Raw genomic sequence first — 228,121 nt, 5'->3', positions numbered from 1 at the left:
CGCGAGGAATATGTCCGCTTCGCTCCTTGGAAGGGCGAAAAGGAAGGCGAACCGGCGCTTTCACCCGATCGCTTTGCCGAACTGCAGGCGAGCGAGCAGTTCATCCTGACGGTCTGCGCCAATGGCTATGGCAAGCTCTCCTCGGCCTATGAGTATCGCCGCACCGGTCGCGGCGGCCAAGGCATCACCAATATCGACAATATCGCGCGCAACGGCCCGGTGGTGGCGAGCTTCCCGGCTTCGCAGGCCGACCAGCTCATGCTGGTGACCGATCAGGCCAAGCTCATCCGCTTGCCGCTCGATACGTTGCGCGTGATCGGACGCGGGTCGGCAGGTGTGCGGCTGTTCAACGTCTCGGGCGACGAGCACGTGGTGAGTGCGGTGCGTCTGGCCGAGGAAGAGGGCGAGGCTGAGGCAGAAGCCGGGTCAGAAGCCGGCGCTGGTGATGGTGCTGGGAGCGACGCGGAAGCATGAGCGTTGCCTACAAGGTTCTGACGGCAGAGCAGATGGACGTGCTGCTGCGGAAGGGTGTGTTCACCGGGGCCCCCATCGATCTGGCAGATGGCTACATCCACCTTTCTGCCGCCGAGCAGGTGACCGAGACGGTGGACAAGCACTTTGCCGGCCAGACGCGGCTGTTTGTTGCGGCGGTGGATCTTTCGGCGCTGGGCGATGCGGTGAAGTGGGAGCCCTCGCGCGGCGGGCAGTTGTTTCCGCATATCTACGCTCCGTTGCCGCTGAGCGCGGTGACCGCCCACGGACCGCTTGCGCGCGCCACGGACGGGGCGGTTCTACTGCCCTGATGGCTTGAGCCAGCGCTAGGGTGCGCTGAACTCGCCCTTGCGGCGCAGCGTGCCGATCACCCCAACGGTGATGAGGAACTGCCCGAAATAATACAGCGGCCAGACCAGCAAGTGCGGTATCCGGCTTTCCGCCAGCGGTCCCATTCTGGCAAAGATCAGAAGATCGGAAACGGCAAACAGCGCCGCACCGAGCGCGACACGCACGCGCGGAAAATCGCTGGCGTAGGCAGCTGCCGTCATCCCCCCGAGACCGAGGGCATAGAGCGCGACTTCAGTCCTGCCGGTCAGGCCGTAGCTCGCGGCGGGAATGGCCAGCAGGAGGGCCGCCGTGGTGATCCGCTCCGCCGCTGACATCACCTGCCGATGATGGCGCAGATAGAGCGCGATGGCGACGAGGTGGCCGAGGAGGAAGGCCGTCGCCCCGCCCGTGAAATTCACTTCGAGCGCCATATCGCCGATTGCCCCGAGCGCCATGACAAGGGCGATGCGGTGGGCATCGCGAACGGGATGATGCGCCCAAGCGTAGACCGCCAGCAGGCCGACACCAGCACCCTTCCACAGGATGAGGTAGAGCCCAGGAATCCAGCTGCCGGCGACGAACCAGTAGCTGATACCTGCGATCAGACTGGCGAGCAGCCAGGGACGTTGTTCGATCAAGGCGCGCTGCGGCATGCTCTCCCCTTCCCTCTTTGTCCCTAGGGCTTGCGGGGCCCGGGACGCAATGCCAATGCGGCGCGTATGACGCATCAGGTTCACATCATCGGCGGCGGCATGGCCGGGAGCGAGGCGGCGTGGCAGCTCGCCCGCCGGGGCATCCGCGTGCGGCTTTCGGAAATGCGGGGTGCCAGGTTGCCGGGAGGCGGTGACAGCACGGCGGCGCACAACAGCGACGGCCTTGCCGAACTCGTGTGCTCCAACTCGTTCCGCTCGGACGATGACGAGAAAAACGCGGTCGGCCTGTTGCACTACGAGATGCGCCAGTGCGACAGCCTGCTGATGACGGCAGCGGCCAAGGCGCGGGTGCCGGCAGGATCGGCGCTGGCGGTGGACCGGGATGTGTTCTCGGCCGAAGTCGAGGCCATGCTGGCCGCGCAGCCCACGCTGGAAGTGGTGCGCGAGCGGGTGGATGTGCTGCCGACGGAAGGCCTCGCCATCGTGGCGACGGGGCCGCTGACGGCCCCTGCCCTCGCCTCCAGCATCGGTGCCGCCACCGGGGCGGAGAGCCTCGCGTTCTTCGATGCCATCGCCCCCATCGTCTATCGCGACACGATCGACATGGATGTGGCCTGGATGGCGTCGCGCTGGGACAAGGGGGCGGAAGCCAGCATCGCCATGGGCGGCGACGGGCGCGACTACATCAATTGCCCGATGACGAAGGACCAGTACTTCGCCTTCCGCGAGGAACTGCTGGCGGGCGAGAAGACCGAGTTCAAGGAATGGGAGGCCTCGACCCCCTATTTTGACGGCTGCATGCCCATTGAAGTCATGGCCGCGCGCGGGGTGGAGACCTTGCGCTTCGGGCCGATGAAGCCGGTTGGGCTCGACAATCCGCACTGGGCGACGGCGGAGCACCCGAACGGGCGCTGGCCCTATGCCGTGGTGCAGCTGCGGCAGGACAACAAGCTGGGCACGCTGTGGAACATGGTGGGCTTTCAGACCAAGCTCAAGCACGCCGAACAGGTGCGGGTGTTCCGCACGATTCCCGGGCTGGAGCAGGCGGAGTTCGCGCGCCTTGGCGGCCTGCACCGCAACACATTCCTCAATTCGCCGACTTTGCTGGACCGCCAGCTACGGCTGAAATCGGCACCGCACATCCGCTTTGCCGGGCAGATCACCGGCTGCGAGGGCTATGTCGAAAGCGGTGCGGTGGGGCTGCTGGCAGGGCTGATGACGGCGGCCGAGATCGCCGGCCGAGAGTGGACCGCGCCGCCGCACACTTCGGCGCTGGGGGCGCTGCTTTCCCATATCACCGGCGATGCCGAGGCCGAGACCTATCAGCCGATGAACGTGAACTTCGGGCTCTTTCCGCCGCCCGATCCCGCGACGAAGAAGAAGCAGCGCAAGGAGGCTTATACGGCGCGGGCCAAAGCGGATCTTGCAGGGTGGTTGCCGGCGCTCGGCTGACCTACTTGCACTTGCAGGCAGGCCTCTTCGCCGCCTTCTGCTTCGTCGTGGCAAACTCCTCGCGGCTGAGCGCGCCATCACCGTTCTTGTCGGCACCCTTGAAGCGGTTGTCGGTGGCGACGGACCATTCGTCGAATGTCAGCAGGTTGTTGCCGTCGACGTCGAGCTTGCGGAAGTCCTTGACGCGTGGGCTGAGCATTTCGGTGCGTGTGATCTTGCCGTCGCGGTTCTTGTCGAGCCGGTCGAAGCGCTTCGCCTCGCGGCTCTGCTCGCTGGCTTCGGGCAGGCCGGGGCCTACTGCATCACCCGCATCGGAATCCGGCAGCGCCTCGTCTGCCGGTGCAGCGGAGGCGAGCGCAAGGTGGCTGGGAGCGGCGGGCGGCGTGACGGCCGCTCGGCCCTGCCACCAGAACAGCCCCGAAGCCACGAGCAACAGTGCGCCGAGCGCGCCCACAAGCATTCGGTTCATGCCAGGCCTCCCTAAGTACTGTCCCTAGGATAAGCAGCAAAGCGCATGGGCGGCAGGGGCAAGTCCTGCCATTTTGGCGAGAGTTTCAGCGCCCCAGCAAGCCTAGGCGCAGAATGGCAAGGAATTCGCGGACCGGGCCGCCGGGGCGCCCTGCCGCTTCGCGCAGCGCCATCCCGCGCAGGATCACCAGGGGACGCAGGCCGCCGGGAAGGATCGGGGGCGATGCGCCGGGGGGATCGAGGCCTAGCCATTCAGCGGCGGCGCGGCGGACGGCATCGTCGGGGCGGACGCCGCTCAGCCTCCCGAGCGCACAGACCGCCTCGACCCGCGCCTTGCCAAGTTCGGTGCCGCCATCCTCGCCGACGATCCGGGCTTCCCAGCCATCAACCATCGCCCGCAGCGCCGCGCGCTCGTCGTCCCACGCGCGCAGCACCGTGAGAAGCGGCTCGCCCAGCGGCCACTGGGCGGCAGGTTGCTCGAACCGGTCCCGCCACCACGCAAGGCGCAGCTGGATCATGAGCGGATCACGCCCCTCGCGCGCGGCATCGGCAAGCCGCCGGTCAAGCAGGAGGAAGCCTTCCCACAGCGCCTGAAGGCGGCGCGGTGCATAGAGCACCGCGAGCCGTTCAGGTGGGCTGAGTTCGAGATCGCTGGAGGTCTGCTCCATCAGATCGGTGCCACAATCTCAGCGATAACAGACCTTCTTGACCGCCGCGATCACCCGCGCCGTATCGACCAGCGCGAGCTTTTCGAGATTGGCGGCATAGGGCAGCGGCACGTCCTCGTTGCACACGCGCAGAACAGGGGCGTCGAGGTGGTCGAAGCCTTCCTCCATCACGAGGCTGATGATCTCCGAGGCGATCGAGCAGACCGGAAAGCCTTCCTCGACCACGACCATCCGGTTGGTGCGCGCAAGGCTCTCGAGTACCGCGTCCTTGTCGAGCGGGCGCAGCGTGCGCAGGTCGATGACTTCGGCTTCGATGCCTTCCGCTGCCAGCTTTTCTGCGGCTTCCAGGGCAAGCGCGATGCCAATGGAGTAGCTGACGATAGTGACATCACGGCCGGCCCGCATCGTGCGGGCCTTGCCGATGGGCACCGTGTAATCATCGAGCGCCGGCACATCGAAGGTGCGGCCATAGACCAGTTCATTCTCGAGGAAGACCACCGGGTCCTCGCTGCGGATCGCGGACTTCAGGAGGCCCTTGGCATCGGCGGCGTCATAGGGGGCAATCACCACGAGGCCCGGCACCGAGGCATACCACGGTGCATAGTTCTGGCTGTGCTGCGCGCCCACGCGCGAGGCGGCGCCATTGGGGCCGCGGAACACGATCGGGCAGCGCATCTGGCCGCCGGACATGTAGTTCGTCTTGGCCGCTGAATTGATGATGTGGTCGATCGCCTGCATGGCGAAGTTGAACGTCATGAACTCGACGATCGGACGAAGGCCGCCCATGGCCGCGCCGGTGCCGATGCCGGCAAAGCCGTATTCAGTGATCGGAGTGTCGATCACGCGGCGCGGCCCGAATTCCTCGAGCAGGCCCTGCGTGACCTTGTAGGCGCCCTGATATTCGGCGACTTCCTCACCCATCACGAAGACGCGATCGTCGGCGCGCATTTCCTCGGCCATTGCATCGCGCAGCGCTTCGCGGACCGTGGTGGCGACCATGACCGTGCCAGCGGGGACAGCAGCGACGGGCGCCGGAGCGGGCGCTGCAACGGGAGCTGGCGGTGGCGGCGGAGCGGCCACGACCGGCGCTGGGGCCGGCGCCGGGGCAGCGACGGGTGCGGACGAAGGCGCTGCCAGTTCATCGTCACCGCTGATCGTCGCGATCACGGTTCCGACTTTCACGCCTTCGGTGCCCTCAGCCACCATGAGTTCGCCGATCACACCTTCGTCCACTGCCTCGAATTCCATCGTGGCCTTGTCGGTCTCGATCTCGGCAATGATATCGCCGGACTTCACGGTATCGCCGGGTTTGACCAGCCATTTGGCGAGTGTGCCTTCCTCCATGGTGGGGGAAAGCGCGGGCATTTTCAGATCGATCGCCATGTCAGTAGGTCCCCACCAGCACGTCGGTGTAGAGTTCAGCCGGTGCCGGCTCGGGCGAGCTTTCGGCAAAATCGGCGGCTTCGGCTACGATGGCTCGGATCTTCTTGTCGATCGCCTTGATCGCATCCTCGCTCACGCCCCGGCGCAGCAGGTCCTGCTTCGCGCCTTCGATGGGATCGTGATGGTCGCGCATTTCCTGCACTTCCTCGCGGCTGCGATACTTCGCCGGATCAGACATTGAGTGGCCGCGATAGCGATAGGTGTTGAGTTCCATCAGCACCGGCCCATTGCCCGCGCGGACATAATCGAGCGCGACTTCGGCGGCCGCGCGCACTTCCAACACGTCCATGCCGTTGACGTCCATACCGGGGATGCGGAAGCCCGTGCCGCGGCGGTGGAAGTGTGTCTCCGCCGAGCCGCGCTTGACCGCGGTGCCCATGGCATAGCCGTTGTTCTCAACGACAAAGACGATAGGAAGTTGCCACAGGGCGGCCATGTTGAAGGTTTCGTAGACCTGGCCCTGGTTGGCCGCGCCATCACCGAAATAGGCCATGCACACGCCGCCATCGCCGCGATACTTGTGCGCAAAGGCAAGGCCTGCGCCCAGCGGCACCTGCGCGCCGACGATGCCGTGGCCGCCGTAGAACTTGTGGTCGGTCGAGAACATGTGCATCGAACCGCCCTTGCCGCGGCTGATGCCGGCGCCGCGCCCGGTGAGCTCTGCCATGATCACCTTGGGATCGATCCCGTAGGCCAGCATGTGGCCATGATCACGGTAGCCGGTGATGACGCTGTCGTGCCCTTCGTTCAGCGCCGACTGCAGGCCGACAGCAACCGCTTCCTGGCCAATGTATAGGTGGCAGAAGCCGCCGATCAGGCCAAGGCCGTAAAGCTGGCCCGCCTTTTCTTCGAAGCGGCGAATCAGCACCATCTGCTCGTAGAAGCGCAGCAGTTCCTCGTCGCTCGCGTCATAGCGCTTGTTGTTCGCGTGAGCCTGCTGGAGGCTGCGCAAGGCGAAGGAGGCTTCATCTTCCGGGGCGGCGACCGGAGCGGCCGGGGTGGGCGCGGTTTTGGGCTTGGTCGCCCTGGGTGCGCGCGGCTTGGCGGATTGGGCCAATGCGGTGATTCCTTGTCTGGCAGCCTGGGGAGGGCACGGGTCCTGGCAGCCCCCGCCAAAAACGGGTTCGCCGTGGGTCGCTATAGGACCAAGTGCCTGAAATCCGCAACGGTCAAGGCTGTTCGTATAGCTATGCAGACCGAGTTAGAAACGCGTAACGGAACGCTTCCACGGACCATACCGCAGCGCTTGTTTTCAAAGATTTGGGAAAATGGTGCACCCGGAGCGATTCGAACGCCCGACCCTCAGATTCGTAGTCTGATGCTCTATCCAGCTGAGCTACGGGTGCGTGGAAGCGCGCCTCTATAGCCGCCTACCGGGCTTGGCAAGTCCTATCACGGGTTTTTTACAAAGAGATGCAACGCAGCCGCCAGCGGGACGTCCAATGGCGGCATCGCCAATGCGCCGAGCGCCTCTGTCTCGTACCACCCAATCGCCGCTCCCGGTTCCGGCACTGGCTCACCCTGCCAGTTGCGGCAGGTGTAAAGCAGCAGAACAATAGGTCTTGTCGTACCATCAGCCTGACTGGCGGCGAATGTCAGAGGCGTCACATCGCTCTCGTGAATGGAAATGCCAAGTTCTTCGGCAATTTCACGGACGAGAGCCGCGGCAGGCCCTTCACATGGTTCGACCTTGCCGCCGGGAAATTCCCACAAGCCGCCTTGGGCGCGGTTTTCGGGCCGGCGCTGCATCAGAACGCGGTCGGATGAATCGAGCAGGGCCAGCGCGACGACGAGCAGCGTTGCCGGGTCTGCTGCAAGGAACGTTGCATCCATTTATTATATGTTAGTCTTATGGATCATAAAATGTACCTAGACGCGGACAGGGGCTTCCGACCGATGTGGGACTTTGTCCGAAAGCCATTGATTGACAAGACGGGGGCCACCGCCATCGAGTATGGCCTGTTGATCGGTGTGATCGCAATGACCATGTTCTTCGGCATGAGCGCGTTCGTGAACTCTCTCTTCCTGATGTACGAGACGATCGACGGCAACCTCAAGAACGCGAAGAAATAGAGGTTTCGCCTGATCCCACCGCCTCGGTGTACATCGTGACAGACGCTGCGCCGCCGGCAACACATCGGCACGTTGCGATCATCCAAGCGCAGCATCGCTTTACCCTTTGTCAGGAATTGCCGGATAATTTGACACCTGCAATTTCGTGCGGCCGGGGGGTCGTAACCAGCGAAAGCGCACATGGGCCGCGCAGGCGGTCAGGTGGAGGACCATTCGCATGACACTTTTCAGGACGCTTCTTCGCGATGAGGAAGGCGCCACGGCCATCGAATATGGCCTCATCGCCGCACTCATCGCAGTCGCCGCCATCACGGCCATGGGGGCATTGGGCAATTCGCTTTCAAACACGTTCACCCAGGTTTCGACCAAGATGAACAATGCTTCGGACGGCAAGGGTCCGTTCTAAGCACAAGCGCTTCCAGCATACGAACGCAGAGCGGGGGTGTGGTGTTCCACGCCCCCGTTTTGTTTTCGCATTATAAGCGCACTGAAGATTGCCGGATAATCTTACAGCAATGGCGCGTTCTTAAGTATTTCTCAGGAAGTGCCGGGTAATCTCGCAGTCACTGGCTGGATGACCAGGGTGTCGATGTAGCGCGCTTCATCGACGTGTCGTTTGTCGCTGCCCTTGAGGATTTTTCGCAATGACCCTTTTCCGCAAACTCCTGGCCGACGAGAGCGGTGCAACTGCGATCGAATACGGCCTGATTGCCGCGCTGGTCGCCACGGGCGCGGTCGTCGCGATGGGCGCGCTCGGCAACTCGCTGTCGAACACCTTCACGCAGATCTCGACCAAGATGGCCAACGCGCAGGACGGCAAGGGTCCGTTCTAAACAGGCGTTTTGCCAGCATGGCTTGGCAATAAGAGGGTGCCGGCACCGGTGCCCTCTTCCGTGTGCGGGTGATCAATAGACGATCAGCTTGACGCGCGTGCCCGGCACAAGCTGGCTTGACGCATCGAGCGCGTTGAGGACGAGGAACCGGTCGAGCGGCCGGTCATCATAGGCCATGCGGCGGGCCATTGCCTGCAGCGTATCGCCCTTCTTCACCGTCACCACGAGCAGCCGGCGCGCGCGTAAAGCCCCAGCCTCGCCAATCGTGATGCGGCGCATCGAGGAAAACATGGGATCGAACGCCCCGGCTTCTCCCGCCGCGCTGATCGTGGTGAAATGGAAGGCCTGCTCCGGCCCCCAGGCATAGGCGAAGACTACGATATCGCGCGTCCCGTCACCGGTGTCCGCGCGTACCACGCCATAGGCCGCCGGGATGCCATTGACCGTGGTCGTGCGCACCGTGTCGGGCACGAGTCGCTGCTGATCCGAAAGCCCGGCGAAAACCGCGCGGACATAAGCATCGAGATTGCCCGAGAACGGCGCCGTGGCGAGCTCACCCTTGCCGGATTGGCCGGAGATAGAGACTGAGCGCGTACCGTTGACGAGGTAGAAGCCCTGCGGTGCCTGGAAGCTCATGCGGAAGCCGGGGTGCAGGAACTTGCGTCCGTCAACCACACCCTGCTTCGGATCATCGCCGTAGGTCAGGCCATCGATGCGGGTAAGGAAAGTGTCGCGGTTGGTCATGCCCCGAGCGTTCGGCCCGGCCAGCGCCAGCGCGGTGGTCACGCGCGAGGCGGGATCGGGGTGCGTGCTCGCCCATTCCGGCACCCTGTCTGTGCTCCCGGTCAGCTGCGCATCCAGTGCAGTCTGCTGCGCCAGGCTGCGCAGCACGGTGCCCATGGCTCTCGGATCATACCCCGCGCGCTTCAGATAGGTGACACCCAGCGCATCGGCCTCGCTTTCCTGCCCGCGCGAGTACTTCAGCGTGAGGAGCTGGCTGCCGGTAGAGAAGATCTTCTGCCCGAGCTGGCCAAGCGCTGAATTGCCGAGCACGGCACCCGCCAACACCGATCCAAGCACGCCGAGAATCGTGTTGCGCGTGGCAGCACTCTCGCGCTTCTGCGAATGGCGGGCAGCAACATGGCCAACTTCATGGCCAAGCACGCCGGCCAGTTCCGCCTCGTTGTTCATCAATACGGCGAGCTGGCGCGTGACATAGACATAGCCGCCAGGAATCGCGAAAGCGTTGTTCACCGGTGAATTCAGCAGCGTGACCGTGAAATCGCTGCGTGCGTTGCCGAGACCGGACTGAAGGGCGATCGTCTTGCCGACACCTTCAACATAGGTCGCCTGCGGGCCCGTCAGCGCCCCGCCGAATTCGGAAAGAAGCTGCGGATGGGCCTTGGCACCCTGCGCCTTGTCGGCCGCGCTGATAGTTGCAACCGCGCCTTGCGCTTCGGCCTGCGATGTCGGCACCGCAGGGCCTGCCAGCACGAAACTGCCGGCTCCTGCCGCCAGCAACAGGGCGTGAAGCGGACGATTGCTCATGGTCTCTCCCCTCTATCCGCCGCTGCAGCGCGAAGGGCACCTGCGGCAGTGACGCTCCACCAGTCTAACCTTGCCCGCCGCGACAAGACCAGAAGCATTTGGTCCGGGAAGGACCAGGCAGAAAGTGGCGCTCGTCAGGCGCCGATACGGAGGAACCGTTCGGCGCGCAGCGCGCGCAGCGTATCGGCGGGCTTGCCCGCAAGTGCCGCGAGTTCGCCGGCAATCGCCTTGCCGAGCGCCAGCGCGGTGCCGGCCGGATCACGGTGCGCGCCGCCAACGGGTTCGGGCACGATCCGGTCAATCACACCAAGCCCGAGCAGGTCCTGCGCTGTCATGCGCATGGCCTCGGCCGCTTCGGGTGCCTTTTCGGCGGTGCGCCACAGGATCGAGGCGCAACCTTCGGGCGAAATCACTGAATAGACTGCATGTTCGAGCATGAGCACGCGCTCGGCACTTGCCAGAGCAACCGCACCGCCCGAGCCGCCCTCACCAACGATCGCCGCGACCATTGGCACGCCCAGCGCCAGACAGGCCTCGGTGCTGCGGGCAATGGCCTCTGCCTGACCGCGCTCCTCCGCCTCGACACCGGGAAACGCGCCCGATGTATCGACAAGCGTGACAACCGGGAGCCCGTAGCGGCTCGCCATCTCCATCAGGCGCACCGCCTTGCGGTAGCCCTCGGGTTTGCCCATGCCGAAGTTGTGGTGGATGCGGCTTTGCGTATCGTGGCCCTTTTCGTGGCCGATCAGCATGACCGCGCGGCCCTCCAGCGTGGCGAATCCGCCAACGATCGCGTTGTCCTCACCGAACTTGCGATCGCCGCCCAGGGGCATGAAATCGGTGAAGGCCAGCCGCACGTAATCCCGGAAGTGCGGGCGCGAGGGATGGCGGGCAACCTGCGTCTTTTGCCAGGGCGTCAGCGATCGGTAGGTGCTGGCGAGAAGCTCGGCGGACTTCGCCTCGAGCCGGCGGATCTCTGCCGTGATGTCGAGCGCGCCATCCTGCGCCGTCACACGCAACTCGGCGATGCGCGCCTCGAGCGCGGCGATCGGCTTTTCGAATTCGAGATAGGAAATCATCCGCGTCGCGCTAGGGCTGGCTGGCCGCTTGGTCAACCTCCGGCGCGGCGTTTTGCGCTGCACGGCCCGCTTCCGAGCCTAGCGGATGGCGGGAATTGACGAGCGCGACAAGCCGCGCGGCATCGACATGGGTGTAGATCTGCGTCGTCGCGATATCGGCGTGGCCGAGCAGGGTCTGCAGCACGCGCAGATCCGCACCGCCCTCCAGCAGGTGCGTCGCGAAGGCATGTCGAAGCACGTGGGGGCTGACCTTTTCAGGATCGAGCCCGGCCCGCAGTGCCAGATCACGCAGCAGCTGGAACAGTCGCACACGGGTGAGATGGCCGCCGCGCGGACTGGGGAACACCCAGCGCCCCCCGCCGGGACGCAAGGCCAGCCAGCGCGCGAGCGCCGCACCGGCACGGGCACTGATCGGGACCATGCGCTGCTGGCCGCCCTTGCCGGTGATCATCAGGAACGGCGCATCGCGCGGCACTGCGGCCATCGGCAACGAAACCAGCTCGGTAGCGCGCAGGCCCGAACCATAGAGCAGTTCGATCAGGGCGAGCATGCGCGCGCCCTCCCCCTCCCCGGCGCGCGCGTCTTCCTCGGCGCGGGCAAACAGTGCAGCGATCTCGCCATGCCCCAGAAGCCGGGGCAGCGGCCTGCGGGTGCGCGGACGCGGCAGGGCGGCGCTGGGGTCATCGCTGCGCAGCCCCTCGTCGGCGAGAAAACCGTAGAATTGGCGGAGCGCGGAAGCCTTGCGGGCAAGGCTGGAAGGGGCAAGATCACTCCACGCCTCGGCAAGCCGGGCGAGCGCTACACTGTCCGCCGTCAGCAGATCACCGATTTCCGCGCGTGCAGACCTGAGATCGCGGCCATATGCGGCGATGGTGTTGGACGCGGCACCGCGCTCGGCGGCGAGCATGGCAAGGAAGGCAGCGATAGGATCGCTCACCCCGTCAGACCCGCGCCACGGCCTCCGCCGCGATCATCCGCGCCTCGCCCTCCAAACCGGCACGGCGCAGCGCGGCGACGATGTGGTAGAGGTGCAGCGGGGTCATCTTGTCCCACCCGCTGCCCTGCATCCCGAACCCGGCCAGCAGCGCGACAAGCACCGCATTGCCGGATCCAGCAGCAGAATCGATGGCCCTGGTCCAGCGGGTCTCCCGCGCGAGATCGAGCTTGAGGTCATCGGCAACCTTGCGTGCGGTACCCGGATCGACGCGCCCGAGGCCCATCAGCCCCGCCAGCAGGAAGCGCGAGCGCAGCCCGCCGCTGCTCGTATCATCCGACTGGAAGGTGCCGAGCGTGTCGGCACCGATCGCGGCCAGCTTGGTGGGCGCTGCCAGCGCAATCAGGCCCCAGGCCTCGCTGCCCGCGGGCACAACACCAGCCCAGCGCGCGGCATTGCGATCGAGTCCGGCGGTGAGCATCGAGGCGATCAGCCCCTTGGCATCGCTGGAAAGGCCGGCGTCCGGAGTGATCCGCGCGGCGGCATAGGCGGTAAGGACAAGGCGCGAGTACGCCCGGTCCGGATTGCTCGCATCACCCCAAAGGCTGCGGATTGCGGCCAAGCGGTCGGCGGCTTCGGCAGCAAGATAGGCACTGCGCAGCGTATCGGAGAGAGGTCCCCAGGTCGCATCGGGCTCTTCAAGTGCGTGGATCTCGCTGTAGAGATCGACCATGGCCGCTGCTGAGAGGATGCCGCACTCGGCGGCGATATCCGCTGCTTCGGCGCGGGCGGCGAGCGAGAGCATCGGCGCGCGTACGGCGAGCACCGCATAAGCCGCACCCGCCTGCTTGCGCAGCGCTTCGGGCGGCTCCAGCCCGGTCGCGAGTGCGAGGCCGGTGCGCCATGGGGTCAGGCTGTCAACTCCGCCCCATTCGATCTTCACCGCGCGGTGGCCCTGGCTGGCGGCACCGGCAAACTTCTGCGCGAGGAGAATGTCGATCTTGGCAGCGGTGCCCTTGCGCATCGCATTGTCGAGCACAGCAAGCGCCGGCGCACCCTCACCGCCGGTAAAGGCCGTGCAGATCGCGCGCGTCAGGGCCCAGTCCGCGCCCTCCCGGCCCGCAGCCGTGAGCGCGGTGATCGGGCACAGCCCGACGGGATCGGCGGTGGCGAGGAAGCTGCCCATCGCCGCGTCTTCCAGAGTGCGGGTGTAGAAGCCGTTGTCCACTTCCTGCACCATTGCGCGGGCGGCATCAGCCTCGCCCATACGGAGCAGCGCCTGCGCGCGCAGCGCAGCCCAATCCGCCCCGTTCATGCCGACCGGTGTATCGAGCCGGCTCGCCAGCGCGCGGCGAAGCAGGATGTGCCCCCAGCGCGAGACCAGTTCGCCGCGCAGCCCGGTCAGCAGCCCAGCCACGAACGGACCATTGAGGTAATGGCTTGAGACTGCGGGAAAGCCCCCGTCCGCCTGATCGTAGAAACCGACACGCGCGAGGCTGCGCTGCGCCTGCGGCGGAATATCGGCCTTGGGCTTGGCGCTGGCGACGAGCTGGTCGATCAAGGCCGGGTCGATACCCGCGAGCGCATTGCCCGGCGCGGCCGGTACGGCGGGCGCTGCCGCATCAGGAACCGGCTGCACTTGGGGCACGGATACGGCTTGCGCAGTTGGCGAGGACGCCGGCCGCTGGATAGTAACGACGGCAGGTGCAGAGGTCCGGGCCGGCGCCGGTGCGGCGGCGGACCCTGCCGGACGTGGCGGCGAGGGGGGCTTGCGCGGCGCCTGGGCCGGCTTTTCATCGAAACCTGGCGGAAGCAGCGATTCCTGCGCAGCGACGGCCAACCCCGAAAGTCCGGCGACAGCACTGCAGGCCAGCAAGGCCAGGCGCAGACGGCGCTGCATCACGAGGCAGCCTTTGCATCTGGCAGCGCAACAGGCGTCTCGATCCAGCGGGTCTGCTGCGTATCCCCCATGATCCATGCCAATGCCACTATCGCCACCACCACCAAGAGGCTGCCCATGACCACGATGCGAAGAATGGGCAGAAATCGACCTTGCACCTGAAACGCTCCCGAGGCCGCTCGCTCGCCCCGGAAGAAGGCGCGGCCACGGCTCTTGTACAACCCTTGCGCTTGGCCCTAGCGCAACTATAGGCGGCGCGGCAATGGAGCATGACGACCCCGCCTTCCCGGCCGGCGCGATCCAGCGTCTGGCCGCCCGCATCGACCGGCCGATCGTGCTGGTCGGCATGATGGGCGTGGGCAAAACGACGGTTGGGCGCAAGCTGGCTTCCATTCTGGCGATGCCCTTCTGCGATGCCGACGAGGAAATCGAGAAGGCGGCGCAGATGTCGATCCCCGAGATCTTCGCCCAGTTCGGCGAGCCCTATTTCCGCAGCGGTGAGCGGCGGGTGATCGCACGGCTGCTGGGCGAGGACGGTGCGTCCGAACGGCGAGTGCTGGCGACCGGCGGAGGGGCCTTCGCGGATCCCGAGACGCGCGCGCTGATCCTGAAGCGCGCCATCGCGATCTGGCTCGACAGCGATGTCGATACACTGGTGGCGCGCGTGGGCCGCAAGGGCAACCGGCCGCTGCTCAAGACCGGCAACCCGCGCGAGATCCTCGCCCGGCTCAAGGCCGAACGCGGCCCCGCCTATGCCGAGGCGCCGATCCACGTGACCAGTGGCAACCAGCCCCACCAGGCGACTGTGGTCACCATCCTGAAGGCAATCGACGCATGGCTGTGATACCCGTAAACATCGCCGGCGCGCCCTACGAGGTGCGGATCGAGGCCGGGCTGCTGGCGGCTGCCGGCCAGCACTGCCGCCCGTTCATCCGTGGCGGCAAGGTGGCGGTGGTGACCGACGAACGGGTCGCCGCAGCCTGGCGCGGGCCAGTCGAGGCCTCGCTTGCAGCGCACGGCATTACCAGCACATGGCTGGTCCTGCCCGCCGGCGAATCGACCAAGAGCTGGCAATATCTCGCGCAGACGGCGGAATGGCTGCTCGAACAGGGTGTGGAGCGCAAAGACAGCGTGATCGCACTCGGTGGCGGTGTGATCGGCGACCTGACCGGCTTTGCCGCCTCGATGGTGAAGCGCGGATGCGGTTTCATCCAGATGCCGACGACCTTGCTCGCGCAGGTCGATTCCAGCGTGGGCGGCAAGACTGCGATCAATACTACGGCGGGCAAGAACCTGGTCGGCGCGTTCCATCAGCCGGTGCTGGTACTGGCTGATCCGCTGGCGCTCGATACCTTGCCACCGCGCGAGACGCGGGCAGGCTACGCCGAGGTCGTGAAGTACGGTCTGATCGACGATGCCGACTTCTTTCACTGGTGCGAGGCACATGGCCCGGCGCTTCTGGCGGGCGACGCAGCGGCGCGCGAACATGCGATTGCAAAGAGTGTCGCGGCCAAGGCGCGGATCGTCGCGGCGGACGAGAAGGAAACGCTGGGTGTGCGCGCGTTGCTCAACCTCGGTCATACCTTCGGCCATGCGCTGGAAGCCGAGACGGGCTTTTCGGACCGGCTGCTCCACGGCGAGGGCGTGGCGCTCGGCATGGTGCTGGCCGCGCGCTACTCGGCGCGGATCGGGCTGATGAACGGCCAAGATGCGGAGCGTGTGGCGGGCCATATCGGCGCGGCGGGCCTGCCCTCCTCGCTCGCGGCGCTCGGTCTCATGTGCGACGGCGCGCGGCTCAAGGCGCATATGCTGCACGACAAGAAGATGGATGCAGGCACCCTGCCCTTCCTGCTGATGCGCGGGATCGGGCAGACGTTCCTCGCCAAGGACGTGGACCTCGCGGACGTGGCCGCGTTTCTCGATGCGGAACTGGCGCGGGGCTAGAACAGCCGCGCGCCGTTGGGAACCTTTCGGTCCGGTGCAAAAAGCACGACGCGGCCTTCCTCGTCCGGGAAGCCCACCGTCAGCACTTCGGACATGAACTTCCCGATCTGGCGCGGGGGGAAATTGACCACCGCCGCCACCTGCCGGCCGACCAGTTCCTCGGGCGTATAGAGCACGGCGATCTGCGCGCTCGAACGTTTCACGCCGATGCCCTCCCCGAAGTCGATCGCCAGCTTGATGCTGGGCTTGCGCGCTTCGGGATAGGGTTCGGCGCTCACGACTGTGCCCATGCGGATATCGACCTTGAGGAAATCCTCAAAGCCGATGATGTCTGCCGCCGGGGCTGCGGGATCGTGTTCGAGATGCACTTACTTGCCCTTGAAGTCTGCCTTGCGCTTTTCGAGGAAGGCGCTGATGCCTTCCTTGGCGTCGCTGCTGTCACCAGCCTTCCATTGGCCTTCGGCTTCGATAAGCAGCGCGGCGGGCAGATCGGTTTCGAGCGCACGCGCCACGTTCTGCCGCATCACACCGAGCGCCACGGTCGGCCCGTTGGCGAGCCGCTCGGCGAGAGCCATGGCCTCGTCAGCCAGCGCGGCATCGTCGACCGCCTTGTAGATCATGCCCCATTCCTCGGCCTTTTCGGCGCCGACCCGTTCGCCCAGCATCATCATCTGAAGCGCACGTGACTTGCCGATCAGCCGCGGCAGGACCCAGCTGGCACCGCCATCGGGCACGAGACCGATGTTGACGAAAGCCTGGAGAAAATAGGCACTCTTCGCCGCGAGCACAAAATCGCCCATCAGTGCGATAGAGCAGCCGACGCCGGCGGCAGGGCCGTTGACCGCTGTAACGATCGGGACCGAAAGCCGCGAGAGCTTTGCGATCATCGGGTTGTAGCTCTCTGTCAGTGCCTTGTAGCTGCCTGCCCCGCCCGCGACGCTGCGCTTGCCGCTGACAGCCAGATCGGCGCCCGAACAGAACGCCCGACCCTCGCCCGTGATCACGACAGCGCGCGCGCCTTCGAGGTCATAGAGCGCATCGCCGATTTCGACCGCCATATTGGGCGGGCAGGCGTTGAGCCGCTCTGGCCGGTTGAGCACGATGCTGCGGACAAGGCCGACGGTTTCGACGCGGATCGTTTCGTAAGACATCGCTCTTTCCCTTAATCGCTCGGTTAAGGCATGGCTAAGCCAGCCTAGCACCCTTGGCAAGCGGGTTCAGGGCTTCCTCGCAAAAGCGTGAGCTATCCGGCGTGAGCCTGTGCGAAAGCGGCAGCGGCGCCAAACAGGCCGGGCTGCGGATGGGTAATGAGCTTGACCGGCATGGCGGCCATGAGCGCTTCGAACCGGCCTTTGTCGCAAAAGCGCTGCGCGAAGCCGGAACGGACCAGCGAATCCTTTATCCGTAGCCCGAGGCCGCCCGCCATGACCAGTGCGCTTGCCCCATGTGCCAGCGCAAGATCGCCCGCCACGCTGCCGAGCGAGAGGCAGAAGCGGTCAACCGCTGCCGAAGCAAGGCTGTCTTCCCCGCTGGTCCCGAGTGCCCAGAGCTCCTTGTCGGTGAGCGAGGTGATCGCCCTCCCCTCGATGCTGGCCAGCGTTTCATAGATATCGACAATGCCGGGGCCAGCGACGACCCGTTCGGCCGAGACGCGGCGGTGCCGCCCGCGCAAGCGCGCCAGAATCGCATCCTCGATCCTGTCGAGCGGCGCAAAATCGATGTGGCCGCCTTCGGTGGGCTGGACATGATAGGTCCCGCGCTGCCGCCAGAGCTGGGCGACACCCAGCCCGGTGCCGGGGCCGACCACGCTGATGGTGCCCTCCTCGGGAAGCGGTACATCGGGGCCGCAGAGGTGGAGGAGGTGCGCAGCATCGGCCTGCGCGACAGCATGGGCGACGGCGGCGAAATCGTTGACCACCACATAGGCAGGTGCGCCGAGCTTTTCAGGGATCAGCGCCGGACGGATGATCCAGGGATTGTTGGTGAAGCGGATGATCTCACCGCCAACCGGGCCTGCAACCGCGATGGCGACAGCGGCCGGGAGGCTTCCGCCGGAGAGGCGGGCAAACTCCTCCCAAGCAAGCTGGAAGCTGGGATGGTCTGCGGTCTTGAGCGTTACCGCCTCGCCCAGCGTGACGACGCGCCCTGCCTCTACCTCGGCCAGCGCGAAGCGGGCGTGCGTTCCGCCGATATCGACCGCGACCAGATGCATCCCTGCTCTCTCCCTGTTGTGACGTCCGGCGTTTGCCGGTCCGGTTGTCCTGCGCTCAAAGCCCGCCCAAGGCCAGCATGGCCGAACCACCGCGCTCCGCGGGATCGGCAAAGTGGCGCATCATCGCGAAGAGTTCGCGGCCGACGCCCATTTCCTCAGGCGGGGCCTTAGTGGGCGTGCGCGCCGCCCATTCAACGGCATCGACCAGGGCGATCAGTTCGCCGGTTTCTGCACAGACGCGCACGATGTCGCCGTCCTGGAGCAGCGCCAGCGCGCCGCCCTTCTTCGCTTCCGGCGAGACGTGGATTGCGGCGGGCACCTTGCCCGAGGCGCCCGACATGCGGCCATCCGTGACGAGCGCGACGCGGAACCCGCGGTCTTGCAGCACGCCGAGCGAGGGGGTGAGCTTGTGCAATTCAGGCATGCCGTTGGCCGCCGGGCCCTGGAAGCGCACGACAACGACGACATCGCGTTCGAGCTCGCCAGCCTTGAAGGCCTTGATCACATCGTTCTGGTCGGAAAACACGCGGCAGGGTGCCTCGATGGTCCAGCGGGTTCGGTCGACCGCGCTCACCTTGATCGTGCCGCGACCGAGATTGCCATGAACGAGCCGCAGGCCGCCTTCGGGCTGGAAGGGCTCGGCGACGGGACGCAGCATCGCGGGGTTGAGGCTCTCGCGCGGGGCGGGGTCCCAGCGCAGCGCATCTCCGTCCAGAACCGGCTGCTGCGCACCTTCGAGCAGCGATGTGCCGTAGACGGTGCGGATATCGCCGTGGGCTACGCCAGCCTCAACCAGTTCCCGGATGACGTAGGGCATGCCGCCCGCGTCCGCGAAGCCGTTCACGTCGCCCGACCCGTTGGGATAGATGCTGGCGATCAACGGCACCGCGCGGCTGAGCTCGTCCATGTCGTCCCAGTCGATCTGCACACCGGCGGCGCGGGCAATCGCGGGGAGATGGATCACATGGTTCGTAGAGCCGCCCGTTGCCAGCAGGCCGACGATGGCGTTGACGATGGCCTTTTCATCGACGCAATGGCCCAGCGGGCGATAATCGTCGCCATCCCAGGTGATCTGCGCCACGCGATGTACGGCGGCGCGGGTCAGTTCCTGCCGCAGCTTGCTGCCGGGCTGGACGAAGCTCGCCCCCGGCATGTGAAGGCCCATCATCTCCATCATCATCTGATTGGAATTGGCGGTGCCGTAGAACGTGCAGGTGCCGGCGGAATGATAGCTTGCGCTTTCGCTCTCCAGCAGTTCCTCGCGGGTCGCCTTGCCTTCGGCATAGAGCTGCCGGATGCGCTGCTTTTCCTTGTTGGCAAGGCCGGTCGCCATCTGGCCTGCGGGCACGAGGATCGTCGGCAGGTGACCGAAACGCAGGGATCCGATCAGCAGGCCCGGCACGATCTTGTCGCAGATGCCGAGCAGGAGCGCCGCTTCGTACATGCCATGGCTGAGGCCGACAGCGGTGCCCATCGCGATAGTGTCGCGGCTGAACAGCGACAGCTCCATCGAGTCCTGCCCCTGCGTGACCCCGTCGCACATCGCCGGCACCCCGCCCGCGACTTGCGCGGTTGCGCCAACTTCGCGGGCGAAGATCTTGATCTGCTCCGGATAGCGGCCATAGGGCTGATGCGCCGAGAGCATGTCGTTGTAGGCGGTGATGACCCCGATATTGGGGCTCTTGCCGGTGCGCAGCGCGATCTTGTCCTCTCCCGCCGCGGCAAAGCCGTGCGCGAGATTGCCGCAGGAGAGCACATCGCGGTTGACCCCGGCATCACGGGCGCGGGCGATCAGGTCGAGATAGGCGGCGCGCGTCGTGGCAGAGCGCGCGATGATCCGGTCAGTGACCTTCGCAACGATGGAATTGAGGGGCAGGTCTTGGGGCATCAGGCGCTCCAGTAGATCGTGACGGGCGGTCCGTAGCCGCGCAGGAAGTCGGAGACGGGATAGGCGTCGGACCCGGCAAGAACGGTCTCGATCAGCGCCTTCTTGGACGCGCCGGTGACAACGAGGATAATCTCTCTGGTGGCCTTGAGCGCGCGCTTGTTGAGTGTGAGGCGGTCGAACGGCGCTTCGGGCGGCAGCGGGATCGGCGTGGTGGCGATCACGCTGGGACCTGGGCGGACCAGCGCCTGCATGTGCGGAAACAGCGAAGCGACGTGGCCATCCTCACCCATACCGAGCCAGACCAGATCGAAGGGCGCGACCACCGCCCCTTCTTCCAGACGCTCGAAGTCTCCTCCGGTTCCGGCAAGCGCGGCATGGAGCTTGCCGAAGTTGCTGGCGGGGTGATCGTCGGGCACGCGGCGGTCATCGGTCAGCGCGATGGTCGCACCGGTCCAGTCGAGATCCTGCTGCGCAAGCAAGGCGAAGACCTTGAGCGGAGTGGAGCCGCCGGTGAAGGCGAGCCGCTTGGCGCCAGGCTTAGCGAGCACGCGGGCGATATGCGCGGCGACAGCCGCGGCATCGCCCGGTTCGGCCCAGGTGACGTCAGTCATGCCAGCTGCGCCCATCGCGTTCGGTCAGTGCGATGCCGGCGTTGGGGCCCCAGCTACCGGCCGCATAGGGCTTCACTTCCATCGCGGTTTCCGCCCAGACGCGGCGGATGGCGTCAACCCACGTCCACTGCGCCTCCACTTCGTCGCGGCGGACGAAGAGGGTCTGCTCGCCCTCGATCAGATCGAGCAGCAGACGTTCATAGGCGATCCGGCGGCGCGCCTTGGCAAAGGCGGTGGTGAGCGAGAGATCAAGGTTCACCTCGCGCAGGACCACCCCGCCCCGATCAAGCCCAGGCTCCTTGGCCATGACCTGAAGACGCACGTATTCCTCCGGCTGGAGGCGGATGACGAGGCGGTTTGCGGCGAGCTTGCCGCCGCGCGCCCCGAAGATATTGTGCGGCACACCCTTGAACTGGACGACGATCTCGCTGCGCCGCTCGGCAAGCCGCTTGCCGTGACGGAGGTAGAACGGCACGCCCTGCCAGCGCCAGTTGTCGACATGGGCCTTGATCGCGACATATGTCTCGGTGTCCGAAGCCTCGCCGAGATCGTCGAGGTAGCCGGCCACGGCGCTCCCGCCCACGGCGCCCGTCCGGTATTGGCCGCGCACCATTTCCTCCGCGCGAACGGGGCGCAGCGCACGAAGCACCTTGACCTTCTCGTCGCGGATCGAGGTTGCGTCGAAATCGAGCGGCGGCTCCATCGCGGTGAGCGCGACGAGCTGGAGCATGTGGTTCTGCACCATGTCGCGCAGCGCGCCGGTATCATCGTAGAAGCCCTTGCGGCCTTCAAGACCGACGGTCTCGCTCACGGTGATCTGCACGTGGTCGATGCCTGCGCTATTCCACAGGGGCTCGAACATCATGTTGGCAAAGCGCAGCGCCAGCAGGTTCTGGACCGTTTCCTTGCCGAGATAGTGGTCGATGCGGAATATCTGGCGCTCGCTGAACCCCGCCGCGACGGCCTCGTTGATACGGCGGCTGGAAGCGAGATCATTGCCGAGCGGTTTTTCGAGACCGATCCGCACGCCTTCGTGGGCGAGGCCCGCAAGGCGCAGGCCTTCGATGGTCGGCTCGAACAGCGCGGGTGCGGTCGAAAGGAAGATCGAGAGGCCGCACGAGGTATCGCCGAGCTTTTCCGCAAGGCCAGCGAACCCTTCAGGCTTCGAAGCATCGAGCGTCTGGTATTCGAGGCGCTCGAGGAAGCTTGCCAGTTTGCTATCATCGCGGCGATCGGCGGGGAGGAACTCCTCCAGCGCCGCACGGGCCATCTCGCGGAATTCGGCGTCGTCGTGGACCGAGCGCGCGGTACCGACGATGCGCAGGGTGGGATCAATGAGCCCGTCCTCGTGCAGCGCATAGAGCGAAGGCAGCAGCATGCGCCGCGCCAGATCGCCGGTTGCTCCGAACAGGAGCAGGGCAGAACAGCTGGTGGCGGCCATGGACGGCATACTCCTTCTCCGGCCTGCCCTGTGCAGCGCCCAGCAGCTCCCTAGACCCGATTGGCCGGGGCTTCAGCATGCATAAGTATGCGAGTTGCCAGGGAGACGCCAGCGGCCGCGGCCGCGGCCGCGGCGGTCACTTGCCGGGATGCAGCCGGATCGCCGCGCCGCCGCCGGGGGCAAGCCAGAGCGGGATCTTGTCGCCCTTCTTCACCGTCAGCGTCGCATAGGCGATCCTGTGGCGGGCGTCGGTGGCGTAAGTCGCCCCCTCCCCGTCCTTCCACACGCTCGCGGTATAGGTCTTGCCAGCGTCCAGAAAATCCATGCCAAGCGTGAGATCGCGCGCCGTCGCGTTGTTGACGCCGCCGACATACCAGTCTTCGCTGCCCCGGTCCTTGCGCGCGAAGATCGCGAATTCCCCCACATCGCCGGCGATCAGATGGCTTTCCGACCAGTCGGCCGGCACCTGGCGGATGAACGCCAGCTCCTTGGGATGCGCGGCGAGGCTTTCGATGAAGTCCGAGGCCATCTGGATCGGCGAGTAGATCGCGAGGTAAAGCCCGAGCTGCTTGGCGAGCGTTGACGCCAGCGGCACATGGTTTGCGCCCTCAAGGCTCAGCATACCCGGCGTGAAGTCCATCGGGCCCGAAAGCATCCGAGTGTAGACCAGCGTCGGCTCGTGGTCCGGCCCGTTGGCGAACTGGCCCCACGCGTTGTATTCCATGCCGCGCGCGCCCTCGCGGTCGATCCAGTTGGGATAGGTCCGCCTGAGGCCCGTATCCTTGACCGGTTCGTGCGCATCGATGGCGACCTGATACTTGGCCGCGGTTTCGACGACCTTGAGGTGGTGCTGCACGTTGCGCTGGCCTTCGTGCCATTCCATCCGCGTCTCGCCGGGATGGTCGCCGGGGGCGACGATGCCGCCTGCGTCGGCGACATAGCCCGTCTTGACCGAATGCATGCCGAGCGCATGATAGAGCTTCATCGCTGGTTCGAGCTGGGCCTCATAGTTGGCGATGTTTCCGCCCGTCTCGTTGTGGCCGATCAGCTGGACCTTGTTCTTCGCGGCATAGGCGGCGACGGCCTTGAGGTCGAAATCGGGGACGGCTTCGGTGAAGCTGAAGTCCTGCCCGTGGCCGAACCAATCACCGTTCCAGCCCTTGTCCCAGCCTTCGACCAGCAGCCCGCCGAAGCCGTTCTTAGCGGCAAAATCGATATACTGCTTGGCCCGCGCGGTGGTCGCACCGTGGCGCTGGCCCTCGGCCCAGGTCCAGTCGCCGCGGATCATGCCCCACCAGATACCGATGTACTTCATCGGCTTGAACCACGAGACATCGCCGATCTTGTTGGGCTCGTTGAGATTGAGCTCGAGATCGTTCTCGACAAGGCCTGCCGCGCTGTCGGCAATCCGGATCGTGCGCCAGGGCGTGTTGAACGGCAGGTTGCGGATCACCGCAGAGCCACGCGAGGAAGGGGCAAGCGTTGTGCGGAACAGCTGGCGTTCGGCACGCTTGAAGTACATCGCCGAGTAATCGACCAGCGCGGCTTCATGGAACGCGAGGTGGGTGCCATCCTCAAGCCGCATGGTGATCGGCGTCTGCGCGGTGGCGACAGCATCGATCGGCGTGCGCTGGTAGATCTGTTCCTCGCGGTTCCATTCCAGCCCCGCGACCCAGAAGGCGGTACCGGGCTGGGCGACGTCGAATTCAGTCCACTCGTCGCCGATCTTCATCGTCTTGAGGCCGGCCTGCTCGGGCAGCTCGTAGCGGAAACCGAAGCCGTTATCGAACAGACGGAAACGCACGTTCATCTTGCGGCCGGCGTAGTCCGCGTTCTGTTCGAGGTGGATGAGCACCTCGTTGTGCCTGTCATGCACGAACTGGCGCTCCCCCCAGGGCTGTTCCCAGGTCGTATCGGCGTTCGTGGTCTCCGAACCGGTGATGCGGAAGCCGCGCACCATGTTGAGGCCGTCGGTCAGCGTGAAACCGAGCTTGGATGCGCCGATCAGCAGCTTGCCCTTGCGCGAGAGTGAGTAGACCGGGCGGTCGCTGCCATCGGTTGTGACAGTGAGAACGAGGCTGCCATCGGGTGAGGCGGCGGTGACAACGGCCTTCTGCGGCGCGGTCTGCGCCTGCACGGCGGCAGGAGCGATGGCCTGAGTGGTGGCAAGGGCTGCGAAAGCAAGCGCAGCCGCTGTGCGGGCGATCCGGTTCATGGTCATCATTCCTCGATCAGCAAGGCGCCGAAGGGTGGCAGGGTTCCGGGCGCCGCGCCGTTCACCACCTGCAGCACGCCGCCACTGGTAGAGGCCGCAGCGGGCCATGTCGCGTGGCGGGGCCCCATATTGATGACGCCGATAACGCTTGTCCCGGCAGCCACGCGGCGGAAGGCAAGGACATCGCTGCCCGCGTGGAGCACAGCAAAATCCCCGCTGCGCAATGCGGGATGGCTTTTGCGCAGCGCCAGAAGGTCGCGGGTCAGATGGAGCAGCGAGGCAGGATCGGCCTCCTGGCGATCCACCGCACGCGCGTGGTTTTCTTCGCCCAGCGGCAGCCAGGGCTGTCCGGTGGTGAAGCCGCCCTGCTCGCCCTGCACCTGCCAAGGCATGGGCGTACGCGCGCCATCACGCGAGAGCGTCAGCGGCCAGTTGGCGATCGCCTCAGGGTCCTGAATTTGTTCGAAGGGAATGTCGACCTGCGTGAGGCCAAGTTCCTCACCTTGGTAGACAATGATATTGCCGCGCAGCGACGCCAGCAGAATCGCCTTCATCCGCGCGAAAGCCTCGACCTCCTCCGGCGCGCACCAGCGGGAAAGCGCACGCGGGGCGTCGTGGTTCTCAAACGCCCAACTCGGCCAACCGGTGCCAGGCGTATCGAGCCATTTCGCCTGCGTAGCGGCCACCAGCTGCGGCGTCAGGCGATCCGCATAGAGAAAGTCGAAGCCATAGGCACTGTTGAGCCGATCATCACCGGCGGTGAACTCCTTCATCTCGGTCTCAGCCAGATCGCCGCCGACTTCGGCCAGCGTGAACACCGCGCCGTAGCGGTCGCACAGCGCGCGCAGGCGCTCGATGAAGCCGACGATGCCGGGGTGCGACTGGTTGTAGATCTTGAGCTGATAATCGAACGGCCGGGTGCGGCGGCGGCCATCATAGGGCGCGGGCGGATTGTTGCGCAGCGCCGGATCGTGCATCAGGAAATTGAGCGCATCAATGCGGAAACCGTCGACGCCGCGATCCAGCCAGAACTGCATGACGCCGAGCAACGCTTCCTGCACCGCCGGGTTGTGCGCGTTGATCTGGGGCTGACTGCTGAGGAAATTGTGCAGGTAATACTGGCAGCGGCGTGCATCCCACGTCCAGGCGGGACCGCCGAACACCGACTGCCAGTTCGATGGCGGCGAGCCGTCCTCCTGCGGATCTGCCCAGACATACCAGTCCGCGCGCGGGTTGTTGCGGCTCTGCCGGCTTTCCTCGAACCACGGATGAAGGTCGGAGGTATGGGCATAGACCTGGTCGATCGTGACCTTGAGGCCCAACTCATGCGCGCGCGCGACCATCATGTCGAAATCCGCGAGCGTTCCGAAAATCGGATCGACATCGCAGTAGTCCGCCACATCATAGCCGAAATCGCGCATCGGCGAAGTGAAGAACGGCGAGACCCAGATGGCATCGACACCCAGCTCCGCCACATGATCAAGCCGCGCGGTAATCCCCGGCAGATCGCCGATGCCATCGCCGTTCGAATCGCAGAAGCTGCGCGGATAGATCTGGTAGATCGCCGCCCCGCGCCACCACGGGAGTTCTTGGGCGGCGGGAACGGGGTGGGCCTTGGCGGTCGCTTTGGTCATTGGGCAATCTGGGTCCCTGGGGAGGAAGGGATAAGGCGGCACACCGCGCTGCCGAATGCGGGCAGATCGAGCATGATACTGCCGGGCGCGGAAACCTTCGCTGGGCAGGCGCCGAACAGGGTCTCGAGCCGCACGGCCGAGGTGCCGACGACGCTCGCCACATGGATCGGCGCAGCGGACGTGTTGAAGGCAATCAGATATTCCGCGCCCGTCTCGGGATCGAAGCGCGACACGCTGAACAGGCCCGGCGTTTCGGCGTAACCACGCACCACCTGCCGCCCGCGCGCGAGCGCCGGATGCGCAGCGCGCAAGGCGGCGAGATCGCGGATCAGCCTGTAGAAGGGATGCGCCGGATCGAAATGGTCCGCGCCCGCCGGGCGGGTTGCATCCAGTACCGTATTATCGAGGTAGCTCGTCGTCCGCGATGGGAACATGTCTTCGCGCGCGTCGGTGTCGTTACCATCGCCCACAAAGCCTTGCTCGTCACCATAATAGATCACTGGCGAACCGCGCAGGGTCATCAGCATGACATGGGCGAGCCGCACGCGCGCTTCGAGTTCGTCAGCAGAAATGCCGGGCCGATCATGCCGGATCAGCGTGGAGAAACGGCCCATGTCGTGGTTGCCGAGGAATGTCGGGATGGCGAGCGCTGCGGCCTCACCGCCTTCGTAGAGGACATCACCTTCGAAGAGATCGGCCAGCACGCTGGTGCCCCTGCCCTGCCCCAGTGCCGCACGGACCGAAGCCTGGAACGCGAAATCGAGCACGGCGGGATAGCCGTCGCGCCGGGTGAACTGCGCGATGTAGCCATTGCCCGGCTCCTCGCGCGCCACTTCGCCGAAGATCGTGAAGTTGGGAATGCCCCTCGCATGGGCCGTCTCCAGCATGGCAGGGATGAACGCCTGCCAGAAGCCCGGGTCGACATGCCGCGCCGTGTCGATGCGGTAGCCGTCGATGCCGAAGTCTTCGATCCATTGCCGATAGATAGCGATCATCCCCTCGCGCACCCGGGGGTGCTCGGTGAACAGATCATCCAGACCGACGAAATCACCGAAGCGGCTGCTCTCCCCGGCGAAGGTCGAGTTGCCGCGATTGTGATAGAACACCGGATTGTTGAGCCACTCGGGCACTTTGACTTGCTCTTCGCCGGCCGGGACGAAGGGCGTGTAGGCGAAGGCCGGATCGGTGAGCTTCGCGAAGTTTGCCGCCGTTGAATCCTGATCACCAGCGAAGCCGGGATTGATCGCCTGACCGCTCACCCCGCCCCGACGCGAATAGGGATAGTCTGCACGGGACCGATAGGCATAGGGCACCGCGCCGCCCTGCTCGCGGTACTGGATCACGTCCGCCGTGTGATTGGCGATGATATCCATGTAGACCTTGAGCCCGCGCGCGTGCGCTGCATCGACCAGCGCCTTGAAATCGGCATTCGTGCCGAAGTGCGGATCGACGCGGGTGAAATCGGTGATCCAGTAGCCGTGGTATCCGGCGCTTTCCTGACCGGGCGCACCCTGCACCGGCTTGTTCCTGAACACCGGACCGACCCAGACCGCAGTCGCACCAAGGCCCTTGATGTAGTCGAGCCGCTGGATCAGCCCCTTGAGGTCGCCGCCATGGTAGAAGCTCTTCGAGGCGGGATCGAAGCCGGTTTTGAGCCTGTCTCCCTCGAGACCGCCGCGATCGTTGGCAGGATCACCGTTCTCGAAGCGGTCGGGCAGGAGGAAGTAGATTACCTCGCCCGCTGCGGCGCGCGCCCGGACGGCATCCAGCGGCACATCGGCACGGGCTGGCACACTCGTCACCGCAAACACGGCCAACGCGGCGAGGCAGGCCCGGCGATTCATGCAGCAACGCCGAGATTGATGGGCGGCGCGGCGCAGTGCTGCACGATGAATTCGGCGTGGCTGGGATAGCGTTCGACCTCGCGGCGATAGAGCCCGTTCAGCGTCTCGAGGTAGGACTTGAGGTCGGCCTCGTCGATCGTCTCGGCCAGCGCATGGCTCCGCTTCGGCACGATCCCCTGTCCTGCCATGACCTGGAACCAGCCCACCTCGCTGAACAACTCGTCGCCATGGCGGAAGATATGGCCATTGGCGCGAAACAGTTCGATCCGTTCGGCGAGGCTGTCGGGCAGCGCCATTTCGCGCATGGCCTGCCAGAACGGTTCGGGCCGCTGGTTCACATGGTAGTGCAGCACGATGAAATCGCGGATGCGCTCCATCTCGAAGGTGAACTGGTGGTTATAGGCATCGCGCTCGGCCTGGGTCTGCTCCTTGCCGGGCATGAACTTGAGAATGCGCGATATGGCGGACTGGATGAGGTGGATGCTGGTCGATTCGAGCGGTTCGAGGAAGCCGCTGGAGAGGCCGACTGCGATCACGTTGCCGCGCCATGCCTCGACACGGCGACCTGTGGTGAAACGGATCGGGCGCGGGTCGGCCAACGCGGGCGCATCGAGATGCGCCAGCAGGCTCTCGGCCGCTTCCTCGTCCGACGTGAACGCGCTGCAATATACGCGGCCGTTGCCGGTGCGGTGCTGCAGCGGAATCCGCCATTGCCAGCCAGCGGTGTGGGCCGTGGCGCGGGTGTAGGGCGTAAAGTCCTCGACGCGTCCGCTGGGGACAGCCAGCGCGCGATCGCAGGGCAGCCAGTTGGTCCAGTCGACGTAGCCGCTGCCCATCGCCCCGCCGATCAGCAGACCCCGAAAGCCGGTGCAATCGATGAAGAGGTCGCCAGCGATTTCCTCGCCCGAAGCAAGGACGAGTGCGGTGATATCACCGCTCAGCGGTTCCTTGCGCACATCGGCGATCTTGCCTTCGCGCCGGATGACCCCCCGGCCTTCCGCAAACTCGCGCAGGAAGGCGGCATAGAGCCCTGCATCGAAATGAAACGCGTGCGGCATTTCCGGCACGTTGCGCGAGGTGAGCGGCGAGCCGCGATGCATCCGCCCGGCGTGCGCAGCGATATCGTTGATCGCGTAATTGCCAAGCGGCCCCGCAAGGCCAAGGCGGTGGCCGCGCGACCAGATGTGATGGAAGGCGCAGAGCCCGACATCGCGGCCGACATCGCCGAAGGCATGCATGTAGCGTTCGCCCGGGGCGCCCCACCCCACGAACTCGATGGCCAGCTTGAAGGTCGCCTGCGTGGCGCGGATGAAGGCGTCCTCGTCGATCCCGAGCGCCTGGTTGAACATGCGGATCTGGGGGATCGTCGCCTCGCCCACGCCGACGGTTCCGATCTCTTCGGATTCGACAAGCGTGACGGTGAAACCGGCATCAAGAAAATGGCCAAAAGCCGCTGCTGCCATCCAGCCTGCGGTGCCACCGCCTGCGACGACGATGCGCATGGTCCCCGGGCGCACGGGGCCTGAGGCATGGGCATGGCCGCTGGTCTCAGTGCTGCTCATCGCAGGCTCCCTGTGATCCGTGTGAAGGGGCGGTCTGGACGGTGACAAGCTGTGCCGCACTGCCACCCGAAAGGATGGCCGGCTGACAGGGTTCGGCGCGGCTGTCCCAGGCGCGCGCAGCCTGCCGAGACATCTTCGAAAGTTCAGGCATGGGCGGAAGGTACCGGGCGGATGGACTTGCAGCAAGCCATCCGCCCGAACCCCGCATAGCTATTAGAACTTGTAGCTGACAGCGACATAGAAATCGCGGCCATAGCGCTGGTAGTCGATCACCTGGCGCGGATCGTTGTTCTGGTAGGTGATAAACGGACGATCGGTGAGGTTGCGCGCCTGGAACAGGATCGAGAGGCCTTCCAGCGCCGAGCCGGGCTGGAAGTCATATCCGATCTGTGCGTCGAGGATGCCTTCGGCCTTCGCCGTGCGGTAGGTCGGGTTTGCCGACAGACCGGCGACTTCCGCCAGGAACTTCGAACGGTAGCGATACGAAGCGCGCAGCTGGAGGCCGTGCTTTTCGTAGTAGAGCGAGGCGTTGCCCACCCAGTCGGAAAGACCCGGAAGCGTGATCGGATTGGCCGGATCGCTGTTCAGCGTGATCTTGCTGTCGGTGTACGAACCACTGCCATAGAAGCCGAAGCCATCAAGCGAGGGCGAGACCAGCGAGAACGGCAGCGAGAGCGTGAACTCCGCGCCCTTGAGCGAGCCATCGCCATCGTTGAGCGGCTGCGAGACGACGCCGACGGTGGTCTTGAGCTTGCTGCGGATATCCGCCGGCAACGAGGCCGCAACCGACGCGAAGTCGAAAGGCAGGTTGCGCGACGGGTTCACGAAGTCGGTGAGCTTCTTGTAGTAGCCTGCCAGCGAGACATAGCCGCCCTTGGGGAAGTAGTGCTCCACCGAGAGATCGACGTTTGCCGAGCGGTAGGGGCGCAGCAGAGGGTTGCCACCGTTCGACTTGAAGAACGGCCGGGTCGGGTCGTTGGCTTCGATGTTGGTGAAGTCGAAGTTCAGCTCCTGGTTGACGCGCTCCTGATCAAGGCGCGGGCGCACCATGCTGAGCGAGCCGGCCAGCTTCACGTAAGTGGCAGGCGCCACTTCGAGGCCGAAGTTGGCGCTCGGCAGAACCCGCCAGAACTTGTCGCCCGCCTTGGCGGGAACGACCAGCACGTTGCCGGTTGCGGAATCGAAGTTCGAGATCGAACCGTTCGAGCTCTGGTCGGTGTGGACCGCCTGCACGCCGATCGAGCCGGTGAGCTTCTTGCCGCCCACGTCGCCGTCGAGCTTGAGCATCGCATAGGCCGTCCAGACCTTCTCGGTGATGGTGTTGTCACGCACCAGCGAGACCGGGCGGTTGTCGAACACCGAGGCCAGCGCGTTGTTGACGAGGTAGGTCGGATCGAGCGCCAGCATCTGCGGCACGCCGAGGTAGGCAAGCGGAACCTTGCCGATCACCGCAGCGTCGGGGATCGACACGAACTTGGGCGTGCCGCTGTCGACCGAGCAGTTGCTGCCGGCGCCCTTCGGGCACAGGAAGAACGAGGTGAACGCCGAGGTCTTCTTGCGGCGGCTGTAGTTGGTACCAACCTGCCAGCCCGCGATCGGGCCGGCACCTTCGATGGCACCGTCTAGGTCGGCGCGCAGCGAAAGCAGGTCGTCCTTGAACTTCGGACGGTTGAGGAATCCCGCCTGCACGACGGCCTTGGTGCCGTTGTAGCCCCACCCGCGCGGATCGGTCAGGCCGAAGACCTTGCTGTCAGCATAGTTGAGCGTCGGCACGATATCGAAAGTGCCGTTCGGGTTGGCCGAGATCTTGATCGTGTCCGAGGGACCGGTCGCGCCGTAGCCGGTGCCGCTGTAGGTCTCGAGCAGGTCATCGGTGCGCTTGGCGGTGCTGTAGGCCGCGTCGACGTTCAGGTTGATCTTGTCGCTGAGCTTGATCTGGTTGTTCCAGCCCACCGAGAAATTGTCGGCCTCACGGCGATTGCGGTCGTTGCGCTGCACGGCGTGGATGCCAGTGAGCGTCGCCTCGGTCACGAGGCCGCCATCGACCTTGTAGCCCGGCTGGACGGTTGCGCCCGAACCCCAATCCGGCGCGATCGGGAATTCGATACCGCGCAGGATCTGGGTTTCCTTGAAGTGCGAGTAGAGCACGTCGAGGGTCGAGTGGAAATTGTCGCTCGGCTGATACTCCAGCGTGGCGACCGCGCCATAGCGCTGCAGCTTGTTCGACTGGACGTAGGGCTTGGCACCACCAAGGAGAAGCGCGCCGCCGGTCGAACCGCTGTTCGGGAAGCCCCACGCGTTGTAGCGCTCGTTCTGCGAAGGCGCGTCGGTCGCGGAAACGCCGATGGCGATGCCGAAGGTGTCGTCAGCGAACTTGTCTACGTAGGCGGCCGAGGCGCGGTAGCCATAGCGGCTGCCATCCGGGTTGAGCTTGTTCATCCCGTTCATCTGGCCGCGCAGCTGCAGCGAGACGATGCGGTTCTTCTGCGCCAGCGGGCGCAGCATACGCAAATCGACGGTGCCAGAGATACCGGCGGCGACCAGCGACGGGGTCGGGGCCTTGTAGACGACAACGTTCTTGAAGAATTCGGCCGGGTACTGGTCGTACTCGACGCCGCGGTTGTCACCGACGGTGACCTGCTCGCGGCCATTGAGCAGCGTGGTACCGAAATCGGGGCCGAGGCCGCGGATCGACAGGCGCTGGTCGCGGCCTTCGAGACGCTGCGAGGTGACGCCGGGAAGACGTGCAAGCGAGTCCGCGATCGAGACGTCGGGCAGCTTGCCGATGTCTTCGGCCGAAAGCGCTTCGACGATGGTCGGCGCGCCGCGCTTGATCGAAGCCGAGGCATTGAGCGAGGCGCGGTAGCCGGTAACGACGATGGCGCCATCATCGGCGGCGGGCGCTTCCGCAGCGGCCTGCGGGGCAGCTTCCTGCGCGAAGGCCGGTGCGGCAAGTGCGGCAGCGGTCAGCGCGATCGCCGAACTGCCAAAGGCAAAAAGAGTGTGCTTAGCCATGGAAATCAGATCTCCCCCATGCGGCCGGATCGTGGCCTCAACGTTGTCGGAACGCGGTTTTCCCGGTTCCAGTACGGGGCGCTGGGTAGAACCGGTATGGACAGACACGAATATGGCATACGTATACCATCGCGTTTCCGAGGGTTTGGCGGGGAGCGGTGAGACCGAATTGTCACGCTGCCGACCTTGCCGAACCGCTGCAAGCCGCCGAGTCCTCTGGGGCAATTGCTTCCATGCATTTTCATGCGTAAGTTGCGGAACTTGCTGACCAGTCAGGGCAAACCTGCGGCGGCCAATTAAGATGGTAGGGGGAGGAGGTTGCACGCGATGGGCCGCAGGCCGTCCAACAAGCCGACCAGTTTCGACATCGCCTATCTGGCCGGGGTTTCGCAGCCCACGGTGAGCCGGGCGCTGCGCGGCAGCAAGTCGGTCAGCCTCGCCACGCGCCAGAAGATCGAGGCGATTGCCCGCCAGTTGGGGTACACGGTCGACAAGAACGCCTCCTCGCTGCGCTCCCAGCGGTCGAACACTTTGGCCCTGCTGTTTTTCGAGGATCCCACGCCAGACGAATCCGGGATCAATCCGTTCTTCCTCGCCATGCTGGGCTCTATCACGCGGCACTGCGCGGCGCGCGGGCTTGATCTCCTCATCTCGTTCCAGCGGCTCGATGACGACTGGCACAAGCGCTATCAGGACAGCCACCGGGCTGATGGCCTGATCCTTCTCGGCTATGGCGACTACACCCTTTACGAAAGCCGCCTCCGGCAACTGGTGCGCAGCGGCGCGCATTTCGTGCGCTGGGGCGCGGTCGAGCCCGATACGATCGGCGCGACGGTTGGCTCGGACAATTTCGGCGCGGGGCGCCTTGCGGGCGAGCACCTGTTGGCACGCGGACGGCGGCAGATCGCTTTCCTGGGTCAGGCAGACAGCCACTATCCCGAATTCAAGAACCGCTACGAAGGCCTTGTCCGCGCCGTTGAAACCGCCGGTCTTAGCCAGGATCCCGATCTCGTCGTGCCGGCCATCTCCTCCGAAGAGCTGGGCTATCAGGCCGCAAAAAAGCTCATCGCCAGCGGCAAGCCGTTTGATGCGATCTTTGCGGCCAGCGACCTCATCGCGATCGGCGCAATGCGCGCGCTGGCTGAGGTGGGCCTCAGCGTTCCCGGCGATGTCGCCGTGGTCGGCTTTGACGATATCCCGGCCGCCAGCCTCACCTCCCCTCCCTTGACAACCGTGATGCAGGATATGCGCCATGCCGGTGTCGCGCTGGTCGAGACGGTCATGGCGCAGGTCGAGGACAAACCGCCGCCGTCGCCATTCCTGCCAACGCGTCTTGTCGTGCGCGGAACCACCGGCGGCTGATGCTGCGCAGCATGGGCATGAGGCCATGTCGATGGCATTCGTATGCATTGCTGCCCAGACGGGTCCGCTCGACTAGGTGTCATGCATAGAAAACAAGATGCTGCACGCGCATTGCGGATGCAGGGGGAGCCGAACCGCGTGACAACCCGCCAGAAACCGCAGCAATCATTCTGGGGACTGTGGAATGTCAGCTTCGGCTTCTTCGGCATCCAGCTGGCGTTTGGCCTGCAGAATGCAAACGTGAGCCGCATTTTCCAGTCGCTCGGCAGCAGCGTCGACAATCTGGCATTCCTGTGGATTGCCGGGCCGGTGACGGGCCTCATCGTCCAGCCCCTGATCGGCCACTATTCTGATCGAACCTGGGGCCGCTTCGGACGGCGGCGGCCCTATTTCGTGGCCGGCGCGGTCCTTTCCGCACTAGCGCTGCTGGGCCTGCCGCAGGCCGGCGTGCTGCTGCTCGCGGCCGGATTCCTCTGGCTGCTCGACGCCTCGCTCAACATAGCGATGGAGCCGTTCCGCGCGTTTGTCGGCGACATGACGCCCGATGACCAGCGCGCAAAGGGCTTCGCGCTGCAGACCTGGTTCATCGGCGCGGGCGCGGTGATTGGCAGCCTGCTGCCTGCGCTGTTCACGCACCTCGGGATCGCCAACACCGCGCCGGAGGGCCAGGTGCCGGATTCCGTCAGGCTCAGCTTCTATATCGGTGCCGCCGCGATGGTGCTCGCCGTCGCCTGGACCGCATTCAGCGTGCGCGAATATAGCCCCGAGGAAATGGCGGCCTTCAGCGGCACGAGCCATGAGGAGGCCGCCAGCCAGCCTCTAGTCTATTCCGCGCGCGGGCCGCTGTGGTTCGCAGCCGGCGCGGTGCTGCTGGGCGTGGTGGGGGAACTGGGGCTCGACAAGCAGCTCTATGTGCTGGGCGGCGGGCTCGTCCTGTTCGGCTTTGCCCAGATGGTGCTCAGGGCCACGCAGGCGAAGGGCGCGCTGGCGGAAATCATGAGCGACTTTGCCCAGATGCCGACGCAGATGCGGCAGTTGGCCGTAGCGCAGTTCTTCACCTGGACTGCGCTGTTCATCCTGTGGATCTACACGACACCGGTCGTCACCAGGTATGCCTTCGGCGCGGTGGACACGGCGGGCGCGGCCTACAACGCGGGCGCGGACTGGGTCGGCGTGATGTTCGCCTTCTACAACGGCGTTGCCGCGCTCGCGGCGTTCCTGCTTCCCGTGCTGGCAAAGCGGATCGGCAATGCGCGGACCCATGCCGCCTGCCTGCTCGGCGGCGGCGCAGGGTTCCTGCTGCTCCTCGTGCTGCGCGATCCTTGGCTGCTGTTGCTGCCGATGGTGTTCGTCGGGGTGGCCTGGGCCTCGATCCTGGCGATGCCTTACGTGATTCTGACTCGGGTGCTGCCGCCGCACAAATTCGGCATCTATATCGGCGTCTTCAACGTGTTCATCGTTGTGCCGCAACTGATGGTCGCCACGATCATGGGCGGCGTGATCCGCAGCTTCTTCCCCACCGAACCCAAGTGGACCATGCTGGTCGGGGCGGTCGTGATGGCAGGCGCCGCGCTCGCCATGCTGCGCGTGCGCGAAGACAACTCGGCCTAGGGTCTGGCCCTAATACTGGAAGGCAGCCTGCGGCACCGCATCCATCAGCGCCTCGTTGCGCTCGCGCATCTTCTCACGGAATTCGCCGTGGGTGACGATATGGAGCCGGTTCTCGAGAATTCCGTCCGCCACGATTTCGCCCACGGTTTCGGGGTCCATCCAGTCGTTTCCGGGCGGGCGCTCCAGCAGGGTTGCCTCGCTTTGCGCAAAACCGCTGCCTTCGCGCAAGTGCGCCGGGCGATTGAGCGCGGCCTCATGGATATTGGAACGCACGAAGGCCGGGCAGAGCACCGACACGCCGATCCCCTTCGCCGCCAGTTCCTCGCGCATGTTCTCGGAAAGGTTCAGCACCGCCGCCTTGCCCGCAGCATAGATCGCGAAATTGGCCGGCATGCGCACGGTGGCTGCGAGCGAGGAGACGTTGACCACATGCCCGCCGCGCCCATGCGCGATCATGCTTGGCAGGAAGCTCTGGAGGCCATTGACGACGCCGCCGAGATTGACGCCAAGTCCATAGTCCCAGTCGGCATAGCCGGCTTCGAGCACAGGACCTTCCACACCGACCTCGGCATTGTTGACGAGGATATCGATCCCGCCAAGCTCGACATCCATGCGTTCGGCAACGGCGGAAAAGGCGGCGCGGTCGGTCACGTCGAGCGTCAGCGCAGCAACGCTGCTGGCGAACCCACCCTCGCGGACCTCGACCAGCGCGTGGTCGATATGATCGGGCCTGAGGTCTGCAATCACCACGAAGGCACCGCGCTTTGCCAGTGCCTTGACGATGCCCAGCCCGATCCCGCTCGCCCCGCCGGTGACGAAGGCCCGCTTCTCGTGGAAGGACCGCATGGGGGCCGCCACTCAGCCCTGATAGACCCAGTACCGCGGCCCGAAGCGCGCTTCGAGTTCGGCCAGCTTGGCCTTGTGGATCGCCTGGATCGCGGCCGGGGTAGTCGCCGCCTCGGACGGAACTTCCTCCAGCCTCACGCTGGTCGGGTCTTCGTAGAGGTGTTCGCCGGCAAGCCGCGCCTTGTCGTCATAAGGCCAGATGAAGGCCTGCCGGCTTGACACGTGGTAGAGCGCATCGGCCTTGGGTGCATCGTAGCCCATAGCGGCAAGGTCCGCTCCGCGCGCGAGCTGGTGGAAGGTGATCTCGTCGCAGATGCCCCAATCGTTTACCGCAAGCCGGTCGTCGGAGTGCCAGAGAACCGCCTGCCCGACGCTGTTGTAGAAGCCCTTCACACCTTCCTTGCCCTCGATGACGGCAGGGTTTGCGCCCCAGGTGACGCGGTAGACCGGATGATCGACCATCATGTCAGCGGCTGTGATATCGTCGTAGAGCCCCGCACCTTCGAGGTGAACGTGGCGCCAGAAATTGAGCAGGATCGCGCGGTGCAGCGGATTGCTCGTCGCATTGAACAGAGCCTCGGTCGGGTTCATGCATTCGAATACAGCGCGCTCGATCGCGTTGGTCGGGATCGTGGTGGCAAGGTTCATCGGGCTGTCCTCTTTGTTCGTATTCAGGCGCCGGGTTCGATCAGCACCTTGCATTGCTCGGTGCGGCGGCGAAGCGCTTCGAACACGGCGGGCGTGCGGCGGAGCGGAATGGTCTCGGTGACGAGGAGGCGCGGTTCGGCAGCGCCCCGGTCCAGCGCGTCCAGCGCGGCGTGGTATTCGTGTGCGGTGAAGAAAGCCGAGGTGATCAGACGAACTTCCTTCGAGAGCATGGCGAAGCTGTTGAAGGTGTCCGGCACAGTGCACAGGCCAAGGAGGACGATGGCGCCCCGCGCGCGCACTTGCTCGACGGCCTGCGCGATCAGGCCCGGCACGCCAACGCATTCGAAGACCACGTCAGCCTTACCGCCCAGCGCGCGTTCGGCAGCCCCCAAGGAATCGGAGCGGTCGGCCACAAAATCGTGCGCGCCCATCGCCAGTGCGCGGTCTTTCTGCCACTCGGCAACATCCTGCACGACCACGCGCCCTGCCCCCATGCGGCGGGCCCAGAACGCGCAGGCAAGCCCGATCGGGCCCGCGCCAAGGATCAGCACCTTGTCGCCGATCCTGAGGCCCGACATCGCCACGCCATGCAGCGCGACGGCCAGCGGCTCGATGATCGCTCCATCGGCAAGGCTGGCGGACTTCGGCAGCTTCACGCACTGGTTCGGCATGGTGAGCGCATATTCGGCATAGCCGCCGCCCTGCAGGCCGAACGCATCGCACCATGAGACATTGCCGGCAAGGCAGGCTGGGCAAGCGCCACAGCTCTTCAATGGGCTGACCGCGACCAGATCGCCCTTGGCCAGCCCTTCCACGCTCTTGCCCAGTTCAATCACTTCACCTGCAAACTCGTGGCCGAGAATCGAACCCGCGCCCTGCCCGTAGGCGGGGTCTTCGGTCATGTGCAGATCCGAGCCGCAAATGCCGCAGCGGCCGACCCTCACCACGACCTCACCTTCGCCCGGCACCGGATCGGCGACAGTTTGGATGGCAAGGGGCTTGTGCAGGCCCTGCATGACGGCGGCGCGCATGGCGGCGGTTCCTCAGTGCGCGGTCTGGCCACCATCGATGGCGATGGTCGCGCCATTGATGAAGCTCGCGGCGTCCGAGAGCAGGTGCAGCACGGTTCCGGCGATCTCTTCCGGCTGCGCGGCGCGGCCACTGACATTGCCGGCGAAGAAGGCGGCGCGGAAGTTCGGATCATCGGCCCAGTGCTGGGTCATCGGGGTGACGACGAAGCCGGGGGCGATGGCATTCACGCGGATGCTCTTCTGCGCATATTCGACCGCTGCGGCCTTGGTGAGGCCCGAAACCGCATGCTTCATCGCGCAATAGACGCTCATGTTGGGGTCCGCGATCAGCGCGCCGACCGAGGCCGTGTTGACGATCGCGCCGCCGCCGACTTTCAGGAAGTGCCGGATTTCGGCCTGCATCGCGAAGAACACGCCCTTGAAATCGACGTCGATGGCGAGGTTCATTTCCTCCGGCGTCACTTCATGGATCGGCCGCTGCGGCGGAAGCACGCCGGCGTTGTTGAACGCAGCGTCCATCCGGCCGTAGCGCTCTACGCAGGCCGCCACGAGCGCATCCATCGCAGCTGGATCGGTCACGTTCGCATGCTGGAACGAGGCCTCGCCGCCCGCCTGCTTGATGATCGCAATGGTCTCCTCGGCGCGCGGATCGATATCGCCGATGATCACTTTGGCGCCAGCGCCCGCCAGCGCGACGCAAGCGGCGCGGCCAATTCCTGTCGCGCCACCGGTGACGAGGACAGCTTTGTCCGTGAAAGTCATTCGGTCCATGCAGCTTGCTCCCCCTTGGCGACGCGCGAGGAATTGCCGAGCAGGAAATCGCCCAGCACATCGACAGCGTCCGGAAATGTCTTCTTTACCCGCTCGGCGAGGTCGGCGCTGCTCTTCGAGGCCGACACCAGCTTAGGCCATTCGGCGATGTAGCGTCGTGTGAATTCAAGGCCAGAGGCATCGTCGGGCAGCCCCGGCTTGTTGTGCCCGGCGACCACGATTTCAGGCTTCAACGCGATGAAGCTGTCGTTGGCCTTGCCCCAGGCGGCGATTGCGGCGGCATCGTGCTCGCCCATCCACAGGAACATCTGGTTGTAGACAAGATCGCCGGGAAAGAGCGCCTTGATCGAAGGCGCCCAGAGCGCGGTCGCGTGAACATGGTCGCCCTGCACAGGGCCGAGGACCTTGAGTTCCTTGCCCTCCAGCATGATCGTATCGCCCTCCAGCGCGGCGGGTGCTGTGGGGTGGCGCGGCGCATTGACGCCGAGGACCGGATACCAGCGCTTTACCTTGAAAGGCAGCGATCGCCAGATATCGGCGGCGACCACCGGATGCGCGACGATCTTCGCGTCCGGGAAGGCATCCTTGATCACTTCCATCGCGAAGAAGTGATCGGGATGATCGTGGGTGATGAACACCGTGGTGAGGTGCTTGCCGCTATCCAGCACCATCGCAACAACGCGGTAGGCGTCTGCGCGGGTGAACGGCGCGTCGACGAGCACGGCGTCCTTCTCGCCCTTGATCAGCGCGATATTGGCGAAGAGCGAGCCGCTGCTGGTGCGCAAGGTTTCAACTGTGAGGGGCTTTTCCTGTGCCTGCGCGGTGGTGGCGAGAAGTGTGGCGGCCAGCGCCAACAAAGCCTTCCTGATCATTATGCAATCCCTGACTTGCCGGGGGCGAGGATGTGGTTTGGGTCGAGCGCGTCCTTGAGCTTGGCATTGAACGCGCGGTTCACCGTGCCGAACTGCTCGGCGACAAGGTCCATCGCGTGGACGCCGGTGCGGTAGCTGGCCCAGCCCCGCTCGCCGAAGCCCGTCACGAGCTCGCGGTAGCAATCGTCTGCGCGCTTCTCCTCGGCGGGGTCGGACTTGTCGTAGAGAAGGGCGATGATGTGGTGGAGTTCGCGGCTGCCGATGGCGAAAGCGGCGGTATAATCGAAGCCGTGCTTGCCCAGGATCTGCTTGGCGAGCGCGACCTGCCCCTGCGTCTCGCTACCCTTGGCGGGCGCGACGGGAGCAAACCAGGCGAGGCCGCCGCCGTTTCCGCGCCAACGCGCGAGGCCGATCTCATCGAGATTGAGTCCGCCCTGCATGAGCGTCGCGTGGTGGTGGAACCACGGATTGTCTTTCATCTCAGCCTCGGTCAGCACTTCGCCGTCGATCGCGGCGAAGGCGGCGCGGATGATCTTCTCGCTTTCGGCGATCATCCCTTCGGTGCCGTAGAGCGCGATATAGGTGTTCCACATGCCGAGGTTGTTGGCTGTGGCCGCCTTGGAGACGGCTTCATCGGTGATCGGCCCTGCCCCGTCCCACACCTCGCCGCGGCGCTTGAACATGGCGAGCTGGTAGGCGCCGCCCATCATCAGCACCACGTTGGGGACGATATTGGCAATGCGCAGCGGGCGCATCGCCTCGACGATGCGGGCGACATCCTCCATTTTCCTGTGGCGGATGACGAAGGGCTTGTAGACCGGCGGCGCGGGCATCAGCCACATGCCCATCTTGGTCACCACGCCGAAGTTCGACTGGGTGAACAGGCCATCGAGATAGGGTCCGTAGCCCCACTTGAACGCCTGCCACGCGGACGGGTTCTTGGTCGATCCCATGCCGGTGCGCAGGATTTCGCCGTCCGCCAGCACGACTTCCATGCCGCACTGGACCATGAAGTGCTCGCCATAGGGCGTGTAGCCGACGCCGCGATCGAGCGTGTTGCCGACCGGGCTGGCGATGGGGCCCACGGTGGGCACGTCGATCCACAGCGGCAGGTTGTTTTCGACCAGATAGTCCTTGAGTTGACGGTAGGTAACACCCGGCTCGACCAGCGCGGTGCACAGTTCGGGATCGACCGAGATGATGCGGTTCATCCGCTTCAGATCGAGGATCATCTGCCCCGGCATGGCGGTGGTTGTCTGCCCATAGCCCATGTTCTTGCCGGTCGAGACCGGCCAGATCGGCTGACGGAACTGGTTGGCGATCTTCACGATGGCCTGCACCTGCTCCGCGGTTTCGGGGCAGACCGCGCCGACGGGAATGTGCTTGCCGTAAGGATCCGGGGTGTACGATTTCTTCCAGGGCGCGACGGCGTCGGGATCAGCGAAGACCCATTCGTCACCGACGACCTTGCGCATTGCGGCAACGGCGCCCTTGAAATCGGCCTTCCTCACGCCGGGGGCGAGGACGGCCTTGGCCTTGGCGCCGGTGCCGAGGCCCGCGGCAGCCGCGCTGGCGACGCCTGCGCCAAGGAGGCTGCGGCGATCCATGTTCGCAGTCATTGGCCGTGCTCCTTGGGATCGGCAGCGCTGGTCTGGATCCAGGCGGCGAGCGCCTTAAGCTCTGCGGGCGTGATTTCGGTCGGTCGGAAGGCGGGCATGGCATTTTGGCCATGGCGGACCTGATACTCGACCGCCTCGGCGGGAAGCCCGCGCCCGCGTATCACCGGGCCAACGTTCTTGCCGTGGCAATAGCCGCACACGGCCGAATAGACCTGTTCCGGGCTGCGCTGCGCTTGCGCTTCGCCCAGCTTTTGCGCTGCCTGTGCGGAGCCCGCCAGCGCAAGGCCAGCGACAAGGGCAACCGCGCGCCTCATTGGAACTTCCCTAGCATCATGCCTCCATCGATAACGACATGGCTTCCGGTCATGTAATCGGAAGCATCAGACGCCAGCAAAAGCGCCAGCGGTTTGAGTTGATCCGTCTCCGCCACCGCGCCCAGCGGCACGATGGCGTCCCACGCCTTGCGCGCGACGGGGTCCTTCTTGAGCCAGCCTCCGCCGATATTGGTGACGAACGGACCCGGCGCGATGGCGTTGATGCGGATGCGGAATTCGGCGAGCTCGAGGCCCAGCGCGCGCACCATGTGGAGGACGCCAGCCTTGGCAGGCATATAGGGCAGGCCGACGATGGGTTCGGTAACAAGGCCTGCGTTCGACGCGGTGCAGATGATCGACCCGCCGCTGCGGCCATTGGTGCGGCCGGGCTGCTTCATGATCCGCACGGCATTGCTCACCGTGTAGAACACGCCCGAGAGATTGACCGAGATCGACTTGTCCCAGCGCTTCGGGTCGTAGGTATCGACCTGCCCTTCCGGATTGCGGTGGCCAGCGGGGTTCCAGAAGCCGGCACCCGTATCGATCCCGGCATTGGCGAAGGCAATGTCGAGCCCGCCATAGGCCTTGGCGTGGGCATCGAAGGCGGCGGCGACGGCATCGCTGTTCGAGACGTCGAGCTGGTCGGCGCGGGCCTCGAAGCCGGCTTCGCGCAGGCGAGTGGCTTCACGCATCGCGCCTTCGCCATCGATATCTGTGAGCGAGACCGCAGCGCCGGCCTCGGCCATGGCTTCGGCATAGGCAAGGCCGATGCCAGAGGCCGCGCCGGTGACGAGCGCGGTTCGCCCCCTGATGTCGAAACGGTCCAGAATTGCCATTGCTGTTTGTCCTCTCCTTCCCCCTTGCGGCCGTGTTCAGGCCGTGGAGGATTGTTGTCGTTCGCGGTCGATGAGGCGCTGCAGCATGCGGCGTGCGCGCACCCCGCCCCCGTCACCGTTCAGGATAGCGGGCCGCAGGTCCCAGAAATCGGCCCCGCGCATCAGGCGGTGGCTGTCGCGGATGAGCGGCATGTCCTCCTGCTCGAAGGCAAATTCGAGCGCGGCGCGCATTCCGGCGGTGAACTCGGCATCGCCCAGCGCGAAGTCGCGGGCAGTCGCCCAGAAATAGTGCGTCGTGTCCGGCGTTTCGGGCGTGAAGGCGTGCAACGAGGGGAGCAGCGTGCAATCCTCGCGCGGGGTGCCCGGAGGTCCGGCGCGGAAATCGAAATAGAGCACGGCGGGGGCGTGCCAGACGACCCAGCCGCAAAAGTCCTGCTTCACCCCGATCCGGCCCAGCATCCCGCCGATGCCTTCGGAGAGATAGTCATTCAGGCGGATGTATTCGGCATGGACCGTCTCGCCATCCTGCCAGAACTTGCGGTCACCTTCGGTGAAGGCGGCGGCCACCAGCGCCGGGTGGACAAAATTCGCGTGGCTCAGGTCGAGGATGTTGTCGCTGTAGAGCTCGTAGTGGCCCTCCGCCACGGTCGCGCCGCGCACGGCTTCCCACTTCGGATCGGAGAGCCAGCCGAAGTCCGGGATCAGGGCGGGATCGGCCTTGTCCGCCTCGCCCATCCAGATCCACAGCAGCGCGTGACGCTCGACCAGCGGATAGACCTGCAGCCGGTTCTCTGGAAGCTGGCCGCCGGGGTGCGGATTGTGGACGCAGGCTCCGGTGCCGTCGAAGCGCAAGCCATGGTAGGGGCACATGAGCGCGCCCTCCACCACCGTGCCCTGCCCCAACGGCGCCCAGCGATGCGGGCAGCGACCTGAAACGGCATGAGCTTTGCCGTCTGCATCGCGGAACAAAGCAACGGGCTCTTCAAGGAACACACGTTGATGGGGAGCCTCACCCAGATCACTTGCCCAGCCCGCTACGTACCACGTGTTGCGCAGGTACGTGCCAACCGGCTCCGGACCGAGTTTGGGGACCCCAGCAATGCTCATGTCCGCTGCTCCTCAGAGATAGAGCTGCTTGTTGATCGGGATGTTGTGCTCCCGGCAGTAGGTCTCGTAGTGGTTCATGAACCACCACACGTCGAGCGTCTCGACGTGGTTACCATGCTCGTCGAAGAACTCGTTTGCGCCTTGCATGTGGAACAGGGCCTTCATGCCGTTCGGATCATCCGTCACCAGCGTGTGCGCGGTGCCCGGCGTCTCGGTGATGAACTCGCCCGGCTTGCAGACCCAGTCGTATTCCAGATAGCGGAACGAACCTTCAAGCCCAATCGCCCAGACACGGCCGCGGTGCTTGTGCGTACCGATCACGCCCGGGCCCTTGATCCACAGGATGTTGACGTAGACATTGTCGCGCACGTCGAAGGCAAGGTGCCGGATTGCGGCGTTGTCGCCGAAGGGCACCCACGGGCTCTCGGTTTCCGAGGCGCCGACATAGGTTCCCTCGATGCCCTTGGACTTGATCAGCGCACCATAGAGTTCGGGTACATCGACGATCTTGTAGGCCCCCGAAGGCGGGGCGGTCATGGTGGCCATGGCGTGCGGTCCCTTTAGAGGTAGAGCTTGGGATTGATCGGGATGTTGTTTTCTCGGCAATAGGTCTCGTAGTGGTTGATGAACCACCAGACGTCCGAGGTGTCGACGAACTTCCCGTTTTCGTCGAAAAAGTCGATCGGGCCCTGCATCCACCCGAACAGCTTGACGCCTTCGGGGTGCTCGGTGACGAGCGTATGGCTTTCGCCGGGGACTTCAAGGATCAGCCCGCCGGGTGAAGCGACCCAATCATACTCCAGATAGCGCACGCTGCCTTCAAGGCAGACCATGACGATCGTGCCGCGGTGGAGGTGCGTGCCGATCGTGCCGGGGCTCTTCACCCACAGGATATTCGAGAAGATGCCCTGCCGCACGTCGAAGGCAAGATGCTTGATCGCGGCATTGTCGCCGAAGGGCACCCAAGGGCTGTCGACGTCGGTCTGCGCGTCAATATAGCGGCCACCGGGACTGAGCCGGGCGACGAGTTCGCGATGCGCAAAGCCGACGTCGACAATTTCCTTCTTCGACGATGGCGGTGCAGTCATGGCATTCATGAAAAGCGCTCCTCTTAGCGGATCAGCGTATCGACGTAGTCGGCACCGATGCCGACCCGGTCGTAATGTTCGCGCGCGTTCTTGATATAGTCAAATACGTCGAAGTGCCCGGTCGTGTTGCCATCGTCATCCAGCCACATCAGCGGGCCGGAGACGACGAAGAACACCTTCATCGGATCTTCGTGTTCATAGCAGACGAGCGTGTGGCTCTCGCCCGGGGTCTCGTAAACGAAGTCGCCCGCAGTCGCAGTCCACTCGTGTTCAAGGTAGGCCCACTTGCCGCTGATCGTGTAGGCCCAGATCGGATGCGGGTGATAATGGCGGTTCACCAGACCCGCAGATTTCGACATGAGGACGTCGGCCCACATGTTCTTGGTCGGGCTGATCCAGACGGGCTTGGAGCTCACCGTCTCGCTGATCGGCACCCAGTAGCGCTCGTCGCCCTCGGCGATCTTCGAGAGATACACTTCGGGAAGGCCGCCTTCCCGGAACACCTTCTCGACCGGCTTGATGCCTTTCCAGAACTCGGAGTGGGCGGTTTCAGGCATTTGTCTCTCCATTGCAGTTGGGCGGGCACCTTCCGGCACCCGCCCCCTGTCATGCACCAATCAGAACTTCAGACCCAGCTTAGCGTACCACTCGCGCGGACGGCTGTAGGTTCCGTAGATCTGGCCGCCGGCGATCTGAGCCTGACCGGTCACCAGATAACGCGTATCGGTGATGTTGGTCATGCCCACAGTCAGGTCCCAGTGGTCCTCCGGTTCCTTGTAGGTGATCGAACCGTTCAGGATATCCGTACCTGGACGCTGCAGCAGATACGCGCGCTCGGTATCGTTCCACAGCGACGACGAGTGCGTGTAGTCCGCCACGAAGATCAGCTTGCCGCCGTTCGCGAACTTCGCCTCGTAACGCGGCGAGATGTTGAACTTCCACTTCGGCGTCTTGGGCAGATCGGCACCCGGGAACACACCGGCCTGGAACGGGTTGGTTGCAACCTGCGCCGGCGCCAGCACCGACGTGTACTTCGCATCGAGGTGGCCGACCGAACCGGTGATGGTAAGCCCATCGGCCGGCGCTGCGGTCACTTCAACCTCGAAGCCCTTGATCTTCGCATCACCCGCGTTCTGGATGGTTGGCGAGACGCCCTGCTGGAAGTTCAGCTGGATGCCCTTGTAGTCCGTCTGGAACACGGCCGCGTTGACCTGGAGGCGGCGGTCGATCAGGGTCGACTTGACACCAAGTTCATACGTGGTCGCCTTCTCCTCGCCGAAGCCCGGAGCGTAGGGCAGCGGGTTGGAAAGACGGGTCGTCCAGCCACCGGTCTTGTACCCCTTCGACCAGCTGGCATAGACCATCACATCGTCGTTGGGATGGAACTGCACGCCAACCTTGGGGGCGAAGTTGTTGAACTTCTTCTGCTGCACGCCCGCGACGTAGTAGCGCAGCGGCTGCCCAGCGTTGGGGAACCCGGCAGCGATGCGGCAGGCGTCGCTGATCGGATTGATGTTGGCACAGGCCGGCGGGCCGGCGTTGATCCCGGCGAGGAAGTTGAGGATCTTGTAGGTGAGGCCATTGGCATCCGACTGGAAGCCTTCGAACTCCTTGTCCTCGTGCGTGTAGCGGCCACCCACCGTGATGCCGAACATGTCGCTGAACTTGTAGTCCACCTGGCCGAAGAACGCGTAGTTCTTGGTCTTGAGGTTGTTGGGACCATCAACCTGCAGCAACCCTTCCGCGAAGGTCACGTAGTCATGCAGGTTGCCCGCTTCCTTGAAGTAGTAGGCGCCCAGCACGTAGTTAAGCTTCTTGTCCATGGCATTGCCGAGGAGCTGCAGCTCCTGGCTGAACTGCCACTGCTCGGTGGTGAAGCTGGTGTGGAGGAAATTGAGCGGTGACCCGTCGAGGTCGGTGCCCACGTTCCAGTGCAGTTCGCGGTAGCCGGTGATCGACTTCAGCGTGACGCTGTCCGACAGATCATAGGCCATCGTCAGCGAGCCGCCGTAGGATTTCAGCTTCGAGTAGTTGTTGCCGTTGGCATAGCTCGTGTCGATGTTTCCAGTCACGAACCGGTTGTCATAGGGCAGCCGGTTGTTGCGCGGATCAGCATCGACGTTGACGCCATAGACAGACGGGTTGTCGAAGATCGAATTGAGGCCGCCGATGCCACCGATATAGGCGAACGCGGGCGGACCGCCGCCACAATCGGTGCTCGAAGCCGCAATCGCGCAGTTGTAGGTGCCGGCGAAGACGGCAGGCGTCGTCGTGATCAGCGTGTTGGCGATCTGGCTCTGGTCGACATTGGTGTAATCGGCCGACAGGGTCGCGGTGAACGCCCCCGTGTCGTACTTCACCTTGCCGCGCAGGTTCCAGTTGTTGTCGCCGCCTTCGGTGCCGAGACCGATGTTGTTGTAGCCAGCGGCCTTGTAGTTCTGGATGTTGGTGGAAGCATAGTTGCCTGCACCCGGGAACGCGATGCGCTTCAGATAGCCGGTGCGGTTCTTGGTCGAGAAACTGACCGAGGCTCCGAGCCCGTCGGCGATCGGCAGATCGACCGTGCCGCGCGTCTGCACAAGGCTGAAGCGACCGACCGTGACGTCACCCTTGAAACGGAACTCCTTGCCCGGATCGTGCGTGACGATCGAGATCGCGCCGCCGATGGTGTTGCGGCCGAACAGGGTACCCTGCGGACCCTTGAGGACTTCGATGCGCTCGACGTCCGGCAGATCCTGGTTCGCGCCGACCGAACGGGCCAGGTAGACGCCATCGAGGTAGATGCCCACGCCCGGATCGATGTTGAACGCGAAGTCGTTTGCACCGATGCCGCGGATGTAGGCCGAAAGGACGGCAGTCGAACCCGAGAACGGGGTGCCGGCGTCCAGCGTGACGTTGGGCGCAATGTTCGAAAGCGCCGCAACGCTGGTCACCGAGCGTTCCTGCAGCGTGTCCGAAGTGAACGCCGAGATGGCGATCGGAACATCCTGCACGTTTTCCGCACGTTTCTGTGCCGTAACCACGATTTCTGCAATGCCGCCTTCCGGAGCGGCTTCTGCCTGGGCTGGCGGCGTGCTCTGCGCCAAGGCCGGCGTGGCCAGCGCAGCAGCGAGCACGGCAAGCGATACCGTCGTTCGTCTCATGTTGCTCTCCCTATAACAGTGTCACTGCCCACTTCGCCCCTCGGGCGGGCGGACATGCGCATTCGAATTCATAGTCCACTTTGGCCACACCGGCTTGCACTGGAGCGCAAGGCGAACAGGACTGAAGCGCAAACCCGGCTATTTGCGTCGCCATTCACTTGGTGAAACGCCAAACCGCTGCCGAAATGCACGGGCGAAATAAGCGCTATCGTTGAAGCCGCATTCGAACGCGATTTCGGTGATGCTTGCCTCCGGCGCGGCGTGGAGCCGCTCGGCAGCACGGACAAGCCGCCGCTCGAGGATATAGGCGCTCGGCGTAGTGCCCATTCCTGCAAACAGGTTCTGCACCGTGCGCACCGAAGCCCCACAAGCGGCGGAGAGGCTGAGCGTACGCAGCGCCGGATCGGGAAGCTGCGCCTCGATCATGCCAAGCACCCGGCGGCGCAGCGCGCTGTCAGCAGCCGGCATGGCGGCTTCGCCCCGCGCAGCGCCGCGCATGGCGAGAGCAATCAGATCGTAGAACACCTGGCTGACCCCATCCTGCCAGTCCGGATCGGAAAAGCCCTGCTGGCTTTGCCGCCAGAGCGAGAGGAGGAAATCATGGAACACGCGTGCGCCCGGGGTCGCGCCGCTCATGCGCTGGCGAAGCATATCGTCGAGCCCGGCAAACCGCTCGGCCAACGGCGCGCGGGGAAACTCGACTACGAGCAACTCATGTGCGGCCAGGTCGATGGCATAGGCCTCGTGCGGCGAGGCGATCACGAAATCGCCCGCGCCGAGCGCGGTCTCGGTCCCGCTCTGGCGGTGGATGCTTGAACCCCGGCACTGCAGGTGCAGGATCAGACGCTCCTCTGCTGTGTAGCGCGGATCGCGCCCTACGAACGAGGCAGTCGAGCGTGGCCGGATCATCGCCAGATCGCCCACCTGCCACGTCCACATCTCGCCGGTGAAGTCTTCGCTCGCGCTCTTCACGTACGTCCCGCTGTAGACGCGATCGACCAGCGCGTTCCAGAACGCGAGGCGTTCGGGCGGGGCAATCCCTTCGGTGGCGAACTTTTGCACTGCGGTCATGACGAAGGTCCTTGTTGCAGTGAGGATCAGGCAGGGGCAAGCGTACGGCGGGCCACTACCCGCGGGGCGGATTCGACAAGGCCGAGCGCACAGATCCCGGCCAGGATGCACAGCGCGAGCATCAGCCAGAGCGCCGCGGAGAGCCCGTAGACATCGGCGAGCGCGCCCGCGAGGAAGGGGCTGAGCACCCCGCCCAGAACTTCGCCGGTCCCCATGACAACGCCGGTGAGCGTTGCGGTGAGCCGCGGATCGACCGATTCCGAGGGGATCGTGGCCATGAACATCGGGAACAGACCGTTGAGTCCCCACCCGAGGAAGAAGATCGCCGCGAGCATCCAGGGCGATCCGGTATAGTATAGCCCGCCGAGCGGCAGGATCACACCGAGGAAGGCAAAGCCGATCATCACCGGGCGGCGGCCGATGGCATCCGAAATCGCGGGCACGACAAAGCTGCCGATACCTGCCGAGAGGCCGAGCGTAGCCATGAGCCAGCCCATCGTCTCGGGCGCAAACCCGCGCACCTTGGTGAGATAGAGCGGCATGAAGGCCCAGCACACCACGAGGTAGGACACGAGCAGGACCGAAATGATCGCGCAGAGCACGACGTTGCGGTGGCGAAAGGCCTCGCTGAGCGCAACCTTGGGCTGGGCGGCGTCATGCACCTCGGCGGGTGGCTCGCGCAGGGTGAACCAGATCACCACGGCGGTGATGAGGCCGGGCGCAGCGGCCAGGTAGAAACCCTCGCGCCAGCCATACGTGGCGGCAACCGGAACCAGCAGCAGCGGCGCAAGGCCCGAACCGAGGAGATTGGAGCCGAGATTCTGCGCCACGCCCATCGCCATGCCGCGCCGCTCGGGCGCCACTTCGCTGACGATCATCGAGTGGCTGACCGGCATCACGCCGCCCTCCGCCGCGCCCATCAGCAGGCGCGCACCCAGCAGCATGAAGAACGATGAGGCAAGGCCCGAGGCGAACGAGCACAGGCAGAACGCCAGCGTCGCGACGACGACGACCGGCTTGCGTGAGCCGAGCTTGTCGGAAATGCGGCCAACGGCAAGTCCTGATAGCGCCCAGGTCAGCGAAAGTGCCGAGCTGAACATGCCGACCTGCGTGTTGCTGAGGTGCAGATCGGGCTGCACGAAGGGCATGAGGAAATTGAGCGCGTTGCGATCAAAGAAGAGGATGCCGAAGTTGAGGCTGAGCAGACCGACAACCCAGGCCTGATAGCCACCGCTTGCGCGCTGCGAGCTGTCCACGCTGGACGAGTGCATGGCGCCGCTCACAGGAACGGCCTCACGGGAGCGGTCTGGCCGTCCCAGTCCTGCGCAGCCTGCCACTGTGCGGTGAAGAGCGTGTTCATGCCCTCAGTCGCGGGGATCAGCTCGAGGAAGCCGGGTGCGACGGGATCAGCGCTTTCGAGATAGGCAACCGAACCGCCGGTCGGCACCGGGGCGCGGAAGGCCAGGGTGTGCCCCCGCGCGAGATAATCCGGCAGCGCGGCATCGACATCTGTGAAGGCAATGCCGAAGTGGTGAAAACCGTATCCCATCGCCTCGATGGTCTCGCGGTAAACCGACGGATGCTCATCAAGCGGCTGGATCAGCTCGATCTGCATGTGTCCGGCAAAACCCATGGCGATGGCGACATCGGCCTCCGACGGCGCGCCGCGATAGACCTGCCCCTCGCCGAGGAAGTGATCGAGCAGGAAGAACGGCCCTGCCCCGCAATCGCGCTGGAAGTGGGCAATTGCGGCATGGATATCGGCAACGACGAACGCGGTCTGCACCACGCCCCCGATGCGCTGCCCAAAGCCCAGTGTCAGACCCATGCCTCGTTTTCCTCTACCCTTGCGCCCGCCGTTCGTGCAGCTGGGCTGTTATGGTCAGGGCCACGCGGCCCATTCGTCAGAGCGTGATCACGACCTTTCCGAACAACGCACTCGAGGCCTGATAGCGATAGGCCTCCAGCGCATCCTCCATGGCAAAGGTGCGGTCGACCACCGGCTTGATGCCATGCGCGTCGATGAAGGCGTTGAGCCGCGCCGCCATGCCGCGCGAGCCCACGAAGATGCCGCGGATCGAGCCGCCCTTGAACATGAGCGGGTGCGGGTTGGTATCGCCTTCACGCGTAAGCACGCCGATCAGCGCGATCTCGCCGCCGAAGCCGACCGCCGCGATGCTCTGCTTTAGCGTACCCGCGCCGCCCACTTCGACAACATGATCGACGCCGCCGCCTGCCAAGTCGGCCGCGGCGGCACCCCAGGCGGGCACTTCGCGGTAGTTGATGGTTTTGTCGGCGCCGAGCGCGGCCACGCGAACGAGCTTCTCATCCGACGAACTGGTCGCGATCACTTGCGCGCCGGCAGCCTTCGCGATCTGCAGTGCGAGCAGCGATACGCCGCCGGTGCCGAGCACCAGCACGCTTTCCCCGGGGCGGACCGGGTGCGGGCCCTCCATCAGAGCGTTCCACGCGGTGACACCCGCGCAGGGCAAGCAAGCCGCTTCCTCGAACGAGAGGCTTGCCGCGAGCGGCACGACGCCGTGTTCTGGAAGCACGACAAGGTCTTGCAACATGCCAGTCGCCGGAGGCGCGCCCAGCGCGGGACCGGCACCGGGGTTGGGCGGTCCGTCGATCCAGTTCTGGAAGAAAGTGCCCGCCACCCGGTCGCCAGGCTTCACCGAGGTGACCCCTGCGCCCACAGCAACGATTTCACCTGCGCCATCGGACAGCGGCACGGTATCAACCGCCACGGTGCCGCCCATGTAGAGCCCCTGCGGAATGATCTGGTCGCGAAAATTGAGCGAGCAGGCGCGCACACGCAACAGCACCTCGCCAGGGCCGGCCTCCGGCTCGGGCACATCGCGCAAGGTCATGTCATCGAGCGACGACGCACCTGCCCGGATAACCCATTGCCGCATGCCTTGCTCCTCCCCAATCTTGTTGAGGAGATAGTCGCACAGGCTGCCTCCAATTTAATCAGCTAGACAAACAGATTTCACAAGGTGCAATTCTGCTGATTAGCGCCCGGCAAGCACCTGATCAGACGGCATTTCCTGCAATCGGCGCACTGGCGGACTGCGACGCAACCGCGCGGCCGATGGCCTGGGCGGTTTGCTGGAGGGCTTCAAGGTGGCGATGCATCACCATTTCGTCCGTACCGCGCTTGGCTGGCCAGGTGAGATTGATCGTGGCGATCGGCGCGCCAGCCGCCATGATCGCCACCGCCATCGAGCGCCGTCCGTCGCGCAGCACAAGTTGCTTGGAACGGTCCGGCCAAGGATGCAGTGGCTCGCGCAGGGCATAGCCGCGCTCGCGGGTTTCCTTGAGGATCGCGCGCAGGTCGTCCTCGCTGCCTGGCGCGGCATCCTTGGGCCGCAGCCGTGCGATGATCGCCTCGCGCTCCTGCTCGTCGCATGCGGAAAGGTACGCCCGCCCCGTCGCCGTGTGAATGTAGGAGAGCTTGACGCCCACGGGGCCGAGAATGGCGGAATCAAGCCGGAACAGCGGGCTGTTGGTCTCGAGGATCTCCATATGATCGAGCCGCGGCACGCCCAGCACCGAAGGCCAGGCCACCTTTGTCGAAAGCGCCTTCATGTAGGGCGAGGCGATCTCGGCAATATGTTCGACAGCGCTGCCCGTGCCGCGCGCCGCCGCGCCCAGATGCGGCAGATAGGCTCCATCCGCCAGACGCTGCCAGACGAGGCCTTTCCTCCCCAATGTCAGCAACATGCGCAGCAAGGTCGCCTTGGGCAGCTTCAAGGCCTGGTGGAGTTCGTGGAGACTGACCGCGCGGCGCGCCTGGACCTCGATCAACACGTCGAGCCCGCGCTCCAGCGCGCGCACCGTCTTTACCTTGCGTTCGAGCATCGCCTCTTCCCGGTGTTGCATGCGCTCCGCGGTACCGGACGGTCCGTCAGCGTGTTTCACCTTATGGAATGCGCACATTGCATACCGTCGTGCAAAGTCAACCGGGATGTCGCACTCTCAAGGCAAGGGAAAAGAGGATAGCCATGGCCGAGACCACAAGCCCAAGCGTCATGCTGATCGTGACGCAGGACACCAAAGAAGAAGAAGCCCACTTCGTTCGTACCGTGCTGGAGGCAGCGGGTGTACGTGTCGTACACCTTGATCCGAGCGTGCGCCGCACCGTTGGCGGAGCCGAGATTTCGCCAGAGGACGTGGCGGCGGCAGCCGGGATGACCATCGAGGAAGTCCGCGCGCTCGGCCACGAGGGCAAGTGCCAGGACGCGATGATCCGGGGCGCGATCGCCGCCGCGCACGCCTGGAATGCGAAGGACCCGATTTCGGGCATTCTCGCGGTGGGCGGTTCGATGGGCTCGGCTTTGGCCGGCGCGCTCATGCAGAGCTTCCCCTATGGCCTTCCGCGCATGATCGTCTCGACGATGGCCTCGGGCTTCACCAAGCCCTACATGGGCGTTCAGGACATCGCGATGATGAACGCGGTGACCGACATCTCGGGCCTCAATTCCATCAGCCGCGATGTTTTCCGCAACGCCGCCAATGCGGTGGCGGGCATGGCCAGGGGCTATGACCCCAAGGCGGCGGCGGAAAGGCCGCTGGTGCTGGTGACAACGCTCGGCACGACCGAGGCGAGCGTGAAGCGCATTCGCGAGGCGCTCGAGAGCGATGGCTGCGAGGTCATGGTGTTCCATTCCTCCGGCGCTGGTGGTCCCACGCTCGATGGCCTCGCCGCTGGAAAGGATGTCGCGCTGGTGCTCGATCTTTCGCAGACCGAGATCATCGATCACATTTTCGGCGGGCTTGCCGATACCGGGCCCGATCGCGGCCGTGCAGCCCTCCTCAAGGGCATCCCGACGATTCTCGCGCCGGGCAACGCGGACTTCATCATCGGCGGGCCGATCGACGCCTCGCGCGCGCAGTTCCCGGGCCGCCGCTATCACGAGCACAACCCGCAGCTCACCGCCGTTCGCACGACGTTCGAGGATCTCAAGAAGCTCGCCGACCACCTCGCCGCTAACGTGCGCGATGCAAGGGGGCCTGTGCGCGTGTTCACGCCGCTCCACGGCTTCTCGAACCACGACAGTCCGGCCGGCCACCTGATGGACCCGAGCGTGCCGCCGCCGTTCGCGGCATACCTGCGCGAGGTCATGCCGGCTGAAGTGCCGGTCACCGCCATCGACGCGCATTTCAACGACACCGCCTTCTCCGACGCGATCATCGCCGCATCGCGCGAGATGCTGGCAGCGGCCAAGGCTTGAGCGAGACTTTCCCATGAACGAAGACTTGCCGCTGACCGCCGAAGACGTCGCCGAAATCGCAGCGATCATCGAGGCTTCGCCCTATCGCGAGCTGGACCTTTCCACGCGCCGCTTCCGCCTGCGCCTGGCGCGGGCTGATGGCGGGGAGGCAGGCCTTACGCAGGAATGGCAATGGGCAGGCGCCGCACCGGATGCAGCGGTCTCTGCCGAGGCCGAGCACAGTGCCGATCCGGATGCGGTGGCGGCGCCACTTCCCGGGACGTTCTATCATGCACCGCAACCGGGCGCGCTCCCGTTCGTCACGGTGGGCGATGACGTCGGGCCGGAAACCGTGGTCGGCATCGTCGAGACAATGAAGCTGATGAACCCGGTGCACGCGGGACGAGCGGGCACAGTCGCCGAAGTTCTCGTTCCCAATGCGACAATGGTCGCCAAGGGCCAGCCCCTCATCCGGCTCGCCTGAGCGGAAGGGCAAAAACGATGATCCGCCGACTGTTCATAGCCAATCGCGGCGAGATTGCGCTGCGCGTGATCCGCACCGCCCGGGCGATGGGAATCACCACCGTGCTCGGCGTCTCCAGCGCCGACGCTGCCTCGCTTCCTGCGCTCATGGCGGACGAGACCGTGCTGCTGGGCCCCGGACCTTCCTCGCAGAGCTACCTTGCCATTCCCGCGGTCGTGGCCGCCATGGTCGCGGCAAAATGCGATGCGGTGCATCCCGGATACGGCTTCCTTTCCGAAAACGCCGCCTTCGCCAAGGCCGTGAGCGACGCTGGCATCCGCTTTGTCGGCCCCGATATCACGACGCTCGAAGGCATGGGTGACAAGCTCGCTGCTCGCGCCCTCGCGCTCGAGGCCGGCCTGCCGGTCCTCCCCGGCGGCGCGGCGGCGACGCGTGAGGCGGTCCATGCCCGCGCGGCCGAAACCGGCTATCCGCTTCTCCTCAAGGCCGTTGCCGGTGGCGGAGGCAAGGGCATGCGCCGCGTTGACCGCGCCGAAGATCTCGATACCGCGCTGGACATGGCGCAGGCCGAAGCTCAGGCCGCGTTCGGCAACAGCGCCGTCTACGTCGAACGCTTTGTCGCCAAAGGCCGCCATGTCGAAGTGCAACTGCTCGGCGATGGCACCCATTCCATCCACCTCGGCACCCGCGATTGCTCGATCCAGCGCCGCTTCCAGAAACTGGTCGAAGAGGCCCCCGCCCCCGCCATGCCGGAAGAAGCGCGCGCCGGTATCGAAAATGCTGCGGTCCGCCTTGCGCAGCATATCGGCTATCGCGGCGCGGGTACGGCGGAGTTCCTCGTCGATGCGACGGACTTCTCGTTCTATTTCCTCGAACTCAACGCACGCATCCAAGTCGAACATCCGGTAACCGAGGCGATCACCGGAGTTGATCTGGTCGAGCAGCAATTGTTGATCGCTGCTGGCAAGCCGCTCGCGCTGACACAGACTATGGTGCGCCCGGTGGGCCACGCCATCGAGGTCCGTATCAACGCCGAAGACCCGGATGCCGACTTCCGCCCTGCACCCGGACGCATTGCCCGCGCTGCATGGCCGGCCGGCCCCGGTATTCGCGTCGATACCCATATCGCCGCCGGAGGCGAAGTGCCGCCGTTCTACGATTCGCTGCTCGGTAAACTGATCGTCCATGGCGCAAGCCGCGAAGAGGCGGTCATCCGGCTACAGGCCGCTCTTGCGCGCATCCGTATCGAGGGTGTGCCGACCACTGCCGGGCTCCACGCCCGCATCGCTTCCGATCCGCGTTTTGCAGCAGGCGGCGTCGACACCGGATTTCTGACAGGGCTCGCATCATGACAACGCTCAAGCTGGTCGACGTGACCATGCGCGATGGCAACCAGAGCCTGTGGGGCGCGACCGGGCTCAACACCGCGCACATGCTGCAGGCTGCCGCGCTGACCGAGGCCTGCGGCTTCCGCGCCATCGACTTCACCTCGTCGAGCCACATGGCCGTCGCGGTTCGCTACTTTCGGAACAACCCGTGGGAACGCCTGCGCCGCATGGCCGCCGCGATGCCGACAACGCCATTGCAGTTCATCACAACCGGCCTGCGCTTCATTGCTTGGCAACAGGCGGACCCTGAGTTCATGCGCCTCGTTTATCGCGCGTTGCAGGTGAATGGCGTGCGCCGCTTCGTGCTGCTCGATCCGATGCATGAAGTCCCGGCCGTCGTCGAAGCCGCGCGCCTCGTGAAGGAAGAGGGCGACGCCGAGGTGATGTGCGCCCTCACCTTCACTCTGTCCGAATTCCACACCGACCAGTTCTATGCCGATTTCGCCCGCGCGGTGGGTCAGAGCCCGGATGTCGACCTGTTCTACATCAAGGACCCGTCGGGCCTGCTCTCGCTCGATCGGGTGCGGACACTAGTGCCGGCGGTGAAGGCCGCCATCGGGAATCGCCCGCTCGAAATCCACGCCCACACCACCATCGGTCAGGGCATGCTTTCCAGCCTCGAAGCCGCGAAGCTCGGGATTTCGGCGATCCATGTCGGCATCGGCGCGGCGGGCGATGGCTCTTCGCTGCCCGAAGCGAACCGCATGCTCGCCAATCTCGACGAGGCGGGCCACACCGTCGACATCGACCGCGCGGCGCTGGCGAAGCTGACTTCGTACTGGAACCGCACTGCGCTCGCCGAAAACCTCCCGTTCGGGCAGCCGCAGAACTTCGATGCCAGCTTCCTGCGCCACCAGATCGCGGGCGGCGTGATGACGACGACCGCGCGCCAGCTCGCCGAACTCGGTCTGTCCGACCGCCTCCCCGCCGTGATCGCCGAGACCGAGCAGGTCCGCGCCGAACTCGGCTATCCGATCATGGTGACGCCCTTCCCGCAAATGGTCATGAGCCAGGCGCTGTTCAACGTGATCGGCGAGCGCCGCTACGCGCAAGTCTCCGATCAGGTGATCCGCTACTGCCTCGGCAAGTTCGGCAAGCCCACCTCGCCCATCGACCGCGATGTCCTCGCCGCGATCATGGACCGCCCGCGCGCCCGCGAGCTGGAGAACGAGCCGACCTTCCCCGCGCTCGGCGATCTGCGCCGCCAGTTTGGCCATGCCATGCCCGACGAGGAATTTCTTCTGCGTGCGGTCATGCCGCCCGAGCAAGTCGATGCGATGCTCGCCGCCGGCCCTTCGCGCGCCACGTATACACCAGAAGCCGCACCGGTGATCGCCTTGCTGCGGCAGCTTGCGGCAAAGCCGACCGCGCGCGACCTCGTTATCGAGCGCGGATCCTTCCGCCTTGCCCTTCACGCCGGAGCCAGTCTGTGACCATTTCCCACGAGCATGCCGTCCGGCTGAAGGACGCCGCCGGTTTCATCTTCGACATGGACGGCACAATCGCGCTCGGCGATGCGCAGAGCGGCGGGCACAATGCCCTGCCCCACGCCGTCGCGTTGCTCGAAGCGCTGAAAGCGCGCGGCACGCCCTATGTGGTCTTCACCAATGGCACGGCCAAGCCGCCTGCTGCCTATGCCGCATCCCTGCGCAAGGCGGGTTTCCCGGTGGAGGATGCCCAGATGCTCACGCCTTCATCGTCCACCGCCGACTGGCTGAAGCGCTCCGGCATTGGCAAGGTGCGCGTGCTCGGCAATCCCGGTTGCCGTGCTCCGCTCGAGGATGCGGGGCTCGATGTCGTGGGGCCGGACGAAACCGCCGAGGGGGTCGAAGCCGTCTACACCGGGTGGTTCCGCGAGTTCGACTTTCCCGCGCTTGAAGCCGCTTGCGATTCGCTGTGGAAGGGTGCCAGGCTGCTCACCGCCAGCAACGTCCCCTTCTTCGCTACGGCCAACGGCCGCGCGATCGGTGCCAGCTATCCGATCAACGCCATGCTCACCGCGATGACCGGCAAGCGCCCGCGCATCCTGGGCAAACCTTCACGCGTCGCCTTCGATACGGCGCGGCTGCTGATGGGGCTGCCGCGCAGCGCAGCGAAGCAGATGGTCGTGGTGGGCGATGATCCGGCGCTAGAGATGCGCATGGCAAATGCCGTCGGCGCGCTTTCGGTGGGGATGGCGACGGGCATCATGGCCCAAGGCGCCGAGCTTCCGGAACGTGACCGACCTGCAGTGCTGCTCGAAAGCCTGCAGCCGCTGCTCGACCTGTTCTAACGCTTGCGAGCAGTCGGCGCGTGAAAGTCGGGCGGTTTGCTTGCCACCCACGCGACAAACTTTGCGACCACCGGATCAGCCCGCAGCCGTTCCGGATCAAGCCCTATCCGGGCCAGCTCGCCGTTGCTGAACTGCGCGTGCAGTGTGCGGTGGCAAATCGGATGCAGCGCCACCGTTATCCGCCCGCCCCGGCTCTTCGGCACCGGGTGATGCCATTCGGTCTTGTGTCCCAGTGGCCGCTCGCAGAGCCAACAGGCGTCTGCCACGGCTACTCGGTGCCTCGCGGTTCGTCGGTTACCCGGCCGGCCCGCCAGAGGTAGAGGCCTGCGCCGACAATGATCGCCGCCCCCACCAGCGCAGCCGCATCCGGCGTCTCGTGAAACAGCAGCCAGCCATAGAACCCGGCCATGATCAGCTGGAAATAGGTCATCGGCGCGACCGTCGCGGCGCCCGCGCGCGAGGTTGCCATATAGATCAAAGCATGCGCCGAACTCCCGGTGATGCCGATCGTCGCGCTCTTGGCCACGACGCTCCAGGGCGGCATCCCCACGTGCAGCATGGCAATGCCGCTGAAATGCCCGATCAGCGTGAAGGCCAGCAGGAACAGTGTGGCAAAGATCGCGACATTAACCTGCATCGCCAGAGCCGAGCCGCGCCCAAGCACCGCGCGGTTGCCGATGATCAGCAGCGACATGCCCATCGCGGCAAACAGCGGCAGCACGGCCGCTGGACCGATCGCGGCGAAATTGGGCCGCAGCACGACCAGCACCCCGGCAAAGGCGACAAGGCTCGCGATCCAGGTTTGGCGCCGCATCGGCTCACCGATCAGCGCGGCGGCCAGCAGCGCCGTGACCATCGGGCTGGTGAAGGAAATCGCCGTAGCCTCGGCAATCGGCATGATCTGAACCGCCGTGAAGAACGTCGTCGCCGAAAAGGCCACGCCGAACCCCCGCGCCGCGTGCCAGCCCGGCTTGTCCATGCGAAAACCGGCCCATCCCTCGCGCCAGAGCAGGATCGCCCCTAACCCCACGGTACCGAATACATAGCGCAGGGCGGCAATCGCCGGGCCCGGCCAGAGACCGGCCATCGATTTGACCAGCGTGTCGCCGGTGGAGAGCAGCGCGAAACCGCCAAGGGCCAGCAGCAATCCGTCTCTCGTCTGGTTGCGCAACTAGCCTCTCCCCGTCACCCCGCGTCTTTGCGATTGTTTCGCGCTCACGCAACCCCCGATACTGGTCATGTTCCATTATCAATGCCATGGGGTTGCAACGCAGCGCAGGTTAAGGCTTGTTTACGACATGTTTACCAGACTTTGCGTAATGCTCGCCGCATGGCAGGAGGCGGATTGATGGTGAATCAGGAGCCCGGACGGGAAGCGGTAGCCGGGCTGCATGGGCCGGCGCTTTCGGTTGTCATTCCCTGCTACAACGAAGCCGAAGGCCTGCAGGAACTGCATCGCCGGCTTGTCGCCGCCATCGAACCGCACTTTGCGCAGGATTTCGAGATCGTTCTCGTCAACGACGGTTCGCGGGATGCAACCTGGGCCGGGATGGTCGCCCTTTCCGATGCCGATCCGCGCGTCCTGTGCGTCAACCTTGCCCGCAACCACGGCCACCAGCTGGCCCTTACGGCAGGCCTCGCGCAGGCTGCCGGCGAACTCATCTTCATCCTCGACGCCGATCTGCAGGACCCGCCTGAACTGATCGGTCCGATGCTTGAACTCATCCGCGCTGGCAACGATGTCGTGTATGGCCAGCGCCGCAAGCGAGATGGCGAGACCGCTTTCAAGCGCGCAACCGCAGCGGCCTTCTACCGCCTCCTTGACCGCCTCGTCGACGTCGACATTCCGCGCGATACCGGCGATTTCCGCCTGATGACCCGCCGCGTGCTCAATGTCCTCCAGGCCATGCCGGAGCGCTACCGCTTCGTGCGCGGCATGGTCAGCTGGGTCGGCTTCAAGCAGGCCGCGCTGCAGTACGACCGCGACGCCCGCTTTGCCGGCGAGACGAAGTACCCGCTGCACAAGATGATTTCCTTCGCCATCGACGCCATCACGAGCTTCTCGGTCGCTCCCTTGCGCATCGCCTCGTGGATGGGCGTTTGTGCGGGCCTCGGCGCCATGTTGATGCTCGGCTATGTGCTCGGCGCCTGGGTCATGGGCTACGCGATCAGCGGCTGGACCTCGACGCTTGCGATCATCCTCGTGCTCGGTTCGACCCAGCTCATGATCCTTGGGATCATGGGCGAGTACCTCGGCCGCATGTACATGGAAGCCAAGCGCCGTCCGCTCTACATCATTGACGAGGTCCACGGGGTGCGCGGGGCGCGCGGCAACGCCGTCCATCAGCTCCACGAAAACATCCGGGAGCGCGTCAATGGGTGAGGTTCTGACTGTGCCCGGCACGGCCGAATTCGACCAGGTGGCGCAGGACTACCGCGCGCAGCATGCGCATTCGACTGGCGTTTCGGAAGAGGCGCTCGATTATTTCGCCAGCTACAAGATCGAATACGTCCAGCAGCTCTGGCGCGAACGCGGCCGCAGTCCCCGCGTGATCATGGATTTCGGTGCCGGCATCGGCAACGCCCTGCGCCCCATGCACAAGGCGTTTCCCGAAGCCGAGATCATTGCGCTCGACGTCTCGCGCGCCAGCCTCGACCTCGTCGATGCGCAGGCCATACCGCATGTACGCACCCTGGCCTATGACGGCTTCCACGTGCCGCTGCCCGAAGCGAGCCTCGACTGCGTGTTCATCGCCTGCGTGTTCCATCATATTCCGGCCGAGCACCATATCGCGCTGCTCAGGGAACTCCGCCGGGTGCTGCGTCCGGACGGCCTGCTCGTGCTGTTCGAGCACAACCCGCTCAATCCGTTGACCCGCCTCGCCGTCGCTCGCTGCGAGTTCGACCGCGATGCTGTACTGATCGGCGCGGGTGAGATGAACCGCCGCCTCAAGGCCGGCGGCTTCATCCGCACGGACCGCAAGTTCTGTCTGTTCTTCCCGCCGGCGCTCGCGCTGCTGCGTCCGCTGGAACGGTTTCTGGGCTGGCTTCCCTTCGGTGCGCAGTACCATCTGGTCGGCAGCTGAATGGCCGAGGGTCCGCCCGTCGCTTCGTCCGAAGGGCGCTCTGCCCTTAACTTGCCGCCGATCCTCCGCTTCGCCATCACCGGCGTCGCCAATTCGGTGGTGGGCTTTTCGGTGCTGGTCCTCGCGCTGCGCCTTGGCCTCTCGGACATAGCCGCCAATCTCACCGGCTTTGCCGCCGGCCTCACGGTTGGTTTCATCGCCAATCGGAAATGGACCTTCGGGGTGGAGGGCCGGGTCAACGCTGGCGAGATCGCGCGCTATCTTGCCGGTTTCGCGCTGGCCTGGTCCCTCAACTTCGGGGTGGTGATGATCGGCATCCGCGCCGGCCACGCCGGCTCGCCGTTGATCCACCTTGCCGGCATCGTGACCTATTCGGTGGCGTTCTATTTCATTTCGCGCAGCTTCGTGTTCGCGACCTCTCCCGAAACCACCACGCCGCAGAGCCTGCTCGGCGAGATGATCGTCGTGCCCTTCGCGGCGCTGCTCTTCGTGGCGATGCGCCACCTGCCTCTGACGCATGACGTCATCTGGCAATTGTGGATCGCCCGCCAGATGCTGGGCGGCGCCGAACTCTACAGCCAGATCAACGAAATCAATCCGCCGCTGTGGTTCTGGATGGCCATGCCCGTGCACCGGATTGCCGCCGCACTTGCTCTCCCGGCGCCCACGATCCTGGTCTGGTTCATCCTGCTGATCGCGCTCGCCTCGGCCCTGCTGGTCGGCCGCATCGGCTGTTTCGATGGCCCGCGTGAACGCGCCTTCGCCATGGTGATGACCCTGCTGGTCGGCCTGTTCACCTCGATCTACGATTTTGGCCAGCGCGAACAGATCCTGCTGATTGGTGCGATTCCCTACGCTCTGCTGATCGCCGCCCGGATCCGGGGGGAGCGCCCTTCGCTTGTTCTCGCGGGGGCGATCGGCCTCCTCGCCGCGCCCGGCTTTGCGCTGAAGCACTACTTCGTGCTGGCGCCGCTTGGCCTGGAGGTGCTGCTGATCTGGAACCTGCGCCGCGGCTGGCGACCCCTGAGGCCCGAAACGCTGATCCTGACCGCTTTGGGCAGCGCCTATGCCGCCGCCGTTCTAACTCTGACACCCGCCTTCCTTACCGTGATGGTACCGATGGTTCAGGCCGCATACTTCGGCTTCGAGACGCCGGTGTGGATGTGGTTCGACGAACCGATCCAGGCGTTCTGGGCACTCGAACTTGCCCTCATCGCTGCCATCGGCCTGCCCCGCCTGATGCGCGAACGGCCCGAGATGCAGGTCTTTGCGCTTTCGGCCCTCGCGTTCTTCGCGGCCTACCTGCTTCAGCGCAAAGGCTGGCAATACCATGCGGTGCCGGTCTCTGGCATGATGTTGATGCTCCTCTCCAGCCTCGGCTGGGCGCAAGGACAACGTATCGCCGATCTTGCCGCAAAGCCTCTCGTGTGCGTGGTTATCGCGCTCTATCTCTCGTTCAGTTTCCTCGAGCGGCCCTATGACAACGAACGCGAGCCCTATGTCGGCCGCTTCGTTGACATGATCCCGCGCGGTTCGGGTGTGCTCATCATGGCAAGTAACCCGATGTGGGGCTGGCCTGCAGTCGAACACCGACACCGCATCTGGGCAAGTCGCTTTGGCGCGCTATGGATGTTGCCCGCTTTCGGCCGCGCACGCGCCGATCATGCTGAAACGCCGGCTTTGCTCGCGCTCGAGAAGTCGGTGCGCCGGGATAATTATGCAGACATGGTCTGCGCAGCGCCCGGTCTGATCCTGGTCGAGAACCACGAGCCCAATTTCATCACGCGACCGATCGATTTCGATACAATGCAGTTCTTTGGCCAGGACAAGCCTTTCACAGACTACCTTTCGGCCAATTATCGCCTTATTAACAATGACGTATACCTTCGCGCCTATCTTCGCACGACCCCTGCTCCGGCTATCCGCCCTGCAGATTGCCGCCGCGTGGTGCCCCCTTTCGGCACAGAATGACCATTTTGGGACCCGTTTAGGAAATCCTGAAGGTTTCGGCGGTATTCACCACGCATCGGAAGTTCGTGCTGACCATTGCCAGTGCAAGCCTTCCGCGACGAGAACAGGGAAATCTGCATGAGCGCATTTGGCCGCAAGTCCGGAGTCAGCGGGGGCAGCACTGCCATGCGCCCGTCGTTCGGCGTGGCGCGTCCGATGAAGTCGGGCGAAGGTTCGGCAGCACCCATTCCGGTGCCGATGGGAGGGGAGCAGTTCCCGCCACTCCCGGCCATGGATGCCCCTGAAGCCGGTCCCAACAACAAGTCCGACGCGCTGACCCGCCTTGCCGACCGCGCGAACGGCGTTGCCGAGCCCGGCTATCAAGCGGAGGGCTTCGAAGCCTCTGTCCACAAGATCAAGGAACAGGTGCTGCCGCGCCTGCTCGAGCGCGTCGATCCCGAGGCGGCGGCAACGCTGACCAAGGAAGAGCTTTCCGAAGAATTCCGCCCGATCATCATGGAAGTGCTGGCCGAGCTCAAGGTCACGCTCAACCGGCGCGAGCAGTTCGCCCTGGAAAAGGTGCTGATCGACGAACTGCTGGGCTTCGGTCCGCTCGAGGAGCTGCTCAACGACCCTGAAATCTCCGATATCATGGTCAATGGCCCCGAGCAGACCTACATCGAAAAGAAGGGCAAGCTGGTCATCGCGCCGATCCGGTTCCGCGATGAAAGCCACTTGTTCCAGATAGCCCAGCGCATCGTGAACCAGGTCGGCCGCCGCGTCGACCAGACCACGCCGCTCGCCGACGCCCGCCTCAAGGACGGCAGCCGCGTCAACGTGATCGTGCCGCCGCTTTCCCTGCGCGGCACCGCGATCTCGATCCGTAAGTTTTCCGAAAAGCCGATCACGCTCGACATGCTGCGCGATTTCGGTTCGATGTCCGACAAGATGTGCACCGCGCTCAAGATCGCGGGTGCCTGCCGCATGAACATCGTCATCTCGGGCGGTACTGGCTCGGGTAAAACCACCATGCTCAACGCCTTGTCGAAGATGATCGACCCGGGCGAGCGCGTGCTGACCATCGAAGACGCGGCCGAACTTCGCCTGCAGCAGCCGCACTGGCTCCCGCTCGAAACCCGCCCGCCCAACCTTGAAGGCCAGGGCGCAATCACCATCGGCGACCTTGTGAAGAACGCGCTGCGTATGCGTCCTGACCGCATCATCCTGGGCGAAATTCGCGGTGCGGAGTGTTTCGATCTGCTCGCCGCGATGAACACCGGTCACGACGGTTCGATGTGTACGCTCCACGCCAACAGCCCGCGCGAATGCCTTGGCCGTATGGAAAACATGATCCTGATGGGCGACATCAAGATCCCGAAGGAAGCCATCAGCCGCCAGATCGCCGAATCGGTCGATCTCATCGTGCAGGTCAAGCGTCTGCGCGATGGTTCGCGCCGCACCACCAACATCACCGAAGTGATCGGGATGGAAGGCGATGTGATTGTGACGCAGGAACTGTTCAAGTTCGAGTATCTCGACGAGAACGAGGACGGCAAGATCATCGGCGAGTTCCGCCCCTCGGGCCTGCGCCCCTACACGCTCGAAAAAGCGCGCATGTTCGGCTTCGATCAGGCCTACCTTGAAGCCTGTCTCTAAGCTGGAGGCTTGATCCGCGCGGCCCCTGCCCTATGGCTGGGGTCATGCAGCCTGCCCAACGACCGATCTATGCGCTTGGCCTGCGCCTGCTCGCGATGGTCGCCATTTCGGTCATGCTGCTGCTCGTGAAGCTCACGGGTGAGCACGGCATCTGGCTGCCGGAAACGCTGTTCTGGCGGCAACTCCTTCCTGGCCTTGCCCTGTCCGGCTGGCTTGCCGCACGCGGGGAAGTTGGGCGCCTAAAGACGGATCGCCCCCTGATCCATGCACGACGCGCGCTGATCGGCGGGCTTGGCATGTTCCTGACGCTCGGCGTGGTGCAAATCCTGCCGCTGGCGGAGGCAACCGTCCTCGGATTCACTGCGCCCATCTTCGCGGTGCTGCTGGCGGTCGTACTGCTCGGCGAAAAGATCGGCGCGTGGCGGTGGACGGCCGTACTGCTGGGGCTTGCCGGCATCGTGATCATCGCGGGGCCCGACCGCGCGCACCTGCCCTTGATCGGCCTTGCCACCGGCATCGGCGCGGCTTTCATGGTCGCGCTGATCTCGATCCAACTGCGCGATCTCGGCCGCACCGAAAAGCCGGTCAGCATCGTTTTCTGGTTTTCCGCTTTCTGTACACCGCCCATGGCGCTGTTCATGCTGTGGACGGGCCTGCCGCATCATGACCTCGCCGGGTGGGCCATGCTCTGCGGGATTGGCGCGACAGGTCTTGCCGCACAGCTGCTGATGACTGCTGCGCTGCGCTATGGCACCGTCGCCAGCGTGATCGTGATGGACTATTCGCAGTTCGGCTGGGCCACGCTCTGGGGCTGGCTGGTGTTTGCCCATGTCCCCCCGGCGCAGACGTGGATCGGTGCGCCAGCCATCATCGCCGCAGGACTGATCATCGCATGGCGCGAGCACGTGCGCGGAAGCGGGGCAGGACCGCGCGCCCCCTCGGCCTAGTTGACCTGGCGGTCCATCCCTTCCCAGTAGGGCTCGCGCAGGGTCCGCCGCAGGATCTTGCCCGATGGGTTGCGCGGCAGCGCAGGGATCACGTCGACCGACTTGGGCACCTTGAATCCGGCGATGCGCTCACGCGCCCAGGCAATCACGCTCGCTTCGTCGACCTCACATCCTTCGCGCGGGACGACGCAGGCCTTCACCGCCTCGCCCCAGCGGGTATCGGGCACCCCGATCACCGCGACTTCGGCAACCTGCGGGTGGCCATAGATCGCGCTTTCGACTTCAGCCGGATAGACGTTCTCGCCGCCCGAGATGATCATATCCTTGATGCGGTCCTGGATGAAGATGTAGCCATCCTCGTCCATGTAGGCGGCATCGCCGGTACAGACCCAGCCATCGGGGGTGAGGGTCTTGGCGGTCGCCTCGGGCAGTTGCCAGTAATGCAGCATGTTGGCAGGCGAGTGGATCTGGATCTCGCCCACCGTGCGGCGAGGAACCTCGTGGCCGGCGGCATCGGTGATGCGGATCGCCACCCCGGGGCAGGCCTTGCCTGCCGAGCGCATCCGTTCGTTGCCTGCCAGGTCATGGTCCCACGGCGGCAGCACCGCAATGGTCCCTGTTGTCTCGGTCATTCCGTACATCTGGATAAAATCGGCGTTGGGAATGGTGGTGACCGCCTGACGCAGCAGTTCCAACGGGATCGGGGCCGCGCCGTACATCACGTATTTGAGTCGGGTGAAATCGGTTTCGGTGGCTTTGGGATGCTGGATCAGCATCTGCAGCGCAGCGGGCACGATGAAGAACCGGGTGATCCCCTGACCGATCGCGCTCAGCGCACCCTCGGCCGTAAACTCGGCCTGCACGATCGCACGTGCGCCGCCGCAGAACGCCATGGTTCCCAAACCTGTTCCGCCGATATGCGCGCAGGGCATGCACACCAGAATGGCATCGTCCGGTGTCCATTCCGCCCAGGGCAGACTGGCATCGAGCGCCGGTCCCCGCAATCCCATGAAGTTGCGCTGGCAGAGCACGGCGCCCTTTGGTTTGCCGGTGGTCCCGGATGTGTAGAGCTGGAGAAAGGCCGCTTCCGGTTCCGCCGCGACAATCGGATCGGCGGGCGCCCCGGGGATGGCGGCGCGCGCCGCGCCTTCCTCGATCACTTGCGGGCTGAGCGGCGCTGCGGTGGCAAGTTCGTGCACGACAGCTTCGAAACCTTCGCCCGCAAACACCAGCTTTGCACGGGTATCTTCAAGAATGTAGGCCATCTCTGCAGGGGCGAGGCGCCATCCGATCGGCACCATGACCACGCCGATACGCCCGCAGGTCAGCAGCATCTGAAAATAGAGATCGCAGTTCTTGCCGATCCAGGCGATGCGATCACCCTTCATCACCCCGTGCGCGCTCAGGAATGCGGCATAACGACGCGAAAACTCCTCAAGCTGGGCATAGGTCGTCTGGCGGCCATCCTGCTCGTGCGAGACGGCATCGGGGCGCTCCTCTGCCCAGTGCCGGAAGAACGCGTCGAATGTCTCGAAACCTGCCGTCTCGCGCATATGGTCATCCTCTGTCCGGTGCCGCCGGTTTCGAACCCGCTCAGACCGCGTTCACCTTGCCGGTGGCAGAGGCACGCATGATCGCGGCGGGGCCCCGCGACTTAACCACGCGATTAAAGGGACAAGAACCATGGTACGCAAGGTGATTTTTTCCATCGCGGTGGCCAGCCTCGTGCTCGGCACGGCCGCCTGCAAGACCGTCAAGGGCATCGGAGGCGACATCCAGTCCGTCGGGCAGGCCGGCTCAGACGCGATCCACAAGAAGCACTGATAGTCAGACGTTGCTGAGGCCTTCGGGTCGCTCTCCAAACAGCCTCGCATAGCAATCCATCGCGTACTTGTCGGTCATGCCGGCGATGAAATCGGCGATGTGCCGGCTTCGCGCGGGCTCGTCCTCTGGCAGCGAGCAGAGCCAGCTTTCGGGCAGGTTTTCCGGGGCCGTGCGATAAGTGGCGAACAGACGTGCGATGACGGCGCGCGCGCGATTCGCCGTCTCGACCTGATCGGCATGCAAATAGAGCGTGCGGTACATGAACGCCTTGAGCGTGCGTTCCTCCGCCGCCATCGCCGCCGAGAAACCGCACAGCGCCTGCCCGGCCGACCGTACATCGCGCGCACATGACACGCCGGCATCTTTCAGGCGCCGCTGCGTCTCCTCGATCACGTCGTTGACCATGCGGCCGATCTGTCCCCGCACCAGTTCGCGCAGCAGTCTGTCGCGCGGGCAGCCGGGAAAGCGAGACTCGATATCGCGCCACTGCCTTTCGAGCGACGGCAGCGAAAGCAGGGTATCGAGCGTAAGGAAGCCGGCACGCAGGCCATCGTCGATATCGTGGTTGTCATATGCGATATCATCGGAAATCGCCGCGACCTGGGCCTCCAGCGATGCGTGCTGGCTAAGCTCGAGCGGGTATGCCCTGTCCAGTTCGGCCAGCGCCCAGGTCGGTTCGTAAACAGGCCCGTTGTGCTTTGCGAGGCCTTCCAGCACTTCCCACGTGAGGTTCAGGCCTTCGTGCTGCGGATAGGGGCTTTCGCGCCGCATCAGGACGCGCAAGGTGTTGGCGTTGTGATCAAAGCCGCCATGGCCAGCCAGCGCTTCTTCCAGCGCATCTTCGCCCGCGTGGCCAAAGGGCGGATGCCCGATATCGTGCGCCAGGCAGAGCGCCTCGGTGAGGTCCTCGTCCAGCCCCAGCGCACGGGCAATCACGCGGCCGATCTGCGCGACTTCAAGGCTGTGGGTGAGGCGTACCCGGTAATGATCGCCATCGGGTGCGATGAACACCTGCGTCTTGTGCCGCAACCGGCGGAAGGCGATCGAGTGGATGATCCGGTCGCGGTCGCGCTGGAACATGCTGCGGGGGCCGCGCGTGGTTTCGCCGGCAACCGTGAATTCGCGCCCGCGCGAATGATCGGGGTCGCAGGCCCAGGGTGCGCGTGTTGTCACGACGTGACCTGCATGTTCGGCAAAACCTCGAAGAAAAGCGGTCGTCGAGCCCTAGCCGGGCTTGCGCTCGGGCGCCAGACCGCTGGCGCAGAGGAGCGCCGAACTGACCGTGACCTCGACCAGCTTGCTGTCACCGACGCGCCGCACGGTGAGGACGTAGTCGGCAATCGAACGCTTGGGGCTCTGCAACGCCTGGAGCTTGCGCAGTTGGCCGAGCGTGAGTCGGTCGGTCATGCGCTCGGCCATGCAAGCGGCATTGGGCCGGGAGAGGCCCGCATCCATGAGGGCCGAGCGGACGCGGCCTTCGGCCAGCTTGGCGGGTGTACAGGCCGCAGCCAGACCGAGGCAGCCGGCAAGAAGCGCGGCACGGGCCAAGCGGATGGTCATTCCAGATCACTCCCGGTAAGCACAACGGTGGCACGCCCCATGCGCCGCGACAGCTCATGCCAGAAGAATGCTGTCACGAAAACGGTCAGCAGGAGCCCGATCGAGACCCGTCCCGTTTCCGCGTCCGCCCAGCCTGCGGCCACGATCGAGACGCTGAGCAACACCGCCAGCACAGGCACGAGGGGGTGCAGACGGATGCGGAAGTGTTCACTCATCATGCCGGCCCGGCGCCCGGTCAGCACGGCCAGCCCCAGCAACAGGCACTCGGAAAAATTGGCGCTGGTGAGCAGCACGAGCCGACGCTCCCCCAGGAACGGGCAAGCCCCGCCGAGGACCAGCAAGACAATCAGGGCACCCGTCGGTGCGCGGGTGCGCGGGCTGACGCTGCGCAAAATGGCGTTGATCGGGGCGATGAAGACCCCGTCGCGGCCCATCGCATGCAGCTGCCGGGAAAGCGCCATCATCACGGCTATGACGTTGTTGAAGATGGCGGCGATGATGCCGAGCGAGACCACCGAACTGATCCACGGACTTGTCGTCCGATCAAGAAAATGCGCCATGGGCGCTTCGGCGGAAAGGGTGGCCGGCACATCGTCGATGGCAAGGATCATCAGCACCGCGGGCACGGCAATGCAAATTGCGGCGATCAGCCCCGTCCAAGCAACGACCGGACCGATGCGCCGCCTGGCGTCGTGCATGTCCTCCGCAAAGAAAGTGGCCCAGTCCGCGCCAGCTGCCATGAAGGCCCCGGCGATCACTGCGAGAGCAACATTGGCAGGCGGCGCGGATGCAATACTGTCTCTGCTGACCGCATAGATCGGGTTGAACACGAGAGCGAGGTTCGCCGTCTTGAAATGGATCAGCGCCGCTCCCGTCAGAACCAGCAAGGCCAGCAGTTCGAGGATCAGGAACGCCGCGATGACCTGGGCTCCACGCCGGATCTGCGTTGAGGCGATCATGGCTGCCACCGCGAGCGTGCCGAGTACGGCAAGATCTTCGGGCAACATCGGCAAAAAGAGGCGGATATAGGGCCCGACACCCGTTGCGCCGAAGGCGAGCAGCGGGAACATGATCACAGTGCGCAGAAGCACAAAAGGATAGGTCCAACGTGGCCCGAGGATCACGTTGAGCGCTGGATAAACACCGCCAGCCCCGGGGAAACTGGCTGATAATTCGGCAAAAAGCAGCGCCATGGTCGCCGCGATTGTGCCACCGCAGATGAACCCTATGGCCGCCCCGGTCCCGGCCAGATGGAGAATGGCATTGCCACCGATGAAGACCGAGAAAACCGGAGACAGCGCCGAGATCGTCAGAAGGAAGACTTCGCCGGGTGAGAGCACCCGAACGAAGCTCGCCTTTTTGTGCGGCGATGCCTCCTGTTCCCCTGGAGCCACCGATCAGCGCGATCGCATCAGTGCGCGAGCGCCTTGTTGATGTCCTCGACCATCTTCTTGGCGTCGGCGAGAAGCATCATGGTCTGGTCCATGTAGAACACGTCGTTGTCGACACCGGCATAGCCGACACCGCCCATCGAGCGCTTGATGAACATGACGGTCTTGGCCTTGTCGACATCGAACACGGGCATGCCGTAGATTGGCGAGGACTTGTCTGTCTTCGCGGCCGGATTGACCACGTCGTTGGCGCCGATGATGAACGCAACGTCGGCCTGTGCAAACTCGCCATTGATGTCCTCGAGCTCGAAGACTTCATCGTAAGGCACGTTCGCTTCAGCAAGCAGCACGTTCATGTGGCCGGGCATACGGCCCGCGACGGGGTGGATGGCGTACTTGACGTTGACGCCTTCCTTCTTGAGCAGGTCACCCATCTCGCGCAGCACGTGCTGGGCCTGCGCCACCGCCATGCCATAACCCGGGATGATGATGACGTTCTCGGCTTCCTTCATCAGGAACGCCGCGTCTTCTGCCGAGCCGCGCTTCCACGGACGCTGGACCTTGGCCGCGCCGCCAGCTGCCGCTTCGGGCGCTGCCCCGAAGCCGCCGGCGATCACCGAGATGAAGCTGCGGTTCATCGCCTTGCACATGATGTACGAGAGGATCGCGCCCGACGAACCCACCAGCGCGCCGGTGATGATCATCGCTGTGTTGTGCAGGGTGAAGCCCATCGCCGCCGCAGCCCAGCCCGAGTACGAGTTGAGCATCGAGACGACCACGGGCATGTCCGCCCCGCCGATCGGGATGATCAACAGGAAGCCGATGGCAAAGCTGAGCGCGGTGATCACCGCGATCACCCATGGTGCCTGGTCCTGCGTGAAGTAGCCGACAAGGCCGAGGATCGCGAGCAGCGTTCCGAGGTTGATCGCGTGGCGCCCGGGCAGCATGATCGGTGCACCGCTCATGTTGCCATTGAGCTTGAGGAACGCGATGACCGAGCCCGAGAAGGTGATCGCACCGATGGCGATGCCGAGACCCATCTCGATCCGGCTCTGCACCTCGATCACCCCGTCCGGCCCGGCGATACCGAATGCGATCGGGTTGAGATAGGCAGCAAGGCCGACCAGCACCGCCGCGAGACCCACCAGCGAGTGGAAGGCCGCCACGAGCTGCGGCATGTCGGTCATCTTGATTCGCCGCGCGGTCACGAAGCCAAGGCCGCCGCCAACTGCGATGGCGCCTGCAATTTCAGGCAGGCTGGCAATGCCATGCGTGAGCAGGGTGGTGACCATGGCGATGGTCATGCCGACCATGCCGTAGCGGTTGCCGGCGCGCGAGGTGGCCGGGCTCGACAGCCCGCGAAGCGCCATGATGAACAGGACGCCGGCCGCCAGATAGGCAAGCATCGCCCAGGGAGGAGTTGTGACGTGTTCCATCACTTCTTCTCCTTCTTCTTGTACATCGCAAGCATGCGCTCGGTGACGGCGAAGCCGCCGAAGATGTTGACCGAGGCCAACACCACGGCACCAAGCCCCAGCCACTTCGAGATGACCGAGCCTTCGGCCGCCCCAGCGACCAGGGCGCCAACCACGATGACCGAGGAAATCGCGTTGGTGACCGCCATCAGCGGCGTATGCAGCGCCGGGGTCACCGACCACACCACGTAATAGCCTACGAAGCAGGCCATCACGAACACACTCAGAATTGAAATGAAGTCCATGTCAGCCCCCCTCAGCCGAGCAGTCGTTCGTTGACGACCTTGCCGCCCTGCGTCAGGCGGATGGCATTGCCGATTTCCTCGTCGAGCACGGGTTTGCCCTGCTCCTTGTCCCAGAATGCGGACAGGAAATTGAACAGATTGCGGCTGAACAGCGCCGAAGCATCGGCAGCCAGATGCGTCGCGGTGTTGGAATAGCCAACGATCTTGACGCCATGCTTCTCGACGACCTGATCGGCGACCGATCCTTCGACGTTGCCCCCCGATGCAACGGCAAGATCGAAGATTACCGAGCCGGGCTTCATCGTCGCGATCTGCGCGTCCGTGATCAGGCGCGGCGCCGGCCGGCCCGGGATCAGAGCGGTGGTGATCACGATGTCCTGCTTGGCGATATGGCTGGAAACAAGTTCTGCTTGCGCAGCCTGGTATTCCGGGCTCATCTCGGTGGCATAGCCGCCCGCGCCCTCGCCCTCGATCCCCGCCACGTTCTCCACGAAGATCGGCTTGGCGCCGAGCGACTGGATCTGTTCCTTGGTGGCCGAGCGCACGTCAGTCGCGGAAACCTGCCCGCCAAGGCGGCGCGCGGTGGCAATCGCCTGGAGGCCGGCAACGCCGACACCCATGACGAAAACCTTGGCCGCCGAAACGGTGCCCGCCGCGGTCATCATCATCGGAAAGGCGCGGCCATAGAGGTCCGCCGCCACGATCACCGCCTTGTAACCGGCAAGGTTCGACTGCGACGAAAGGATGTCCATCGACTGCGCACGCGTGATGCGCGGCATGAATTCCATCGCCAGCGCCTCGAACCCGCCTGCCGCATAGGCATCGACGCGCCCGCGCTGGCCGAAGGGATCCAGAGAGGCGACGACCCACGCACCGGGCTTGGCACCGGCCAGAAGATCAGGCTCAGGCCCCTGCACGCCAAGCACGATGTCCGCGCCAGCTGCCGCGCCATCGGCCACGATCTCGGCACCGGCGGCCGCAAACGCCTCGTCGCTGATCGAGGCGGTGAGCCCTGCCCCTGCCTCCACACGGACCGCAGCGCCGAGACCGATGAACTTCTTCACCGTCTCAGGCGTCGCCGACACCCGATGCTCCCCGCTCGCCCGCTCACGCAGGACAGCGATCGTTGTTGCCGCCCCCATGCGCGCGATCAAGCGATCAGGTACATAACGAACAGCACGATGACCGAGATCACCGGAACGGCTACCTTGATCATGCCGACGAAGCCTTCGTACGTGGCCGTTGCTGCCTTGATGTTGTTCCCGGCATTGTTGGTGGCGCCCATGACAAACCCTTCCTCATTGCGTTTTAAACGTCCGATTGACTGCAAGCTCTAGCGGCGGCGCAACCTCGGCTCAAGCGGAACCGGCTGTTCCCGCGCTTAATCTGCCCTTTACCCAATTGGGCTAGACCCCGGCACTATGCAAAAGGACCGGGGAAGCCATGGCAGAGCCCACTGATCGGCTACTGATGCTGATTGATGATGAACCAGCGCAGTGCCGTCTCATTTCGGCGCTGGCAGCGCGTGAAGGCTGGCGCACGATCATCGCCCGCGATTCCGAAACGGCCATCGCCACGCTCGGCACACGCCAGGGCATGCAGCTGGATGCAATCATTCTGGATCAATGGGTTCCGGGTGACGAGGCCTGCGCACTCATCGCGGAACTGAAGGCGCGTCGGCCGGCCCTGCCGATCCTCATGATCACCACCAGCGCTTCTCCGCTGCTTGCTGTGGAAGCCATGCGCGCAGGTGCTTCGGACTATCTCATCAAGCCTGTCGCACCGGATCGCCTGCTGCAGGCGCTGCGGACCGCGACCCGCCGCGAAGAATCGCCCGAGGAGCTTCAACCGCTCACCGAAAAGTTCACCGGCACGCTCGATTTCGATTCGATGATCGGTGCCGCTCCCGGATTTCGTGCTGCGCTGGCCGTCGCTGCAAAGGCTGCGCGAACACAGAACACGGTTCTGATCGAGGGCGAAAGCGGCACCGGCAAGGAAATGCTGGTGCGGGCAATGCATGCGGCCAGCCCCCGCGCCAAGGCCCCGCTGCGTATCGTCAATGCTGGCGGGATCCCGGCCAACCAGATCGAATCGGTGCTGTTCGGCCATGAAAAGGGCGCCTTTCCGGGCGCCTTCGAGCGCCATGTCGGCGCGCTGCAGCATGCCGACGGCGGCACGCTGGTGATCGACGAAATCGACCGGCTTTGCCTACCCGCGCAGACCCGCCTCGCGCAATTCCTGCAGCGCGGCGATATCCAGCCTATCGGCGCCCGCCACAGCTTCCGCCTCGATGTCCGCGTGATCGTTTGCAGCAACGCGGCCCTTGGCGATCTCGTCGACGTCCAGCTGTTCGATCCCATCCTGCTCGAGGCCCTCAGCGGCGTGCATGTGCATCTGCCTGCGCTCCGCGAGCGGGCAGGCGACATACCCGCACTCGCGCGCCACTTCCTGACCCGCATCGGCGAGCAGCCGGGCCTGCGCCCGCTGGGCATCACCGATGGTGCGCTGGCGCTGCTGGCGGCCTACGACTGGCCGGGCAATGTGCGCCAACTCCAGGCGACGTTGTTCCGCGCCGCCGTATTCTGTGACGGCGAAGCGCTGACCGCACAGGATTTCCCCAACCTTTCCAGCCTGATCGGCGAGGCGCCGCGCGCGGCTCCCGGGCAGAGCGAAGGCGCCGGCGTGATGCTCTATTCGCCCGACGGCAACCTGCGTCCGCTCGAAGAGATCGAGGCCGACGTGATCCGGCTTGCCATCGGCCACTACCGGGGCCGCATGACCGAAGTGGCTCGCCGGCTGGGGATCGGACGCTCGACGCTCTATCGCAAGCTCACCGAACTCGGGATCGACAACGTCGCTTGACGTATCAGGTCGGTTGACCCTCTCGATTCTGGCAGCGTTGCTCCCTGCCACGGGGCTGGTAAGTCTCTTCACAGGCGGCCGGGAAGCCGCCGGGAGGAGAGCGCGAAAATGACCGGGCAAAAGCTGCTGGAAGGCATCCGCATCGTCGATCTGACCAGCGTTGTTTTCGGTCCCTATGCGACCGAGACGCTGGCCGATCTCGGCGCGGACGTCATAAAGGTCGAGGTGATTGCGGGAGACATCTTCAGGCACGCCGGGAAGCCGGCGGCAACGCCCGGCATGGGCCCCTGCACGCTCAATCTCAACAAGGGCAAACGCAGCCTCGCGCTCGATCTCAAGAGCGACGAAGGCAAGGCCGTGCTGGCGGCGCAACTCGCCGAAGCGGACGTCTTCATCCACAATGTGCGCGGCAAGGCGATCAGCCGGCTCGGCTTCGGCTATGAGGACGTCAAGGCGATCAAGCCCGACATCATCTATGTGCATTGCACCGGGTTCGGCTCGGCCGGGCCCTATGGCGATCTGCAGGCCTATGACGACGTGATCCAGGCGGCGACCGGCACGACCAACCTGCTGAGCCGGGTCGACGGCAATCCGGTGCCGCGGTTCTTCCCCTCGCTGGTGGCTGACAAGGTGGCGGGGCTCCACGGCGCGTGGGCCGTCATGGCGGCGGTGATCCACAAGCTGCGTTTCGGCGAGGGTCAGTTCGTCGAAGTGCCCATGTTCGAGACCTTCACGCATTTCATGATGCAGGAGCACCTCTACGGTCAGACGCTGGTGCCGCCGAAGGAACCTGCAGGCTATCCGCGGCAGCTCGATCCGTTCCGCCAGCCCTTTCCGGCCAAGGACGGTTATGTGGCGATCGTGCCCTACACCCCTGATGCCATCGATACGGTGATCGAGCTTCTCGACGCGCCGGAGCTTGCCGAAGACCCGCGCTTCATTGACTACCCCGCGCGCATGCGCAACATCAGCGCATTCTATGAGGAAATGGCCAAACGCACGCCCAAGCTGACAATGGCGGAATGGGCCGCGAAGATGGCCGAACACCAGATTCCGGCCATGCCTGTTCGCGATCTCGATGATCTGACGGAGGACCCGCACCTCAAGGCGGTCGACTTCTTTCAGCAGCGTACGCACCCGACCGAGGGGGCGTATCTCAAGATGCGCAGTCCGGTGAGCTTCTCTGTCGGCAGCTTCGAAGTGAAGCCGGCACCGCGGATCGGCGAACACAACGAGGCGCTTGGCGCCCCGCCCATACCGGTCAGGCGCCGAGCTGACTGAAGTCCGTCAGCGCCGCATCGCGCAGTCCCCGCCACACGCGCAGGGCCTGCACCGTCTCCGCGACATCGTGAACGCGCACCATCTGCGCTCCGGCCTCGAAGCCCTTCGCAGCCAGCAGCACCGAACCACCGAGCCGCTGGTGCGCCGGCACTTCGCCCGAGAGTGCGCCGATCATCCGCTTGCGGCTCGCCCCCAGCAGAAGCGGCTGGCCAAGCGCATGGAACAGCGGCAGTGCGTTGATCAGCGCGAGGTTCTCGGCCAGCGATTTGCCGAAACCGATACCGGGATCGAGCAGGATCCTGTCGCGCGCAATGCCGCCTGCGATTGCGGCATCGCGGCGGTCGCGCAGGGCATCGAACACATCGAGCACGACATCGGCATAGTCGCCATCGGCATGGAGGTCCTTCTCCCCGCCGGGCGCATGCATCAGGACAACCGGCACGCCGCTCGCCGCCACGACGTCCACGGAGCGCGGATCATGGCGCAGCGCGGAGACATCGTTGACGACATGCGCCCCTGCGGCCAGTGCTTCGGCGATCACGGTCGATCGGCGGCTGTCGATGGAAATCGCGGCACCGCTCGCGGCGAGCTTGTGGATGACCGGCACAACTCGCTTGACCTCGTCACCCTCCCAGACCGCCGGGGCACCGGGACGTGTAGACTCGCCGCCAACATCGATGATCGCCGCGCCTGCTTCCAGCATCCCGGCCGCGTGTTCGAGCGCAGCCTCGGGTTTGTCGAGGAACTTGCCGCCATCCGAAAAACTGTCGGGCGTGACGTTCAGGATGCCCATGACCTGCGGCTGATCGAGCCGCAGAACGCGCGCACCGCAGGCCAGCGGTGCATGCACGGCCTTCAGGTTGGCCCATTGCACCTCGGCTTCGGCGGCCGGAGCATCTGGCAGCGCGCCGAACAGATCTCCTGCCTCATCCACGGAGAAGCGGCGCCGGGAGAGCACCTTGTGGCCATCGCGCAGGATCAGCGCAAAGCGCGAGGCATAGACGAGACCGCCGGCAAGCCGGATTGCGCCGCCTTCCTCGCTCTGCGGACTATCCGCGAAGGCAATCGGACGGATGTAGAGCTTTTGCGCCATGGGAGCGTTCTACCGCACCTTGCGGCATGCGGCGAGACGCACAGCGCGAAGAACCATCGCCTTGGTCCAGCGCGCATGGCAACGCAGCACCAGAGGATCGGGCATCAGGCCCAACAGCGGCAGCATGTCAGTCTTCCACGGCGAGCAGATACAGCTGGCGCAGCGCGTCGAGCGGCTTTACCTCGCCTTCGTGCTCGATATGCCAGAACGTCCAGCCGTTGCAGGACGGTGCGCCCTGCACGGCAGAGCCGACGCCGTGGATCGAGCCCAACTGATCGCCAGCGGCAATCGACCCGTCTGCCCGCACACTGGCATTCCAGCGCCGCTTGCGATCGAACAGCGCCGTACCCGGTGCGATCATGCCGCTTTCGACCAGCTGGCCGAAGGCGACCCGCGGCGCGCTGCGCTTGCTCATCATCGTGGTCAGCGCGCTTTCATCGAGTGGCAGCGCAGCGGCAATGCGTTCCTCGGCAACCGCGATGTAGTCTTCCTCGCGCTCGCAGCCGATCCATTCCCGGCCCAGTCGGCGCGCGACCGCACCGGTGGTGCCTGTGCCGAAGAAGGGGTCAAGCACGACATCGCCGGGATTGGTTGTCGCCAGCATGATCCGGTAAAGCAGCGCTTCGGGCTTCTGCGTCGGGTGCGCCTTGACCCCGTCCTTGCGGATGCGCTCGGGGCCGCCACAGATCGGCAGGACCCAGTCAGAGCGCATCTGGAGCTCGTCGTTGAGCGTCTTCATCGCGCGGTAGTTGAAGGTGTATTTCGCCTTTTCGCTGCGCGAGGCCCAGATCAGCGTTTCGTGCGCATTGGTGAAGCGCGTGCCCTTGAAATTGGGCATCGGGTTTGCCTTGCGCCACACGATATCGTTGAGGATCCAGAAGCCGAGATCCTGCAGCAGCGCACCGACGCGAAAGATGTTGTGGTAGGAGCCGATCACCCAGATCGCGCCATCGGGCTTCAGCAGCCGGCGGGCCTCGGTCAGCCATTCGCGGGTGAACGTGTCATAGCGCTCGAAGCTGTCGAACTTGTCCCAGTGATCGGTGACTGCGTCGACATGGCTGCCATCGGGGCGCGCCAGATCACCGCCGAGCTGGAGGTTGTAGGGCGGATCAGCAAAGATCAGATCGATCGAAGCCGTCGGCAATTCGCGCATCCGTTCGATGCAGTCGCCGCGCAGGATCTGCCCCAGCGGGAGCGCGAGCTTCGTCACCGCCGCCGCTGCACTGCTGCGCAGAGCGCGCACCGCCGTTTTCGCCTGACGTTCCTTTGCCAGAGCCACCATTGCTGTCTCGTCCCCTGTTGATGCGACAAGACTGGTGAATCATCCGCGACTCGCCGTCAAGCCACGACTCGCGGGAATCCGGCGAGTCGCGGCTGATCAAGAGGTGAGAACGGAACGAGTCCGCGTCCATATCCGGAGTCTCGCGCCTCGCTCGCACACCATATCTGGTGGTGTTGCACCAAGGATTCGCCGCCGAAAAAAGTTTGCGCGGCGGCTCAGGCCAACACGGCAGCAACCGGGGCAAAGCTGCGGCGATGATGGGGGCTCGCCCCGTGCGCTCGCAAGGCCGCCATATGCTCGGCCGTGCCGTAGCCCGCGTTGCGTTCCCAGCCATAGTGCGGAAACTCGGCCGCAGCCGCACGCATCAGGCGGTCGCGGTGCTCCTTGGCGAGGATGGAGGCAGCGGAGATGCACGGCTCGCTCGCATCGCCGCGCACGATCGCCCGGGCCTCCCAGCACCATCCTTCGCAGCGGTTCGCCGGTGTGAGATTTCCGTCGACGAGCACCAGACCGATACCCGGCCCCGCCCCATGCCCAGCCAGCTGCTCCGCCAAAGCAGCAACCGCACGGGTCATCGCCAGCATCGTTGCGGCAAAAATGTTAAGCCGGTCGATTTCCTCGACGTCCGCCACGCCGAGCGCCCACTGGCACCGCTCGCGGATGGCAGGCTCTAGCCGGGCGCGGCGCGCAGCGCTGAGCATCTTGGAATCGGCCAACCCTTCGGGTGGCTCCGGCCCGAGCACCACGGCCGCCGCCACCACCGGCCCCGCCAACGGCCCGCGCCCCGCCTCGTCGACGCCGACGGTGAGACCGGCGGGCTGGCTTGCCGGAGAAGCTGAACCGTTCCCCGCAAAAGCCGAACCGCCGCTGACAGCAGCGCCATTCGCTGGCATGGTAGTGCCCATGAGAATGTCTGTCCTTTCCAGTCTGGCAGCGGCCTGCCTCGCTCTGGCAGGTTGCCCGGCTGCGGCTGGTGACAATGTCATCGTCACCAGCCCCACGCCGCAGATCACCGAAGTGACAGTGACCGATGAGGCCACCTTCAACGAACCTTGGGCGATGACCTTCCTGCCCGGCAGCGCCTATGCGCTCATCACCGAAAAAGCGGGCAAGCTCAAGCTCTGGCGCAAGGATCGGCCAGTGCGGGACGTGGCCGGCGCGCCAGCGGTCGCTTACGGCGGCCAGGGCGGCTTCGGCGATGTCGTGCCGGCACCCGATTACCGCACCAGCAGGATGATCTACCTGAGCTGGGTCGAGGCGGGCATCAACGACACGCGCGGAGCCGTTGTCGGACGCGCCAAACTCGATCTCGCGGCGGCCGGTGGCCCGCGCCTCGTCGGCCTCAAGGTGATCTGGCGGCAGGGTCCCAAGCTGCAGGGCGAGGGACATTTCTCTCACCGCATCGCCTTCTCCCCTGATGGACAGTACATGTTCGTCAGTTCCGGCGAACGCCAGCGCTTCACCCCTGCGCAGAACCTGAAGGTCAACCTCGGCAAAATCCTGCGTCTCCTGCCGGACGGGCGCCCTGCCCCCGGCAATCCCTTTGCCGACAAGCCCGGCGCGGGCCGGCAGATCTGGTCCTATGGGCACCGCAACGCGCTTGGCCTTGCCTTCGACACCAAGGGACAACTCTGGGATCTCGAACACGGGCCGAAGGGCGGGGACGAACTCAATTTCGTGAAGCCGGGCAAGAACTACGGGTGGCCGCTCGTTTCCAACGGTGACAACTATGACGGGACGCCGATCCCGCGCCACGCCACGCGTCCGGATCTTGAAGCCCCGGCCATCAGCTGGAACCCGGTCATCGCGCCGGGCGATCTGATCTTCTACAAGGGCAATCTCTTCCCGGGGTGGAAAGGCCATGCCATCTGCACCGGCATGGTCGCGCAGGCCCTCGTGCGGGTGGCCACCTCTGGCGAGCGCGGCGAGGAAATCGAACGCATTCCCCTCGGCAGCCGGATCCGCGAGATCAAGGAAGCGCCGGACGGATCGCTCTACATTCTCGAGGACGGTTCGGGCGGACGGCTGCGCCGCATCGTCCCCGCCAAGGCCGGGAGCTGACCCTTGGCGTTTGACCCCACCCGCGTCGATTGCTGGATCTTCGATCTCGATTACACGCTCTATCCCCCCGCCTGCGGCCTGTTCGGCCAGATCGACCAGCGCATGGGTCTGTTCATAGCCAATCTGCTCGGCTGCGATGCGCAGGAAGCGCGGCGCGTGCAGAAGATGTACTTCCACGATCACGGCACCACGCTCGCAGGCCTGATGCACTACCACGCGATCGACCCGCGCGAGTTCCTCGATTTCGTGCACGATGTCGACATGGGCGTGCTGGCGCAGGCACCGCGCCTTGCCGAGCGGATCATGGCGCTGCCGGGGCGGCGGCTCATCTTCACCAACGGCGACCAGCCCTATGCCGACAAGGTGCTGGCGGCGCTCGGTCTTTCCGATTGCTTCGAGGGCATGTGGGACGTCATCGCGATGGACTACAAGCCAAAGCCCGAACCATCGGCCTACCACGGCCTGATCGAGGCTTTCGGCATCGCCCCTGAGCGCGCCGTTTTCGTCGAGGATTCCGCCCGCAACCTGCCGCCGGCCAAGGCCCTGGGCATGCAGACGGTGTGGCTGGATTGCGCCAGCGAATGGGGCGACCGCGCGAAGGATGATGCCGCGATCGATCTCGTCGTCGACGACCTCCCGCTGTGGCTTGAATTGCTATCCGCGGAGCTTGCGGGGAGCCGCGCGCTCGGTTAGGCCCCGCGCTCTGATTTTCCTGGAGCCATGAGCCATGACCGCAGACCTGCAGGCCGCCATCGAAGCCGCGTGGGAAGACCGCGCCAATGTCACGCCCGCCAGCGCGGCCGTGCGCGACGTCGTGGAGGCAGCCCTCGAACTGCTCGACAGCGGCAAGGTACGCGTGGCCGAAAAGGTGGACGGGGAATGGACCGTCAACCAGTGGCTCAAGAAGGCCGTGCTGCTCTCGTTCCGGCTCAATGACAACGCCGTGATCGAGCAGGGTGCGGGCGGCGCACCGGCTTACGACAAGGTGCCCTCGAAGTTCGCCGGCTGGGGCGAGAACCGGTTCCGTGAGGCGGGCTTCCGCGTGGTCCCCGGCGCTGTGGCCCGGCGCGGTGCGCATATCGCCAAAGGCGTGGTGCTGATGCCGAGCTTCGTGAACATCGGGGCCTATGTCGACGAGGGCACGATGGTCGACACCTGGGCGACGGTCGGTTCCTGCGCACAGATCGGCAAGAACGTGCACATTTCGGGTGGCGCGGGCATCGGCGGCGTGCTCGAGCCGCTGCAGGCCGGCCCGGTCATCATCGAGGACGGCGCGTTCATCGGTGCGCGTTCGGAAGTCGCCGAAGGCGTGATCGTGGGCGAAGGCGCGGTGCTTTCGATGGGCGTCTACCTCGGCGCTTCGACCAAGATTGTCGACCGTGCGACCGGCGAGGTCCATATCGGCCGTGTGCCGCCCTATGCTGTGGTCGTTCCCGGCGCCATGCCGGGCAAGCCCCTTCCCGATGGCTCCCCCGGCCCCTCGCTCTACTGTGCGGTGATCGTGAAGACCGTCGATGCGCAGACCCGGAGCAAGACCGGGATCAACGAACTGCTGCGCGACTGAACGAGGCACGGTCACTGACCCGCTGGGTGCTGGCGCTGCTCTATGCGCTGGCCGGCATTCTGCACCTCGTGCTGCCTCGCCCATTTCTCGGCATCATGCCGGGCTGGGTTCCCGCGCCAGAACTCGTGATTGCGCTGACCGGCGTGGCGGAGCTGGCAGGCGCTGCCGGACTGCTGCAGCCTTGGTCCCCCGCCCTGCGCCGTGCAGCGGGATGGGGCCTCGCCGCCTATGCGGTCTGCGTGTTTCCAGCAAACATCGTCCATTTCATCCGCGACATGGCGCGGCCCGACCATGGGCTGGGGCTTGGTTACCATGTGCCGCGGCTGTTTCTGCAACCCGTGCTGGTATGGCTGGCCTTATGGGTTGGACAGGTCCTGCCCTTTCGGGCAAGGGCCAGACATGAGCGATGAAGACTACGTGTTCGACGAGGACAGCGGCGAATGGATGCCGGCGTCCGAGCTTGCAGCCAAGCGCGCGGCAGAGGGCACTGTTGAAGTGCGCGATGCCGTGGGCAACCTGCTTGCCGATGGGGATCAGGTCACGCTGATCAAGGATCTCGAGGTCAAGGGTGCGGGCCAGACCCTGAAGCGCGGCACGCTGATCAAGTCCATCCGCCTCACGGGTGACGCGCAGGAGATCGACTGCCGCTTCGACGGGATCAAGGGTCTCGTCCTGCGCGCCGAGTTCGTCAGGAAACGCTGAAAGATCAGCGAAGTGGCTCCGCCTCGGTGAGCATGAAGCTGCCATCGAGACGCTGCCAGACTGTCGCCTTCCAGTGCGAGCCATCGGCAAAGCGGAGCACCATCCGGATATTGGTGCCCGCAACGACCTGGGTTTCGGCTGCGGTCACTTCCGCTACGGCTCCATGCCCCTTAGGCACCAGACCGGCGGCGTAGCGGGCGGCCGCCTGAACATCCTCGTCTTTCGGATCGGCCATCTGCCAGCCTCCGGCAACGGTGGGAGACGGCAGCGACGCTGTCGCAGGGGCCTCCGGCGTACAGGCCGACAGCAGGCCCGGAAGGGCGACCGACAGGGCCAGCAAGAGGCTTGGAAACATCCTGTTGCGTGTTTTGCAAGTGGGTCCGCGATCATTACATTTGCGGGGCATTGTGCGCTGCACCATATCCGCCTCAACAAGAAAACAGGGGTGCTCGAAGGCAATTTCTTCCGCTTTAAAAGGAGATATTGCCATGTTTCTCAAGTCCTTTCAGATCGCAGCTGCTGCCGCACTGATCGCCGCTCCCGCTCTCGCCCATGCCGACGAGACTGCCGCAAAGTTCACCCACGAGGGTGTCACCTACACCTACACAACGCAAGTCGCGGCCGGCGAGCGCGTGATCAAGGGCACCGCTTTCAACGGCAAGGCACCGTTCGAACTTCACGTACGCGGCCGGTATGTGACCGGCACCTTCAACAACCAGTCGGTCGAGTTCACCCAGGCCGAAGCCCGCGCGCTCGGCATCCAGGTCGCCTCGAACTGATTGCCGTGGGCAGCTGAACTCTGCCTGACGAGAACGAGCCCCCGACAAGCGTCTGTTCGGCGCTTAGCCGGGGGCTTTTTCGACCCGCTCGCCCTACCCTGCCGGGAATGCTGGCCAAGCCCTGCGCAAAGGCCCATAGCTGATCCCCGGCCATTCCGTCGGGACGGAGAGCGAGCATGGCCAAGAGCCAGAAAAAGTCGAACCGCGAAGTGCGCAAGCCCAAGGCGGAAGGGCCGAAGAAGCAGAACGCTTCCAATCCCAGCCAGAAGCCGGGTGTAGTGGCCGGTCTCGACAATATGAAGCGCAGCACCTGAACGATCGGCCCTGTCGCCGGCAGGTCCGGTGTGGCAGGGGCCGACGATGAACGAAGACACGGCTCCCATCCGCATTCTGGTCGACGGCGATGCCTGTCCGGTCAAGGACGAGATCTACAAAGTCGCCTGGCGCCACGAAGTCGCCGTCGTGGTGGTAAGCAATGCGCCGTTTCGCGTGCCCGTGCATCCCTTGGTGCGGCGCGTCGTGGTCAGTGATGGCTTCGATGCAGCGGACGACTGGATCGCCGGCGAAGCGGGCTCGACCTGCGTGGTGGTAACCGCCGACATCCTCCTGGCCGACCGCTGCCTCAAGGCTGGCGCGCAAGTGCTCGCCCCTAACGGCAAACCCTTCACCGCCAATTCGATCGGCAGCCAGATCGCCACCCGCGCCATCATGGCGGACCTGCGCGCGGGCGGCGACATCATCGGTGGTCCGGCACCGTTTTCAAAGGCAGACCGCTCGCGGTTTCTCTCCGCACTCGATCAAGCGCTGGTGCGGCTGAAGCGGAGTTAGCCTGGCAGCCTCAGCCCTCCGCCTCGCGCTGGATCGCGGCTTCGCCGCCGATGCGAGCGCTGATGCGGCCGAGAATGGTGAGGACGGTGACGGCAAGCACGGTCGCGACGACGGCGTAGCTGTAAAGCCCGGCGAGGTTGTCACCCATGCCAAGCATGGCGAGGGTGGCCTTGATCGCCTCGTTCCAGGCCAGCGCGGCGACAAGGCCGAGCGAGGCGGAGGCGAGCGCGATCATCGTCTGGATCATAGCTTTTGCGTCGGTCATCGTTGGTGTTCCCCTTGGTTGCTGTGCGCCAAGGGTGACGCGGTCTGAGATCGATTGCAACCTTTGGGACTTCCCACTTCACCTCACTGCGGGCGGTCTCCCTCCCCGAGCAAGCTCGAGGAGGGATAGGGCTTATTCCGCCGCTGGGAGGTACAACTCGCTTCCAGCCTCGCGGTACTTTTCGCTCATTTGCGCCATGCCGGCTTCGGCCTCGGCTTCGTTCGCGACGAAGCTGTCGATCCCGGCGTTCTGCTTGGCCGCGAAATCGCGCACTTCCTGCGTGATCTTCATCGAGCAGAACTTGGGGCCGCACATCGAGCAGAAGTGCGCGGTCTTGGCGCCTTCTGCGGGGAGTGTCTGGTCATGGTACTGCTCTGCCGTGTCCGGATCGAGCGACAGGTTGAACTGGTCGCGCCAGCGGAACTCGAAGCGCGCCCGGCTCAGCGCATCGTCACGCAGCTTGGCGGCGGGGTGGCCTTTGGCGAGATCGGCGGCGTGGGCGGCGAGCTTGTAGGTGACGACGCCGACCTTGACGTCATCGCGGTCCGGCAAGCCGAGGTGTTCCTTAGGTGTGACGTAGCAGAGCATGGCGGTACCGAACCACCCGATCATCGCGGCGCCGATGCCGCTGGTGATGTGGTCATAGCCGGGGGCGATATCGGTCACGAGCGGCCCGAGCGTGTAGAACGGGGCTTCGCCGCAGGCGGCGAGCTGCTTGTCCATGTTCTCCTTGATCTTGTGCATCGGCACGTGGCCGGGGCCTTCGATCATCACCTGGACGTCCTGCTCCCATGCGCGCTTGGTAAGCTCGCCTAGCGTGTAAAGCTCGGCGAACTGGGCTTCGTCGTTGGCATCGGCGACCGAGCCCGGTCGCAGGCCATCGCCCAACGAATAGGCGATGTCGTATGCCTTCATGATCTCGGTGATCTCGTCGAAGTGCTCGTAGAGGAACGATTCCTTGTGATGCGCTAGGCACCACTTGGCCATGATCGAGCCGCCGCGGCTGACGATGCCGGTCACGCGCTTGGCGGTGAGCGGGATGTAGGGCAGGCGCACGCCGGCGTGGATCGTGAAGTAGTCGACGCCCTGCTCAGCCTGCTCGATCAGCGTGTCGCGGAAAATCTCCCAGGTGAGATCCTCGGCAATGCCGCCGACCTTTTCCAGCGCCTGATAGATCGGCACGGTGCCGATCGGGACGGGGCTGTTGCGCAGGATCCATTCGCGTGTGTCGTGGATGTTGCGGCCGGTCGAGAGGTCCATGACGGTGTCCGCGCCCCAGCGGACCGACCAGACCATCTTCTCGACTTCCTGCGCGACATCCGAAGCGACGGCGGAGTTGCCGATATTGGCGTTGATCTTCACGAGAAAGTTGCGGCCGATCGCCATCGGCTCGGATTCGGGGTGATTGATATTGCTGGGGATGATCGCGCGGCCGCGGGCGACTTCATCACGCACGAATTCCGCGGTGACGTAATCGGGGATCGCAGCGCCCCAGTCCTGCCCGTCGCGCGCAAGAGCTTCCTTGAGCTGACGGCGGCCGAGGTTTTCGCGGATGGCGACATATTCCATCTCGCGGGTGATGATGCCCGCCCTCGCGTAGTGCATCTGGGTAACGTTGCCGCCAGCCTTGGCGCGGAGCGGCTTCTGGACGACATTGGGGAAGCCGGGGACACCGCCCGAACGATCGGGACCGAGCTGGCCGTTATCCTCGGGCTTCACTTCGCGCGCGGTATATTCCTCGACATCACCGCGGCCCATGATCCAGTCGCGGCGGAGCTGGGGCAAGCCCTTGGCGATGTCGATCACGGCATTGCTGTCGGTGTAAGGGCCGGAGGTGTCGTAGACGCGCAAGGGCGGCTCACCCGAGCTGGGTTCGAGCGAAATCTCGCGCATGGCAACTGTCAAGCCGGGGAAGCGCGGGCTTTCGACATGGATCTTGCGGCTGCCCCGGATCGGACCTGTGGTAACGCCGATGGGCGTTGCCTGCGGGCCATTTTCGAGGCGGGAGTTGATATCGGCCATTGTGCACGCTCCTTTTGAACGGACGGATGGCGGGCTCTGGCATGCAGACTGACCGCTCCCTCCGCCCGTGCTAACGGGTTCAGGTTCGACGGGTCGGGCGATGCTAACCGCCCCTCTCAGCCATTTTTGAAAGCCTTCGCGAAACCTCGCTCCGGCCTAGCGGCTCCCCGGGGAATGACGCCGTTCTAGTGCGATGGGATGACGGCGTCCACCCAACATTCTGCACACCAATGGGGCTGGACTTTAAGCGGGCGCTTAAACATACTTTGCAGCAAGGCAGCGTCGGCAATCGAGCGCGGTCAATCGGAGCAGGACATGGCAAGCCAGACCCTTGAGCGGGCAATCAACCCTTACGACGTTAGCGCCGACGCGCTCTACACCGAGGATACCTGGCGCGAGCCGTTCACTTTCCTGCGGCGCGAGATGCCGGTGAGCTGGCGTCCGGAAAGCCCGTTCGGCGGATACTGGTCGGCCGCGACGCATGAGACGATCCAGGAAATCGAGCTCATGCCGGAGGTGTTCTCCTCATCGTGGCAGCGGGGAAACATCACCATAGCCGAGTCGGTCAACGAGGCGGACTTTCCAAACTTCATCGCGCAGGATCCCCCGATCCACACCGCGCAGCGCAAGGTGATCGCGCCCGCTTTCAGTCCGGGCCAGATGATCAAGCTGGAAGCCCAGGTGCGCGAGCGCGCGAAAATGCTGTTCGACGCGCTGCCGCTCGGCGAGACATTCGACTGGGTGGAACAGCTCGCCATCCCGCAGACGCTAGGAATGCTGTGCAGCCTGTTCGACTTCCCCTTCGAGGAGTGGCGCGATCTCAAGCGCTGGTCGGACTATGGCAGCGGCGTTTCGGCCGACAACCTGACTCCGGAATACCGTGCGGAATGGATGAAGCAGATGGGCGAGATGCTCGCGCGCTTCGACCGTGAGCTCGACGCACGCAAGGGTTTGCCGCCGACGGACGATCTCCTCAGCCGCATGGTTCATTCGGAGGCGATGGGGAACCTGCCCGCGCTGGAGCGCCTCGCCAATATCGCGCTGCTCATCGTGGCCGGGAATGACACCACGCGCAATTCCATCGCCGGGCTGGCCGAGGCGTTGCACCGCTATCCCGAGGAGCTGGACAAGCTGCACGCCGATCCGACCCTTTCGGCGAATGCCGCGCAGGAAATCATCCGCTGGCAGACGCCGGTGACACACATGCGCCGCACCGCAACACGCGATGTGGAGGTAGGCGGCCAGGTCATCCGCGAAGGCGAGAAGATCGTGATGTGGTACATCTCGGGCAACCGCGACGAGAGCGTGTTCGCCAACGCCGAGCGCTTCGACGTGACGCGCGAGAATGCGCGGCGGCATATCGGTTTCGGGCATGGAATCCACCGCTGCGTGGGCGCGCGGCTGGCGGAGGTGCAGATCGCTGCGGTGATCGACGAGATCGTGCAGCGAGGACTACGGCCGGTTATGGCTGGCAAACCGGAACGACTGGCGAGCCCGTTCCTGCACGGGTTCAATACCATGCCGGTGCGGCTGGAGAAGGCCTGAGTGAACCGCGTCTGCATCATCGGGGCGGGCTGCTCGGGGATCACGGTCGCCAAGCGGCTCAAGGACCACGGCATCAGCTACGACCAGTTCGACGCCTCGGACGATATCGGCGGGAATTGGTACTACAACAATCCCAACGGCCTCTCCGCTTGCTACCAGAGCCTGCACATCGACACCTCGAAGTGGCGGCTGGCCTTCGAAGACTATCCGGTACCAGCGGACTGGCCCGATTTTCCCCACCATTCGCAGCTCTTGCAGTATTTCCGTGCCTATGCCGCGCACTTCGGCCTGCGCGAGGCGATCACCTTCAACACCAAGGTGGAGAAGGCGAAGCGCAAGGCCGGGGGCGGCTGGGAGGTGACGCTCTCGACCGGCGAAACGCGCGCATACGAGGCGCTGGTGGTTGCGAACGGGCACCATTGGGCGGCGCGGATCCCCGAGTATCCTGGTCATTTCGATGGCGAACAGCTCCACAGCCATTCCTTCCGCAGCGCATTCGAGCCGGTGAACTGCGTCGGCAAGCGGGTGCTGGTGGTCGGCATGGGCAACTCGGCGATGGACATCGCCTCCGAGCTTTCGCAGCGCGCAATCGCGGAGCGGCTCTACGTTTCGACCCGGCGCGGGGTCTGGGTGCTGCCGAAGTATTACAAGGGGCAGCCGATCGACAAGAATCCGGCCCCGGCATGGATGCCGCGCAAGGTGCGCACCGCGCTCGGCACGCGGATGATCAAGGGGCTGGTCGGCCGGATGAGCGATTATGGCCTGCCCGAGCCCGAGATCGGGCCGTTTGATGCCCATGCCACGGTTTCCGGTGAGTTCCTGCTCCGTGCGGGTTCAGGCGACGTGGTGTTGAAGGGCAGCATCGACCGGCTCGATGGCGACTGCGTGGTGTTCAAGGACGGCAGCGGCGAGGCCATCGACGTCATTGTCTGGGCGACGGGCTATGATATTCGCTTTCCCTTCTTCGATGATCCGGCGCTGTGTGCCGACGCAGACAACCGGCCGCCGCCGCTGTTCAAGCGGATCATGAAGCCGGAAGTGCCGGATCTGTTCTATGCAGGCCTCGGCCAGCCACTGCCGACGCTGGTCAACTTTGCCGAGCAGCAATCGAAGCTGATCGCAGCTTACCTCGCGGGCACCTATACCCCTCCCGCACAGGACGAGATGCACCGCATCATCAAGGCCGACGAGGCTTACCACACGGGGCACTACTACGCAGCGCGCCGGCACACGATCCAGCTCGATTTCGATGCCTACGTGCGCGATCTGAAGAAGGAGATCGCGCGCGGGACGAACCGGGTGAAAGCCGCCTGACGCAGTTGCCTTGCCGACCAAGCTGCGGGCAGTTTCCCTCCCCATTTCCCCCGACAACTAGCTCGGGGGAAATGGGGAGATCTCCGGGACGAAGTTACTCTGCTGCCTCCAGCGTGGCTGCTGCGGCACGCTGGCCGTCGTACACAAACTCGCTGGAGTCGAGATCGATGAAGGGAATCTGGTCCTTTTCGCTCCAGTAATCCTGGTTGTGCTGCCATTCGGGCTTGTCGCCTCGCTTCGGCATGCGGTCGAGATCGCGCATGAGATAGGTGGGGTTGAAGTTGTCTGAATCGATCCACGGCAGGATCTTCATGTCCCTGTCTTCCTCGCGCAGGGCCACATCGACCTTCTTCGCATGCGTTGCATCCATGTGGTTCAGCAGCTTGCAGACGAAATCGCCGACGATATCGACACGCAGCGTCCACGAGGCGCGGAAGTAGCCGAAAACCCAGACCATGTTCGGGACGCCAGTGAACATCATACCGCGGTAGTTCACGGTATCGGCCCAGTTCACCGCCTTGCCATCGACCTTGAAGGGGATTTCGCCCAGCACCGAAAGGCGGAAGCCGGTGCAGGCGACGATCATGTCCGCATCGATTTCCTGCCCGGAGCTGACGCGCAGGCCCTTTTCTGTAAAGGTCTCGATGGTATCGGTGACCACACTGGCCTTGCCCGACACGACAGCCTTGAACATGTCGCCATCTGGAAGCTGGGCGAGGCGCTGCTGCCACGGGCGGTAGCGGGGCGTGAAGTGCGGTTCGAAATTGAAGTCCTCACCAACATAGCCGCGGATCAGTGCACGCAGGTCCTCGGCCATTGCCTCGGGCTCCTCGCGGCTGCGGCGATCCATTTCGTAGAAGTTGTAGATGTAGTCCTGCCGAACGACGCGGTGTACGGTCTCCTCATCGACCCCGATCGTGCGCAGACGGTCGGCGAGTTCGCTGACATTGGGCGCGCAATAGAACCAGGTGGGGGAACGCTGGACCATGGTGACCTTGGCACCGGCCTCGCACAGCGCGGGGACGATCGTGGCCGCCGTCGCGCCCGAACCGATGACGATCACGTGCTTGCCGGCAACATCCGTTTTCGGATCCCACAGCTGGGCGTGGACGAACTTCCCCTTGTAGCTGTCCATGCCCGCCCAATCCGGAATGTAGGGCGTCTTGTGATCATAGTAGCCTTGGCACATCCACAGGAAGCCGGCGGTGAAAACGACTTCGCTACCGTCCTTGCGGCGGGCATTGATGGTCCAGAGGTTGTCCGCGCTCGACCAGCTGCAATCGGTGATGGTGTGGCCGTAATGGATCTGCGGGCCGATGCCGTTCTCTTCGATCACTTCGCCCATGTATGTCAGGATCGCATCGGCCGAGGCGATCGGCGTACCGGTCCACGGCTTGAAGCGATAGCCGAAGGTGTAGAGATCGGAGTCGGAGCGGATGCCGGGATACTTGTGCGTCTCCCAGGTGCCGCCGAACGTGTCCTTGGCTTCGAGGATGGCGTAAGTCTTGCCCGGGCACTGGTCCTGCAGATGCTTTGCGGATCCGATGCCGGAAATGCCGGCTCCGACAATCAGGACATCGACGTGCTGCGCAGCTTCCTTGGCCATCATGCTCTCCTCTGTGTCCGGTCTGCTCGGCCCTTGCCTTCAGGGCAGGCCGGCAGCCGCAATTCCCGTGTGTGGCGGTTCTCGCCATCTGCGTGCAAGGAGGCCTTGATCCGCATCAAAACGCAACAGAAATCTCGTCAAGGTCCGTCCTGCGAAAACCGGAACACGCCAATTAGGACCAAGGCGCGATCACCGCGCATTGCCGATCGTTCATGTTGCAGACCACTCAGGGACATTCGCGATGTGGCAAAAGGACACCCTCGCTTTGGCCCGCCTCTCACCCGCAGGATGGAGGCCGCCCGGCGGGACAATCCCAGGAGAGAGGGCCATTCCCCCAGTGGCCCTGATTAAGTACCCCGGGGATGGCAGACCTTCACCGCCATCCCCGGGGCCCCCGGGCTCCCGCTTGCAGAGGACCTGCACAACGGCTTTCCCCGGCCTTCACAATGGGGAACCCACGCACCGGTTGCGCGGATGCGACCCAGCGCCTATCGCGGCGGACGATGAATGCACGGCGCTGCGATATCGCGATCCTTGGTGGAGGCCTTGCGGGCGGGCTTATTGCGCTTGCGCTGGCCCGGTACAGGCCGGATCTTTCGCTGCTCATTGTTGAACAAGGCAGCGAACTGGGCGGCAATCATGTCTGGTCGTTCTTCGCGACCGACACCGATCACGAAGCGACCGAATTGCTCGCGCCGATGATCGAGGCGTCCTGGGCCGACTACAACGTCCACTTTCCCCGCCACAGCCGACATCTCCAGACGCGCTACAGCGCGATGACCTCGGAAAGGCTGGATGCGGCATTGCGCGCTGCGTTGCCGGCAGAGGCCATCCTGACGCAGCAGGCGGTCAAGGGCTGCAACGAGACCGAAGTCATGTTGGCGGATGGTACGCTGGTGCAGGCTGGCGGCGTGATCGACACGCGGGGCCTGCGCGAAGTCTCGCACTTCACCGGCGGCTGGCAAAAATTCGTCGGCCGCAAGTTCAAGTTGAAGGCTCCGCACGGACTGGAACGGCCGATCGTCATGGATGCGACGGTCGAGCAGATCGACGGCTATCGCTTCATGTATGCCTTGCCCTTCGCGCCCGACATGGTGTTCCTTGAGGACACTTATTATTCGGACAGCAGCGTGCTGGACCGGCCGGCGCTGGAAGCCCGGATCGATGCCTACCTCGCGGCGCGCGGCTGGGAAGTCGAGGCGCTGGTGAGCGAGGAGCATGGCGTGCTGCCGGTCGTGGCGGGCGGCGATTTTTCCGCCTTCTGGCGCGATGGCGGGGAAAATACGGCGCGGGCCGGATCGCGCGCTGGTTTGTTTCATTCCCTCACCAGCTATTCGGTGCCCGATGCGGTGCGCTTTGCGCTGGCATTGGCGCACCATGATGCGCTGGACGGTGCGAGCCTCAAGGCTTTCTCTGCCAAGTGGGCTAAAGGGCACTGGGAAAACCAAACGTATTACCGCATGCTTTCGGCATTGCTGTTTGGTGGTGCCTATCCCGAGGAACGTCTTCGGGTGCTGGAGCGGTTCTACACGATGAAGCCGCAACTCATCGAACGGTTCTATTCCGGGCGTTCGACCTCTTACGACAAGTTCCGCATTCTCGCGGGTGTGCCGCCGATACCGATCAGCCGGGCGCTCGGCACGATTACCGGGCTGGGCCGACAGCCCGCCCCGCTCACGTTTTCAGGAGTCTAGAGTTTCATCATGAAGAAAGTAGCCGTCATCGGGGCCGGTTTCGGCGGACTGGCGCTGGCGATCCGCCTGCAGTCGGCGGGGATCCAGACCACCGTGATCGAGGCACGCGACAAGCCTGGTGGCCGCGCCTACTACTGGGAACGCGATGGCTTCACCTTTGATGCCGGACCGACCGTTATCACCGATCCGCCGTGCCTCCAGGAGCTGTGGGCGCTTTCGGGGCACGACATCAGCGAAGACGTTGATTTGCTGCCCGTCAAGCCGTTCTATCGCCTGAACTGGCCGGACGGAACGAACTTCGACTATTCGAACGACGAAGCCTCGCTCAATTCCGAGATTGCAAAGCTCAATCCGCGCGATGTGGCGGGCTATGCGGATTTTCTCAAGTACTCCGCCGGGGTGTTCGAGGAAGGCTATCGCAAGCTCGGAACCGTGCCGTTCCTTGACTTTGCCTCGATGATCAAGGCTTCGCCGCCGCTGATCCGGTATCAGGCGTGGCGTTCGGTCTATTCGGTGGTTTCCAGCTACATCCAGAACGAGAAGCTGCGCGAGGCGTTCAGCTTCCACTCGCTTCTCGTCGGCGGCAATCCGATGACGACAAGCTCGGTTTATGCGCTGATCCACAAGCTCGAGAAGGATGGCGGCGTTTGGTGGGCCAAGGGCGGCACCAACCGGCTGATCGCGGGCATGGTGAAGCACTTCGAGCGACTGGGCGGCACCGTGCGGATGGCAGATCCTGTGGTGCACATCCAGTCGCTGGGCGACCGCGTGACCGGCGTGCAGACCAAGAGCGGCTGGCAGGAAAACTTCGATGCTGTCGCCTCCAACGGCGACATTGTCCATTCCTACGCCGACCTGATGCCTGATAACGGCCATGCGCAGCGGCGGGCCAAATCACTGAAGCGCAAGAAGTTCTCGCCCAGCCTTTTCGTCGTCCACTTCGGTGTGGAGGGCACCTGGCCGGGTATCGCGCATCACATGATCCTGTTCGGACCGCGCTACAAGGGCCTGCTTGACGACATCTACAAGCACGGTGTCCTTCCCGAGGACTTCTCGATCTATCTGCACCATCCCTCGGTCAGCGACCCCAGCATGGCGCCGCAGGGCATGAGCACCTTTTATGCGCTCGTGCCGGTCGCCAACATGGGCAAGTTGCCGGTAGACTGGGACGAAGTGGGCCCGATGCTTGAAAAGCGGGTGCTCGACGAGGTGGGTCGCCGCCTGATCCCCGATATCCACAGCCGGATCGTGACGAAGTTCTCCTATACCCCGAAGGACTTCTCGATCGATCTTTCGGCGCACCAAGGCAGCGCCTTCAGCCTCGAGCCGCTGCTCACCCAATCCGCATATTTCCGCGCGCACAACCGTGACGATGCGATCAAGAACCTCTATCTGGTAGGGGCCGGCACCCACCCGGGTGCAGGCATCCCCGGTGTGGTCGGCAGCGCAAAGGCGACGGCAGGCATCATGATCGAGGACCTGCTGGAAAGGTAGTTCGGGCTTGAAACGGCTGGCAGTCTATTGCGGTTCGGCATCGCCAGCGGACCCACGCTATGTCGCGCTGGCGCGTCGGGTCGGGCAGGACCTTGCGGGGCGCGGCATCGGTGTGGTCTATGGCGGCGGCCGTCTTGGCCTGATGGGTGCGCTGGCCGCTGGAGCGCTGGAAGCAGGCGGCGAAGTGATCGGGATTATCCCGCGCGCGCTGGCGGAAGCGGAAGTCGCCAATCCCGATTGCACAAGCCTGACGATCGTCGACACGATGCACCAGCGCAAACAGGCGTTCACCGACCTGTCCGACGGCTTCCTTACCCTGCCCGGCGGGGTCGGCACCATGGACGAGTTGTGGGAAGCCGTGAGCTGGGCTCAACTGGGCTATCACGCCAAACCGGTCGGGCTGCTCAATGCTTTCGGGTTCTACGACAAGCTGCTCGCATTCCAGACCCACATGATCGAGGTAGGGTTCATCCGGCCGGTGCATGGCGGGATCATTCTGGCGGAAGCATCGCTCGACGTGCTGCTCGCGCGGATGGGCGCGCATGTTCCGCACAAGCCGATCATCCAGATGTCCGCGAAGGACTTGTGAGGCGGCGTGACTGATCCTGCCGCAGCGCTGCCCAAGCCTGACCGCGCTGCCCTCGTTGCCCATTCCCGCGCGATGATCGCCAAGGGCTCGAAAAGTTTTGCCGCTGCCTCGCGCCTGTTCGACCGGACTACGCGCGAGCGGGTGTGGCTGCTCTATGCCTGGTGCCGCGCCTGTGACGACATTGCCGACGAGCAGGACCTGGGCGGAGAACTGGGCACTACGCCGGGCGCCGCGGCAGATGAACGGCTCGCGCAGATACGGCGGCTGACCGACCTGGCGATGGCAGGGATGCCGACCGGAAATCCCAGCTTCGACGCATTGGGCGTGGTTGCGTCGGAATGCGGGCTGACACGGGCCATGGCCGAGGACGTGATCGACGGCTTTGCGCTCGACGCAGCGGATTGGACGCCGCGCGGCGAGGCGGACCTGCTGCGCTATTGCTTCCATGTCGCGGGCGCGGTGGGCGTAATGATGGCCGTCGTGATGGGCGTGGCTCCGGACGACACCGACACGCTGGACCGCGCATGCGACCTCGGCCTTGCCTTCCAGCTCGGCAATATCGCGCGCGACGTGGCGGAAGATGATCGCGGCGGGCGCTGCTATCTCCCTGCAGAATGGCTTGCCGAGGCGGACATTCCGCCGGGTGAGCAACTTCGCCCCTGCTACCGCGCGGCTTTGGCTGGGGTGGCGCAGCGGCTAGCAGCATTGGCAGCGGATTACGAGGCGTCAGCGCGCGTTGGCGCGGCGCGACTCGGGTATCGCCAGCGCTGGGCGATCCTGTCGGCCGCGGGAATCTATGGCGCCATCGCGCGCAAGGTGGCCTTGGGCGGCCCGCGTGTTTGGGACAACCGGGTCCATACGTCTCGCAACGAGAAGATCGCGCATGTGCTGCGCGCAGGGCTTCGGGCACTGGTGCGGCCTGCCCCTGCCCCCCATCCGCGGTGGTCGCGCACCAGCCTCAAGGCCCTTGTCAGCGCAGAGGCGGCTGATCGGCACCAAGCATGACCGTTCGCCGGTCACCGGCCAGATCCGCCAGCAGACGCGCGGCGGCAATGCGGCCTGACATGGTGGCCATGGGGATTCCGGGCCCCGGGTGGACACTACCGCCCGCGAGGTAGAGCCCCGGTACCTTCCCCCTCGCTCCGGCACGCGCGAAACTGCCCATCATGCCGTGGTTGGCGCGGCCGTAGAGCGCGCCGCCGCTTGCCGGAAACAGCGCGTGGAAACCGGAGGGGTCCGTAACCACCGGCTCGTCCACGCCCTCCAGCTCCAATCCGCAATCGCGCATCAGGGCGACCCCGCGCCGTGCCAGGTCCGCGATCATCGTATCGGGCAGCGGCCCCTTGTCGCCATCGGCGGGGGCATTGATAAGCGCGAGAAGACGTTCCGGCGCACCGGGCGGGTGATTGCTACCCTCCCCCCGGTCCTGCGCGCACAGATAGACGGTGGGCACTTGCGTGATCCGGCGGTCGCGGAAGATCGCGTCGAACTCGTCGGCATAGTCCGGCCCGAAGAAGACGTTGTGGTGCGCCGGCGTGAAGCCCGAGGTGCGCGCGGCAAGGCACCAGGTGACCGCCGAGAGCGAGCGTTTCAGTGGCGCGGTGGCCGGCACCGGGCGGACTTCGTCAGTAAGCGCGGATATATCACCATTGAACACCACGGCATCGGCAGGGAGGTGTTCGCCACCGGCCAGATCGATACCGGCAACACGGCCGTTCTCGATGACGATGCGCTGCATGTCGGCGCCGAAGCGGAAACGGGCGCCGTGACGCTCGGCAAGCCCGGCGATGGCCTGAGCAACGGCGTGGATGCCGCCGCGCACGAGCCATACGCCCTGCTGTTCGACATGGGCGATCAGCATGAGCGTGGCAGGCGCAGACCAGGGCGAGGCGCCGACATAGGTCGAATAGCGCCCGAACAGCTGGCGCAGGCGCGGATCCCTGAAATGATCGCCGAGCGCGCCCCACAGCGTACGCAGCGGGACAGTGCGCATCAGCGCGGGCAAGCCGAAGGGGCCAAGGCGCGCGACAAGGCCGGGAATCGAGGGGCGTTCGGCGGCGATGAACGAGGAGGCCAGCGTCCTGTAGATATCGGCACTGCGCGCGCAGAAATCGCGGTAGGCTTTGGCTTCGGCGGCGCCGGCAAAGTCTCCGATGGCGTCGACAGAGCGGTCTATGTCCGCAAAGAGATCGAGATTGCCGCCCCGTTGCCAGGCATGGCGCGCGAGCGTTTCGGCCGTGATCAGGCCGAGGTGATCCTCGAGCCGTTCGCCCGCATCGCTGAACAATCCGTCGAAGATCCAGCGCATCGTGAACACGGTGGGGCCGGCATCGATGGCAAGGCCGCCGCTGGTGACACGCCGCATCTTGCCGCCGACGCTGGCGGCGCGTTCAATGACGGTGACATCGAGCCCTTCACGCGCAAGATCGGCGGCAGCGGAAAGGCCGCCCATGCCCGCACCGACCACAACGACCTTGCGCACCCCGTCAGTCCGATGCCGCAGCACGGCGGCGAAGCTGCGGAATCACGCTGATCCCGGCCTTCTGGTCGATGCGGATGCGGTGGTAGATGAGGATGATGAGACCGGTAACGAGCGGGACGGACCACATGGCCGGGTTAAGCGCCAGCGCCGGAAACAGGCGCACCGACCCGAACGCGAGGAATGCGGTGTAGACCGAGATACCTGCGCCAACGAGCGCCTTCACATGCTCCTTCAGCCACATGACCGGCGAGGGATTGTGCGAATACAGGAACAGGAGGTTGGTGATCCCCGTCGCCATGCCGACGACCGAAATCAGCATCATGAGGGGCTGATGGATGCGCGCGCCGTCCCATGCGCAGAAGACGGCGGCGATCATCACCAGAACCTGCAGCGCCACGTTGAGCGGGGTGCGATTGGCGGCGACGTTGCGGCGGTTCTGCACGCAAAGCCAGCCATACCAGGCCAGATTCAGCGTGAGGATCGCATTGTGCAGCATCATCACGCCGAACATGCCGCGCACGAAATCAGCATCGAACCGGCCAACGAGATGGGGGTGTACGGTCATCGGATCGTAGAGGGTGAAGAGGCTCATCGTCAGCGCGAGGCAGCCGGTGATGAGAATCGCCTTGGTGAAAATGCGGCCCCACTTGCGGTGGTTGACGTCGCCCTTGCGCCCGACGACCGGAATCCAGAACGCGATGGCGCCGGTCGCCCCGGCGGCGATATGGGCTGCTACCAGGCAGCGGAACAGCAGCAGTTCCATCGCATCCCCTCCGGTTCATGCTGGTGCGACTATTCCACTGGACATGGCGCGTGTAAACATAAGATGACACTGGGGAACTGTTCGGGATGCCCGCTTGACCAAGACTGCCGCCTATCGTCCGCCGCGCCCGAACTCGCTTGGCGCGATCATGGCGCTGCTACGCGTTGCGCTGCAAGGCGATGGAGACCTCCTCAGCCTGCTGCCGGCAAGTGCCTACCGCTGTGATGTCGGGCCGCTCGGCTATTCCCGCCGCTCGATCCTTATTGTCAACCGGCCGGACGAAGTGCGGCGGGTGCTGTCCGATCCCGAGGGCATCTTTCCCAAGAGCGATCTGATGGTCGATGCGCTCGCCCCGCTGATCGGCGATTCGATCTTCGTGTCTTCAGGCGACGTCTGGCAGCGGCAGCGGCGGATGATCGATCCCGCCTTCACCATGATGCGGGTGAACCGCGCTTTCCCGGCGATGCAGGAGGGCGCCGAGGCCTGCGAAGAGACCCTGGCGGCGCGCGCGGCGGATGGCGCGGCGTTTTCCCTGGACCTCACGATGAGCCACCTGACGGCAGACATCATCTGCCGCACGGTGTTCAGTACCGGGCTGGAGACGGGTGCGGCGCACGATGTGTTCGATGCGTTCACCGTGTTCGAGCACAGCGTGGCCCAAGTCGAGATCCGGCGGCTGATCATGGCACCGGCGTGGACAGCCGTGCCCCAGAAGGATTTCGTGCTGGAGGCCTGCCGGCGCATCCGCGGACATCTCGGCGATCTGCTCGATACCCATCTGGGCCCGCACGGCGAACATTTCGACGATATCGCGGCGGCAGTGATCGCAGCGCGCGATGACTTCACGCGGACGGCCTTCACCCGCGAGGAGCTGATCGACCAGCTTGGCGTGCTGTTCCTCGCGGGGCACGAGACCAGCGCGAGCGCGCTGACCTGGGCGTTCTACCTGCTGGCAATGCAGCCACAGCTGGTCGCGCGGGTTCGGAAGGAAATCCGCGAGGTGGCGGGCGAGGACGGGCCGATCGGCTTCGAGGAGACCAAGCACCTCATCACCGTGCGCAACCTGTTTCGCGAAACCCTGCGGCTCTATCCCCCCATCACCTTCCTGCCGCGCGTCGCGACTGAAGCGACCGTCATCGGCGGGCGCAAGGTGAAGCGCGGGGCACTCGTGATGGTGGCTCCGTGGGTACTGCACCGCCACAAGCGCTTCTGGAAGGATCCCGACGTGTTCGATCCTGACCGCTTCCTGCCGGCGCGAGAAAGTGAACTGAAGCCCGGGGCCTACATTCCCTTCGGACAGGGCCCGCGCGTGTGCGCCGGGGCGGCATTTGCGCTGACCGAGGCGGTGCTGCTGATCGCGCGGCTGTTCCGCCGGTTCGACTTCCATGTCGAGGATGCCGGAGCAGTGCGGCCGGCGGCGCGGCTGACGACACGGCCTGCAAAGCAGATCATGGTGCGGGTCAGCAAGGCGTGACGTCATGACGACCGTTCTGCTCACGCTCGGAAGGCTGCCCAAGGCGCTCGATCTGGCGCGGGGATTCAGCAAGGCGGGGTGCCGCGTGCTGGTGGCCGAACCTTATGGCTGGACCCTGGCGGGGGCTTCCCGGCACGTCGCGCGCGAATTCAAGGTGCCGGCGCCCAGCAAGGGCAAGGCGGCCTATCGAGCGGCATTGGCCGAGATCGTTCGCAGCGAGGGTGTCGACTGGGTCGTGCCGGTCTCGGAAGAGACGATGCATGTCGCCCATCTCGCCGGGATGCTGCCGGAAGGCGTCCGACTGTTTACAATGCTGCCGGACGAGGTGCTCGCGCTGCATGACAAGGCGAGCTTTGTGCGCAAGGCCGCCGCCATGGGGCTGAGAGTGCCCGAGAGCGCGGCGCTGGGCTCGGCCGAAGCGGAAGCGCTGGCGCGGGACGGGCCGGTGGTGGTGAAGCCGGTGTACTCCTGCTCGGGCAATGGCCTTCACATCCTGCGCGACGGGGAACCCCTGCCCCCAGCTGATCCGGCGGCGCCCGCCGTGGTCCAGCGGTTCGTCGAAGGACGTGAGCACAGCACGTGCACCATCGCCCAAAAGGGCCGCGTTGTGGGCACGATGGTCTATCGCGGTGCCGTGATGTCGGGTTCGGTCGCGGTTGCCTTCGAGAGGGTCGAAATGCCGGCCATCGCCGCGTGGGTCGAGCAGTTCGTTGCCCAGACAAGATGGAGTGGGTTTATCTCGTTCGACTTCATTGTCGATGAGAATGGCGTGCCCCATGCCATCGAGTGCAACCCGCGCGCGACGAGCGGGGTTCATTTCTGGGAACCGGAGGACATTGCCCGCGCAGTGCTGGGCTCCGGCAAGAGTGGTCCGGTGCGAGTGCGCCCGTACAGGACCTTGCAGCAGTTCTACGCCTGCCTGACCGAGACTCAGGCCGCGATGCTGCGGCGCAATGGGTTCGTGCACGCGCTCAAGAGCCTCGTTGCCACGCGCGATGTGAGCTGGGACTGGCGTGATCCCTGGCCGTTCCTCAGCATGATCGGAACCTCGTGGCCGATCATCTGGCAATCGATCACCAAAGGCGCGCGGTTTGGCGAGGTGGCGACGGCGGACGTGGGATGGTACCAGAACTGAACCGAATTATTTTGCACACGGCGTAACTCTTGCGCGATTAACAGCGAACTGGTCGATGCGGTGCCTGATCTCCCCCTCCGGGAGATCGCAATCACGGCATGCAATCGGCTTGGCGGGAGCGGGTACATGGCGACACATTTTGCTGACAGCGGCGCGGGCGGCCCAGACGCACAGGCGGACGTAGACGCGTCGCCGCTGATCTACCGCACAAAACTGCCGGTGCGGATCTGGCACTGGATCAATGCGCTGAGCATCTTCGTGATGCTGATGAGCGGGATGATGATCTTCAACGCCCATCCCCGGCTCTATTGGGGACAATACGGTGCGAACCTTGATACGCCGTGGCTGGTGATCGACCATCGCGGCACGAGCGGATACCTCCAGGTCCTCGGCATCGAGATCCCGACCACGGGCGTGCTCGGCTATGCACAGGGAACCGCGAATGCCTTCCCGCCGCTCGTCACGATTCCTTCGACATACAGCCTGGCAGACGCGCGGCAGTGGCACTTCGCATTTGCCTGGGTGCTCCTGATCAGTGCGACACTGTTCATGACATACAACATTGTTTCCGGGCATTTGCGGCATGATCTTGTTCTGAAACGTGAAGAACGAAGCCTTTCGCACTTGTGGCACGATATCAAGGAGCACGCTCGGCTTCGCTTCCCCACCGGCGAAGCGGCGCGGGCTTACAATCCGCTCCAGAAGATCGCCTACCTCGGCGTGCTCTTCGTCCTGATCCCGGTGGTGATCCTGACCGGCTGCACAATGTCCCCCACCCTGAACGCCGCTTTCCCATGGCTGGTTGAACTCTTTGGCGGACGCCCCTCGGCGCGCTCGATCCACTTCCTCTGCGCGACCGGGTTTGCGGGCTTCATCACGGTTCATCTTCTCGCGGTGGTGCTGGCAGGGCCCTTCAACGAGCTGCGCTCGATCATAACCGGCTGGTACCGCCTGCCCAAGGAGCGTTCGAAATGAGCAAGGATCCGAACAGCGGACTGATTCTTCCGGCCGAGCGCCCCACCTCTCTGGTGACGCGGCGCAACGCGCTGATTGGCGGCGCTGGGCTGCTGCTGGCCGGCTGCGATCAGATCAATGCCTCGCCAACCGTGAAGTCGGTGCTGAGCCTTGGCGAGCAGGCGACGCATGGCGCGCAGCGTCTCGTAACGGATCGCAACGCACTGGCGAGGGAGTTCTCCCGGGCCGACATGTCGCCAGTGTTCCGAGAGAATGGCAACCGAAACCCGGGTACACCGGAATATGCCGCGCTGGCCGCAAACAAGTTTGCCGACTGGACACTGGTGGTGGACGGAATGGTGGCGCAACCGCTGCGGATCAGCCTTGCTCAGATGATGGCAGCGCCCCGGCGCACGCAAATCACCCGGCATGACTGCGTGGAAGGCTGGAGTGCCATCGGCGAATGGTCCGGCGTGCCGCTGGGGCTGATCCTCAGGCGAGCCGGCATGTCGGGCAATGCGAAGTACGTTGTGTTCCACTGCGCCGACAGCACCAACGGCGCCCCCTATTACGAGAGCATCGACATGATCGATGCCTTCCACCCACAAACGATCCTGGCGACGCACATGAATGGCGAGCTGCTGACGGTTGGCCACGGCGCGCCACTGCGCCTCAGAGTCGAGCGGCAGCTTGGCTACAAGCAGGCGAAGTACGTCATGCGGGTGGAGGCCGTTGCCTCGCTTGAGGGCATCCACGGCGGCGGCGGTGGATACTGGGAAGACCACCGCGGCTACCAGTGGTTCGCAGGGATCTAAACCTTCACAACCCCCTGCGCGATCAGACTTTTTGCGCAGTCGACAATGGACTCGGCAGGCGCGCGGGTCTTCCAACCCAGGCGCTCGAGCGCGTGTGCGGCGCTGGCGTCGCGCACGTTGCCGAGTTCGCCAACGACCTGCTTGATCACCGGATTGAACCGCGCGCCGAGGCGGACGATCCAGTCCGGAAGGCCGCGTGTCGGCACTCGCCGCGCCTCCAGCGGCATTCTCTCCCGAAGGATGGCGGCAACGTCCTTCATCTTGAGGAAAGGGCCGGAAGCGATGAAGCGTTCGCCATCAAGGCCCGGTTCGACAAGCGCTCGAACATGCAGATCAGCCAAATCACGCACATCGACAATGCCGAATCCGAGATCGGGGCAACCGGGCAAGGCGCCGGATAATAGCTGGTTGATGATCTCGATCGAAGCCGAGAAATCGGGGCTCCAGACCGGTCCAAGTACGGCGGCAGGGTTGATCGAGACGAACTCCATGCCCGATCCTTCCACCGCCATCCAATCCCGCGCTGCGCGTTCAGCGATGGTTTTGGACTTGACGTAGGCGTAGGCATCCTTGCTGTCGACATTAGTCCAATCAGCTTCGGTAAAGTGGTGCGTGCCCTTGCCGTGGCCATAAGCGATCGCCGCGACCGACGAGGTCTGGACAAAACGCGTCACGCCAGCAGCCTTGGCGAAACGCAGGGCGCGCAGGACACCCTCGCGAGCGGGGACGATGAGATCGTCTTCGTGGCGCGGCGGAACGTTCGAGAGCGGCGAGGCGACATGGGCGACATGGCTGCAGCCGGCCAATGCTTCAGCCCAGCCTGCATCCTGCATCAGATCAGCGGCGAAGAATTTCAGCGTCTCGGGCGTGCCGCCCAGCAGCGGGCGCAGTTGCACCTCGCGATTCAGGCTCCGAACGGTGGTATGGACTGTCCAGCCCTCGGCCAGGAGCTTCTGGATAATGAACCCGGCGATATAACCACTGCCACCGGAGACGAGGACGGTCTGACCCATGGAACTTTCCTTTAGAAACGCAGCATGATGGACCGGGCCAGCGCCGGCGAGATAGAGTAGACGGCGCGCAGGAACTTCACCATGCCAACATTGGCTTCATCCTTGCCGCTTTCCATGGCGGCAATGATCTGGCGGGCGCACTCCTCCGGTGCCAACTTGGAGCCTGTTCGGTCGGACGTCATCTGCGTTTCCACGACCGGCGGCAGCGCCTCGAGCACATGAATTCCCGTGCCCTTGAGTTGCGCGCGCAAGGCCAGCGTATAGCTGCGCAGCGCAGCCTTAGAAGCGCAATAGACCGGCGATCCGGCGTTGGGCGCGATAGCGAGGCCCGAGGTCACATTGACGATCATCGCCTCGGGGCGGGCACGCAGCGTGGGGATCAGCGCGGCAATCAGGCGAATCGGGGCATGGAGATTGAGCCAGAGCGTGCGCTCATCATCCTCGACCAGGGGAGACGCAATCCGGAAATCATGCGCCGCGCCCATGCCGGCATTGTTGACAAGCACATCTATGGGCCGGCCTCCCAGTCCCGTGACCACGGCCGCTACACCATCTGGCCCAGCCAGATCGGCAGCGATGACTTCGAAGCCATCGGCCTCTGCGGTCGCGATGCGCTGTGGTGTTCGCCCGGTTACAATGACCTGTGCGCCCTTGCCCCGAAACTGGCGCGCCAGGCGCAAACCGATGCCATCGGTCCCGCCGGTCAACAGGATCGTCTTGCCTTGAAGTTTCACGTGGTATCCCCGTCGTTTCCGGGGAGACTAGCGACAAGGTTGCAATATGCAACTTTTACTTCATCAACACCAGTTCTTCGGCCATCGAGGGGTGGAGCGCAACGGTCGCGTCGAAATCGGCCTTGCTGAGGCCTGCCTTGACCGCAATGGCCGCGGCCTGGAGGATTTCAGGCGCTTCCGGACCGATCATGTGGATGGCAAGAACCCGGTCGGTCGCTGCGTCAACGATCATCTTGTAGAGCCCGCGCTCGGGACGGTGGGCGAAGATGTTCTTCATCGGCCGGAAATCGGACGAGAACACCTTGATCGCGCCATACTTGTTGCGCGCCTCGCCCTCTGTCGGTCCCACGCCTGCAAGCGGCGGCTGCGAGAACACGGCGCTCGGGATGCAACTGTAATCGATCTTCACATGCTTGCCGCCGAACACCCGGTCGGCAAACGCCTGGCCTTCGCGGATCGCGACGGGCGTCAGTTGGACGCGGTCCGTCACGTCACCCACCGCGTAGATGCTGGGGCAACTGGTCTGGGCATGATCGTCGACGAGGATTTCGCCGTTATCGCCGAGATCGACACCCGCCGTTTCGAGGCCGAGCCCGTCGGTCTTGGGCCGGCGGCCGGTGGCCACCAGCACCTGATCGGCCAGCAGCGGATCGGGCTGGCCCTTGAGCCAGACCTCAAGCAGACCATCAGCACGCTTCAACACCTTTTCGAACGGGCAGTTGAAGCGATACTGGATGCCGCGCGCCATGGTGATTTGCAGCAGCCGGTCGCGCAGGGCCTGATCATAGCCCCGCAGAATGGTCTCCGAACGGTTGACAACCGTTACGTGACTACCCAGCGCGTTGAAGATACCGGCAAACTCCATCGCGATATAACCAGCGCCGGCGATCACCACCCGGCGCGGCAGCGAATCAAGGTGAAACACCTCGTTCGAGGTGATGCAGTGTTCGGCGCCCTCGAACTCGGGCATGACCGGCCAGGCGCCTGTCGCGACCAGAATATGCTTCGCAGTGATGTCGCGTCCCGAGGCAAGGCGCACCGAATGGGGTCCGGTAATGACCGCGCGTTCAAGGAAGCGTTCGACCTTGTGCGTTTCAAGCGTCGATGTGTAGGCGGCGTTGAGCCGGTCGACATCCTTGAGCACGGCATCGCGCAAGGTCAGCCAGTCGAAAGACGTTCCTTGCACCGTCCAGCCGTAATTGGCCGCATCCTGCAGTTCCTCGGCAAAATGCGAGCCGTAGACGAGCAGCTTCTTGGGCACACAGCCGCGGATCACGCAAGTGCCACCGACGCGGTACTCCTCCGCAACCGCGACGCGCGCTCCGTGGCTGGCCGCAACGCGACTGGCGCGGACGCCGCCGGAGCCAGCGCCAATGACGAAGAGATCGTAGTCGAATTGGATATCGGTCATGCGCAGGCTCCTGATGCGGGACCCTATATGGCGTTTGCCCCCTGCCCCGCCAATGCCCAATCGCTGCGATTTCGCGTGCTGCTGAGCGGAATCAGCCGTCAATCCCGGCGGCGGACAGCAGGGCCTGCGTGGAAGGATCGAACCTGGCATCCCCCGCCTCGATCGACTTGGCGATGGCCTTGCCGAGTTCCACCCCGAACTGGTCGAACGGATTGATGCCAAGCATCATCGCCGAGACAAAAGTACGGTGCTCATGGAACGCGATCAGGCTGCCCAACGTGGCGGCGCCGAGCTCGTCGCACAGGATCGTGGCCGAGGGGCGGTCGCCGGGGTAGTCGCGCGCCATGTCGCCCTCTCCCGCCTTGCCGGCCATGAGCGCAGCGCCCTGCGCGAAGCAGTTGGCAAGCAGGGTGCGGTGGTGCGCCGGGTCGAAATCGTGGCCCGGGATACTGACGGCGAGGAAGTCGACCGGGATCAGGTGCGTGCCCTGATGGAGCAGCTGGAAGACCGCGTGCTGCGCATCGGTGCCGACGCCGCCCCAGGTGACAGGAGCGCTGGGCCGCGCCAGCGCAGTGCCATCGGCGAGCACGCGCTTGCCGTTCGATTCCATCTCGAGCTGCTGCAGATAGCTGGGAAGGAGCCGCAGGCGTTCGTCGTAGGCAAAGACGGCGCGGCTGCCGCAATGCCGCGCCTGCGTGTAGTAGAGATCGGCGAAAGCAGCGCGGATCACCACGTTCCCGGAAGGCGCGGCTTCGAGGAAATGGCGGTCGATCGCAGCGGCGCCGGCGAGGAACGCGGCAAAGCCATCCCAGCCCAGCGCGAGCGCGATGGGAAAGCCGATCGAGGACCACAGCGAATAGCGCCCGCCCACCGTTTCAGCGAAGGGCAGTACGCGCGTTTCATCGACGCCCCAGGCCACCGCCTTGTCCGGCGCGGCGGTAAGCGCCACGACGCGGCCAAAGGGATCTTCCACTCCGCCTTCACGCAGCCAGTCGAGCGCGCTGACGGCGTTCATAAGGGTTTCGGTGGTGGTGAACGTCTTGGAAGCAACGGCGATCAGCGTGGTGGCAGGATCGCACTGCGCCGTCGCAGCGGCGAGCGCGGCAGCATCGACGTTGGAGACGACATGAACGGTAACCTTGGCATCCTCCCGGGCAAGGGCATCGATCGCGAGCGCTGGACCGAGTGCGGAGCCGCCGATACCAATGTGGATGAGGCTTTTCACCTCACCGAGCAGGCCATCGTGGATCGCCTCGACAAGGAACTGCATACGCTCGTGAAAACGCTCGGCCTCGTCGGCTGCAGCAGGATTGCCGACGCCGCGTTCGGCCGTGTGGGTCGCGGCGCGCCCTTCTGTGTTGTTGATGGGCGCACCGGCAAAAAGCGCCTCACGGCCACCCGCCAGATCGACCGTCTCGGCAATCTGGCTGAGCATGGTCTCAACTTCGGCGGAAAGGTGCGTTTTCGACCAATCGAAGCGAATCGGGCCGCCGGGGAGATCCAGCACTGTCGCATAACGATCGAGGCGCGCGGGATCGGCGAAAAGCTCACCGAGCGTCGGACGCGGCAGGTTTTCGAGCGCGGTCCAGAGCGAAGCAGTGTCGTTGGCAGCCATGGTGTCGTCTCCTGGGGATCGGGCGGGCCTACCCCGCCCGTTCGACCAAGCGCAAGGCATGGTCGACCAGTGAGCCTGCTAAATTCGTCTGCATGGCGTTATCCATGCAGTCTGCGCTTGACGGATGCGAGGCCCCTCCACATGACCGCTGCGATGACCGATATCCCCGAAAACGCTCCGCAGAGCGCGGCAACCGAAGCGCCACCGGTGCAGGACGCACCTGCGAAGCCGGTGGCGAAGAAAAAGGAACGCAAGGAAGACAGCTTCCCGGTGTTCGTGATCAAGCTGGTGCTGATCGTCGCGTTCTTCAGGAGCTTCGTGTTCTCGCCGTTCAACATCCCCTCGGAATCGATGCTGCCGCGGCTGGAGAATGGCGATTACCTGCTTGCGGCGAAGTGGCCCTATGGCTTCTCGTCGTACTCGCTGCCCTTCAGCCTGCCGCTGTTGCCGAGCCGGATCATGGCTGGCCAGCCCAATCGCGGCGACGTGGTGATCTTCAAGGCCCCGCCCGGAAATGATGTCGACTACATCAAGCGCGTGATCGGTCTGCCGGGTGATACGGTGCAGATGATCGGCGGGCAGCTCCACCTCAATGGCACGCCGGTGCCCAAGGTGAAGGTGGATGATTTCGTCATCAAGGTATCGGCCAACACCAGTTGCATCGCGCCGGAGTTCGAGGCGGTGGAGAAGGATGGGACGCCGAGCTGCCATTATCCGCAGTTCCGCGAGACGCTGCCGGGCGGAAAATCCTACAACGTGCTCGATCTGGGCTACCGGCCGCAGGATGATACACCACCGGTGATCGTGCCCGCGGGCCACGTGTTCCTCATGGGCGACAACCGCGACAACTCGATGGACAGCCGCTTTCCGGCGGTCGAGGGCGGCGGGATTGGGCTGGTTCCGCAGGACAACCTGATCGGCCGCGCTACCATCGTGATGTGGTCCACCGACGGCAGTGCCAACTGGTTCCTGCCTTGGACCTGGTTCACCGCGCTTCGCGCAAACCGGATCGGGGGCACGTTCTGAACGCGGCATTGACCGAGGAAACCGCCGGCTTCATCGCCGCGCTGACGGGGAAGGCCCCTGCCCTGCCCGAGTTGTGGCACGAAGCGCTTACCCATGGATCGATGGGTGAAGCGCGCGATTACCAGCGACTGGAGTTTCTAGGCGACCGCGTGCTGGGACTTGCCATCGCAGAATGGCTGCATGAGCAAAGCGCGGCGGCTGAAGGCAAGCTCTCGCAGCGCCTGAACGCGCTGGTGAGCCGCGAGACTTGCGCCGATGTGGCGCGCCGGCTGGGCATCGGACCACACATCCGGCTCGGCAAGCAGGCGCGCGGCGATGGCGCGGGACAAAGCGACAATGTGCTGGGCGATGTGATGGAAGCGCTGATCGGCGCTCTGTTCCTCGAGCGCGGGTTCGATGCGGCGCGCGGCTTCGTGCGCAGCGCCTGGGAACCGGCGATGGCGGGCGGCGCAGGGCAGCGCAAGCATCCCAAGGCCGCGCTGCAGGAATGGGCGGCAGGCAATCGCCGCAAGCCCCCGGTCTACACATTGCTGGAGCGCAGCGGACCGGACCATGCGGCAGTGTTTACGGTGCAGGTCGAAGTGGCTGGTATCGGTGCCGAGCAGGCAACAGGATCAAGTAAGCAGGAAGCCGAACGCGGTGCGGCGGCGGCCTTTATGGCGCGCTATGGATGAGATGAAAATGACAGAACATTGTGGGCTGGTTGCTGTGATCGGCGCGCCCAATGCGGGTAAATCAACGCTGGTCAACGCGCTCGTCGGGCAGAAGGTGGCGATCGTCTCAGCCAAGGCGCAGACGACGCGCGCGCGGCTGATGGGCATCGCGCTGCAGGATCTGCCCGCGACGGGATCTGGGGGCGGCGCGCGGGTGCAACTGATCCTCGCCGATACCCCCGGCTTGTTCGAGCCCAAGCGCCGGCTCGACCGGGCGATGGTGCACGCGGCATGGGAAGGCGCCGACAGCGCGGATGCGATCCTGCTGGTCGTCGACGGGCGCAAGAAGAAGCGCGACTACCTCGAGCCGATCCTCGAAAGCCTGAAGGACCGCAGCGAACGCAAGATCCTCGTGCTCAACAAGGTCGATGCGATTGCGAAGGAGCCGCTGCTCGAAATGGCGGCGGAACTCGCGCCGCAGGGCGGGTTCGACGAGGTGTTCTTCGTCTCGGCACTGACCGGCGACGGGGTGGCGGAGCTCAAGCTGAAACTGGCCGAGCGAATGCCCGAAGGCGCATGGCACTATCCCGAGGACCAGGTTTCGGATGCCAGCGAGCGGCTGCTCGCGGCGGAAATCACGCGCGAACAGCTATACCGCCAGCTGCACGACGAGCTGCCCTATGACAGCGCGGTGCGGCCCGAGAGTTATGCGACGCGGCGCGACGGCTCGATCGAGATCCACCAGCAGATCGTGATCGCCCGGGATAGCCAGAAGGCCATCGTGCTCGGCAAGGGCGGATCTAAACTCAAGGCCATCGGCGAGGCCGCGCGCAAGGAACTGGCCGAGTTGCTCGGCGTGAAAGTTCACTTGTTCCTTCATGTGAAGGTGGAGGAAGGCTGGGCCGAGGCCAAGGAGATCTACGAGGAAATCGGACTGGACTGGGTCAAGTGACGGGACACCTGAAGCCATGATCGCACGCGAACTGCTCGGCACAGCGCAAGTGCCGGGCGGCACTGAGCTGAAGCTCTACCGACACGACCGTGATTTCATGATCGTGATGGGCCACAACGAGCTGATGAGCAGCAGGATGAGCGGATCGGAGATCGCGCTCGCCACCGAGACGATCAAGCGGCTGAAAGGCCGCCCTGCCGCATCCCTGCTCATCGGCGGCTATGGTATGGGCTTTACCTTGCGCGCGGCGCTGGAAGTGCTCGGCCCCGAGGCGGAGCTGGTCGTGGCCGAGCTGGTGCCCGAGATCATCGACTGGGCGCGCGGGCCGATGGTGGAAATCGCTGCCGGCTGCCTTGATGATCCCCGGGTACGGCTGATCATGGGCGACGTGGGCAGCGTGATCGACGGGGCGCAGGGCGACTACGACGCGATCCTGCTCGATGTCGACAACGGGCCGGACGGCGTGGTGCGCGAGGGCAATGGCGCACTGTACAGTTCATCAGGCCTGCGTGCCGCACGGCGGGCGCTGACGCCGGGCGGCGTCCTCACGGTGTGGTCCGCCGGGCCCGACCCGGCGTTCACGCGGCGGCTGGAAAAGAACGGTTTCTCGGTCGATGAAATCCGCGTCGCAGCCCGCAGCAACGGCAAGGGGCCGAAGCACACGATCTGGTTCGCGACGCCGAACTGAACGCAACGTAACACGTTCACTCGAACCCGCTCTCCTGCACGAGAGCGGGTTGGACGCCGCGTTACGTTGCCGATTTCTTGGCCGCAGCCTTTTTCGAAGGGGCCTTCTTCGCGGCAGGCTTCTTGGCCGGAGCCTTGGCGGCCGCCTTTTTTGGCGCAGCTCTCTTCTTCTTGCCCTTGGCAGGGGCAGCCGCGGCGCGCGCGTCAATAAGGGCGATCGCCGCCTCGAGGGTCAACTCCTCCGGCTTCACATCCTTGGGCAAGGTGGCGTTAGTGGTACCGTCGGTGACATAGGCACCATAGCGGCCCGCCAGCAGCTTCATCTCGCCACCCGAAGTCGGATGGGGACCAAAAGTATTAAGCGGCTCGACTGGCGTGCGGTTGCCGCGCGCGCCTGCGCCAGCAGCAGCTTCGGCCAGTTTGACCACGGCGGCGTTCATGCCGGTCTCGAACACTTCAGACGTCGACTTAAGCCGACCATACTTCCCATCATGCGCGAGATATGGTCCATAACGCCCTATACTTGCAGTGATAGGCTTGCCCGTTTCCGGATGCGTGCCGATCTCGCGCGGAAGCGAGAGGAGCTTCAAGGCCCATTCGAAATCGAGTTCGGGAATGTCCTTGGGGATCGAGGCGCGCTTGGCCTCCTTGCCCTCGCCCAGCTGGATATAGGGCCCGAAGCGGCCGGTGCGGCGGGTGACGTCCTCGCCAGTGACCGGGTCCTTGCCGAGGCTGGTATCGTCGCCCCCTGCCCCCTCGCCCTCGCCGCCGCCTTGGGCGAACTTGCGGGTGAACTTGCATTCGGGATAGTTCGAGCAGGCGACGAACGCGCCGTAGCGACCGCCGCGCAAGCTGAGGCGGCCCGCCTGGCACTTGGGGCAGAGGCGCGGATCGCTGCCATCCTCGCGCTTGGGGAAGAGGTAGTCTCCGAGGAAGGTATCGAGTTCGGCGGTCACCTCGCTCGGCTTCTTCTCCATCACCTCATCGGACTTGGGCTTGAAGTCGCGCCAGAAGGCTTCGAGCACGGCCTTCCAAGCGGCGCGACCACCCGAGACGTCGTCGAGTTCGTCTTCCATGCCGGCAGTGAACTGATACGCAACGTAACGGTCGAAGAAGCGCTCGAGAAACGCGGTCAGCAGGCGGCCGCTCTCCTCCGCGAAAAAGCGGTTCTTCTCGGTGCGGACGTAGTTGCGATCCTTCAGCACCTGCAGCGTCGCGGCGTAAGTCGATGGTCGGCCTATGCCGAGTTCCTCGAGCCGCTTGACGAGGCTTGCTTCCGAATAGCGCGGTGGTGGCTGGGTGAAATGCTGTGTGGCATCGACGCCGCGCTTGGCCGGTGTATCGCCGGTGTTCATGACCGGAAGCAGACTGGTCTCATCGTCACCATCGTCAGCACCATCGGCCTTGTGATCGCGCCCTTCTTCGTAGACCGCAAGAAAACCGGGGAACTTCACGACCTGGCCGGTGGCGCGCAGTTCGTGCTTGCCGGTGCCTTCGCGCAAGGTGACCGTGGTTCGCTCGATCAGCGCCGAGGCCATCTGGCTGGCCATCGCGCGCTTGTAGATGAGGTCGTAGAGCCGGGCCTCATCGCCGTTACCGTAACGGTCGTGACTGAAATCGGTCGGGCGGATCGCCTCGTGCGCTTCCTGGGCGTTCTTGGCCTTGGTTTCGTAGATACGCGGCTTTTCGGGAAGATAGTGGCCGGAATACCGCGAACTGATGGCGACGCGCGCGGCTTGAATCGCGCTGGAATCCATCTGCACGCCGTCGGTACGCATGTAGGTGATCGCGCCGGCTTCATACAGCGTCTGCGCGACGCGCATGGTGTGGCTTGCGGAAAAGCCGAGCTTACGCGCAGCTTCCTGTTGCAGCGTGGAGGTGGTGAACGGCGGATAGGGATTGCGGCGAGTGGGACGGGTGTCAACCTCCTCCACGCGGAATGTCGCGGCCTCAACTGTGGACTTTGCGCGCTGGGCAATGCCTTCGTTACCTAACGAAAGCCGCTCCAGCTTCTCCCCGTCGAAGCGGACGAGACGAGCCTTGAACGGCGTTCCGCCCTGCTCCAGCGTGGCGACGACCGACCAGTACTCCTGGGCCTTGAACGTTTCGATCTCGCGCTCGCGCTCGACAATGAGGCGCAGCGCCACCGACTGGACGCGGCCCGCCGATTTGGCGCCGGGTAACTTGCGCCAGAGCACGGGGGAAAGCGTAAAGCCAAACAGGTAATCAAGCGCGCGGCGGGCGAGATAGGCGTCGATCAGATCCTGGTCGAGCTCGCGCGGGTGCTTCATGGCCTCGGTGACGGTCGCCTTGGTGATCGCGTTGAAGGTGACGCGTGCGACATCCTTGGGCAGGGCCTTGCGCTTGGCGAGCAGCTCGCGAACGTGCCACGAGATCGCCTCGCCCTCGCGGTCGGGGTCGGTCGCGAGGATCAGGCGATCGGCGGCCTTGGCGGAATCGACGATCGCCTTCACCCGAGCTGCCTTGTCGCCATAGAGTTCCCAGTCCATCGCGAAGTCCTCGTCCGGGCGCACGGAGCCGTCCTTCACCGGCAGATCGCGGACGTGGCCATAGGACGCGAGAACCTTGAAGCCGGGACCGAGATACTTCTCGATGGTCTTGGCCTTGGCCGGGGATTCGACGATCATGAGGGTCTTTGGGACTATCTGCATGGGTTCGGACGGACTTTCCTAGGCCTTACACGTACGCGCGAGGGTGGCGATCGTTTGGCCCTCACGTCAAGGTCCCGCCTTCTGGGCAGGTTTTCAGGAAAGTCCAGCCCGGAGCCGCCACATTCACTTGAGGGCGTTGATCTGCCCGATAAGCACGCCGATGTCGAAACCGGCAACCATGGCCGTGGCTTCCCTGTAATGGCCTGTGGCCATGATCAACGCGGGACAGCGCGAACGCCCGCATGCGTCAGCCGAGCGAGACGCGGCCCCCGGCATGGCGAACGAGCCGGCCTGACAGTTCGAGCTCAATCAGCGCCATCTGTACGGCACCTGCACTGGCACCGCTCTGGCGGATCAATTCGTCGGTCGCGACGGGTGCCGTGCCAAGGAGATGGACGATCTCGGCCGGTGCATCTCCCGCCTCTGCCAAGGGGCTGTATTCCAGCTCGTCCGCTTGAGCCTCAGTCCAGAGCGGCTCTCGCAGATTGTGACGCGTAGGCCCAGCGAAGCGTTCGAGCAATTCAGCAATGTCATCAGCCGACTGAACAAGGATTGCGCCATCGCGGATCAGTTCGTTGCATCCGCGTGAGCGGCTGTCGAGCGGCGAGCCGGGCACGGCCATGACCTCGCGTCCCGCCTCGGCGGCGAGACGCGCGGTGATCAGCGAGCCTGATCGTGGCGCTGCCTCGACCACGACAGTGCCTGCGGCAAGCCCGGCGATGATGCGGTTGCGGAATGGAAAATGGCGCGCGAGCGGTTCGGTCCCGGGCGGCATTTCGGCGATGAGCAGCCCGCGCGCGGCAACCTCTTCCTGCAGTTCGACGTGCTCGGGCGGGTAGGTCACGTCGATCCCGCTGGCGATGACGGCAATGGTGCCGCCGCCCTGCCCCATCGCGGCGAGGGCACCGCGGTGCGCTGCTGCGTCGATCCCGCGGGCAAGGCCCGACACGACGGCGTAGCCGCGTGCGGCCAGCGCAGCGGCGTAGTCCCGGGCAAGGCGGCAGGCTCCGGCCGAGGCATTGCGCGCGCCGACGAGCGCGACGGCCCCCTGCCCTAGAAGCGAAAGATCGCCGCGCCATGTCAACACCGGCGGGGGCGTTTCCAGCGCCGCGAGCAGGCGCGGATAGGTGGGGGAATCATGGAACAGGTATTGTCCGCCAGTTGCCGCGAGGCGCGCCATTTCGGCCTCGATCCGCTCTGCCGGGATTGGCCGGAAAGGCACTCCGCTGCGCCCGGCGATGTCGGGCAGCGCATCCAGCACCGCCACCGCATCGCCGAAGCGGCGCATGAGGTGGAAATAGCTCACCGGCCCGATGCCCGGGGAGCGCAGCACGCGAAGCCTGGCAAAAACCTCGGCGGGCGGGAGAGCGGGCGCGAACAGTTTCAGCCCTTTCCGCCGATGCGAGGTTCGGTGCCGGCGCGCAGACGCGCCATGTTGGCGCGGTGCAGCCAAAGCACCAGGAGCGTCAGGAGCGCCAGCACGGGTGCATAGGCGCCGTGCCCTGTCAGCATAGCGGCCACCGGAGCAGCGATCACAGCGCACATCCCGCCAAGCGAGGAAATGCGGGTTGCCGCCAGCACGCCAAGCCAGACCACGGCATAGGCAAGGCCGATCGGCCACGCGAGCCCCAGTGCGACGCCCATGGTGGTCGCAACGCCCTTGCCGCCATTGAAGCGAAGCCAGATCGGAAAGCAGTGGCCGATAACGGCCGCGAAAGCAGCCAACGCCTCGGTCCCCGGAAAGGCGGAACGTGCCAGCAGGACAGCAGCTGCACCCTTGGCGAGATCGAGCGATAAGGTCGCTGCCGCGAGGCCTTTGCGTCCGGTACGAAGCACATTCGTTGCCCCGATATTGCCCGAGCCGATAGTGCGCAGATCACCGGCACCGGACAGGCGGGTCAGCAGGAGACCGAAAGGCACCGAGCCGAGCAGGTAAGCCAGGGCGGCAATGCCGATTTGGTAAGCGAAAGCCATGATCATGGCGGGACCTTAACCGCCGCCGGGCACAATGGGGAGAGGCATGCTTTCCTTTTTGCCGCCGTTCCCGATACAAGAGGCGCAATGACCGTCGATCCCGCTGCCCCGATCCTGCTGTTCGATTCCGGCGTAGGCGGCCTGTCCGTTCTCGGCAAGGTGCGCAAGGAGCTCCCTGAAGCACCTGTCATGTACGTTTCGGACAACGCGGGCCTGCCTTATGGCAACAAGACCGAAGCGCAGATTGCCGCGCGGGTTTCCGGGCTGCTCGGCCGGCTGACCGAGCGTTATCACCCGCGCCTAGTCTGCATCGCCTGCAACACCGCCTCGACGATCGCGCTTGCGTCGGTGCGGGAGGTGCTCGAAGTGCCGATCGTCGGCACGGTACCCGCGATCAAGCCGGCGGCTGCGATGACGAAGACCGGCGTAATCGGCCTGCTGGGCACCGAAGCGACGATCCGGCAGGGCTATGTCGACCGGCTGCAAACCGAATTTGCGGCCAACAAACGGCTGCTGCGCCATGGCGCGCCGGAACTTGTCGCCGCAGCCGAAGCAAAGCTGCGGGGCGAGCTGGTCGATCCGGCCGTGTTTGACCGCGCGGCTGCCGCGCTTCGCGCCATGCCTGACGGCGAACGAATCGATACCGTAGTCCTCGCCTGCACCCATTTCCCGCTGCTGGAGGCGGAGCTCGGCAAGGCGTTCGGGCCGGACGTGCAGTTCATCGACGGATCGGACGGCATCGCCCGGCGCATTGCATTTCTGACGCAAGGACAGACCTGGTCCCGCGCCGAAGGCAGCGATGTCGCGCTGTTCACCCGGGATGATGCCGCCGATTCACGATTAATGCCCGCATTGGGACGCTATGGACTTACCCGTCGGCTGGTCTTCTGATCGGATCGGCGATAGGGCTGCGGGCCATGTTCAACCGCATCGCCCTGCTGCTGATCCTGATCATCGCGGTTCCATATTACTGGTTGCTGATGGATCCGGGCCCTACATCTGTTCCGCCGCGAAACATCGATATCGCGCGACTGAGATCGCTGTCCGACAGCCAGAGTGGTCCGCGCCCCGTCGCTATCGAGTACGCAGCCGTGGCAACGGACAGCAGGCCCGGAACACTGCTGGTGGCAGGCGGCGGGCTGCGTTACGACGAAACCGCCGTTCTCGTCTGGCGGCTGATCACACCCGGTGGCGACACGGTGATCAATTCGGGCCTCACCTCCGAACAAGCCATGGCCAGCGGGTTTGCGCGGTACCATCCCGAATTGCAGGCAACCGTTGACTCGTGGCTGACCGCCGCACGGAAAATTGCTTTCACGTCCGAGGAAATAGATCATGTAGGGGGCTTGGTCGCGCATTTGTCCGAGAACCTCGACCTGGTCGGCAAGGTGAGCGGCAACCGTGATCAGTTGAAAGCCATTCGCTCCCTGTCGCCGCTCACGACCAAGTCGCTTCCGGCGGAATCTGCCATACTTGTGGATCAGGCAGGTTATTTCCCGATCGCACCGGGCATCGCCGCAGTTTGCACGCCTGGTCATCGCAAGGGATCCGAGATGATCTATGTTCGCCTCCAGGATGGGCGCGAGTATCTCTTCGTCGGGGACACCGCTCCGATGCGCCGCAATGTCGAGTGGCAGCGTCCTCGTTCCCGCTATGAGGCCGAGTGGCTTGGCGCGGAAGATCGGGCCGCGACACTAGCGTGGATCAAAGGCCTGTCCGGACTCGAGGCGCGCGAGCCTGGCCTGAAGATTGTCTACGGACACGATCTCGGATGGCTGACCGACCCGGTGGCAGGCCCCCGTTTTGCGCCCGCAGCCCCCAGCCCGGTGCCGGTGAACGAAGGACAGGCGGCGCGTTGAGGCTCTTTGTGCGACGCGGAATATGACCCAAATGCCGCTGGCAATGGTGCGACAAGCGGCGTAAAGCGCCCGCCACGCCGTGCATGGGCGGGGTCATGGCAAGACAAGGCCACTGCATAAGGAGCCGCGGGTGAACTACGATCAGGTCTTCGATTCCGCGATCGAGCGTCTGCATACCGAAGGTCGTTACCGCGTTTTCATCGACATCTTGCGCAACAAGGGTGCCTACCCCAACGCGCGCTGCTTTGCGGGGCATAACGGCCCGAAGCCGATCACCGTGTGGTGCTCGAACGATTACCTGGCGATGGGGCAGCACCCCAAGGTCATCGGAGCGATGGAAGAGGCGTTGCATGATGTCGGCGCGGGCTCCGGCGGTACTCGCAATATCGGCGGTAACACGCACTACCATGTCGATCTCGAGGCCGAACTTGCCGATCTGCATGGCAAGGAAGGCGCGCTGCTGTTCACCTCCGGCTACGTCTCGAACGATGCGACGCTCTCGACGCTGGCCAAGATTCTGCCCGGCTGCGTGATTTTTTCAGACGAACTCAACCATGCCAGCATGATCGCTGGCATCCGTAACTCAGGCGCTGAAAAGCGAGTGTTCCGTCACAACGACGTGGCTCATCTGGAAGAACTGCTGGCCGATACCGATCCGGCGCTTCCCAAACTGATTGCGTTCGAAAGCGTCTATTCGATGGACGGCGACGTCGCACCGATCCACGAGATCTGCGATCTGGCCGAGAAGTACAACGCCCTCACCTATATCGACGAGGTCCACGCCGTTGGCATGTACGGCGCGCGTGGTGGTGGCATTTCCGAGCGCGACGAAGCGGCGCACCGCATTGACATCATCGAAGGCACGCTGGGCAAAGCGTTCGGCGTGATGGGCGGTTATATCGCGGCGGATTCCCGCATCATCGACGTGATCCGCAGCTATGCGCCGGGCTTCATCTTCACGACCTCGCTTTCGCCGGTGCTGGCAGCGGGCGTGCTGGCCGCCGTGCGCCACCTCAAGGCCTCCAGCGTTGAACGTGAGGGCCAGCAGGCTGCTGCGGCGTTCCTCAAGCAAGCCTTTGCCGACGCCGGGTTGCCAGTGATGCCCTCCACCACCCACATCGTGCCGCTGATGGTGGGCGATCCGGTGCGGGCCAAGAAGGTGAGCGACATCCTGCTTGCCGAATACGGCGTCTACGTGCAGCCAATCAATTATCCCACCGTACCGCGCGGCACCGAGCGCCTGCGTTTCACGCCAGGCCCGGCGCATACCGAGGCGATGATGAACGAGCTGACAGACGCTCTGGTCGAGATCTGGCAGCGGCTGGATCTGGAGATGCGCAAGGCAGCGTGAACACGCGTGCAACGCCTGGTGACAAGGAAATTGCACTTAAGACCGGGTGGCCGATAATTTTCCCGACTGCAACAAAGTGTTACTTAATGGAAATGTGCACTTAGCCTGTTGCTAGGCTGCATCACTTACATAAGTTAGTGCACTTTTAAAGATTCCGTGGCTTGTCAGTGCTCTGCACCGAAGCCAGTTACGGTCTGCCGCATGGGGGAAATTATGTTGCTTCACCGCTCGCAGCGTACAGCGCTGTATCTGGCTACATCCGCGCTCGCATTCATCGCGGTCGTTCCGGGGATCTCTCATGCGCAAAAAGCGCAGCAACCGGACGCTGCCGCCGCAACATCCGCTGAGAACGGCGGCGATATTGTCGTCACCGGCACGCGCATCTCGCGGCCGGAAATCGAACTGCCGAACCCGGTCACAGCGATCTCCGCCAAGCTCATCGAGCGCTCGGGTAAAACGGACGTCACCACTCTTCTGATCAACAGCCCGGCTCTGGTCGGCTCGGTCACCAACAGTTCGAACGCAGGCTCGAATTCCCAGAACTCCAATGATTCTGCTGCCGGGGCCGGCAATGTTGGCATCAGCGTGCTCAACCTGCGCAATCTGGGTTCACAGCGCACCCTGGTGCTCGTCGACGGCCGCCGGCACGTCAACGCCTATTCGGGCCAGAACTCGGTTGACGTCAACACGATCCCTGTCGATCTCATCGAAGGCGTCGACATCCTGACCGGTGGTGTTTCGGCTATTTATGGTGCGGACGGCGTCACGGGTGTGGTCAACTTCCGGCTCAAGCGCAATTTCGAAGGGCTGACAGCACGCATCCAGTCTGGCATCTCCTCGCGGGGCGATAACGCCAACCAGTTCATTTCGGTCACCGCCGGCCACAACTTTGCCGAAGACCGTGGTAACTTCGCACTCGCCTATGAGTACAACAAGTCGGATCGCCTGAACCAGAAGGATCGTGACTACCTTGGCGATCCGCGCAAAAATCTGCAACTGCTGCGCAATCTCGACAATCCCACGCAGCCCGGTGGCGGCAACAATCTCGACCTGCCCTACGACAAGATCTATTCGAACGTCAGTTGGTCCGACAGCGCGCCGAATGGCGCCGTCGACATCGGCGTGTTCAATCCCGATACGGGTGCCACCGAATTCCAGTACGTGCCGAATTTCGATGGCGACGGCCGTCCCTATGATCGGGGCACGCTGCTTCCGGGCACCGGAGGCCGGGCCGTCAACAGCAGGTCCAACACGCCGACTGCGGGCTACTTCGGCGATATCGAGCCGCAGATCGAGCGTCACAACGTCAACGCGCTCTTCAGCTACGAATTCTCGCCGGCCGCGAAGTTCTTTGCCGAGGGCAAGTATGTTCGTATCAATGCCTTTACGCTGGTTCAGCCCTCATTCGATTTCTACACCTTCCTCACGCCGGACAACTACTACCTCAACAAGCGCTTCGGCGCTGCGGCGCCCATCGGGGCGCTGGTCAACCGCGACAACTTCGACATGGGCGTCAACACCCAGCGGGCCAAGCGCGAGACCTATCGCGGCGTGCTGGGCCTGCGCGGGACACTCAGCGAAGGCGAGCACAGCGGCAACCTCAACTACGAGGTTTCCTATGTTTACGGCCGATCTTCATCGGTCGTCACATCAGGTAACACCCGCCTGACCGACCGCTACTATGCAGCCGTGGATGCTGTGCTCGATCCGGCAACCGGGCAGCCGACGTGCCGGATCAATCTCCCCGGCGAGACGGTCATCGACCCCAACAACTACGCCGGTGTGGCCACGATCACCGGTACACCGGTCTCCGGGCAGCCGCTCAGCTTCAAGCCGGGCGAATGCCACCCGCTCAATCTGCTGGGTTATGGTCAGAGCTCGGAAGCAGGTCGAAAGTTCGTCTTCGTCGATGACGTCACCCGCGCCTACAGCGAGCAACACGTCGTCTCGGGTTCGATTTCCGGCGATCTCGGCTTCCTGTTCAGCTTGCCCGGCGGCCCGGTCAAGTTCGCTCTCGGCGCCGAGTATCGCAAGGAAAAGACGCGCTCGACCCCGTCTGCCTATGCCCAGGGCGGATTCTTTGATGGCGGCAACCAGACTGCCCCGAGCGGTGGCCAGTTCGACGTCAAGGAAGTCTATGGCGAGCTCAGCGTCCCCCTGCTGCAGCACGTTCCGTTTGCGGAGGATCTCTCGTTTGGCGGCGCGGTTCGCTATTCGAACTACTCGACCATCGGATCGACGACGACCTGGAAGGTTGACGGTGCCTATTCTCCTGTCCGCGACATCACGTTCCGCGGAACAATTTCCAGTGCCGTCCGTGCACCCAACATTACCGAACTCTTCAGCCCGCTACAGGGCGTGCAAACCTTCCTGAGCGATCCGTGCGACCCGACGAACCTGCCTGAAGGTACACAGTACCGAGCGGCAAACTGCGTTGCAGCCTTGACAGCGGTGGGGCTCACCCCCGCTCAGATCGCAGCCTTCAGCCCGGCGACCGATCCCAAACAAAGCACGAGCCAGCCCGGGCTTTCCGGTGGCAACCCGAATTTGCAGGCTGAAACCGCCCGTAGCTGGACGGCCGGTATCGTGCTTCGGCCCAGCTTCCTGCGCGGCTTCTCGTTCACGGCGGACTGGTACAACATCAAGCTGAAGAACGCGATCAACACCCCGGACGTGAACGAAGTTTTCAAGCTCTGCGTCGATCAGCCGACGCTGCAGAACGTGTTCTGCAACAGCTTCACGCGTTCTTCGAAGACGGGCTTCATCAATTCCTACACCACGCAAACTCTCAACGTGGCCGCGTTCACGACCTCCGGTCTGGAAGTCAGCGCCGCCTACCGGCTCAATATGGCGCCAGCGCTCGGCCGTCTCGATTTCCGGCTCTCGGGCGGATACCTCAACGATCTGACGTTCCTTGCGACTGTCGGTGGAACTCCCGAACAGCAGCGCAACCGCACCTATCGCCCCAAGTACAGCGGCAATGCCCAGGTCACCTGGCTCCACGGCCCACTGACCGTGAACTATGGACTTTCCTGGCAGGGCAAGACCGAGCGGTATACGCAGATCGAGCAAAAGGCTCACCCGAACTACGATCCGCGTTACGTCATGTACAAGGAGCGCTGGGAGCATGATATCCAACTGAGCCTGGACGTCAGCGACCGCTTCACCTTCTACGGCGGTATTAACAACTTCACGGATCAGCAGCCCGACATTGCAGCCGGATTCGGCTATCCGGTGAGTGCGATCGGCCGCTATTTCTACATCGGCGCCAAGATCAAGCTCGCCGATATCTTCTGACGGTTGTCCTTGCACGATCGCCGCGCATGCGGTCGTGCAAGGCTGCCAGCAAGCATTGCCGCGAAGGCCATTTACCGAAACTGGCGACATAAAAAGAAAGGCCCCGCGATTGCTCGCGGGGCCTTTCCTTTGCGACCCGGGTTGGCCCGGTGCTATTATCTCAGCGCAGCGACACAACGTTGTCCGACACACGCGGATCACGGCGGTCACCACGGTACTGGCTGGACATCGGCTCGTCCGAAACCTCGAATACTTCGGTCGCGCCGAAGCCGTTGAAGGCCGTCTTCATGGCCGCGCCATACGCGCCGAGCATGCCGATCTCGATGAAGTCGCCCGCCTTGATGTCCGCCGGAAGCGCGAAGGGCCCTTCCATGTGGTCCATGTCGTCGCAGGTCGGTCCCCAGAAACTGAAATCCTGGGTCTCGGTCTCACCATCCTCGTTCGCCGCGCTATCGCGCAGCAAACGCACAGGAAAGCGCCAGCCCACGTGTGCGGCATCAAACAGCGCACCATAGGCGCCGTCGTTGATGAACAACTCGGTGCCGCGCCGGCGTTCGACCCGCACGATCATCGAATTGTACTCTGCGCACAGCGCGCGGCCCGGCTCGCACCACAGTTCGGCCGAATAGGAGACCGGCAACGATTCGTAGGTGCGGTCGATCACGCCGAAGTAGTCTTCAAGCGGCGGCGGTTCCATGCCGGGATAGATCGACGGGAAGCCGCCGCCGACATCGATGATGTCGACAGTGACCGCCGCATCGACAATCGCCGCGCGGACGCGCTCGAGTGCCTGGACATAGGCGTGCGGGCTCATCGACTGGCTGCCGACATGGAAGCAGACACCGAGCGAATCGGCAACCTGACGCGTGGCCTGAAGAAGTTCCCCTGCGCCAGTGAGATCGCAGCCGAACTTCGAAGCGAGGCTGAGCTCGGAACCCTCGGAAGAGACGCGCAGACGCACGCACAGGGTCAGGTCCTCGGGGAGGATGCCGCCGTTGGCTGCCGTGGTCGCATCGCGGATCTTCTCCAGTTCCTCGATCGAATCGAGGCTGAACACGCGCACGCCATGGTCGCGATAGGCCTCGATGATCGCACTGGGCGTCTTCACAGGATGCATGAAGCAAAGCGTCGCTTCGGGAAGCGCCGCACGCGCCATGCGCACCTCTGCGATCGAAGCCACGTCGTAATGCGTGATCCCGGCATCCCAAAGAACGCGGAGAAGCTCCGGCGATGGATTGGCCTTGACCGCATAGAGCGAGCGCCCCGGAAACTTCTCAACGAAGAAACGGGCCGCGCGCGCCGCAGCGTGCGGACGGTTCAGAATGGCGGGTTGGTCGGGCGCGAAGGCGCCCGCTACAGCCAATGCGTCAGGATGGATGTGCAACTCAAGGGACCCCCAAACGGAAAATTGAGACAAAGCTGCCTTGCGGTTTGGAAGTCCCCATGGGGCAGCGAGGGGGTAAATAGCCCCCCTGCCCTGAACATCAAGTGAAAAAATGGGCACCTCATGTTGATGTCACAAACTTGAAACATTTTTACAGGGAGGCCCGGAAATCCTTAACCCATCAAGGCTTGCGCCAGCGCGCGCCATGCCGGGAGCGAGTGCGGATCATTCGCGCCATTCGCCGCGGTGGGGTGCGAGGCGAATCGCGCGATCACCATTTCAGCCACAGGGTCGATCCACAGCGTCTGCCCGTGGATGCCGCGCGCGCTGAAACAGCCGTGATTGTCGTGCGCATGCCACCACTGGCTGCCATAGCTCCAACCGTTCAGCAGCGGATAGGCCGCCTTGTGGAAACGGTCCGGATCGCCGCCCTGCCGGATGCGGTCGACGTCAGCGGCCGGAATCACGCCAAGCCCGCCAAGGCGAAGCGCCTCGCCGAAGCGGGCAAGATCCTCAAGCCGCAAGTTGAGCCCCCCGCCGGCGAAGGGAGAGCCGATCTCGTCAACGATGATATCCGCATCCCCCAGCATGCCGAGCGGCTGCCACAGACGCTCCGACAGGACCTGCGTGAACGGCCGGCCGGTGACGCGCGTGATGATCCAAGCGAGCACATCGGTGTTGGGCGTGCGGTAGACGAAACCTTCCCCATGCGTGCCCAGACCGGGAACGGTGGTGAGATAGTCCCACAGATTGTGCGGGCCGGTATAGCTGGCAGGGCGCGGGGTGAGGCCGAGCGCGGCGCTGTAGGCCCCGATCCCGGAATTGGGATTGCCGTATTCCTCGGAAAAATCGAGCGCGGTCGTCATGTGGAGCATCTGACCGATCGTCGCGCTGCCGAAGCCACTGGCGGCAAGCTCGGGGATAACGCTGTCCACCGGCGCGGCAAGGTCGATCCGCCCTTCCCCGACCAGCATCTGCACAAGCGTGCCGACGAAGCTCTTGGTGACCGAGAAGGCGATATGGCGGGTTTCGGGGCCGGTGACGCCGAACCAGCGCTCGAAGACCACCTCGCCCTTGTGCAGCACGAGAATGCCGTCGGTAAAAGCAGATAGCAGCGACTCCTCGAACGTCGTCTCGGCATCGTCCCCCAGCGGCGCGAACCGCACTGCGCCGAGGTCGTCACGCAGCGCCCGGGGGAACGGTATGCCCTCCCCGCTCGCCGCGACACGCACCGTCGGGCAGAAACTCCGCATGTTCGAATAGGACCAGCGGATCATCGGAAAGCGCATGTGATCTGCGCGGGCGGCAAGTAGGCGCCGTTCCAGTGGCGGCGGCGCGCCGACCATCCAGCCCATGCGTACCGGATCGCTCGTCACACCATCAAGGACTTCGCCCGCCATCATCACTCTCCGCCTGCTATCATTGCTTGCGGAGAGCTTGCCTCAGGAAACGCGATCCCGGAAGTCCTCCCACGAAAAACGTTTCACGCATTCGAGGCTGTCGGTCTCGCTGTCCCACAGCCAGATCGAGGGGAGCGGCACGCCGTTGAAGGTCGTCGTCTTGACCATCGAATAATGCGCCTGATCAAGGAACGCGAAGCGCGCGCCGGGTTCGGCAAGCCCGTGCATGCGGTAATCGCCGATGACGTCACCGGCGAGGCACGACGGGCCGCCGAGGCGGACGGGGGCATCGCCTTCTCCGTCCTCGTATTCATCGAGCGGCAGTTCGCCGAGCATGGCCGGACGATACGGCGCTTCGATCACATCGGGCATATGGCATGTGGCAGAAATGTCGGTGATGCCAAGCTGCATGCCGTTCCAGTGCGTATCGAGCACGGTGCCGACAAGAATGCCGGCGTCGAGCGCGATGGCTTCGCCGGGTTCAAGGTAGATCTCGCAGCCGGTTTCGGCCTTAACCCCTTGCAGGAACGCGACAAGGTCGTCCCGCTGGTAATCCGCCCGGGTGATGTGGTGGCCGCCGCCGAAGTTGAGCCAGGTAAGCTGGCCGAAGTACGGTGCAATACGGGGCTTCAGCGCTTGCCAGGTGCGCTGGAGCGGCTCGAAATCCTGCTCGCACAAGGTGTGGAAATGGAGGCCGCTGACGCCTTCCAGATGCTCTGCCCGCAGCTGATCAACCGGGAAGCCAAGGCGTGAATGCGGCGCGCAGGGATCATAACGCGGCACTTCACCTTCGGCATGCAAGGGATTGATGCGAAGGCCGATATCGAACGGCTCACCCGCAGCACGCGCGGCCGCGATCTGCGGGGCAAAGCGGGCATGCTGGCCGGGCGAATTGAAGATCACATGGTCTGAGTGCTGGAGGATTTCGGGCAAGTCCTCCGCCTTGTAGGCCGCGCAGTAGGTCGCGATCTCGCCGGCGTAGTGATCGGCAGCAAGGCGCGCTTCCCACAGGCCCGAGGTGCAGACGCCGTCGAGGTATTCGCCAATCAGCGGCGCGACCCGCCACATCGAGAAAGCCTTAAGCGCGGCGAGGACCTTGATCCCTGCGCGATCACGCACATCGGCGAGAGTGCTCAGGTTCTGCCTGAGGCGCGCGGCATCGACCACAAAGGCCGGGCTATCCACGCGGGTCAGGTCAAATTGGGCGAAGGCCCCTGGATCGCCGGCTCTGGTTTCCATCTATGATCTCCTGATCCTTCCCTTGCAGGGGAAGGATGCATTCAGAACGCCAGCGGCCCTTCAAGCTCCTTCACCTGCCAGGGCAGGCCGTGCTTGTTCAGCATGTCCATATAGGGATCGGGATCGAACTGCTCGATGTTGAATACGCCGGCGCCGCCCCAGGTGCCGGTGACGAGCATGGCCGCACCGATCATCGCCGGAACGCCGGTGGTGTAGCTGATCGCCTGGTTGCCGGTTTCGGCATAGGCCTCTTCGTGATCGCAGATGTTGTAGATGTAGAAGGTCTTTTCCACGCTGTCTTTCAGGCCGGTCGCGATATCGCCGATGTTCGTCTTGCCCTTGGTCAGCGCGCCGAGGCTGGCGGGTTCGGGCAGAACGGCCTTGAGGAACTGGAGCGGAACGATCTCCTTGCCCTCGTAGATCACCGGGTCGATGCGGGTCATGCCCACGTTCTGCAGCACGGTGAGGTGCGTGATATAGGCATCGCCGAAGGTCATCCAGAAGCGGATGCGCTCGATCTCGGGCAAGTGATGCGCGAGGCTTTCGAGTTCCTCGTGATACATCAGGTACATGTTCTTCGGCCCGACAGCCTCGAAATCGAAGGTCTGGCGGATGGTGAGCGCCGGGGTTTCGACCCATTCACCCTTTTCCCAGCGCCGCGCCGGCGCGGTCACTTCGCGGATGTTGATTTCCGGGTTGAAGTTGGTCGCGAATGGCTGGCCGTGATCGCCACCGTTGCAATCGAGAATATCGAGCGTGCGGATGGTGTCGAGCTTGTGCTTCTTGAGCCAGGTCGCGAAAACGCTGGTCACGCCCGGGTCGAAACCCGAGCCGAGCAGCGCGGTGAGGCCGGCGGCCTTGAAGCGCTCCTGATAGGCCCACTGCCACTTGTACTCGAACTTGGCCTCGTCGATCGGCTCGTAGTTCGCGGTGTCCATGTAGTTGACCCCGGCAGCGAGGCAGGCCTCCATGATGTTGAGATCCTGATAGGGCAGCGCAAGATTGACGACGAGCGCGGGGCGCAGTTCGTTCAGCAGCGCGGTGGTCGCGTCGACATCGTCGGCGTCAAGGGCATAAGTCGCCACATCACGGCCAGTCCGCTGCTTCACCGAGGCCGCAATCGCCTCGCACTTCGAAAGGGTGCGGCTGGCGAGCACGACTTCGCTGAAGATATCGGGGTTCATCGCCATCTTGTGAACGGCAACCGAGCCGACGCCGCCTGCGCCGATGACAAGGACCTTGGCCATAGGGGAAACTCCAAACCGGAACGGCGCAGCGTGTGCTGGCGCTTCGAAAGCGGTGCCTTTACGGTAAGGGGATGACAAACCCAAGTCCCCAATTGAGCCCTGCCCCATCGGCCCGCGAAGCGACGCGCGCCCCAACCCGGAAGGGCGTTCTGCGCGCCGCCGCCAAAGTAAGCGCGCTGGTGCCGCATACCCCGCTGCTGGCGCTGGAATTGCCCGAAGGCGGTACTGTCTGGTGCAAGGCGGAATGCCTGCAGCCGATGGGTGCGTTCAAGATCCGCGGCGCCTGGCACCGGCTCACGGAACTGACCGAGGAGGAACGCGCGCGCGGCGTTGTCGCGGTATCCAGCGGCAACCATGCGCAGGGTGTCGCCTGGGCGGCGCGCCGGCTGGGGATCTCGGCGACCATCGTGATGCCGGCGGACGCGCCGGAGGTGAAACTTTCGGAAACGCGGCGGCTCGGCGCGCAAGTCGTGCTCTACGAACGCCTGACGCAGTCGCGCGACGCGATCGCGGCGGAGATATGCGCAGCGCAGGGCTCGGTTCTGGTCCACGCCTATGGCGATCCCTGGGTGATAGAAGGTCAGGGCAGCACGGGGGTGGAACTGGCGAGCCAGATGGATTGCTTTGCCGGCGGGCCGCCGACGCGGATCGTGGCGCCATGCGGTGGCGGCGGGCTCGCCTCGGGGTTGGCGCTGGCCTGTCCGGACGCCGAGATCGTGCCGGTGGAGCCTGAAGGCTGGGATGACGTCACCCGCAGCCTGGCAGGCGGCGCCATCGTCGGTGTCGGCGCCTCGCCGCCAGCCACGGCCTGCGATGCGCTGCAGACGATGGCGACCTACCCGATCAACTTTGCCGTCATGACGTCACGCGGCATGCGCGGCGTGGCGGTGAGCGAGGCCGAAGTCCGTGCGGCCCAGATCCACGCCTTCCGCAAGCTGCGCCTGGTGGTCGAGCCCGGCGGTGCGGCGGCGCTGGCGGCTGTGCTGGCAGGCAAGGTGCCGTACGATGGGCGGACGGCCGTCATCCTCTCGGGTGGCAATGTCGACCCGGCGGCGTTCGCAAAGGTGATCGTGCAGAGCTGATAGGTTGCAATTGACAATCGACCATCGGCTGTCCACCCCTTGCCCCCGGACAACAAGAACGACGGGGGACCGCGATGACGGGAATGGAAATTCTGAAGCCGGTGGTAGCGCTGGCGGCGTGGACGATGGTGATGTGGCTATGGATGTATGCAACCCGCATCCCGGCGATCACCGCGCTGCCCAAGTCCGATGATCCGAACGCCGACGTGGGTTGGACCGGCGCGAAGCTCGAAGGCCTGATCGACCCCAAGATTCAATGGAAAGCACATAACTACAATCACTTGCATGAGGCACCTACGGTGTTTTATGCAGTGGCGATTGTTCTGGCGCTTGTTGGCCAGGGCCAAGGTGTGAACCTGATGATCGCGTGGGCCTATGTGGCCTTGCGGGTGGTGCACTCGATCTTCCAGTCGACCGTGAACAAGGTCGCACCGCGCTTTGCGCTGTTTGCCTTGTCGAGCGTCGCGCTGATGGCGCTTGTGCTGCACGCCGCAATGGCGGTTTTCACGGCCTGACGAACAGGCTCGCCAGCTCGACGTGGGTGGACCAGCGGAACTGACCCACCGGAACAAGCCCGGCGAGCCTGTAGCCCGCTTCGATGAGCGTCATGGCATCCTTGGCCCAACTGGCCGGGTTACAGCTGATGTAGACCACGCGCGGGACGACGGATTGCGCGAGGTGCAGGACCTGTTCGCGCGCACCGGCGCGGGGCGGGTCGAGCAAGACCGCGGCAAACCGGTCCAGCTCGGCCTTCTGCAGCGGATTTCGGAACAGGTCACGGTGGACGGCATGAACCGGGCGGCCATGCATGCGGGCCGCAGCCTGACAGGCCAGATGGGCATCGCGCGCGGCCTCTACCGCGAGGACCCTGGTGCCCGGCCCTGCCAGTGCAAAGGCAAATGTTCCGAGGCCTGAGAAAAGGTCGGCCACGGTCGGCGCGCCCGCAAGCCATTCGCGCGCGGCAGAAATCAGCGCTTCCTCGCCATCGCCCGTCGCCTGCAGAAATGCCCCTGGCGGCAGGCCGACCGGGACGCCACCGAGCGTTACGGTAACGGGATCCGGCTCCCACACCGTCTCGGGCCCATCACCCTGATCGAGCGTGAGCCGGGCGACGCCATTGTCGCGCGCGAAATCGAGCAGGGCTTCGGTCTGCGCGAGGCCTTCCATCTTCAGGCCGACCAGATCCGCAGTCGGGCCCTGATCTGCCAGGGTGAGCGCAATATCGACTGAAAGGCTGCGATTGACGCGCGTTTCGAGCAGCCGCCGCAAGGGGCCGATCAACGCCGCGAGGTCATCAGCCAGAACCGGGCATTCCTTGAGGTCCACGATCTTGTGCGAGCCTTGCTCGCGAAAGCCGAGGACAATCCGCTTGCCGATGGCCTGCGCATGGAGCGTTGCGCGGCGGCGGGTATGGGGAGGCGAGAGATGCGGCGGTGAAATGTCACCGGGGTCAAGCCCCTGCCCGCGCGCGGCACCTTCGACACGGCCAGCGACATAGGCCGCGAGCGCGCTGTCCGAAAGGTGCTGGAGCTGGCAGCCGCCGCACGCGGGAAAGTGGCGGCATGACGGCGCCGCGTGGTCTGGTCCGGGCGTCAGCGTACCGTCGGGTTCGAGGACGTCACCAGGTGCCGCGAGCGTTACGTAGCGACCGTCTGCGGTCTGGCCTTCGCCCTTGGCGGCGACGCGGATGATAAGGCCGGGGTTACTCATGGGAGCGCGGCGCTTAGGGCATAACCAGTAGCGGCCGCAAGGTCTCCGGCCGTAAAGGCGGGGCCGCAGCGCCTCGCAGCCTCGCCGTGGAGCCACAGGCCCTCGTGCGCTGCGAGAAATGCATCACCGTGGACGGCAAGGCGGCTGGCAATGATCCCGGCGAGAACATCGCCGCTGCCGGCAACCGAGAGCCAGGCTGAGGCACGGGGGCTGACGATGACGTCACCCCCGGGGGCGGCGATCAGGCTGTCGGGCCCCTTGAGGAGGACGATGGCCTGCGCGGCCTCTGCCAGCGCCGCGGCGCGGGCGCGGCGGGTGCCGGTCGCGATGAGACCAAAAGCGGCTTCGAGCGCAGCCATCTCGCCCTCGTGCGGGGTCAGGATGCGCGGTGCAGTGCCGGGGCTTTCGGGGCGAAGCAGCACGAGCGCATCGGCATCGATCACCACGGGACGGTCGGCGTCGAGCGCCGCAGCGAGACGGGCTTCGGCATCAGCACTGCGCCCCAGTCCCGGGCCGACGAGAATGGCTGCCATGCGCGGATCGGAGAGCGCGGCAAGGTCCGTAACGTCACAGACCAGCGACGGGGGAACGCCCTCGGGCCGTGAGGGCGCCAGCAGCTTGACATAGCCCGCACCGGAGCGTTGCGCGGCTTCTGCCGAAAGCAAGGCCGCACCGGGCATGGCGCCGGCAACGATGCCCAGGAGCCCGCGCTTGTACTTGTGGGCATCAGGAGCAGGCGGGGCGATCCGGGGCTTGCCGAGCACCCTCGCCGCCGCCGGCACCGCCGCCACCCCGATATCGACAAGCCGCAACGCCCCCATAAGCGGCGCGGCGGGCATGGCAAAGTGAGCATGCTTCCAGGCACCCAGCGCAACCGTTACGTCACAGGCCGGGAGGCCGGGATTGAGCACCGCACCACTGTCGGCCTCTATGCCGCTGGGGAGATCCGCAGCGATGCGCAGGGTGTGGCGCTCGGCAAGGCCGGTGAGGAGGAAGAAAACGTCATCCGGCAGGGGCCGCGAGAGGCCGCTGCCGAACAGGCAATCGAGCAATAGGCTGCCATGCGGGAATGCGCCCGGAGCCCCAACTTCACCCGCAAAGAGCGCGCGCGCCGCCGTGGCTTCGGGCGTCATCGGCTGGCGCGCGGCGATGACCGTAACGGCGACGCCGTGCTCCATCAAATGGCGCGCCGCAACGTAACCGTCACCACCATTGTTGCCGGGGCCGCACAGCACAGTGACCGGCCGCCCCGCCCCGAGCCGCCGCGCCCATTCTCCAAGCGCGCGGCCCGCCGTTTCCATCAGCGCTTGCGCAGGTGTGCCGCCATCGATGAGCGCCGCTTCGGCGGCGCGCATCGCGGCTACGTCAAGGACCTGCCCGAGGATGTGATCCCGGTCAGCCTTCATCCTGCGCGCCGTTACGGCGGAAGATGCCCGAGAGATCACGAACCGCGCCGCGCGCGGCGCTGGTGGTCATCAGCGCATAAGCCTGCAGCGCGAGACTGACCTTGCGCGGCCGCGGCTTCACGGGCTGCCATCCGCGCGCTTCCGCCGCCTTGCGGCGCTCGGCGAGCGTCGCGTCATCCACGGCGAGGTGGATCGAACGAGCGGGAATGTCGATCTCGATGCGGTCGCCGGTCTCAACGAGGCCGATCGTGCCGCCTTCCGCCGCTTCGGGCGAACAGTGGCCGATCGAAAGGCCAGAAGTGCCACCCGAGAAACGCCCGTCAGTGACAAGCGCGCAGGCAGCGCCAAGGCCCTTCGACTTGAGGTAGCTGGTGGGATAGAGCATTTCCTGCATGCCCGGGCCGCCGCGCGGGCCTTCGTAGCGGATCAGCACCACATCACCCGCCTCGACCTGGCCAGTGAGGATCGCGGTCACGGCAGCGTCCTGGCTTTCATAGACCTTGGCGGGACCGCTAAACTTGAGGATCTTCTCGTCAACGCCCGCCGTCTTCACGATGCAGCCGTCCTTGGCGAGATTGCCGAAAAGGACGGCAAGGCCGCCATCCTTGCTGAAGGCATGCTCGGCGGAGCGGATCACGCCAGTCTCGCGGTCGAGATCGAGCTCCTTCCAGCGGCGCGACTGGCTGAAGGCGACCTGCGTCGGCACGCCGCCAGGGGCAGCCTTGTAGAATTCGTGCACCGCCGGATCATTGCTGCGGGAAATGTCCCACTTGTTGATCGCATCGGCCATGGTCGGGCTGTGCACGGTGGGCAGATCGGTGTGGAGCAGCCCTGCCCGCTCCAGTTCGCCGAGGATCGCCATGATCCCGCCCGCGCGGTGGACATCTTCCATGTGGACATCGGACTTGGCGGGGGCGACCTTGGACAGGCACGGCACGCGGCGCGAGAGGCGGTCGATATCGGCCATGGTGAAATCGACGCCCGCTTCGTGCGCGGCGGCGAGGAGGTGGAGCACGGTGTTGGTGGACCCGCCCATCGCGATATCGAGGCTCATCGCGTTTTCGAACGCCTTGAAGCTGGCGACTTCGCGGGGGAGGACGCTGGAATCGTCCTGCTCGTAGTAGCGGCGGCAGAGCTCGACCGAGAGGCGGCCCGCTTCGCGGAACAGGCGTTCGCGGTCGGCATGGGTGGCGAGCACCGAGCCATTGCCGGGGAGCGAAAGGCCAAGCGCTTCGGTGAGGCAGTTCATCGAGTTGGCGGTGAACATGCCCGAGCACGAACCGCACGTCGGGCAGGCCGAGCGCTCGATCGCGGTGACTTCCTCGTCGGTATACTTCTCGTCCGCTGCGGCGACCATCGCGTCGACGAGGTCGAGCGCGACTTCCTTGCCCTTCAAGAGCACCTTGCCCGCTTCCATCGGCCCGCCCGAGACGAACACGACGGGGATGTTGATGCGCATCGCGGCCATCAGCATGCCCGGGGTGATCTTGTCGCAGTTCGAGATGCAGACCATGGCATCGGCGCAGTGCGCGTTGACCATGTACTCGACGCTGTCGGCAATGAGGTCGCGGCTGGGCAGCGAATAGAGCATCCCGTCATGGCCCATGGCGATGCCATCATCGACCGCGATGGTGTTGAATTCCTTGGCAACACCGCCCGCCGCCTCGATCTCGCGCGCGACAAGCTGGCCGAGGTCCTTGAGGTGTACATGGCCCGGCACGAACTGGGTGAAGCTGTTGACGACAGCGATGATCGGCTTTCCGAAATCGCTGTCCTTCATGCCCGTGGCGCGCCACAGCCCGCGCGCGCCCGCCATGTTGCGGCCATGGGTGGTTGTTCTGGAACGATAGACCGGCATTGGCATTCTCTCTTGAAAGTCTAGACTCGCCTGCGCGGCGACAATGCATCGCACCTAGCCCAAGCAGGCTTTTCGGTCGAAAGTAATCTCCGCAACCATCCGCTAGCTGCCGAGGGCGATGGCCACCTGGTTGGCGATCCGGGCAAGGCGCTCGGCCCACAGCGCGTGGCTTGCCGGATCGGAAATCTGGTCCTGCCGGACCTCGATGCCGAAATAGGGCCGTCTTTCCGCCTCGGCATGGCGGTTCATTGTCGCGTTGAGCAGGCGGCCGGAATAGGGCTCCTGATCCCCCACGACGAGACCTTCGGCTGCGAGCAGCGGGATGGCAAGGCGCGAGGCGCGGTCGTCCTCGTTGTAGAGCACGCCGACCTGCCAGGGGCGCTGCTGCGCCGGGTCGCTCGCCAACTGTGGCGTGAAGCTGTGCAGCGAGAGGATCAGCGATGGCGGCGCCTCGTCCAGCACTCGGGCCAGCGCCGCGTGATAGGGTCGGTAGAAGCGCGCGAGGCGCTCCTCGTGTCCGGCGTGATCGAGCGCGTTGCCGGGGATCGCGTGGCCGTCGCTGGCGATCGGGCAGACGGTGGGGCCATGCTCGTCGCGGTTGAAATCGCAGACAAGACGGCTGACGCCCCCAAGAAACGCGGCAATGCCGGGGCGCTCCGCCATATGCGCGGCAACGCCGGCGACACCGATATCGATGGCGATGTGCTGTTCGAGCAGCGCGGGATCGATACCGAGATCGATGTCGCCGGGCACGCGGTTCGAGGCGTGATCGGAAACGACAAGAATACCGCCAAAGTGGGGCGTGCCGAGCATCTGGTAGGCTTCGCTCATCTCAGCGCTCCGGCCAGACGCCACCATGCGGGCGGCAAGGCGTCAGCAGCGGCATCACGGCCTTCCACGCTGTCGAAGAGCGCAAAACAGGTGGCGCCCGAGCCCGACATGCGCGCAAGCCACGCCCCGCTTGCGGCAAGCGCGGCAATGACGTCAGCGATCTGGGGAACGAGTGCGATGGCGCTGGGCTCGAGATCGTTGCGTCCGTCGAGCGCGATGGTGCGCAAGTCGCCTGACGGCATGGGGCCGCGGTCGATCCCGTCCCAGCCCTTGAATACGGGCCCCGTGGCGAGCGGAAAGCGCGGGTTCACGAGCAGGACCGGAATGCCGGTGAGATCATTGGCGACGGGCTCAAGTTCGGTCCCGGTTCCGCGCCCGATGCAGGCCCGGCTGAGGACGCAGGCGGGCACGTCTGCCCCCAGCTTCGCGGCACGAGCCAGCCAGTCGTCCGGCAAGCCATGTGCGCGCTCTACCATGCGGAACACCGCGCCCGCATCGGCAGAACCGCCGCCGAGCCCGGCAGCGACCGGCAGTCGCTTTTCCAGAGTGACTGCCCATCCTTTGCCATGAGGCAAGGAATTCAGGCTTTTGGATACGATATTTCCGAATGGATCAGAAAGCCCGACTGCGAACTCTCCGAGGACATTGAGGCTGTCTTGATGGGCCGGCTCCGCAGCCAGTTCGTCCCCTGCATCGACAAAGGCGAACAGCGTTTCCAACTCGTGATAGCCATCCTCGCGCCGCCGCCTAACGTGCAGCGCGAGGTTTATCTTGGCGTAGGCGGTTTCGCGCATCAGGTGTCCCCCCCGCCCTTGGCGGCGAGGGGATTTCCTCACATGTTCGGATAGTTAGGGCCGCCGCCGCCTTCGGGCGTGACCCATTCGATGTTCTGCGTCGTGTCCTTGATATCGCAGGTCTTGCAGTGGACGCAGTTCTGGGCGTTGATCTGGAGGCGCGGATTGCCGTCCTCACCGGTGAGGAACTCATAAACGCCTGCAGGGCAGAAGCGTGCCTCGGGGCCTGCATAGAGCGGGAGGTTGATCCGCGTGGGGACCGTCGGGTCCTTGAGCACGAGGTGACACGGCTGATCCTCCTCGTGGTTGGTATAGGAGAACGAGACCGATGTCAGGCGGTCGAAGCTGATCACGCCGTCGGGCTTCGGATACTCGATCGGCTTGAACAGGTCGGCGCGCATCGTGTGCTCGCTGTCCTTGTGGTGCTTCATGCCCTTCAGCGGGTTGATCCTGAGCACGCGCGCCCACATGTCCGCCCCGGCCAGTGCGGTGCCCAGCGAACCGCCGAACTTCGCGACCAGCGGCTGCGCATTCTGGACCAGCTTGAGCTCGGTGGCGATCCAGCTCTCGCGCACGGCGCTGTCATATTCGCCGAGTTCATCCTGCTCGCGGCCATTTGCCATGGCGGCGGCAATGGCTTCGGCGGCCAGCATGCCGCTCTTCATCGCAGTGTGGCTGCCCTTGATGCGCGGCACGTTGACGAAGCCTGCCGAGCAACCGATCAGCGCGCCGCCCGGGAAGGCCAGGCGCGGCACCGATTGCCAACCACCTTCATTGATCGCGCGCGCTCCGTAAGAGACGCGGCGGCCACCCTCTAAGATTTCGCGGATCGCAGGATGCTGCTTCCAGCGCTGGAACTCCTCGTAAGGATAGACATAGGGGTTTGCGTAATCGAGCGCCGTCACGAAGCCGAGCGCCACCTGGTTGTTGGCCTGGTGGTACAGGAAGCCGCCGCCCCACGAATTGCTTTCCGACAGAGGCCAGCCCTGGGTGTGGATAACCCGGCCCTGCACGTGCTTGTCGGGATCGATATCCCACAGCTCCTTGATGCCGATACCGTAGACCTGCGGCTCGCAATCGCGCTCGAGGTCGTATTTCGTCTTCAGCTGCTTTGTGAGGTGTCCGCGCGCACCCTCTGCAAACAGGGTGTATTTCGCGAGCAATTCCATGCCCGGCTGGTAGTCCGGCTTCTTGCTGCCGTCCTTGGCAATGCCCATGTCGCCGGTGGCGACGCCGCGCACCGCGCCGCTGTCGTCATACAGTATCTCGGCAGCGGGGAAGCCCGGGAAGATCTCGACGCCCAGTTCGCCTGCCTGTTCAGCGAGCCAGCGGCAGAGGTTGCCGAGGCTGCCGGTGTAGTTGCCATGGTTCGACATGAACGGGGGCATCGGCCAATGCGGCAGGGCGACCTTGCCACTGCGCGTCAGCACCCAGTGCCAGTTGTCGGTGACCGGGGTCTCCGCCATCGGGCAGCCCTGTTCGCGCCATTCGGGCAGAAGTTCATCCAGCGCCTTGGGATCGACGACCGCGCCGGACAGAATATGGGCGCCGATTTCGGAGCCTTTTTCGAGGATACAGACCGATATCTCGGAATTGACCTGCTTGAGGCGGATCGCCGCCGCAAGGCCCGCTGGCCCGCCGCCGACAATCACGACATCATACGGCATCGACTCCCGTTCGCTCATTCTCTCTCGCTCCGACCCCAGTTCGGGCACGCTGTGCCCCGAATTCCACCTCCTTGCCTTGAAAGCTGCGGCAAGCAAGGTCAAGACCACTTGGTGATGGGACAGACAGGTACAAATGACAGGTCGCTGGCAGCGGGGCTCGAGGCCGCGCTGGCGTGGTGGCGTGAGGCCGGGGTGGACCTTGCCTTTGTCGATGCGCCGCAGGACTGGCTGGAGGCGCAGACAAAGCCTGCCGCGGGCAAGGCTCCGGCAGTAGCGGCGCTTCCGCCCCTGCCGCCAAAACCGCCCAGCATTTCCGCGCAACCGGCAGAGACCGCACCGATCGCCGCGGATCGGAGCGAGTGGCCAGAAACATTCGAGAATTTTGCGCCATGGTGGCTCACAGAGCCGACACTCGCCCCCCGCGGAGCGAAGCGACTACCGCCGGTCGGACCGAAAAGCGCGCCACTGATGGTGCTCGTGCCCATGCCGGCCGAGGACGATGGCGACACCTTGCTCTCAGGCCGGACCGGGCTGCTGCTCGACGCGATGCTGACCGCGATGGGGCTCGATCCGGCGAGCATCTACCGCGCCGCGGCGCTCCCCGCGCGGATCGCCTTGCCCGATTGGGCAGGCCTTGGCGCAGCCGGGCTTGGTGCGGTGCTGATGCGCCACGTCTTGCTGGCCGCGCCGCAGCGACTGCTGGTGTTCGGACGGAACGACATCTCGGCGCTATTGGCGCACGGCCCAACGCAAAATGCTCACGATTTACGCGTGTTTAACCATGAGAGTGGCACGGTTCCTGCGGGCTTCGAATATGATCTTGAAACCTTGCTAGCGAAACCGGGCTGGAAGGCGGGGGTCTGGCAGCGCTGGTTGGACGAGGCTGCTTGCGCCGGAACGGGGCGCTGACGGATTTGAACGGGACACTATCCGAAATGACGCATGTTTGCGGGGGCCATTGTTCGTGAAGACCTGCCGCATCGCTCTGATGGCCGTCGCCGCCGTGCTTGCAGGGGGCTCCGCCTTGCCGGCCGCCGCCAACAGCGCTGCCGCCGAATATTTCCGCTCGCGCGCTGACCGCACTGCCGTGCCGGCGCTGCTGAGCCAGGAAGACCGGGCCTATTACAAACAGATATTCGGTGCGATTGAGCGCGAGGACTGGGCGACTGTGCAGACCCTGTTTGCGCAGCGCACCGATGGGCCGCTCCATGCCGTTGCCCGGGCACAATACTTCCTCGCCGCCAATTCGCCGCGCGCCGAACTGGCGCCGCTCAGCCAGCTCATTACCTCCGCGCCCGATCTGCCTTGGGCAGAACAGCTAGGACGGCTCGCGGCCAAGCGCGGTGCGACGGAACTTCCTGCCCTCCCCAGCGCGCAACCGATGATGACGCTGCCCGGCCTGCCCAAGCGCATCAAGCCGCGCCCGGTAACTGATGGCACGATGCCCGAAAGCGTGGCGCTGGCGATCCAGGACCGCATCAAGAACGACGATCCGATGGGCGCGCGTGTCCTGCTCGACGGGATCGAGGCGAACCTTTCGGTAGAGGCCCGCGCGGAATGGCACCAACGTGTCGGCTGGGCCTTCTACATCGAAAACGACGATGCCAATGCCCGCACCGTCTCGCTCGGGGCGCTGCAGGGTTCGAGCGGACCTTGGGTGGCCGAGGCGCTGTGGACGGCAGGGCTTGCCTCGTGGCGGCTCGGTGATTGCCAGAACGCGGCTGCGAGTTTCGAGCAGGCGGCGAGTGCCGCGCAGAACGACGAACTCAACACTGCCGCGCATTACTGGGCCGGGCGGGCCTGGATGCGGTGCCGGGCCCCCGAAAAGGTCGCCAATGCGCTCCGCAATTCCGCCCGCCTGCGCGACACGCTCTACGGCATGATCGCCAGCGAAGCGCTCGGACTGAAGGAAACCAGCCTCGCCTCCGCGCCGGACTTCTCGTCCGACGACTGGCAGCAACTGCGCCAGGTCAGCAACGTGCGCCTTGCGGTGCAGCTTGCCGAGGTTGGTGAGGACGGCCTTGCCGACGAATTGCTGCGCCATCAGGCGCGGATCGGCGACCCCTCGCTCTATGCCCCGCTCTCGCGGCTGGCGCGCGATCTGGGCCTGCCCGCCACGCAGCTCTGGATGGCATACAATGCGCCTTCGGGTGCACGACCCGATGCGGCCGCGCGTTTCCCGGCACCACGCTGGGTGCCAGCGACAGGCTGGAAAGTCGATCCCGCGTTGTTGTTTGCGCATTCTCTTCAGGAATCGAATTTCCGCACAGCTGTTGTCAGTCCGGCTGGTGCGCGTGGGCTTATGCAGGTCCTTCCCGGCACAGCACGCGGCCTCCTGCGCGATGTGCCGGCCATGGCAGGCCGCGAAAAGCAGCTCGATCTTCCCGACGTGAACATGGCCTTCGGACAGGGCTACCTCGTGCGTCTGCGCGATTCGGGCGCGACGGGCGGTCTGCTACCCAAGGTGATCGCCGCATACAACGCTGGCCCGATGCCGATTGCGCGCTGGAACACCGAAATCCGCGACAACGGCGATCCGCTGCTCTGGATGGAATCGATCCCCTATTGGGAGACGCGCGGCTACGTCTCCATCGTGATGCGCAATTACTGGATGTACGAGCGGCAGGCGGGTGGCCCTTCGGAGAGCCGCATCGGTCTGGCGCAGGGCATGTGGCCGAAATTCCCGGGCCTGACAGGCGCGGAAAGCGTGAGGATGGCTTCCCGTGGCGATTGACATCACCCGCACCTTCAAGCCCATCAACATCGCACTGCTGACGGTTTCGGACACGCGCGGGCCGGAGGATGACACCTCGGGCGATATCCTTGCCGATCGGATCAAGGCCGCAGGCCATCACCTTGCTGCACGCGCCATCGAGAAGGACGACGCATCGCGGATTGCCAGCCGGCTCAATAACTGGATCGATGATCGCAGCGTCGATGCGGTTGTGATCACCGGCGGAACCGGCCTCACCGGGCGCGACGTAACTCCAGAAGCGCTCGATCGTGTAAAGACGCGCGATATTCCGGGCTTTGGGGAGCTGTTCCGCTGGATCAGCTTCAAGACCATCGGCACCAGCACGATCCAGTCGCGCGCCTGCGCGGTCGTGGCGCGGGGCACATATATCTTCGCCCTCCCCGGCTCGAACGGCGCGGTGAAGGATGGCTGGGACGGGATCCTTGCCGAGCAGCTCGACAGCCGCAACCGGCCCTGCAATTTCGTCGAGCTGATGCCGCGCCTGCTCGAAAAGTAAGACCGCGATGGGGCCTTACTGATCAAGAGCCATTGCGACCGCACCGGATCAAATCTTCCCCCCTCGGGCCGCCATCATACACCCGGCGTTCAGGTCGATAAGCGATGTTGCCTACTTGCGGCGGGGGGAGCCCGGCGCGGGACCATGAGGGGAACACCGGATGCTGCTGCCGAGCCGGCGCGCGATGCGCGCCATTCTTGCGATCACCTGCCTTGGCCTGCCTGCCGCCGCCTTGCCACTCATCGCCGCCGCGCAGATTGCACCGGATCCAACTGGCCGCGGGCCCTATGCGGTTGCCACCAGCGAATACAAGCTCCCCGCCAAGCGCGATGTGCTGGTCGCCCCCTTCACGACGACGGAACTCTGGGCGCGCATTTACCGCCCGACCAACGCGAACGGCCCGCGCCCGGTCATCGTGATGCTGCACGGCAACCATGCCACCTGCGGCCGCATCGATCCCGCCCTGCCCGGCCGGATCGACGACGATTCCACCTACACCGATACCGGACGCTGCCCGGATGGCTATGTCGTGGCGCCAAGCCATGAAGGCTATGCCTATCTGGCGAACCAGCTCGCATCGTGGGGCTTTTTCGTCGTTTCGATCAACGCCAACCGGGGCATCAACGCCAGTTGGGGAGATGACGAGGACTTCGGCCTCAACTTGCGGCGCGGCCGCCTGATCCTGCGCCATCTCGTCCAGCTGGACCGGTGGAACACCTCGAACGCCGGCGAGAAGATCCTTGGCTTCAATCTACGGGGGCAGCTCGATTTCAGCCAGATTGGCCTGTTTGGCCATTCGCGCGGCGGCGAAGGCATACGCGCCGCGCTCAACCAGTACCGCGATGTCGGCAGCATCTGGCCGAGCCAGTTCCGCAACAAGCCCACGATCCGCGCGCTGTTCGAGCTTGCACCAGTCGATGGCCAGACAAACCGGGTGCTCAATGCCGATGGCGTCGCGTGGAACGTTCTCTTGCCGACTTGCGACGGCGACGTGTCCGACCTCGAGGGCCAGCGCGTGTTCGACCGTGTGATCACCGCGCGGGCCGAAAGCGCCCCTGCGCCGAAATCGATCTTCACGGTCGAGGGGACCAACCACAACTTCTACAATACCGAATGGCAGCAATCGGATTCGCGAGGCTGCTACAGCACCGACAAGGCGCAGCCCGTCGTGTTTGATCCCGCTGCTGCCGGATCGGAAGCGCAGCGAGTGACTGCACTCTACCCGGTGACGGCTTTTTTCCGTGCCAACCTCGGCACCGATCCGGTCGCAGTATTCAGCAAGCTGCTCGATCCTGCCTACCGCCTGCCCAACAAGCTGACCACGGTAACGCGCTTCCGCCGGACGTATACCGACAATGTTGCGCGCAAAGGCAGCATTGTGCTCGATGATTTCGTGCGTTCGATCGGTGCTGGCGATACCGGCATCGGCAATTCGATCAGTGCGCTCAAATATTTCAACCAGAGCCCGGTATCCGAACACGACCCTGTAGCGCAGTTTGGCACGCTGGCATGGGATACCACGGTCATCAGGTCGAAGGGCGGCATGCCGTTCTATCAGGCCAACGCCGCAGTCCCCGGCGCGGGGGTTTCAGTCGATACGTTCGACACGCTCGAGTTTCGCGTGGGCCTCGCCTGCAAGGGCTATGACACGGGCGGCGGGTTTGGCTGCGAGGCGGACCCCACGCTCAACCCATCAGGCACGACCGACTTCAGCATCGCGATCGCCTCGCCCGAGGGTTTCCTCTCGCAGCCGGTCGCGCTCTCGCGTTATGCCAAGCCGCTCGATCCCGTCGGGCAGAGCTATGGTCCGATCATCATCGATCAGGAACCCAAGACCGTTACCTCCGCCATTCTGCCCGGCAACGAGCCGCCCGACAGTCCGACGGGCAACGGCCATCCGGTGTTGCAGACCGTGCGCATCCCGCTGGCCGATTTCGGCCTGCCCCGCGGTGTCAAAGTGCGCGGCGCGCGGATCACGTTCGACCGGGCGGCGACTGGTGCGATCTATCTGGGCAACGTGCGCTTCACGCGCGCGCTCGATCCCGGCAAGGTTATCGGGCCGGGGCCGATCCCCGGTCCATTTCTGACTGCCGCGAGCGCACCGCCGGCCGCGCTTGCAGCTCCATCGGCCCCGCCTGTCAGGTTGATCGGCGGCGGGCATGTGACCCGCATCCAGCACGAGCGGCGGGCAGTGCCCAGCGCCTCGCAGGCACTGGGGATCGCGAAGATGGCAGGTCCGCCGCCCGCCTGGCCGGCTCCGCACGATGTGGTCACCGTGTCGATCGCGGTGCCCGAACCGCTCGTGATCGGTGACGCACTGCTCACGCTGCGTATCGGCAGCCAGACCTTCAAGCTGGGTCAGGCCATCTCCGCGCCGGGACAGGGCCACAAGGCTGCCAGCTTCATCCTCACGCCGGAAGCCTTCGCGGCCCTGCCGCAAGGCGCAGCCGTCGTGCTCGAGAACGGGGCGCAACGTTTCGATCTCGGCCCGCTCGACAAAAGCCTGCTGCGCTGAACGATCAACGGCGGCGCAGCACCATCACGGTGTTCGCGTGCATCGGCAGCGGACCGTAGATCAGGCGAATCAACCGGTCGCACGCGCCACGCACAAGATCCTGAATCTTGCGCGCGGCGCGGCCCGCCGCACCACCGGCGAAAGGGCGGAAGGGCCGACCGGCGAACACGACATCGAGCGCCAGCCCGCGCGCCATCTGCTCCACGATCGGCGCGGACAGCACCGATACATGCGTCTGATCGCCATACTGGATGGGGAGTGACAGCGGGCTTTGCCCGTTGGGAAAGCGCAAAAACAGGAGCCCGCCCGGTTCGAGCAGACGAGCAGCTGCGGCAAGCAGTCCGGCGTTCTGATCGCGGGTCAGGTGCTCCATCACATCGATGGCGGCGATGACCCGCAAGCGGCCAGGCAGCGCGCCCTGCCATGTGCCGAAATCGAGCGGGAGCAGGCCGACACCGGCGTGGAGCGCCTTGTCGCGCGCGGCGGCCTGGACTTCCGAGCCGAACACGCGCGCGCCGCGTGCAGCAGCCCAGCCAAGGAAATTGCCGTTCCCGAACCCGACCTCGGCCACGAGAGCGCCCGACTCGACCACCTGCCCGAGATAATGCGTGAAGAACTGCGCGTCCGTGGCGGAGGGCTGCATGAACGGCGCATCGTGCCATCCCTTGAGCTCTTGATAATGCAGATAGCCGTCTTCCATTCCGCGCTCCGTTCCATTGCGGCAGGAAGAGAGCGTCCGGCGACCGGCAGTGCAATCGCAGTCATCCCCGAAATGGAGCTAGAGCAGAGACGCGGGTTGGTCGGATTTCGCTGGAAGTCTCACAATGTTCTTCCTATGTTCTTAAATGTGAGATCGTCCGAATCCCCTGTCCGCGGGCGCGGCGCACAATCGGCGCAAGTGCCTACCCGCTTCGGGCTCGCCACACGCGAGGTGGACGGAGACTGGCTGGACGCCGCGGGGGCTATCGACGGGCCTGGGCCCAAGCTGCGCACGACGGTGACCGAGGAGTTTGCTAAGACGGCCATATCGTACAACACATCGCCGGACATTCCCTTCGACCGCTCACTCAATCCCTATCGGGGGTGCGAGCATGGCTGCGTCTATTGCTATGCGCGGCCCACCCATGCGTGGCACGATCTTTCGCCAGGGCTCGATTTCGAAACGAAGCTGTTTGCCAAGCCCGATGCGCCCGCTCTGTTGCGCAAGGCTTTCGCGGTGCGGGGATACCGCCCTGCCCCCTTGGCGCTCGGCACCAATACCGATCCCTATCAGCCGATCGAAAGCCGCTATCGGATCACGCGGGGTGTGCTTGAAGTGTGCCTCGAGACCGGACATCCCGTGACCATCACCACCAAGTCGGCGCGGGTTCTGGATGATCTCGATCTCCTGCAGGCGCTTGCCATGCGCAACCTGACTGCGGTCTCGATCTCGGTAACGAGCCTTGATCCGAGGTTATCCGGCATACTGGAACCGCGCGCTTCGGCCCCGGCCAAACGGCTGGCTGCACTCGAGGCTCTCGCCAAGGCGGGGGTTCACACCAATGTGTCGGTCTCGCCGATCATCCCCGCGATCACCGACAGCTTCATCGAGGCGATCCTGCTGGAAGCCGGCGCGCGGGGGGTGCAATCAGCCAGTTGGATCATGCTGCGCCTGCCACATGAAGTGGCGCCGCTGTTCCGCGAATGGCTGGATGTCCATTTCCCCGACCGCGCCGCAAAAGTCATGGCGATCGTGCAGGCGGTGCGCGGGGGCAAGGACAACGATGCGCGCTTTTTCAGCCGGATGAAGCCGAGCGGCGTATGGGCGGATCTGGTGCGGAGCCGTTTCAGGCTGGCGATGAAGCGAGCGGGTATTCCCCAGGCCAAGCCTGCGCTCGATTGTGGCCAGTTCCGCCCGCCTCACCGCGACGGACAGCTCGCGTTGTTCTAATCGGGCCGCTCGCCGGTCGGCAGGTAGCGTCGTTCGCCCGTCACCGAATCGAACCAGACTTCCAGGATCTGGCCAGACTGGTGATCGATCTCGCGTTCGGCCGTCAGGTGCCAGGTGCCGGGGGCATGACGCTTGCGCGCGAGATAGCCCGCATCGAACAGGGTGCCGAGCAGGATCAGGGCAGCGAAGACAAAGAGCGGAAATCCGCTCCCATCAGCACCGAAGGACTGGGCCAGAAAGCCGCCGCCTGCCGCAAGCCCGGCAAGGGCAAACGCGGCAATGCGGCCGCAGGGTGTCATAGCGGTTTCAGCTTCACCGCCGTGCCATAGGCGACGACTTCGTTCATCGTCTGGCCGATGGACCCGGAATCGAAGCGCATCATGACCACTGCGTCCGCGCCCATCAGCGTGGCGTTCATCACCAGCCGGTCGATGGCGTGGCGCCGCGTGTCCTCGACCAGTGCCGAATATTCCTTGATCTCACCGCCGATGATCGAGCGCAGACCGGCGACGATATTGCCGCCGAGCCCGCGGCTTCGGACCACCACGCCGAAGACCTGCCCGAGGCATTCGGTCACTTCGCGGCCGGCGACGGCCTCGGTGGTGGCGATGATCATCAGATGAGGCTTTCCCGAGGGGCGAAGCGTACGAGCCGCGAGGTGGCGACCGCTGCCTGCCGATGGACGACGACCGGGGCATAGTCCGGATCCTTGACCATACCCATGAAACTTGCGGCATCGGGATAGGCCATGACGAAGGTCTCATCCCAATCCCATGCGGCAGGCCCGGTAACCATGGCCTCGAACGCACCGGCCCATACGATGTGCCCCCCGGCGCGCTCCAGCACCGGCTGGATCGTGCGCATGTATTCGCGGTAGGCGTCGGCACCGGTCAGGCCCTTGTCCGCAAGCTCGTGGCCTTCGGGATAGGCTGCCTTCTCGCGGAAACGCACCAGATTGAGCATATGGATCGGCGTATCGCGCGGAAGGGCCTTGAACTTGTCGAAGTTCTCGCGGCTCGGATCGATATAGGCTTCGTCCATTTTCAGGCGCTCCACTGCCAGTCGCGGAACTGATCGCGCAGGTCCTTCTTGCTGATCTTGCCGGTACCGGTGTGTGGGATTTCGTCGACGAAGACGACCGCATCAGGCAGCCACCACTTGGCGACATGGGTACCCAGGAAATCGCGCAGCGCATCCGGACACACATCCGCGCCGGGCTTCTTGACCACCACCAGCAGAGGGCGTTCGTCCCAGCGCGGATGATGGACGCCGATGGCGGCGGCTTCGGCGACGCCGGGAAAGCCGATCGCGGCGTTTTCCAGCTCGACCGAGCTGATCCATTCGCCACCGGATTTGATCACGTCCTTGGTGCGGTCGGTCAGCTGCAGCGTGCCATCGGGATGGAGCACGGCGACATCGCCGGTATCGAACCAGTTGTCGGCGTCGGTCGCAGGCTTTTCGGCCTTGAAGTAGCGTCCGACCACCCAGGGCCCGCGCACCTGCAACGCGCCTGAAGTCTTGCCGTCACGTGGCAGCACCCTGGTCGCATCATCGAGATCGACACAGCGCAGCTCCACGCCGAAGGGGACGCGCCCCTGCATCGCCTTGACGGTGACCTGCTCGTCGAACGACAGCTCGTCCCAGTTCGCGGTTTCGGTACCGGTGGTGCCGATGGGCGAGGTCTCGGTCATCCCCCAGGCGTGGGCCACGCGCAGCCCCTTCTTCATGAAGCGCTCGATCATCGCGCGCGGCATGGCCGAGCCGCCGCAGACCACGGTGTTGAGGTGCGCGGGAATGTCCTTCCCGTTCGCGTCGATATACTGGAGCAGGCTGAGCCAGACGGTCGGCACGCCTGCCGAAGTGGTGACCTTCTCGCGCTCCATCAGTTCGCAGAGCACCGAGGCTTCATTGACCGCGCTGTAGACGAACTTGGCACCCGCCGCCGCGCCGGCCCAGGGCAGACCCCAGCTCGCGGCATGGAACATCGGCACGATCGGCAGCGCGACAGTGCGGCAATCCATCCCGAAAACCTGCGGCGTCATCGCGGTCATCGCATGCAGCACGGTCGAGCGGTGTTCGTAGAGCACGCCCTTGGGATTGCCCGTGGTGCCGCTGGTATAGCAGAGCATGCAGGGATCGCGCTCGTCGCCGTCCACCCACACGCCCTCGCCGTCTTCACTGGCGATCCAGTCCTCGAAGTGCTCGGCAGGGCCGTTGCTGTCGAAGCAGACGTAGTGCTCGATCGTCTTCCAGCGCGACTTCATGCGTTCGATGATCGGCGCAAAGGCGGCATCGAACAGCAGAACGCGGTCCTCGGCATGGTTCGCGATGTAATCGAGCTGATCATCGAACAGGCGCGGGTTGATGGTGTGGAGCACCCCGCCAACGCCGACCGCGCCGTACCAGGTGACGAGGTGGCGGTGGTGGTTCATGGCGAGGGTCGCAACACGGTCGCCCGGCTTGATCCCGAGCTTCGCGAGCTTCTGCGCCATGCGCATGGCATCGTGGCGGATCCCGGCCCAGGTGGTGCGCGTCTCGCTGCCATCGGCCCAGCGCGAGACGATCTCGCGCCCGCCATGCTCGCGCGCGGCATGATCGATGAAACGCGTCACGCGCAGGGACCAATCCTGCATGGCGCCCAGCTGCATCCGAAACTCCCCTTGAAGATGTTATCTTATTCGACCAGCCGCAAATGCCGGTCAGGCCTCGCGGTCAGCGCCACATTGGCAAGCCCTTCCACGGGAATCAATCGCTCGATGACATCCGAGTCGAGCGCGAAGTCCGCCCCGAGCCGCATGACGGGTTCCCGAGAGGTCCCGGTGCGCAGGCGGGCAATCACTTCGCCCCGTGCGCCCTGCGCTCGCGGCAGGAGCAACGCCAGTTCGGACATGGCCTCGGGCTTCATCACATCGAGCTTCAGGAGCATCCGTGCAGCGCTGCTGACCGAAGCGAGCGGGCGCGCGCCGCGCACCGTGATGCGCGGCGGCTCGTCCGGGTTCGGGCGATCAAGCTCGACGTTGAGGAGGACGCAGGTGCCCTCGCGCGCCCATTGCTGGAAGGGTTCGACAAGGCTTTCCTCGAAGCACGAGGCGGAAAACTGGCCGCTGCTGTCCGAGAAGTCTGCAGCGATGAAATCGTTGCCCTTCTTGGTCTTGCGCCGGTTCACGCCTTCGACGAGCGCGGCCATGACCGCGCCGGTTCTGCCCCCGGCGGCATCCCCATCTCCGCTCATCAGGCTCCCATATGTGCGGGCGCCATTGGCAGAGGCTACGGCGCGATATTCGGTGACGGGATGCGCAGCGAAGTAGAAGCCGAAGGTATCGCGCTCGGCCGCCATCTGATCGGCGCGCGACCATGGCGCGGTTTCAGCCAGACGAGTCGCGGGGACGGCGTGATCTTCCGCACCGAACAGACCGGCCTGACCCGAGGTCCTCGAGCGGACCGCTTCGTCGGCCACGGCCATCAGCAGTTCGGCATTCGCGACAATCTGCGCCCGGTTTGGCTCGAGGCTGTCAAACGCACCGCCCGCCGCCAGCGCTTCGAGCCCGCGCCGGTTCATCGCGCCTGCTGGCAGGCGGCGGAACAGGTCGTCGAGGCTGGTATATCGCCCATTCACCTCGCGCTCGGCGACGATGGCATCCATCGCCTTCTCGCCGACATTGCGCAGGCCCGCGAGCGCATAGCGCACGGCATAGCCCTCCTCGGTGCGCTCGACGGTAAACTCGGCCTCGGAGCGGTTGATATCCGGCCCATGGAGCGCGATTCCGGAGCGGCGCATGTCATCCACGAAGACCGCCAGCTTTTCCGACTGGTGCATGTCGAAGCACATCGAGGCGGCGTAGAACTCGTGCGGATAATGCGTCTTCAGCCAGGCGGTCTGATAGGCAAGCAGCGCGTAGGCAGCGGCGTGAGACTTGTTGAAGCCGTAACCTGCGAACTTGTCGATCAAGTCGAACAGCTCGTTGGCCTTCTTGGTGTCGATCCCGGAGACGTCCTTGCAGCCATCGACGAAGCGCTGGCGCTGCGCGTCCATTTCGGCCTGAACCTTCTTGCCCATGGCGCGGCGCAGGAGGTCTGCATCGCCCAGCGAGTAGCCCGCGAGGATCTGCGCGGCCTGCATGACCTGTTCCTGATAGACGAAGATCCCGTAGGTCTCGGCAAGGATGACCGAGAGCTTCTCGTGCGGGTACTCGATGTCCTCGAGCCCGTTCTTGCGGCGGCCGAACAGCGGGATGTTGTCCATCGGGCCCGGGCGGTAGAGCGAGACGAGCGCGATGATGTCGCCGAAATTGGTGGGCTTCACCGCCGCCAGCGTGCGGCGCATGCCTTCCGATTCCAGCTGGAACACACCGACCGTGTCGCCCGACTGGAGCAGCTTGTAGACCTGCGCGTCATCCCAGGCGAGGCGGTCGAGATCGATCCTGATGCCGCGTTTGGCCATGAGGTCCACCGCCTTGCGCAGCACGGACAGCGTCTTCAGTCCGAGGAAGTCGAACTTCACGAGGCCCGCTTCTTCGACGAACTTCATGTCGAACTGCGTGACCGGCATGTCCGAGCGCGGATCGCGGTAGAGCGGCACGAGCTGCGCCAAGGGCCGATCGCCGATCACCACGCCCGCCGCGTGGGTCGAGCTGTTGCGCGGCAGGCCCTCCAGCTGCATCGCCAGATCGATCAGGCGGCGCACTTCGGGATCGCGGTCGTATTCGCGCTTGAGGTCGGCAATGCCGTTGAGCGCGCGGGGCAGCGGCCAAGGGTCGGTCGGGTGATTGGGCACCATCTTGCACAGACGGTCGACCTGCCCGTAGCTCATCTGGAGGATGCGCCCCGTATCGCGCAGCACCGCGCGGGCCTTGAGTTTGCCGAACGTGATGATCTGCGCGACGTGATCGTCGCCATACTTGCGCTGGACGTAGCGGATCACCTCGCCGCGGCGGGTTTCGCAGAAGTCGATATCGAAGTCCGGCATCGAGACGCGTTCCGGGTTGAGGAAACGTTCGAAGAGCAGGCCCAGCTTGATCGGATCGAGATCGGTGATGGTGAGCGCCCATGCCACGAGGCTGCCTGCACCGGACCCGCGCCCCGGGCCCACCGGGATGCCCTGTTCCTTGGCCCACTTGATGAAATCGGCCACGATCAGGAAGTAGCCGCCGAAGCCCATGCGGTTGATGATGCCGATCTCGAATTCGAGGCGCTCGCGATAGGCCCGCACTTCGTCCCAGTGGCCTTCCGCCTTGAGCAGGGCGAAGGGCCTGCCGTCGATTTCCTCGAAGGGCGCGGTAAGCGCTTCGACGAGTTCATCCCACAAGGCTTCGGGGTAATAGGGCTTCATGCGCGCCACGAGGCCGGTGCGCGAGTCCGCCGCCATCATCCGCGCCTCGCCTTCCTTGTCGCCGGCAAGGCTGGGGAGGATCGGCTTGCGATAGGGCGGCTTGTACGCGGTGCGCTGCGCGACGACGAGCGTGTTGGCCAGCGCTTCCGGGAGATCGGCGAAGAGCTCCTCCATCATCGGCGCGGGCTTGATCCACCATTCCTTCGAGGAACGCGGGCGATCGGCGGAATCGACGTGGGTGGAGCTGGCGATGCACAGCATGGCATCGTGCGCATCGTAGAACGCGCGCTCGGCAAAGCAGGCCGGGTTGGTCGCAACAAGCGGGATGTCACGCGCGTAGGCGAGATCGATCAGCGCGTCCTCGGCGGCCATTTCCGCAGCGTCATTGCGGCGGGCGAGTTCGATATAGAGCCGCTCGGGGAACAAGGCCTCGATCTCGGCAAGATAGGCCTCCGCAGCGGTCTGCTGGCCATCGGCGAGCAGCCGGGTGAGCGCGCCCTCCCCCGACGCCGTCAGGCAGATGAGGCCATCGGTGTGGCCCGCAAGGTCAGCGAGCGGCACATGCGGCGCAAACTCCAGCGGACGCGCAAGGTGCGCCTGGCTGACGAGGTGGCAGAGGTTGTCATACCCCTTGGCGTCCTGCGCATAGAGCGCGAGCCAGTCGATGGTCGGCGCGGCTGCGCCGAAGCCGGTGTTCGCCGCCCCCTCCCGCGCCGGACGGGCGACCGCGAGCATGGTGCCGATAACCGGCTGCACGCCCATATCGAGGCAGGCCTTGGCAAAGGCGACACTGCCATAAAGCCCGTTGCGATCGGTGATGGCCGCGGCCGGAAAGCCCCGCTCTGCTGCCGTCTTGGCAATTGCCTTCGGATCGATCGCGCCGTCGAGCATCGTGTAGGACGAGAAGACACGAAGCGGGACAAAGGGGGCGTGAGGCATGGCTGGAAGCTAGGGCCCGGGGGGTGATTCTGCGAGAGTTTCGACCTGCCTTATCCACGTGGGAATGGCCGCTCGCTGCCTATCAGAGCAAAGCCTCGATATCCGCGGCCAGCTTTTCCGGCTTGTCCGTCGGCGCATACCGGCGCACGACCTTGCCGTCGCGCCCGATCAGGAACTTGGTGAAGTTCCATTTGACGGCCTTCGTGCCGAGAACACCCGGGGCCTGGGCCTTGAGCCACTGGTAGAGCGGATCGGCACCGTCGCCGTTCACCTCGATCTTGGCCATGAGCGGGAAGCTCACGCCGAAGTTGACCTTGCAGAAGCTCTCGATCTCGTCCGCCGTGCCCGGCTCCTGCCCGCCGAACTGGTTGCAGGGGAAGGCCAGCACTTCGAAGCCGCGATCCCCGTACTTCTTCCAGAGTGCCTCAAGCCCGTCGTATTGGGGGGTGAAGCCGCACTTGGACGCGGTGTTGACGACGAGGAGGACCTTGCCGGTCTTGTCGGCAAGGCTCAGGTCCTTGCCGCCGGGCAGCTTGACGGTGAAATCTGCGATGGTCTGCGGGCTGGTCATCTGTCTGGCTCCCCTGATGTGCTTTGGCCGCAGGCTGGCACGGCGGGGCGCGGGGATCAAGCGGAGAGGATCAGGCCAGAAGCCCCTCGTGCAGCCGCACCACGCGGTCCATGCGCAGGGCAAGCCGCTCGTTGTGCGTGGCGACAAGGGCAGAACTCCCCTCCCCGCGCACCAGCTTGAGAAATTGCTCCAGCACCTTGTCGGCGGTCGCCTCGTCGAGATTGCCGGTGGGTTCATCCGCGAGCACAAGGCCTGGCCGGTTGGCGAGCGCGCGGGCGACAGCCACGCGCTGCTGCTCGCCGCCCGATAGCTGACTGGGCCGATGCGTGAGGCGGTGGCCAAGGCCGAGCGCGGTGAGCAGTTCCTCCGCCCGCGCCCTCGCCTCGCCGGCGCCCTTGCCCGCGATCAGTTGCGGCAGAACGACGTTCTCGGTCGCATTGAAATCGGGGAGCAAGTGGTGGAACTGGTAGACGAAGCCCAGGTGATCGCGGCGCAGCGCCGTGCGTGCATCAGCAGAGAGTGCACTTGCCTCGATCCCGGCAATCTCGATCTTGCCCGTAAACCCGCCTTCGAGCAGGCCCACCGCCTGCAGCATGGTCGACTTGCCCGAGCCCGAGGGTCCGAGCAGCGCGACGATCTCACCCGGGCGGATGGCAAGATCGATGCCGCGCAGGACCTCGATGGTTTCGCCGCCCTGGCTGAAGCTGCGCCGCAGATTGGCGAGGCGCACGAACGGCTCACTCATAGCGCAGCACCTGCACCGGATCTGTGCTCGCCGCCGTCAGTGCCGGGTAGAGTGTCGCAAGGAAACTGAGGACGAGCGCCATCAGACAGATCACCGTGATCTCGACCGGATCGCTGCGGCTGGGCAGTTCGGTGAGGAAGCGGATCTGAGGGTCCCATAGCGGCTGGCCAGTAAGGAACTCGACGCCGTTCACCACGCTCTGGCGGAAATAGAGGAACACGAGGCCGAGCGCGAGGCCCACCGCCGTGCCCAGCGCGCCGATGATGAAGCCGATGGTGACGAAAACCTTGAGCAGGCTCTTCCGCGTCGCCCCCATCGTGCGCAGGATCGCGATATCGCGGGTCTTGGCGCGCACCAGCATGATCAGCGAAGAGAGGATGTTGAAAACCGCGACGAGGACGATGATCGAGAGCACGACGAACATCGCCACGCGCTCCACCGCCAGGGCCTCGAACAGGCTGGCGTTGATCGTCTTCCAGTCGGTCACCTGGGCGCGGCCCGCCAGCGCCTGCTTGATCGGTGCAAGGGTCTGCGCGGCAGTGTCGGCATTGGTGGTCGTCACCTCGATCATGCCGATGGTGTCGCCGGTCAGCAGCAAGGTCTGGGCGTCGGCAATCGGCATGACGACATAGGCATTGTCGTAGTCATAGACCCCGATCTCGAAAATCGCGGCGACGCGGTAGCCGATCTGACGCGGCACCGTGCCGAAGGGGGTGGAGCGGCCCTGCGGATTGATGATGGTGATCGTATCGCCGATTTGCGCGCCAAGGCTTTCGGCCAGCCGCGAGCCGATGGCGACATTGCTGGAGCCGGCGCGCAATTCCGCGAAATTGCCGACAAGGCGTTTGGCGGAAAGGCGCTGGATATCGGACCCGGTATTGCCGCGCACGAGGATCGCCTCGACCCGCCCGTTGAAGGTGGCGAGCAGCGGCTGCTCGATCAGCGGACTGGCGCGGGTGACACCGGGCGTCGCCTCGACGCGCTTCAGGATATCCTGCCAGTCATCGAGCCGGCCACCATAGGCCTGGACGATCGCATGTCCGTTGAGGCCGACGATCTTGTCGAGAAGTTCGGCGCGAAAGCCGTTCATCACGCTCATCACGATGACCAGCGCGGCAACGCCGAGCATCACCGCGACGAGGCTGATGCCCGCGACCATGGCAATGAAGGCTTCGCCCCGGCCCGGCAGCATATAGCGCTTGGCGATTGTCCATTCAAAAGGCGAGAGGATCAAGTGCGGGCTCGCTTCAGCATATGTGCGGCCATCTAGGCGCATGCACGCGGTGTGGCAACCGTGTCCACGGGGCGCAACGCCGGATCGGAGACACTTGCGTTACGCCCCAAAGCTCGCCACATGGCGCGCTGAAGGCGTCGGTACGGGCGCCGCAGCGCAGAATCCGGAACGCCCATGACCCTTACCGATCCCCTTTGCGGCGCGGCCCATCCCTTCTTTGACGAGAACGGCGACAAACTCCGCGAGGAATGCGGGATTTTCGGCGTACTCGGCGCGCGTGACGCGGCCGCCATCGCCGCTCTGGGGCTCCACGCCCTGCAGCACCGCGGCCAGGAAGCGGTTGGCATCACCAGCTTCGACGGGCAGGAGTTCTACTCCCGCCGCGGGCTCGGCCATGTCGCGCAGAATTTTTCGAGCGGCCAGGCAATTGCCGAGCTGCCCGGCATGATGGCTGCGGGCCATGTGCGCTACTCGACCACCGGCGGCTCGGGCCTGCGCAACGTGCAGCCGCTCTTCGCCGATCTCGCCACTGGCGGCTTTGCCATCGCGCACAACGGCAATATCTCGAACGCGATGACGCTGAAGCGCGACCTTGTCGCCAAGGGCGCGATCTTCCAGTCGACTTCGGATACCGAAGTCATCATCCACCTCGTCGCGACGAGCCGCTACCCCACGCTGCTTGACCGCTTCATCGATGCGCTGCGGCTGGTCGAGGGTGCTTATTCGCTGATCTGCCTCACCAACGAGGGCATGATCGCCTGCCGCGATCCACTCGGCATCCGCCCTCTCGTGATGGGCAAGCTGGGCGATGCGGTGGTCTTTGCGAGCGAGACCGTGGCGCTCGACGTCATCGGTGCGGATTTCGTGCGCGAGGTCGAGCCGGGCGAGATGATCCAGGTCGGGCATGATGGCGAGATTCGCTGCCACCGCCCCTTTGGCCACACCAGCCCCCGCCCCTGCATCTTCGAGCACGTCTATTTCAGCCGTCCGGATTCGCTGATGGGTGGCCGCTCGGTCTACGAAGTGCGCAAGGCTATCGGCGCCGAACTCGCGCGCGAGAGCGAAGTCGAGGCCGATATCGTGATCCCGGTGCCGGATAGCGGCGTCCCCGCCGCACTCGGCTATGCGCTCGCTTCCGGCATTCCCTTCGAGCTCGGCATCATCCGTTCGCACTACGTGGGCCGCACATTTATCCAACCATCGGACGGCGCGCGCCATGCCGACGTGAAGCGCAAGCACAATGCCAACCGCGCGCTGGTGGCGGGCAAGCGCATCGTGCTGATCGATGATTCGATCGTGCGCGGCACCACCTCGATGAAGATCGTGCAGATGATGCGCGATGCCGGTGCCAGCGAAGTCCATTTCCGTGTCGCCAGCCCGCCGACCGAACATTCGTGCTTCTACGGCGTCGATACACCCGAGCGGTCGAAGCTGCTCGCCGCGACGATGGACGTGGAGGCCATGGCCAAGTTCATTCATGCCGACAGCCTTGCCTTCATCTCGATCGACGGGCTCTACCGCGCAGTGGGTGAGGCCGAACGCAACAAGGCCTGCCCGCAATACTGCGATGCCTGCTTCACGGGTGAATACCCGACCCGGCTGACCGACCTCGTCGGCCGTGACGGCGCTGACCAGTTGCCGCTTCCCGTGGGGAAGGTGGCATGAGCAGCACGGGATTGCTGGCCGGCCAGCTTGCGCTGGTGACCGGCGCAAGCCGCGGCATCGGAGCCGCCACGGCGAAGGCGCTGGCCGCTGCCGGCGCGCATGTGATCCTGACCGCCCGCGCGGGCAAGGACCTCGAAGCTGTCGAGCAGGCTATCTACGAAACCGGCGGCAGCGCGACGATCGCTCCCGTTGATCTGGCCGAGCCCGATGGCATCGCGCGCCTCGCCGCCGCCATCGGCCGCCGCTGGGACGCGCTCGACATCATGGTGATCAACGCAGCGGTCCTGCCGACGCTCACCCCGGTCTGGCAGATCGAGCCCAAGGACCTCAGCCGTGCGATGACGCTCAACGTGCTGGCCACGCAATCCTTGATCGCGGGCTTCGACCCCATGCTCAAGAAGAGCAAGGACGCGCGCGTTATCGGCGTGACCTCCAGCGTCGGATCCGCACCGCGTGCCTATTGGGGTGCCTACGGCGCGACCAAGGCAGCGTTCGAGAACCTGCTAGATGCCTATGCACAGGAAGTGCGCAACCTCTCGGCGATCCGGGTCGCGATCCTCGATCCCGGCGCAACGCGCACGGCGATGCGCGCCAAGGCCTATCCCGGCGAAGATCCGGCGAGCGTTAAGGCTCCGGAAGTGGTTGCCGACTACATCACGGCATTGCTTGGTGAATCATTCGCCAGCCCGGCCCGCGTATCGGTTAACCAGCCCCGCGAACCACAAGTCCTGACAAACGGTTAAGCCCGTCCGGCGATAGTCCGCTCACGCCTTCCCGCGCGGGGAAGGCAGAAACGGCTCAGGACAATCGCCATGCACGAGGATTGGGATCCTTACGCGAACGAAGCCTACTATCAGGCGACCCAGGAAGACCGCTGTGCGCCGCGCAGCAAGGTCAACATCCCAGCGAGTCTGCGCCCCTCCGGCGCGAAGAGCTTTCACACCGTCGTTCACGATCTCTCGCTCGGCGGCTTTTCCGCAACCGCGCTCAACCGCATGCACGTCGGCACGATCTGCTGGTTGACCCTGCCGGGTTTGGAAGCGCTGCAAAGCGAAGTGGTGTGGTGGCAGCGCGGCCAGGTCGGCTGCGCCTTTGCCAACCTGCTCAGCCCGATCATCCACGACAACATCCTGCAGCGCTATCGCGGAGACGGGGTCTATCGCCCTGTCGCGTGACCCATAATGGTGAATATTTTCCTGATAGTTTTCAGCAATGCTCAAGCTGGCTTGACACGAGTCACCTGGCTGATGGTGATCCCGCCGCCGAGGAACCCCGCTTCGCAATATATCAGATGGAAGCGCCCGAGCCGCAAGGTCTGCGCGTGGTCCTGGGCGAAATCGACCTGATCGCACCAACCGAGCCCGCCAGCCTCGGCAAGCCCACGAAACGCGCGCTGGCTCAGCGTCATTCCACGGGGGAAGATGTAGGTATGGATGAAGTCGGCTTTGCGAGTGTATTGAGCTTGGCACGCGCGAAAGCAACGGGACGAGGTCACTTGTCCCAAATTCAGCGGCGGTCGTTCCATTCCGCATAAGCCGCCAGTGCCCGTGCACGGGCTTCGGCATGGCCGACGAAGCGAGCCGGATACCCGCGCGGGCGGACGTCGGGATCGTGGATGCGCGTATCATCGAGATGCGCCAGTTCGGGCACCCACTGGCGAATATAGGCCCCCGCATCGAACTTGGGGCTTTGGGTCAGCGGCGCCATGATCCGCACGAACATATTGCTGTCGACGCCGGTGCCCGCGCTCCATTGCCAGTTGACCGCGTTGGAGCCGTAGTCGGCATCGACCAGCGTATCCCAGAACCAGCGCTCGCCTTCGCGCCAATCGATCAGGAGATGCTTGATGAGGAAGCTCGCTGCAATCATGCGGACGCGGTTGTGCATCCAGCCCGTCGTCCAGAGCTCGCGCATCCCGGCATCAACGATGGGATAGCCCGTCAGCCCCTGCTGCCAGGCCTTGAGGCCGGCGGGGTCATCTCGCCAGGGGAAATCATCGAACGCCTCGCGCGCCGGCTTTCCGGCGTAGTCCGGCATTTGCAGGATCACGTTCTGGGCGTAGTCGCGCCAGCCCAGCTCACCGAGGAAGGTGCCGACCGTCCCGCCCCGCTCAGCTGTCGCATGCCAGATCGTCGCGGGCGAGATTTCCCCGAAATGCAGATGCGGCGATAGCCGCGAGGTTCCCGGTACCGAGGGCAGATTGCGACGGTCTGCATAGACGCGGGCGCGGGGCAGGAAGGCCTCGAGCCGCGCGGCAGCCCCTGCCTCGCCCGGTGTCCATTCCGCGCGCATCCCGCCGGCCCAATCGGGCGTCGTGGGCAGGAGGTTCCATTCGGCCAGCGTATCGGAAGCGGGCCACGCTTCGGGCGCCGGCAGACGGTCCGGCGCAGGGAGCGGCGGAGCGGGCGGCATGCGAGCTTCGAGTGCGCGCCAGAAGGGCGTGTAGATCTTGTAGGGACTGCCGCTTCCGGTGGTCACCGATCCCGGCGGAGCTAGATAATTGCCGTCATGCCGCCGAAGGTCGAGCACTTCGCCCACCGCACGCTCGGCATTGCGCCACCAGGGTTCATAATGGCGCAGGCAGTGGACGGCGGTCGCGCCTGTCTCCCGCGCGAGGTGTGCCAGCACCTCTTCGCAGCGCCCACGTCGCAGGATCAGGCGCGAGCCTCTCGCGCGCAAATCGGCGTCGAGGCTTGCAAGGCTATGATGCAACCACCAGCGCGAGGCCGCCCCCATGCGGCGATGCCTCGGCGTCTCGTCGTCAAGGACATAGACCGGGATTACCGGCCCAGCAGCAGCCGCTGCGGCAAAGGCAGCCTGATCGGCAAGGCGCAGATCGCGGCGAAGCCAGACGATGGAAGGGGTGGTCATGGCGCCGGCCTATCGCACAGGCCAGCGCCACGTCCCACTACCCCGTAGGGGCAGGCCTCAGTCGACCGTCCAGGTCTGGCCCTTGCTCAGCAGCTTGGCGAGGTTTGCGGTCTTGCCGGCGGAGGCGCGCGCGCGTTCCTCGATCACGGCCGCCTCGAAGGTCGGACGCGGATCGTCGTAGATCACGCCAAGCGCCATCGGGAACGGGCCGAACGGCATCTCGACCAGCAGATGCGCCAGCGCGCGGTTCTTCACGTCGTGGACGCGTACGCCCGCTGCCTGCCAGTCGCCATCCTCCACGTCGACAACCTTGAGCGCGAGCGTCTCGGTATCGAGCGCAATGCCCTTGGTGCCCTTGTTAAACAGCATCGGTTCGCCGTGCTTCAGCCAGAGCTGCCCCATGGCAGCACCAGCCTTTTCCGTGAAATCGGCAAAGACGTCCTTGTTGTAGACGATGCAGTTCTGGAAGATCTCGACGAAGGCCGCACCCTGATGGGCATGGGCGGCCTTGAGCACAGCGGGCAGTTCCTTCGAGACGTCATAGGCCCGTGCGATGAAGCGGCCGCCTGCGCCCAGAGCGAAAGCGCAAGGCGTCGCCGGACGATCGACCGAACCCAATGGCGTCGTCGGAGAAACGGTGCCAAGGCGGCTCGTGGGGGAATACTGGCCCTTCGTCAGGCCATAGATCTCGTTGTTGAACAGCAATATCTGCGTGTTCAGATTGCGGCGCAGCACGTGCATCGTGTGGTTGCCGCCGATCGACATCCCATCGCCATCCCCCGTCACCAGCCAGACGTCAAGCTCGGGATTGGCGAGCTTGAGCCCCGTGGCAAAAGCGGGCGCACGGCCGTGAATGGTGTGGAAACCGTAGCTTTCGACGTAATAAGGAAAGCGGCTCGAACAGCCGATGCCCGAGATAAACACAGTCTTGGCCGGGTCCGCACCGAGTTCCGGCAGCGTCCGCTGCACTGCCTTGAGGATGGCGTAGTCACCGCAGCCCGGGCACCAGCGCACTTCCTGATCGGTTTCCCAGTCCTTGAGCGTGGTCTGGACCTTGGCGATGGGGGTCATGTCGTTCATGGTCTTGCTTCCCTCAGGCCAGCGCTGCGGCAATCGCCGCTTCGATTTCGGCAATGGTGAAAGGCTGGCCGCTCGTCTTGTTCAAGGGCTTGGCATCGACCAGATACTGATCGCGCAGGACGGTCTTGAATTGGCCAGTGTTCATTTCCGGAACAATAACCTGATCATAGCTCTTGAGAAGCTCGCCGAGGTTCTCGGGCAGTGGCCAGATGTGGCGGACATGGATGTGGCTGACATCATGGCCCTTGCGGCGGGCGCGGCGCACGGCCTGGTGGATCGGGCCATAGGTCGAGCCCCAGCCGACCAACGCGAGCCTGCCGCCTGCTTCGCCAAGGGTGACTTCCTGCGCCGGGATGCCGGCAGCGATGCCGTCGATCTTGTCCTTGCGCGCATTGGTCATCGCCTGGTGGCTGGCGGGCGCGTAGTCGATGTTGCCGGTGCCGGGGTTCTTCTCGATGCCGCCGATGCGGTGCATGAGACCGGGCGTGCCGGGCTTGATCCACGGCCGCGCGCCCTTCGCGTCGCGCGCATAGGGCAGCACCGCTCCATCCGGACCGTTCGGTTCTTCGAGGAAGGTAACCGGAAACGGCTCGAAACCATTGGGATCAGGGACTTTCCACGGCTCGGCAGCATTGGCGATATAGCCATCGGTCAGCAGCATGACCGGGGTCATGTACTGCACCGCAAGGCGGCAGGCCTCGATCGCGCACTCGAACGCGTCCGAAGGGCTGCGCGCGGCGATCACCGGCATCGGCGCATCGCCGTTGCGGCCGTAGACCGCCTGGTAGAGGTCCGATTGCTCGGTCTTGGTCGGCAGGCCCGTCGACGGACCGCCGCGCTGTGAATTGACGATGACGAGCGGCAGCTCGGTCATGATCGCAAGGCCCATTGCCTCGCCCTTGAGCGCGATGCCGGGGCCCGACGAGGACGTCACACCAAGCTGCCCACCGAAGGAGGCCCCGATCGCGGCGGCAATCGCGGCAATCTCGTCTTCAGCCTGGAAGGTGGTGACGCCGAATTCCTTGAGCCGCGCGAGGTTGTGGAGGATCGCGGAGGCAGGCGTGATCGGATAGCCGCCGAAGAACAGGTCGAGCCCGGCAAGCTGCGCGCCTGCGACGAGACCATAGGAAACGGCCTCGGCGCCGGTCACCGTGCGGTAGAGGCCCGGCTCGCTATCGACCGGCGCGAGGTGATACTGCTTGAGCGGCCCGGCCAATTCCGCCGTCTCACCATAGGCGTGGCCGGCATTAAGCGCGGCAATATTGGCGTCCGCGAGGATTGGCGCCTTGGCAAACTTGCCCTTGAGCCAGTCGATCAACGGCTGCCGGTCACGGTCGAACATCCACAGCGCGAGGCCGAGAGTCCACATGTTCTTGCAGCGCAGCGCTTCCTTGTTGCCAAGGCCGAAGGGCTTAACGGCTTCCAGCGTGAGCGCCGAGATATCGAAGGCAAGCACCTGCCACTTCTCGAGGCTGCCATCCTCGAGCGGGCTGACGTCATACTTGGCCTTCTCAAGGTTGCGCTTGTTGAACTCGCCGGTGTCGGCGATGATCAGGCCGCCGGGCTTGAGCGCGCCGACGTTGGTCTTGAGCGCCGCCGGGTTCATCGCGACAAGCACGTCGGGCGCATCGCCTGCGGTGTCGATCTCGGTCGAGCCGAAGTTGATCTGGAACGCCGAAACCCCGAACAGCGTGCCCTGCGGTGCGCGGATCTCGGCCGGGAAATCGGGGAAAGTCGCAAGATCGTTGCCCGCCAGCGCGGTCGAGAGTGTGAACTGGCCGCCGGTCAGCTGCATGCCATCACCCGAGTCGCCGGCAAACCGCACCACGACAGCTTCGGGCGCGGGGGCGTTGTCGCTCCCGCCGGTGTGGCCTTCGGGTTCGCTCTCAAGAACTGTCGCCATATGTTCCTCTGTTATCCGCGGGAGGCCGGCCAGGCAGCCGCTCGCGTCCTCTTGCGCACCTTGCTTCGTCTAGGGGCGCGTATGTCCTCATCTAGCGGTACGCAAAGAAGAAAAACTGATGCACCGCAAATCTTGCACTCGCTCTTGATTCCGATTGCCCCCGCCCGTCAAGCCCCGCAAATAACAGTCCTGTCAGTTGGCCGCGAGGCCGACTCAGCCAGATCAGAACGCCAGGAGGAAGAGGATACCCATGTCAGACACCGCCAGCAGTCCCTATGTCCGCCCCGATGTGAAGGCCTTCCTCGATTTCATGGCCTCGGTGCCCGGCCCCACCATGTCGGAGATGGGCCCCGAAGGCGCGCGCGCAAGCTATGTGCAGATGGGTGTACTGGCCGAGGCCGAACCGCGCGAGCTAGCGGTTATCAAGGACCTCACCTGCCCCGGACCTGCGGGCGACATTCCGCTGCGCTTCTACGATGCGCGCGAAACGCGTGAGCCGGGCCCAGCGGTGATGTTCTTTCACGGCGGCGGCTTCGTGATCGGCGATCTCGACAGCCACCACTCGCTTTGCACCGAAATCGCAGCCGAGCTCGATATGCCGGTGATCGCGGTGCACTACCGCCTCGCGCCCGAACACCCCTTCCCCGCCGCACCGGACGACTGCGAAGCGGCCTCGCGCTGGGTCGCGACGAGCCCGGAGGAACTTGGCCGCCAGATCTCCGGCCTCATCCCCATGGGCGATTCGGCCGGCGGCAACCTTGCCATCGTGATCACGCAGGCACTGGCGGCTAAGCCCGCCGCTGTGCCGGTGGTGCTGCAGGTGCCGATCTATCCGCTGAGCGACGACAAGCCCGATCACGCCTCGTTCCAGGAATTCGCGGACGGCTTCGTGCTGACGGCGGAAACGATGGCGTGGTTTTCCGCCGCCTATCAGGCCGAGCCAGGCCACCCGCGCGCCTTTCCGATCTATGGCAACCACGCGGATACGCCGCCGACCGTGCTCGTCACTGCCAGCCTCGATCCGATCCGTGACAGCGGTCGCGTATACGGCGCCGAATTGATCCGCGCCGGAGCAGAGGTCGTATTCCTTGAAATGAAGGGCACGACCCACGCCTTCGCGCAGCTGCGCAAGGCCTTCCCAAGCGCCCATGGCGACATGCAGCGCATTTTTGCGGCCGTCCGCCTGCTGCTGGACCGCGCCTGATGTCTCAGGATTCTGCCGGGCTCCCCTATCGTCCCTGCGTGGGCATCATGCTGGTCAATGGCGAGGGCCGCGTCTTCGTCGGCCAGCGCATCGACAGCAAGGAAGGGGATGCCTGGCAGATGCCGCAAGGCGGGATCGACGAAGGCGAGGCGCTTCACCCCGCCGCGCTGCGCGAACTGGAGGAAGAGACCGGTGTGACGGCCGATCTCGTCACCATCCTCGCCGAAAGCAGCGAGGAATATCTCTACGACCTGCCGGATCACCTGATCGGCAAGCTGTGGAAAGGGCGCTACCACGGCCAGCGCCAGCGCTGGCTGCTGGTGCGCTTCAATGGTGCCGATGAGCAGATCCGGCTCGATGCGCATTCGCATCCCGAATTCCTGGCGTGGCGCTGGGTCGAACCCGAGCTGCTGCCGGACCTCATCGTGCCGTTCAAGAAGCGCGTCTATCGGCAGGTTGTCGAGGAATTCCGCGCGCTGATCTGAAGATCAGTTGTCCTCGACCACCGGATCAGGCTTCACCGCATCGGCGGAGACGACACGGGCAACCGGGCCCTTGGCGATGACACTGGCAAGGCTCTGTGCCTCGGGGCAATTGCGCCCGCACAGGCCCTCGAGCCGGGCGAGATTGCCCTTGGCCTTCTCGATCGCGCCCTTTTCCGCCATGGCTCCACCTTCGCCCGAAAGCGCGGCAAGGTTGTTGGGATCGCGCTCAAGTGCCTCGCGGTAATAGTGGATGGCCTTGCCCTGCATGCCGGAAGCGCGAGCAGCATCGCCGAGGGCAAGGAACGTCGCCGGATTGCCCGGATCGACCGCAAGCGCGGATTCAAAGCTGTCGGTGGCGGCCTCGACATCGCCGCGGCCGAGCAACTCGCGTCCGGTTTCGACGAGGGCCTTCGCGCGGGGGTCGGTCGGCAGCGAAACACCGGCCGATCCGGAACTTCCCGTGACAGCCACGAGAAGGGACAAGACAACCCCCAAAGGCATGTAGCGCATCAACAACTCCCAGAGCCGGCCATGCGGCACACGTGGTCCCCCGGCATCCATGATCGTGTTGCCTATCATAGCCGGTGGAGTGTTGCGAAGAAAAACCCGTCCGTCGAATCGTCCCAAGGGGTAAGCCTGCAGCCGGCGCCGCGCGGGGTCCCCGCCCCCACCTGCTGATCGGCAACCCGCCAGCCAGGGTTAGCCGCCAGAAACGCGGCAACCACCTCGGGACCTTCGACATCGAGCAGCGAGCAGACCACGTAGGTCAGGCGGCCGCCGGGGCGCACCAATCCGGCGCCGATCCGCAGCACGTCAGCCTGCGTGCGGGTATAGCGGGCAAGAGCTTGCGACGTGAGCCGCCAGCGCGCTTCGGGCCCGCGCCGCCAGGTGCCGGTGCCCGAGCACGGCGCATCGATCATCACCGCATCGGTGCGGCCCTGCCAGTCTGTCAGAGCCGCCGCCTCGCGGCCGGGATCGAGCAACCGGGTCTCGACGCGCGCGGCGGCGCGCGCGGCGCGCGGCGCGAGACGCGAGAGGCGCGGGCGGTCGATATCGCAAGCGAGCAGGTGACCTTCGCCCTGCAGGGCGGCGGCAAGCGCCAGCGTCTTTCCGCCGGCTCCGGCGCAGAGATCGACCACGGCCTCGCCGGGCCGGACGTCAAGCGCGCTGCAGGTCAGCTGGCTGCCGGTGTCCTGCACCTCGAACAGGCCCTCGGCGAATTCCGGCCAGGTTTCGACCGGCGTTCCGGCAGGAAGCCGGAGCGCATCGGGGGCCTGTGTCGTCTGCGCCGCCACCGGCAGCACTGCGGCGAGCCGGTCGCGCGTCGTCTTCAGCCGGTTGGCGCGCAGGTCGAGCGGTGCGCGGTCAAGCAAGGCAGCACCCTGTTCGCGCGAAATTCCCGACGCGGCGAGCCGCTCCTCAAGCCACGCGGGCGCAAGGCCCGCCGCCGCGACCGGCTCATCCTCCCCAATGGGCGCGGGACCATATTTCGACCCGTCGAACAAGGCGGCAAGGGCCGGATCACACCGGGCCACTGCCAGCATGGCCGCACGCCCGGTTTCCGGGACTTCCCCGCACAAGCGGATCGCAGACCAGGCCAGATCGCGGATCGCACGGCGGTCCTTGGAGCCGATGAAGCGGCGCGCCTTCAGCCAATCGGCCGTGATCCGCTCGGCCGATGCACCTTCGCGCCGCGCGGCGGCAATCACCGCGTCGAGCACCTCTATCGCCGATTGCACCCGCGCCGCGGGGGTCATGCGGAGAACTCAGCGCGAGGGATAGTTCGGCGCCTCGCGCGTGATCGAAACGTCATGGACATGGCTCTCGCGCAGGCCCGCATTGGTGATGCGCACGAACCGCGCGTTCTCCCGCAGCGCTTCGAGTGTCGGGCTGCCGGTGTAGCCCATCGCGGCCTTGATACCGCCGACGAGCTGGTGAACGACGTCCTTTGCCGGCCCCTTGTAGGGCACCTGGCCTTCGATGCCTTCGGGCACCAGCTTCATCGAATCCTTAATGTCCTGCTGGAAGTAGCGGTCGGCCGAGCCGCGGGCCATCGCACCGACCGAGCCCATGCCGCGGTACGACTTGTAGGCGCGGCCCTGATAGAGGAACGTCTCGCCCGGCGCTTCCTCGGTCCCGGCCAGCATCGAGCCGACCATGATCGTGCTCGCCCCTGCCGCCAGCGCCTTGGCCGCATCGCCCGACGTGCGCAGACCGCCATCGGCGATCACCGGCACGCCCGACTTTGCCGCTTCCGCCGCACATTCCAGCACTGCCGTCAGCTGCGGCACGCCGACACCGGCAACGATGCGCGTGGTGCAGATCGAGCCGGGGCCGATGCCGATCTTCACGCCGTCGGCACCGGCGTCGATCAGTGCGCGCGTGGCTTCAGCGGTGGCGACGTTGCCCGCGATCACCTGCACGGTATTGGACATCGCCTTCACCGCTTCGACCGCACGGGCGACATCGCGGTTATGGCCGTGCGCGGTATCGATGATGATCACGTCGCATTCCGCCTCGACCAGCGCGCGGGTGCGCTCGAGGCCCTTTTCCCCGACCGTGGTCGCGGCGGCGACGCGCAGGCGTCCGCTCGCATCCTTGGTGGCGTCCGGATAGGTAACCGCCTTCTCGATATCCTTGACGGTGATGAGGCCGATGCAGCGGAAGGCATCATCGACCACCAGCAGCTTCTCGATCCGGCGCTGGTGGAGCAAGCGGCGCGCCTCGTCACCCGAAGTGCCGAGCTTGACGGTGGCGAGATTGTCGTGCGTCATCAGCTCGTGCACGGGCTGCGCGGGATTGTCGGCGAAGCGCACGTCGCGGTTGGTGAGGATACCGACGAGCTTGCCGCTGGCCTCGACGACCGGGATGCCGCTGATCTTGTTGGCGCGCATGATCGCCTGCGCATCGCCCAGCGTGGCATCGGGGGTGACAGTGATCGGGTTCACCACCATGCCGCTTTCAAAGCGCTTGACCGCGCGCACGGCAGCGGACTGCTGCTCGACGGTAAGGTTCCGGTGGAGCACGCCGATGCCGCCAAGCTGGGCCATCACGATCGCCATATCGGCTTCCGTCACGGTATCCATCGCGGCCGAGATGACCGGGATGTTGAGCGTGATCGAGCTGGTCAGCCGGGTGCGCGTATCCGCCTGCGTCGGCACCATGTCCGATGCGCCGGGGCGCAGCAGAACGTCGTCAAAGGTCAGGCCGAGAGGGATATCCATGGGTTGCGCCACTTGCGTAAGGGGGACGAATCGTGGCGGCCCATGTAATCAAGCCGGGCGGCTTAGGCTAGGGCCCTCGGCCTACTTTGCACCAGCGGCCGCTACGGGAGCCCTGCCTTGCCCCCGTCCTGCGGCGGGCCAGGCCTTTGTATCGGCAAAGAAGCGCAACAGTTCGGTCTGAATCAGCACGTCGTCGACCATCCCGCCGTAGATCACCCGCGCAGCTTCATCATACGGGCGGTGATAGATGTTATCCATGAAGAACTCGAGCCTTGTCGGGTCGGAATAGCTGGTGCTCACCATGACTGCGGGCACATCGTGCTGCATAAGGGCCCAGCTGTCCTGTCGCCGCGCAAAGGCATTGGCCGCTTCTCCGGGCGCGAGCTTGCGCTTCATCGCCTTGAGGACTTTGGCAATACCCGGATCAAGTGGGGTCAACCCCTGCCCCACCACGCTCACCGGCAGGCCCGCCGGGACAAGGCCGGTGCTGTCAACATTGAAAGCGGCGACGACAGTGTTCAGCGGCAGCGGCGGATTCTCGGTAAAGGCGAGAGCGCCAAGCAGACCGAGTTCCTCGCCGGTTGTGGCGACAAAGTAGACATCACGATCGAGCTGTTTGCCAGCAGACAGCAATCGCGCGACTTCGGTGAGGACAGCTAGCCCGGAGGCGTTGTCGACCGCGCCGGGGCAGATCTGCTTTTCCGCAGGCGGCGCCGCGCATTTGCCGAAGTGGTCCCAGTGCGCCATCAGCACGAGCGCGCCCGAACCCGGTCGACGACCTTCCAGCTTCCCGATGAGGTTGTGCGTCTTGATCCGCGTCTCGCGGTTGGTGGCCTCGAACGATCCGGCAATGCCGAGCGGTCTGGCGCTGAAACCGGGTGCCGCGCCAGCCGCGCGCAAGGCGGCAAGATCAGGCGCCCCGGCCGCCGCGAACATCTGGCGCGCTGCATCGGCTGAAACGAACACCTCGATGTCGCCGCCGATCCGCTCGCCGGAAAGCGCATATCCGGCGCGGCGGCGGCGCGCGATTACACCATCGAGCGTACGTTCGCCGTCAAGCACCGTCAGGACCGCCGCCGCACCGCTTTCAAGCAGCTTGCCCGCCCGGTCCAAGCCAGGCGGCGCGCCGGCACTGCCCGCACCTTTGACGGGTTCCGGTTTGGCTTCGCTATCGAGGATCACCGCGACCCGTCCGGCAAGTTCGGTCCGCGCGCCATCACCGCCCAGGCTCTTGCCGACGTACACCAGCGGTGCGTTCTCGATGAGGCTGCGCAGGCCCGACGTCACCACAAAGAAGCCGCCATCGGCCACGGGGACACGCCGCTTGCCATGGAAGAACTGGGCCCGCGACCCCTGCGGCTCGCGCTCGACGAGTTCGACCGGGGCAAACCAGGCGTTGCCGGGATCGTTGGTGCCCGATTCCAGCCCGATATCGAACCACTGGCGCGCAAGGTATCGCAGCGTCAGCGTCTCGCTGGGCGTGCCTGGTTCGCGGCCGCCGTATTCTTCGCTGGCGAGCGTGGTAACATGCTGACGCAGTTGGGCCTCGATCTGAACCTGCTGTCGCTTGGATGGACCGGCCGCCAGCGCTCCCATCGGCACGAGCGCAAGAAGGGCAAAAAACAGTTTTGCCAATCGCCTGCGCTGCCGGAACCGGATGGGAGGCCGGGTGGGAAAGATCATGGCAAGTGGCTTACCCACAACGACTCATCGCTATCCCCGAGCGGCCCGGCGCACCCACCTTGCTGGCAAATGCAACGCACCTGCGCAAGTTCCCTATTCAGCACATAATGCTCTTGCAGGCGGCAGCCGCATGCTCGACATCCGGTGCGGCAACAGGAGTACCGGGCGATGCGGCTCGATGATTTCGACAATTCAATTGATGTCGAGGACCAGCGCGGCGGCGGTGGCGGCCTCTCTTTCGGCGGCACGCGTGGACGCGTCGGTTGCGGGAGCATCGTGATCGCGCTGATCGGTGCGCTCGTCTTCGGCATCAATCCGCTGCAGACGCTGGGGGCGCTCCAGAACCTTCAGGGCTCGTCGGCACCTCAGGTCTTGCCTGGCAGGCCGGGAAGCGTTGCGGAAAGCTGCAACGTCAACGCCTTCAGCCATGAAAGCTGCAATGCGCTGGCCTCACTCAACAAGACCTGGGCACCGCTGTTCCAGCAAGCCGGGATCGGCTTCAAGGCACCCAAGCTGGTGTTCTACTCGCGCGAGGGGCAATCCGGCTGCGGCGAGGCACAGAGCGCGATGGGGCCGTTCTACTGTCCTGCTGATCAGGGCATCTACATCGACACCGATTTCTACACGGAGATGGACAAGCAGCTCGGAGCTGGAGGCGATTTCGCGCGGGCCTACGTGATGGCGCACGAATATGGCCATCATGTGCAGAACCTGATCGGCACGTCGGAGCAGGTGAGCGAGGCGCAGCGCCGCAATCCACCGATGGCCAACCGGCTTTCCGTGAAGCTCGAGCTGCAGGCCGATTGCTATGCCGGCGTCTGGGCCGCCCGCAACAAGGACCGGATCGATCCCGGCGATATCGAGGAAGGCCTGCGCGCCGCCCACCAGATCGGTGATGATACGCTGATGGCGTCCGCCGGACGGACCCCGGTCGAAGCCGCGTTCACCCACGGCAGCAGCGCCCAGCGCATGGCCTGGCTGCGCAAGGGGCTGGAAACCGGCAACGAGGACGCCTGCGATACCTTCCGCGCTGCCGGCAGCGAATCGAATTGATGCGGTTGGTTGCGATTAAGGGTGTAGGGGAGCGCAGAACGGAACAGAAACATGAAGACCTGCCGCTTTGTCATCACGCTGCTTCTCGGCGCAGCCGTATCCGCCGCCGCGCCTTCCTTGATGGCGCAGACGGTCGTTGCTCCATCCAATGTTACGGCCGGCGATGTCGTCACCGCGCCGCTCAGTGAGCTCAACATCAAGAAGAAGAACATCCCTCCGATCCTCGTGTCCGCGCGCGAGGATCCTTATAGCCTCACCGGCCTCAGATCATGCCCCGCAATGCAGGCAGAAATCGGCAGACTGGATGCGGCGCTGGGCGATGATATCGACGTTGCGGTCGAAAAGACGAGAGACGAGAAGCGCGGCAACACGGTCGGAAGCGTGGCCAGATCGGTGATCTCCAGCTTCATCCCGTTTGGCGGCGTGATCCGTGAAGTCTCCGGTGCGGCCGCCAGCGAACGGCTATGGCAGGTGGCACTCTACGCCGGAGCTGTGCGCCGGGCCTTCATCAAGGGCTACGGCCAGGCCCGCGGCTGCCGCTATCCGGCGCGGTCGGCAACAGCCGCACAGGTGGCAGCAATTCGTGCCTCGACCGCGACCGGCATTGAAACTCCGCAGGCTGAACCCGGCGCACCAAAGCGCATGCGCAGCAGCCGGAAGGTCTACCGCCGCCACCACCGCTGAACGGGAAATCTTGTGTCAGGACTGGCCCGACAAACGCACGGCCTTGTCGAGCGCGGCCTGCGTCATGCTCCGCGCGCAAGCCGAGAGGACACCGTGCAGTTTTCAGGAGGAACCGTCCGCTCCTCTTCGGCCCACCGCTGATTGGAGTCCGCCGAACAACGTGCGCCACCCGCGGCGCGAGGCTCAGGTCTTGGGTTCGACGATCAGGTAGACCCCGGTGGTGCGGCCGATATTGCGCCCCTCGTGCCAGCTGATCCCGTCACTCCACCAGCTGTCGCCTGCCTTGAGGTGGCGCACCACCGTCCCGCTTGCCGTGGTGATCCGCATGGTCGAACCCTTGAGGATATAGCCCCAGTGCGGTGCATGGCGATGGCGCTCATGCCCCACGCCGGGCGGAAAGGTGCAGCGCAAGGTGCGCAGTTTCGCATTGTCCTCAAGGACCACGCAGACGGGTTTGCCCTTCCAACCCGCTTCCAGCGGATCGGGATAGGCGCGCGCCTCGGGCGGCGGAACGGCAAGGGCCGGACCCGCCATGAAGGCAAGCCCGGCCATCAGCAGTCCCGTTCCGCGCCCAATCCCGATCGGCGCGGACATGCTCAGTACACGCGCTTCTTGGGCTTGATGTACTCGACGTCGTCCGTCAGCGTGTATTCGTGGACCGGACGGTAATCGAGCCGCACATGGCCGCTCTTGCCGCCCCAGCCATCAAACCAGCTGACGGTGTGCTTCATCCACTCGCCATCGTTGCGATCGGGGAAGTCCTCGTGCGCATGGGCGCCGCGGCTTTCCTTGCGATTGCTGGCCGAATGCATCGTCACCGACGCCTGCGCGATCAGGTTGTCGAGTTCGAGCGTCTCGATCAGGTCCGAGTTCCAGATCAGCGAGCGGTCCGAAACCTTGATGTCCGCCATGCGCTCATACGTCGCAGCGAGCTTGGTCTTGCCTTCGGACATCAGTTCGTCGGTGCGGAAGACCGCCGCGTGGGCCGACATCGTGCGCTGCATCTCGATGCGGACCTGCGCCGTGGGCGAGCCGCCGTTGGCATGGCGGAACGTGTCGATGCGGGTCAGCGCCATGTCGGCGCTGTCCTTGGGCAGGGCCTTGTGCGACGAGCCGGGCTTGATGATCTCCTTCAGGCGCAGGCCGGTGGCGCGGCCGAACACCACGAGGTCGATCAGCGAGTTGGAGCCCAGACGGTTCGCACCGTGGACCGAAACGCAGGCTGCTTCACCCACCGCGAAGAGGCCGGGGACAACGGTTTCCGGATTGCCATCCGGCCCGATCGTCACGACTTCGCCGTGGTAATTACAAGGGATGCCGCCCATGTTGTAGTGGACGGTCGGCACGACCGGGAGCGGCTGGCGCGTCAGATCGACGCCCGCGAAGATCTTGCCGCTTTCGGTGATACCCGGCAGGCGCTCGGCCAGCACCTTGGCGTCGATATGATCGAGGTGGAGGTAGATATGGTCCTTGTGCGGACCCACGCCACGACCTTCGCGGATTTCCAGCGCCATCGAACGGCTGACGACGTCACGGCTGGCAAGATCCTTCGCGGACGGCGCATAGCGCTCCATGAAGCGCTCGCCCTCGGAGTTGGTTAGATACCCGCCCTCGCCGCGCGCACCTTCGGTGATGAGCACGCCCGCGCCGTAGATGCCGGTCGGGTGAAACTGCACGAACTCCATGTCCTGCAGAGGCAGGCCTGCGCGCAGGACCATACCGCCGCCGTCACCTGTGCAGGTGTGCGCCGAAGTCGCGGTGAAATAGCAGCGTCCATAACCGCCCGTCGCGAGCACCACGGCATGGCTGCGGAAGCGGTGGATCGAGCCATCGTCCATGCACATGGCGATCACGCCGCGGCATTCGGGCACGCCGTTCGCGCCGGGCTCCATGATCAGGTCGATCGCGAAGTATTCGATGAAGAAGTCCGCATCGTACTTCAGGCTCTGCTGATAGAGCGCGTGAAGCATGGCGTGGCCGGTGCGGTCCGCCGCCGCGCACGTGCGCTGGACCGGCGGGCCCTCGCCCATGTTCTGCATGTGGCCGCCGAACGGCCGCTGGTAGATCGTGCCTTCGGCGTTGCGGCTGAAGGGAACGCCGGCGTGCTCCAGTTCGTAAACCGCGGCCGGGGCCTCGCGCACCATGTACTCGATCGCGTCCTGGTCGCCGAGCCAGTCGGAGCCCTTGACGGTATCGTACATGTGCCAGGTCCAGTGGTCCGGGCTGTTGTTGCCGAGGCTGGCGGCGATGCCGCCCTGCGCCGCGACAGTGTGCGAGCGGGTCGGGAAGACCTTGGTGATGCAGGCGGTGCGCAGGCCGGCCTGGGCCGAACCCATCGTGGCGCGCAGGCCCGAACCGCCGGCCCCGACGACAACGGTATCGTAGGTGTGGTCGATGATTTTGTAGGCAGGATTAGAAGCCATGGCTCAGGCGCCCCCGAGAGCGATGCGCACGACCGAGACGATGCCATAGGCAGCGCCCGCGAACGGCAGGATGTTGACGAGAAGCCAGGCGGCGATCTTGCCGCCCTCTTCGTGGATGTAGTCTTCCAGCATGACCTGCACGCCCATGCGCGCGTGCTGGAAGGTGTTGATCATGATAAGGATAAGCGCGGTGGCCGGCAGGGGTTTGGCCGCCCAGGAGTGGATCGTCGCATAGTCATGCGCGGGCATGAGCGCGAGGCTGATCATCAGGAACGGAATCAGCACGAGATTGCCGACCGCCGTGAGACGCTGGCTCAGCCAGTGGTGCGTGCCCTGGTGGCTGGAGCCGAGGCCACGCACGCGGCCGATGGAAGTACCGTTACCCATGAGATGTCCTTGAAAGGGTATGGATCGCAGGATCGGTGGAATGGATCAGCGCAGCAGCACGAAGGCCCAGAACACGCTGGTGGCGGCGACCGAGAACAGGATCGTCAGCGAAGACCAACGGGCATTGGCCTCAAGCTCGTAGCCAGCACCGATATCGAGCACGAAGTGGCGGATGCCGGTAGCCATGTGCTGGAAGAAGGCCCAGGTCAGGCCGACGAGGACGATCTTGCCGAGAATGGCGGTGACGCTCTGCAGGCCTGGCGTCGGCGCGAGCCAGACCCAGTCGAGAAAGGTCTGGTAGCTGGCCGGACCACCCGCAAGCGCACCTACCCACCACAGCAGCAGGCCGAGGCCGGCAAACGCCAGGCCGTTGCCGGTGATGCGGTGCAGGATGGAGACCAGCATCGCCGGACCCCAGCGCCAGATTTCGAGATGCGGCGAAAGTGGCCGTGGCCCGCGCGCCTGCGCCATAGAACCCCCTCAAATAATTAGCCAAAAATGCCATGCCTTTGAAGCACGGCGTGATCGCGATTCGTATTAGCCCAAAAGTGGTCCGGTGCAACCGTCGCGGTAGGGCAATCGCGCGTGCCATGTTTCTGGCCCTGTTGCAGCGGCCCCAATCACTGGTAGAGCGCGGGATCATGAAAGCACCTGTCATTCTTGTCACCGGCTCGACCCGGGGCATCGGAGCCACCCTTGCAGACGCGCTGGCCGCGCGCGGGGCCGCCGTCATCCGCCATGGCCGCAAGGCTGCTCCGGGCATCCTCGGCGCAGACCTTGGCGAACCGGCGGCGGCGGAAATGCTGTGGGAGGAAGCGCTGGCGGCCGCGGGTGGTGCCATCGACATTCTGGTCAACAATGCCGGTCTTTTTGCCGCCAATCCCATCGACAGCTCGGACATCGCCTGGCTGGATGGCTGGGAAGAGACGCTACGGATCAATCTGACTTCTGCCGCACAACTCTCACGCCTTGCCGTCCGCCACTGGCAGGCGCGCGGTGTGGGCGGACGGTTTGTCCATGTGGCGAGCCGGGCGGCCTACCGGGGAGATTCGCCTGCGCACTGGCACTATGCTGCGGCCAAGGGCGGGATGATCGCGATGCACAAGACCATCGCACGCGGATATGCCGCGCAAGGGATCCTGAGCTTTGCGGTGACACCGGGCTTCACCGATACGGACATGGCGGGGGATTACCTTGCAAGCCGCGGCGGCGCGGGCCTGCTTGCCGACATTCCGCTGGGCCGAGTGGCAACGCCGGAGGAAATCGCCGCCATCGGCGTGTTCTGCGCGCTCGATGCGCCGCCAAGCATGACGGGCGCGGTGATCGACGCCAATGGAGCCAGCTTTGTCCGCTAGGGCGCTCGCCGCGCTGGCGCTCGCGCTGGCCCCGGCCGTCGTTCACGCGAGGCCCGCCTCCGCCGGACCGGACCGTGCGGCCACGCAGGCGCTGGTCAAGCAGTGCGGCGATACGGAGGACTTCTCCGCCCCCGCCCCACCCGCCCGGCTTTATGGCAACACGTTCTATGTCGGCACATGCACGGTCAGCGTCCTGCTGGTGACCTCGCCGCAGGGCCATGTTCTGGTCGACAGCGCAACCGATCAGGCGGTTCCCGCGATTCTTGCCAATATCCGCGCGCTGGGTTTCCGGCCGGAGGATATCCGCTGGATCGTGAGCAGCCACGAGCATTTCGACCATGTCGGCGGGCTCGCGGCCCTGCAGAAGGCGACCGGCGCCAGGGTCGCACTCAGCGCCCCCGCGGCGCGGATTGCCCAGACCGGCGCACCCGATCCCGCAGATTCGCAGTTCGGCGTGCTCAAGGACCACCCCTTCGCGCCGGTTAAGACCGACCGCATCGTCACGCCGGGCTCGGTCATCCGGGTCGGCCCCGTGCGGCTCGTCATGTCGGCAACGCCGGGACATACCACCGGCTCGACCAGCTGGAGCTGGCAAAGCTGCGCCGACAAGCGTTGCCGCACGGTGAGCTATGTCGACAGCATTTCCGCGCTGGCCGCCCCGCCCTATCGCTTCACCGATCATCCCGAGGTCGTCGCCCGGTTCCGCCGCACTTTCGCGGCCATCGCGGCCCGGCGCTGCGGCATTCTGGTGACGCCGCACCCCTCGGTGAGCAACCTGTTCGAGCGGATGCAGGGCCAGGAGCCGCTTGCGCCGCAGGACGCCTGCCGCGCCTACGCCGCCAAGGGCCGCAAGGGGCTCGATGCCCAACTGGCGAAGGAAACCGCGAAGTGAGCTGGAAGATCACCATCCGCGCCCGGGCTGACGTGGTGCGCGCCGCGCTTCTGGCGCATGAAGATGCCGAGGACTGGGATTTCTCCATCGTGCTCGGCGGCGGGCAGAGCGATCCTGCGCAGCCCGATGCATGGCAGCTCGAAGCATGGCTGGAGCGCAAGCCAACCGCTGCAGACAAGGCCGCCATCGCGGCGCTGTTTGCCGATGGCGCGCCGAAGCTGATCATCGAGGAACTGGCTGATGCCGACTGGGTTACGCTCAGCCAGCACAATGTCGAACCCTTCACCGAAGGGCCATTCCATGTCCGTACCCCGGACCATCCGCCGGTGCCCGGCCTGCGGGACTTCGTGATTCCGGCCAGCCAGGCCTTCGGCACCGGACACCACGAGACGACTTCGGGCTGCCTCGCGATGCTTGCGCATATCAAGGCGCAAGGCCTCATGGTGCGCAACCTTGCCGATATCGGCACGGGCACGGGCCTGCTCGCCTTTGCAGCGCTGCATCTGTGGCCGCGCGCACGCGCGACGGCGAGCGATATCGATGCGGTCTGCGGGCCGGTCGTGGCGGAGAATGCGGCGCTGAACGGCATCGCCTTGGGTGATGGTCCCGGCAAGCTCGCGATGGTGATCGCGCCGGGCATGGAGCATCCGCTGCTGCGTGCCGCCGCGCCCTATGATCTGCTCATCGCCAATATTCTGGCGGGACCATTGGCCGAACTGGCGCCCGATTTCCGCAAGGCCGTGGCACCGGGCGGGAGCGTTCTGCTGGCCGGACTGCTGACGGCGCAGGAGCGGACCGTTCGCAGCGCCTACACCCGCGCCGGCTTTTCGCTGCGCGCACGGATGAGCCGCGGCAACTGGTCGATCCTGTGGCTCAGGCGGCGTTCAGGCCGCTGACGAGAAGCTGGAGTGCATTGCGGGTGAAGGCGATCATGTTGGCGAGGCGGTCGTCATGGCCCGTCTCGATCACCAGCGCCGCTTCATAATCCGGCCCGACCACCGCCGCTGCGCTGGTGCCGGAGGCGACGCCGAGCGGATGGACACCGGGCCCCGCCGCTCCGGTTTCCGCCACGCCCCAGTCGCTTTCATAGCGTGTCCGGATGAGGCGCGCCTGCGCGAGGGCATAGGCTTCGGTTGCAGACGTCAGCCCGCGCAAGCTGCCGGGTTCGTGCCCCAGCACCATGCGGCGGCCTTTCAGCGTGTAGATGACACCGCCGCCGCGGTAGTAGGCCGAGGCCCCCGGCATCGCGAGCAGCGCGGCGGATATCAGCCCTCCGGTCGCGCCATCGACAACGGCAACCGACTGGCCTTTCGCCTTGAGGAGTTTTCCGGCTTCGATGCCGATCGGGGCAAGGTCTTCAAAGGTCATGGCAAGGTGTCCCAATCGCGGGTTGCAGCGAGCAGCCAGCGCACGCGGCGCGACTTGGCGTACTGGCGCTTGATGCGCTTTTCATCGGCTTCGATGCGGTCGCAGCGCAGTTTGCGCGCCGCATCAGTGATCTGGGCCGCGCGCTCGGCATCATAGCCTTCCTCGCCGCCCCAGTGGTTGCATCCGGCGCGCCGTACCAGGAACGCCCGCAGAGGGCGCGGTGCCGCGTGGAGTTCGCGGCGCACCCGCGCTTCGGTCGGGGTGGATGTCATCAGTGCAGCCGCAGCCATCATCAGAAGCATAGACCGTCCCCTATCCCGCCGCCTTGACGATGTCGGCCCAGGCCGCCTCGTCGATCACTTCGATACCGAGCGCGGCGGCCTGCTTGAGCTTCGAGCCCGCGCCCGGCCCGGCCACGACCAGATCGGTCTTGGCCGAAACCGAGCCCGCCGCCCGCGCACCCAGCGCCTCGGCCTGCGCCTTGGCCTCGTCGCGGCTCATCGTCTCGAGCTTGCCGGTGAAGACGACCGTTTTGCCCGCAACCGCGCTGGCCCTGGTTTCGACGATGTAGTCTGGCGGAGCGACTTCGGAGAGCAGATCCTCCCAGACCGCGATGTTGTGCGGCTCGTGGAAGAAATCGCCGAGCGCCTCGACAACCACCGGGCCGACGCCCTCGATCCCGAGCAATTCCGCCGCCGCCTCGATGTCTTCGGCCTTGGCCTGCTCCGCCACAGCGCGCAGCGCCGGCAGCGTGGTGAACCGCTTCATCAGATCGCGCGCCGTCACCGCGCCGACATGGCGGATGCCGAGCCCGAACAGCAGCCGCGCGGCATCGGGGCTTCGCTTGGCCTCGATCGCTGCCAACAGGTTGTCCACAGACTTGTCCTTCCACCCCTCGCGCCCGACAATCTCGCTGCGGCGCTGGTGGAGGCGGAAAATGTCGGCGGGGCTTTCCAGCCAGCCGAGGCCGAAGAACTCGACAATCGTCTTCTCGCCCAGCCCCTCGATATCGAGCGCCCCCCGGCTGACGAAGTGCCGCAGCCGCTCGACCCGCTGCGCCGGGCAGATCAGCCCGCCTGTGCAGCGCACATCGACTTCGCCTTCCTCTGCCACGGCTTCGGACTGGCATTCCGGGCAGTGATCCGGAAACGCATAGGCCTCGCGCGGTTCCTCGCGCGTCAGGTTATCGACCACCTGCGGGATCACGTCGCCCGCGCGCTGGAGCACGATACGGTCGCCAACGCGCAGACCCAGCCGCCCGATCTCGTCGCGGTTGTGGAGCGTGACATTGGTGACAGTGACGCCGCCGACCAGCACCGGACGCAAACGGCCAACGGGCGTCAGCTTGCCGGTGCGCCCGACCTGGATATCAATCGCCTCGATCACCGTCTCGGCGCGCTCGGCAGGGAACTTGCGCGCGAGGCCCCAGCGCGGCGCCTTGGCAACGAAGCCGAGCCGCTCCTGCCAGTCGAGCCGGTCGACCTTGTAGACCACGCCATCGATATCATACGGGAGCCCCGGCCGCTGCACACCGATCTCCCGGAAATGCGCGACCATCGCCTCGACCGAGCGGCAGCGCACCAGAAGCGGCGAAACCGGCAGACCCCATGCGGCAATCTGCCGCATCACATCGAACTGCGCCTCGCCCGGCACAGCGCTCGCCGCGCCCCAGCCATGGGCAAGGAAGCGCAAGGGGCGGCTCGCCGTGACAGAGGCGTCCTTCTGGCGCAGCGATCCCGCCGCGGCATTGCGCGGATTGGCGAAGAGCTTCTCGCCCTTCTCCTCCTGCGCGGTGTTCAAGGCGGCGAAATCGGCCTTGGCCATATAGACCTCGCCCCGGATCTCGAACACGGCGGGGGCATCGCCGGAGAGGACCTGCGGGATATCGCGAATGTGGGCGACATTGGCGGTCACGTCCTCGCCCACCTGCCCGTCACCGCGCGTGGCGGCGCGCACGAGCCGGCCCCCTTCGTAGCGCAGCGAGCAGGACAGGCCGTCGATCTTGTCCTCGGCCGTCATCACCACCTCGGCATCCACGGGCAGCGCGAGGAAGCGCCGGACCCGCGCGACGAACTCCTCGACTTCCTCGTCCGAGAACGCGTTGTCGAGGCTCATCATGCGAACTTCATGGGCCACCTTGCCCAGCGGCGAGGCAGCGACTTCATGCCCCACCTTGCGGCTCGGGCTGTCGGCACGGATCAGGTGAGGAAAGGCGGCCTCAAGCTGGGCGTTGCGGCGCACGAGCGCATCGTATTCGGCATCGCTGATCTCGGGCGCATCGTCGGCGTGATAAAGCCGGTCGTGGCGCGCGATCTGGCGGGCAAGGCGCATCAGTTCGTTCGCGGCATCGGCTTCGGAGAGGTCCGGCATGAGCGGGTCGGCAGTCACTCGGCTTTCCCCAGAACGGTTACCACCAGCGAAAGCCGGGCGCGGAAACCCAGCGTCTCGTAAAGGCGGATGGCGTGGGCGTTATAGGCATAGCTGTGCAGGAAGGGCGTATCCGCCCGCGCCGCAAAGCCGGCAAGCACGCGGCGGATCATGCGTCCGGCAAGGCCCCTGCCCTGCCGGTCGGGCGCGGTGCAGACACCGCTGAGTTCGGCAAGGCCCAGCGCAGGGCGCATGCGTTCGCCGGCCATGGCAATCAGGCGGCCATCCTCGCGAAGACCGTAATAGGAGCCGTAGCGATGGGTGTGGGAGCGCCATGGACCGGGCTGGGTTTCCAGCGCCAGTCTGGCCATGTCCGCCGCGTCGGCCTCGGACATCGGTATGAGGTCCGGGTCGATGGCAAAGGTCTCAGGCGGACCATCCGCGATCATCTGCAGCAGCGGCGCGGTGCGCAGCACCCGCGTGCCGGACGGAGGGGCCTGCTCTTCGGCTTCGACGAGCCAGATCTCGTCCTCCGCGCCGGCAAGGAGGCCGGCAAGTTCGGCCTCGTGCCCCGGTGCGGCGGCAGCGAAGGGGCCATAGGTCGGATCGATCCGGCAGACAGGGCCATCCGCGATGGCCAGCGATGCCTGCGGTCCGTTGAGCATGGACCAGATCGGCCGATCGAGCGGATGGGCAGGTGTCATGCCTGTTCAAGCAGGCGTTCGGCCTGTGCGCGCGCCTCCGGCGTGATCTCCGCACCAGACAGCATGCGGGCGATTTCCTCCTGCCGCCCTGCCCCGTCAAGCTGGCGGACGGACGTGCGCGTGACGGTGCCTTCCGAGGACTTGGCGATCAGATAATGCGCGGTCCCACGCGCGGCGACTTGCGGGCTGTGGGTCACCGCGAGCAGCTGGCCGCCTTCCGCAAGCCGGGCAAGGCGCTCACCGATGGCGCTGGCCACCGCGCCGCCGACGCCGCGGTCGATCTCGTCGAAGATCACCGTGGCCGCGCCGCCCTCTTCGGCAAGCGCCACCTTGAGCGCGAGGATGAAGCGCGAGAGTTCCCCGCCCGAGGCGATCTTGGCGAGAGGGGCGAAATCCGCGCCGGGGTTGGTGGAGATCAGGAATTCGGCCGCATCGACACCGTGCGGACCCCAGCGGTCTTCCGGCTGGCGCACCACGGCGGTGCGGAAACGGGCAGCGTCGAGCTTGAGGGGCGCCAGCTCCGCAGCGACCGCCGCATCAAGCCGTCGCGCCGCCTCGGCCCGCGCCACGGAAAGGCTCTCAGCCTTGGCGCGGTAGTCGAGGCCGGCGTCCTGCGCCGCGCGATCGAGATCGGCGATGGCCGCCTCGCCGCCCTCGATCCGGTCGAGTGCGGCGCGCATCTCGATCATGCGCGCGGGCAGTTCGTCGACCGTGCAGCCGTGCTTGCGACCGGCGGCACGCAAATCGAACAGGCGGGTTTCGATCCGGTCGAGAAGCATGGGATCGTGGGACAGCGCCTCTGCCGCGCGGCCCAGCTTGTCCTCGGCTTCGCTTGCCTCGATCACTGCGCGGTCAAGCGCTTCGAGCGCCTCGGTGAGCAGCGGATGTTCATGGGCAATCCGGTCAAGCCGGCGCGAGGCGCTGCGCAGCGAGGCCAGGGCTGAATCCGATCCCGTCCAGAGGTGCTGGAGTTCGGCCAGATCGCCGGACAGGCGCTCGCCCTTCTGCATCGCCGCGCGCTGCCCGGCCAGCTCATCCTCCTCCCCTACTTCCGGTGCCAGCAGAGCGAGTTCGGCGAGATGGGCCACGAGCAGGTCCTGCTCAGCTGCGGCAGCCGCGAGCCTGTCCCGCGCAGCCGTCAGTGCGGTCTCGGCCGCGCGCCAGCGCTCCCACGCGGCGGCCACATCGCTTGCCTCTGCGCGCGCATAGCGGTCGAGCAGCGCCCGGTGGCCGCGCGCATTGACGAGGCCGCGATCGTCGTGCTGGCCGTGCAGTTCGACAAGGCTGCGGGCAAGCTCGCGCAGCAGCGCGACGCTGACGGGCTGGTCGTTGACAAAAGCGCGGCTGCCGACGGCGTTTCCCGCTTCGGCGCGCAGGCGGCGGCGGATGATGAGGGGCTCGCCCGTTTCGACGGAAATCTCAGCTTCTGCCAGCGCCGCCCCCAGCGCCGCAGGCAACTGCGCGAACTCGAATGTTGCGGTCACGCTCGCTTCGTCGGCGCCTGCCCGGATCAGCCCACCGTCCGCGCGATCACCCAGCACAAGCCCCAGCGAATCCAGCAGGATCGACTTGCCCGCGCCGGTCTCGCCGGTCAGCACACCAAGGCCGCGCCCGAACGACAGGTCCAGTGCCTCGATGAGGACGACGTTGCGGATGGCGAGGCCCGTGAGCATTGTCGATGATCCTTACCGGCTACACCCGCCCCTTGTCACCTTGTTGATCATTCTGTGGATAAATTGGGCAAAATGGCCCCTATGTGACAGCCGAGTGACATAGTGCCATGTGAACGAAACGAGATTGTGACAGCGATTCGGCTCAGTTATCAAACTGGAATAAGGGGTTCGCAATGACCCGCCGCGAACAAGCCTGGGGTACTTCCCCCGCCGTCAATGAAATCGCCAAGTCCATCCCGGCATGGCTCGATCTGCCCGAGCCGCGTGGTTTCCGCCCCAAGCGCAAGGTGCGCACGGTGTGGGTCTCGGACATCCACCTCGGCACACGTGGCTGCAACGCGGACATGCTGCTCGATTTCCTCGCCTCGATCGAGTGCGAGACGCTGTACCTTGTCGGCGACATCGTCGACGGCTGGCGCCTGTCGCGTGGCTGGTACTGGCCCGATGCCCACAACGAAGTGGTTCGCCGCGTGCTCAAGATGGCGCACCGCGGCACCCGTGTGGTGCTGATCGCGGGCAACCATGACGAGATGCTGCGCCCTTATGCGGGTATGAGCTTCGGCGGGGTCGAAATCGCGCTCGAGGCGATCCATGAGACGGCGGATGGTCGCCGCCTTCTGGTGACGCATGGCGACAAGTTCGACGGGGTGGTGCTTTATGCGCGCTGGCTCGCCTTCCTCGGCGATCAGGCCTACGCCTTCCTGCTGCGCGCCAACCGCTGGTTCAACAAGGTCCGCCGCTGGTTCAAGCTGCCCTACTGGTCGCTGTCCGCCTACCTCAAGAAGCGCGTGAAGAATGCGGTCCAGTTCGTCTGGGCGTTCGAAGAGGCGGTCGCTCATGCCGCGCGCGACATGGATGTCGACGGCGTGGTCTGCGGCCACATCCACTGCGCGGAAATCCGCCAGATTGGCGAGGTGACCTACTACAACGACGGCGACTGGGTCGAAAGTTGCACCGCGCTGGTCGAGGACCACGCGGGCGAGATCTCGATCATCGACTGGGCCGCGATCTGCTTCGAGGAAGCCACAGCGAGGACCGCCAAGGCAGCCACGGCCGACCGTGCGCAAGTTGCCAAGGAAGACGCATGAGGATCGCGCTTTGCACCGACGCCTGGCATCCGCAGGTGAACGGCGTCGTGCGAACACTGGCGACGACGGTCGAGCAGGTCACCGCGCGCGGCCATGAGGTCATGCTGGTAACCCCAAACCAGTTCTTCACGTTCGGCTTGCCGGGGTACAGCGAGATTCGCTTGGCGATGCTGCCGCGCTTCCGCACGCGGCGCATGCTGCGCGCGTTTGCACCGGACATCGTCCACATCGCCACCGAAGGCCCCATCGGCTGGGCCGCGCGCGGCTGGTGCAAGGCGAACGGGGTGCCCTTCACCAGCGCCTTCCATACCCGCTTCCCCGATTATGCAGCGATGCGCACGGGTCTCAGCCCCGACCGGTTCTGGCCGATCATGCGCCGCTTCCATGCAACCAGCCACGCCGTGCTGGTTTCGACACCGACACTGGCCGCTGAGCTTGTTGGCCATGGCCTGACCCAGGCAACGGCGTGGTCACGAGGGATCGATGCAAGCCTGTTCCACCCCGGACATACGCCGCTCGAAGCGCTGGCCGACCTGCCGCGCCCGATCCTGCTCAACGTCGGCCGCGTCGCAGTGGAGAAGAACCTCGGCGCGTTCCTCGATGCCGATGTGCCGGGAACCAAGGTGGTCGTCGGCAACGGGCCGGATCTGGCTCATCTGCGCGCCCGCTACCCGCATGTGAAGTTCCTCGGCGCGCTTTCGGGCACGAAGCTGGCGCAGGCCTATTGCTCCGCCGACGTCTTCGTCTTTCCGAGCCGGACGGACACCTTCGGGCTGGTGATGATCGAAGCCATGGCCTGCGGCCTGCCAGTGGCGGCCTATCCGGTCCAAGGTCCCATCGACGTTGTCGGCAAGGGCGGGCTGGGTCCCGATGGCACCCTCCCGCAACCGGTCGGTGCACTGGACGAGGATCTGGCCAAAGCGATCAGCGAAGCGCTCACCTGCGACCGCAAGGCCGCTGCAGCGCATGGCAAGAGCTATAGCTGGGAAGCGGCTACCGACCAGTTCCTCAACGCACTCGGCAAGGCAGCGCACGCGCGCCGGATGGGCGCGGCGGCCTGACCGGCCGCCCCGCTCGCGTTCAGCTTGCGGTCGTGCCGGGCGCCTTCGCGTTCATCAGCCTGTAGGCGCGCTCATACCACTCGTTGCCCGGGTAGTTGGTGCCCAGCACCGCAGCGGACTTCTGGGCCTGTTCGGGCAGGCCGAGCACGAGATAGCTCTCGACGAGCCGGTAGAGCGCCTCGGGAGTATGGCTGGTCTGCTGGTACTTCTCGACGACGGTGCGGAAGCGCAAGGTACCCGCCAGCCACTTGCCGCTGCGCTGGTAGTAGCGGCCGATCTCCATTTCCTTGCCGGCAAGGTGATCGTTGACGAGATCGAGCTTCAGCCGCGCGTCGGTGGCGTAGCTGGTATTGGGATAGCGGCGGGCCACTTCGGTAAGCGCGGTCAGCGCCTGCTGGGTGATCTTCTGGTCGCGCGTGACGTCGCTGATCTGCTCGTAATAGCACAGCGCGACGAGATAGTACGCGTAGGGCGCATCCTTGTTGCCGGGATGGATCGAGAGGAAGCGCTGCGCGGACTGCACCGACTTCGGGTAGTCGCGAGCGGCGTAGTAGCTGAACGCGCTCATCAACTGGGCACGGCGGGCCCAGGGCGAATAGGGATGCTGGCGCTCCACCTCGTCGAACAGCGCTGCGGCCTGTTTGGCGTCGCCTTTGTCGAGCCGATCCTTGGCGGCGGCATAGAGCGTATCGACATCGCGTGCGACGTAGGCGACGTCCTTGCGCGCCTTGGTTCCCGCACAACCGGCAGTGAGCCCGAGAATGGCGGTGGCGGTGGCAAGTGCGAGCAGGCGCAGGGGGCTGCGGCCGGAAGGAAGCGCGATCATGGCGGTGCTATAGCCAGCAGGCGAATGAACGCCAAGTGAAGTTCACCGCTTTTGCCGGACCTCTTATGCTGCCTGCTCTTCGAACGGCGGTTCCAGCGTAATCGGATCGGCCAGTGTGATCCGGTCGAGCATTGCCGCCATCTCGTCGCGCAGCTGGAGCATGAGGCCGCGCAGCCGGCAATCGGCCTCGGGCAGGCAGTTGTTGCACGTCTCATGCGCATTGCGGCTGGCGCAGGGGGTGAGCGCGAGGCTGCCGCGCGTCAGCCGGATGATATCGCCGTAGCGTATATCGACCGGCGGCAGGGCGAGTTCGTAGCCCCCTTCCCGCCCGCGGTGCGAGATGACGATACCCTCGCGCGCCATCTCGGAGAGGATGACGGTGAGGAACTTGCGCGGGATGTTCTGCGCCTCGGCAATGGTGTCAAGCCGCACCGGCCCTTGCCCGAAGGTATCGGACAAGTGCTGGAGGGCGCGGATCGTGTAGCGCGTCTTTTGCGAGAGCATGGGGCCAATGTGGCGGGGGAGCGCCGAAAGTCAACGGCGTGAGTAGAATTAACCCCGCCGCAGCTTACCCCGCAATGGGCTCGACCGGGCGCACGGCGAAGAGGCCGAACGCGACGATAACGCCATAGCACAGCGCGGGAAGCACCAGCGCCATCGTCAGACTGCCGGTCGCATCGGCCAGCGCGCCGGTGGCGAGCGGGACGACCGCGCCGCCGAAGATGGCGACGTTGATGATGCCCGACCCATCCGCCGCGCGCTTGCCGAGGCCTTCGCAGGCGAGCGTGAAGATCGTGGGGAACATGATCGAGTTCATCAGACCGATGGCGAGCAGACTATAGGCCGCGACAAGACCCGATGTGTGAGTGGAAATCGCCAGCAGGGCGATTGCCCCCGCCGCGCAGGCCGCCAGCGTCCTGGCCGGGCTCACCAAACGCAGCAGCGCCGAACCGAGGAAGCGGCCCACCATCGCACCGAACCAGTATTTCCAGATCTGGCCGCCGGCGGCTTCGTGGTCGATACCCATCACGCTGGGCTGCGAGAGATAGTTCACAATGATGGAGCCGATCGACACTTCGGCACCGACATAGAGGAAGATGCACAGCGCGCCGAAACCGAAGCGCGGGCGCGAAAGCAGCGCGAAACTGGCGGCAATCGAGCTTTCCTCGTGGCGCTCGCCCTTCAGCCGGTTGCGGTTGGCCCAGACCACGGCGGCGACCAGCGCAAGGCTGACGGCAAGGCCGATGTAGGTGTTGACGACAAGGCGGCTCTCGGTGACGCGGTAGGCATCGAGCGCGGGACCGACGAGCTGGTCGACCTTCACGTCCTTGATCTTGCCGAGGATCAAACTGGCGCCAACGAGCGGGAACAGCACGGTGCCGAGCGAATTGAACGCCTGTGCGAAGGTAAGCCGGCTGCTGGCGGTGCGCGCCGGGCCGAGCAGCGAGATCAGCGGGTTAGAGACGACCTGGACCAGCACCACGCCGCTGGCGAGGATGAACAGCGCGAACAGGAACAGCACGTAAAGCGCGCTCTGCGATGCGGGGATGAAGAGCAGGCAGCCCGCCATCATGGTGAGCAGACCAGCAGCCGCGCCGCGCATGTAGCCGATGCGCTTGACGAGCAGTGCGCCCGGAACGCCGATCACCGCGTAGGCGGTGAAGAAGCAGAACTGCACCAGCATCGCCTGGGTGTAGTTGAGCGTGAAGAGGTCCTTCAGCTTCGGGATGATCACATCGTTGAGCGAGGTGATGCCGCCGAACAGGAAGAACAGCGCCATGACGAAGATGCGCAGTTCGGGCGCATCGACATTGCCGGAATCAGCGGCGGAATCAGCAGCAGCGGTCGGGGCCATGGCCATGACGCGGTCTCTCCCATGAGCCGGTCACCCCCCGGCTTCTTCGCGCGCCGTTGTGCCAAGGCCCACGGGAAAGTCTACCCGCGCCTGTGGCGCATACGTATTGCCGTGGTGGACAAACGGCACGCAGCGCATCCGGCACACTGAGATCCGGCGTGAGGTTGACACAGTTGACACAGTCCAGAGAGGAAACAGAGATCCTCTCAGGTATTCCACTTACACGCTTGTTTTTAAGCAATAATGCCCCAAAATGGCGAGCCTGACCACGTGTCCGCCGAAGCGGACCATTGTTGGACAAGTCCCGAGGGCACGCCTCAGCCGCCATTCCCGGCACGGTTGCGCTGGGAAAGTGCGGCGGCTGGCGTTGCATTGCAAACCACGGTTCAAGGAGCGGCGAGGATCATGCCGCATTTCGGGGTGTGTAGGAAAGCGGTTCGTTGCGCCCGGCGTGATACCGCCGACAGCGTACCGAAGACCGGGAACATGCCTCACAGGTAGTCCGGCAGGACAACCGCGGCTTCAATGCACACTGTGCGGTCCGGCTTGGGGGAGCGTTGCAGGCGCTCAGGCGTCCGCTTTCGTCGGGGCCGCCCCCGCCCGCTCTGCGCGAGCAGCACCCCTCCCCCATTGTGCCAGGCACGCGAGGGAAGGGCCTGCGGACTTACTTCGCGGCGACCTTGAGGTAGGCGATCACGTCGGCACGGTCCTGCGGATTGCTGAGGCCCGGGAAGGCCATGCGCGTGCCGGGAACGTACTTCATCGGCGCGGTGAGAAACGCATCGAGGGTATCGGGGCCCCAGGTGACGCCCTTGCCCTTCATGCCCGCCGAATAGCTGAAGTTGGCGAAAGTGCCTGCCTTGCGGCCAACCACGCCCTTGAGGCTGGGGCCCATGCGGATCGCGCCGGTGTTGAGATCGTGACACGCGGCACAGCGGGCAAACACCGTCTTGCCCCGGCCGGCGTCGCCCGCAGGTGCGCCTGCGGCCTGCGCTGCACCGGCCGCCGTGAGGGCCGCGAGCGTTGCCGCACCAAGCGACACCAAACCAAGACGTGCCTTAGAAAACTGCATGAGATACTCCCCTGTCTGAACCCCGACCTTTTAGGACCGGCGTCCTGTATCCGAGCTTAATACGCTGTTTGTCCGCGTGAAAGGTTCAGGTCCGGTTCGGCACCGAAAGATAGACCTTGATGGTCAGGCGGTAGAGCTCCTCGCGCTCGGCCGGTGTGAGCGGGCTGAGCAGTTCGGCCTCGTCGGTGAAGATGATCTCGCGCGCGGCGGTAAGCGTGGCGGTGCCGGTCTCGGTGATCCAGAGGCCACCCGCGCGGCGATCGAGCTTTGAAGGTTCGGAGACGAGATGGCCGTTCATCGTGAGCTGGCGCACGAACTGGTGCACCGTGGGCCGCTCGATCTTGAAGAAGCGCGAGAGATCCGACTGCTTGACCCCGGGGTTGGCGTTGACAAGCCAGAGGATCGCGACCTGCTTCGGCGTGACCTTGAAGGATTCCAGATGCCGCTCAAGCCGCGAAAGCAGCAGCGTATTGAGTGTGCCGACATGGATGCCGAGAATGGAATCGAGGCCATCGAGATCAAGCTCGGGCGTCACGGCCTGTCGGGTCAGGGTCTCGGTCGCCAAATGCTGGCCTTTCTGCGATGCGAACTGCGCGCTTCTTAAGATGCAGCGTCGCAGGACGCAAATGTTTGTGGCAGTGCAGCGTGAAACGCGGGTGATAGTTGCGGCGGCGCCTGCGCGGGATAGCCAAGGTGGTGTGTGCCGCTCTGGATCCCCGCCTGCGCGGGGATCCAGAGCAACCATGCACAGTCTCCGCTTGCCGCACGCCTGCCGGCTTGCGGAAACCTCAGTGGCGGATGAGGTAGTCGAAAGCCGACAGGGCGGCCTTGGAGCCCTCGCCCATCGCGATCACGATCTGCTTGAAGGGCACGGTGGTGACGTCACCCGCGGCAAAGACGCCGGGAAGGCTTGTCGCAAGGTGGCTGTCGATCTCGATCTCGCCCCGGTTGGTCATGGCAAGCGCGCCGTTCAGCCATTCGGTGTTGGGTACGAGGCCGATCTGGACGAAAATGCCTTCGAGTTCGACGGTGCGGACTTCGTCGGTCGTGCGGTCGCGATAGACAAGTCCGGTCACCTTCTCGCCATCGCCGATCACTTCGGTGGTCAGCGCCGAGGTGATGATCGTGACATTGGGCAAGCTGCGCAGCTTGGTCTGGAGGACGGCATCGGCGCGCAGCTGGCTGTCGAATTCGATCAGCGTGACATGGGCCACGATGCCGGCCAGATCGATCGCGGCCTCGACGCCCGAATTGCCGCCCCCGATCACCGCGGTGCGCTTGCCCTTGTAGAGCGGGCCATCGCAGTGCGGGCAATAGGCGACACCCTTGTTGCGGTATTCGTCCTCACCCGGAACGCCCATCTGCCGCCAGCGCGCGCCGGTGGAGAGGATGACGGTCTTCGCGCGCAGGGCCGCGCCGCTCTCGAGCTCGACCGTGGCGAGGCCGTCGCCATTGGCGGGCTTCAGCGCGACGGCCTTCTGCAGGTTCATCACGTCGACGGCATAGTCCTTCACGTGCTGTTCGAGCTGGGCCACGAGGCGCGGGCCCTCGGTGTGCGGGACCGAGATGAAGTTCTCGATGCCCATCGTATCGAGCACCTGCCCGCCGAAGCGTTCGGTGACCACACCCGTGCGGATACCCTTGCGCGCGGCATAGATGGCGGCTGCCGCGCCGGCGGGCCCGCCGCCGACCACGAGCACGTCGAACGGTTCCTTGGCGGCGATCTTCTCCGCCGCGCGGGCCACGGCGCCGGTATCAATCTTGGCGACGATCTGCGCGAGGTCCATGCGGCCCTGGCCGAAGGGCTCGCCATTGAGGAAGACCTGCGGCACCGCCATGATCTTGCGCCGTTCGACTTCGTTCTGGAACAGCGCGCCATCAATGGCGACATGGGTAATCGCGGGGTTGAGCGCGGCCATTATGTTGAGCGCCTGCACGACATCGGGGCAGTTCTGGCAGGTCAATGAGAAGAACGTCTCGAAGTGCAGCGGGCCTTCAAGGCCGCGCACGGTTTCGAGAAGGTCCGCCTCTTCCTTGGGCGGGTGGCCGCCGACATGGAGCAGCGCAAGGATCAGCGAGGTGAACTCGTGGCCCAGCGGGAGACCGGCGAAGTGGACGCGCGCGGGCTCTCCCGCCTTGCCGACGGCAAAACTGGGGCGACGGGCATCGCTGCCGTCGAAGCGCGCGCTGACCTTGTCGGACAAGGCGGCGATTTCCTCAACCAGGCTGCGCGTGTCGACGCTCTTCGCGTCGTCACCGAGGCTGGCGACGAGTTCGATCGGGTGGCGCAGGTTGCCGAGATAAGCCTTGAGCTGGGCAGTGGTGGCGGCATCGAGCAGCGGCATGGCGAGGGTTCCTGAATGGGGCGCGCGGGGGCACGTTCGCGCGGGCGGCTGGGGCCTGCGCGTGGGGGATATGGGGATGGAGAGGGATGAAGCAAAGGGTGCCGGGCGGCACAATGGAGGGGGAGGAGCGCCGCCCGGCGGGGTGCGAGCGGCGGGAGGCGCCGCTCGCGGTAAGCGAAATCAGATCTTGCCGGCTCAGATCTTGCCGACGAGGTCGATCGACGGCGCGAGGGTCTCGCTGCCTTCTTCCCACTTGGCCGGGCACACCTGGCCGGGGTGCTCGCGCCAGTACTTGGCGGCCTTGATCTTGCGCACGAGCTCTGCCGCGTTGCGGCCCACGCCCTCAGGGGTGATCTCGATCAGCTGGATGATGCCATCGGGATCGACCACGAAGGTGCCGCGGTCGGCAAGGCCGACGCCGGGGCGCAGGTTGTCGAAGGCGTTGGTCAGCGTGTGGTTCTGGTCACCCACGAGGTAGTAGGTGATCTTGCCGATCGCCGGCGAGCTGTCCGCCCAGGCCTTGTGGCTGAAGTGCGTGTCGGTCGAAACGCCGAACACCTCGACGCCCAGGCCCTGCAGCTCGGCATAGTTGTCCTGAAGGTCTTCGAGCTCGGTCGGGCAGACGAAAGTGAAGTCGGCCGGGTAGAAGAAGAACACCGCCCACTTGCCGGCGATATCCGCCTCGGTGATGTCGATGAACTTGCCTTCCTTGTAGGCCGTGTTGGCGAAGGGCTTGATCGGGGTGCTCAGCAGGGACATCGGATCGCTTCCTTGAATGCGCGGACCGGGATGGTCCGTCTGAAAGGGGGGCCGCTTGGGCAGGATCGCTCTAACCCGGATCGAGGCACGCCGCTAATGATCAATCCTGACCAGATTGATTGACTGGATCGATCAATCGCGCCGGCATGAGGACACCTGCCCGGCCCGTCCCGGACATGGTTACCGGCCGCCTGCTTCGCAATAGGCAAAGGGCCCGATAGCCTGTTTCACGCGGCACGCAGAAGCGCGGTGGCAAAGCACCTCCAGACAATTCCTGCGGAAAGTGCAGTCGGCCATGAAAGGCGTCGTTTTCAACCTGCTCGAAGATGCGGTGGTGCGCGAGCATGGGCTGCTGGCATGGGACAGCCTGCTGGAACTGGCAGGACTGGAAGGCTCCTATACCTCGCTCGGCAGCTATCCCGACAGCGAAGTGATCCGGCTGGTCGATGCCGCCTCGACTGCGCTGGGGATCACGCCCGGCGAGGTGCTGCGCTGGTTCGGGCGGAGCGCCATTCCCTTGCTCCACGAACGCTATGAGCTGTTCTTTTCGCCGCACAAGACCGCGCAATCGTTCGTGGCGAGCATCAACGACATCATCCATCCCGAAGTGCGCAAGCTCTATGCCGGAGCAGGTTGTCCGCATTTCCATTTCCACGATCTCGAGGACGGGCGCACCGGGCTGGCCTACCAGTCACCGCGGCGGATGTGCCGGCTGGCCCACGGCTTCATCGAAGGCGCGGCGGACCACTACGGGAATCGCGTGGAGATCGAGCACCTCTCCTGTATGCTCGAAGGCCATCCGGTCTGCCGTATCGCCCTCGACTGGTCGCATTGAGCCCGCGGCGGTGAAAGCGGAAGCGCTTCCCCTCACCCCGGATGCTGCCGCGACGGTCGAGCGGCTTGAGCGGCTTGTCCAGCGCGAGCGCGAAGGGCGCCTGCAGGCAGAGGCGATTGCCGAACGGGGCCTGCGCGAACTCTATGAAAGCCAGGTCCGGCTCGCGCTGCTGCAACGGATCACCGATTGCGCCAACCGCTCGAACAATTTCAGCGAGGCCATCGGCGAAGTGCTCAAGGAGATCTGCGAGCACATGAACTGGGCCTTCGGCACGGCCTACCGTGTGGAAGGAGAGGCCCGGGCAGTCTCTTGCGATGCCTGGTATACCGCCGAACCGGCACGGCTGTTCCCGCTGGTGGAGGCAACGCGCGAACGGACGTTCCATAGCGGCGAAGGCCTGCCGGGTCGGGTGCTGCGCGATTCCCACCCGCACTGGATCGACGAGGGGGAGTTGGCCACCAGCTTCTGCCGCAGGGTCGCCGCCGCCTCGTGCGGCATCCGCTCGGCCTGCGGCTTTCCGGTGATGATCGCCGACGAGATCGTCTGCGTGCTCGAGTTCTTCGCGCGCACGGCCATGATCGACAAGGATGCGATCCTGCTGACGGTGACGCAGGCCTCGACGCAGCTGGCGCGGGTGATCGAGCGCGAGCGCGCCCGCGCCGCGCTGCTGCATGACGCGCTGCACGATTCGATGACCGGGCTGCCCAACCGCACCCTGCTCGACGAGCGCTCGCGCGCCGCGTTCGACCGGCTGCCGGAAAGCCGTTCGGGCCTTGCGGTGATGGTCATCGATCTCGACGGGTTCAAGGCGATCAACGACAAGTATGGCCATCACGCCGGCGATATCGTGCTGATCGAGACCGCACGCCGCTTCGATCAGGCGCTGACGGCGAGCATGGACAATCAGCGCAGGACCAGTCCGACGGGCTGGCACGGCACGCTGGCGAGGGTCGGCGGTGACGAGTTCGTCGTGGTGCTGGACGGCGTTCGCGGCCCCGCTCCCGCGATGGATCTGGCCGGTGCGTTGATCGACACGCTGAAGGCGCCGATCAGGATCGATGAGGAACTTGTCAATGTCGGTCTCTCGATCGGAATCGCGCATAGCGGACCCGGCTACACCACGGTCGAACAGCTGCGGCAGGATGCCGACCTGGCGATGTACGAGGCCAAGTCCGGCGGGCATGGCGGCGTCGTCACCTTCTCCGAAAGCCTTGGCAACGAACGGCGCTACCGCATGGCGCTGGAAAACGAACTGCGCGACGCGATCCGCGAAAAGCAGTTCACCCTGTTCTACCAGCCGATCTTCGCGCTCGGCGAGGATCGGCAGTTGCGCGGCTTCGAGGCGCTGATCCGCTGGAACCATCCCCGGAGCGGGCTGGTCGAGCCCGGAGGCTTCATTCCGGCAGCAGAGGCGGGCGGCCTCATCGTGTTCATCGGCGACTGGGTGCTGCGCCAGGCCTGCAACGCGACAGCCCGCCTGCACAAGCGCCTGACCGCCCGCGGGCTGGCCGCAAGCAAACTGCCCTACATCAGCATCAACATCGCGCCGCAACAGTTTCTGCAGCCGACGTTTTCCGCGCACGTCCAGCGCGTGCTTCTGGAGACCGGTGTGCTGCCCGAACTGGTGCGGCTCGAAGTGACCGAGGGCGTCGCGATCATCGACCCGGACCAGACCCGGCAGGTTCTGGAGCAGGTGCGCAGCTGGGGCGTGAAGACCAGCCTCGACGACTTCGGCACCGGCTATTCCTCACTCAGCTACTTGCAGAATCTGCCGTTCGACACGCTCAAGATCGACCGCTCGTTCATCGCCTCGATGGACGATCCCAAGAGCCGCAAGATCATTCGCGCCATTCTCGACCTTGCCAGCAATCTCAACCTTTCGGTCGTGGCAGAAGGGATCGAGACGATGGAGCAAGGCGCATTGCTGCGCGAGATGGGCTGCGCCTATGGCCAGGGCTTTCACCTTGGCCGCCCGCTTGATGAAGCAAGCGCCTTTGCCCTTGTGCTGCCTGAAAGCGACCGGACCGGGGCATAAAGTCTGCTGTGCGGAGAGCGGGAGCGGCTATGGTGCAACCACGCTAACCCCGCTTCAGCAAGGAGCCCGACATGGCATCGAACAACCCCTGGCGCCACATGCGCAGCGCCGGCATTGCCGACGATATCGATTTCGAGATCAAGGGCCACGAACTCCAGTTCGTCGAGATCGAGCTCGATCCGGGAGAAAGCGCGGTAGCCGAAGCGGGTGCCTTCGTGTGGAAGGACGGCACCATCGAGATGACGACGGTGTTCGGTGACGGCAGCGAAGCGGGCGACAACAGCTTCATGGGCAAGCTGCTCGGTGCGGGCAAGCGGCTGGTGACGGGCGCAAGCCTGTTTACCACGGTCTTCACCCATCGCGGCATCGGCAAGGCCCGCGTCGCCTTTGCAGCGCCTGTTCCGGGCACGATCCTGCCGCTCAAGCTCTCCGATCTCGGAGGCACCCTGATCTGCCAGAAGGAGAGTTTTCTCGCCGCGGCGCGCGGCGTGAGCATCGGCATCGCCTTCCAGCGCCGGATCATGACCGGCCTGTTCGGCGGCGAAGGCTTCATCATGCAGAAGCTGGAAGGCGACGGCTGGGTCTTCGTGCAGATGGGCGGCACGCTGGTCGAACGGGAACTCGCACCCGGCGAGGAACTCCATGTCGATACCGGCTGCCTTGCCGCCTACACCCCTTCGGTAAACTTCGATCTGATCGCCGCCGGCGGCGTGAAAAGCGTGCTGTTCGGCGGCGAGGGCCTGTTTTTCGCGCGGCTCACCGGACCCGGCAAGGTGTGGATCCAGTCGCTCCCCTTCGCGCGGCTTGCCGGCCGGGTGGTGGCGGCCGCGATGCCCGCAGGCGGCAGCAACCGCGGCGAGGGATCGGCTCTGGGCGTGCTCGGGGACTTCATCGACGGCAACCGCTAGAGCCGCTTTCACCATGATGTGACGAAGGCCGGGCGCCGTTTGCCAGCATGGCAGCGGCGCGGCAAATCGCCCGCCGGACCTCGAGTGCACGCGATTCGTCCACCGGACACCGCGCGCAGGGCGGTCTGCTCTCCACAGAACGTGTCAGGACATCGGCCATGTCGCTTGTGATTGCAGAGAACAGCTTTGGCACCGGCGATGATCTCCTTGTGCCGGAAGGCATCCTGATCACGTCGAGCGACGGGCTCGCCGTAAGCGCGCTGGGCTCAGGCCACACGATCACGGTGGCAGGTCTCATCCGCGGCGAAAGCGGGGCGGTGCTGCTGGACGGGGGCAGCGGTGATGCCCAATCGCTGGTGATCGCCCGGGGCGGGCAGCTCTCCGCTTCCGATACGGCCGTGCGCTTTGCCGCAGGCCGCGTGCGGCTGGAAAACCACGGCTCGATCCTCGCACCGGGCAAGGCCATACTCATCGGTGTTGACCGGCCCGTGGCGAGTGCCGCGCTGGAAAACCCGGGATCGATCCAGGGCGCCATCATCACCGCGACCAGCGAGGGCTTCTCGCTCGACAACAGCGGCTCGATCACTGCGGCGAGGCCCCATGGCGAGGCGCTTGTCGTGACGGGTGATGCGGCAACGCTGGTCAATGCCGGAGCCATCAACGGCCTCGTGCAGCTGACCGATGCGGCGGACGTGATGACCAACCGGGGCGCGATCATCGGCGCGGTGCGGCTGGGAGCGGGAAGCGACATCCTGGACAACCGGGATGGCGAAATCAGAGGCCCCATCACCCTGGGCGACGGCGACGATCTGCTGATCGCAGGGCAAACGACCTACCGCGTTACCGGCGGCGAGGGCTATGACACGCTCGACTTCTCGCACGGCGGCTCGGTCATTCTGGCGCTTGATCTCAGCCGGCCCGCCGGCGGGGTCCTCCACGGCAACACATACCTCGGCTTCGAGGCGGTGATCGGGTCGGCCCTCGGCGGGGACTGGATTGGCGGGAATGCCGCGGACAACCGGATCGACGGTCTTGGCGGCGCCGATACCCTGAGCGGCAGATCCGGCGCGGACACACTGCGCGGCGGCGAAGGCGGCGATACGCTGATCGGAGGATCGGGCCGCGATGTCTGCACCGGCGGGCCCGGGCGCGATACGTTCGTCTTCGGCGAGGGCGATTTCGGCGGCAAGACGCTCGCCCGCGGCGATGTCATCACCGACATGCGGCCCCGGCAAGGCGACCGGATCGACCTTTCCGAGGTGGACGCGAACCGGCTGGTGGGCGGCGATCAGGCCTTCACCTTCATCGGCCTCGACCATTTCCATCAGATCGCGGGGGAACTGCGGCTGGTGTTCGGCGCCACCGCGACGTCGCTGCTGGGGGATACCGACGGCGACGGGAACGCCGATTTCCGCATCGTGCTTACCGGCCATATCAACGTGCACGCCGGCGATTTCGTGCTGTGACCCGGTGAGGGCGGGCGGTTGAGGAGGGCCGGGAACCCACAGTCATCGACCATGGGTCCCCTGCCCTCCCTGACCGCGTGTCACCCTTCAGAAGGTGAGCTTGACGGTGCCGCCAAACGTGCGCGGATCGCCGAGATTGCCGACGATCAGGCCGGTGTTGCCCGAGGCGACGGCCAACTGATCGAAGTACTGGGTGTCGAAGGCGTTGCGCACCCAGCCATAGATATCGAGCCGGCCCTCGGCACGGAAACCGAGGCGGAAGTTGGTCAGCGCATACCCGTCGACATTGGTATAGGCCGAGGGGCTGGCGTTGGACGACCAGTCCGAACGATAGCTGCCATCGACGCCGAGATAGATCTGGCCGTCCTTGCCGAAGAGCTTGACCGGCACGTTGCCTTCCGCGCCATAAGAGAACGCCCACTTCGAGACACCCGGCAGGCGCGAACCCGAAATGTCGCACTGCGCGGGGCTGATGCCGCCCGGCGTTCCGGGCAGATCCGCCGGCGCGGTGGGCACACCGTTCGCATCGAGCGGCTGCGCCTTGCCGCCCGAAAGCTCCGGCGGACAGGGGGCATTGCTGAACGAGACGAACTTGGCATCCGTGTAGGCGCCGTTGCCGTAGATGTTGAAGCGATCGCTGGGCCGGAACGAGGCATCGAATTCCACGCCCTGCGACCGGGCCTTGTCGGCATTGGCGAGATAGCCGCGAATGTTGCCGACCGCGAAGTTCGAAACCTGCGTCTGGTAGTTCTTCACCTCGGTGCGGAACGCGGTGAGGTTGAAGGTCGCCTTGCGGTTCAGGAACTGCGTCTTGATGCCCACTTCGAAGTGGTTGACCGATTCCGGCTTGATCGTGGCGAGTTCGAGCAGCGGCACGCCTGTCACCGCATCGGCAGGGACGCCGTTGAGGTTGATGCCGCCGGTCTTGAAGCTCTTTGCATAGGTTGCATAGAGGTGGATGTCGCGGGTGACATCCAGTGCCGCCGTCACGTCACCCGAGAAGTTCCAGTCGCTGAAGTTGGCGAGGAACGACTGCGGGGCGAGCACGGCAAGCTGCGCCGCCTCGACCTTCGAGTTGAGGCTCTTACCCGCCGCATCGGTCTTGAACACAACGAGGTTGCCCGCGCCGTCCGTCACCACCGAATTGTAGCTGCCTTCCTTCTTGTCGTAATTGAGGCGGAAGCCCGGCTGGAGGGAGAAGGCATTTGTCAGCTTGTAGATGAACTTGCCGAAGATCGCAGCGCTGGTGTTCTTGAAGTTGATGGTGTTTCTGGCCGTGAGGCCATCCAGCACGGTGGGATCGTTCGACAGCGCGTTGGTCGGGTTGATCAGCCACTTGCTGGCGGCAGCACCCTGCTGCTGGATGCCATTCGTGCGGATCTTCTGGTAGAAACCGAATGCCCCCAGCGTATAGCCCAGCTTGCCGGTTTCGCCCGAAAGGCGCAGTTCCTGCGAATACTGGTCCTGATGCGAAGGGTTGTTCGACTTGGCAGTGATCGGCAGGCCGAGGAAGTCGCGGTCGTTCGAAGGGTCCCACGACCAGAAGCGCCATGCGGTGACCGAGGTCACCGTGCCGATGCCGGTATCGATCTTTGCGCGCACCGAGGCGCCGCCGATGTCGTTTTTGGCGCGCAGCGGTGTGTCGACGTCGGTCACGCGGTCGAACGGATTGGTGCTGGGCACGGCATAGTTCTGCGCGGCCGCCAGCGCGGCGTACTGGCGGTTCAGCGGACGCTGCGTCGCCCCGGTGCGCACATAGACCTGGGTGCAGCAGGTGGGGTCCTGGTGGCTGTAGTCGCCCGCCAGCGTGATCTCGAAGCCATTGGCGGGCTTCCACAGGAGCTGGCCCCGCAGGCCGAGGTTGTCCTGCGAATTGACCCACTTGCCACTCGTCACGTTGTAGATCGTGCCGTCGCGGCGGGTGAGTGAACCTGCCAGACGCACCGCCAGCGTATCGGAAATCGGGCCCGAGACGGCGGCCTTGGCCTGCGTGAAGCCGAGGTTCCCGGCGCTGATCTCGAAGCGGCCCTCGGGTTCGAAGGTCGGCTGGCGGCTGGTGATGTTGATCGCACCGGCGGTGGTGTTCTTGCCATAGAGCGTGCCCTGCGGCCCGCGCAGCACTTCGATCTGCTTCACATCGAGGAAATCGAAGGTCGAGGAGGCGACGCGCGCGAAGAAGACATCGTCGACGTAGATGCCCACGCCCTGCTCGATGCCATCGTTGGTGAGGCCGAGCGGCGCGCCGAGGCCGCGGATGTTGACCGCAGTGTTGCGCGGATTGGACGAGGTGAACTGCAGCGTCGGCGTGAGCTGCTGGAGGCGGCCGACATTGAACGCACCGGTGGCGTCGATGTGATCGCCGCCGACGACCGAGATGGCGAGCGGCACGTCCTGCGCGGTTTCGGCGCGGCGGCGCGCGGTGACCACGATCGTATCGTTGTCGGACTGGCCTGTGCCGACCGAGGTGGCCTGTTCGGCAGGCGCAGCATCAGCGGGATTTTCGGCAGCAAGGGCCGGGCTGGCGGCTAGCGGCAGAAACGCCGCCCCCGCGAGGAAGAGAACACGCAAAGTCATCGTCAATCCTTTGGATCAGGGTCACGATGCCTCCGGTGGTCCGGTAGGCGGTGTGATGATGGGTTTAGGGGTTTAGTCAGGTCAGCTGGGCTTGAGGCGCTTCTTCTCGGTCACGTCGATCTGCACGACGCGGCCCTCATGCACGGTGAGGGCCACCGTGCCGAAGCGCAGCCCGGTCAGCGCTTCACGAACGCTGGCAAGGCTTTCTTCAAGGTGACGTTCCGCGTCGCTGGGCGCGGACTGAGTGGTCATCGGCTTTCTCCTTGGGTCTGAGCTCCATCTGCGGTGAACATGCGGGCACGGTGCGGATTGAAGCGGATTGTCTCACCAAGCCGCGGTGCCTCGCCGCTGCTCGGCAGATCCAGTTCGACAAACTGGCCGCTGCCGGCGAGGAGGCCTTCCGCACGCCAGACCGCGCCCTTGCGAAACACGTTGTCGACCAGGAGCGCCTCGGCCCCATCGGGCGCCAGCGTGATCTCGTGCGGGCGGAAATGGATCTCGCCGCTCGTTGTGGGCAAGCGGTTGGTCTCGCCCACGAAGTGCGAGACGAAGGGCGTCTCGGGGTTCATGTAAACCGCATCGGGCGCACCGATCTGCTCGATCCGGCCCTGGTTCATCACGACGACCCGGTCGGCGAGTTCGAGCGCCTCTTCCTGATCGTGGGTCACGAAGATCGAGGTAAGGCCCATCTGCTTGTGCAGATCCCGCAGCCAGCGGCGCAGGTCCTTGCGGACTTTCGCATCAAGCGCGCCGAAGGGCTCGTCGAGCAGCAGCAGGCGCGGCTCGATGGCCAGCGCGCGGGCGAGCGCGACGCGCTGGCGCTGCCCGCCGGAGAGCTGGCCGGGATAGCGGCTGCCGAGACCCTCGAGCTGGACGAGACGCAGCAACTCCTCGGCACGGGCAAGGCGGGCGACCTTGGGCAGGCGGTCCTTCCCCCGGCGCACGCTGAGGCCGAAGGCAACGTTGTCGGCCACGGTCATGTGGCGGAACAACGCATAGTGCTGGAACACGAAGCCGACATGGCGCCGCGCGACGGGCAGCGAGGAGACGTCCTCGCCGCCAAGCAGAACGGAGCCGCCATCCTGGAATTCCAGCCCTGCGATAATGCGCAAAAGCGTCGTCTTGCCCGAGCCCGAGGGGCCGAGCAGCGCGATGAACTCGCCCGGCGCGACATCGAGATCGATGCCGTGCAGCGCAGGATAATCCCCGAAGCGCTTGGTGATGCCGCGAAGTTGGATCAATGCCGTGCTCCTGCATGGAGGCCGAAGCGCCACTCAAGCACGGTTTTGGCGACGAGCGTCACCAGCGCGAGCAGCGCAAGGAGAGAGGCGACCGCGAAGGCGCCGACGAAATCGTACTCGTTGTAGAGAATCTCGATATGGAGCGGCATCGTGTTGGTCTCGCCCCGCATATGGCCCGAGACGACCGAGACCGCGCCAAACTCGCCCATGGCGCGCGCGTTGCACAGCAGCACACCATAGAGCAGGCCCCAGCGGTATTGGGCAGGGTGACATGCCAGAAGGTCTGCCAGCCGTTTGCGCCCAGCGAGATCGCGGCTTCCTCGTCGTCCTTGCCCTGTTCGAGCATGAGCGGGATGAGCTCGCGCGCGACGAACGGGAAGGTGATGAAAACAGTCGCCAGCACGATGCCGGGGACCGCGAAGATGATCTTGAGATCATGCTCGGCGAGCCAGGCGCCGAACAGGCCGTTGGCGCCGAACAGCAGCACGAAGATCAGGCCCGAGACGACCGGCGAAACCGAGAACGGCAGGTCGATCAGCGTGATCAGGAGCGCCTTGCCGGGGAACTGGAACTTGGTGATCGCCCAGCTCGCGGCGATCCCGAAGGCGACGTTGAGCGGGACCGAGATCGCGGCGATCAGCAGGGTCAGCCGGATCGCGGCCAGCGCGTCGGCGGTGTGCAGCGCATCGAGAAACGGCCCTGCCCCCTGCCGGAGCGCCTCGCTGAACACCGTCAGCAGCGGCAGCAGGAGGAAGAAGCCGAGAAAGCCGAGCGCGGCGGCAATGAGCAGCGCGCGCGCCAGCGGGCCCTCGGTGGTAGGCGAACGGCCGCTCATGCGCCCATCCTCCGCCGGCTCGCGGCCTGGATCAGGTTGATGAGCAGCAGCACCGCGAAGGAGGCCAGCATCATCACGACCGCGATCGCGGTGGCGCCGGCATAGGCATATTGCTCGAGCTGGGTCACGATGAGCAGGGGCGCGATTTCGGTGCGGCCGGGCATGTTGCCCGAGATGAAGATCACCGAGCCGTATTCGCCCACCCCGCGCGCGAAGGCGAGCGCGAAGCCGGTGAGGAGCGCCGGACCGATCGCGGGGAAGATCACATGGCGGAAGGTCTGCCAGCGCGTCGCGCCGAGCGTGGCGGCCGCTTCCTCGACCTCGCGGCCGAGGTCCGCCAGAACCGGCTCGACCGAGCGGACAACGAACGGAAGGCCGATGAAGACGAGCGCGATCGAGATGCCGATCCAGGTAAACGCGACCTTGATGCCGAGCGGCTCCAGAAACTGGCCGATCCAGCCTTCAGGCGTATAGAGCGCGGTCAGCGCGATGCCGGCAACCGCGGTGGGCAGCGCGAACGGCAGATCGACCAGCGCGCTCACCACCTGCTTGCCGGGAAAGTCGTAGCGCACGAGGACCCAGGCAACGAGCAGGCCGAACACCGCGTTCACGAGGCCCGCCATCGCGGCGGTGCCGAAGCTCAGCCGATAGGCGGCCATCGCGCGTGGGCTGAAGCCGACGGCGAGGAACTCCGACCAGCCCAGCCCTGCGGCCTTGAGGAAGATCGTGGCCAGCGGGATCAGCACGATCAGCGTCAGCCACGCGAGCGTGAAGCCGAAGCTGAGGCCGAAGCCGGGCAGCACGGACGGCTGCCTCCAGCGCCTGCTGGCCAGAGTTGGAGCGGACATGGTGAAGCCCCCTGCCCCGCCTACTTCTTGGCGTAGATGCGGTCGAACACGCCGCCATCATCGAAAAAGGTCTTCTGCGCTTTGGCCCAGCCGCCGAAGTCCTTGTCGATGGTGACCATCGGGATTTCGGGGAACTGCGCTTTGAACTGCTGCGCGATCGCCGGATCGCGCGGGCGGTAGAAGTTGTGCGCGATCGCGGTCTGCGCCTCCGGCGTGTAGAGATAGCGCAGATAGGCCTCGGCCACTTCGCTTGTGCCGTGCTTCTTCGCGTTCGCGCTGATCACCGCGACGGGCGGCTCGGCGAGGATCGAAAGCGAGGGCATAACAATCTCGAACTTGCCCTTGCCCAGCTTCTTCTCGGCGAGAAACGCCTCGTTTTCCCACGAGATCAGCACATCGCCGATGCCGCGTTCGACAAAGGTGGTAGTCGAGCCGCGCGCGCCGCTGTCGAGCACCGGCACATGCTGGAAGAGCTGCTTCACATAGGTTTCGGCCGCGGCGTCGGAACCGCCCGCCTTGCGGCCCCAGGCCCAGGCGGCGAGGAAGTTCCAGCGCGCGCCGCCGCCCGTCTTGGGGTTGGCGGTGATCACCTCGACGCCGGGCTTCACGAGATCGCCCCAGTCCCTGATGCCCTTGGGATTGCCCTTGCGCACGAGGAACACGATGGTCGAGGTGTAGGGCGCGCTGTTGTCCGGCAGCGCCTTCTGCCAATCGGCAGGGAGCAGCTTGCCCTTCGCCGAAATGGCATCGATGTCGTAAGCGAGCGCCAGCGTCGCGACATCGGCCTCGAGCCCGTCGATGATCGCGCGGCTCTGCTTGCCCGAGCCGCCATGGCTCATGCGGAAGGTGACGTCCTTGCCGGTCTTCTGCTTCCAGTAGGCGGCGAAGGCGGGATTGATCGCCTGATAGAGCTCACGCGTCGGATCGTAGGAGACGTTGGTCAGCTCGACCTCACCCGGCTTGCCGCCGCCGGACGAGCAGCCCGCAAGCATCAGCCCCATCGCAAGCGATCCTGCAAGAACCGCGCGGCGAGGAAGCAGCCGGCTGTTGGCGCGTGTGGTCATGCGTCGTACTCCCGTTTGCGTCGGCCGACAGGGGTTCCCAGCGGCTTCGGGTCGTCACTAAACTCAATAAATACGATAGACATTAGAGTTCTGCTTGGCCAGCGCAAAGAGAAGCTATCCCATCCGCCAGCCAGCCCTCGCCGCGGACCGGTTTTGACCCGAATCACAGCGACTGCCTCGGCCCGATGATATCTCAACTCATAAAGTAGAGAATAAGGGAGCGCCCGGATGAGGCAAAATGTCGACGAAATGAATAGACATTGAGAGGGCTACCTCGCGGCCCGGTGACAAGGTTTTCGGTGCGGCTGGCAGCACGAGCGACAGCGCGCCGCGACTGGACCGGCAAAAACAAGCCGCGCCCCTTGCCTTTCCCGGCCCGCCCCGTGCTATGCCGCGATCATGTCATCGCTCGGTAGCAATCGGCCATCATGCCGCGCCGCATCCCACCGCATGGCGGTGGACGCTGGGGGGGCATATTGACATGGATGATCCGCAGACTGCGGCGAACAACGCCTTCGAAGCGGCCGAAGCGCCCGGCACGATCCGCGGCGACGCGGCGGTGACGCTGCCGGTGAACCGCTTCTTCAACCGCGAGCTGAGCTGGCTGGCGTTCAACCGGCGCGTGCTGGCCGAAGCGCAGAACCCCAATTACCCGCTGCTCGAGCGGCTGCGCTTTCTTTCGATTTCCGGCACCAACCTCGACGAGTTCATGATGGTGCGCGTGGCAGGCCTCGCCGCGCAGGTGCGCCAGGGGATCGACGAGCTCTCGATCGACGGCCTGACTCCGACCCAGCAATTGCAGGCCGCCTATCGCGGGGTCGATGAACTGGTGCGCGCGCAGCAGACGATCCTGGCGGACCTCACCGCGCAGCTTGATGGCGCGGGCATCCGCATTGTCGGCGATCGCAAGCTCGAAAAAGCGCAGACCGATTGGATGGCGCATTATTTCGAGCAGCACGTGTTCCCCGCGCTGACCCCGCAGGCCATCGACCCGGCGCATCCCTTCCCCTTCATCAACAACCAGGGGACCGGCATTCTCTTCACGCTCGTCCGGCTGGCGGACGGGGAGCCGGTGACCGAGATGATCCTCGTGCCGCCCGCGCTGCCGCGCTTTGTGCGCCTGCCCGGCGATCCGGCGAGCTGGATCAGCATCGAGGAGCTGATCCTGCGCTGCGCAGGCAAGCTCTTCCCCGGTTTCCGCATTCAGGGTCACGGCACCTTCCGCGTTCTGCGCGACAGCGATATCGAGATCGAGGAAGACGCCGAGGACCTCGTGCGCTACTTCCGCACCGCGATCCAGCGGCGGCGGCGCGGAAAGGTGATCCTGCTGCAGGTGCAGGAAAACTTCGACCCCGAAGCCGAAGTCCTGCTGCGCGACAAGCTGCGGCTCGACCATGCGACGGTGATCAAGGCCGGCGGACTGCTGGCGATGAACGGGCTTTCCGTGATTGTCGACACCGATCGGCCCGAACTGAAATTCGCGCCCTACATCCCGCGCTACCCCGAGCGCGTGCGCGAACATGATGGCGATTGCTTCGCGGCGATCCGCACCAAGGATCTGGTCATTCACCACCCCTTCGAGAGCTTCGACGTGGTGGTCGATTTCCTGCGCCAGGCCGCGTCCGACCCCGATGTCGTGGCGATCAAGCAGACCCTGTACCGTGCGGGCAAGCAATCGGCGGTGATCGCGGCGCTGATCGCGGCGGCCGAAGCAGGCAAGTCGGTCACGGCGGTGGTCGAGCTCAAGGCCCGCTTCGACGAGGAGCAGAACCTGCACTGGGCCAGCCAGCTCGAACGCGCCGGGGTGCAGGTGATCTACGGCTTTGTCGACTGGAAGACCCACGCCAAGGTTTCAATGGTGGTGCGCCGCGAGGGCGATGGGTACCGGACATATTGCCACTTCGGCACGGGCAACTATCACCCGGTCACTGCGCGCATCTACACCGATCTCAGCTTCTTCACCGCAGACCCCAAATTCGGGCGCGATGCGGGCCTGCTGTTCAATTTCATCACCGGCTACATCGAGCCCAAGGCCACCGAGATGCTGGCGATCGCGCCGATCGGGGTGCGCCGCAAGCTCTACGAATGCATCGACCGCGAGATCCAGTTCGCGCAGGCCGGCAAGCCCGCGACCATCTGGGCCAAGCTCAATTCGCTGACCGACAGCCAGTTGATCAATCGGCTCTATGCCGCGAGCAATGCCGGGGTGGAAATCAACCTCGTCGTGCGCGGGATCTGCTGTCTCAGGCCCGGCGTGCCGGGGCTTTCCGAGCGCATCCGGGTTAAGTCGGTGATCGGCCGCTTCCTGGAGCACAGCCGGATCTGGGCCTTTGGCAATGGTGCGGCACTGCCCAACCGGCGGGCCAGGGTGTTCATTTCCTCAGCCGACGGGATGACCCGCAATCTCGACCGGCGTGTCGAGGTGCTCGTGCCGATCAAGAACCCGACGGTGCACGATCAGGTGCTCGACCAAGTCATGCTCGCCAACCTGCTCGACACCGAACAGAGCTGGATTCTGGAGCACGACGGGACTTACCACCGCGCAGATCCGGGCGACAAGCCCTTCAATGTCCACCGGTATTTCATGACCAACCCCTCGCTTTCCGGGCGCGGCGCGGCGCTGACCAAGGGCAGCAAGGTGCCCAAGCTCGCCTTGCGGCGCGGCGGCGCCACGCACGTCTGACATGAACCGATCCGAACCTGTTGAATGACCCGTCTCAGCCGCCCATCTGCCTATGTGCCCACCCGGGCGATCATCGACATCGGTTCGAACACCGTGCGTCTCGTCATCTACGGCGGGCCGGCACGCGCGCCCGATGTGCTGCACAACGAAAAAGTCACCGCGCGGCTGGGCAAAGGCGTAGCGGAGAACGGCAAGCTGGGCCAGCGCGCCTCGGCCGCCGCGCTTGCCAGCCTTGCCCGCTATCGCACGCTGCTCGATCTCAAGGGCATCACCGATGTCGACGTGGTGGCAACCGCTGCGGTGCGCGATGCGGCAAACGGCGAGGCGTTTCTTGAGCGGATTCGCGCGCTGGGCCTTACGCCCCGGCTGCTTTCCGGCGAAGAGGAGGCGATTACCAGCGCGCATGGCGTGATCGGCGCATTTTCAGCCGCGCGCGGCGTGGTGGGCGATCTGGGCGGCGGGAGCCTCGAACTCGTCGATATCGATGCAGACGGCTGCCGCCACGGCACCTCGCTGCCGCTCGGCACGCTGCGCCTGCCGGCCCTGCGCGCAGGCGGCGAACGCGCCTTCGGCCAGACGGTGGCCAAGATGCTCAAACGGGCTGACTGGCGCGCCGACCCGGGCTCGACGCTCTATCTCGTCGGTGGTTCGCTGCGCGCCTTTGCCCGCCATGCCATGACTGTCGTTAGCTGGCCGATCGACGATCCGCACGGCTTCGAGATTGCCGCCGCCCCGGCGCAGGCGATCGCCAAGTCCCTCGCGCGCCGCAAGCCCGAAACGCTGCAACCGGTGCCGGGGCTGTCCAGTTCTCGCCTCGCCGCCCTGCCCGATACCGCGGACCTGCTCTTCGTGCTGATCCGCGCGCTGCAACCGGCCCGGCTGGTATTCTCTTCGTGGGGCCTGCGCGAAGGGCTGCTGTGGGAGCGGATGCAAGCGGGCGTGCGCCTGCAGGACCCCTTGGTGGCAGGCGCCGCCGCGTTTACCAGCGAATACGGCATAGCCGCCGGCACCGCGGCCATGGTTTCGGGCTGGACTTCGGCGGCGCGCCTGCCGCGGACAGCCTGGGGCACCGAGCACTTGCGACTGACCGCGACGATGCTGTGCCTTGCGACCGGCATGGTCGAGCCCAACCTGCGCGGTGATCTTGCCCGGGAATGGGCGCTGCGCAAGCGCTGGATCGGTGCTTCACCGGCCGACCGCGCGATGCTGGCGGCAGCGATGATCGCCAACACCGGCCGCCTGGACCTGCCGGTCGAGCTTGGCCGGCTGGCGCCGGCCGAGCAACTCGGCGAGGCGCAGGCCTGGGGCCTTGCCACACGGTTGTGCCGCCGCTTCAGCGGCAACACCGCGCAAGGCATCAGCGGGAGCGCGCTCACCGTAGAAGACGGGATGCTGGTGCTCACCGTGCAGCCGCAAATCGCCGTGCTCCTGAACGAAGGGGTCGAGCGGGACCTCAAGACACTGGCCGCGCATCTCGGGCTGAAGCCGCAAGTGCGCTGAGGACGCAGGGCGCGCCCCCCGCTGCTCAGGTTCCGCCGTTCAGGACCCGCCGTTCAGGACTTCGGCCGCTCCGCCGCGGCTTCGGCAGCCGCAAGGACGCGCAGGACATTGCCGGACCAGATCTTCGCGACATCGGCTTCGCTGTAGCCGGCCGCGAGCAGCGCCTTGGTGATCTTCGGCAGATCGGCGACATCCTCTAGGCCGGCAACACCGCCGCCGCCATCCCAATCGAGACCGATGCCGACATGCTCGACTCCGGCGACCGCGATCGCGTGGAGGAGATTGGCCATCAGATCATCGAAGCTGGCGCGCAGTTCGGGGAACTTCGCGTCGATGGCGCGGCGCTCGGCAAGGTAGGTCTGCCGCTGTTCGGCGGTCAGTGTCTTGTCTTCGGGGTACTTCGCTTCGAGCGCCTTCATGGCCGCCTCGCGCTCGGGGCTTTGCTTGAGGCCCTTCACGTAGACCGAATTGATCTGGATGACCCCGCCCGCCGCGGCGAGTGCCTTCAGATGGGCGTCGTCGATGTTGCGCGGGTGATCGAACACCGCCTTGCAGCCCGAATGGGTGAGGATGATCGGCGTCTTTGAAAGGCGCAGCGCATCATCGAGCGCGCGGTCCGAACTGTGCGAGAGATCGGGAACAACCCCGAGCCGGTTCATTTCGGCAAGGAGCTGGACGCCGAGCGGGCTGAGGCCGTCCCATTTCGCCTTGTCGGTCGAACTGTCGGCAAACTGGTTGGTGCGGAAATGCGCAAAGCCCGCGATGCGCACGCCCATGGCGTGGAAGCTCTGCAGCAGGCCCGGGTCATCGCCCAGCGGCCACGCATTCTCGATCGAGAGGTATACCACGCGCTTGCCCGCAGCCTTGATCGCGGCGGCATCGGCGGCCTTGCCGGCCAGCGCGAAACTTTCAGGATGCGCGGCCACCATCTCGCGGATCGCCGAGGCGCGCAGGAGGGCGAAATCGCGCGCCTTGCGGGTGGCGACGGCGGTAAGCGGCCCTTGCGGGGTGTAGATCGCCCAGAACCCGCCATCGAGCCCGCCCTTCTTCATGCGCGGAAGATCGACCTGCGTGTAGTCGCCCCCGGCCGTATGCGCCTCCGTGATCGACCAGCCGGGCAGTGCAAGCGAGGCGGGCGTATCGAGATGCGTATCGAGCGTGAGCAGCCGCTGCTGGAGCGCGGCAGCCGGATCGACCGGCGCCTTGCTGGAAACTGGCCCCGCGCCGAGCAGAACGAGCGCGGCGGAGGCGGCGAGAAGGAGCGAACGGGCGTTCATCCGCGCAACCTTCCCGTATGGGGCGCGAATGTCAATCAGGCGGGATCGGCGTCGGGCTGGGCCTCGGGGCGCGACAGGGCAAAGGCGGGATGCGCGAGCGCGGCGGCCTCGATCGCCTCGAGCCGGGGCCAGTCGGTCCGCGCGCCGAAGCGGCGGGCATTGGCCATCTGCGGCACCAGCACGATATCGGCAAGGGTGACCGCCGCGCCGAAGCAATAGGGGCCCGTGCGGTCCTCGATCAGGCGGGCGCAGGCGGCAAGGCCGCCCTCGATCACCTCGCGCGCCCAGCCGTCAACCGCGGCCTGATCGAGACCGCGCGCGCGCAGCATGCGCAGCACCTTGAGGTTCTGCACCGGGTGGATATCGCAGGCGACAGCCAGCGCAAAGGCCCGCACACGGGCGCGCTCGAGCGGGTCATCCGGCAACAGCGGCGGTTCGGGAAAGCGCTCGTCGAGATAGGCGATGATCGCGAGGCTCTGCGTGAGCACCGCGCCATCCACTTCTAGCGCCGGGACAAGCCCTTGCGGATTGCACGCGAGGTAACCGGGCGCGGTCTGCTCGTTGGTGCGCAGATTGTGCGGAGCGGATTCCCAGGCGAGGCCCTTCAACGCAAGCGCCGTGCGCACCCGCCAGGCTGCGGAAGATCGCCAGTAGGTGTGCAGCACGAAGTCCATGGACGGCAGATAGTCTCCGTTTTCGCTGCAGGCCATAATTTCCGCGAGGTTAAAGGAATAGTAGTCATTGCCGGGGTATATCTGAGAGGTCTTCCGATCCCGGGAGCCAAGCCGGAGCTTGCATGTCCGCCGAAATGTCCGAGCAACGTCCGCAGCAGGAGCGCCAGTCCGAACGGCGCCCGCTGATGGTGCGCGTGCAGTATCGGCGCACGATCGTGCGGCTTGCCGCCCAGATCCTCGATCTTTCACGCCACGGCCTGCGTCTTGCGGGCATGGAGCGGCTGCGCGTGGGCGAATGCGTGTGGATCACCCTGCCCGGCCTGCCGCCGCGCCAGGCCAAGGTTGTCTGGACCGACCGCTTCGAAGCCGGCTGCGCCTTCATCGAGCCCCTGCACGAGGCGGTGTTCGACGCGATTGTTGCCGGCCACATGCACTGAACCTTTCCCCCTGCCGCGCTTCTGGGTAGGGGAAGGAAATGCTGCGCCTCACCGAACTCAAGCTGCCTCTCGATCACTCGCCTGCCGAGCTCGAGGCCGCAATTGCCGAGCGGCTGGAAATCGAGCCGACCGCTCTGCTGCGCTACAGCGTGGCGAAGCGCGGCAATGACGCGCGGCGCAAGTCCGCAATCAAGCTGGTCTATGCGATCGACGCGAGCGTGACCGACGAGGCGGCGGTGCTCGCGCGCCATGCCGGCGACGCGCATGTCCGCCCTTCCCCCGATACGAGCTACCGCTTCCCCGTGATGGCCCCGGCAGACTGGCAGGGCCCGCGCCCGGTGGTGATCGGCGCTGGGCCGTGCGGGCTGCTGGCGGCGCTGATCCTGGCCCAGATGGGCCTCAAGCCCATCATCATCGAGCGCGGCAAGGCGGTGCGGGCGCGGACCAAGGATACCTGGGCCCTGTGGCGGCGCAGCGAACTGACGCCGGAATCGAACGTCCAGTTCGGCGAAGGCGGTGCGGGCACCTTTTCCGACGGCAAGCTCTACAGCCGGATCAAGGATCCCCGGCACCTTGGCCGCAAGGTGCTCACCGAATTTGTCAAAGCCGGCGCCCCGCCCGAAATCCTGACCGAGGCCCACCCCCATGTCGGCACGTTCCGGCTGGTGACGATGGTCATGTCGATCCGCGAGACGATCGAGGCGCTCGGCGGCGAGTACCGGTTCGAGACGCGGGTCGAGGACTTCGTGATCGGCAGGGACGCGCACGGCGAGCGGCAGCTGGAGGGCCTCGTGCTCTCGACCGGCGAAGTGCTGCCCGCACGGCGGGTGATCATGGCAGTGGGCCATTCCGCGCGGGATACCTTTGCCGTACTGCACGCGGCGGGCGTGCATATCGAGGCCAAGCCCTTTGCCGTGGGCGTGCGGATCGAGCATCCCCAGCGCCTGATCGATGTCGCGCGCTATGGCCCGGGTGCGGGACATCCGATCCTTGGCCCCGCCGCCTATTCGCTGGCCCACCAGACCAGCCATGGCCGCTCGGTCTACAGCTTCTGCATGTGTCCGGGCGGGCGCGTGGTGGCCGCTGCTTCCGAGCCGGGGCGCGTGGTCACCAACGGGATGAGCCAGTATTCGCGCGCCGAATTCAACGCCAATTCGGGCCTCGTCGTGGATATCAACCCGGACCGCGACTATCCCGGTGGTCCCCTCGCCGGAGTGGCCTTCCAGCGCAAGTGGGAGGAGCTGGCCTTTGTGGCGGGTGGCAGCACCTATCGCGCGCCCGGGCAGAAACTCGGGGATTTCCTTGCCGGACGGCCCTCGACCGGGTTCGGCGAGATCACGCCCTCGTACCAGCCGGGCGTGACGCCGACCGACCTTTCGCAGTGCCTGCCCGATTTCGCGATTGCCGCCATGCGCGAGGCGCTGCCGGTGTTCGGCCGCCAGATGCCGGGCTATGACCATCCGGACGTGGTGTTGACGGGGGTGGAGACGCGCACCTCGTCGCCGGTGCGGATCACGCGCGGGAGCGATCTCCAGAGCCTCAACACGCCGGGGCTCTATCCGGCGGGCGAAGGCGCGGGCTATGCGGGCGGCATCCTGTCCGCAGCGGTCGATGGCATCCGCGTCGCCGAAGCGCTGGCGATGGACCTGCTCGGTCAGGCCGCAGTGCGCGCGTAGGCGGTCAGCAGCGACTGGCGCAGCGCGCCGAGCGGGGGCAGATCGAGCCCGCCGAGCTGGGCGATGCCGGCAATCTCGTCCGCGCCGTAGCACTGCGACAGGACGATCACCTCGCCCTTGACCTTCTTGCCGAGCGGCTTTGACCAGAACGTGAAAACGGTCGGCAAGGCGCGCTCGTTGGGGCCCTCGTCGACCACCATGCCGAGGCGACCCGAGCGCAGTTCGATGAAGGCGCCGATCGGATAGATGCCGATCATCTCGATGAAATCGACCATGATCTCGGGATCGAGGCCATACCCATGCTCACCCATGTGGCGGATCGCCTGGGCCGGATCGAACCCGGGGCGACCTTCCTTGCCGGCCACGAGCAGATCGTAGGTGTCGCAGATCGCGGCCATGCGCGAAAGCCGATCGATCTCGCGCCCGGCCAGACGATGCGGGTAGCCGGAGCCGTCGAGCCGCTCGTGGTGGCGCAGACACACCTTGAGCACGGCATCGGGAATATCGCCTGCAGCCTTGAGCAGGGCATGGCCGGACAGCACATGCTGGCAAAGCGCATCGCCTTCGAGATCGGTGGTGGTACCGGCCCAGACCTCCTCGGGATGGGGCGGACCGCCGGTTTCCTGGCTTGCGCCGACGTCCATCAGCAGGCCCGCCATGCCCGCCTCGCGCGTTTCGGCAGCGGAAAGGTTCATCTGGCGTGCGAGCGCGATCATCAGCGCGCTGGTGGCCAGCGCGTGGCGATAGGTTTCCTCGCTGTCCTCGCGGCAACGCAGCAACCCGTTGAAGGCATAGAGATTGCGTTGCACCGAGGCGTAGATATCGTCGATCAGCGGATCGACCGTGCGCGCGCTGATGCCCCGGCCGAGGCGCGCTTCGATGAACACGCGGCTGACGAGCTTGGAATGGCGTTCGGCAATGCTGCGGGCTGTGCCGAACTCCTTGGCCGTGGCGACCCGGGCGGCGGCGAACTTGTTCGCGGCGGGGCGCGGCAGACCGCGCTGGGATGGCGGCGCGGCGGGAGAGGCCACAGCCCCTACCGCGACAACCTCGCGCTCGGGCACGGTGTTGAGCCCGCGCTCGGTATTGATGATCACGGTTTCGACGGAACTGCGCTGCAACGCCTCGAGCATCCACATTTCCTCCAGCAGGAACTTGCTTTTCCAGAAGGGATGCTTGAACCAGCTTCCCTCCAGCTTGTGGATGAACATGCCAAGCCTGAGCTCGGAGGTTTCGACGCGTTTCAGCATGGTCCGTTTTGAATGCCATCCGTGTGGCTGAAACCGGCTGACCTTAGAGCTACGCATTCGCCCTGATGATGGGGAGCAAAGAGCAATTCCCCCGCCGCAAAATCTTGGCTAGCGTCTGTGAAACAACGAGAATGACGAGGATTGCCTGATGAGTGATGCGAACGGCGCGGCGCGCAATTCCGGCCAGAATGCAGGCATGGATCCGGAGGTCTTCGCCCAGTTCCTCGAACAGCTGCAGCGCTATGTGCGCGAACGGCTGATTCCCGCCGAAGCCCAGGTGATCGCGGGCGACGCGATCCCGGAAGAGCTGCTCGCCGAAATGCGCGAGATGGGCCTGTTCGGCCTCACCATGCCCGAGGAATACGGCGGCGCGGGGATGAACATCAGCCAGTATATCGAGACGATCCACGCGATCAGCTATGCAATGCCGGCGTTCCGCTCGATCATCTCGATCAACATCGGCATGGTCTGCTCGGCCATCAAGAATGCGGGCACGCCGGAACAGAAGGCCGAGTGGCTGCCCCGGCTGGCAGCGGGCGAGATCGCCGCATTCGGGCTGACCGAGCCGGGATCGGGTTCGGATTCGGCAGGCCTCGCCACAATGGCGGTGCGCTGCGGCAATGGCTACGTGCTCAACGGGACCAAGCGCTACATCACCAACGCACCCTATGCGAAAGTGGGCCTGATCATGGCGCGCACGAGCAAGGAGAACTTGCCGAGAAACGCGCACGTCTCGGCCTTTCTGGTGCCGCTCGATACACCGGGCGTCACGCGCGGCAAGTCCGACAAGAAGATGGGCCAGCAGGGCAGCCACATCGGCGATATCATCCTCGAGGATGTCTTCGTGCCGGGCGACGCGCTGCTGGGCGGCGAGGAAGGCAAGGGTTTCGCCACCGCGATGCAGAGCCTCGACAACGGGCGGCTCTCGGTGGGTGCGGCCGCGACCGCGCAGGCGCGGCGCTTCCTCGATACCGCGATCCGCTATGCCAACGAGCGCAAGGCCTTCGGCGAGCCGATCGCGCAGTTCCAGCTGATTCAGGCCATGCTCGCGGACAGCCAGGCCGAGATCTATGCGGCGCAGTGCATGATGCGCGACGCGATTGCCAAGGCGGATTCGGGGCAGAAGATCCTGATGGAAGCCGCCGCCTTCAAGATGTTTGCCTCCGAGATGTGCGGGCGCGTAGCGGACCGCTGCGTCCAGATCCACGGCGGCGCGGGCTATCTCGCAGAGTACGAAGCGGAACGCTTTTTCCGCGATGCGCGCATCTACCGCATCTACGAAGGCACCACGCAGATCATGCAACTGGTGATCGCCAAGCAGATGCTGAAGGAATTTGCCGCGGGCGTGAGCTGACCTTCAGGCCTCTGGCATCCTGATGGCGACGGCATCGCCCCCGCTGCACGCCACGAACTGGTCCAGAAGCCACTGCGCGGCAGGACCGGGCGGGGTGTCGCGGCGCCATACGCCCATGAAGCGGTACGCACCCCCCGGGTAGTCCGGCATGGCAAGGCGCACGAGCGTGCCGGCAGCGAGGTCGCCCTCGATCATTGGCATGGGCATGTTGCCCCAGCCGATCCCTTCGCGCAGCAGCGCGTGCTTGGCACCGAGGTCGGCAAGGCGCCAGGTCTTGGGGCTGACGACGCCGAAATCACGCCCCGAGGTCGTGCCCGACCGGTCCGACAGGACCAGCTGGATGTAATCGCGCCCGGCGCCGGGAGGAATCGCGGTCATGCGGCCGAGCGGGTGATCGGGCGCAGCGACCGGGACGAGCAGCGTCGCCCCCGCCGCCATGCTTTCAAGATCCGCCATTTCGGCCGCCAGCGGGCCGGATATGCCGATCGTGGCCGTGCGCGCGAGGACCATGGCGCTGACCGCGCCGAGCGCCTCGACATGCAGGCGCAGCTGGACCGTGGGAAACACGGCGGCAAAAGACCGCAAGATACCGGCCAGCCGTTCTGGCGGGATCATGACATCGACCGCGAGATCGACTTCGGCTTCCAGCCCGCCCAGCAGGCCTTTGACCTTGGCGCGGAGCCCATCGACCCCTAGCGCGATGGCCCGCGCATCGGCCAGCAAGGCCCTTCCAGCCGTGGTGAGCCGGGGTTTGCGCGTGCCTTCCCGGTCGAAAAGGGTCACGCCGAGCTGGGCTTCGAGATTGGATACCCCGTAGCTGATCACCGAAACGGCGCGGCCCAGCGCGCGCGCCGCACCGGCGAAGCTGCCGGTATCGACGATGCTGAGAAAGATGCGCAGCTGGTCGAAAGTCGGGGTGCCGGGATTGGTCACTATTCGACTCCATAGAATAGTTCGGTGCACTTTATCCTACTGAACAGGAAAGCCGGCAAGCGCTATATCCCTCTCAACGAAGGCGCCCATGCGTTGCGGCGGGCGCGCATCAGGAGAACCGACATGATCGAACTGCGCCCTTTCGCCAGCCTCGGCGGTGCAAACCACGGCTGGCTCGATGCCAAGCACCACTTCTCCTTCGCCGAATACCATGATCCGGCACGGATGAACTGGGGGTCCTTGCGCGTCTGGAACGATGATACCATCGCGCCGAAGTCCGGTTTCCCGCCGCATCCGCACCGCGACATGGAAATCATCACCTATGTGCGCGAAGGCGCGATCACCCATCAGGACAGTCTGGGCAACAAGGGCCGGACCGAGGCGGGCGACGTGCAGGTGATGAGCGCAGGCACCGGCATCCGCCATTCGGAATACAATCTGGAAGACGTGACGACCCGCATCTTCCAGATCTGGATCATGCCCACCCGCAGCGGCGAGGCTCCGGGCTGGGGCGCACGCCCTTTCCCGAGGCATGACCGCGCCGGACAGTTCGTGGCGCTGGCCTCGGGCTACGAAGGCGACGGCGACGCCCTGCCGATCCGCACCGATGCCCGCGTTCTGGGTGCGACATTGCGTGCCGGAGAGACCGCGACCTATCCCCTCGGCCTCGCCCGCAAGGCCTATCTGGTGCCGGCCACGGGCGCGGTGAAGATCGGGAACGTGACGGTGAACACCCGTGATGGCGCAGCGATCCGCGACATCGAGGTACTGACCGTGACGGCGCTGGAAGACAGCGAGATCGTGATGGTCGACGCCGCCTGAGCACGCGTTGGCCTTGTATCGGGACGTTTCGGTGCCGAACCGGGACTTCCCGGCGCGCAGTGGGACAAAAGTTGCGCGATCATGCAGTTCCCCACTGCATGCATAACGGATCGTTTACCGCTCTTGATCCAATATGGGCCGGAAGCGCGCAAGCCGCGCGGTTTGGAAAGTTGCAAGGTGATGGTGCGGTAGATGTCATTCATGGCTCCCATTCCGCCGACGGATCAGGTGGTGCGCGAACAGCGTCAACCGCGCATCATCCGTGCACGCCTGATCCATCGTGATGGCGAAGTGCAGGATATCGTGATCCGCAACGTTTCGGCGACCGGCCTCGGCGCCAGCGCCCGCGGGCCCGCCCCGGTGCGCGGCGAACGCGTTCTGGTGGTGCTTCCCGGTGAGCAGGAAGTGTCCGGTATCGTCCGCTGGTTCGGCGGCCACACCTTCGGCATGCAGCTCGATACGCCGCTCGATCTCGAAGCGCTCGGCCGTGCGTTGCAGCGGCAGGCTCATGTCGCACAGGTATCGGGCGAGTGGAAGGTGGAGACGCGGCACCGCGTCTATACCCCGATGAGCGATCCCTCGCGCATCCGCCGCGTCTGAGCGGCATCACCTAGGATGAAGCTCTACATCAGACTTGCTTAATCCCGCCCGGCCGCCCGCGCGCCGGTTGACCGCCTGCGCATGTGCGTCATGCTGCTGAAGCCATGACCAGACAGATCGAAGAGCCCGCCCGCCGGATCGACGTGATCCACGAGACCGATGTGCTCGTGGTGGGCTCGGGCCCCGGCGGCCTCGCCGCAGCGCTTGCCTCGGCGCGCGCGGGCGTCAAGACCACGCTGGTCGAACGCTACAGCTGCTTCGGCGGCAATATCACGCAAGTCGGCGTCGAGGGCTTCGCCTGGTATCGCCACCCCACGACCATCGACAGCGAAGGCATCGGCCGCGAGTTCGAGGACCGCGCGATCGCGATGGACGCAGCTTTGCCCGAGCCGCAATCGATCAGCCACGCGCTCGATGCCGAAGCCTTCAAGCATGTCGCGGACGTGCTGGTGCGCGAGGCGGGCGTCATCCCGATGCTGCACCGGCTGGTCGTGGCACCGATCATGGAAGGCGATGTGATCCGGGGTGTGATCGTCGAGAGCAAGGCGGGGCGCGAGGCGATCCTGGCGAGCCGCGTGATCGACGCGACCGGGGATGCCGATCTGGCCTTCCGCGGCGGCGCGCCGACGATCAAGCATCCGGTGGACGAGATGATGTCGGTCTCGGTCATGTTCTCGATGAGCGGCGTGAACAAGGCGCGCTTCATCGAGGCGGTGAAGGCCGATCCGCAGACCTATGGCGACTGGTCCGGTGGCGGCGAGTGGGACATCACGACAAGCGGCAAGGAGGACGAAATGTTCTCGCCGTTCCTCAGGAAGCCCTTCCGGCAGGCGCTGAAGGCAGGTCTGTTGCCGCCGAACCTCGCCACGATTGCGGGCACGTGGGGCACGGTTTCGGATCAGGGCGATCTCACCTACCTCAACCTGGTCCACCATTATCTCGACGGCACCGACCCCGACAGCCTGACCCGCGGCGAGATGGACGGCCGCGCCGATGCCATGCACGCGATTGCCGCATTGCGCGCGTTCATGCCGGGGTGCGAGACCGCCAAGCTGCGCAACTTCGGCATGACGCTTGGGATCCGTGACACGCGCAAGATCGATGCAGCCTACAACATGACCGGCGACGACGTGCGCGGCGAGGCGCGGTTCGAGGATTCCATCGGCATCTTCCCCGAATTCATCGACGGCTACGGGCTGCTGATCCTGCCGACGACCGGGCGCTATTTCCATGTGCCCTACCGTTCGCTGGTGCCCAAGGGCATTGCGAACCTGATCGTCGCAGGCCGGGTGATCGGCGGCGACAAGGTGAGCCATGCCGCCGTGCGCAACATGATGTGCTGCGCGGTCTCCGGCCAGGGCGCGGGCGTGGCAGCGGCTGTATCGGTGAAGACGGGCCGGGACTTTGCCAGCGTGGATGTCGCAGCAGTGCAGGCCGAACTCAGGCGGCAGGGCGCGCGGATTCACTGAGGTTTTCGCTTAGCCGCTCTGGATCCCCGCGCAGGCGGGGATCCAGAGCGGGCACACGCGAAGGTAGCGCTTACGCCCCCAGCAGCGGGAGCGCCTCTTCCCAGAAGTGGTGCAGGCTCTGCGCATAGCTTGCCGGCACGTAGACAATGCAGGCGTCCTCGCTTGTCGCAAAGAGGCGCACGCCGACATGGTCGATCACCGTGGCGGCGGTGGCGCCGACCGGGAGTGCGGCGGGGCTGGTATCGAAGACACCGCCCTCCAGCAGCAGTTCGCGCCAGCCCGGACCGGCGATGCGGAAGCGGACGATCCCGCCGCCGATGGCCGTGAGCGCGCCGTCATCGCCCAGCGTATCGGCGAGCACCGAGGTATCGCCTTCGACCAGCCAGACGGTGGGTTCGTAGCGCAGCAGCGTGATCGCGGCGTTGCCCGCGCTGCGGTTCATCGGCGGGAGCGCAAAGCCGAGCGCCTTGTGGACGCGGGTGGCAAGGTCTTGCGGGTTGCTCCAGATTTCCAGCGCATGAAGCGGCGCGGCGGGGAGCGCGATGATCGAGGTGGCGTCAGTCACGGTAGCGTTCCCCGGCAGGATCATAGAAGTGCGGCGAGGTCACCCGCACGCGGGCCTTTTCGCCGCGCGTGGGCGAAGTCACGATAAGCTCCTCGCCGTGACGGTGATGCCCCCCTTGCAACAGCGCCAGCGCGATGGCGCCGCCTTCGATGATGCGGCGGGCGGCGGCCGTGACATGGCCTTGGGGTGACTGGCCAGCGCGCTGGATCAGCATGCCGCCTTCGGGGATCGGACCATCGAGGCTGACAAGCCCGACGAGGTTGTTGCGGTTCGGATCGCTGAGTGCAGGCCGCGTCAGACCCGCCGCGCCGATAAAGCCGCCCGCCTTGTTGAGCATGCCGCCAAGACCGAGATCCTGCGGGGTCGAGCGGCCGTCGACTTCGCCGCCGACGACCACGTGGCCCTTTTCGATGCGCAGCAGTTCCATCGCTTCAAGGCCATACGGCGCGCCACCTTCCGCCCGCGTCGCGGCTTCGATGGCCTGCCAGACGGCGGCGGCATGGCTTGCCTCGACATGGATTTCGAAGGCGCGCTCCCCGCTGTAGCTGGCGGCGAGGACATGGACCGGCACGCCCGCGAGCATACCCGGGGCATAGCCCATATGCCGCGGCGGTTCCGCTCCGGTGAGCGCGGCGAGGATACCGCGCGCTTTCGGACCGGCGAGCGCGATGCCGCCGTAGTACTCCTGCACGTTGACCACCGAACACTTGAGCTCCGGACGCAGGCTGTTGCGCACGTAGGACATGAAGTGCGCCATGCGGTCCGCGCCGCCGGTGGAGCTTGTCAGCAGGTAGCGGTTTTCGGCGAGGCGCCAGACGGTGCCATCGTCATTTACGAAGCCGTCCTCGCGGCACATGAAGGTGTAGCGCCCGCGCCCGACGGCCAGTTTGCCAACCGTGGTGGCGCAAACGAGTTCGAGCAGTTTCGCGGCATCGGGACCGCTGACTTCGAACTTGCCGAGCGTGGAGACATCGCTGAGACCCGCCGCGGTGCGCACGGTGCGGGCTTCGCGCAGGGCTGCCTGCTGAAGGGTCTCGCCGTTCACCGGATAGGCGCGCGGGCGGAACCAGTAGCCGAGCGGCTGCCAGATCGGATCATGCGCTTCATGCAGCGCGTGGAGGGGGATCCGGCGCACGTGTGCCCCCGCATTGCGTGCGCCGGCGCCTGCCAGCAGGCCCATGGTAACGGGCGTGAACGGCGGGCGAAACGTGGTGAGGCCGGCCTCGGGCACCGTCACCCCCTGCTTTTCGGCAAGGCGCGAGAGCGCGACCATGTTGCTGGTCTTGCCCTGATCGGTCGCCATGCCGAGCGTGGTATAGCGCTTGAGGTGCTCGACCGAGCGGTAGCCTTCCTGCCAGGCGAGGTCGATGTCGGCGAGGCTGACGTCGTTCTGGAAATCGACGAAACTCTTCTTGGCCTTGCCGGCAGGCGCCACGGCGGGCGCTGGCGGCGGCGCGAGCGCGCTGCCCACGGTTTCGCAGACCTGCGGGTTGCTGCCGGGAATGAAGGCCTGTGCCTCCACGTTCCATTCGAGCTTGCCGCCCGCCTGCATGTGAAGATGCGAGACGGGAACGAACCCGCCCGAGACGGCGATGAGGTCTGCGTCAAAGCTCTGCTCGCTGCCGCCGATCACCGCGGTGACCTTGCGCAGCGCGTGCTTGCGGCCGGAGACGCTGGCCGGCCGCGCGTCGTGGTAGACGGTAACCCCGGCTGGCGCGGCGGGGCCCGAGGCGCGGGCATCGAGCAGTGCAACCACCTCCGCACCGGCTTCGACAAGCGCCGTGGCGGTGAGATAGGCATCATCGTTGTTGGTGGCGATGACGACGCGCTTGCCGGGGACCACACCCCAGCGCCGCACATAGCTGCGCACCGCCTGGGACAGCATGACGCCGGGGTGATCGTTGTTGGCGAAGGGCACCGGGCGTTCGATGAGGCCGGTGGCAAGCACCACCCGCCCTGCCCGCACATGCCACAGCCGCTGGGCAAAGCCATGCGGCGGCACCGCGCCGGGTTCGACGAGGCGCTGGCTGAGGGTGAGGAAATTGTGGTCCCAGTAGCCGGACGCCGTGGTCCGCAGGAAGACCTTGCCGCCGAGCGCCTCGATCCGCTCGACCATCGCGCCGGGATCTATCGCAGGATCGGGATCGCGCAGCAGCGAGCCGCCGGGGACGGCATCCTGCTCGACCAGCCAGACGCGCTTGCCCGCTTCGGCGGCATCGAGCGCGGCCTTGAGGCCAGCGGGCCCTGCCCCCACCACCAGCACGTCGCAGAAGCCGGCGGACTGCGAGAAGTTGTCGGGATCAGGCTCGGTCGGCGCATTGCCAAGCCCGGCGGCGCGGCGGATGAAGCCTTCATAGCGCAGCCAATGCTTCGCGGGGCCGAAGAAGGTCTTGTAGTAGAACCCCGCACCCAGCGCAGGCGCGGCAAGGCCGAAGATCGACGCGACGTCGAACGAGAGGCTGGGCCAGCGGTTCTGGCTCTTCGCAACCATGCCGGGATAGACGAAGACGTCCGTCGCGCGGGTGTTCGGCTCGGCGCGGCCACCAGTACCAACGGTGACGAGGGCATTGGGTTCCTCAATCCCGGCGGTCATGATCCCGCGCGGGCGGTGATACTTGAAGCTGCGGCCGACAAGGCCGATGCCATTGGCGAGCAGCGCGGCGGCAAGCGTGTCACCCTGGCGGGCGTGATAGCTCGTGCCGTCGAAGGTGAATTCGATGGTTTCCTCGCCCGAAGGCACGCGCGTCGGGCCGCTCATGGCAGTGCCTCCGGACCGATGGCTTTCACGGCGTGGATCTCGTGGCTGACGCGGTGGCGGGTGAGCACCATCCACGCGCGGCAGCCGTAGGTGTGGCGCCAGATTTCATCATCGAGGCCCATCGGATTGGCGCGGGTATAGAGTGCCTGCATCGCGGTTTGCGCGTCGCCTGCGGGATCGACGACGGAGTCGGTCGTGCGTTCGTAGGTGAATTCGGTCTGGGCGCGCGGGCCGCAGTGGGGACAGGTGATCTGGTACATGTCTAAGCCTGTCTCAGCGGTGGTTCGGGAACGGGCCGACGGACGTTTCGTCGATCGTGGCGCCGGTCATGAAGCGTTCGAGGCTGAAGGGTGCATTGAGCGCGTGCGGCTTGCCGGTGGCGAGCGTGTGGGCATAGGTCCAGCCGGAAGCCGGGGTCGCCTTGAAGCCGCCGTAGCACCAGCCCGCGTTGAGATAGAGCCCGTCGATGGGGCTCGGGCCGATGATCGGCGAGCCGTCGAAGCTCATGTCCGTGACCCCGGACCAGGTGCGCAGCATCCTGAGGCGCGAGAGCGCGGGCATGCAGGTCACCGCCTGCGCGATGGCGTGTTCCTTGATCGTGGGCTGGCCGCGGCGGGCATAGCTGGGCCAGTTGTCCGGATCGCCGCCCATCACGATGCCGCCCTTGTCGGACTGGCTGATGTAGAAGTGAAGCGACTGCGACATGACGACCGACTGGACCATCGGCTTGACGCCCTCGGTCACCAGCGCCTGCAAGGTCTGCGATTCAATCGGCAGCCGAAGGCCGGCAAGCCCCGCGACATGGCCGCTGTGGCCCGCGACGCAGATGCCGGTGCGGCCGGCAAGGATGCGGCCGCGCGAGGTCTCGACCCCGATGATCCGGTTGCCGTCTTTCACGAACCCGGTCACTTCGCACTTCTGGATGATATCGACGCCCAGCGCATCGGCGGCGCGCGCATAGCCCCAGGCGACCGCATCGTGGCGCGCGGTGCCGGCGCGCCACTGGATCAGCGCGCCATCGATGGGGAAGCGGGCCGTGCGCGACAGGTCGAGCAGCGGCTCGATCTTCGCGATCTGCTTCGGGGTGAGCAGTTCGGCGTCGATCCCGTCGCAGCGCATGGCATCACCGCGCTCGGCGAGCTTGATCATGTCACCATCGTTATGGCCGAGGAACATGGCGCCGCGCGGGCTGAACATGACGTTGTAGTTCAGATCGTCGCTGAGGCCGTGCCACAGCTTGAGGCCGAACTCGAAGAAGTTGTGCAGCTGCGGCAGGCGGTAGTTGGAGCGCACCAGCGTGGTGTTGCGCCCGACATTGCCGCCGCCGATCCACCCCTTTTCCAGCACCGCGACATTGCGGATGCCGTGGACCTTGGCGAGATAATAGGCGGTGGCGAGCCCGTGCCCGCCGCCGCCGATGATGATCACGTCATAGCTCGCCTTGGGCTCCGGATCGCGCCACGCCGGTTCCCAGTGCTTTTGCCCGTTGAGTGCGCCGCGCAGCAGGCTGAAGGCGGAATAGGGCGTCTTCATGCCGCGAGGTCGGCTTTCTGAGGCTGCCAGCCGCGCTGCTCGCGCCAGTCCGCACCGATGCCGTCGAAGCGCGAGAGACTGAGCTTCGCGAGATCGGTGAAGCTGCACTGCCCATCGACCACCAGATCGCGCACCGCATGGCCCGATGCGGGCGACAGGCCGAAGCCGACGCCCGACATCGTGATGACGGTGACGTTCTCGGGCGCCTTCATGCGGTCGATGATCGGGCGGCCGTCGGGCGTGTTCTCGACGATGCCCGCCCACGAGCGGATGACGTTGAGGTGCGCGGCCTTGGGGAACAGCTCCGCCACGCGGCGCGCCAGGTTGCGGGTGAGCGGCGAACTGGGCCGCGCAGGCGGGCCGGCTTCGAAGGTTTCAAGCCATTCGTGCGGGCCGCCGCCATAGGCGAGATTGCCGCGCAGGGTCTGGCGGCCATAGAGCCCGTTGCCGTCAACGCCGCCGATGGGCATCATCGGTGCGGGTTCGGTGACGATCATTTCAGCGCGCGCGGCGGCGAGCGGAACTTCGACACCGAGCTTGGCCATGAGGGCCTGAATCTGCGGACCGGCGGCCACGACGACGGCATCGCATTCATGCCGGCCGCTGGTGGCGTGAACCGCGACGACCTTGCCGCCTTCGGTTTCGAACCCGGTAACGGGGCTGTGCTGATAGATGCGCCCACCCAGATCCTGCAGCGCCCAGGCATAGGCCTGCACACTGCGCTGCGGGTTGGCATGGCCGCCGAAGCGGTAGTGCATGCCGCCAAGGCAGTTGTCACCCGCAAGCGGCACCATCGCGCGCACCTGATCGCCTGTCAGCAGATCGACACGGTAGCCCATGTCGTTGTTCATCTTGGCGAGGTAGTGGTACTGGTTCAGCTGCTTGGGCGTCACCGCGATGACCAGGCGTTCCTGCTGGTGCTCGGTCGGATAACCGAGCAACGCGTCCATGTGCGGCCACATGCGCTGCTCTTCCTCGAACAGCGGGCTCTGGTAGTGCGAGGCACCGCCACCATTCCGGCCCGAGGCCTCCCAGCCGACGATGCCCTTGTCGAGCACGGTAACCGACGCGCCCGAGCGCGCGAGCCACCAGCCCGCGCTGAGCCCTGAGACGCCGCCGCCGACGATCACGACTTTCATCTTCGCCGCGGTGCCGGCGATCTTCGCCATGGTTTCCTGCGGCGTCTCGCTGGGAGTGGGCATTCCAACATAGGTCATGGTCAGAGGCTCCAGCCTTCAGCGATGGCTTCCTGATGCTCACGCTCGCGCGGCGTGTCGATATCCCGGTAGGGCACCCACTGGGTCGGGATGCCGAACCAGACGTCCCACCCGGCGCGCATGTCCTCGCTCTCTTCCCAATCGGCGAGAATGCGCAAGGGCAGCGGGCGGACCGGGGCGCGGTGCGTGGCGAGCGGGACCGAGCCGAACGGGCCGTCCGCCGCCATCGCCAGCATCATCGCGACCTGATCGCGGCAGCGGCGGCCCTGGCACACGCCCATGCCGGCGCGGGTGAGGCGCTTGATCTGATCCGGATTGGGCGGGCCGTCCTGGATCAACGTATTCAATGAGCGCGCCTGCATCGGCGCGGGGCGTTCGAGGTAGCGCGGAGGCTGCACGCCGAGGAGATCGGCGCGGGTCACTTCCTCGCACTGGCAGACGATCGTGTCGGGCGCAGAGAGCTTGCCCAGTTCGCGCGCCCATTCCATGCGGTATTCGACATGGTCGAAGCCGGTATCGGCAAGGCCCGCGCAATCGCCGACGCAGGTGACGCCCGCATTCTCGCCCGGAATATAGCCGCCGCGCGCGCCATCGAGCACGCGCTTGCCGCCCATCGCATCGATCAGTTCGATCGAGGGAACAAGGCCGATGGCAAGCACCACGGTATCGACATCGATCACCGCGCCCGAAAGCAGGCGGACGCGCTCGACGCCGTCGATGCCGCCGATAGCTTCGGCAGGGGCATCTTCGAGGTAGAAGGGGATCTGCGCGGCGCGGACAGCGTCGGCAAGCGCGGCATCGCCTTGCGGGGCGCTGCGCACTTCGACCAAGCCGGCAACCTCGACGCCCTTTTCCCGCGCGAGGAGCGCGGCGTTCAGGGCCAGATCATGGCTGCCGACGATGAGCACGCGCTTGCCGGCAAAGGCTTCGTAATGCGCCAGCAGGCGTTCGAGCGCGGCGGCCCCCATCACCCCGGGCTGGTTCCAGCCCGGAAAGCCGATGGCCAGATCGCGCGCGCCGGTGGCGAGGATGAGTTGGTTGTAGCCGACGATCCAGCCGCGATCCTTGTCCGCCAGAGCGACGACGCTTTCCGGGAGGCCGGTCACGCCGGGGCCATTGCGATAGACGCCCCAGGCGCTGGTGCCGAGAAGCACCTCGACGCCGGCTTCCATCGCGGCTTCGAGCATCGGCTCGCTCATGAACACGGTCTCGAGCATGCGCTCGGCGTTCTGCGTGGCGGTGGTCATGCGGCCGCCGAACAGCAGCGGAACGTCGTTGCCCATCGCCGCGCCGGGAATCGGGTTTTCGTCGACGAGGAGGACCGACTTGCCCTCCCCTGCCCCGGCGAGCGCGGCGGCGAGGCCCGCCGGGCCAGCGCCGACAACGACCACGTCATAGCGCGCCTCGGGCGCAGGGAGCTTGGTGCCGATCGCGTGGGGATCGGTTCCGTTGTTCACGTGCATGGTTCTAGACAGCCTCAAGTGCCTGGGAGAGATCCGCGATGATATCGTCGGCATGTTCAAGCCCGACGGACAAGCGCATCGTGCCGTCGGTAATGCCGCCGGCAAGGCGCCCCTCGCGCGGGACGGCATAATGGGTGGTGGTCGCCGAATGGCAGATCAGCGTTTCGGAACCGCCAAGGCTGACCGCGAGCTTCAGGAGCTTCAGCGCGTCGAGCATGCGGAACGATTCCGCCTCGCCGCCCTGCAGGTGGAACGAGAACGTGGAACCCGCGCCCTTGCACTGGCGATCATAGACCGCACGCGCCGGAGTGCCTTCCTTGAGGAAGCCGAGATAGGTGACACCGGCAACCTTGGGATGACCCTGCAGGAATTCGGCCACTTTGCGGGCATTCGCCATCGCCCGCTCGATCCGCACCGAGGCGGATTCGAGGCTGCGCACGACAAGCCAGGCGGTGAAGGGATCGAGATGGTTGCCCCAGGTTGTGCGCAGGGTACGCAACTGGTGGATCAGCTCGAGCTTGCCGGTTACCCCGCCCGCCAGCAGATCGCTGTGCCCGGCACAGTATTTGGTGAGCGAGGTCATGTTGAGATCGACGCCCTGCTCGATCGGGCGCTGCGCGAAGGGACCGAGCAGGGTGTTGTCGACCACCACCAGCGGGCGGCGACCGGTCTCGCGGCCGATCTCGTCCGCGACCGCGACCATGAGATCGAGATCGACGATGGCGGCGGTCGGATTGGCCGGGGTTTCCGCGACGATCAGCGCGAGCGGCCCCTTGGCCAGCGCGGCGCGGGCGGCCGCACGGACATGATCCGGGTCGCAGCCATCGGTGTAGGTTTCGACGTGGGTACCGAAGCCCGGCATCACCGAGCCATAGAGCATGTCGACCCCGCCATAGATCGGGCGGCCATGGAGCACGCTGTCCCCCGGCTTCACGAACGTCAGCGCGATGGAGGAATGCGCGGCCATGCCGCTCGAGAACGCAGCGGCGGCCTCTGCGCCGTCGATGGCGGCAAGGCGGGCCTCGAGGATATCAAGCCCCGGATGGCCAAGGCGCGAGTAGATATGCCCCTCACCCTTCTTCCCCGCCAGCGGCCCGGTGCCGTCGAAGAACGCCTCGTGGACGTCCTTCGCGTGCTGGGCGCTGGGGTAGATGAAGGTCGAGGTCAGATAGACCGGCGGCTTGACCGCGCCGAGCGCCTCGGCAGGGTCATAGCCAAAGGCGACAGCGAGCGTTTCGGGGCGTAACCCCTTGAGAGAATCAGCGGCCATGCTTCTCGACATACTTGGCGGACGTGTCGCAGTACCAGTCGGTAAAGCGCAGAGCGAGCATCTCGGCTTCCTGCGAATAAGGCCCTGGGACGTATCCGGGGCTGTTCACGCCGAGCTGGTTGTTTTCGGCCAGCTCCTTGTCCTGCAGGTTCGTGCGCGTCCACAGGTCGGCGAGGTCCTCGACCGAATAGTCGACGCCTTCGACGGCATCCTTGTGGACCAGCCACTTGCCGGTCACCGCGGTTTCGTGCGGGCCTACCGGCATCGCGCTGAACATGAAGGTGTGGTCGGCCGTCGCGTGAAGGAAACTGTGCGGATCGATGGCAAGGCGCATCGAGCCGATATCGCCGCCGTTGCGATCGCACATCAGCTTTTTGACGAGGTGCTTGCCGTCCATCGAGAGCGAGACGACCTCGGGGTTGAGCAGGAAGCGCGCCAGCTGCCACCAGTCGCCCTCGATCGCCTCGGTCGCGAGGCCGACGGCCGCCATCTGTTCGTGGAAGGTCTGCACGCGCAGGTCGCCATCGACGTCGAAGTGCTTCTTCATGCCGACCGGGAAGGTCTTCGCCAGTTCCGGGTGACCGGTCGCGCAATGATAGCACTCGCGCCCGTTCTCCATCACCAGCTTCCAGTTGGCATATTCGGTGATCGTGCTCTCGAACGCGAGCTTGGCATTCGCCAGATCGTGCGGCGCAAGGTATTCCTCAAGCCGGAGCGCAAACTCGTTGAACGGCGGCGGGTTATCATCAAAGCAGATGAAGAGGCAGCCTGCGACGCGCTCGAGCTGGATCGGGCGAAGGCTGTGCGCCGCCTTGTCGAACCCCTCTTCCATGCGCATCGCCGAAAGCAGAGAGCCGTCGAGCTCGTAAGTCCAGCGGTGGTAGGGGCAGACGATCTTGGGGGCAGAACCGCTGCCCGCCGCGCACAGGATCGACCCGCGGTGGCGGCAGGTGTTGTGGAACGCGCGGATCTCGCCGTCGCGGCCCTTGACGATCAGCACCGGCCATTTTCCGACCATCTGCGAGATATAGCTGCCCGCCTTGGGCAGCTCGCACTCGAACCCGGCCATGAGCCAGCTGGTGCCGTAGATGGCGGTCATGTCGAAATCGAAGACTTCGGCATCATTGTAGAGGGCCTGGGGAAGGCAGTGCCCTTCCGGCCGCTGGGCCAGAAGCGAGCCGATCCGGCTGAGGTCGATCATGCGTGAGTTGTCCCGATGGCACGAGGAACGGATGGCATCCGGGTGGACCATGGCGAGGAATGCAGCCAATCGGATTTCCTTATGCCGCCATGGAAAAATGACAAAAAGGCATGGCGATGGGGCGCCCGGCGCAGGCAGAGCGGTTTCAGAAGAGACCAAGGAATTCAGCGAGTTCGGGTAATATTATTTTTTTTCAATTGTTTATGAGGGATGCTGGCTGCATACGAATGCAGCGCGACCGAAATGCAACACCCGGACACGACATTGCAGTGCGGCATTCTGGGGGTGGATTTACCCTTTGGTTTCTCCTAGGCTTCCCCAAACGCGACGATGCGCGTGCAAAAAACGGGGAGTAAAATCAGGGTATTGCCAGCGTGGAGAAGATCCGCCGGGTTCGGCTGATCTGGTGCGGAGCGGCTGTTGCATTGCCCCTCGCGCCTTTCCCCGCAGGTTTTCCCTGAATTTTTTCCCGCTTTGCCAGCCATCGCGTCGTTGGTGTGCTCCGGCCAGGTGTCGGACAAATATGGGAAAGATGGGGGTAACAATGAAATCACGGTTTATGTTGTCGTGCGCCGCCGCGGCCGTCGCGCTGGGCTCGGGCGAACTGGCGCTGGCGCAGTCTGCGCCGCAGGCAGATGCCGCCGCCTCCACCAGCTCTGACGTGATCATCGTCACGGCGCAGCGCCGCGACCAGTCGATCCAGGACGTGCCGCTGACCCTTCAGGCGTTCAGCACCGACACGCTGAGCAAGCTCAACGTCACCTCGATCGACGGCCTGCTCAAGTACACCCCGAACGTCACCTTCTCGAACAACGGTCCGGGCCAGGGCGCGATCTTCCTGCGCGGTCTGTCGGCCGGTTTCGCGGGTCAGCAGTCCTCGGCGACGATCGGCGGCTTCCCGAACGTGGCGGTCTACCTCGATGACCAGTCGATGCAGTTCCCGGCGCGCAACGTCGACATCTATGTTGCCGACATCGAGCGCGTCGAAGTGCTCGAGGGTCCGCAGGGCACCCTCTTCGGCGGCGGCGCGCAGGCCGGTGTGCTGCGCTACATCACCAACAAGCCCAAGTACAACAAGTTCGAGGGCCGTCTCGAAGGCAGCTTCGGCGGCACGGCGCAGGGTGCGGCGAACGGGTCGTTCAACGCGATGTTCAACATCCCGGTCATCGAGGACAAGCTCGCGATCCGCGCGGTGGTCTATGCCGATCATCACGGCGGCTACATCGACAACAAGTTCTCGACGTTCACGCGTCGGCCGAGCGACCTCGGCTCGTACTACCTCGCTTATCAGGGCAACGGCAACCAGCTGACCCCGGACCAGCAGGTTCGTCAGGGCAAGTACGACAACAACTCGCTGGTCGAAGACAACTTCAACCCGGTGGACTACACCGGTGGCCGCGTCGCGGTGGGTTGGAAGATCGCGCCGGACTGGGACCTGCTCGTCACCGAGGCCTACCAGAAGCTCGAGTCGAAGGGCACGTTCGCGGCCCAGAGCTACACGTATGACTATCAGCCGCTGACTGGCCTGTCCTCGACGCTGTTCGCGCCGCAGTACAACAAGGACGATTACACCAACACCGCCTGGACGCTGAATGGCAAGCTCGGCGATTTCAAGGTGATCTACACCGGTGCGTACCTGACGCGTCACATCTCGCAGCAGGGTGACTACACCAACTACGCGCGTTCGACCTACGGCATCTTCTATCAGTGCACCGGCGGTGCGAACTACTACTGGAACGTCGGCAAGGCGCCGTACTGCTACGAGCCGACCAGCTACTGGACCGACAAGGTCCGCAACACGCATGAAAGCCACGAATTCCGCATTTCGACGCCTGACAGCGGCCGGATCCGGGCGATCGCGGGTGCGTACTACGAAAACTTCAAGATCCAGGACAACCAGGATTGGGACTACAAGACCATCCCGTCGTGCGATCCCTCGCTCACCGCTGACCAGATCAAGAATGCTGGCACCGTCTGCATGGGCCTCGTCGCGCCAAATCCGAACGCGACCCTGAACGTGCAGGGTCCGCGTGGGCCGTATGTCGCCTTCGGTGAAGACACCCAGCGCGGCTTCAAGCAGTACGCCCAGTTCCTCTCGGTCGATTTCGACATTCTGCCGAACCTGACCATCACGGGCGGCACCCGCCACTACTACTACAAGGAATACGAGACCGGCTCGGTCTACTCCTCGTTCAACGGCGGCTGCTATCAGGTTCCGGTCTGCGCGACCGGCTCGAACCTCGATGCGCAGAACCTGCAGGCGCACTACAGCGGCTTCAAGAGCAAGGCGACGATCACCTGGAAGCCCTCGCCGGGCACCATGCTCTACGCAACGTGGAGCCAGGGCTTCCGTCCGGGCGCCTTCAACCGCGGCTCTTCGGCCCGTGTGAAGGATCCGCTGCCGCCGCACGCTCCGCAGCTGCTGGTTTCCGCCGCCTATGCGCCGGACAACCTGACCAACTGGGAAGGCGGCCTGAAGACCGATCTGTTCGACCGCAAGGTCACGTTCAACCTCTCGGCTTATTACATGAGCTGGGACAACATCCAGATCGGCTTCTTCAACCCGGCAGC

Annotated in this window: 208 protein-coding genes and 1 tRNA gene (2 of these 209 cut by a window edge); 81 read left to right on the top strand and 128 right to left on the bottom strand. The window is 65.2% G+C overall.

The annotated features are described in order from the left end of the window. A protein-coding gene (gene gyrA, locus AQZ52_RS12435; RefSeq protein WP_067911146.1) for a DNA gyrase subunit A crosses the window boundary here: on the top strand, positions 1 to 474 show its 3' portion. 2,286 nt of this gene lie to the left of the window's left edge; only the last 474 of its 2,760 coding nucleotides appear in the window; the start codon falls outside the window, past its left edge; it ends in the stop codon at positions 472 to 474. Further along, positions 471 to 803, top strand: coding sequence for a DUF952 domain-containing protein (locus tag AQZ52_RS12430; RefSeq protein ID WP_067911143.1), 333 nt, complete (start codon positions 471 to 473; stop codon positions 801 to 803). The genes gyrA and AQZ52_RS12430 overlap by 4 nt, the downstream gene beginning before the upstream one ends. Positions 804 to 818: 15 nt before the next feature. Here AQZ52_RS12430 and AQZ52_RS12425 read toward each other — a convergent pair whose 3' ends face one another. Beyond that, positions 819 to 1,475 (bottom strand): lysoplasmalogenase family protein, encoded by a 657-nt coding sequence (locus AQZ52_RS12425; protein WP_067911141.1) that lies wholly within the window; start codon positions 1,473 to 1,475, stop codon positions 819 to 821. A gap of 66 nt (positions 1,476 to 1,541) precedes the next feature. On the opposite strand from AQZ52_RS12425, the gene trmFO reads away from it, so the two are divergent. Beyond that, entirely contained in the window at positions 1,542 to 2,927 is a 1,386-nt protein-coding gene (gene trmFO, locus AQZ52_RS12420; protein WP_067911139.1) for a methylenetetrahydrofolate--tRNA-(uracil(54)-C(5))-methyltransferase (FADH(2)-oxidizing) TrmFO, read from the top strand. 1 nt (position 2,928) lies between these two features. On the opposite strand, the gene AQZ52_RS12415 is transcribed toward trmFO, so the two are convergent. The 6 genes from AQZ52_RS12415 to AQZ52_RS12390 all read right to left on the bottom strand — a co-directional run bounded on the left by AQZ52_RS12415 (position 2,929) and on the right by AQZ52_RS12390 (position 7,339). Further along, on the bottom strand, positions 2,929 to 3,396 hold the full coding sequence (locus AQZ52_RS12415; RefSeq protein ID WP_067911134.1) for a CREC-EF hand family protein: 468 nt from the start codon (positions 3,394 to 3,396) through the stop codon (positions 2,929 to 2,931). Positions 3,397 to 3,481: 85 nt separating this feature from the next. Continuing rightward, entirely contained in the window at positions 3,482 to 4,063 is a 582-nt protein-coding gene (locus AQZ52_RS12410; RefSeq protein WP_067911132.1) for a hypothetical protein, read from the bottom strand. Between the two features lie 18 nt (positions 4,064 to 4,081). Continuing rightward, positions 4,082 to 5,446, bottom strand: a complete 1,365-nt coding sequence (locus AQZ52_RS12405; protein WP_067911130.1) for a pyruvate dehydrogenase complex E1 component subunit beta — start codon at positions 5,444 to 5,446, stop codon at positions 4,082 to 4,084. 1 nt (position 5,447) lies between these two features. Then, positions 5,448 to 6,563 (bottom strand): pyruvate dehydrogenase (acetyl-transferring) E1 component subunit alpha, encoded by a 1,116-nt coding sequence (pdhA, locus tag AQZ52_RS12400; RefSeq protein ID WP_067911127.1) that lies wholly within the window; start codon positions 6,561 to 6,563, stop codon positions 5,448 to 5,450. Between the two features lie 212 nt (positions 6,564 to 6,775). Continuing rightward, a tRNA-Arg gene (locus AQZ52_RS12395) sits at positions 6,776 to 6,852 on the bottom strand. Between the two features lie 46 nt (positions 6,853 to 6,898). Further along, on the bottom strand, positions 6,899 to 7,339 hold the full coding sequence (locus tag AQZ52_RS12390; protein ID WP_067911118.1) for a (deoxy)nucleoside triphosphate pyrophosphohydrolase: 441 nt from the start codon (positions 7,337 to 7,339) through the stop codon (positions 6,899 to 6,901). A 30-nt stretch (positions 7,340 to 7,369) separates the two neighbouring features. Between AQZ52_RS12390 and AQZ52_RS12385 the strand changes: the two genes are divergently transcribed. The 3 genes from AQZ52_RS12385 (at position 7,370) to AQZ52_RS12375 (ending at position 8,412) form a co-directional block, all read left to right on the top strand. Beyond that, entirely contained in the window at positions 7,370 to 7,579 is a 210-nt protein-coding gene (locus AQZ52_RS12385; RefSeq protein WP_169793745.1) for a Flp family type IVb pilin, read from the top strand. 217 nt (positions 7,580 to 7,796) lie between these two features. After that, a complete protein-coding gene (locus AQZ52_RS12380) occupies positions 7,797 to 7,985 on the top strand; it encodes a Flp family type IVb pilin (RefSeq protein WP_067911115.1) in 189 nt (62 codons plus the stop codon). Positions 7,986 to 8,223: 238 nt separating this feature from the next. Next, positions 8,224 to 8,412, top strand: coding sequence for a Flp family type IVb pilin (locus tag AQZ52_RS12375; protein WP_067911112.1), 189 nt, complete (start codon positions 8,224 to 8,226; stop codon positions 8,410 to 8,412). A gap of 72 nt (positions 8,413 to 8,484) precedes the next feature. On the opposite strand, the gene AQZ52_RS12370 is transcribed toward AQZ52_RS12375, so the two are convergent. The 5 genes from AQZ52_RS12370 to AQZ52_RS12350 all read right to left on the bottom strand — a co-directional run bounded on the left by AQZ52_RS12370 (position 8,485) and on the right by AQZ52_RS12350 (position 14,094). Further along, entirely contained in the window at positions 8,485 to 9,960 is a 1,476-nt protein-coding gene (locus tag AQZ52_RS12370) for a M48 family metalloprotease (protein WP_067911107.1), read from the bottom strand. Positions 9,961 to 10,094: 134 nt separating this feature from the next. Continuing rightward, positions 10,095 to 11,039 carry an acetyl-CoA carboxylase carboxyltransferase subunit alpha gene (locus tag AQZ52_RS12365; protein ID WP_067911105.1) on the bottom strand — a complete coding sequence of 315 codons (945 nt, stop codon included), beginning with the start codon at positions 11,037 to 11,039 and terminating at the stop codon, positions 10,095 to 10,097. 10 nt (positions 11,040 to 11,049) lie between these two features. Beyond that, positions 11,050 to 11,976, bottom strand: a complete 927-nt coding sequence (locus tag AQZ52_RS12360) for a tyrosine recombinase (RefSeq protein ID WP_205626475.1) — start codon at positions 11,974 to 11,976, stop codon at positions 11,050 to 11,052. A gap of 4 nt (positions 11,977 to 11,980) precedes the next feature. Next, positions 11,981 to 13,621 carry a hypothetical protein gene (locus AQZ52_RS12355; protein WP_338045507.1) on the bottom strand — a complete coding sequence of 547 codons (1,641 nt, stop codon included), beginning with the start codon at positions 13,619 to 13,621 and terminating at the stop codon, positions 11,981 to 11,983. A 251-nt stretch (positions 13,622 to 13,872) separates the two neighbouring features. Continuing rightward, positions 13,873 to 14,094, bottom strand: a complete 222-nt coding sequence (locus tag AQZ52_RS12350) for a hypothetical protein (RefSeq protein WP_067911101.1) — start codon at positions 14,092 to 14,094, stop codon at positions 13,873 to 13,875. A 41-nt stretch (positions 14,095 to 14,135) separates the two neighbouring features. On the opposite strand from AQZ52_RS12350, the gene AQZ52_RS12345 reads away from it, so the two are divergent. Continuing rightward, positions 14,136 to 14,717, top strand: a complete 582-nt coding sequence (locus AQZ52_RS12345) for a shikimate kinase (protein ID WP_067911099.1) — start codon at positions 14,136 to 14,138, stop codon at positions 14,715 to 14,717. Beyond that, the gene (gene aroB / locus AQZ52_RS12340; protein ID WP_067911097.1) at positions 14,708 to 15,817 is read left to right on the top strand and encodes a 3-dehydroquinate synthase; all 1,110 of its coding nucleotides are present in this window, start codon (positions 14,708 to 14,710) and stop codon (positions 15,815 to 15,817) included. The genes AQZ52_RS12345 and aroB overlap by 10 nt, the downstream gene beginning before the upstream one ends. On the opposite strand, the gene AQZ52_RS12335 is transcribed toward aroB, so the two are convergent. From AQZ52_RS12335 to AQZ52_RS12285, 11 genes are all read right to left on the bottom strand, one after another. Next, a complete protein-coding gene (locus AQZ52_RS12335) occupies positions 15,814 to 16,185 on the bottom strand; it encodes a tRNA-binding protein (RefSeq protein WP_067911094.1) in 372 nt (123 codons plus the stop codon). The genes aroB and AQZ52_RS12335 overlap by 4 nt on opposite strands. Then, positions 16,186 to 16,968: an enoyl-CoA hydratase-related protein gene (locus tag AQZ52_RS12330; protein ID WP_067911092.1), complete on the bottom strand. Its 783-nt coding sequence runs from the start codon at positions 16,966 to 16,968 to the stop codon at positions 16,186 to 16,188. Positions 16,969 to 17,060: 92 nt separating this feature from the next. After that, the gene (locus AQZ52_RS12325; protein ID WP_067911089.1) at positions 17,061 to 18,029 is read right to left on the bottom strand and encodes a glucokinase; all 969 of its coding nucleotides are present in this window, start codon (positions 18,027 to 18,029) and stop codon (positions 17,061 to 17,063) included. A gap of 55 nt (positions 18,030 to 18,084) precedes the next feature. Continuing rightward, positions 18,085 to 19,917, bottom strand: coding sequence for a phosphogluconate dehydratase (edd, locus tag AQZ52_RS12320; RefSeq protein WP_067911087.1), 1,833 nt, complete (start codon positions 19,915 to 19,917; stop codon positions 18,085 to 18,087). Further along, complete coding sequence (locus AQZ52_RS12315; RefSeq protein ID WP_067912137.1) at positions 19,917 to 20,528, bottom strand: 6-phosphogluconolactonase; 612 nt, start codon at positions 20,526 to 20,528, stop codon at positions 19,917 to 19,919. Before AQZ52_RS12315 ends, edd begins: the two co-directional genes overlap by 1 nt. Continuing rightward, entirely contained in the window at positions 20,521 to 21,969 is a 1,449-nt protein-coding gene (gene zwf, locus AQZ52_RS12310; RefSeq protein WP_067911084.1) for a glucose-6-phosphate dehydrogenase, read from the bottom strand. Before zwf ends, AQZ52_RS12315 begins: the two co-directional genes overlap by 8 nt. A gap of 136 nt (positions 21,970 to 22,105) precedes the next feature. Beyond that, complete coding sequence (locus AQZ52_RS12305) at positions 22,106 to 24,184, bottom strand: glycoside hydrolase family 97 protein (protein ID WP_082698012.1); 2,079 nt, start codon at positions 24,182 to 24,184, stop codon at positions 22,106 to 22,108. Between the two features lie 5 nt (positions 24,185 to 24,189). After that, positions 24,190 to 25,818 (bottom strand): alpha-amylase family glycosyl hydrolase, encoded by a 1,629-nt coding sequence (locus tag AQZ52_RS12300; RefSeq protein ID WP_067911082.1) that lies wholly within the window; start codon positions 25,816 to 25,818, stop codon positions 24,190 to 24,192. Continuing rightward, positions 25,815 to 27,662, bottom strand: coding sequence for an alpha-amylase family glycosyl hydrolase (locus tag AQZ52_RS12295; RefSeq protein WP_067911079.1), 1,848 nt, complete (start codon positions 27,660 to 27,662; stop codon positions 25,815 to 25,817). Before AQZ52_RS12295 ends, AQZ52_RS12300 begins: the two co-directional genes overlap by 4 nt. Next, entirely contained in the window at positions 27,659 to 29,164 is a 1,506-nt protein-coding gene (locus AQZ52_RS12290) for a tryptophan halogenase family protein (RefSeq protein ID WP_067912131.1), read from the bottom strand. The genes AQZ52_RS12295 and AQZ52_RS12290 overlap by 4 nt, the downstream gene beginning before the upstream one ends. Before the next feature lie 273 nt (positions 29,165 to 29,437). Continuing rightward, positions 29,438 to 32,239 (bottom strand): TonB-dependent receptor, encoded by a 2,802-nt coding sequence (locus tag AQZ52_RS12285; protein WP_067911076.1) that lies wholly within the window; start codon positions 32,237 to 32,239, stop codon positions 29,438 to 29,440. Between the two features lie 327 nt (positions 32,240 to 32,566). Here AQZ52_RS12285 and AQZ52_RS12280 point away from each other — a divergent pair, with 327 nt between their 5' ends. Continuing rightward, positions 32,567 to 33,601, top strand: coding sequence for a LacI family DNA-binding transcriptional regulator (locus tag AQZ52_RS12280; protein ID WP_067911074.1), 1,035 nt, complete (start codon positions 32,567 to 32,569; stop codon positions 33,599 to 33,601). 117 nt (positions 33,602 to 33,718) lie between these two features. Further along, positions 33,719 to 35,212: an MFS transporter gene (locus tag AQZ52_RS12275; protein ID WP_067911072.1), complete on the top strand. Its 1,494-nt coding sequence runs from the start codon at positions 33,719 to 33,721 to the stop codon at positions 35,210 to 35,212. Between the two features lie 9 nt (positions 35,213 to 35,221). On the opposite strand, the gene AQZ52_RS12270 is transcribed toward AQZ52_RS12275, so the two are convergent. The 18 genes from AQZ52_RS12270 to AQZ52_RS12185 form a co-directional block, all read right to left on the bottom strand. After that, positions 35,222 to 36,058, bottom strand: a complete 837-nt coding sequence (locus tag AQZ52_RS12270; protein ID WP_067911071.1) for an SDR family NAD(P)-dependent oxidoreductase — start codon at positions 36,056 to 36,058, stop codon at positions 35,222 to 35,224. Between the two features lie 12 nt (positions 36,059 to 36,070). Further along, positions 36,071 to 36,706: a hypothetical protein gene (locus AQZ52_RS12265; RefSeq protein ID WP_067911070.1), complete on the bottom strand. Its 636-nt coding sequence runs from the start codon at positions 36,704 to 36,706 to the stop codon at positions 36,071 to 36,073. A gap of 23 nt (positions 36,707 to 36,729) precedes the next feature. Continuing rightward, the gene (locus tag AQZ52_RS12260; protein WP_067911069.1) at positions 36,730 to 37,737 is read right to left on the bottom strand and encodes an alcohol dehydrogenase catalytic domain-containing protein; all 1,008 of its coding nucleotides are present in this window, start codon (positions 37,735 to 37,737) and stop codon (positions 36,730 to 36,732) included. Positions 37,738 to 37,749: 12 nt separating this feature from the next. Further along, positions 37,750 to 38,508 carry an SDR family NAD(P)-dependent oxidoreductase gene (locus tag AQZ52_RS12255; protein ID WP_067911067.1) on the bottom strand — a complete coding sequence of 253 codons (759 nt, stop codon included), beginning with the start codon at positions 38,506 to 38,508 and terminating at the stop codon, positions 37,750 to 37,752. After that, positions 38,496 to 39,380, bottom strand: coding sequence for an MBL fold metallo-hydrolase (locus tag AQZ52_RS12250; RefSeq protein ID WP_067911064.1), 885 nt, complete (start codon positions 39,378 to 39,380; stop codon positions 38,496 to 38,498). The genes AQZ52_RS12255 and AQZ52_RS12250 overlap by 13 nt, the downstream gene beginning before the upstream one ends. Further along, positions 39,380 to 40,999, bottom strand: coding sequence for an FAD-binding oxidoreductase (locus AQZ52_RS12245; RefSeq protein WP_082697916.1), 1,620 nt, complete (start codon positions 40,997 to 40,999; stop codon positions 39,380 to 39,382). Before AQZ52_RS12245 ends, AQZ52_RS12250 begins: the two co-directional genes overlap by 1 nt. Further along, positions 40,996 to 41,313 (bottom strand): c-type cytochrome, encoded by a 318-nt coding sequence (locus AQZ52_RS12240; RefSeq protein WP_067911062.1) that lies wholly within the window; start codon positions 41,311 to 41,313, stop codon positions 40,996 to 40,998. The genes AQZ52_RS12245 and AQZ52_RS12240 overlap by 4 nt, the downstream gene beginning before the upstream one ends. Next, a complete protein-coding gene (locus AQZ52_RS12235; protein ID WP_067911058.1) occupies positions 41,310 to 42,149 on the bottom strand; it encodes an SDR family NAD(P)-dependent oxidoreductase in 840 nt (279 codons plus the stop codon). The genes AQZ52_RS12240 and AQZ52_RS12235 overlap by 4 nt, the downstream gene beginning before the upstream one ends. Positions 42,150 to 42,185: 36 nt before the next feature. Further along, the gene (locus AQZ52_RS12230; protein WP_067911056.1) at positions 42,186 to 43,256 is read right to left on the bottom strand and encodes an aromatic ring-hydroxylating oxygenase subunit alpha; all 1,071 of its coding nucleotides are present in this window, start codon (positions 43,254 to 43,256) and stop codon (positions 42,186 to 42,188) included. Positions 43,257 to 43,268: 12 nt separating this feature from the next. Next, positions 43,269 to 43,802 carry a 2,4'-dihydroxyacetophenone dioxygenase family protein gene (locus AQZ52_RS12225; protein ID WP_067911054.1) on the bottom strand — a complete coding sequence of 178 codons (534 nt, stop codon included), beginning with the start codon at positions 43,800 to 43,802 and terminating at the stop codon, positions 43,269 to 43,271. A gap of 14 nt (positions 43,803 to 43,816) precedes the next feature. Beyond that, entirely contained in the window at positions 43,817 to 44,353 is a 537-nt protein-coding gene (locus tag AQZ52_RS12220; RefSeq protein ID WP_067911052.1) for a 2,4'-dihydroxyacetophenone dioxygenase family protein, read from the bottom strand. Positions 44,354 to 44,367: 14 nt separating this feature from the next. Continuing rightward, positions 44,368 to 44,901, bottom strand: a complete 534-nt coding sequence (locus AQZ52_RS12215; RefSeq protein WP_067911049.1) for a 2,4'-dihydroxyacetophenone dioxygenase family protein — start codon at positions 44,899 to 44,901, stop codon at positions 44,368 to 44,370. A 60-nt stretch (positions 44,902 to 44,961) separates the two neighbouring features. Continuing rightward, positions 44,962 to 47,487: a TonB-dependent receptor gene (locus AQZ52_RS12210; protein WP_067911046.1), complete on the bottom strand. Its 2,526-nt coding sequence runs from the start codon at positions 47,485 to 47,487 to the stop codon at positions 44,962 to 44,964. 138 nt (positions 47,488 to 47,625) lie between these two features. After that, positions 47,626 to 48,558, bottom strand: coding sequence for a helix-turn-helix domain-containing protein (locus AQZ52_RS12205; RefSeq protein ID WP_067911043.1), 933 nt, complete (start codon positions 48,556 to 48,558; stop codon positions 47,626 to 47,628). Between the two features lie 26 nt (positions 48,559 to 48,584). Beyond that, positions 48,585 to 49,829, bottom strand: coding sequence for an MFS transporter (locus tag AQZ52_RS12200; RefSeq protein WP_067911040.1), 1,245 nt, complete (start codon positions 49,827 to 49,829; stop codon positions 48,585 to 48,587). A gap of 8 nt (positions 49,830 to 49,837) precedes the next feature. Continuing rightward, positions 49,838 to 50,386, bottom strand: a complete 549-nt coding sequence (locus AQZ52_RS12195; RefSeq protein ID WP_067911038.1) for a VOC family protein — start codon at positions 50,384 to 50,386, stop codon at positions 49,838 to 49,840. 76 nt (positions 50,387 to 50,462) lie between these two features. Further along, a complete protein-coding gene (locus AQZ52_RS12190; RefSeq protein WP_067911034.1) occupies positions 50,463 to 51,476 on the bottom strand; it encodes a zinc-dependent alcohol dehydrogenase family protein in 1,014 nt (337 codons plus the stop codon). A gap of 121 nt (positions 51,477 to 51,597) precedes the next feature. Next, positions 51,598 to 52,425 carry an IclR family transcriptional regulator domain-containing protein gene (locus AQZ52_RS12185; RefSeq protein ID WP_067911031.1) on the bottom strand — a complete coding sequence of 276 codons (828 nt, stop codon included), beginning with the start codon at positions 52,423 to 52,425 and terminating at the stop codon, positions 51,598 to 51,600. A 143-nt stretch (positions 52,426 to 52,568) separates the two neighbouring features. Here AQZ52_RS12185 and AQZ52_RS12180 point away from each other — a divergent pair, with 143 nt between their 5' ends. From AQZ52_RS12180 to AQZ52_RS12160, 5 genes are read left to right on the top strand one after another with little or no spacing between them, the layout of a single operon-like run. Beyond that, entirely contained in the window at positions 52,569 to 53,798 is a 1,230-nt protein-coding gene (locus AQZ52_RS12180) for a Tm-1-like ATP-binding domain-containing protein (RefSeq protein ID WP_067911027.1), read from the top strand. A 13-nt stretch (positions 53,799 to 53,811) separates the two neighbouring features. Next, positions 53,812 to 54,261 (top strand): acetyl-CoA carboxylase biotin carboxyl carrier protein, encoded by a 450-nt coding sequence (locus AQZ52_RS12175; protein WP_067911025.1) that lies wholly within the window; start codon positions 53,812 to 53,814, stop codon positions 54,259 to 54,261. 17 nt (positions 54,262 to 54,278) lie between these two features. Continuing rightward, on the top strand, positions 54,279 to 55,613 hold the full coding sequence (locus AQZ52_RS12170; RefSeq protein WP_067911023.1) for an acetyl-CoA carboxylase biotin carboxylase subunit: 1,335 nt from the start codon (positions 54,279 to 54,281) through the stop codon (positions 55,611 to 55,613). Next, positions 55,610 to 57,082 carry a biotin carboxyl carrier protein gene (locus AQZ52_RS12165; protein ID WP_067911020.1) on the top strand — a complete coding sequence of 491 codons (1,473 nt, stop codon included), beginning with the start codon at positions 55,610 to 55,612 and terminating at the stop codon, positions 57,080 to 57,082. The genes AQZ52_RS12170 and AQZ52_RS12165 overlap by 4 nt, the downstream gene beginning before the upstream one ends. After that, entirely contained in the window at positions 57,079 to 57,921 is an 843-nt protein-coding gene (locus tag AQZ52_RS12160) for an HAD-IIA family hydrolase (protein ID WP_067911017.1), read from the top strand. The genes AQZ52_RS12165 and AQZ52_RS12160 overlap by 4 nt, the downstream gene beginning before the upstream one ends. Here AQZ52_RS12160 and AQZ52_RS19110 read toward each other — a convergent pair. Further along, the gene (locus AQZ52_RS19110) at positions 57,918 to 58,187 is read right to left on the bottom strand and encodes an HNH endonuclease (RefSeq protein WP_082697914.1); all 270 of its coding nucleotides are present in this window, start codon (positions 58,185 to 58,187) and stop codon (positions 57,918 to 57,920) included. The genes AQZ52_RS12160 and AQZ52_RS19110 overlap by 4 nt on opposite strands. Before the next feature lie 2 nt (positions 58,188 to 58,189). After that, complete coding sequence (locus tag AQZ52_RS12150; protein ID WP_067911011.1) at positions 58,190 to 59,092, bottom strand: DMT family transporter; 903 nt, start codon at positions 59,090 to 59,092, stop codon at positions 58,190 to 58,192. A gap of 177 nt (positions 59,093 to 59,269) precedes the next feature. Here AQZ52_RS12150 and AQZ52_RS12145 point away from each other — a divergent pair, with 177 nt between their 5' ends. The 5 genes from AQZ52_RS12145 (at position 59,270) to AQZ52_RS12125 (ending at position 65,560) form a co-directional block, all read left to right on the top strand. Further along, entirely contained in the window at positions 59,270 to 60,304 is a 1,035-nt protein-coding gene (locus AQZ52_RS12145; RefSeq protein ID WP_205626474.1) for a glycosyltransferase family 2 protein, read from the top strand. Beyond that, positions 60,297 to 61,007 carry a class I SAM-dependent methyltransferase gene (locus AQZ52_RS12140; protein ID WP_067911008.1) on the top strand — a complete coding sequence of 237 codons (711 nt, stop codon included), beginning with the start codon at positions 60,297 to 60,299 and terminating at the stop codon, positions 61,005 to 61,007. Before AQZ52_RS12145 ends, AQZ52_RS12140 begins: the two co-directional genes overlap by 8 nt. Further along, complete coding sequence (locus tag AQZ52_RS12135; RefSeq protein ID WP_067911003.1) at positions 61,008 to 62,978, top strand: GtrA family protein; 1,971 nt, start codon at positions 61,008 to 61,010, stop codon at positions 62,976 to 62,978. A gap of 117 nt (positions 62,979 to 63,095) precedes the next feature. Further along, positions 63,096 to 64,613 (top strand): TadA family conjugal transfer-associated ATPase, encoded by a 1,518-nt coding sequence (locus tag AQZ52_RS12130; protein WP_082697912.1) that lies wholly within the window; start codon positions 63,096 to 63,098, stop codon positions 64,611 to 64,613. 44 nt (positions 64,614 to 64,657) lie between these two features. Then, positions 64,658 to 65,560, top strand: a complete 903-nt coding sequence (locus AQZ52_RS12125; RefSeq protein WP_240481616.1) for a DMT family transporter — start codon at positions 64,658 to 64,660, stop codon at positions 65,558 to 65,560. Here the strand turns inward: AQZ52_RS12125 and AQZ52_RS12120 are convergent. Continuing rightward, a complete protein-coding gene (locus AQZ52_RS12120; protein ID WP_067910997.1) occupies positions 65,557 to 67,113 on the bottom strand; it encodes a long-chain-fatty-acid--CoA ligase in 1,557 nt (518 codons plus the stop codon). The two genes, AQZ52_RS12125 and AQZ52_RS12120, sit on opposite strands and share 4 nt — an antisense overlap. 130 nt (positions 67,114 to 67,243) lie before the next feature. On the opposite strand from AQZ52_RS12120, the gene AQZ52_RS12115 reads away from it, so the two are divergent. Next, positions 67,244 to 67,384, top strand: a complete 141-nt coding sequence (locus AQZ52_RS12115; protein WP_067910993.1) for an Entericidin EcnA/B family protein — start codon at positions 67,244 to 67,246, stop codon at positions 67,382 to 67,384. Positions 67,385 to 67,387: 3 nt separating this feature from the next. Here the strand turns inward: AQZ52_RS12115 and AQZ52_RS12110 are convergent, their stop codons facing one another. The 7 genes from AQZ52_RS12110 to AQZ52_RS18560 form a co-directional block, all read right to left on the bottom strand. After that, positions 67,388 to 68,557 (bottom strand): deoxyguanosinetriphosphate triphosphohydrolase, encoded by a 1,170-nt coding sequence (locus tag AQZ52_RS12110; RefSeq protein ID WP_067910987.1) that lies wholly within the window; start codon positions 68,555 to 68,557, stop codon positions 67,388 to 67,390. Between the two features lie 51 nt (positions 68,558 to 68,608). Next, positions 68,609 to 68,944 carry a hypothetical protein gene (locus AQZ52_RS12105; protein WP_067910984.1) on the bottom strand — a complete coding sequence of 112 codons (336 nt, stop codon included), beginning with the start codon at positions 68,942 to 68,944 and terminating at the stop codon, positions 68,609 to 68,611. Then, entirely contained in the window at positions 68,941 to 70,284 is a 1,344-nt protein-coding gene (locus AQZ52_RS12100) for an APC family permease (protein WP_067910983.1), read from the bottom strand. Before AQZ52_RS12100 ends, AQZ52_RS12105 begins: the two co-directional genes overlap by 4 nt. 71 nt (positions 70,285 to 70,355) lie before the next feature. After that, the gene (locus tag AQZ52_RS12095) at positions 70,356 to 71,771 is read right to left on the bottom strand and encodes an NAD(P)(+) transhydrogenase (Re/Si-specific) subunit beta (protein ID WP_067910982.1); all 1,416 of its coding nucleotides are present in this window, start codon (positions 71,769 to 71,771) and stop codon (positions 70,356 to 70,358) included. Further along, positions 71,771 to 72,055 (bottom strand): proton-translocating transhydrogenase family protein, encoded by a 285-nt coding sequence (locus AQZ52_RS12090; protein ID WP_067910980.1) that lies wholly within the window; start codon positions 72,053 to 72,055, stop codon positions 71,771 to 71,773. Before AQZ52_RS12090 ends, AQZ52_RS12095 begins: the two co-directional genes overlap by 1 nt. 11 nt (positions 72,056 to 72,066) lie before the next feature. After that, a complete protein-coding gene (locus AQZ52_RS12085) occupies positions 72,067 to 73,197 on the bottom strand; it encodes an NAD(P) transhydrogenase subunit alpha (protein WP_067910978.1) in 1,131 nt (376 codons plus the stop codon). An 8-nt stretch (positions 73,198 to 73,205) separates the two neighbouring features. Continuing rightward, entirely contained in the window at positions 73,206 to 73,340 is a 135-nt protein-coding gene (locus AQZ52_RS18560; protein ID WP_156424920.1) for an aa3-type cytochrome c oxidase subunit IV, read from the bottom strand. Positions 73,341 to 73,498: 158 nt separating this feature from the next. Here AQZ52_RS18560 and AQZ52_RS12080 point away from each other — a divergent pair, with 158 nt between their 5' ends. After that, positions 73,499 to 74,917, top strand: coding sequence for a sigma-54-dependent transcriptional regulator (locus AQZ52_RS12080; protein ID WP_067910976.1), 1,419 nt, complete (start codon positions 73,499 to 73,501; stop codon positions 74,915 to 74,917). Positions 74,918 to 75,025: 108 nt separating this feature from the next. Then, the gene (locus AQZ52_RS12075; RefSeq protein WP_067910974.1) at positions 75,026 to 76,198 is read left to right on the top strand and encodes a CaiB/BaiF CoA transferase family protein; all 1,173 of its coding nucleotides are present in this window, start codon (positions 75,026 to 75,028) and stop codon (positions 76,196 to 76,198) included. On the opposite strand, the gene folP is transcribed toward AQZ52_RS12075, so the two are convergent. The 3 genes from folP to AQZ52_RS12060 all read right to left on the bottom strand — a co-directional run bounded on the left by folP (position 76,179) and on the right by AQZ52_RS12060 (position 79,478). After that, positions 76,179 to 77,291: a dihydropteroate synthase gene (gene folP / locus AQZ52_RS12070; RefSeq protein ID WP_067910973.1), complete on the bottom strand. Its 1,113-nt coding sequence runs from the start codon at positions 77,289 to 77,291 to the stop codon at positions 76,179 to 76,181. The two genes, AQZ52_RS12075 and folP, sit on opposite strands and share 20 nt — an antisense overlap. A gap of 127 nt (positions 77,292 to 77,418) precedes the next feature. Continuing rightward, positions 77,419 to 78,573: a site-specific DNA-methyltransferase gene (locus AQZ52_RS12065; RefSeq protein ID WP_067910971.1), complete on the bottom strand. Its 1,155-nt coding sequence runs from the start codon at positions 78,571 to 78,573 to the stop codon at positions 77,419 to 77,421. 215 nt (positions 78,574 to 78,788) lie between these two features. Beyond that, positions 78,789 to 79,478, bottom strand: coding sequence for a ribonuclease HII (locus AQZ52_RS12060; RefSeq protein ID WP_240481615.1), 690 nt, complete (start codon positions 79,476 to 79,478; stop codon positions 78,789 to 78,791). Here AQZ52_RS12060 and AQZ52_RS12055 point away from each other — a divergent pair. From AQZ52_RS12055 to AQZ52_RS12035, 5 genes are read left to right on the top strand one after another with little or no spacing between them, the layout of a single operon-like run. After that, positions 79,477 to 80,634, top strand: coding sequence for a PQQ-dependent sugar dehydrogenase (locus tag AQZ52_RS12055; protein ID WP_338045506.1), 1,158 nt, complete (start codon positions 79,477 to 79,479; stop codon positions 80,632 to 80,634). The two genes, AQZ52_RS12060 and AQZ52_RS12055, sit on opposite strands and share 2 nt — an antisense overlap. A 3-nt stretch (positions 80,635 to 80,637) precedes the next feature. Continuing rightward, entirely contained in the window at positions 80,638 to 81,327 is a 690-nt protein-coding gene (locus AQZ52_RS12050) for a pyrimidine 5'-nucleotidase (protein ID WP_067910966.1), read from the top strand. Between the two features lie 34 nt (positions 81,328 to 81,361). Next, complete coding sequence (gene dapD / locus AQZ52_RS12045) at positions 81,362 to 82,198, top strand: 2,3,4,5-tetrahydropyridine-2,6-dicarboxylate N-succinyltransferase (RefSeq protein WP_067910963.1); 837 nt, start codon at positions 81,362 to 81,364, stop codon at positions 82,196 to 82,198. A gap of 26 nt (positions 82,199 to 82,224) precedes the next feature. Continuing rightward, entirely contained in the window at positions 82,225 to 82,608 is a 384-nt protein-coding gene (locus AQZ52_RS12040) for a DoxX family protein (RefSeq protein WP_240481614.1), read from the top strand. Then, a complete protein-coding gene (locus tag AQZ52_RS12035; RefSeq protein ID WP_067910959.1) occupies positions 82,598 to 82,900 on the top strand; it encodes an alkylphosphonate utilization protein in 303 nt (100 codons plus the stop codon). Before AQZ52_RS12040 ends, AQZ52_RS12035 begins: the two co-directional genes overlap by 11 nt. Before the next feature lie 4 nt (positions 82,901 to 82,904). On the opposite strand, the gene AQZ52_RS12030 is transcribed toward AQZ52_RS12035, so the two are convergent. After that, positions 82,905 to 83,135 (bottom strand): cystatin family protein, encoded by a 231-nt coding sequence (locus AQZ52_RS12030; protein WP_156424919.1) that lies wholly within the window; start codon positions 83,133 to 83,135, stop codon positions 82,905 to 82,907. 253 nt (positions 83,136 to 83,388) lie between these two features. On the opposite strand from AQZ52_RS12030, the gene AQZ52_RS12025 reads away from it, so the two are divergent. From AQZ52_RS12025 to AQZ52_RS12020, 3 genes are all read left to right on the top strand, one after another. Beyond that, positions 83,389 to 83,679, top strand: coding sequence for a hypothetical protein (locus tag AQZ52_RS12025; RefSeq protein ID WP_067910952.1), 291 nt, complete (start codon positions 83,389 to 83,391; stop codon positions 83,677 to 83,679). Between the two features lie 176 nt (positions 83,680 to 83,855). Then, positions 83,856 to 83,993, top strand: coding sequence for a hypothetical protein (locus AQZ52_RS18760; protein WP_169793744.1), 138 nt, complete (start codon positions 83,856 to 83,858; stop codon positions 83,991 to 83,993). 46 nt (positions 83,994 to 84,039) lie between these two features. Beyond that, complete coding sequence (locus tag AQZ52_RS12020) at positions 84,040 to 84,507, top strand: YaiI/YqxD family protein (protein WP_067910949.1); 468 nt, start codon at positions 84,040 to 84,042, stop codon at positions 84,505 to 84,507. 10 nt (positions 84,508 to 84,517) lie between these two features. Here the strand turns inward: AQZ52_RS12020 and AQZ52_RS12015 are convergent, their stop codons facing one another. Further along, positions 84,518 to 84,772 (bottom strand): DUF5654 family protein, encoded by a 255-nt coding sequence (locus AQZ52_RS12015; RefSeq protein ID WP_067910946.1) that lies wholly within the window; start codon positions 84,770 to 84,772, stop codon positions 84,518 to 84,520. Between the two features lie 132 nt (positions 84,773 to 84,904). Further along, entirely contained in the window at positions 84,905 to 86,794 is a 1,890-nt protein-coding gene (thiC, locus tag AQZ52_RS12010; RefSeq protein ID WP_067910943.1) for a phosphomethylpyrimidine synthase ThiC, read from the bottom strand. Between the two features lie 315 nt (positions 86,795 to 87,109). Between thiC and AQZ52_RS18915 the strand changes: the two genes are divergently transcribed. Beyond that, positions 87,110 to 88,339, top strand: a complete 1,230-nt coding sequence (locus AQZ52_RS18915; protein ID WP_067910940.1) for a cytochrome P450 — start codon at positions 87,110 to 87,112, stop codon at positions 88,337 to 88,339. Further along, a complete protein-coding gene (locus AQZ52_RS18910; RefSeq protein ID WP_067910937.1) occupies positions 88,340 to 89,653 on the top strand; it encodes a flavin-containing monooxygenase in 1,314 nt (437 codons plus the stop codon). 94 nt (positions 89,654 to 89,747) lie between these two features. On the opposite strand, the gene AQZ52_RS11995 is transcribed toward AQZ52_RS18910, so the two are convergent. Beyond that, the gene (locus AQZ52_RS11995) at positions 89,748 to 91,259 is read right to left on the bottom strand and encodes a flavin-containing monooxygenase (RefSeq protein WP_067912113.1); all 1,512 of its coding nucleotides are present in this window, start codon (positions 91,257 to 91,259) and stop codon (positions 89,748 to 89,750) included. Between the two features lie 503 nt (positions 91,260 to 91,762). Here AQZ52_RS11995 and crtY point away from each other — a divergent pair. The 4 genes from crtY to AQZ52_RS11975 all read left to right on the top strand — a co-directional run bounded on the left by crtY (position 91,763) and on the right by AQZ52_RS11975 (position 96,041). Then, positions 91,763 to 92,953, top strand: a complete 1,191-nt coding sequence (crtY, locus tag AQZ52_RS11990) for a lycopene beta-cyclase CrtY (RefSeq protein ID WP_067910932.1) — start codon at positions 91,763 to 91,765, stop codon at positions 92,951 to 92,953. Positions 92,954 to 92,962: 9 nt separating this feature from the next. Next, the gene (locus tag AQZ52_RS11985) at positions 92,963 to 94,447 is read left to right on the top strand and encodes a phytoene desaturase (RefSeq protein ID WP_067910929.1); all 1,485 of its coding nucleotides are present in this window, start codon (positions 92,963 to 92,965) and stop codon (positions 94,445 to 94,447) included. 7 nt (positions 94,448 to 94,454) lie between these two features. Continuing rightward, positions 94,455 to 95,036, top strand: coding sequence for an LOG family protein (locus AQZ52_RS11980; RefSeq protein WP_067910926.1), 582 nt, complete (start codon positions 94,455 to 94,457; stop codon positions 95,034 to 95,036). A gap of 72 nt (positions 95,037 to 95,108) precedes the next feature. Continuing rightward, entirely contained in the window at positions 95,109 to 96,041 is a 933-nt protein-coding gene (locus AQZ52_RS11975; RefSeq protein WP_067912110.1) for a phytoene/squalene synthase family protein, read from the top strand. Here the strand turns inward: AQZ52_RS11975 and crtD are convergent. Both crtD and AQZ52_RS11965 read right to left on the bottom strand, forming a co-directional pair. Continuing rightward, a complete protein-coding gene (crtD, locus tag AQZ52_RS11970) occupies positions 96,007 to 97,518 on the bottom strand; it encodes a 1-hydroxycarotenoid 3,4-desaturase CrtD (RefSeq protein WP_240481613.1) in 1,512 nt (503 codons plus the stop codon). The two genes, AQZ52_RS11975 and crtD, sit on opposite strands and share 35 nt — an antisense overlap. A gap of 4 nt (positions 97,519 to 97,522) precedes the next feature. Further along, positions 97,523 to 98,281 carry a hypothetical protein gene (locus AQZ52_RS11965; protein ID WP_067910923.1) on the bottom strand — a complete coding sequence of 253 codons (759 nt, stop codon included), beginning with the start codon at positions 98,279 to 98,281 and terminating at the stop codon, positions 97,523 to 97,525. Positions 98,282 to 98,375: 94 nt separating this feature from the next. On the opposite strand from AQZ52_RS11965, the gene AQZ52_RS11960 reads away from it, so the two are divergent. The 4 genes from AQZ52_RS11960 (at position 98,376) to AQZ52_RS11945 (ending at position 102,659) form a co-directional block, all read left to right on the top strand. Continuing rightward, on the top strand, positions 98,376 to 99,755 hold the full coding sequence (locus tag AQZ52_RS11960; protein WP_067910920.1) for a cytochrome P450: 1,380 nt from the start codon (positions 98,376 to 98,378) through the stop codon (positions 99,753 to 99,755). Positions 99,756 to 99,759: 4 nt separating this feature from the next. Continuing rightward, complete coding sequence (locus AQZ52_RS11955) at positions 99,760 to 100,890, top strand: ATP-grasp domain-containing protein (RefSeq protein ID WP_067910917.1); 1,131 nt, start codon at positions 99,760 to 99,762, stop codon at positions 100,888 to 100,890. A gap of 126 nt (positions 100,891 to 101,016) precedes the next feature. Next, complete coding sequence (locus AQZ52_RS11950; protein WP_082697904.1) at positions 101,017 to 101,865, top strand: cytochrome b/b6 domain-containing protein; 849 nt, start codon at positions 101,017 to 101,019, stop codon at positions 101,863 to 101,865. Next, positions 101,862 to 102,659 carry a molybdopterin-dependent oxidoreductase gene (locus tag AQZ52_RS11945; RefSeq protein ID WP_067910915.1) on the top strand — a complete coding sequence of 266 codons (798 nt, stop codon included), beginning with the start codon at positions 101,862 to 101,864 and terminating at the stop codon, positions 102,657 to 102,659. Before AQZ52_RS11950 ends, AQZ52_RS11945 begins: the two co-directional genes overlap by 4 nt. On the opposite strand, the gene AQZ52_RS11940 is transcribed toward AQZ52_RS11945, so the two are convergent. From AQZ52_RS11940 to pgi, 4 genes are all read right to left on the bottom strand, one after another. Beyond that, positions 102,656 to 103,672, bottom strand: a complete 1,017-nt coding sequence (locus tag AQZ52_RS11940) for an SDR family oxidoreductase (RefSeq protein ID WP_067910913.1) — start codon at positions 103,670 to 103,672, stop codon at positions 102,656 to 102,658. The genes AQZ52_RS11945 and AQZ52_RS11940 overlap by 4 nt on opposite strands. Before the next feature lie 11 nt (positions 103,673 to 103,683). Further along, entirely contained in the window at positions 103,684 to 104,406 is a 723-nt protein-coding gene (locus AQZ52_RS11935; protein ID WP_067910911.1) for an SDR family oxidoreductase, read from the bottom strand. Positions 104,407 to 104,461: 55 nt separating this feature from the next. Next, positions 104,462 to 105,817: a glutathione-disulfide reductase gene (gorA, locus tag AQZ52_RS11930; RefSeq protein WP_067910908.1), complete on the bottom strand. Its 1,356-nt coding sequence runs from the start codon at positions 105,815 to 105,817 to the stop codon at positions 104,462 to 104,464. Between the two features lie 91 nt (positions 105,818 to 105,908). Then, positions 105,909 to 107,432 (bottom strand): glucose-6-phosphate isomerase, encoded by a 1,524-nt coding sequence (gene pgi, locus AQZ52_RS11925; protein ID WP_067910905.1) that lies wholly within the window; start codon positions 107,430 to 107,432, stop codon positions 105,909 to 105,911. Positions 107,433 to 107,573: 141 nt separating this feature from the next. On the opposite strand from pgi, the gene lepB reads away from it, so the two are divergent. The 4 genes from lepB to AQZ52_RS11905 are packed head-to-tail and all read left to right on the top strand — an operon-like array spanning position 107,574 to position 110,751. Further along, positions 107,574 to 108,458 (top strand): signal peptidase I, encoded by an 885-nt coding sequence (lepB, locus tag AQZ52_RS11920; RefSeq protein ID WP_082697903.1) that lies wholly within the window; start codon positions 107,574 to 107,576, stop codon positions 108,456 to 108,458. A gap of 8 nt (positions 108,459 to 108,466) precedes the next feature. Next, entirely contained in the window at positions 108,467 to 109,132 is a 666-nt protein-coding gene (rnc, locus tag AQZ52_RS11915; RefSeq protein WP_420806448.1) for a ribonuclease III, read from the top strand. Between the two features lie 7 nt (positions 109,133 to 109,139). Next, entirely contained in the window at positions 109,140 to 110,063 is a 924-nt protein-coding gene (era, locus tag AQZ52_RS11910; protein ID WP_067912093.1) for a GTPase Era, read from the top strand. A 16-nt stretch (positions 110,064 to 110,079) separates the two neighbouring features. Further along, positions 110,080 to 110,751 carry a spermidine synthase gene (locus AQZ52_RS11905; protein WP_067910901.1) on the top strand — a complete coding sequence of 224 codons (672 nt, stop codon included), beginning with the start codon at positions 110,080 to 110,082 and terminating at the stop codon, positions 110,749 to 110,751. A gap of 61 nt (positions 110,752 to 110,812) precedes the next feature. Here AQZ52_RS11905 and topA read toward each other — a convergent pair whose 3' ends face one another. The 3 genes from topA to plsY all read right to left on the bottom strand — a co-directional run bounded on the left by topA (position 110,813) and on the right by plsY (position 115,396). Then, complete coding sequence (gene topA, locus AQZ52_RS11900; protein WP_240481612.1) at positions 110,813 to 113,398, bottom strand: type I DNA topoisomerase; 2,586 nt, start codon at positions 113,396 to 113,398, stop codon at positions 110,813 to 110,815. A gap of 271 nt (positions 113,399 to 113,669) precedes the next feature. Beyond that, entirely contained in the window at positions 113,670 to 114,755 is a 1,086-nt protein-coding gene (dprA, locus tag AQZ52_RS11895) for a DNA-processing protein DprA (protein WP_240481611.1), read from the bottom strand. Positions 114,756 to 114,805: 50 nt separating this feature from the next. After that, on the bottom strand, positions 114,806 to 115,396 hold the full coding sequence (plsY, locus tag AQZ52_RS11890) for a glycerol-3-phosphate 1-O-acyltransferase PlsY (protein ID WP_067912087.1): 591 nt from the start codon (positions 115,394 to 115,396) through the stop codon (positions 114,806 to 114,808). 87 nt (positions 115,397 to 115,483) lie between these two features. On the opposite strand from plsY, the gene murI reads away from it, so the two are divergent. The 4 genes from murI (at position 115,484) to AQZ52_RS11870 (ending at position 121,903) form a co-directional block, all read left to right on the top strand. Then, positions 115,484 to 116,287 (top strand): glutamate racemase, encoded by an 804-nt coding sequence (murI, locus tag AQZ52_RS11885; protein WP_067910895.1) that lies wholly within the window; start codon positions 115,484 to 115,486, stop codon positions 116,285 to 116,287. A 26-nt stretch (positions 116,288 to 116,313) separates the two neighbouring features. Next, on the top strand, positions 116,314 to 117,255 hold the full coding sequence (locus AQZ52_RS11880) for an MBL fold metallo-hydrolase (protein WP_067910894.1): 942 nt from the start codon (positions 116,314 to 116,316) through the stop codon (positions 117,253 to 117,255). Between the two features lie 130 nt (positions 117,256 to 117,385). Next, positions 117,386 to 118,606 carry a 5-aminolevulinate synthase gene (hemA, locus tag AQZ52_RS11875; protein ID WP_067910891.1) on the top strand — a complete coding sequence of 407 codons (1,221 nt, stop codon included), beginning with the start codon at positions 117,386 to 117,388 and terminating at the stop codon, positions 118,604 to 118,606. Positions 118,607 to 118,819: 213 nt separating this feature from the next. After that, positions 118,820 to 121,903, top strand: coding sequence for a TonB-dependent receptor plug domain-containing protein (locus AQZ52_RS11870; RefSeq protein ID WP_067910888.1), 3,084 nt, complete (start codon positions 118,820 to 118,822; stop codon positions 121,901 to 121,903). 160 nt (positions 121,904 to 122,063) lie between these two features. On the opposite strand, the gene AQZ52_RS11865 is transcribed toward AQZ52_RS11870, so the two are convergent. The 4 genes from AQZ52_RS11865 to AQZ52_RS11850 all read right to left on the bottom strand — a co-directional run bounded on the left by AQZ52_RS11865 (position 122,064) and on the right by AQZ52_RS11850 (position 127,173). After that, positions 122,064 to 123,287 (bottom strand): type III PLP-dependent enzyme, encoded by a 1,224-nt coding sequence (locus AQZ52_RS11865; RefSeq protein WP_067910885.1) that lies wholly within the window; start codon positions 123,285 to 123,287, stop codon positions 122,064 to 122,066. Positions 123,288 to 123,460: 173 nt separating this feature from the next. Continuing rightward, positions 123,461 to 124,687 carry a serine hydrolase domain-containing protein gene (locus AQZ52_RS11860; protein ID WP_067912085.1) on the bottom strand — a complete coding sequence of 409 codons (1,227 nt, stop codon included), beginning with the start codon at positions 124,685 to 124,687 and terminating at the stop codon, positions 123,461 to 123,463. Between the two features lie 42 nt (positions 124,688 to 124,729). Continuing rightward, complete coding sequence (locus AQZ52_RS11855; RefSeq protein ID WP_067910883.1) at positions 124,730 to 125,926, bottom strand: carboxynorspermidine decarboxylase; 1,197 nt, start codon at positions 125,924 to 125,926, stop codon at positions 124,730 to 124,732. 41 nt (positions 125,927 to 125,967) lie between these two features. After that, on the bottom strand, positions 125,968 to 127,173 hold the full coding sequence (locus AQZ52_RS11850; protein WP_067910880.1) for a saccharopine dehydrogenase family protein: 1,206 nt from the start codon (positions 127,171 to 127,173) through the stop codon (positions 125,968 to 125,970). A gap of 71 nt (positions 127,174 to 127,244) precedes the next feature. On the opposite strand from AQZ52_RS11850, the gene AQZ52_RS11845 reads away from it, so the two are divergent. Further along, entirely contained in the window at positions 127,245 to 128,255 is a 1,011-nt protein-coding gene (locus AQZ52_RS11845; protein ID WP_067910878.1) for a threonine ammonia-lyase, read from the top strand. A gap of 74 nt (positions 128,256 to 128,329) precedes the next feature. Then, positions 128,330 to 128,770, top strand: a complete 441-nt coding sequence (locus AQZ52_RS11840; RefSeq protein WP_067910870.1) for an MAPEG family protein — start codon at positions 128,330 to 128,332, stop codon at positions 128,768 to 128,770. On the opposite strand, the gene AQZ52_RS11835 is transcribed toward AQZ52_RS11840, so the two are convergent. From AQZ52_RS11835 to AQZ52_RS11810, 6 genes are all read right to left on the bottom strand, one after another. Beyond that, entirely contained in the window at positions 128,760 to 129,965 is a 1,206-nt protein-coding gene (locus AQZ52_RS11835; RefSeq protein WP_067910867.1) for a class I SAM-dependent RNA methyltransferase, read from the bottom strand. The two genes, AQZ52_RS11840 and AQZ52_RS11835, sit on opposite strands and share 11 nt — an antisense overlap. Then, complete coding sequence (locus tag AQZ52_RS11830) at positions 129,962 to 131,371, bottom strand: bifunctional ADP-dependent NAD(P)H-hydrate dehydratase/NAD(P)H-hydrate epimerase (protein WP_067910864.1); 1,410 nt, start codon at positions 131,369 to 131,371, stop codon at positions 129,962 to 129,964. The genes AQZ52_RS11835 and AQZ52_RS11830 overlap by 4 nt, the downstream gene beginning before the upstream one ends. Continuing rightward, positions 131,361 to 133,229, bottom strand: a complete 1,869-nt coding sequence (ilvD, locus tag AQZ52_RS11825; RefSeq protein ID WP_067910861.1) for a dihydroxy-acid dehydratase — start codon at positions 133,227 to 133,229, stop codon at positions 131,361 to 131,363. Before ilvD ends, AQZ52_RS11830 begins: the two co-directional genes overlap by 11 nt. A 102-nt stretch (positions 133,230 to 133,331) precedes the next feature. Beyond that, positions 133,332 to 134,060, bottom strand: coding sequence for an N-formylglutamate amidohydrolase (locus AQZ52_RS11820; protein ID WP_067910858.1), 729 nt, complete (start codon positions 134,058 to 134,060; stop codon positions 133,332 to 133,334). Continuing rightward, positions 134,057 to 134,854 (bottom strand): 4-(cytidine 5'-diphospho)-2-C-methyl-D-erythritol kinase, encoded by a 798-nt coding sequence (locus tag AQZ52_RS11815; RefSeq protein ID WP_067910855.1) that lies wholly within the window; start codon positions 134,852 to 134,854, stop codon positions 134,057 to 134,059. The genes AQZ52_RS11820 and AQZ52_RS11815 overlap by 4 nt, the downstream gene beginning before the upstream one ends. Before the next feature lie 38 nt (positions 134,855 to 134,892). Further along, positions 134,893 to 136,539, bottom strand: coding sequence for an electron transfer flavoprotein-ubiquinone oxidoreductase (locus AQZ52_RS11810; protein ID WP_067910853.1), 1,647 nt, complete (start codon positions 136,537 to 136,539; stop codon positions 134,893 to 134,895). Positions 136,540 to 136,635: 96 nt separating this feature from the next. Between AQZ52_RS11810 and AQZ52_RS11805 the strand changes: the two genes are divergently transcribed. The 4 genes from AQZ52_RS11805 (at position 136,636) to AQZ52_RS11790 (ending at position 142,287) form a co-directional block, all read left to right on the top strand. Continuing rightward, positions 136,636 to 137,430 (top strand): uracil-DNA glycosylase family protein, encoded by a 795-nt coding sequence (locus AQZ52_RS11805; RefSeq protein WP_067910850.1) that lies wholly within the window; start codon positions 136,636 to 136,638, stop codon positions 137,428 to 137,430. A gap of 79 nt (positions 137,431 to 137,509) precedes the next feature. Then, on the top strand, positions 137,510 to 139,255 hold the full coding sequence (locus AQZ52_RS11800; RefSeq protein WP_082698004.1) for a lytic transglycosylase domain-containing protein: 1,746 nt from the start codon (positions 137,510 to 137,512) through the stop codon (positions 139,253 to 139,255). Further along, positions 139,245 to 139,772 (top strand): molybdenum cofactor biosynthesis protein B, encoded by a 528-nt coding sequence (gene moaB, locus AQZ52_RS11795; protein WP_067910846.1) that lies wholly within the window; start codon positions 139,245 to 139,247, stop codon positions 139,770 to 139,772. The genes AQZ52_RS11800 and moaB overlap by 11 nt, the downstream gene beginning before the upstream one ends. Before the next feature lie 160 nt (positions 139,773 to 139,932). Then, positions 139,933 to 142,287: an alpha/beta hydrolase gene (locus AQZ52_RS11790; RefSeq protein WP_067910843.1), complete on the top strand. Its 2,355-nt coding sequence runs from the start codon at positions 139,933 to 139,935 to the stop codon at positions 142,285 to 142,287. A 4-nt stretch (positions 142,288 to 142,291) separates the two neighbouring features. Here the strand turns inward: AQZ52_RS11790 and AQZ52_RS11785 are convergent, their stop codons facing one another. Continuing rightward, positions 142,292 to 142,987, bottom strand: coding sequence for a class I SAM-dependent methyltransferase (locus AQZ52_RS11785; protein ID WP_067910840.1), 696 nt, complete (start codon positions 142,985 to 142,987; stop codon positions 142,292 to 142,294). 135 nt (positions 142,988 to 143,122) lie between these two features. On the opposite strand from AQZ52_RS11785, the gene AQZ52_RS11780 reads away from it, so the two are divergent. Next, a complete protein-coding gene (locus tag AQZ52_RS11780; protein ID WP_067910837.1) occupies positions 143,123 to 144,217 on the top strand; it encodes a PA0069 family radical SAM protein in 1,095 nt (364 codons plus the stop codon). Here AQZ52_RS11780 and AQZ52_RS11775 read toward each other — a convergent pair. From AQZ52_RS11775 to AQZ52_RS11740, 8 genes are all read right to left on the bottom strand, one after another. Beyond that, positions 144,214 to 144,516 carry a hypothetical protein gene (locus AQZ52_RS11775; RefSeq protein WP_067910834.1) on the bottom strand — a complete coding sequence of 101 codons (303 nt, stop codon included), beginning with the start codon at positions 144,514 to 144,516 and terminating at the stop codon, positions 144,214 to 144,216. The genes AQZ52_RS11780 and AQZ52_RS11775 overlap by 4 nt on opposite strands. Continuing rightward, the gene (locus tag AQZ52_RS11770) at positions 144,513 to 144,833 is read right to left on the bottom strand and encodes a YbjQ family protein (protein WP_067910831.1); all 321 of its coding nucleotides are present in this window, start codon (positions 144,831 to 144,833) and stop codon (positions 144,513 to 144,515) included. The genes AQZ52_RS11775 and AQZ52_RS11770 overlap by 4 nt, the downstream gene beginning before the upstream one ends. Then, positions 144,833 to 145,258 (bottom strand): DUF1330 domain-containing protein, encoded by a 426-nt coding sequence (locus tag AQZ52_RS11765; protein WP_067910829.1) that lies wholly within the window; start codon positions 145,256 to 145,258, stop codon positions 144,833 to 144,835. The genes AQZ52_RS11770 and AQZ52_RS11765 overlap by 1 nt, the downstream gene beginning before the upstream one ends. 2 nt (positions 145,259 to 145,260) lie before the next feature. Then, positions 145,261 to 146,865: a long-chain fatty acid--CoA ligase gene (locus tag AQZ52_RS11760; RefSeq protein WP_067910825.1), complete on the bottom strand. Its 1,605-nt coding sequence runs from the start codon at positions 146,863 to 146,865 to the stop codon at positions 145,261 to 145,263. A 26-nt stretch (positions 146,866 to 146,891) separates the two neighbouring features. After that, a complete protein-coding gene (dnaE, locus tag AQZ52_RS11755) occupies positions 146,892 to 150,485 on the bottom strand; it encodes a DNA polymerase III subunit alpha (protein WP_067910822.1) in 3,594 nt (1,197 codons plus the stop codon). An 82-nt stretch (positions 150,486 to 150,567) separates the two neighbouring features. Beyond that, positions 150,568 to 151,056: a glutathione peroxidase gene (locus tag AQZ52_RS11750; protein ID WP_067910819.1), complete on the bottom strand. Its 489-nt coding sequence runs from the start codon at positions 151,054 to 151,056 to the stop codon at positions 150,568 to 150,570. Between the two features lie 70 nt (positions 151,057 to 151,126). Further along, the gene (locus tag AQZ52_RS11745) at positions 151,127 to 151,801 is read right to left on the bottom strand and encodes an ABC transporter ATP-binding protein (RefSeq protein WP_067910816.1); all 675 of its coding nucleotides are present in this window, start codon (positions 151,799 to 151,801) and stop codon (positions 151,127 to 151,129) included. Beyond that, a complete protein-coding gene (locus AQZ52_RS11740; protein ID WP_067912083.1) occupies positions 151,794 to 153,035 on the bottom strand; it encodes a lipoprotein-releasing ABC transporter permease subunit in 1,242 nt (413 codons plus the stop codon). The genes AQZ52_RS11745 and AQZ52_RS11740 overlap by 8 nt, the downstream gene beginning before the upstream one ends. A gap of 174 nt (positions 153,036 to 153,209) precedes the next feature. Between AQZ52_RS11740 and purF the strand changes: the two genes are divergently transcribed. The 3 genes from purF to AQZ52_RS11725 all read left to right on the top strand — a co-directional run bounded on the left by purF (position 153,210) and on the right by AQZ52_RS11725 (position 155,875). Then, on the top strand, positions 153,210 to 154,700 hold the full coding sequence (purF, locus tag AQZ52_RS11735; RefSeq protein ID WP_067910814.1) for an amidophosphoribosyltransferase: 1,491 nt from the start codon (positions 153,210 to 153,212) through the stop codon (positions 154,698 to 154,700). Next, positions 154,697 to 155,443: an SDR family NAD(P)-dependent oxidoreductase gene (locus AQZ52_RS11730; RefSeq protein WP_067910812.1), complete on the top strand. Its 747-nt coding sequence runs from the start codon at positions 154,697 to 154,699 to the stop codon at positions 155,441 to 155,443. The genes purF and AQZ52_RS11730 overlap by 4 nt, the downstream gene beginning before the upstream one ends. A 69-nt stretch (positions 155,444 to 155,512) precedes the next feature. Then, positions 155,513 to 155,875 (top strand): PilZ domain-containing protein, encoded by a 363-nt coding sequence (locus tag AQZ52_RS11725; protein WP_067910809.1) that lies wholly within the window; start codon positions 155,513 to 155,515, stop codon positions 155,873 to 155,875. Positions 155,876 to 155,916: 41 nt separating this feature from the next. Here the strand turns inward: AQZ52_RS11725 and AQZ52_RS11720 are convergent, their stop codons facing one another. The 4 genes from AQZ52_RS11720 to AQZ52_RS11705 form a co-directional block, all read right to left on the bottom strand. Next, complete coding sequence (locus AQZ52_RS11720; RefSeq protein ID WP_156424917.1) at positions 155,917 to 156,108, bottom strand: hypothetical protein; 192 nt, start codon at positions 156,106 to 156,108, stop codon at positions 155,917 to 155,919. Between the two features lie 98 nt (positions 156,109 to 156,206). Next, positions 156,207 to 157,571, bottom strand: a complete 1,365-nt coding sequence (locus tag AQZ52_RS11715; protein ID WP_067910803.1) for a cryptochrome/photolyase family protein — start codon at positions 157,569 to 157,571, stop codon at positions 156,207 to 156,209. 57 nt (positions 157,572 to 157,628) lie between these two features. Then, complete coding sequence (locus tag AQZ52_RS11710; RefSeq protein ID WP_067912080.1) at positions 157,629 to 158,651, bottom strand: 2-oxoacid:ferredoxin oxidoreductase subunit beta; 1,023 nt, start codon at positions 158,649 to 158,651, stop codon at positions 157,629 to 157,631. Positions 158,652 to 158,664: 13 nt separating this feature from the next. After that, positions 158,665 to 160,554: a 2-oxoacid:acceptor oxidoreductase subunit alpha gene (locus AQZ52_RS11705; protein ID WP_067910800.1), complete on the bottom strand. Its 1,890-nt coding sequence runs from the start codon at positions 160,552 to 160,554 to the stop codon at positions 158,665 to 158,667. A gap of 250 nt (positions 160,555 to 160,804) precedes the next feature. On the opposite strand from AQZ52_RS11705, the gene AQZ52_RS11700 reads away from it, so the two are divergent. Together AQZ52_RS11700 and AQZ52_RS11695 are read left to right on the top strand one after the other, a co-directional pair. Then, positions 160,805 to 161,758 carry an alpha/beta hydrolase gene (locus AQZ52_RS11700; protein WP_067910797.1) on the top strand — a complete coding sequence of 318 codons (954 nt, stop codon included), beginning with the start codon at positions 160,805 to 160,807 and terminating at the stop codon, positions 161,756 to 161,758. Continuing rightward, on the top strand, positions 161,758 to 162,243 hold the full coding sequence (locus AQZ52_RS11695; protein WP_067910794.1) for an RNA pyrophosphohydrolase: 486 nt from the start codon (positions 161,758 to 161,760) through the stop codon (positions 162,241 to 162,243). Before AQZ52_RS11700 ends, AQZ52_RS11695 begins: the two co-directional genes overlap by 1 nt. A 3-nt stretch (positions 162,244 to 162,246) precedes the next feature. Here AQZ52_RS11695 and AQZ52_RS11690 read toward each other — a convergent pair whose 3' ends face one another. The 4 genes from AQZ52_RS11690 to AQZ52_RS11675 all read right to left on the bottom strand — a co-directional run bounded on the left by AQZ52_RS11690 (position 162,247) and on the right by AQZ52_RS11675 (position 167,102). Continuing rightward, positions 162,247 to 162,726, bottom strand: coding sequence for a tetratricopeptide repeat protein (locus AQZ52_RS11690; RefSeq protein ID WP_338045504.1), 480 nt, complete (start codon positions 162,724 to 162,726; stop codon positions 162,247 to 162,249). 92 nt (positions 162,727 to 162,818) lie between these two features. Continuing rightward, entirely contained in the window at positions 162,819 to 164,000 is a 1,182-nt protein-coding gene (locus tag AQZ52_RS11685) for an RsmB/NOP family class I SAM-dependent RNA methyltransferase (protein ID WP_067910789.1), read from the bottom strand. Between the two features lie 9 nt (positions 164,001 to 164,009). Continuing rightward, positions 164,010 to 165,467 carry an IMP dehydrogenase gene (gene guaB / locus AQZ52_RS11680; RefSeq protein ID WP_067910786.1) on the bottom strand — a complete coding sequence of 486 codons (1,458 nt, stop codon included), beginning with the start codon at positions 165,465 to 165,467 and terminating at the stop codon, positions 164,010 to 164,012. Positions 165,468 to 165,548: 81 nt separating this feature from the next. Beyond that, the gene (locus tag AQZ52_RS11675) at positions 165,549 to 167,102 is read right to left on the bottom strand and encodes a M28 family metallopeptidase (RefSeq protein ID WP_240481610.1); all 1,554 of its coding nucleotides are present in this window, start codon (positions 167,100 to 167,102) and stop codon (positions 165,549 to 165,551) included. Positions 167,103 to 167,318: 216 nt separating this feature from the next. Here AQZ52_RS11675 and ypfJ point away from each other — a divergent pair, with 216 nt between their 5' ends. Further along, positions 167,319 to 168,203, top strand: coding sequence for a KPN_02809 family neutral zinc metallopeptidase (ypfJ, locus tag AQZ52_RS11670; protein ID WP_067910784.1), 885 nt, complete (start codon positions 167,319 to 167,321; stop codon positions 168,201 to 168,203). A gap of 51 nt (positions 168,204 to 168,254) precedes the next feature. Beyond that, complete coding sequence (locus AQZ52_RS11665) at positions 168,255 to 168,887, top strand: hypothetical protein (RefSeq protein ID WP_205626472.1); 633 nt, start codon at positions 168,255 to 168,257, stop codon at positions 168,885 to 168,887. A gap of 183 nt (positions 168,888 to 169,070) precedes the next feature. Here the strand turns inward: AQZ52_RS11665 and AQZ52_RS11660 are convergent, their stop codons facing one another. Genes AQZ52_RS11660 through sdhC form a run of 4 tightly spaced genes read right to left on the bottom strand, consistent with a single transcriptional unit; the run spans position 169,071 to position 172,168 of the window. Then, positions 169,071 to 169,439 carry a cupin domain-containing protein gene (locus tag AQZ52_RS11660; RefSeq protein WP_169793743.1) on the bottom strand — a complete coding sequence of 123 codons (369 nt, stop codon included), beginning with the start codon at positions 169,437 to 169,439 and terminating at the stop codon, positions 169,071 to 169,073. Between the two features lie 44 nt (positions 169,440 to 169,483). Further along, entirely contained in the window at positions 169,484 to 171,310 is a 1,827-nt protein-coding gene (gene sdhA, locus AQZ52_RS11655; RefSeq protein ID WP_067910777.1) for a succinate dehydrogenase flavoprotein subunit, read from the bottom strand. Between the two features lie 3 nt (positions 171,311 to 171,313). Further along, complete coding sequence (gene sdhD, locus AQZ52_RS11650) at positions 171,314 to 171,697, bottom strand: succinate dehydrogenase, hydrophobic membrane anchor protein (RefSeq protein WP_067910774.1); 384 nt, start codon at positions 171,695 to 171,697, stop codon at positions 171,314 to 171,316. 45 nt (positions 171,698 to 171,742) lie between these two features. Further along, on the bottom strand, positions 171,743 to 172,168 hold the full coding sequence (gene sdhC, locus AQZ52_RS11645; protein WP_067910772.1) for a succinate dehydrogenase, cytochrome b556 subunit: 426 nt from the start codon (positions 172,166 to 172,168) through the stop codon (positions 171,743 to 171,745). Positions 172,169 to 172,338: 170 nt separating this feature from the next. Between sdhC and AQZ52_RS11640 the strand changes: the two genes are divergently transcribed. The 3 genes from AQZ52_RS11640 to AQZ52_RS11630 are packed head-to-tail and all read left to right on the top strand — an operon-like array spanning position 172,339 to position 174,840. Next, a complete protein-coding gene (locus tag AQZ52_RS11640; RefSeq protein WP_067912075.1) occupies positions 172,339 to 173,052 on the top strand; it encodes an SDR family NAD(P)-dependent oxidoreductase in 714 nt (237 codons plus the stop codon). Beyond that, entirely contained in the window at positions 173,042 to 173,944 is a 903-nt protein-coding gene (bla, locus tag AQZ52_RS11635; protein WP_240481609.1) for a subclass B3 metallo-beta-lactamase, read from the top strand. Before AQZ52_RS11640 ends, bla begins: the two co-directional genes overlap by 11 nt. Beyond that, positions 173,941 to 174,840 carry a 50S ribosomal protein L11 methyltransferase gene (locus AQZ52_RS11630; protein ID WP_067910766.1) on the top strand — a complete coding sequence of 300 codons (900 nt, stop codon included), beginning with the start codon at positions 173,941 to 173,943 and terminating at the stop codon, positions 174,838 to 174,840. Before bla ends, AQZ52_RS11630 begins: the two co-directional genes overlap by 4 nt. Here the strand turns inward: AQZ52_RS11630 and AQZ52_RS11625 are convergent. Genes AQZ52_RS11625 through recN form a run of 5 tightly spaced genes read right to left on the bottom strand, consistent with a single transcriptional unit; the run spans position 174,818 to position 180,056 of the window. Next, entirely contained in the window at positions 174,818 to 175,312 is a 495-nt protein-coding gene (locus tag AQZ52_RS11625; RefSeq protein WP_067910762.1) for a CinA family protein, read from the bottom strand. The two genes, AQZ52_RS11630 and AQZ52_RS11625, sit on opposite strands and share 23 nt — an antisense overlap. Beyond that, complete coding sequence (locus tag AQZ52_RS11620; protein WP_067910759.1) at positions 175,309 to 175,614, bottom strand: hypothetical protein; 306 nt, start codon at positions 175,612 to 175,614, stop codon at positions 175,309 to 175,311. The genes AQZ52_RS11625 and AQZ52_RS11620 overlap by 4 nt, the downstream gene beginning before the upstream one ends. Before the next feature lie 10 nt (positions 175,615 to 175,624). After that, complete coding sequence (gene ligA, locus AQZ52_RS11615) at positions 175,625 to 177,682, bottom strand: NAD-dependent DNA ligase LigA (protein ID WP_067912074.1); 2,058 nt, start codon at positions 177,680 to 177,682, stop codon at positions 175,625 to 175,627. Positions 177,683 to 177,696: 14 nt separating this feature from the next. Beyond that, positions 177,697 to 178,383: a GNAT family N-acetyltransferase gene (locus AQZ52_RS11610; protein WP_067910756.1), complete on the bottom strand. Its 687-nt coding sequence runs from the start codon at positions 178,381 to 178,383 to the stop codon at positions 177,697 to 177,699. Beyond that, positions 178,380 to 180,056, bottom strand: a complete 1,677-nt coding sequence (gene recN, locus AQZ52_RS11605; protein WP_067910752.1) for a DNA repair protein RecN — start codon at positions 180,054 to 180,056, stop codon at positions 178,380 to 178,382. The genes AQZ52_RS11610 and recN overlap by 4 nt, the downstream gene beginning before the upstream one ends. Before the next feature lie 173 nt (positions 180,057 to 180,229). Between recN and AQZ52_RS11600 the strand changes: the two genes are divergently transcribed. Together AQZ52_RS11600 and AQZ52_RS11595 are read left to right on the top strand one after the other, a co-directional pair. After that, entirely contained in the window at positions 180,230 to 181,144 is a 915-nt protein-coding gene (locus AQZ52_RS11600; RefSeq protein ID WP_067910749.1) for a UDP-2,3-diacylglucosamine diphosphatase, read from the top strand. After that, on the top strand, positions 181,141 to 182,205 hold the full coding sequence (locus AQZ52_RS11595) for a glycosyltransferase family 4 protein (protein WP_067910746.1): 1,065 nt from the start codon (positions 181,141 to 181,143) through the stop codon (positions 182,203 to 182,205). The genes AQZ52_RS11600 and AQZ52_RS11595 overlap by 4 nt, the downstream gene beginning before the upstream one ends. A 19-nt stretch (positions 182,206 to 182,224) precedes the next feature. Here the strand turns inward: AQZ52_RS11595 and AQZ52_RS11590 are convergent, their stop codons facing one another. The 7 genes from AQZ52_RS11590 to ahpC form a co-directional block, all read right to left on the bottom strand. After that, positions 182,225 to 183,031, bottom strand: a complete 807-nt coding sequence (locus AQZ52_RS11590; protein WP_067910744.1) for an outer membrane protein assembly factor BamD — start codon at positions 183,029 to 183,031, stop codon at positions 182,225 to 182,227. A gap of 63 nt (positions 183,032 to 183,094) precedes the next feature. Beyond that, positions 183,095 to 183,535, bottom strand: coding sequence for an RrF2 family transcriptional regulator (locus tag AQZ52_RS11585; protein WP_067910742.1), 441 nt, complete (start codon positions 183,533 to 183,535; stop codon positions 183,095 to 183,097). Positions 183,536 to 183,599: 64 nt separating this feature from the next. Next, positions 183,600 to 184,892: a sugar MFS transporter gene (locus AQZ52_RS11580; RefSeq protein ID WP_067910739.1), complete on the bottom strand. Its 1,293-nt coding sequence runs from the start codon at positions 184,890 to 184,892 to the stop codon at positions 183,600 to 183,602. A gap of 658 nt (positions 184,893 to 185,550) precedes the next feature. Then, complete coding sequence (locus AQZ52_RS11575) at positions 185,551 to 185,958, bottom strand: c-type cytochrome (protein WP_082697897.1); 408 nt, start codon at positions 185,956 to 185,958, stop codon at positions 185,551 to 185,553. Positions 185,959 to 186,043: 85 nt separating this feature from the next. Continuing rightward, positions 186,044 to 186,523 carry a MarR family winged helix-turn-helix transcriptional regulator gene (locus AQZ52_RS11570; RefSeq protein ID WP_067910734.1) on the bottom strand — a complete coding sequence of 160 codons (480 nt, stop codon included), beginning with the start codon at positions 186,521 to 186,523 and terminating at the stop codon, positions 186,044 to 186,046. Positions 186,524 to 186,746: 223 nt separating this feature from the next. After that, positions 186,747 to 188,303: an alkyl hydroperoxide reductase subunit F gene (ahpF, locus tag AQZ52_RS11565; protein ID WP_067910732.1), complete on the bottom strand. Its 1,557-nt coding sequence runs from the start codon at positions 188,301 to 188,303 to the stop codon at positions 186,747 to 186,749. A 195-nt stretch (positions 188,304 to 188,498) separates the two neighbouring features. After that, entirely contained in the window at positions 188,499 to 189,062 is a 564-nt protein-coding gene (gene ahpC / locus AQZ52_RS11560; protein WP_067910730.1) for an alkyl hydroperoxide reductase subunit C, read from the bottom strand. Positions 189,063 to 189,357: 295 nt separating this feature from the next. Here ahpC and AQZ52_RS11555 point away from each other — a divergent pair, with 295 nt between their 5' ends. The 4 genes from AQZ52_RS11555 (at position 189,358) to AQZ52_RS11540 (ending at position 194,306) form a co-directional block, all read left to right on the top strand. Continuing rightward, positions 189,358 to 189,897 carry a heme NO-binding domain-containing protein gene (locus AQZ52_RS11555; protein WP_067910727.1) on the top strand — a complete coding sequence of 180 codons (540 nt, stop codon included), beginning with the start codon at positions 189,358 to 189,360 and terminating at the stop codon, positions 189,895 to 189,897. A 10-nt stretch (positions 189,898 to 189,907) separates the two neighbouring features. Continuing rightward, on the top strand, positions 189,908 to 191,932 hold the full coding sequence (locus AQZ52_RS11550; protein ID WP_067910724.1) for a putative bifunctional diguanylate cyclase/phosphodiesterase: 2,025 nt from the start codon (positions 189,908 to 189,910) through the stop codon (positions 191,930 to 191,932). A 71-nt stretch (positions 191,933 to 192,003) separates the two neighbouring features. Then, positions 192,004 to 192,840, top strand: coding sequence for an AIM24 family protein (locus AQZ52_RS11545; RefSeq protein WP_067910721.1), 837 nt, complete (start codon positions 192,004 to 192,006; stop codon positions 192,838 to 192,840). Between the two features lie 158 nt (positions 192,841 to 192,998). After that, positions 192,999 to 194,306: a M10 family metallopeptidase C-terminal domain-containing protein gene (locus AQZ52_RS11540; protein WP_067910718.1), complete on the top strand. Its 1,308-nt coding sequence runs from the start codon at positions 192,999 to 193,001 to the stop codon at positions 194,304 to 194,306. Between the two features lie 87 nt (positions 194,307 to 194,393). On the opposite strand, the gene AQZ52_RS11535 is transcribed toward AQZ52_RS11540, so the two are convergent. The 6 genes from AQZ52_RS11535 to AQZ52_RS11515 form a co-directional block, all read right to left on the bottom strand. After that, a complete protein-coding gene (locus AQZ52_RS11535; RefSeq protein WP_067910714.1) occupies positions 194,394 to 196,880 on the bottom strand; it encodes a TonB-dependent receptor in 2,487 nt (828 codons plus the stop codon). A gap of 81 nt (positions 196,881 to 196,961) precedes the next feature. Beyond that, the gene (locus AQZ52_RS18175; protein ID WP_082697893.1) at positions 196,962 to 197,132 is read right to left on the bottom strand and encodes a YezD family protein; all 171 of its coding nucleotides are present in this window, start codon (positions 197,130 to 197,132) and stop codon (positions 196,962 to 196,964) included. Continuing rightward, a complete protein-coding gene (locus AQZ52_RS11530; RefSeq protein WP_067910711.1) occupies positions 197,129 to 198,121 on the bottom strand; it encodes a sulfate/molybdate ABC transporter ATP-binding protein in 993 nt (330 codons plus the stop codon). Before AQZ52_RS11530 ends, AQZ52_RS18175 begins: the two co-directional genes overlap by 4 nt. A gap of 58 nt (positions 198,122 to 198,179) precedes the next feature. Continuing rightward, entirely contained in the window at positions 198,180 to 198,956 is a 777-nt protein-coding gene (locus AQZ52_RS11525; protein WP_240481608.1) for a sulfate ABC transporter permease, read from the bottom strand. After that, the gene (cysT, locus tag AQZ52_RS11520; RefSeq protein WP_067910706.1) at positions 198,953 to 199,804 is read right to left on the bottom strand and encodes a sulfate ABC transporter permease subunit CysT; all 852 of its coding nucleotides are present in this window, start codon (positions 199,802 to 199,804) and stop codon (positions 198,953 to 198,955) included. The genes AQZ52_RS11525 and cysT overlap by 4 nt, the downstream gene beginning before the upstream one ends. 20 nt (positions 199,805 to 199,824) lie before the next feature. Continuing rightward, positions 199,825 to 200,868, bottom strand: coding sequence for a sulfate ABC transporter substrate-binding protein (locus tag AQZ52_RS11515; RefSeq protein ID WP_067910703.1), 1,044 nt, complete (start codon positions 200,866 to 200,868; stop codon positions 199,825 to 199,827). Between the two features lie 481 nt (positions 200,869 to 201,349). On the opposite strand from AQZ52_RS11515, the gene AQZ52_RS11510 reads away from it, so the two are divergent. Beyond that, positions 201,350 to 203,551, top strand: coding sequence for an RNA degradosome polyphosphate kinase (locus AQZ52_RS11510; RefSeq protein ID WP_082697891.1), 2,202 nt, complete (start codon positions 201,350 to 201,352; stop codon positions 203,549 to 203,551). A gap of 24 nt (positions 203,552 to 203,575) precedes the next feature. Further along, a complete protein-coding gene (locus AQZ52_RS11505; RefSeq protein ID WP_067910701.1) occupies positions 203,576 to 205,051 on the top strand; it encodes a Ppx/GppA phosphatase family protein in 1,476 nt (491 codons plus the stop codon). A 53-nt stretch (positions 205,052 to 205,104) separates the two neighbouring features. Here AQZ52_RS11505 and AQZ52_RS11500 read toward each other — a convergent pair whose 3' ends face one another. After that, positions 205,105 to 206,328, bottom strand: a complete 1,224-nt coding sequence (locus AQZ52_RS11500) for a dipeptidase (protein ID WP_067910698.1) — start codon at positions 206,326 to 206,328, stop codon at positions 205,105 to 205,107. Positions 206,329 to 206,363: 35 nt separating this feature from the next. Then, positions 206,364 to 207,002 (bottom strand): maleylacetoacetate isomerase, encoded by a 639-nt coding sequence (maiA, locus tag AQZ52_RS11495; RefSeq protein WP_067912067.1) that lies wholly within the window; start codon positions 207,000 to 207,002, stop codon positions 206,364 to 206,366. Positions 207,003 to 207,124: 122 nt separating this feature from the next. On the opposite strand from maiA, the gene AQZ52_RS11490 reads away from it, so the two are divergent. Both AQZ52_RS11490 and AQZ52_RS11485 read left to right on the top strand, forming a co-directional pair. Next, complete coding sequence (locus AQZ52_RS11490) at positions 207,125 to 207,439, top strand: PilZ domain-containing protein (RefSeq protein WP_067910695.1); 315 nt, start codon at positions 207,125 to 207,127, stop codon at positions 207,437 to 207,439. Positions 207,440 to 207,477: 38 nt separating this feature from the next. Next, positions 207,478 to 209,115, top strand: a complete 1,638-nt coding sequence (locus tag AQZ52_RS11485; protein WP_067910692.1) for an NAD(P)/FAD-dependent oxidoreductase — start codon at positions 207,478 to 207,480, stop codon at positions 209,113 to 209,115. Here AQZ52_RS11485 and AQZ52_RS11480 read toward each other — a convergent pair. Continuing rightward, the gene (locus tag AQZ52_RS11480) at positions 209,094 to 210,365 is read right to left on the bottom strand and encodes an HD-GYP domain-containing protein (protein WP_067910689.1); all 1,272 of its coding nucleotides are present in this window, start codon (positions 210,363 to 210,365) and stop codon (positions 209,094 to 209,096) included. The genes AQZ52_RS11485 and AQZ52_RS11480 overlap by 22 nt on opposite strands. A gap of 148 nt (positions 210,366 to 210,513) precedes the next feature. Between AQZ52_RS11480 and AQZ52_RS11475 the strand changes: the two genes are divergently transcribed. Then, a complete protein-coding gene (locus tag AQZ52_RS11475; protein ID WP_067910687.1) occupies positions 210,514 to 211,719 on the top strand; it encodes an acyl-CoA dehydrogenase family protein in 1,206 nt (401 codons plus the stop codon). 3 nt (positions 211,720 to 211,722) lie between these two features. Here the strand turns inward: AQZ52_RS11475 and AQZ52_RS11470 are convergent, their stop codons facing one another. Continuing rightward, the gene (locus AQZ52_RS11470; RefSeq protein ID WP_067910684.1) at positions 211,723 to 212,652 is read right to left on the bottom strand and encodes a LysR family transcriptional regulator; all 930 of its coding nucleotides are present in this window, start codon (positions 212,650 to 212,652) and stop codon (positions 211,723 to 211,725) included. 123 nt (positions 212,653 to 212,775) lie between these two features. On the opposite strand from AQZ52_RS11470, the gene AQZ52_RS11465 reads away from it, so the two are divergent. The 3 genes from AQZ52_RS11465 (at position 212,776) to AQZ52_RS11455 (ending at position 215,543) form a co-directional block, all read left to right on the top strand. Further along, complete coding sequence (locus AQZ52_RS11465; protein WP_067910681.1) at positions 212,776 to 213,474, top strand: pirin family protein; 699 nt, start codon at positions 212,776 to 212,778, stop codon at positions 213,472 to 213,474. Between the two features lie 201 nt (positions 213,475 to 213,675). Beyond that, positions 213,676 to 214,074, top strand: coding sequence for a PilZ domain-containing protein (locus AQZ52_RS11460; protein ID WP_067910678.1), 399 nt, complete (start codon positions 213,676 to 213,678; stop codon positions 214,072 to 214,074). Positions 214,075 to 214,178: 104 nt separating this feature from the next. Next, complete coding sequence (locus AQZ52_RS11455) at positions 214,179 to 215,543, top strand: FAD-dependent oxidoreductase (RefSeq protein ID WP_067910675.1); 1,365 nt, start codon at positions 214,179 to 214,181, stop codon at positions 215,541 to 215,543. Between the two features lie 70 nt (positions 215,544 to 215,613). Here the strand turns inward: AQZ52_RS11455 and AQZ52_RS11450 are convergent, their stop codons facing one another. Genes AQZ52_RS11450 through AQZ52_RS11415 form a run of 8 tightly spaced genes read right to left on the bottom strand, consistent with a single transcriptional unit; the run spans position 215,614 to position 225,619 of the window. Continuing rightward, positions 215,614 to 216,108, bottom strand: a complete 495-nt coding sequence (locus tag AQZ52_RS11450; protein WP_169793742.1) for a sarcosine oxidase subunit gamma family protein — start codon at positions 216,106 to 216,108, stop codon at positions 215,614 to 215,616. Then, positions 216,101 to 218,866 (bottom strand): 2Fe-2S iron-sulfur cluster-binding protein, encoded by a 2,766-nt coding sequence (locus AQZ52_RS11445; protein ID WP_067910670.1) that lies wholly within the window; start codon positions 218,864 to 218,866, stop codon positions 216,101 to 216,103. Before AQZ52_RS11445 ends, AQZ52_RS11450 begins: the two co-directional genes overlap by 8 nt. Next, the gene (locus AQZ52_RS11440) at positions 218,863 to 219,126 is read right to left on the bottom strand and encodes a sarcosine oxidase subunit delta (protein WP_067910667.1); all 264 of its coding nucleotides are present in this window, start codon (positions 219,124 to 219,126) and stop codon (positions 218,863 to 218,865) included. Before AQZ52_RS11440 ends, AQZ52_RS11445 begins: the two co-directional genes overlap by 4 nt. A 13-nt stretch (positions 219,127 to 219,139) precedes the next feature. Continuing rightward, on the bottom strand, positions 219,140 to 220,399 hold the full coding sequence (locus AQZ52_RS11435) for a sarcosine oxidase subunit beta family protein (RefSeq protein ID WP_067910665.1): 1,260 nt from the start codon (positions 220,397 to 220,399) through the stop codon (positions 219,140 to 219,142). After that, positions 220,396 to 221,616 carry an NAD(P)/FAD-dependent oxidoreductase gene (locus tag AQZ52_RS11430; RefSeq protein WP_240481607.1) on the bottom strand — a complete coding sequence of 407 codons (1,221 nt, stop codon included), beginning with the start codon at positions 221,614 to 221,616 and terminating at the stop codon, positions 220,396 to 220,398. The genes AQZ52_RS11435 and AQZ52_RS11430 overlap by 4 nt, the downstream gene beginning before the upstream one ends. 2 nt (positions 221,617 to 221,618) lie before the next feature. Beyond that, on the bottom strand, positions 221,619 to 223,073 hold the full coding sequence (locus tag AQZ52_RS11425; RefSeq protein WP_240481606.1) for an NAD(P)/FAD-dependent oxidoreductase: 1,455 nt from the start codon (positions 223,071 to 223,073) through the stop codon (positions 221,619 to 221,621). A 10-nt stretch (positions 223,074 to 223,083) separates the two neighbouring features. Beyond that, positions 223,084 to 224,349 carry a cystathionine gamma-synthase family protein gene (locus AQZ52_RS11420; RefSeq protein ID WP_082697885.1) on the bottom strand — a complete coding sequence of 422 codons (1,266 nt, stop codon included), beginning with the start codon at positions 224,347 to 224,349 and terminating at the stop codon, positions 223,084 to 223,086. Then, a complete protein-coding gene (locus tag AQZ52_RS11415) occupies positions 224,339 to 225,619 on the bottom strand; it encodes an aromatic ring-hydroxylating oxygenase subunit alpha (RefSeq protein ID WP_240481605.1) in 1,281 nt (426 codons plus the stop codon). Before AQZ52_RS11415 ends, AQZ52_RS11420 begins: the two co-directional genes overlap by 11 nt. Positions 225,620 to 226,094: 475 nt before the next feature. On the opposite strand from AQZ52_RS11415, the gene AQZ52_RS11410 reads away from it, so the two are divergent. Next, positions 226,095 to 228,121, top strand: the 5' portion of a protein-coding gene (locus AQZ52_RS11410) for a TonB-dependent receptor (RefSeq protein ID WP_156424914.1). Its footprint extends 661 nt past the window's final position; the window shows 2,027 of its 2,688 coding nt (coding positions 1–2,027); its start codon is at positions 226,095 to 226,097; its stop codon lies off the right edge, out of view.

Source organism: Novosphingobium fuchskuhlense (assembly GCF_001519075.1).
GTDB classification, from domain to species: domain Bacteria; phylum Pseudomonadota; class Alphaproteobacteria; order Sphingomonadales; family Sphingomonadaceae; genus Novosphingobium; species Novosphingobium fuchskuhlense.
This window is presented reverse-complemented; position numbering and strand designations above follow the sequence as displayed.

Coding starts and splice junctions, on each gene's coding strand:
- sdhD (WP_067910774.1), bottom strand. CDS start 171,697: ATGGGTAACGGTACTTCCATCGGCCGCGTGCGTGGCCTCGGCTCCAGC.
- maiA (WP_067912067.1), bottom strand. CDS start 207,002: ATGGACTTCGTGCTGCACACCTACTGGCGATCTTCCGCAGCCTGGCGG.
- AQZ52_RS12385 (WP_169793745.1), top strand. CDS start 7,370: ATGTACCTAGACGCGGACAGGGGCTTCCGACCGATGTGGGACTTTGTC.
- guaB (WP_067910786.1), bottom strand. CDS start 165,467: ATGGATATCCCTCTCGGCCTGACCTTTGACGACGTTCTGCTGCGCCCC.
- AQZ52_RS12085 (WP_067910978.1), bottom strand. CDS start 73,197: ATGGGGGCGGCAACAACGATCGCTGTCCTGCGTGAGCGGGCGAGCGGG.
- thiC (WP_067910943.1), bottom strand. CDS start 86,794: ATGGCCGATATCAACTCCCGCCTCGAAAATGGCCCGCAGGCAACGCCC.
- AQZ52_RS11855 (WP_067910883.1), bottom strand. CDS start 125,926: ATGGAAACCAGAGCCGGCGATCCAGGGGCCTTCGCCCAATTTGACCTG.
- AQZ52_RS12080 (WP_067910976.1), top strand. CDS start 73,499: ATGGCAGAGCCCACTGATCGGCTACTGATGCTGATTGATGATGAACCA.
- AQZ52_RS18175 (WP_082697893.1), bottom strand. CDS start 197,132: ATGACCACTCAGTCCGCGCCCAGCGACGCGGAACGTCACCTTGAAGAA.
- AQZ52_RS11695 (WP_067910794.1), top strand. CDS start 161,758: ATGTCTCAGGATTCTGCCGGGCTCCCCTATCGTCCCTGCGTGGGCATC.
- AQZ52_RS12185 (WP_067911031.1), bottom strand. CDS start 52,425: ATGCTCGAACGCAAGGTAAAGACGGTGCGCGCGCTGGAGCGCGGGCTC.
- AQZ52_RS11845 (WP_067910878.1), top strand. CDS start 127,245: ATGACAAACCCAAGTCCCCAATTGAGCCCTGCCCCATCGGCCCGCGAA.
- AQZ52_RS12095 (WP_067910982.1), bottom strand. CDS start 71,771: ATGGAACACGTCACAACTCCTCCCTGGGCGATGCTTGCCTATCTGGCG.
- AQZ52_RS11460 (WP_067910678.1), top strand. CDS start 213,676: ATGGCTCCCATTCCGCCGACGGATCAGGTGGTGCGCGAACAGCGTCAA.
- AQZ52_RS12175 (WP_067911025.1), top strand. CDS start 53,812: ATGAACGAAGACTTGCCGCTGACCGCCGAAGACGTCGCCGAAATCGCA.
- AQZ52_RS11610 (WP_067910756.1), bottom strand. CDS start 178,383: ATGACACCTGCCCATCCGCTCGATCGGCCGATCTGGTCCATGCTCAAC.
- AQZ52_RS12410 (WP_067911132.1), bottom strand. CDS start 4,063: ATGGAGCAGACCTCCAGCGATCTCGAACTCAGCCCACCTGAACGGCTC.
- AQZ52_RS12370 (WP_067911107.1), bottom strand. CDS start 9,960: ATGAGCAATCGTCCGCTTCACGCCCTGTTGCTGGCGGCAGGAGCCGGC.
- AQZ52_RS11465 (WP_067910681.1), top strand. CDS start 212,776: ATGATCGAACTGCGCCCTTTCGCCAGCCTCGGCGGTGCAAACCACGGC.
- AQZ52_RS12090 (WP_067910980.1), bottom strand. CDS start 72,055: ATGGACTTCATTTCAATTCTGAGTGTGTTCGTGATGGCCTGCTTCGTA.
- AQZ52_RS12210 (WP_067911046.1), bottom strand. CDS start 47,487: ATGAGACGAACGACGGTATCGCTTGCCGTGCTCGCTGCTGCGCTGGCC.
- AQZ52_RS11765 (WP_067910829.1), bottom strand. CDS start 145,258: ATGGACGAAGCCTATATCGATCCGAGCCGCGAGAACTTCGACAAGTTC.
- AQZ52_RS12165 (WP_067911020.1), top strand. CDS start 55,610: ATGACAACGCTCAAGCTGGTCGACGTGACCATGCGCGATGGCAACCAG.
- AQZ52_RS12180 (WP_067911027.1), top strand. CDS start 52,569: ATGGCCGAGACCACAAGCCCAAGCGTCATGCTGATCGTGACGCAGGAC.
- AQZ52_RS11770 (WP_067910831.1), bottom strand. CDS start 144,833: ATGATCATCGCCACCACCGAGGCCGTCGCCGGCCGCGAAGTGACCGAA.
- ahpC (WP_067910730.1), bottom strand. CDS start 189,062: ATGTCCCTGCTGAGCACCCCGATCAAGCCCTTCGCCAACACGGCCTAC.
- AQZ52_RS11705 (WP_067910800.1), bottom strand. CDS start 160,554: ATGGCGACAGTTCTTGAGAGCGAACCCGAAGGCCACACCGGCGGGAGC.
- AQZ52_RS11805 (WP_067910850.1), top strand. CDS start 136,636: ATGGGACAGACAGGTACAAATGACAGGTCGCTGGCAGCGGGGCTCGAG.
- AQZ52_RS11880 (WP_067910894.1), top strand. CDS start 116,314: ATGTTCAACCGCATCGCCCTGCTGCTGATCCTGATCATCGCGGTTCCA.
- AQZ52_RS11800 (WP_082698004.1), top strand. CDS start 137,510: ATGGCCGTCGCCGCCGTGCTTGCAGGGGGCTCCGCCTTGCCGGCCGCC.
- AQZ52_RS11580 (WP_067910739.1), bottom strand. CDS start 184,892: ATGGCCATGGCCCCGACCGCTGCTGCTGATTCCGCCGCTGATTCCGGC.
- AQZ52_RS11435 (WP_067910665.1), bottom strand. CDS start 220,399: ATGAAGACGCCCTATTCCGCCTTCAGCCTGCTGCGCGGCGCACTCAAC.
- AQZ52_RS12230 (WP_067911056.1), bottom strand. CDS start 43,256: ATGAGCATTGCTGGGGTCCCCAAACTCGGTCCGGAGCCGGTTGGCACG.
- AQZ52_RS11505 (WP_067910701.1), top strand. CDS start 203,576: ATGACCCGTCTCAGCCGCCCATCTGCCTATGTGCCCACCCGGGCGATC.
- ahpF (WP_067910732.1), bottom strand. CDS start 188,303: ATGCCGCTGCTCGATGCCGCCACCACTGCCCAGCTCAAGGCTTATCTC.
- AQZ52_RS12145 (WP_205626474.1), top strand. CDS start 59,270: ATGGTGAATCAGGAGCCCGGACGGGAAGCGGTAGCCGGGCTGCATGGG.
- AQZ52_RS12240 (WP_067911062.1), bottom strand. CDS start 41,313: ATGAGGCGCGCGGTTGCCCTTGTCGCTGGCCTTGCGCTGGCGGGCTCC.
- AQZ52_RS11510 (WP_082697891.1), top strand. CDS start 201,350: ATGGATGATCCGCAGACTGCGGCGAACAACGCCTTCGAAGCGGCCGAA.
- AQZ52_RS18560 (WP_156424920.1), bottom strand. CDS start 73,340: ATGGGCGCCACCAACAATGCCGGGAACAACATCAAGGCAGCAACGGCC.
- AQZ52_RS11790 (WP_067910843.1), top strand. CDS start 139,933: ATGCTGCTGCCGAGCCGGCGCGCGATGCGCGCCATTCTTGCGATCACC.
- AQZ52_RS11660 (WP_169793743.1), bottom strand. CDS start 169,439: ATGGCCGGGCTTGCCTTCATGGCGGGTCCGGCCCTTGCCGTTCCGCCG.
- AQZ52_RS11945 (WP_067910915.1), top strand. CDS start 101,862: ATGAGCAAGGATCCGAACAGCGGACTGATTCTTCCGGCCGAGCGCCCC.
- AQZ52_RS11455 (WP_067910675.1), top strand. CDS start 214,179: ATGACCAGACAGATCGAAGAGCCCGCCCGCCGGATCGACGTGATCCAC.
- AQZ52_RS11870 (WP_067910888.1), top strand. CDS start 118,820: ATGTTGCTTCACCGCTCGCAGCGTACAGCGCTGTATCTGGCTACATCC.
- AQZ52_RS11440 (WP_067910667.1), bottom strand. CDS start 219,126: ATGTACCAGATCACCTGTCCCCACTGCGGCCCGCGCGCCCAGACCGAA.
- aroB (WP_067911097.1), top strand. CDS start 14,708: ATGGCTGTGATACCCGTAAACATCGCCGGCGCGCCCTACGAGGTGCGG.
- AQZ52_RS12280 (WP_067911074.1), top strand. CDS start 32,567: ATGGGCCGCAGGCCGTCCAACAAGCCGACCAGTTTCGACATCGCCTAT.
- sdhC (WP_067910772.1), bottom strand. CDS start 172,168: ATGGCGCAGGCGCGCGGGCCACGGCCACTTTCGCCGCATCTCGAAATC.
- AQZ52_RS12305 (WP_082698012.1), bottom strand. CDS start 24,184: ATGAACCGGATCGCCCGCACAGCGGCTGCGCTTGCTTTCGCAGCCCTT.
- AQZ52_RS11480 (WP_067910689.1), bottom strand. CDS start 210,365: ATGCTGAAACGCGTCGAAACCTCCGAGCTCAGGCTTGGCATGTTCATC.
- AQZ52_RS12195 (WP_067911038.1), bottom strand. CDS start 50,386: ATGGGTCTGACACTGGGCTTTGGGCAGCGCATCGGGGGCGTGGTGCAG.
- AQZ52_RS11905 (WP_067910901.1), top strand. CDS start 110,080: ATGATCGCACGCGAACTGCTCGGCACAGCGCAAGTGCCGGGCGGCACT.
- AQZ52_RS12035 (WP_067910959.1), top strand. CDS start 82,598: ATGAGCGATGAAGACTACGTGTTCGACGAGGACAGCGGCGAATGGATG.
- dapD (WP_067910963.1), top strand. CDS start 81,362: ATGACCGCAGACCTGCAGGCCGCCATCGAAGCCGCGTGGGAAGACCGC.
- AQZ52_RS11420 (WP_082697885.1), bottom strand. CDS start 224,349: ATGGCCGCTGATTCTCTCAAGGGGTTACGCCCCGAAACGCTCGCTGTC.
- AQZ52_RS11775 (WP_067910834.1), bottom strand. CDS start 144,516: ATGACACCCTGCGGCCGCATTGCCGCGTTTGCCCTTGCCGGGCTTGCG.
- AQZ52_RS18915 (WP_067910940.1), top strand. CDS start 87,110: ATGGCAAGCCAGACCCTTGAGCGGGCAATCAACCCTTACGACGTTAGC.
- AQZ52_RS12345 (WP_067911099.1), top strand. CDS start 14,136: ATGGAGCATGACGACCCCGCCTTCCCGGCCGGCGCGATCCAGCGTCTG.
- era (WP_067912093.1), top strand. CDS start 109,140: ATGACAGAACATTGTGGGCTGGTTGCTGTGATCGGCGCGCCCAATGCG.
- zwf (WP_067911084.1), bottom strand. CDS start 21,969: ATGGCCGCCACCAGCTGTTCTGCCCTGCTCCTGTTCGGAGCAACCGGC.
- AQZ52_RS12190 (WP_067911034.1), bottom strand. CDS start 51,476: ATGCGGCAATGGGTTATCCGGGCAGGTGCGTCGTCGCTCGATGACATG.
- AQZ52_RS12125 (WP_240481616.1), top strand. CDS start 64,658: ATGCAGCCTGCCCAACGACCGATCTATGCGCTTGGCCTGCGCCTGCTC.
- AQZ52_RS12235 (WP_067911058.1), bottom strand. CDS start 42,149: ATGGCAATTCTGGACCGTTTCGACATCAGGGGGCGAACCGCGCTCGTC.
- AQZ52_RS11815 (WP_067910855.1), bottom strand. CDS start 134,854: ATGCGCGAAACCGCCTACGCCAAGATAAACCTCGCGCTGCACGTTAGG.
- AQZ52_RS11745 (WP_067910816.1), bottom strand. CDS start 151,801: ATGAGTGAGCCGTTCGTGCGCCTCGCCAATCTGCGGCGCAGCTTCAGC.
- AQZ52_RS12300 (WP_067911082.1), bottom strand. CDS start 25,818: ATGACCAAAGCGACCGCCAAGGCCCACCCCGTTCCCGCCGCCCAAGAA.
- AQZ52_RS12205 (WP_067911043.1), bottom strand. CDS start 48,558: ATGACCGCAGTGCAAAAGTTCGCCACCGAAGGGATTGCCCCGCCCGAA.
- AQZ52_RS12380 (WP_067911115.1), top strand. CDS start 7,797: ATGACACTTTTCAGGACGCTTCTTCGCGATGAGGAAGGCGCCACGGCC.
- AQZ52_RS12105 (WP_067910984.1), bottom strand. CDS start 68,944: ATGACCATCCGCTTGGCCCGTGCCGCGCTTCTTGCCGGCTGCCTCGGT.
- AQZ52_RS11445 (WP_067910670.1), bottom strand. CDS start 218,866: ATGAGCGGCCCGACGCGCGTGCCTTCGGGCGAGGAAACCATCGAATTC.
- AQZ52_RS11995 (WP_067912113.1), bottom strand. CDS start 91,259: ATGGCCAAGGAAGCTGCGCAGCACGTCGATGTCCTGATTGTCGGAGCC.
- AQZ52_RS12430 (WP_067911143.1), top strand. CDS start 471: ATGAGCGTTGCCTACAAGGTTCTGACGGCAGAGCAGATGGACGTGCTG.
- AQZ52_RS11575 (WP_082697897.1), bottom strand. CDS start 185,958: ATGCAGTTTTCTAAGGCACGTCTTGGTTTGGTGTCGCTTGGTGCGGCA.
- AQZ52_RS12140 (WP_067911008.1), top strand. CDS start 60,297: ATGGGTGAGGTTCTGACTGTGCCCGGCACGGCCGAATTCGACCAGGTG.
- AQZ52_RS12025 (WP_067910952.1), top strand. CDS start 83,389: ATGTTTCTCAAGTCCTTTCAGATCGCAGCTGCTGCCGCACTGATCGCC.
- AQZ52_RS11620 (WP_067910759.1), bottom strand. CDS start 175,614: ATGCTTCTGATGATGGCTGCGGCTGCACTGATGACATCCACCCCGACC.
- AQZ52_RS12130 (WP_082697912.1), top strand. CDS start 63,096: ATGAGCGCATTTGGCCGCAAGTCCGGAGTCAGCGGGGGCAGCACTGCC.
- pgi (WP_067910905.1), bottom strand. CDS start 107,432: ATGGCTGCCAACGACACTGCTTCGCTCTGGACCGCGCTCGAAAACCTG.
- AQZ52_RS11515 (WP_067910703.1), bottom strand. CDS start 200,868: ATGACCACACGCGCCAACAGCCGGCTGCTTCCTCGCCGCGCGGTTCTT.
- AQZ52_RS12290 (WP_067912131.1), bottom strand. CDS start 29,164: ATGCGCATCGTCGTCGCAGGCGGTGGCACCGCAGGCTGGATGGCAGCA.
- AQZ52_RS12265 (WP_067911070.1), bottom strand. CDS start 36,706: ATGAACCTTGCCACCACGATCCCGACCAACGCGATCGAGCGCGCTGTA.
- AQZ52_RS11715 (WP_067910803.1), bottom strand. CDS start 157,571: ATGACCACCCCTTCCATCGTCTGGCTTCGCCGCGATCTGCGCCTTGCC.
- AQZ52_RS12255 (WP_067911067.1), bottom strand. CDS start 38,508: ATGGACCGAATGACTTTCACGGACAAAGCTGTCCTCGTCACCGGTGGC.
- AQZ52_RS12390 (WP_067911118.1), bottom strand. CDS start 7,339: ATGGATGCAACGTTCCTTGCAGCAGACCCGGCAACGCTGCTCGTCGTC.
- AQZ52_RS12250 (WP_067911064.1), bottom strand. CDS start 39,380: ATGATCAGGAAGGCTTTGTTGGCGCTGGCCGCCACACTTCTCGCCACC.
- edd (WP_067911087.1), bottom strand. CDS start 19,917: ATGCCCCAAGACCTGCCCCTCAATTCCATCGTTGCGAAGGTCACTGAC.
- AQZ52_RS18760 (WP_169793744.1), top strand. CDS start 83,856: ATGGCCAAGAGCCAGAAAAAGTCGAACCGCGAAGTGCGCAAGCCCAAG.
- AQZ52_RS11430 (WP_240481607.1), bottom strand. CDS start 221,616: ATGACCTATGTTGGAATGCCCACTCCCAGCGAGACGCCGCAGGAAACC.
- ypfJ (WP_067910784.1), top strand. CDS start 167,319: ATGCGGCTCGATGATTTCGACAATTCAATTGATGTCGAGGACCAGCGC.
- AQZ52_RS11525 (WP_240481608.1), bottom strand. CDS start 198,956: ATGAGCGGCCGTTCGCCTACCACCGAGGGCCCGCTGGCGCGCGCGCTG.
- AQZ52_RS12375 (WP_067911112.1), top strand. CDS start 8,224: ATGACCCTTTTCCGCAAACTCCTGGCCGACGAGAGCGGTGCAACTGCG.
- AQZ52_RS11585 (WP_067910742.1), bottom strand. CDS start 183,535: ATGCTCTCGCAAAAGACGCGCTACACGATCCGCGCCCTCCAGCACTTG.
- AQZ52_RS11540 (WP_067910718.1), top strand. CDS start 192,999: ATGTCGCTTGTGATTGCAGAGAACAGCTTTGGCACCGGCGATGATCTC.
- AQZ52_RS11545 (WP_067910721.1), top strand. CDS start 192,004: ATGGCATCGAACAACCCCTGGCGCCACATGCGCAGCGCCGGCATTGCC.
- trmFO (WP_067911139.1), top strand. CDS start 1,542: ATGACGCATCAGGTTCACATCATCGGCGGCGGCATGGCCGGGAGCGAG.
- AQZ52_RS12295 (WP_067911079.1), bottom strand. CDS start 27,662: ATGAATCGCCGGGCCTGCCTCGCCGCGTTGGCCGTGTTTGCGGTGACG.
- AQZ52_RS12120 (WP_067910997.1), bottom strand. CDS start 67,113: ATGCGCGAGACGGCAGGTTTCGAGACATTCGACGCGTTCTTCCGGCAC.
- folP (WP_067910973.1), bottom strand. CDS start 77,291: ATGGCGCAAAAGCTCTACATCCGTCCGATTGCCTTCGCGGATAGTCCG.
- AQZ52_RS12015 (WP_067910946.1), bottom strand. CDS start 84,772: ATGACCGACGCAAAAGCTATGATCCAGACGATGATCGCGCTCGCCTCC.
- cysT (WP_067910706.1), bottom strand. CDS start 199,804: ATGTCCGCTCCAACTCTGGCCAGCAGGCGCTGGAGGCAGCCGTCCGTG.
- AQZ52_RS12245 (WP_082697916.1), bottom strand. CDS start 40,999: ATGACTGCGAACATGGATCGCCGCAGCCTCCTTGGCGCAGGCGTCGCC.
- AQZ52_RS12415 (WP_067911134.1), bottom strand. CDS start 3,396: ATGAACCGAATGCTTGTGGGCGCGCTCGGCGCACTGTTGCTCGTGGCT.
- recN (WP_067910752.1), bottom strand. CDS start 180,056: ATGCTCACGGGCCTCGCCATCCGCAACGTCGTCCTCATCGAGGCACTG.
- AQZ52_RS11555 (WP_067910727.1), top strand. CDS start 189,358: ATGAAAGGCGTCGTTTTCAACCTGCTCGAAGATGCGGTGGTGCGCGAG.
- AQZ52_RS12020 (WP_067910949.1), top strand. CDS start 84,040: ATGAACGAAGACACGGCTCCCATCCGCATTCTGGTCGACGGCGATGCC.
- AQZ52_RS12260 (WP_067911069.1), bottom strand. CDS start 37,737: ATGCGCGCCGCCGTCATGCAGGGCCTGCACAAGCCCCTTGCCATCCAA.
- AQZ52_RS11975 (WP_067912110.1), top strand. CDS start 95,109: ATGATCGCCAAGGGCTCGAAAAGTTTTGCCGCTGCCTCGCGCCTGTTC.
- AQZ52_RS11535 (WP_067910714.1), bottom strand. CDS start 196,880: ATGACTTTGCGTGTTCTCTTCCTCGCGGGGGCGGCGTTTCTGCCGCTA.
- dnaE (WP_067910822.1), bottom strand. CDS start 150,485: ATGCCTCACGCCCCCTTTGTCCCGCTTCGTGTCTTCTCGTCCTACACG.
- AQZ52_RS11860 (WP_067912085.1), bottom strand. CDS start 124,687: ATGGCGGGCGAAGTCCTTGATGGTGTGACGAGCGATCCGGTACGCATG.
- AQZ52_RS12425 (WP_067911141.1), bottom strand. CDS start 1,475: ATGCCGCAGCGCGCCTTGATCGAACAACGTCCCTGGCTGCTCGCCAGT.
- AQZ52_RS12405 (WP_067911130.1), bottom strand. CDS start 5,446: ATGGCGATCGATCTGAAAATGCCCGCGCTTTCCCCCACCATGGAGGAA.
- AQZ52_RS12325 (WP_067911089.1), bottom strand. CDS start 18,029: ATGCATCTGGTCGCGGTCGATATCGGCGGAACGCACGCCCGCTTCGCG.
- AQZ52_RS11940 (WP_067910913.1), bottom strand. CDS start 103,672: ATGGGTCAGACCGTCCTCGTCTCCGGTGGCAGTGGTTATATCGCCGGG.
- AQZ52_RS11625 (WP_067910762.1), bottom strand. CDS start 175,312: ATGACCTTTGAAGACCTTGCCCCGATCGGCATCGAAGCCGGAAAACTC.
- AQZ52_RS12275 (WP_067911072.1), top strand. CDS start 33,719: ATGCAGGGGGAGCCGAACCGCGTGACAACCCGCCAGAAACCGCAGCAA.
- AQZ52_RS12285 (WP_067911076.1), bottom strand. CDS start 32,239: ATGGCTAAGCACACTCTTTTTGCCTTTGGCAGTTCGGCGATCGCGCTG.
- AQZ52_RS12115 (WP_067910993.1), top strand. CDS start 67,244: ATGGTACGCAAGGTGATTTTTTCCATCGCGGTGGCCAGCCTCGTGCTC.
- AQZ52_RS12315 (WP_067912137.1), bottom strand. CDS start 20,528: ATGACTGACGTCACCTGGGCCGAACCGGGCGATGCCGCGGCTGTCGCC.
- AQZ52_RS12170 (WP_067911023.1), top strand. CDS start 54,279: ATGATCCGCCGACTGTTCATAGCCAATCGCGGCGAGATTGCGCTGCGC.
- AQZ52_RS11785 (WP_067910840.1), bottom strand. CDS start 142,987: ATGGAAGACGGCTATCTGCATTATCAAGAGCTCAAGGGATGGCACGAT.
- AQZ52_RS11820 (WP_067910858.1), bottom strand. CDS start 134,060: ATGAGCGAAGCCTACCAGATGCTCGGCACGCCCCACTTTGGCGGTATT.
- AQZ52_RS11830 (WP_067910864.1), bottom strand. CDS start 131,371: ATGAAGGCTGACCGGGATCACATCCTCGGGCAGGTCCTTGACGTAGCC.
- AQZ52_RS12030 (WP_156424919.1), bottom strand. CDS start 83,135: ATGGCCGATCCGAAAGACGAGGATGTTCAGGCGGCCGCCCGCTACGCC.
- AQZ52_RS11485 (WP_067910692.1), top strand. CDS start 207,478: ATGCTGCGCCTCACCGAACTCAAGCTGCCTCTCGATCACTCGCCTGCC.
- AQZ52_RS11780 (WP_067910837.1), top strand. CDS start 143,123: ATGTTCTTAAATGTGAGATCGTCCGAATCCCCTGTCCGCGGGCGCGGC.
- ilvD (WP_067910861.1), bottom strand. CDS start 133,229: ATGCCGGTCTATCGTTCCAGAACAACCACCCATGGCCGCAACATGGCG.
- AQZ52_RS11665 (WP_205626472.1), top strand. CDS start 168,255: ATGAAGACCTGCCGCTTTGTCATCACGCTGCTTCTCGGCGCAGCCGTA.
- AQZ52_RS11500 (WP_067910698.1), bottom strand. CDS start 206,328: ATGAACGCCCGTTCGCTCCTTCTCGCCGCCTCCGCCGCGCTCGTTCTG.
- lepB (WP_082697903.1), top strand. CDS start 107,574: ATGACCGCTGCGATGACCGATATCCCCGAAAACGCTCCGCAGAGCGCG.
- AQZ52_RS11730 (WP_067910812.1), top strand. CDS start 154,697: ATGAGCAGCACGGGATTGCTGGCCGGCCAGCTTGCGCTGGTGACCGGC.
- sdhA (WP_067910777.1), bottom strand. CDS start 171,310: ATGGCTTCTAATCCTGCCTACAAAATCATCGACCACACCTACGATACC.
- AQZ52_RS11640 (WP_067912075.1), top strand. CDS start 172,339: ATGAAAGCACCTGTCATTCTTGTCACCGGCTCGACCCGGGGCATCGGA.
- plsY (WP_067912087.1), bottom strand. CDS start 115,396: ATGGCTTTCGCTTACCAAATCGGCATTGCCGCCCTGGCTTACCTGCTC.
- AQZ52_RS11950 (WP_082697904.1), top strand. CDS start 101,017: ATGGCGACACATTTTGCTGACAGCGGCGCGGGCGGCCCAGACGCACAG.
- AQZ52_RS12060 (WP_240481615.1), bottom strand. CDS start 79,478: ATGGGCACTACCATGCCAGCGAATGGCGCTGCTGTCAGCGGCGGTTCG.
- AQZ52_RS11835 (WP_067910867.1), bottom strand. CDS start 129,965: ATGAGTAACCCCGGCCTTATCATCCGCGTCGCCGCCAAGGGCGAAGGC.
- crtY (WP_067910932.1), top strand. CDS start 91,763: ATGAATGCACGGCGCTGCGATATCGCGATCCTTGGTGGAGGCCTTGCG.
- AQZ52_RS12215 (WP_067911049.1), bottom strand. CDS start 44,901: ATGCCTGAAACCGCCCACTCCGAGTTCTGGAAAGGCATCAAGCCGGTC.
- AQZ52_RS11710 (WP_067912080.1), bottom strand. CDS start 158,651: ATGAACGACATGACCCCCATCGCCAAGGTCCAGACCACGCTCAAGGAC.
- AQZ52_RS11700 (WP_067910797.1), top strand. CDS start 160,805: ATGTCAGACACCGCCAGCAGTCCCTATGTCCGCCCCGATGTGAAGGCC.
- murI (WP_067910895.1), top strand. CDS start 115,484: ATGACCGTCGATCCCGCTGCCCCGATCCTGCTGTTCGATTCCGGCGTA.
- AQZ52_RS11490 (WP_067910695.1), top strand. CDS start 207,125: ATGTCCGCCGAAATGTCCGAGCAACGTCCGCAGCAGGAGCGCCAGTCC.
- AQZ52_RS12330 (WP_067911092.1), bottom strand. CDS start 16,968: ATGTCTTACGAAACGATCCGCGTCGAAACCGTCGGCCTTGTCCGCAGC.
- AQZ52_RS12200 (WP_067911040.1), bottom strand. CDS start 49,829: ATGCACTCGTCCAGCGTGGACAGCTCGCAGCGCGCAAGCGGTGGCTAT.
- AQZ52_RS11810 (WP_067910853.1), bottom strand. CDS start 136,539: ATGAGCGAACGGGAGTCGATGCCGTATGATGTCGTGATTGTCGGCGGC.
- AQZ52_RS11595 (WP_067910746.1), top strand. CDS start 181,141: ATGAGGATCGCGCTTTGCACCGACGCCTGGCATCCGCAGGTGAACGGC.
- AQZ52_RS12065 (WP_067910971.1), bottom strand. CDS start 78,573: ATGGTGGCTCTGGCAAAGGAACGTCAGGCGAAAACGGCGGTGCGCGCT.
- AQZ52_RS11955 (WP_067910917.1), top strand. CDS start 99,760: ATGACGACCGTTCTGCTCACGCTCGGAAGGCTGCCCAAGGCGCTCGAT.
- AQZ52_RS11725 (WP_067910809.1), top strand. CDS start 155,513: ATGCACGAGGATTGGGATCCTTACGCGAACGAAGCCTACTATCAGGCG.
- topA (WP_240481612.1), bottom strand. CDS start 113,398: ATGATCGTCGAATCCCCGGCCAAGGCCAAGACCATCGAGAAGTATCTC.
- AQZ52_RS11985 (WP_067910929.1), top strand. CDS start 92,963: ATGAAGAAAGTAGCCGTCATCGGGGCCGGTTTCGGCGGACTGGCGCTG.
- AQZ52_RS11590 (WP_067910744.1), bottom strand. CDS start 183,031: ATGATCGCGCTTCCTTCCGGCCGCAGCCCCCTGCGCCTGCTCGCACTT.
- AQZ52_RS11685 (WP_067910789.1), bottom strand. CDS start 164,000: ATGACCCCCGCGGCGCGGGTGCAATCGGCGATAGAGGTGCTCGACGCG.
- AQZ52_RS11750 (WP_067910819.1), bottom strand. CDS start 151,056: ATGACCAGCCCGCAGACCATCGCAGATTTCACCGTCAAGCTGCCCGGC.
- AQZ52_RS12075 (WP_067910974.1), top strand. CDS start 75,026: ATGACCGGGCAAAAGCTGCTGGAAGGCATCCGCATCGTCGATCTGACC.
- AQZ52_RS12055 (WP_338045506.1), top strand. CDS start 79,477: ATGAGAATGTCTGTCCTTTCCAGTCTGGCAGCGGCCTGCCTCGCTCTG.
- AQZ52_RS12220 (WP_067911052.1), bottom strand. CDS start 44,353: ATGAATGCCATGACTGCACCGCCATCGTCGAAGAAGGAAATTGTCGAC.
- AQZ52_RS11600 (WP_067910749.1), top strand. CDS start 180,230: ATGACCCGCCGCGAACAAGCCTGGGGTACTTCCCCCGCCGTCAATGAA.
- purF (WP_067910814.1), top strand. CDS start 153,210: ATGACCCTTACCGATCCCCTTTGCGGCGCGGCCCATCCCTTCTTTGAC.
- AQZ52_RS12270 (WP_067911071.1), bottom strand. CDS start 36,058: ATGCGGTCCTTCCACGAGAAGCGGGCCTTCGTCACCGGCGGGGCGAGC.
- AQZ52_RS11720 (WP_156424917.1), bottom strand. CDS start 156,108: ATGACGCTGAGCCAGCGCGCGTTTCGTGGGCTTGCCGAGGCTGGCGGG.
- AQZ52_RS11475 (WP_067910687.1), top strand. CDS start 210,514: ATGAGTGATGCGAACGGCGCGGCGCGCAATTCCGGCCAGAATGCAGGC.
- AQZ52_RS11965 (WP_067910923.1), bottom strand. CDS start 98,281: ATGGAACTGCTGCTGTTCCGCTGCCTGGTAGCAGCCCATATCGCCGCC.
- AQZ52_RS11760 (WP_067910825.1), bottom strand. CDS start 146,865: ATGCAGCTGGGCGCCATGCAGGATTGGTCCCTGCGCGTGACGCGTTTC.
- gorA (WP_067910908.1), bottom strand. CDS start 105,817: ATGACCGATATCCAATTCGACTACGATCTCTTCGTCATTGGCGCTGGC.
- AQZ52_RS12365 (WP_067911105.1), bottom strand. CDS start 11,039: ATGATTTCCTATCTCGAATTCGAAAAGCCGATCGCCGCGCTCGAGGCG.
- ligA (WP_067912074.1), bottom strand. CDS start 177,682: ATGCCGGACCTCTCCGAAGCCGATGCCGCGAACGAACTGATGCGCCTT.
- AQZ52_RS11850 (WP_067910880.1), bottom strand. CDS start 127,173: ATGGCCAAGGTCCTTGTCATCGGCGCAGGCGGCGTCGGCTCGGTTGCC.
- AQZ52_RS11840 (WP_067910870.1), top strand. CDS start 128,330: ATGACGGGAATGGAAATTCTGAAGCCGGTGGTAGCGCTGGCGGCGTGG.
- AQZ52_RS12135 (WP_067911003.1), top strand. CDS start 61,008: ATGGCCGAGGGTCCGCCCGTCGCTTCGTCCGAAGGGCGCTCTGCCCTT.
- AQZ52_RS12225 (WP_067911054.1), bottom strand. CDS start 43,802: ATGGCCACCATGACCGCCCCGCCTTCGGGGGCCTACAAGATCGTCGAT.